Source organism: Gemmatimonadaceae bacterium (assembly GCA_035633115.1).
GTDB lineage: Bacteria > Gemmatimonadota > Gemmatimonadetes > Gemmatimonadales > Gemmatimonadaceae > UBA4720.
Window position 1 is genome coordinate 1 of record DASQFN010000106.1, and the last position, 188202, is coordinate 188202.

The 188202-nt window shown below is 62.3% G+C and carries 172 protein-coding genes, 5 tRNA genes, 1 other RNA gene and 2 pseudogenes; 64 read left to right on the top strand and 116 right to left on the bottom strand.

From position 1 onward, the window contains the following. Positions 1 to 43: 43 nt before the first annotated feature. Entirely contained in the window at positions 44 to 1558 is a 1515-nt protein-coding gene (ahcY, locus tag VES88_13880) for an adenosylhomocysteinase (GenBank protein HYN82579.1), read from the top strand. Between the two features lie 94 nt (positions 1559 to 1652). Here the strand turns inward: ahcY and VES88_13885 are convergent, their stop codons facing one another. From VES88_13885 to tilS, 12 genes are all read right to left on the bottom strand, one after another. Then, entirely contained in the window at positions 1653 to 2669 is a 1017-nt protein-coding gene (locus tag VES88_13885; GenBank protein ID HYN82580.1) for a hypothetical protein, read from the bottom strand. Between the two features lie 164 nt (positions 2670 to 2833). Further along, positions 2834 to 4195, bottom strand: a complete 1362-nt coding sequence (locus VES88_13890; GenBank protein ID HYN82581.1) for a hypothetical protein — start codon at positions 4193 to 4195, stop codon at positions 2834 to 2836. Positions 4196 to 4389: 194 nt separating this feature from the next. After that, on the bottom strand, positions 4390 to 7338 hold the full coding sequence (locus VES88_13895; GenBank protein ID HYN82582.1) for a CHAT domain-containing tetratricopeptide repeat protein: 2949 nt from the start codon (positions 7336 to 7338) through the stop codon (positions 4390 to 4392). Continuing rightward, the gene (locus VES88_13900) at positions 7335 to 7901 is read right to left on the bottom strand and encodes a zf-HC2 domain-containing protein (protein ID HYN82583.1); all 567 of its coding nucleotides are present in this window, start codon (positions 7899 to 7901) and stop codon (positions 7335 to 7337) included. Before VES88_13900 ends, VES88_13895 begins: the two co-directional genes overlap by 4 nt. Positions 7902 to 7991: 90 nt before the next feature. Beyond that, a complete protein-coding gene (locus tag VES88_13905) occupies positions 7992 to 8624 on the bottom strand; it encodes a sigma-70 family RNA polymerase sigma factor (GenBank protein HYN82584.1) in 633 nt (210 codons plus the stop codon). Positions 8625 to 8690: 66 nt separating this feature from the next. Then, the gene (locus VES88_13910; GenBank protein HYN82585.1) at positions 8691 to 8972 is read right to left on the bottom strand and encodes a hypothetical protein; all 282 of its coding nucleotides are present in this window, start codon (positions 8970 to 8972) and stop codon (positions 8691 to 8693) included. A gap of 263 nt (positions 8973 to 9235) precedes the next feature. Next, on the bottom strand, positions 9236 to 9538 hold the full coding sequence (locus tag VES88_13915; GenBank protein HYN82586.1) for a hypothetical protein: 303 nt from the start codon (positions 9536 to 9538) through the stop codon (positions 9236 to 9238). Positions 9539 to 9695: 157 nt separating this feature from the next. Further along, on the bottom strand, positions 9696 to 11285 hold the full coding sequence (locus VES88_13920) for a DUF2723 domain-containing protein (GenBank protein HYN82587.1): 1590 nt from the start codon (positions 11283 to 11285) through the stop codon (positions 9696 to 9698). Positions 11286 to 11352: 67 nt separating this feature from the next. Further along, the gene (gene folP, locus VES88_13925) at positions 11353 to 12297 is read right to left on the bottom strand and encodes a dihydropteroate synthase (protein HYN82588.1); all 945 of its coding nucleotides are present in this window, start codon (positions 12295 to 12297) and stop codon (positions 11353 to 11355) included. Further along, positions 12294 to 14264 carry an ATP-dependent zinc metalloprotease FtsH gene (gene ftsH, locus VES88_13930; GenBank protein HYN82589.1) on the bottom strand — a complete coding sequence of 657 codons (1971 nt, stop codon included), beginning with the start codon at positions 14262 to 14264 and terminating at the stop codon, positions 12294 to 12296. Before ftsH ends, folP begins: the two co-directional genes overlap by 4 nt. Before the next feature lie 14 nt (positions 14265 to 14278). Continuing rightward, a complete protein-coding gene (gene hpt, locus VES88_13935; protein ID HYN82590.1) occupies positions 14279 to 14830 on the bottom strand; it encodes a hypoxanthine phosphoribosyltransferase in 552 nt (183 codons plus the stop codon). Continuing rightward, positions 14827 to 15816, bottom strand: a complete 990-nt coding sequence (gene tilS, locus VES88_13940; protein HYN82591.1) for a tRNA lysidine(34) synthetase TilS — start codon at positions 15814 to 15816, stop codon at positions 14827 to 14829. The genes hpt and tilS overlap by 4 nt, the downstream gene beginning before the upstream one ends. A gap of 69 nt (positions 15817 to 15885) precedes the next feature. Here tilS and VES88_13945 point away from each other — a divergent pair, with 69 nt between their 5' ends. Continuing rightward, complete coding sequence (locus VES88_13945; GenBank protein HYN82592.1) at positions 15886 to 16098, top strand: hypothetical protein; 213 nt, start codon at positions 15886 to 15888, stop codon at positions 16096 to 16098. 36 nt (positions 16099 to 16134) lie between these two features. On the opposite strand, the gene VES88_13950 is transcribed toward VES88_13945, so the two are convergent. From VES88_13950 to VES88_14000, 11 genes are all read right to left on the bottom strand, one after another. After that, on the bottom strand, positions 16135 to 18132 hold the full coding sequence (locus VES88_13950) for a transglycosylase SLT domain-containing protein (GenBank protein HYN82593.1): 1998 nt from the start codon (positions 18130 to 18132) through the stop codon (positions 16135 to 16137). After that, positions 18123 to 19697 carry a glucose-6-phosphate dehydrogenase gene (gene zwf, locus VES88_13955; protein ID HYN82594.1) on the bottom strand — a complete coding sequence of 525 codons (1575 nt, stop codon included), beginning with the start codon at positions 19695 to 19697 and terminating at the stop codon, positions 18123 to 18125. Before zwf ends, VES88_13950 begins: the two co-directional genes overlap by 10 nt. Continuing rightward, entirely contained in the window at positions 19694 to 20593 is a 900-nt protein-coding gene (gene gnd / locus VES88_13960; protein ID HYN82595.1) for a decarboxylating 6-phosphogluconate dehydrogenase, read from the bottom strand. The genes zwf and gnd overlap by 4 nt, the downstream gene beginning before the upstream one ends. Positions 20594 to 20596: 3 nt before the next feature. After that, complete coding sequence (locus tag VES88_13965; protein ID HYN82596.1) at positions 20597 to 21220, bottom strand: HAD family phosphatase; 624 nt, start codon at positions 21218 to 21220, stop codon at positions 20597 to 20599. Further along, positions 21221 to 21850 (bottom strand): cyclase family protein, encoded by a 630-nt coding sequence (locus tag VES88_13970; GenBank protein HYN82597.1) that lies wholly within the window; start codon positions 21848 to 21850, stop codon positions 21221 to 21223. A 40-nt stretch (positions 21851 to 21890) separates the two neighbouring features. Further along, a complete protein-coding gene (apaG, locus tag VES88_13975) occupies positions 21891 to 22298 on the bottom strand; it encodes a Co2+/Mg2+ efflux protein ApaG (GenBank protein ID HYN82598.1) in 408 nt (135 codons plus the stop codon). Positions 22299 to 22524: 226 nt separating this feature from the next. Continuing rightward, positions 22525 to 24564: a M13 family metallopeptidase gene (locus VES88_13980; GenBank protein ID HYN82599.1), complete on the bottom strand. Its 2040-nt coding sequence runs from the start codon at positions 24562 to 24564 to the stop codon at positions 22525 to 22527. Between the two features lie 89 nt (positions 24565 to 24653). Next, positions 24654 to 25151 carry an SET domain-containing protein-lysine N-methyltransferase gene (locus VES88_13985; protein HYN82600.1) on the bottom strand — a complete coding sequence of 166 codons (498 nt, stop codon included), beginning with the start codon at positions 25149 to 25151 and terminating at the stop codon, positions 24654 to 24656. 10 nt (positions 25152 to 25161) lie between these two features. Next, positions 25162 to 26484: a fumarylacetoacetase gene (fahA, locus tag VES88_13990; GenBank protein ID HYN82601.1), complete on the bottom strand. Its 1323-nt coding sequence runs from the start codon at positions 26482 to 26484 to the stop codon at positions 25162 to 25164. Between the two features lie 5 nt (positions 26485 to 26489). Then, positions 26490 to 27392, bottom strand: coding sequence for a hypothetical protein (locus VES88_13995; GenBank protein ID HYN82602.1), 903 nt, complete (start codon positions 27390 to 27392; stop codon positions 26490 to 26492). 168 nt (positions 27393 to 27560) lie between these two features. Continuing rightward, positions 27561 to 28133: a superoxide dismutase family protein gene (locus tag VES88_14000; protein HYN82603.1), complete on the bottom strand. Its 573-nt coding sequence runs from the start codon at positions 28131 to 28133 to the stop codon at positions 27561 to 27563. A 116-nt stretch (positions 28134 to 28249) separates the two neighbouring features. Here VES88_14000 and VES88_14005 point away from each other — a divergent pair, with 116 nt between their 5' ends. Further along, positions 28250 to 28900, top strand: coding sequence for a phosphoribosylanthranilate isomerase (locus VES88_14005; GenBank protein HYN82604.1), 651 nt, complete (start codon positions 28250 to 28252; stop codon positions 28898 to 28900). Between the two features lie 80 nt (positions 28901 to 28980). Here the strand turns inward: VES88_14005 and VES88_14010 are convergent, their stop codons facing one another. Further along, the gene (locus VES88_14010; protein ID HYN82605.1) at positions 28981 to 29547 is read right to left on the bottom strand and encodes a YceI family protein; all 567 of its coding nucleotides are present in this window, start codon (positions 29545 to 29547) and stop codon (positions 28981 to 28983) included. Positions 29548 to 29651: 104 nt separating this feature from the next. Beyond that, a complete protein-coding gene (locus VES88_14015) occupies positions 29652 to 30101 on the bottom strand; it encodes a MarR family transcriptional regulator (GenBank protein HYN82606.1) in 450 nt (149 codons plus the stop codon). A gap of 219 nt (positions 30102 to 30320) precedes the next feature. Here VES88_14015 and VES88_14020 point away from each other — a divergent pair, with 219 nt between their 5' ends. The 5 genes from VES88_14020 to VES88_14040 all read left to right on the top strand — a co-directional run bounded on the left by VES88_14020 (position 30321) and on the right by VES88_14040 (position 37891). Beyond that, the gene (locus VES88_14020) at positions 30321 to 31625 is read left to right on the top strand and encodes a histidine kinase (protein HYN82607.1); all 1305 of its coding nucleotides are present in this window, start codon (positions 30321 to 30323) and stop codon (positions 31623 to 31625) included. Continuing rightward, positions 31622 to 32422: a LytTR family DNA-binding domain-containing protein gene (locus tag VES88_14025; protein HYN82608.1), complete on the top strand. Its 801-nt coding sequence runs from the start codon at positions 31622 to 31624 to the stop codon at positions 32420 to 32422. Before VES88_14020 ends, VES88_14025 begins: the two co-directional genes overlap by 4 nt. Positions 32423 to 32521: 99 nt before the next feature. Beyond that, positions 32522 to 34990, top strand: coding sequence for a protein kinase (locus tag VES88_14030; protein ID HYN82609.1), 2469 nt, complete (start codon positions 32522 to 32524; stop codon positions 34988 to 34990). A 79-nt stretch (positions 34991 to 35069) separates the two neighbouring features. Then, on the top strand, positions 35070 to 35468 hold the full coding sequence (locus VES88_14035) for a BlaI/MecI/CopY family transcriptional regulator (protein HYN82610.1): 399 nt from the start codon (positions 35070 to 35072) through the stop codon (positions 35466 to 35468). Continuing rightward, the gene (locus tag VES88_14040; GenBank protein HYN82611.1) at positions 35465 to 37891 is read left to right on the top strand and encodes a M56 family metallopeptidase; all 2427 of its coding nucleotides are present in this window, start codon (positions 35465 to 35467) and stop codon (positions 37889 to 37891) included. The genes VES88_14035 and VES88_14040 overlap by 4 nt, the downstream gene beginning before the upstream one ends. A 221-nt stretch (positions 37892 to 38112) precedes the next feature. On the opposite strand, the gene VES88_14045 is transcribed toward VES88_14040, so the two are convergent. The 25 genes from VES88_14045 to thrS form a co-directional block, all read right to left on the bottom strand. Beyond that, positions 38113 to 38676: a DUF1003 domain-containing protein gene (locus tag VES88_14045; GenBank protein ID HYN82612.1), complete on the bottom strand. Its 564-nt coding sequence runs from the start codon at positions 38674 to 38676 to the stop codon at positions 38113 to 38115. A gap of 44 nt (positions 38677 to 38720) precedes the next feature. After that, positions 38721 to 39248, bottom strand: a complete 528-nt coding sequence (locus tag VES88_14050) for a hypothetical protein (protein HYN82613.1) — start codon at positions 39246 to 39248, stop codon at positions 38721 to 38723. Between the two features lie 88 nt (positions 39249 to 39336). Then, positions 39337 to 39410 (bottom strand) — tRNA-Met (locus tag VES88_14055). Positions 39411 to 39508: 98 nt separating this feature from the next. Beyond that, positions 39509 to 39582, bottom strand: a tRNA-Met gene (locus tag VES88_14060). 60 nt (positions 39583 to 39642) lie between these two features. Continuing rightward, positions 39643 to 39954, bottom strand: a complete 312-nt coding sequence (locus tag VES88_14065) for a septum formation initiator family protein (GenBank protein ID HYN82614.1) — start codon at positions 39952 to 39954, stop codon at positions 39643 to 39645. Then, on the bottom strand, positions 39955 to 41235 hold the full coding sequence (eno, locus tag VES88_14070; protein ID HYN82615.1) for a phosphopyruvate hydratase: 1281 nt from the start codon (positions 41233 to 41235) through the stop codon (positions 39955 to 39957). It abuts the gene before it with no gap. 25 nt (positions 41236 to 41260) lie between these two features. Next, a complete protein-coding gene (locus VES88_14075; GenBank protein ID HYN82616.1) occupies positions 41261 to 42040 on the bottom strand; it encodes a lysophospholipid acyltransferase family protein in 780 nt (259 codons plus the stop codon). Between the two features lie 46 nt (positions 42041 to 42086). After that, entirely contained in the window at positions 42087 to 43046 is a 960-nt protein-coding gene (thiL, locus tag VES88_14080; GenBank protein ID HYN82617.1) for a thiamine-phosphate kinase, read from the bottom strand. Positions 43047 to 43073: 27 nt separating this feature from the next. Then, the gene (locus VES88_14085) at positions 43074 to 44675 is read right to left on the bottom strand and encodes an NAD(P)H-hydrate dehydratase (protein HYN82618.1); all 1602 of its coding nucleotides are present in this window, start codon (positions 44673 to 44675) and stop codon (positions 43074 to 43076) included. A 19-nt stretch (positions 44676 to 44694) separates the two neighbouring features. Continuing rightward, positions 44695 to 45051, bottom strand: coding sequence for a Minf_1886 family protein (locus tag VES88_14090; protein ID HYN82619.1), 357 nt, complete (start codon positions 45049 to 45051; stop codon positions 44695 to 44697). Positions 45052 to 45082: 31 nt separating this feature from the next. Continuing rightward, entirely contained in the window at positions 45083 to 46375 is a 1293-nt protein-coding gene (gene glyA, locus VES88_14095; GenBank protein HYN82620.1) for a serine hydroxymethyltransferase, read from the bottom strand. Then, a complete protein-coding gene (locus VES88_14100; GenBank protein ID HYN82621.1) occupies positions 46376 to 46915 on the bottom strand; it encodes an RpiB/LacA/LacB family sugar-phosphate isomerase in 540 nt (179 codons plus the stop codon). Continuing rightward, entirely contained in the window at positions 46912 to 47952 is a 1041-nt protein-coding gene (locus VES88_14105; GenBank protein HYN82622.1) for a Glu/Leu/Phe/Val dehydrogenase, read from the bottom strand. Before VES88_14105 ends, VES88_14100 begins: the two co-directional genes overlap by 4 nt. A gap of 67 nt (positions 47953 to 48019) precedes the next feature. Continuing rightward, positions 48020 to 49183, bottom strand: a complete 1164-nt coding sequence (locus VES88_14110; GenBank protein ID HYN82623.1) for an acyl-CoA dehydrogenase family protein — start codon at positions 49181 to 49183, stop codon at positions 48020 to 48022. Between the two features lie 4 nt (positions 49184 to 49187). Next, positions 49188 to 50036 carry a 3-hydroxybutyryl-CoA dehydrogenase gene (locus VES88_14115; protein HYN82624.1) on the bottom strand — a complete coding sequence of 283 codons (849 nt, stop codon included), beginning with the start codon at positions 50034 to 50036 and terminating at the stop codon, positions 49188 to 49190. Further along, complete coding sequence (locus VES88_14120; GenBank protein ID HYN82625.1) at positions 50037 to 50897, bottom strand: type II CAAX endopeptidase family protein; 861 nt, start codon at positions 50895 to 50897, stop codon at positions 50037 to 50039. It abuts the gene before it with no gap. A gap of 69 nt (positions 50898 to 50966) precedes the next feature. Next, positions 50967 to 52175, bottom strand: coding sequence for an acetyl-CoA C-acetyltransferase (locus tag VES88_14125; protein ID HYN82626.1), 1209 nt, complete (start codon positions 52173 to 52175; stop codon positions 50967 to 50969). An 18-nt stretch (positions 52176 to 52193) separates the two neighbouring features. Continuing rightward, entirely contained in the window at positions 52194 to 53426 is a 1233-nt protein-coding gene (locus VES88_14130) for a sensor histidine kinase (protein ID HYN82627.1), read from the bottom strand. Continuing rightward, positions 53423 to 54070, bottom strand: coding sequence for a hypothetical protein (locus VES88_14135; GenBank protein HYN82628.1), 648 nt, complete (start codon positions 54068 to 54070; stop codon positions 53423 to 53425). The genes VES88_14130 and VES88_14135 overlap by 4 nt, the downstream gene beginning before the upstream one ends. Before the next feature lie 21 nt (positions 54071 to 54091). Next, positions 54092 to 56095, bottom strand: a complete 2004-nt coding sequence (locus tag VES88_14140; protein HYN82629.1) for a VWA domain-containing protein — start codon at positions 56093 to 56095, stop codon at positions 54092 to 54094. 18 nt (positions 56096 to 56113) lie between these two features. Next, the gene (locus VES88_14145; GenBank protein HYN82630.1) at positions 56114 to 56965 is read right to left on the bottom strand and encodes a CbbQ/NirQ/NorQ/GpvN family protein; all 852 of its coding nucleotides are present in this window, start codon (positions 56963 to 56965) and stop codon (positions 56114 to 56116) included. 3 nt (positions 56966 to 56968) lie between these two features. After that, the gene (locus VES88_14150) at positions 56969 to 58339 is read right to left on the bottom strand and encodes a cbb3-type cytochrome c oxidase subunit I (protein HYN82631.1); all 1371 of its coding nucleotides are present in this window, start codon (positions 58337 to 58339) and stop codon (positions 56969 to 56971) included. A gap of 9 nt (positions 58340 to 58348) precedes the next feature. Then, positions 58349 to 59164, bottom strand: coding sequence for a c-type cytochrome (locus VES88_14155; GenBank protein ID HYN82632.1), 816 nt, complete (start codon positions 59162 to 59164; stop codon positions 58349 to 58351). Positions 59165 to 59206: 42 nt separating this feature from the next. Next, on the bottom strand, positions 59207 to 59341 hold the full coding sequence (locus VES88_14160; GenBank protein HYN82633.1) for a hypothetical protein: 135 nt from the start codon (positions 59339 to 59341) through the stop codon (positions 59207 to 59209). Positions 59342 to 59429: 88 nt separating this feature from the next. Beyond that, positions 59430 to 61346, bottom strand: a complete 1917-nt coding sequence (gene thrS, locus VES88_14165) for a threonine--tRNA ligase (GenBank protein HYN82634.1) — start codon at positions 61344 to 61346, stop codon at positions 59430 to 59432. Positions 61347 to 61443: 97 nt separating this feature from the next. Here thrS and VES88_14170 point away from each other — a divergent pair, with 97 nt between their 5' ends. The 12 genes from VES88_14170 to VES88_14225 all read left to right on the top strand — a co-directional run bounded on the left by VES88_14170 (position 61444) and on the right by VES88_14225 (position 76135). Next, positions 61444 to 62247, top strand: a complete 804-nt coding sequence (locus tag VES88_14170) for a BON domain-containing protein (GenBank protein ID HYN82635.1) — start codon at positions 61444 to 61446, stop codon at positions 62245 to 62247. A gap of 106 nt (positions 62248 to 62353) precedes the next feature. Further along, complete coding sequence (locus VES88_14175) at positions 62354 to 65179, top strand: valine--tRNA ligase (GenBank protein HYN82636.1); 2826 nt, start codon at positions 62354 to 62356, stop codon at positions 65177 to 65179. Beyond that, positions 65167 to 66369: an Ig-like domain-containing protein gene (locus tag VES88_14180; GenBank protein HYN82637.1), complete on the top strand. Its 1203-nt coding sequence runs from the start codon at positions 65167 to 65169 to the stop codon at positions 66367 to 66369. Before VES88_14175 ends, VES88_14180 begins: the two co-directional genes overlap by 13 nt. Then, positions 66366 to 67718, top strand: a complete 1353-nt coding sequence (gene selA, locus VES88_14185) for an L-seryl-tRNA(Sec) selenium transferase (protein HYN82638.1) — start codon at positions 66366 to 66368, stop codon at positions 67716 to 67718. The genes VES88_14180 and selA overlap by 4 nt, the downstream gene beginning before the upstream one ends. Beyond that, the gene (locus VES88_14190) at positions 67715 to 68260 is read left to right on the top strand and encodes an HAD family hydrolase (GenBank protein ID HYN82639.1); all 546 of its coding nucleotides are present in this window, start codon (positions 67715 to 67717) and stop codon (positions 68258 to 68260) included. The genes selA and VES88_14190 overlap by 4 nt, the downstream gene beginning before the upstream one ends. Before the next feature lie 85 nt (positions 68261 to 68345). After that, a complete protein-coding gene (gene purN, locus VES88_14195) occupies positions 68346 to 68942 on the top strand; it encodes a phosphoribosylglycinamide formyltransferase (GenBank protein ID HYN82640.1) in 597 nt (198 codons plus the stop codon). Position 68943: 1 nt separating this feature from the next. Beyond that, a complete protein-coding gene (purH, locus tag VES88_14200; protein ID HYN82641.1) occupies positions 68944 to 70476 on the top strand; it encodes a bifunctional phosphoribosylaminoimidazolecarboxamide formyltransferase/IMP cyclohydrolase in 1533 nt (510 codons plus the stop codon). 16 nt (positions 70477 to 70492) lie between these two features. Then, positions 70493 to 71656, top strand: coding sequence for an FAD-dependent oxidoreductase (locus VES88_14205; GenBank protein HYN82642.1), 1164 nt, complete (start codon positions 70493 to 70495; stop codon positions 71654 to 71656). A gap of 36 nt (positions 71657 to 71692) precedes the next feature. After that, positions 71693 to 72553 (top strand): sugar phosphate isomerase/epimerase, encoded by an 861-nt coding sequence (locus VES88_14210; GenBank protein ID HYN82643.1) that lies wholly within the window; start codon positions 71693 to 71695, stop codon positions 72551 to 72553. Further along, a complete protein-coding gene (locus VES88_14215; protein ID HYN82644.1) occupies positions 72550 to 74247 on the top strand; it encodes a GMC family oxidoreductase in 1698 nt (565 codons plus the stop codon). The genes VES88_14210 and VES88_14215 overlap by 4 nt, the downstream gene beginning before the upstream one ends. Then, entirely contained in the window at positions 74244 to 74897 is a 654-nt protein-coding gene (locus VES88_14220) for a gluconate 2-dehydrogenase subunit 3 family protein (GenBank protein HYN82645.1), read from the top strand. Before VES88_14215 ends, VES88_14220 begins: the two co-directional genes overlap by 4 nt. Continuing rightward, positions 74894 to 76135: a Gfo/Idh/MocA family oxidoreductase gene (locus VES88_14225; GenBank protein ID HYN82646.1), complete on the top strand. Its 1242-nt coding sequence runs from the start codon at positions 74894 to 74896 to the stop codon at positions 76133 to 76135. Before VES88_14220 ends, VES88_14225 begins: the two co-directional genes overlap by 4 nt. Here VES88_14225 and VES88_14230 read toward each other — a convergent pair. Further along, positions 76039 to 76905, bottom strand: a complete 867-nt coding sequence (locus tag VES88_14230) for a polysaccharide deacetylase family protein (GenBank protein ID HYN82647.1) — start codon at positions 76903 to 76905, stop codon at positions 76039 to 76041. The two genes, VES88_14225 and VES88_14230, sit on opposite strands and share 97 nt — an antisense overlap. Before the next feature lie 9 nt (positions 76906 to 76914). Then, entirely contained in the window at positions 76915 to 78156 is a 1242-nt protein-coding gene (locus VES88_14235) for a nucleoside permease (protein HYN82648.1), read from the bottom strand. A 275-nt stretch (positions 78157 to 78431) separates the two neighbouring features. Between VES88_14235 and VES88_14240 the strand changes: the two genes are divergently transcribed. Beyond that, positions 78432 to 78515, top strand: a tRNA-Ser gene (locus tag VES88_14240). 463 nt (positions 78516 to 78978) lie between these two features. Here the strand turns inward: VES88_14240 and VES88_14245 are convergent. Then, positions 78979 to 79278: a PqqD family protein gene (locus VES88_14245; protein ID HYN82649.1), complete on the bottom strand. Its 300-nt coding sequence runs from the start codon at positions 79276 to 79278 to the stop codon at positions 78979 to 78981. A 31-nt stretch (positions 79279 to 79309) separates the two neighbouring features. Then, a complete protein-coding gene (locus tag VES88_14250) occupies positions 79310 to 81253 on the bottom strand; it encodes a GMC family oxidoreductase (GenBank protein ID HYN82650.1) in 1944 nt (647 codons plus the stop codon). A gap of 98 nt (positions 81254 to 81351) precedes the next feature. On the opposite strand from VES88_14250, the gene VES88_14255 reads away from it, so the two are divergent. Then, entirely contained in the window at positions 81352 to 82302 is a 951-nt protein-coding gene (locus VES88_14255) for a c-type cytochrome (protein ID HYN82651.1), read from the top strand. A 16-nt stretch (positions 82303 to 82318) separates the two neighbouring features. On the opposite strand, the gene VES88_14260 is transcribed toward VES88_14255, so the two are convergent. Continuing rightward, entirely contained in the window at positions 82319 to 82651 is a 333-nt protein-coding gene (locus VES88_14260) for a hypothetical protein (protein HYN82652.1), read from the bottom strand. A gap of 228 nt (positions 82652 to 82879) precedes the next feature. Beyond that, a complete protein-coding gene (locus VES88_14265; GenBank protein HYN82653.1) occupies positions 82880 to 83053 on the bottom strand; it encodes a hypothetical protein in 174 nt (57 codons plus the stop codon). Positions 83054 to 83081: 28 nt separating this feature from the next. On the opposite strand from VES88_14265, the gene VES88_14270 reads away from it, so the two are divergent. After that, positions 83082 to 83525, top strand: a complete 444-nt coding sequence (locus VES88_14270; protein HYN82654.1) for a nuclear transport factor 2 family protein — start codon at positions 83082 to 83084, stop codon at positions 83523 to 83525. Between the two features lie 48 nt (positions 83526 to 83573). On the opposite strand, the gene VES88_14275 is transcribed toward VES88_14270, so the two are convergent. After that, entirely contained in the window at positions 83574 to 83921 is a 348-nt protein-coding gene (locus tag VES88_14275; GenBank protein ID HYN82655.1) for a hypothetical protein, read from the bottom strand. A 70-nt stretch (positions 83922 to 83991) separates the two neighbouring features. Here VES88_14275 and VES88_14280 point away from each other — a divergent pair. The 3 genes from VES88_14280 (at position 83992) to lexA (ending at position 86417) form a co-directional block, all read left to right on the top strand. Further along, positions 83992 to 84080, top strand: a tRNA-Ser gene (locus tag VES88_14280). A gap of 112 nt (positions 84081 to 84192) precedes the next feature. After that, complete coding sequence (gene gltX, locus VES88_14285; GenBank protein HYN82656.1) at positions 84193 to 85662, top strand: glutamate--tRNA ligase; 1470 nt, start codon at positions 84193 to 84195, stop codon at positions 85660 to 85662. 101 nt (positions 85663 to 85763) lie between these two features. After that, the gene (gene lexA / locus VES88_14290; GenBank protein HYN82657.1) at positions 85764 to 86417 is read left to right on the top strand and encodes a transcriptional repressor LexA; all 654 of its coding nucleotides are present in this window, start codon (positions 85764 to 85766) and stop codon (positions 86415 to 86417) included. Between the two features lie 12 nt (positions 86418 to 86429). Here the strand turns inward: lexA and VES88_14295 are convergent, their stop codons facing one another. Genes VES88_14295 through trxA form a run of 6 tightly spaced genes read right to left on the bottom strand, consistent with a single transcriptional unit; the run spans position 86430 to position 92621 of the window. Beyond that, positions 86430 to 87332, bottom strand: coding sequence for a hypothetical protein (locus tag VES88_14295; GenBank protein ID HYN82658.1), 903 nt, complete (start codon positions 87330 to 87332; stop codon positions 86430 to 86432). A 16-nt stretch (positions 87333 to 87348) separates the two neighbouring features. After that, complete coding sequence (locus VES88_14300) at positions 87349 to 88530, bottom strand: aminotransferase class I/II-fold pyridoxal phosphate-dependent enzyme (protein ID HYN82659.1); 1182 nt, start codon at positions 88528 to 88530, stop codon at positions 87349 to 87351. Next, positions 88530 to 89174, bottom strand: coding sequence for a fumarylacetoacetate hydrolase family protein (locus VES88_14305; protein ID HYN82660.1), 645 nt, complete (start codon positions 89172 to 89174; stop codon positions 88530 to 88532). Before VES88_14305 ends, VES88_14300 begins: the two co-directional genes overlap by 1 nt. Positions 89175 to 89232: 58 nt before the next feature. Next, on the bottom strand, positions 89233 to 91422 hold the full coding sequence (locus VES88_14310) for a helicase C-terminal domain-containing protein (GenBank protein ID HYN82661.1): 2190 nt from the start codon (positions 91420 to 91422) through the stop codon (positions 89233 to 89235). Further along, positions 91419 to 92276, bottom strand: coding sequence for a 16S rRNA (cytidine(1402)-2'-O)-methyltransferase (rsmI, locus tag VES88_14315; GenBank protein ID HYN82662.1), 858 nt, complete (start codon positions 92274 to 92276; stop codon positions 91419 to 91421). The genes VES88_14310 and rsmI overlap by 4 nt, the downstream gene beginning before the upstream one ends. A gap of 18 nt (positions 92277 to 92294) precedes the next feature. Further along, positions 92295 to 92621 (bottom strand): thioredoxin, encoded by a 327-nt coding sequence (gene trxA / locus VES88_14320; protein ID HYN82663.1) that lies wholly within the window; start codon positions 92619 to 92621, stop codon positions 92295 to 92297. 76 nt (positions 92622 to 92697) lie between these two features. Between trxA and mce the strand changes: the two genes are divergently transcribed. Continuing rightward, positions 92698 to 93108: a methylmalonyl-CoA epimerase gene (gene mce, locus VES88_14325; protein ID HYN82664.1), complete on the top strand. Its 411-nt coding sequence runs from the start codon at positions 92698 to 92700 to the stop codon at positions 93106 to 93108. Here mce and VES88_14330 read toward each other — a convergent pair. After that, the gene (locus tag VES88_14330; protein HYN82665.1) at positions 93105 to 93581 is read right to left on the bottom strand and encodes a hypothetical protein; all 477 of its coding nucleotides are present in this window, start codon (positions 93579 to 93581) and stop codon (positions 93105 to 93107) included. The two genes, mce and VES88_14330, sit on opposite strands and share 4 nt — an antisense overlap. Before the next feature lie 44 nt (positions 93582 to 93625). Here VES88_14330 and VES88_14335 point away from each other — a divergent pair, with 44 nt between their 5' ends. The 9 genes from VES88_14335 (at position 93626) to ychF (ending at position 100128) form a co-directional block, all read left to right on the top strand. Continuing rightward, positions 93626 to 94372 (top strand): pyridoxine 5'-phosphate synthase, encoded by a 747-nt coding sequence (locus VES88_14335; protein ID HYN82666.1) that lies wholly within the window; start codon positions 93626 to 93628, stop codon positions 94370 to 94372. Continuing rightward, a complete protein-coding gene (locus tag VES88_14340) occupies positions 94369 to 94731 on the top strand; it encodes a hypothetical protein (protein HYN82667.1) in 363 nt (120 codons plus the stop codon). The genes VES88_14335 and VES88_14340 overlap by 4 nt, the downstream gene beginning before the upstream one ends. A gap of 8 nt (positions 94732 to 94739) precedes the next feature. Then, positions 94740 to 95747, top strand: a complete 1008-nt coding sequence (locus VES88_14345) for a lysylphosphatidylglycerol synthase transmembrane domain-containing protein (GenBank protein ID HYN82668.1) — start codon at positions 94740 to 94742, stop codon at positions 95745 to 95747. Further along, positions 95744 to 96643 (top strand): 4-(cytidine 5'-diphospho)-2-C-methyl-D-erythritol kinase, encoded by a 900-nt coding sequence (gene ispE, locus VES88_14350; GenBank protein HYN82669.1) that lies wholly within the window; start codon positions 95744 to 95746, stop codon positions 96641 to 96643. Before VES88_14345 ends, ispE begins: the two co-directional genes overlap by 4 nt. A 12-nt stretch (positions 96644 to 96655) precedes the next feature. After that, a tRNA-Gln gene (locus VES88_14355) sits at positions 96656 to 96726 on the top strand. A gap of 46 nt (positions 96727 to 96772) precedes the next feature. Beyond that, entirely contained in the window at positions 96773 to 97744 is a 972-nt protein-coding gene (locus VES88_14360) for a ribose-phosphate pyrophosphokinase (GenBank protein HYN82670.1), read from the top strand. A gap of 3 nt (positions 97745 to 97747) precedes the next feature. After that, positions 97748 to 98416, top strand: coding sequence for a 50S ribosomal protein L25 (locus tag VES88_14365; protein HYN82671.1), 669 nt, complete (start codon positions 97748 to 97750; stop codon positions 98414 to 98416). Between the two features lie 14 nt (positions 98417 to 98430). Next, the gene (gene pth, locus VES88_14370) at positions 98431 to 99024 is read left to right on the top strand and encodes an aminoacyl-tRNA hydrolase (protein HYN82672.1); all 594 of its coding nucleotides are present in this window, start codon (positions 98431 to 98433) and stop codon (positions 99022 to 99024) included. A 3-nt stretch (positions 99025 to 99027) separates the two neighbouring features. Beyond that, complete coding sequence (gene ychF / locus VES88_14375) at positions 99028 to 100128, top strand: redox-regulated ATPase YchF (protein HYN82673.1); 1101 nt, start codon at positions 99028 to 99030, stop codon at positions 100126 to 100128. Between the two features lie 764 nt (positions 100129 to 100892). On the opposite strand, the gene VES88_14380 is transcribed toward ychF, so the two are convergent. Beyond that, positions 100893 to 101729 (bottom strand): DUF4198 domain-containing protein, encoded by an 837-nt coding sequence (locus VES88_14380; protein ID HYN82674.1) that lies wholly within the window; start codon positions 101727 to 101729, stop codon positions 100893 to 100895. Positions 101730 to 102088: 359 nt separating this feature from the next. Here VES88_14380 and rpsF point away from each other — a divergent pair, with 359 nt between their 5' ends. The 11 genes from rpsF (at position 102089) to lolA (ending at position 116209) form a co-directional block, all read left to right on the top strand. Beyond that, positions 102089 to 102454: a 30S ribosomal protein S6 gene (gene rpsF, locus VES88_14385; GenBank protein HYN82675.1), complete on the top strand. Its 366-nt coding sequence runs from the start codon at positions 102089 to 102091 to the stop codon at positions 102452 to 102454. Positions 102455 to 102459: 5 nt separating this feature from the next. Then, complete coding sequence (gene rpsR, locus VES88_14390) at positions 102460 to 102681, top strand: 30S ribosomal protein S18 (protein HYN82676.1); 222 nt, start codon at positions 102460 to 102462, stop codon at positions 102679 to 102681. A gap of 2 nt (positions 102682 to 102683) precedes the next feature. Next, positions 102684 to 103802: a hypothetical protein gene (locus VES88_14395; GenBank protein HYN82677.1), complete on the top strand. Its 1119-nt coding sequence runs from the start codon at positions 102684 to 102686 to the stop codon at positions 103800 to 103802. 47 nt (positions 103803 to 103849) lie between these two features. Further along, the gene (gene rplI / locus VES88_14400) at positions 103850 to 104293 is read left to right on the top strand and encodes a 50S ribosomal protein L9 (protein HYN82678.1); all 444 of its coding nucleotides are present in this window, start codon (positions 103850 to 103852) and stop codon (positions 104291 to 104293) included. Positions 104294 to 104472: 179 nt separating this feature from the next. Next, positions 104473 to 104847, top strand: a complete 375-nt coding sequence (gene rsfS, locus VES88_14405; GenBank protein ID HYN82679.1) for a ribosome silencing factor — start codon at positions 104473 to 104475, stop codon at positions 104845 to 104847. A gap of 16 nt (positions 104848 to 104863) precedes the next feature. Continuing rightward, on the top strand, positions 104864 to 108073 hold the full coding sequence (locus VES88_14410) for a BamA/TamA family outer membrane protein (protein ID HYN82680.1): 3210 nt from the start codon (positions 104864 to 104866) through the stop codon (positions 108071 to 108073). Positions 108074 to 108076: 3 nt separating this feature from the next. Then, positions 108077 to 109612, top strand: coding sequence for an SPOR domain-containing protein (locus tag VES88_14415; protein ID HYN82681.1), 1536 nt, complete (start codon positions 108077 to 108079; stop codon positions 109610 to 109612). Then, positions 109609 to 110901 carry a hypothetical protein gene (locus VES88_14420; GenBank protein ID HYN82682.1) on the top strand — a complete coding sequence of 431 codons (1293 nt, stop codon included), beginning with the start codon at positions 109609 to 109611 and terminating at the stop codon, positions 110899 to 110901. The genes VES88_14415 and VES88_14420 overlap by 4 nt, the downstream gene beginning before the upstream one ends. Then, positions 110901 to 114443 carry a chromosome segregation protein SMC gene (gene smc / locus VES88_14425; protein ID HYN82683.1) on the top strand — a complete coding sequence of 1181 codons (3543 nt, stop codon included), beginning with the start codon at positions 110901 to 110903 and terminating at the stop codon, positions 114441 to 114443. Before VES88_14420 ends, smc begins: the two co-directional genes overlap by 1 nt. Before the next feature lie 4 nt (positions 114444 to 114447). Continuing rightward, a complete protein-coding gene (gene aroF / locus VES88_14430; GenBank protein ID HYN82684.1) occupies positions 114448 to 115545 on the top strand; it encodes a 3-deoxy-7-phosphoheptulonate synthase in 1098 nt (365 codons plus the stop codon). A 1-nt stretch (position 115546) separates the two neighbouring features. Next, complete coding sequence (gene lolA, locus VES88_14435) at positions 115547 to 116209, top strand: outer membrane lipoprotein chaperone LolA (GenBank protein ID HYN82685.1); 663 nt, start codon at positions 115547 to 115549, stop codon at positions 116207 to 116209. A gap of 227 nt (positions 116210 to 116436) precedes the next feature. Here lolA and VES88_14440 read toward each other — a convergent pair whose 3' ends face one another. The 18 genes and pseudogenes from VES88_14440 to VES88_14525 form a co-directional block, all read right to left on the bottom strand. Then, a complete protein-coding gene (locus VES88_14440) occupies positions 116437 to 117297 on the bottom strand; it encodes a DUF2520 domain-containing protein (protein ID HYN82686.1) in 861 nt (286 codons plus the stop codon). Then, positions 117294 to 118913, bottom strand: a complete 1620-nt coding sequence (locus tag VES88_14445) for a S41 family peptidase (protein HYN82687.1) — start codon at positions 118911 to 118913, stop codon at positions 117294 to 117296. Before VES88_14445 ends, VES88_14440 begins: the two co-directional genes overlap by 4 nt. Beyond that, complete coding sequence (gene tmk, locus VES88_14450) at positions 118910 to 119587, bottom strand: dTMP kinase (GenBank protein ID HYN82688.1); 678 nt, start codon at positions 119585 to 119587, stop codon at positions 118910 to 118912. Before tmk ends, VES88_14445 begins: the two co-directional genes overlap by 4 nt. Before the next feature lie 8 nt (positions 119588 to 119595). Further along, positions 119596 to 119964: a YlbF family regulator gene (locus VES88_14455; GenBank protein HYN82689.1), complete on the bottom strand. Its 369-nt coding sequence runs from the start codon at positions 119962 to 119964 to the stop codon at positions 119596 to 119598. A 15-nt stretch (positions 119965 to 119979) separates the two neighbouring features. Next, positions 119980 to 120894: a peptide chain release factor N(5)-glutamine methyltransferase gene (prmC, locus tag VES88_14460; GenBank protein ID HYN82690.1), complete on the bottom strand. Its 915-nt coding sequence runs from the start codon at positions 120892 to 120894 to the stop codon at positions 119980 to 119982. Continuing rightward, a complete protein-coding gene (gene prfA / locus VES88_14465; GenBank protein HYN82691.1) occupies positions 120887 to 121951 on the bottom strand; it encodes a peptide chain release factor 1 in 1065 nt (354 codons plus the stop codon). The genes prmC and prfA overlap by 8 nt, the downstream gene beginning before the upstream one ends. A 71-nt stretch (positions 121952 to 122022) precedes the next feature. Further along, positions 122023 to 122211: pseudogene (gene rpmE / locus VES88_14470) on the bottom strand (50S ribosomal protein L31). 310 nt (positions 122212 to 122521) lie between these two features. Beyond that, the gene (locus tag VES88_14475) at positions 122522 to 124192 is read right to left on the bottom strand and encodes an amidohydrolase (GenBank protein ID HYN82692.1); all 1671 of its coding nucleotides are present in this window, start codon (positions 124190 to 124192) and stop codon (positions 122522 to 122524) included. Continuing rightward, positions 124189 to 125568, bottom strand: a complete 1380-nt coding sequence (locus VES88_14480) for a DUF4105 domain-containing protein (GenBank protein HYN82693.1) — start codon at positions 125566 to 125568, stop codon at positions 124189 to 124191. Before VES88_14480 ends, VES88_14475 begins: the two co-directional genes overlap by 4 nt. Further along, positions 125565 to 126629, bottom strand: a complete 1065-nt coding sequence (locus tag VES88_14485; GenBank protein HYN82694.1) for a Gfo/Idh/MocA family oxidoreductase — start codon at positions 126627 to 126629, stop codon at positions 125565 to 125567. The genes VES88_14480 and VES88_14485 overlap by 4 nt, the downstream gene beginning before the upstream one ends. Further along, entirely contained in the window at positions 126626 to 127888 is a 1263-nt protein-coding gene (locus VES88_14490; GenBank protein ID HYN82695.1) for a SpoIID/LytB domain-containing protein, read from the bottom strand. Before VES88_14490 ends, VES88_14485 begins: the two co-directional genes overlap by 4 nt. Positions 127889 to 127961: 73 nt before the next feature. Further along, positions 127962 to 129353, bottom strand: coding sequence for a 30S ribosomal protein S12 methylthiotransferase RimO (gene rimO / locus VES88_14495; GenBank protein ID HYN82696.1), 1392 nt, complete (start codon positions 129351 to 129353; stop codon positions 127962 to 127964). A gap of 51 nt (positions 129354 to 129404) precedes the next feature. Then, the gene (locus tag VES88_14500; GenBank protein HYN82697.1) at positions 129405 to 129905 is read right to left on the bottom strand and encodes a YajQ family cyclic di-GMP-binding protein; all 501 of its coding nucleotides are present in this window, start codon (positions 129903 to 129905) and stop codon (positions 129405 to 129407) included. Positions 129906 to 130127: 222 nt separating this feature from the next. After that, a complete protein-coding gene (locus VES88_14505; GenBank protein HYN82698.1) occupies positions 130128 to 130985 on the bottom strand; it encodes an RNA polymerase sigma factor RpoD/SigA in 858 nt (285 codons plus the stop codon). Between the two features lie 70 nt (positions 130986 to 131055). Beyond that, positions 131056 to 131850 (bottom strand): signal peptidase I, encoded by a 795-nt coding sequence (gene lepB / locus VES88_14510; GenBank protein ID HYN82699.1) that lies wholly within the window; start codon positions 131848 to 131850, stop codon positions 131056 to 131058. Between the two features lie 53 nt (positions 131851 to 131903). Further along, entirely contained in the window at positions 131904 to 133403 is a 1500-nt protein-coding gene (locus VES88_14515; protein ID HYN82700.1) for an aldehyde dehydrogenase family protein, read from the bottom strand. A 13-nt stretch (positions 133404 to 133416) separates the two neighbouring features. After that, the gene (locus tag VES88_14520; GenBank protein HYN82701.1) at positions 133417 to 134784 is read right to left on the bottom strand and encodes a sigma-54 dependent transcriptional regulator; all 1368 of its coding nucleotides are present in this window, start codon (positions 134782 to 134784) and stop codon (positions 133417 to 133419) included. After that, positions 134781 to 135431, bottom strand: a complete 651-nt coding sequence (locus tag VES88_14525) for a hypothetical protein (protein HYN82702.1) — start codon at positions 135429 to 135431, stop codon at positions 134781 to 134783. Before VES88_14525 ends, VES88_14520 begins: the two co-directional genes overlap by 4 nt. 245 nt (positions 135432 to 135676) lie before the next feature. On the opposite strand from VES88_14525, the gene VES88_14530 reads away from it, so the two are divergent. Both VES88_14530 and VES88_14535 read left to right on the top strand, forming a co-directional pair. After that, positions 135677 to 136036 carry a class I SAM-dependent methyltransferase gene (locus VES88_14530; GenBank protein ID HYN82703.1) on the top strand — a complete coding sequence of 120 codons (360 nt, stop codon included), beginning with the start codon at positions 135677 to 135679 and terminating at the stop codon, positions 136034 to 136036. Between the two features lie 139 nt (positions 136037 to 136175). Next, positions 136176 to 136358: a hypothetical protein gene (locus VES88_14535; protein HYN82704.1), complete on the top strand. Its 183-nt coding sequence runs from the start codon at positions 136176 to 136178 to the stop codon at positions 136356 to 136358. 27 nt (positions 136359 to 136385) lie between these two features. Here VES88_14535 and VES88_14540 read toward each other — a convergent pair whose 3' ends face one another. From VES88_14540 to VES88_14555, 4 genes and pseudogenes are all read right to left on the bottom strand, one after another. After that, positions 136386 to 136751 (bottom strand): hypothetical protein, encoded by a 366-nt coding sequence (locus tag VES88_14540; GenBank protein ID HYN82705.1) that lies wholly within the window; start codon positions 136749 to 136751, stop codon positions 136386 to 136388. Next, positions 136737 to 136859, bottom strand: a pseudogene (locus VES88_14545) (ATP-binding protein). The gene VES88_14540 and the pseudogene VES88_14545 overlap by 15 nt, the downstream one beginning before the upstream one ends. A gap of 1003 nt (positions 136860 to 137862) precedes the next feature. Continuing rightward, positions 137863 to 138450, bottom strand: coding sequence for a hypothetical protein (locus VES88_14550; GenBank protein HYN82706.1), 588 nt, complete (start codon positions 138448 to 138450; stop codon positions 137863 to 137865). A gap of 187 nt (positions 138451 to 138637) precedes the next feature. Beyond that, positions 138638 to 140155, bottom strand: a complete 1518-nt coding sequence (locus VES88_14555; protein HYN82707.1) for a YifB family Mg chelatase-like AAA ATPase — start codon at positions 140153 to 140155, stop codon at positions 138638 to 138640. 129 nt (positions 140156 to 140284) lie between these two features. Here VES88_14555 and VES88_14560 point away from each other — a divergent pair, with 129 nt between their 5' ends. Beyond that, positions 140285 to 141331: a carboxypeptidase-like regulatory domain-containing protein gene (locus VES88_14560; protein ID HYN82708.1), complete on the top strand. Its 1047-nt coding sequence runs from the start codon at positions 140285 to 140287 to the stop codon at positions 141329 to 141331. 24 nt (positions 141332 to 141355) lie between these two features. On the opposite strand, the gene VES88_14565 is transcribed toward VES88_14560, so the two are convergent. The 4 genes from VES88_14565 to VES88_14580 all read right to left on the bottom strand — a co-directional run bounded on the left by VES88_14565 (position 141356) and on the right by VES88_14580 (position 151762). Further along, positions 141356 to 144406, bottom strand: coding sequence for a PAS domain S-box protein (locus tag VES88_14565; GenBank protein HYN82709.1), 3051 nt, complete (start codon positions 144404 to 144406; stop codon positions 141356 to 141358). Between the two features lie 160 nt (positions 144407 to 144566). After that, a complete protein-coding gene (gene pal, locus VES88_14570) occupies positions 144567 to 146309 on the bottom strand; it encodes a peptidoglycan-associated lipoprotein Pal (protein ID HYN82710.1) in 1743 nt (580 codons plus the stop codon). Positions 146310 to 146717: 408 nt separating this feature from the next. Continuing rightward, on the bottom strand, positions 146718 to 148475 hold the full coding sequence (locus VES88_14575; GenBank protein HYN82711.1) for a serine/threonine-protein kinase: 1758 nt from the start codon (positions 148473 to 148475) through the stop codon (positions 146718 to 146720). Then, positions 148472 to 151762 (bottom strand): HAMP domain-containing sensor histidine kinase, encoded by a 3291-nt coding sequence (locus VES88_14580; protein ID HYN82712.1) that lies wholly within the window; start codon positions 151760 to 151762, stop codon positions 148472 to 148474. The genes VES88_14575 and VES88_14580 overlap by 4 nt, the downstream gene beginning before the upstream one ends. A 24-nt stretch (positions 151763 to 151786) precedes the next feature. Between VES88_14580 and VES88_14585 the strand changes: the two genes are divergently transcribed. From VES88_14585 to bshB1, 9 genes are all read left to right on the top strand, one after another. Then, the gene (locus tag VES88_14585) at positions 151787 to 152596 is read left to right on the top strand and encodes a creatininase family protein (protein HYN82713.1); all 810 of its coding nucleotides are present in this window, start codon (positions 151787 to 151789) and stop codon (positions 152594 to 152596) included. A 168-nt stretch (positions 152597 to 152764) separates the two neighbouring features. Further along, complete coding sequence (locus VES88_14590) at positions 152765 to 154294, top strand: TolC family protein (protein ID HYN82714.1); 1530 nt, start codon at positions 152765 to 152767, stop codon at positions 154292 to 154294. Positions 154295 to 154306: 12 nt separating this feature from the next. After that, positions 154307 to 155611 (top strand): efflux RND transporter periplasmic adaptor subunit, encoded by a 1305-nt coding sequence (locus tag VES88_14595; protein ID HYN82715.1) that lies wholly within the window; start codon positions 154307 to 154309, stop codon positions 155609 to 155611. Next, on the top strand, positions 155608 to 156420 hold the full coding sequence (locus VES88_14600; GenBank protein ID HYN82716.1) for an ABC transporter ATP-binding protein: 813 nt from the start codon (positions 155608 to 155610) through the stop codon (positions 156418 to 156420). The genes VES88_14595 and VES88_14600 overlap by 4 nt, the downstream gene beginning before the upstream one ends. 9 nt (positions 156421 to 156429) lie before the next feature. After that, positions 156430 to 157671 carry an ABC transporter permease gene (locus VES88_14605; GenBank protein ID HYN82717.1) on the top strand — a complete coding sequence of 414 codons (1242 nt, stop codon included), beginning with the start codon at positions 156430 to 156432 and terminating at the stop codon, positions 157669 to 157671. Then, positions 157671 to 158942: an ABC transporter permease gene (locus VES88_14610; GenBank protein ID HYN82718.1), complete on the top strand. Its 1272-nt coding sequence runs from the start codon at positions 157671 to 157673 to the stop codon at positions 158940 to 158942. Before VES88_14605 ends, VES88_14610 begins: the two co-directional genes overlap by 1 nt. A gap of 50 nt (positions 158943 to 158992) precedes the next feature. Beyond that, positions 158993 to 160234, top strand: a complete 1242-nt coding sequence (locus VES88_14615; protein HYN82719.1) for an ABC transporter permease — start codon at positions 158993 to 158995, stop codon at positions 160232 to 160234. Continuing rightward, positions 160235 to 161476: an ABC transporter permease gene (locus VES88_14620; GenBank protein ID HYN82720.1), complete on the top strand. Its 1242-nt coding sequence runs from the start codon at positions 160235 to 160237 to the stop codon at positions 161474 to 161476. It abuts the gene before it with no gap. Between the two features lie 40 nt (positions 161477 to 161516). Further along, complete coding sequence (gene bshB1 / locus VES88_14625) at positions 161517 to 162236, top strand: bacillithiol biosynthesis deacetylase BshB1 (protein HYN82721.1); 720 nt, start codon at positions 161517 to 161519, stop codon at positions 162234 to 162236. Here bshB1 and VES88_14630 read toward each other — a convergent pair. Next, entirely contained in the window at positions 162161 to 162547 is a 387-nt protein-coding gene (locus VES88_14630) for a hypothetical protein (GenBank protein ID HYN82722.1), read from the bottom strand. The two genes, bshB1 and VES88_14630, sit on opposite strands and share 76 nt — an antisense overlap. A gap of 63 nt (positions 162548 to 162610) precedes the next feature. On the opposite strand from VES88_14630, the gene VES88_14635 reads away from it, so the two are divergent. From VES88_14635 to mnmA, 3 genes are all read left to right on the top strand, one after another. Continuing rightward, positions 162611 to 162991, top strand: a complete 381-nt coding sequence (locus VES88_14635; GenBank protein HYN82723.1) for a tryptophan 2,3-dioxygenase family protein — start codon at positions 162611 to 162613, stop codon at positions 162989 to 162991. Between the two features lie 194 nt (positions 162992 to 163185). Beyond that, a complete protein-coding gene (locus VES88_14640; GenBank protein ID HYN82724.1) occupies positions 163186 to 164355 on the top strand; it encodes a cysteine desulfurase family protein in 1170 nt (389 codons plus the stop codon). Then, a complete protein-coding gene (gene mnmA, locus VES88_14645) occupies positions 164352 to 165470 on the top strand; it encodes a tRNA 2-thiouridine(34) synthase MnmA (protein HYN82725.1) in 1119 nt (372 codons plus the stop codon). The genes VES88_14640 and mnmA overlap by 4 nt, the downstream gene beginning before the upstream one ends. A gap of 40 nt (positions 165471 to 165510) precedes the next feature. On the opposite strand, the gene VES88_14650 is transcribed toward mnmA, so the two are convergent. Continuing rightward, complete coding sequence (locus tag VES88_14650) at positions 165511 to 165972, bottom strand: M23 family metallopeptidase (GenBank protein HYN82726.1); 462 nt, start codon at positions 165970 to 165972, stop codon at positions 165511 to 165513. 82 nt (positions 165973 to 166054) lie between these two features. Between VES88_14650 and VES88_14655 the strand changes: the two genes are divergently transcribed. Continuing rightward, positions 166055 to 166216 carry a hypothetical protein gene (locus VES88_14655; GenBank protein HYN82727.1) on the top strand — a complete coding sequence of 54 codons (162 nt, stop codon included), beginning with the start codon at positions 166055 to 166057 and terminating at the stop codon, positions 166214 to 166216. A gap of 57 nt (positions 166217 to 166273) precedes the next feature. Here VES88_14655 and dnaJ read toward each other — a convergent pair whose 3' ends face one another. From dnaJ to tal, 20 genes are all read right to left on the bottom strand, one after another. Continuing rightward, positions 166274 to 167410 carry a molecular chaperone DnaJ gene (dnaJ, locus tag VES88_14660; GenBank protein HYN82728.1) on the bottom strand — a complete coding sequence of 379 codons (1137 nt, stop codon included), beginning with the start codon at positions 167408 to 167410 and terminating at the stop codon, positions 166274 to 166276. A 13-nt stretch (positions 167411 to 167423) separates the two neighbouring features. After that, positions 167424 to 168044: a nucleotide exchange factor GrpE gene (locus VES88_14665; GenBank protein HYN82729.1), complete on the bottom strand. Its 621-nt coding sequence runs from the start codon at positions 168042 to 168044 to the stop codon at positions 167424 to 167426. A 9-nt stretch (positions 168045 to 168053) separates the two neighbouring features. After that, positions 168054 to 169325 (bottom strand): competence/damage-inducible protein A, encoded by a 1272-nt coding sequence (locus tag VES88_14670; protein ID HYN82730.1) that lies wholly within the window; start codon positions 169323 to 169325, stop codon positions 168054 to 168056. A gap of 4 nt (positions 169326 to 169329) precedes the next feature. Beyond that, positions 169330 to 170001 carry a CDP-alcohol phosphatidyltransferase family protein gene (locus tag VES88_14675; GenBank protein ID HYN82731.1) on the bottom strand — a complete coding sequence of 224 codons (672 nt, stop codon included), beginning with the start codon at positions 169999 to 170001 and terminating at the stop codon, positions 169330 to 169332. Between the two features lie 13 nt (positions 170002 to 170014). Further along, on the bottom strand, positions 170015 to 170692 hold the full coding sequence (locus VES88_14680) for a GTPase domain-containing protein (protein ID HYN82732.1): 678 nt from the start codon (positions 170690 to 170692) through the stop codon (positions 170015 to 170017). Between the two features lie 13 nt (positions 170693 to 170705). Continuing rightward, positions 170706 to 171197 carry a roadblock/LC7 domain-containing protein gene (locus tag VES88_14685; GenBank protein HYN82733.1) on the bottom strand — a complete coding sequence of 164 codons (492 nt, stop codon included), beginning with the start codon at positions 171195 to 171197 and terminating at the stop codon, positions 170706 to 170708. Between the two features lie 280 nt (positions 171198 to 171477). Continuing rightward, a complete protein-coding gene (gene recR / locus VES88_14690) occupies positions 171478 to 172065 on the bottom strand; it encodes a recombination mediator RecR (GenBank protein HYN82734.1) in 588 nt (195 codons plus the stop codon). 1 nt (position 172066) lies between these two features. After that, the gene (locus VES88_14695) at positions 172067 to 172384 is read right to left on the bottom strand and encodes a YbaB/EbfC family nucleoid-associated protein (protein HYN82735.1); all 318 of its coding nucleotides are present in this window, start codon (positions 172382 to 172384) and stop codon (positions 172067 to 172069) included. Positions 172385 to 172402: 18 nt separating this feature from the next. After that, on the bottom strand, positions 172403 to 173923 hold the full coding sequence (gene dnaX / locus VES88_14700; protein HYN82736.1) for a DNA polymerase III subunit gamma/tau: 1521 nt from the start codon (positions 173921 to 173923) through the stop codon (positions 172403 to 172405). 13 nt (positions 173924 to 173936) lie between these two features. Next, positions 173937 to 174033, bottom strand: an RNA gene (ffs, locus tag VES88_14705) — signal recognition particle sRNA small type. 128 nt (positions 174034 to 174161) lie between these two features. Further along, complete coding sequence (locus tag VES88_14710; GenBank protein HYN82737.1) at positions 174162 to 174395, bottom strand: hypothetical protein; 234 nt, start codon at positions 174393 to 174395, stop codon at positions 174162 to 174164. A 94-nt stretch (positions 174396 to 174489) separates the two neighbouring features. Beyond that, positions 174490 to 175398 carry a YihY/virulence factor BrkB family protein gene (locus tag VES88_14715; protein HYN82738.1) on the bottom strand — a complete coding sequence of 303 codons (909 nt, stop codon included), beginning with the start codon at positions 175396 to 175398 and terminating at the stop codon, positions 174490 to 174492. Continuing rightward, positions 175398 to 175802, bottom strand: coding sequence for a YtxH domain-containing protein (locus VES88_14720; protein HYN82739.1), 405 nt, complete (start codon positions 175800 to 175802; stop codon positions 175398 to 175400). The genes VES88_14715 and VES88_14720 overlap by 1 nt, the downstream gene beginning before the upstream one ends. Positions 175803 to 175820: 18 nt before the next feature. Continuing rightward, complete coding sequence (locus VES88_14725; GenBank protein HYN82740.1) at positions 175821 to 177296, bottom strand: sigma-54 dependent transcriptional regulator; 1476 nt, start codon at positions 177294 to 177296, stop codon at positions 175821 to 175823. Beyond that, complete coding sequence (locus VES88_14730) at positions 177293 to 177760, bottom strand: hypothetical protein (GenBank protein HYN82741.1); 468 nt, start codon at positions 177758 to 177760, stop codon at positions 177293 to 177295. Before VES88_14730 ends, VES88_14725 begins: the two co-directional genes overlap by 4 nt. After that, positions 177753 to 179162, bottom strand: coding sequence for a class II fructose-bisphosphate aldolase (locus tag VES88_14735; protein HYN82742.1), 1410 nt, complete (start codon positions 179160 to 179162; stop codon positions 177753 to 177755). Before VES88_14735 ends, VES88_14730 begins: the two co-directional genes overlap by 8 nt. 42 nt (positions 179163 to 179204) lie before the next feature. After that, on the bottom strand, positions 179205 to 180584 hold the full coding sequence (locus VES88_14740) for a glucose-6-phosphate isomerase (GenBank protein ID HYN82743.1): 1380 nt from the start codon (positions 180582 to 180584) through the stop codon (positions 179205 to 179207). A gap of 5 nt (positions 180585 to 180589) precedes the next feature. Further along, the gene (locus tag VES88_14745) at positions 180590 to 181369 is read right to left on the bottom strand and encodes an MBL fold metallo-hydrolase (GenBank protein HYN82744.1); all 780 of its coding nucleotides are present in this window, start codon (positions 181367 to 181369) and stop codon (positions 180590 to 180592) included. Positions 181370 to 181382: 13 nt separating this feature from the next. Continuing rightward, positions 181383 to 182804: a pyruvate kinase gene (gene pyk / locus VES88_14750; GenBank protein HYN82745.1), complete on the bottom strand. Its 1422-nt coding sequence runs from the start codon at positions 182802 to 182804 to the stop codon at positions 181383 to 181385. Continuing rightward, positions 182801 to 183937 carry a transaldolase gene (tal, locus tag VES88_14755; GenBank protein HYN82746.1) on the bottom strand — a complete coding sequence of 379 codons (1137 nt, stop codon included), beginning with the start codon at positions 183935 to 183937 and terminating at the stop codon, positions 182801 to 182803. The genes pyk and tal overlap by 4 nt, the downstream gene beginning before the upstream one ends. A 269-nt stretch (positions 183938 to 184206) precedes the next feature. On the opposite strand from tal, the gene msrB reads away from it, so the two are divergent. After that, on the top strand, positions 184207 to 184785 hold the full coding sequence (gene msrB, locus VES88_14760) for a peptide-methionine (R)-S-oxide reductase MsrB (protein HYN82747.1): 579 nt from the start codon (positions 184207 to 184209) through the stop codon (positions 184783 to 184785). A 15-nt stretch (positions 184786 to 184800) separates the two neighbouring features. Here msrB and VES88_14765 read toward each other — a convergent pair whose 3' ends face one another. The 3 genes from VES88_14765 to VES88_14775 form a co-directional block, all read right to left on the bottom strand. Further along, the gene (locus VES88_14765; GenBank protein ID HYN82748.1) at positions 184801 to 185544 is read right to left on the bottom strand and encodes a methyltransferase domain-containing protein; all 744 of its coding nucleotides are present in this window, start codon (positions 185542 to 185544) and stop codon (positions 184801 to 184803) included. Beyond that, complete coding sequence (locus tag VES88_14770) at positions 185541 to 185732, bottom strand: hypothetical protein (GenBank protein HYN82749.1); 192 nt, start codon at positions 185730 to 185732, stop codon at positions 185541 to 185543. The genes VES88_14765 and VES88_14770 overlap by 4 nt, the downstream gene beginning before the upstream one ends. 204 nt (positions 185733 to 185936) lie before the next feature. Further along, a partial coding sequence (locus VES88_14775; GenBank protein ID HYN82750.1) for a vitamin B12-dependent ribonucleotide reductase occupies positions 185937 to 188202 on the bottom strand: 2266 nt, incomplete at its 5' end.

Below are 188202 nucleotides of genomic sequence, written 5' to 3' on the forward strand. Positions count from 1 at the left end.
GCATTGAGCCCCTAGATTTCATTCAATGACAGAGGAAATGATCGTGACCAGCATAGCCGAACTTCCCGCCACGACCGGCACCGATGTACCGGAGCTCAACCATTTCGCCGTCAGCCCCGGCCGGCTTCCATTCAACGTTGCCGATCTCTCCCTCGCCGAGTTCGGCCGGAACGAGATCAGGCTGGCCGAGCACGAGATGCCAGGTCTGATGGCGCTGCGCGACGAGTATCGCGGTCAGCGTCCACTCGCCGGCGCAAGGATCATGGGATCGCTGCACATGACCGTGCAAACCGCGGTTCTCATCGAGACTCTCGTCGAGCTTGGTGCCGACGTGCGCTGGGTGTCGTGCAACATTTTCTCGACCCAGGACCACGCCGCCGCGGCCGTGGTCGTCGGAAGGAACGGCACGATCGGCGATCTACAGGGCACTCCGGTGTTCGCATGGAAGGGTGAGTCGCTCGAGGAGTACTGGTGGTGCACCGACCAGGCGCTCGTCTGGCCCGATGGCTCGGGGCCGAATCTGATTCTTGATGATGGCGGCGACGCGACGCTTCTCGTTCACAAGGGGGTGGAGTTCGAGAAAGCTGGACGCGTTCCCGAGTTCGATCCCAGGAAGGATTCCGAGGAATATGAGGTCATACTCAATCTCCTTCGGCGCGAGCTCAAGAAGGATCCGCAGCGCTGGACTCGGATGTCCAAGGATCTACGCGGCGTCTCCGAGGAGACGACGACAGGGGTGCACCGCCTCTATCAAATGATGGAAGCGGGGACACTTCTCTTCCCCGCGATCAACGTCAACGACTCCGTGACCAAGAGCAAGTTCGACAACCTCTATGGCTGCCGTCACTCGCTCACCGACGGAATCCTTCGCGCGTCCGACGTGATGCTGGCCGGCAAGGTCGCTGTGATCTGCGGCTATGGTGACGTCGGCAAGGGTTGCGCGCAGGCTCTGAAAGGCCAGGGCGCGCGCGTAGTGATCACCGAGATCGATCCGATTTGCGCACTGCAGGCGGCGATGGAAGGCTATCAGGTCACGACGCTCGAGGAAGTTGTCGAAACGGCTGACATCTTCGTCACGGCGACCGGCAACAAGGACATCATTACCGCGGCCGACATGGCACGAATGAAGGACAAGGCGATAGTCGGCAACATCGGTCACTTCGACAATGAGATCGACATGGCCGGCCTGAAGAAGGCGCGCGGCGTGAAGCGTATCAACATCAAGCCTCAGTACGACGAGTGGGTGTTCCCCGACGGTCACAGCGTGATGATTCTCGCCGAGGGCCGTTTGCTCAACCTTGGTTGCGCGACTGGTCACCCGAGCTTCGTGATGTCGGCGAGCTTCTCGAATCAGGTGATGGCGCAGATCGAGCTGCACCAGAACGCCGGGAAGTACGAGACGCGGGTGTACACGCTGCCGAAGCATCTCGACGAAAAAGTCGCGCGGCTCCATCTGCCGAAGCTCGGCGTGAGGCTCACGAAGCTGACTCAGGACCAGGCGGATTACCTCGGCGTTCCTGTCGAGGGGCCGTACAAGCCGGAGATGTACCGCTACTAGCGCGCAACGCATGCAAGTCGATTCCGGCCAGAGCCTCAGTCAAACTCTGCGATGAGCAGAACGGGAGAAATGCGCGCAACTCCTCCCGTTGTTGCTATGGCACCGTCCAGACAACGGCTCGCTGCGTGCCGGAATTGACGCTGCTAAACCCAACCACCTGCCTGCTGCCATTGGATTGCGCGTTGTTGACGCCGTAGGCCTCGCTGCGGCTGTCGCCTTTAAGCGGACCGAGGCCACGCATTCCAGTTGTCGTGGACCAGATGAACCCGTGCGTGCTGCGATTCCGCGATGTCAGACTCCAGCCGACCACCTCGTTTGTCGAGTTGAGGGCGAAGGCGGCGCTCACTTGTCCGCCGAGCGTGCCGAGGTCCGTCCTTACGAGATTACCAGGACGCGGCCACAAAACGGCGTGGGCCTGGCATCCTGACGGCGGAGTGCCCAAGCAGGCGCTGCCTGCGATATCCCCGCCGCTATTGCTTGCCCAGGCTCCAGCATACAGGCCGGCCTTCAGCGTGTCGGGGGGATTCCACGACGTGCCGTTGAACGCCCAGCGTACCGCCCACTCTTTGCCTGCGGCATCGTACGCGTGGCCAGATACATTGCCGGCGTCGTCGATGCCGCGGGCATCAGCTGACATTCCGCGCACCAGCGCTGGAAGATCCTCCCGGCACAGGCCCGGTCCCGGTCGCCAAACCACGGCTCTCGTGATCGACCCGTCCCTCCGGTAGCCAGCGACAGTGCCGCCGGAGTTGATCGCCACGGCGGCATCAGGCCCGAAATCAAAGGCGGCGCAGCCGAGGACGACCGACCCTCCTCCGGCAGCGGGCCAGAGCACGGCGCGGTGCGGGTCGCCGCCCCTGCCGACGATGTTTCCGGTTGCGTTGATTGCAGCGGCGCTGCCGTAAAGTCCATCCGGAAGCTGCGCAACCGTCCACGCTCCGCTCTGCAACGTCCACTTGACTGCGTTCCCGGAGCCTGCGGCGTCGATGCTCTGACCCACGATCGTGCCTCCGTCATTGATCCCGTTGGCGCCGGCCGCGCCGCCGAGCGACGGCAGTGCGGTGACGGTGATGGAGGGCGACGCCAGCGGCTTCGCAGCGAGCGGGGTCAAATCCTCGCCGACCTCCGCTGAACGCGTTGGGCTTTCACAAGCCGCGATGAAACAAGCTGCGAGTGCGACAAGCCGAGTGGACTTCATGACTCTTCCTTTGCCGGCGCGCGCGGCGCCGAGTGTACGTCGTCTATCATGACGACGTGGCGACGTGGACGCCGGCCTCATGGCACATCCCACAGTGTAGCGCGATCACCAGTGACGTTTCTCCGGACACCGACTGCCTGATGGTTGTCGTTCACGGCGCTGACCCAGCTATCGGCTACCGACGTCCCAGAGATGACGCGTACCGTCCATCCGTCCGCCTTCGGCTCCCAGATGGTCGGGTGAGGATTGCTCAAGCCTGATTTGTCATTCCCCCACCCGCCAATCCGTCCCGCGTCGCTGAGCGCATATGCCCAGTTTTCCTTCCCGCGCGGGATGGGGGGAAGCTCCATGGCTCCGCTCGCTCTGGTCCACGAGAAGCCACGGCGTCCGCCGGATACTGACATGAAACCACCTATTACTTGCCCGGGCTCGTTAATGGCGTAGGCGTAGCTGCTGCTTGCGTTGGGAACGACCAGCTCTTCCGACGTCCACGCCCCACCGGATTTCGTCCAGAGCAGCGCTCTGCTCGAAGGCTCCGACGTCCATCCGACGACCTGCGCAGCGTTGTTGACGCCCCTGGCTTGGCTGTAAAGAACCCCGAGATACTCCATGACGCCTGCCGACCAGAAGAACGCCGCCGACGGGCCTCCACCACTTATGTAGCTCGTCCCTACTATCGCCCCGTTCTCGCTGATCGCATACGCCTCACTGCGTACGCCGCCGAGCGTCCCGAGGTCGCGCATTCCATCGGTCGCTGTCCAGAGGAAGGCGTGGGTTTCCCCGGAAGCCGTCACGCTGGAGCCCACGACCTGTCCGTTGTCATTGATCGCGTAGGCCCTACTGGAGTTGCCGCCGAGAGTCCCGAGATTCTGCATGCCGCCTACTTTGGTCCACAGGAAGGCCCGGTCCTCACCCGACGGGAGATCACTCCAGCCGACGACTTGGGTGAAGTTGTTGACTCCGAGCGCCTCACTGTCCGCTCCGCCGAGTGTGCCGAGGTCGGTGGCCTGCGTCACTTCGAACAGCTCGATTCCAATACCCTTCTTTCCCAGAAGGGTGATCACGACGACGTCGTACAGGGCGAACGAAGCGTCGCTTTCGATAGTGATGTTTGCGATGAGCTCCGTGGAGCTGACGAAGGTCGTCGAATTCGTCTTCACCTTCGTCACGGTTCCAGTCGTATCCCCGTTCAACGCCCACACTGCGCGCGAGCCTGGCTCGAACCCTGAGCCAAAAACCTGAACGCTCAGTGTGGTGGAGACAGCGGCGGAGGAAGGATTGGTCGATTTTACGGTCGGTCCTCCGCCCGCACCGCCCCGCGCGAGACGGAGATCGATTTTCGGCGCTGTCGGAACAGGATCGGTGCAGGCAAGCACGCAGACGGCGGCAAGCGCCGCGCTACGCCACTTCAATGATCGGTACGTCGAAAAACGTATCATTGCGCCATCCGGTTGATGAGCGTGTGACTTCTGTTGATGTAGTACGGACACCCGCCGGTCTTTGTGCGATCGTCGATTCTCCACAGCGTCGGCGACGGACGAGCGCCAGCAGACAGGAAAGCCTGCGCAGGGGTGGCACATAGGCTTCCCCGTGGAAGGACAGGAAAGTGCCTTTCAAGTGTGGTGGGGACGCGCTAGTCACTTTTTGCGGGCTGTTGACGAATTTCGTCCGCTCCGCCGATCTGGTACGCCGCCCAGTAGTAGGGACTTCCGAAGCGCTTGTCGCGTATGAGTTCCCGCTGCGCCGCGGCCAGTGCCTCAGGAGCGGCCATTCCAATGAGTCTCGAGTAGAAGCGGGCGGCGAATTCCGCGGCGCCGTCATCGCCGATTCGCCAGAGCGTCGCTGCTACCGATGAGGCGCCAGCATAAAGAAATGCCTGGGCCAGCGTGGCGTAATCCTCTCCCGCTGCGGATTGATTCGACTCGATCCCGAGCGCGGTCTCACAGCCGGACAGGAACACCAGTCGGGCGGCAAGACGAAGACCGAGCACCTCGTGTACTTCGAGGCGTCCATCGTCGTCCACGGCACCGGAGCCTCTCGCCATCTCGACCCGCGAGAACATCGGATTGCGCGGATTCATCACGCCGTGCGTGGCGATGTGGACGATCCCGCTCCGCTCTAAAGCGTTTCGCAGCTGACGCTCGGTCGCAGCCGCGCCTACGACGCTCGCTCCTCCGCGAATCGCCCGACTGAACGCGCGTGCTTCGCGCGCGGAGCCAGGCAGCTCGGAAGAGAACGGTGCAAATGCGAGTGGCTGCATCGCGACCGGCATGTCTCGCAACGATGGCGGCTTGCCGCGCAACACGGCAACCGCGGCGGCCGATGGCAGATGAGTCAGCGAGTAGTCCTCTATCAGGTACCGCCCCGCGGGTCCGTCCCTGAGCGCAGCGAAAGGCACATAAGCCAGCGCGCCATGAGGCACGATGATCAGTCTCCGCACATTCCTTAGAAGTCCCGTTCCTTCGGCCGGCCCGATCAGCGCTGAGCGTAGTCCGGCGAGCACGTCACCGCTTGTGCTCGCCGGGGTGGTCCGTTTCCCGAGAACATTTAGCGCGATCCTCACCCTTCGCTCGATGTCGGTTCGGCTGACGCCCTGGGACACGCTGCGGATGCTCGCTTTCGTAACGACGAACACCACCAGACGCTCCGGAGCAAGGAGAAACTCCACCAGCGCTTCGTCGGCGCCGAGTGCGCGCTGCACCTCGGTTGTGCTCACCGTTCTTGTCCCGAGCATCGCGCTGCCTGCCGCATCGCGTTCGGAAACGCGAACCATCAGCGCCTCATAAGACGAGCGCGCCGCTGACAACTCAGCAGTCAGCGAAATGGCCCGCGCGGCAGTTTCCGTGTGGCGCTCGGACGGCGGCGTCTCCTCGATCCCGTCAAGCAGGGAGATCAGAACATCTATGCGCCGGAGAATCGATTCGCCAGCGCCGAGTGCGCGGATAGTCGCGCCACCCGCGCCGCCATCACGACTCGTTGCGGCGGCGTTCTCCAGCAGCGATCGACTCCTTGCCGCGTCGGCAACCTCGAAGGCTTCGGACGTACGGCCCAGCCTTAGAAGAACATCGACAAGATCGGCGTAAGGAACGGACTTGTCGGCCAAGAACGATGTCCGCAGAAGTCCGGACCCGAATTTTCCGCGAACGCGTTCGACTGCGGCGATGGCTCGCCTGCCCTCGACTGCGGCTGAATCGAGCTGCGACAATCCGGCGTAGGCGCGCGCCATCATAGCCGATGCCGCCCACTCGGCGCGGTAACCCCCGGCCGACATGTCGGCTCGTGCGCCACGCAACGTCGCCAATACCTCACGAAAGGTGCCCGCGCGATCGGCGATCACTGCTTTCCCCAACGCCACTTCGGCTCTCGCGGTCCTCGCTCCGAGCGCCTTCGAAATTCGATCGGCGTCCTCAAGCCAGCCTCGCGCCACAGTCACCGATCCACCCGGTGACGAGTCCATGTCGGCGAGCAGAAGAAGATCGCGGATTTCCTGAAGGCGCGCGCCCGTTGAGCGATGGATCTCAAGAGCTGCCTTCGCGTTCGCCCGTGCCAGATCGCTCCGGCCAAGAAGGAGTTGAATCTCCGCCGAGCCGCGCAGGTTGGTGCCGCGCTCGACCTCGAGACCGACCTCGCGATTGATTGAGTTCGCTTCCCGGTAGAGCCGCAGCGCCTGCCTCAACCTTCCCGCCTCCCTGTGGAAGCCGGCGATTAGCTCGAGATTGCTGGCTTCTTCCTGCTTGAGCCCCTGGCGACGCGAGAGAGTCAGAGCGCTGTCCAGAGCGGCGAGCGCAAGGCGAGTCTCACCCATCCGGTCGTAGGCGGAGCCCATCTGTCCGAGAGTGTTCTGCTCTCCGGTGCGGTCGCCCACCGCACGCGACAGCAATCTCGCACGAATCAATCTGGGAATCGCGGAGCCCGGATCGCCTGTCTCGACGTCAAGCATCCCTATGTTCGTGAGCGCGCGTCCCTGAATGAGCGTGTCATTCAACAGCATGCCAGCGCGATAAGCCTCTTCGAATCCCACCCTGGCCCGCGCGAAATCGCCGAACTCGGCATGAACCAGTCCTACATTGTTCGCCGCCTTCGCGAGAGAGACCTGATCGCGGGCTGCACGAGCGACCTCAGTGGCCTTTTGATAAAGCAGAATCGCGTCACTCAATCTTCCCTCATTCCACGCCAGAAGACCCAGCGCGTTGTAGGATTTGAACAGATCTGAGGAAACCCCGTGCTGCTGCTTGAGCGCCAAAGCTCTTTCGCCAAGGGAACGCGACTCGGCGTAATTACCCAGGCGATACGCTGCCAAGCCCAGCCACGTGAGGATCCGCGCTTCACTCGGCGGATCAGCAACCGCGCGCGATTCAGCGAGCGCCAATGTCCAGACAGCACGCGCGCTGTCGATCGCGCCGCTTGAGTACGCCGACTCGCCACGCGCGACCATTGCGCCAAGCTGATTCCGTCGCGCGAGGTCAGAGGCGGTGAGAACCTTTGGTGTTACGGCACCGGCGACGGCGCGTTCACCCTTTGACTCGGAACAGCCGGATAGCACAGTTGCGACGATGACAGCTCCTGCCTGCCATCGAATCATCGTGAGATTCGGAAGCGGTGCGTACCGGTCGAAATTGTCCCACCCTCCGGATCGACCGCATCCACGTTCCATAGGTACTCGCGATTCGCATCGAGAGACACGTCAGCCGGAAGCGAGATGATCGTATCCTGTGTCTCGGCTAACCAGATCAGGCCGCCGCCGGCATCGGTAATCGAGAACCGATAGAGAGCTTCTGATCCGTCAGCCCGCCAGGTGAACACCGGGATACCTGTGACGCTCGCCTGGCCAGAGGGCGACACGATGCCCAGGTTGACGGCGCTGCCGGAACTCGCGCGGTTCGCCGCCCGAGTCGGTTCCTCACGTGCGCGCCATGACGACGAGGTTGGGAAAAACGCAATCGCAGCGGCGGCCGCCACGGCCGTGGGCACGATCCACTGCCATTGTCTCGATCGACCGCTGGCGAGGAGCCGGCGAGCCGACGAAATCTCGGTGCGACAGGTGCGACACTCAGCGATGTGCGCTTCGAGTGCGTGCCGGGCATCGGCCGCCAGACCGTTACCCAAATAGGCGGCGACCTCTTCACTTGACGGGTGCTCGGCCATCGCGTCTCCGTTGCCAGGCGAATTCACATCACTCACGATGTGAAACGGAAGGAGCTGGATCCGTGTGCGGTAGATTCTCCGCTGGACGATTCACGGAGCACCACTCGAAACGCCGTTTCGCCTGAGCGCGACCCTCAGCGTTGTAAGGACTTCGTCCAGTCTCCTATAGGCATGCCACCTCGACGGCATCTCGAGACTTCTGGCGACTTCCGGCATGCTGCAGCCATCCTCGAACCGAAGTCTGATAAGAAGGCGATCTCTCGGCTCCAGCGACGCGAGCGCCATCCCCAGCACCGCGTGCATCTGATCGGTGCGAAGTGCGTGCTCCACATCGAAGCCGTGATCATCCACCAGGTAGTCAAGATCTACCTTCGCGCTGATCAGATCGACCAGACGACGCCGTGCTGCTAGGTCGTCGTCCGAATGTGAGCCGTCGCCGTTATTGCGGCGACGCCCATAAATGTGTCGGTGATGATCTCTGCAAAGGCGCTGCGTCACCACGAGAAGCCATGTCGAGAATTCGCTGCGGCCGTCGGCAACGAAGGTGCGCAATCGCCTGAAATCGTCAGCGCGGAGTTGCTCGACGACGTATGCGTAGTGATCCATCGCGCGGTCGGGGTCGTCGCAGACGGAGCGAGCGACATGAAGAATCAACCGGCTGTAGCCCTGCAGAAACTCGGCCCAGTCGGCGTCTAGCGCGGCCGGGTCATTCGACTCCAGCAATCGGTGTAACGCTTCCGTCCGAGCATCGGCCATGCTGGGGAGACCCGCACAGGTTTCTTGCCCTGTTCATACGCAGACCGGCAGCCACGAACATAGGGTTGGGGTGATCGATCCGCAAACTGAAATCGCGAACGCGCACAAACTCAGTCCGCATTCCGTAACACAAAAGAACACACCGGCATCACGCAACAGGAGGCCGGTTGTCAAAGCCATCGTTAGCTCGTGCGCGACGATCACTTCCTTCATATCGTGGCCGAGGTGGCGAACCACCATGGAACGCGTTCCTGAGCGGAGATTGCGCAGAACGAAGCGCTCGTCATTGCCGGACAACATGTACACGCTTTCCACTGAGACACGCGCCCGCGTGAGCAGCGTACCGGCCGGAATAAGCGCGTCGCGACGAAAGTCTCTCGTTGAGTAAGGAGTCTTCAAAGAATCAAGTGTCAGCGTATTCCAAGCTTGGGCCTCGTCCAGACCGCAACCGTCATGTCACAGTCGGTGAGGCCGCGCACGAACGAGCTGGGTACAAACGCACCAGCACAGACTTCGATTGCCCCCCACCTCGGAAACCATGATGAAATCCTCGATTCCGCCCACGCCGGTTTCCACGTTTATGTTGTCGAGCCACGGCATACCGTCGACGAAATAGTTAATGCACCCGGTGCCCCAGGCGTGCGGCCGCCCGACCAGTTTCGCGCGACCGTAGCGATCGTAGGCGCGTCGCAGCATCGGGACGGAGCTGAAAGTTCGAAAAACTGAACCGCGCGCAGGTCCTTGATTTTCTCGGGCCCGATGAAGGCGCCCATTCCGGCCTTTTTTCGTCGCGAGAATCCGACGCGATCGAGCCCGGCATCGAGGCGCATCGCGGTCACGACGACTGTGTCGAGCGTCGGAACGAAGTTCGCGAGTCGCACTGTAAAGTCCTCAGGACTCTCTGAGCTGACGTCTAGAGGAATCTCCGTCGGCTCAAAACCGACGCGGCGAACATTGACCGTGCGCGTGCCCGGCCGCACACCGCGAAGGGCAAAGCGAGGAAGAATTTGATCACACGCCCGAAGAAAGAAGTCATCGTCAGCGGGTTTCGCATACGGCGGAAAATGTACTATCCGGACCGGTAGCCGCACGCGCAACTGGCCGGTGCAATTCACCGGCGCGAGCACACACCGCGGCAAGGGTCGGGGCTGCGCCTTTCCAGCCTATTACGACGTCGTTCGGAAGAAGCGCGTAGCGTCGCTCGAGCTCGGCGCGGTACCACTGCGCTGGAAGCAGTGGGATAACGACAACGGTGACGTCGCGCCTTAGTCCTTCGACTTCCTGCATGTACCAGACGGGATATGTCTCGTTGTCACCGCGGGCGAAAATCACCGCGCCTTTCGGAGCGGAGGTAAGAATTCGCGTCGCGGCGAGTCGCGCCTCAGATGCAACCGGCTCGCTGCGACGATTGACCGCGTTCCAGTTGAGGAACACCGGAAGGATCGCCACCAGCGCCCCGAGCGGGGCGAGTCGCGTCGTTACCGTGGCGCCTCGCATCAGCCGCACCGCTCCATAGCCGGCCCACATCCCCCAGCATATGAATGCCGGGGCAAAGAAATAATCTCTTTCCCGAGCCTCGTGAGGCGCGTTTGTCGGCAGAAATCCCGCGCCGTACGAGGGACCGGCCTTCAGATTCAGATAGATGATGACGCCGATTGTCGAGGTCGCGAAGAGTATCCACATCGCTCGCCAGCTGCGCCGGTCTGTTTTCCGGTGCTTCATGCACCCGACAACCCCGAGCACGGAGAAAAGAAACGTCATTGCCGTCCGTGCCAGGGACGGAGGCGGGTCCGGCGCGAGACTCAGGGCAGCCTGCCAGTCCCAGTACTCGACAAAATTTCCGAGCTGGATGAAAAGCGGCGCCTGCCTTGGCCAGAGCGGCGCGACCGAGTACTGCCGCCGCAGCACGACGTCGGCGAACGCAGTAAGCGTTGACGGATTCCCCTGATTCAGCGAGGGGTCATGCGGGGCGCGCACCAGCATGAACAACACGGCGGACGCGCCCAGCAGAGCCAGCACTATCAGGAGCGGCGACGCGCGCAGGAAATCGCGCAGCGGTCGCTTGGCCAGCGCGAGGTAAAGCGCCGCGGGCAGCGGAACCAGTGCCGTCAGGTGAAGCGCCCACGCGAGCCCGGTAACGTACGCGCCGAGGAAGAGCCAGCGCCGCTGTGACGTCTCCCCCGCCTCGTTGCCGATCCACAGGAGAATACAGCCTCCCAGCAGAGCTACGGCGTAAACCTCGGTCTCATTCGCGTTGAGCCATACGGTCGACATCGCACCCGCACACACCGCCCCGGCAAACGCGACAAGCCGGTCACCAGTCCATCGCACGAAAAGATTCGCGAGCAGAGCGAACGCAGCTGCCGTGCAGACAGCGGACAGCATGTTGACGGAATACGCGAACCCGAAGAGCGGCGCCCAGACCTTAGCCCAGACATTCGCGATCAGGACGTAAAGCGGTGTGCCGGGAGGATGAGGAATACCGAGCGAATGAATTGCGGAGAGAAACTCGCCTGAATCCCAAAGCGTGACACTCGGGGCGAGCGTCGCGAGGTAAACCGCGAGGAGCGTCGCTCCGGTCGCGAGCTCGGCTTTATGCCTCCGAATCTTCTTCAGGCTTCTCTGCATCTCGCGCACGGCCCCTTGCACTCGTTGCCGCTCACTATCCGTGAGCTTGCACGGGCGAAATGAGAGATCAGCTGTGGTCGCTCTTGATGATCGACCATGCCACATCGAGCGCGCGGCGGTGCGCGCGCACATCATGCACGCGAAAGAGCATCGCACCCCGGGTCAGCGCGACAATACTCGCGCCTACCGTGCCCGCGTCGCGCTCGGCGATTGAAAACTCGGCCGGATCCACAGGTTCGCCGGCTCCCTTCATAGCAGCCAAACCCTCGGCCATCCCCTCCTTCACGAATCGCTTCCTCGATGTGCCCACCATGACCGGGTACCCGCACTCCGCGAGAACATCCAGTCCTAGCAGCACCGCGCGTGAGTGCTCTGTGCGCTTTGAAAAGCCAAGCCCCGGGTCGAGCACGATGCGCTCCCGCGCGACCCCGATCGACTCGGCGTATTTCGCCCGCGACGCCAGCTCTCCAATTATCGTCGCGACGGGATCGTCTCCGTAGTCCGCGTGGTCGTAGCTGGCCATCTCCGAGACGTCGCCCCGCGAGTGCATCAGAATCACGGCGCAGTCGCTCCACCGGACAACTCGCCCCATCATCGGATCGAGCCGGAGGGCCGATACGTCGTTCACCATCGTTGCGCCGACCCTGAGCGCGGCCGCAGCCACCTCCGCCTTGTTCGTGTCGACCGAGATTGGAAGGTCAGGCCAGCGCTCGCGCACCGCTACAACGACCGGAACCACGCGCCTGATCTCTTCTTCCGGCTCGACTGCAGTCGCGCCGGGCCTCGTTGATTCGCCGCCGATCTCGAGGGCATCCGCGCCATCGGCAACCAACCGCCTCGCATGCGCCACGGCGTTCGCGGGCGAAAAAAAATTACCCCCGTCGGTGAAGCTGTCGGGGGTAACGTTGATGATGCCGATTACAATTGGGTGATCGAGAACGATTTCATTCGAGCCGGCGCGCAGCCGGCGCGGCTCCTTCACCGCGCCGTGCTGCTCGCCAATTCCCGTCACGCAGGAGCGACCTCCGGTCCACCGAAGAGCGGGGGCTTGGCCGGCTTCGGCTGCGCCGGCGACGATTCCTTCACTGCGGCCGGCGGAAGCGGAGGCGGTGCCGGCCGCGGGGCGAGCGTTTCGCCGCGCGCCAGCTGTTGCACCTCGTCGCCGGTAAGTGTTTCACGATCGAGAAGTGCCGCAGCCACGGTGTGCAGCAGTGCAAGGTTCTCGGTCAGCGTTTCCTTTGCGCGCGCGTACGCTTCCTTGATCACGCGCGTCACTTCCGAATCCACGAGCTGGGCAGTGCGCTCAGAGACTTCACGTCTCGTCTGAAGCTCGCGTCCCAGGAAGAGCTCCTGCTCGTTGTCGCCAACCAGTATCGGGCCGATCGCGTCCGACAATCCCCACTGGCTCACATACCGTCGCGCCAGTCCCGTGGCCTGCTGGATGTCGCTCGACGCGCCCGTCGTCACCCGTTCGTGACCGAACACCAGCTCCTCGGCAACCCTCCCGCCGTACATGCGCACCAGCATCGCTTCGAGCTGTTCCCGGGTGATCGACAGACGGTCATCCTCCGGCAGAGTGAAAGCGAGACCCATCGCGCGACCGCGGGGAACAATCGTGACCTTGTGGAGCGGGTCGTTGCCCTTTGTCTTGATCGTGCACACAGCGTGCCCACCTTCGTGATAGGCGGTGAGCTTGCGCTCCTGCTCGCTCATCACCATGGACTTCCGCTCGACGCCAAGCATGACTTTATCCTTCGCGTCCTCGAGGTCTACCATATAGACCTTATCGTGATTCCGGCGAGCAGCGAGCAGCGCGCCTTCGTTCACGAGATTGGCCAGGTCCGCACCGGACATGCCCGGAGTTCCACGGGCAAGTGTCGTGATGTTGACGTCGTCCGCCATCGGCTTGTTGCGCGTGTGGACCTTGAGAATGCCCTCGCGTCCGCGCAGGTCGGGAGCGTCGACGACAATCTGACGGTCGAACCGGCCCGGCCTCAGGAGCGCGGGATCGAGAACGTCGGGACGGTTCGTCGCCGCGATGAGAATGACACCGTCATTCGACTCGAACCCGTCCATCTCCACGAGAAGCTGATTGAGCGTCTGCTCACGTTCGTCGTGTCCGCCGCCAAGCCCCGCGCCGCGGTGGCGGCCGACGGCGTCGATCTCGTCGATGAAGATGATGCACGGCGCATGCGCCTTGCCCTGCTCGAATAGATCACGCACTCGAGACGCGCCGACCCCTACGAACATCTCGACGAAATCGGAACCGGACATGGAGAAGAACGGACGGCCAGCCTCGCCGGCTACCGCGCGAGCAAGGAGCGTCTTCCCTGTGCCTGGAGAACCGACAAGAAGCGCGCCTTTGGGAAGGCGTCCGCCGAGCTTGGTGAACTTCTGAGGATCCTTCAGGAACTCGATGATCTCTTCGAGCTCGACCTTTGCTTCATCTGCTCCGGCGACGTCGGCGAAAGTGACCTTGGGCGAATCAGCGGTGAGCAGTTTCGCCTTCGACTTGCCGAACGAGAAAGCCTTCGCGCCGCCCGACTGCATCTGGCGGAGGATGAGCATCCACGCGCCGAAGATTATTATGTAGGGCAGAATCATGAAGATCACGCTGCCGAACGAGGTGCTTTCGCGTTCGGCGCGAATCTGCACTCCCTTCTCCTGCAATCGTGTCACCTCACGATCGGAATCCTTGATCGGAAGGAGAACGGTGAAGCGGGACGCCGGCCTGTTGTTGATCTGTACACGAGTCCGGAACTCACCCGTGACGAGCTTCCCTTCCTGCATGGTGACGGCGGCAACGTTGCCTCGCTCGACCTCCTGATTGTACTGGGTATAGGAGATCTGCGGTGCGGCTTCCTTCGCGCCCGACATGTATGTGAACAGAGTTCCGGCGAGCAGGACGAGCAGCACCCAGAATGAGAGCTGCTTCGAGGCCTTGCCCCATTTTCCCGGAGCCTTTGGTTTCTGTGACATTGTTGGTAGTGGCATTACTGCAAACTCGCTATGTACGGCAAATGGCGGAAATTTTCCGCGTGATCCAATCCATACCCCACAAGGAACTCGTTGGGTGCATCAAATCCGACGAATCTGGTCTCGTAGTGCAACTCGTCGGCGATCCGTTTGTGTAAAAGAGCGCAAATTCCGAGCGAGCGCGGCGAGCGCTCCTCGAGGAGCGCCATAAGCTTGTTGAGCGTGCGGCCGGAGTCGACGATGTCCTCCACGAGCAGGATCTGCTTTCCCTCAAGACGCGTCTCGGGATCGTAAAGCAATCTCACAGTACCGCTGGAGACCGTTGCGTCCCCGTAGCTCGCCGCAACGAGGAAATCCACCTGCAGGGGCCGCGTGATCTGTCGTACGAGGTCGCTCAGAAAGATAAAGCTCCCCTTGAGCAATCCGAGAACGAGAAGCTCGCCGTCCGGGTAGGCGGCAGTGATTTCGGCGCCCAGCTCCGCGACGCGTCCAGCGATTGTCTCTTCGTCGAATGCAATTCGTTTGACGGTGCGGCCGGAAAGGCGTGGGTCGGCGACAGCGCTCGTCACATCCGCTCCAGCTGCTCGACACTGAGTGGCGGGAGCAGCACAAGTCTCGACGCGCGCGTTGCTTCCACCCGTCGCCAGTCCCATCTGCGAAGCAGCAAGTGATCGCGAAACATTCGGACTTCGACCCCTCCAGAGAGCTGAATCGAGCCGCCGGTCACACCTTTCGTTGTAAACTCGGCAAGACGGTGGGTTCCTCGACGATCCATCACCACATTGGCCCTCGCCGCGATGGTCGGCCAGAGCGCGCGAAGAGATTCAGCATCATATCCCCGCAGGTCGGCCCTCGCAATGCGAAGAGAGCCGTCCTCTCCCTGCCGCACGTCGATTTCGTCGGCAATCTCAGCCATCCGCGCGCGCCACTCGGCGGAACGTTTCGCGATCGACAGAAGCTGCTTCGGAAATCGGGGATGGAGCTTCGAGATGGCGGGAAGCAAATCGTGACGCACGCGATTTCGAAGATGCGACCGCGCGGCGTTCGTCGGGTCCTCGACGTACGGGACGCCATGCAGCTCCGAATAGCGCGCAATGTCGGAGCGGCGGAGATGGAGGAATGGGCGAATGACCTCGGAGTCCGCGAACAGCGCCGCGAGTCCGCGCGGGCCGGCATCTCTCAGAATGCGGATGAATACTGTCTCGATCTGATCGTCCAGCGTGTGAGCGGTTGCGATCGGAGCCCGAAATTGGGATGCCTTCCCTCTGAGGAACGCCCAGCGGGCCATTCGCCACTCGTGCTCCGTGGTGGCGGATGCCTGCGTCCTCGCCGTTGTGAACGCCAGGCCAAGGTCTCTGGCGCGGCGGCGGACAACCTCCACTGCCCGCCTGGCCGGCGCACCGGTTCCATGATCGAAACTGGCGACGAGAAGCGTCGGCCGTTTCGCCTTTGGAAGGGACGCGGCAGCGTGCAGCAGCACCATCGAGTCGATGCCGCCGGATACGGCCAACAGCACGCGGCGGAGCCCGGTGAATTCCGCTCCGACCGCATGCATGACTTCATCTCCTTCATGCCGGCGACCTGCCATGGTATTTTAATCTAAACCGCCGCTTCGGAGTGATGAATGGAAACGCACGGTCCGCTTGGAACTTTGTGGGTGTCGTTTGGGCTTATCGGGTTCTACCTTGCCCTGATATGGCTCAATACCCTCCTTGGAATATTCCTCACTCCTCTCTTCCTTATCCCCGGCACTTGGCTGATGGATTGGGTCGAAAAGAGGAAGCGCGCTCGGGACGGCACGGCTACCACGAACGACGCGTTGACCGCTGACCGCTGACGGCTCCCCGGTCCCCGGCACCCGTCACCCGTCAGTTTACCAGTCGTATAGCGCACGATAGAACGCGCGATTCCGAACAACTCCCCGTACATAATCCCGAGTCTCGACGTACGGGATCCGCTCCGTGAACATCTCCGGATCGCTGGCACCCGCTTTTCGTACCCACCGATTAACCCGCGACTCGCCAGCATTGTACGCCGCGAGAATCTGGACAACCTCGCGATTGCCGCGGAACAATCCCGCAAGGTGCGCCGTTCCGAGGCGAATGTTCATCACGGGCTCGTAAAGCCGGTCCGCATTGAGCGCGGGAATGCCGCGTGAGCGCGCCAGAGCGCGGCCGATGTCCGGCATCAGCTGCATCAGCCCGCGCGCACCAACTGGCGATGTCGCTCTCGGGTCGAAGCTGGACTCCGCCCTGATCAGACCAGCGACAAGCGCTGGGTCCAGCCCGTTCGCGCGCGCGCTGGAGTCCAGCGCTTCGCGCTCGACCACCGGGTACATGAGCCGATAATTCTGGGGCGTCGGCCCGATCTCGCTGACGGCGCGGCGGCCGAGCGTGATGCCGCGCTGCGATTGCTCACCACCCCTGAGAGCGCGCGCTGTCGCGACCAACCGATCCGGAGATTTCGTCGCATCGCTGAAGAGCTGGTCGAACTCGAGCTTCGCCTCGGTATCCATGCCGACGTCCTGCAGCATCGCAATGCGCTGAGTCGCTTCCTCGACATCGCGCACTCGCGGGTAGCTGTCGGTCCGGCTGCTGTCACGAAGCAACGGCACTCTCAGACGGCGCGAGCTCAGGACCGAGTAGTACGACGCTCCGTCTCGCGCCATCACCGCTCGCCAGTGCGCCTCGGCCTTCGCCTTGTCACCGCGCTTTTCCCACGCGCGGCCCGCCCAATAGGTTGCCGCTAGAGCGTCGTCGCTCTGCGGATAAAACTCGGAGAGAGAGTCGAGCTCTGCGGCGGCGGCTGCGTAATTCCGTGACACATACGCTATCAGTCCCGCTCGGAAGAGAGCGGTGGGCGCGTGTCGTGATCGCCGAAATCGCTGCACGATCGTCTTGAGCGTCGCGCGTGCATCGGCATCGCGCAGCTCATCGCTCGCGAGGTCGGACAGCAGCAACAGTGCGGACGCCGAGCTGGTATCAGCGGGAAAAGCCGTAGTGATTGCACGCAGTGCCGCCCGGGCTTCGCTCCCCCGCCCCATCGCGAGCACCGCACGCGCACGCTGATAGCGAGCCGCGGCGACAAGCGGCGCCGGCGAAGTGACTTTTGCAAACTCCGCCGCCGCCTCGGCGTCCCGATTCAACCTCGCGAGCATCATCCCATCCGCAAAATGATCCTCGCTGTTGCCGAGTCCGGCGCGGAATGCGGCGGCGTAGCCAGCGACGGTGCGTGCGGTAGACCCCGCGTGATACGCAGCGCGAGCGAGCGTGAGCTGCTCAGACGGAGAGGCCTGCGGGAACAGCTTATCGAACAACGCTACGCCGTTGCGTGCGCCCTCGCGGTCGGGCCGGCTCGCGAGATAAGCGATGAGCTGGCTGCGCGCCTGAGCCATTCTCGCAGCGTCCGTCGGGCGAGCAGCAGTCAAGCGAACCGCGTCGATCTTCATCCCCGCAGCTTCATAGGCGCGAATGGCTGCGTCGATGTCCCCCGCTCGCTCGAGGGCAATCGCTTCAGTCGGTGCCTTTCGGGTTTTCGCCACGTCTGTCTCGAGCTTGCGGTAGTATTTCTGGCGGTCGGAAGCATCAGTCGTGACCCCGGCGGCGCGGAGGTAAAGCCAGTCGCTGATCGGCTCGAGATTTTCCGAGGCGGATTCGTACAGCATTTTCGCGCTGTCGAGCTTGTCCGCACGATCGAGTGCGCGCGCGCGCAGAACCAGCTCGCGATCGGCCGGCGGCACCACGTGCGGGATGCTGTCGGCCGCTGCCTCCGCGGCGGATGCATTGTTCGTCCGAGACGAGGATGACTTGTCACCGCAGCCGGCTGACGAAAGCAGTAGCGCGGCGAAACAGAAGAGCGGTGCTAGCGCCAACGGCTGTGTGCTCCCCGCAATAGCTCGTCCGAGCCAGGCGGTCCCCAGGTTCCGGCGGGGTACTTTGGAATGTCGCGCGGCTTCCGCCGCTCGAGATACTTGAGGAGCGGATCGATGAGCTGCCAAGCGGCTTCCACTTCGTCGCTTCGCGTGAAAAGCGTCTGGTCGCCGATCATGATGTCAAGCAGCAGAGTCTGATACGCCGGCGGCGTCTCGGCACCGAATGCTTCCGCGTACGAGAAATCCATGTCCACCGGTGCGATCTCGAGGTGCGGTGTCAGCTCGTTCTCTGCCCCCGGTGTCTTCACGTTGAAGCGCAGGGAAATCCCCTCGTCCGGCTGCACGCGCATCACGAGAGTGCTCGGACACTTGTCGGCGAGCTCGTCCTGACCGAACAGGAGCACGGGGGGCGACCTGAACTGAATCGCAATCTCCGAAGTTCGCTTCGCGAGACGCTTGCCCGAGCGCAGATAAAACGGGACGTGCCTCCATCGCCAGTTGTCGATGGTAAACCTTATCGCGGCGAATGTCGGCGTCGTCGACTTCGCGGCAACGTTCTTTTCTTCGCGATATCCGGGAACAGGCTCACCTTTCAGCTCGCCTGGGGCATACTGGCCAAGCGCAACCGGTGGGTCCCCGTTGCCCACAAGGGGTCGCACCGACCGGAGCACCTTGACCTTCTCATCGCGCACCTCGTCGCCGTTGTACGCGATGGGCGGCTCCATGGCTGCAAGCGACAACAGCTGAAGCAAGTGGTTCTGGAACATGTCGCGGATGATCCCGGCTTCCTCGTAGTACTTGCCGCGCGTCTCGATTCCAGCCGTTTCCGCGACTGTGATCTGGACATTCTTTATATACTGCCTGTTCCACAGCGGCTCGAAAATAGGATTCGCGAAGCGCACGACGAGGATGTTCTGAACGCTCTCCTTCCCCAGGTAGTGATCGATTCTGTAGATCTGATGCTCATGCAGACGGTCGAGCACCACACGGTTCAGCTTCTGCGCGCTCGCCAGATCTCTCCCGAACGGCTTCTCGATAACAACGCGTGACCAGGGCCGCTCGTCGGGCGGTTTCATGCAGGGCGTCAATCCACTGGACGAGAGATGTTCCACGGTCGTCTCGAACACACTCGGTGGAATGGCGAGGTAGAACATTCTGTTGCGGTTGGCCGTTGTAACTCCGGCCTCGATTTCCTCGAGGCAGCGTGCGATGCTCTGATAGACCTCGGAAGTCGAAAGGTCGCCGGCGGTGTATCGAATGCGCTTCGAGAGCCACTCCCACGCTTCGTTGTCGAGTGATTTGATCTCGTCCGACCGCTCCAGGGCTTCACGCATTGAAGCCGCGAAAGCGCTGTCCTCCATCGGGTCGCGACCAACGCCAAGAAGCGCGAACGTCTCGGGCAGGAGGTGCTGGGCGGCGAGATAGTAGATCGCCGGCATCAGCTTGCGATGCATGAGGTCGCCGCCGGCGCCCAGAATTACTGCGGTGCATGGGTCGGTGCGCTCCCGCTTTTGCGCCATGCGGAAGCGCTTGCCCGGAACTGCTGTGACGTGTGGCGTCGTCATGCCTTCTTTACCGCGTGACCGCCGAATTCGTTGCGCAGAGCGGCGATGACCTTCGCACCGAAAGAGTCGGACTGGCGCGAGCGGAGGCGCGCGAGCAACGAGAGTGTAATCACAGGCGCCGGTACGTCGAGGTCGATTGCCTCCTGCACGGTCCACCTGCCTTCGCCTGAATCCTCTACATATCCCTTGAGCGCATCCAGGTTCGGATCCTTTTTGAACGCACGCTCAACCAGCTCATTTACCCACGAGCGCACGACGCTCCCGTGATTCCAGACAGCCGCGATCCTCCCCAGATCGAGCTTGAAGTCCTTCGAGGCGTGCAGGATCTCGTAGCCTTCGGCATACGCCTGCAGCATTCCGTACTCGATGCCGTTGTGGACCATCTTGACGTAATGTCCGGACCCCGGCGGCCCCATGTGCGCATAGCCATCCTGCTGCGCGAGTGACTTGAAGATCGGCTCGCAGACGGCGAAGGCTTCGGGAGAAGCGCCGATCATCAGGCAGTAGCCGTTCTCGAGACCCCAGATTCCGCCGCTCGTACCCGAGTCCACGAAATGAATGCCCTGGCTTTCGAGCTCGGCGGCGCGGCGCATCGTGTCGTGGAAGTTTGAATTTCCACCATCGATTATCACGTCGCCCTTCGCGAGCCCCGGGATAAGCGCGCCAATCGTGTCATCGACAGGCTTTCCCGCAGGGACCATGATCCATACGACGCGCGGGGAGGTGAGCTTCGCCACTACGTCGGCAGGCGCGGTCGCTCCCTGGGCGCCCAGGCCAACGTACTTCTGCACCGCCTCAGCGCTGCGATCGAACACGACCACGCGGTGGCCGTCCCTCATAAGCCGCTCCGTCATGTTGCCGCCCATCCGGCCCAGGCCGATCATCGCGAGTTGCATCGTCTACCCGTGTTGAATGTTGAGCTCGAGCCCTGACGCTGCGAGAGCACGCCGAAGCTGCTCCGCCGATTGAAACAGAATCACCTTGAAGCCAAACGCAGCCGCGGCCGCAATGTTCTCCTCGCGATCGTCGATGAAGAGGGATTGCTCAGCGCGCGCCGCAGTTACCTCAACGCATCGCTCGAAGAAATTCGGCGCGGGCTTCCGCACCCCGATCCAGCACGATGCAAGGAACGTGTCGAAAATCTCGGTCAAACCGAAGAGCCTCATGCGATAGCGACTGAGCTCCTCGGATTCGTTGCTCGCTATGCACATGCGAACCGATTTGCTCGCACACAGGGCACGGGCAACGGCAAGGCTGTGGGGAAAAGGCTTGCTTTGCCTGTACATAAAGGCCTTGAAGTCTTCGGGAGTGAAGCTCCGGGGCTTGATGAAAACGCTGCGATCGAGGTACTCGTCGAGCGTGAGCCTGCCTTCCTCGAATGCCGCGACAATCTCATCGTGACGGCGCGTGTAGTCGTCGAGATCGATGGCGAAGTGCGCCGCGGCCTCACGCCTATCATTCCTGTCCCAGCCATTCGTCGCCAGGACTCCGCCGATGTCGAAGAACACGTGAGTTATCGTCATTCAGCCGACGAGGACAGCGCGCGCCGGCGCGCCGTCGAGCCCCGCGAGTCGGAGTGGCAGACAGATGAGCTCGTATTCTCCGGGAGGAGGCTCGCTCAGATCGAGACCCTCGACGATGACGACGCTTTTCTCGAGAAGCGTGAGGTGCGTCCGATGATGCCCCGAGTGGAACTGCTCGATCGAGTAATAATCGATACCGACCAGCTCGACTCCGCGTCGCACGAGATACTCGGCACCGTCGGGGGCGAGATACGTGTAATCCTTCACGAACTCCGGCCGCCGGAGCAGGGAGGAATTCCGCGTCTTCAGAAGAACACGCGTGTGCGAGCCGATCTCCTGCCGCTCGAGGTCCGCGGCACCGATGGACATGAGATCATCGCCGAATGCGAGCAGAATTGCGCGCCCGATGAGCCGGTCGAGCGGAATTCGATCGACGGTCTGCCCATCGTCGAAGAAATGCTTCGCGGCGTCTACGTGCGTACCGGTGTGCGATCCGAGGGCGACGGAGGACACATTTGCCCCGGCGCCCCTGGAGATTGCCTGCTGTGCCTCGATTGTGATCTCCGGATTCCCGGGATAGACCACGCCGCCGGCTTGAACGGGCGTCGAAATGTCGTAGATGCGGGTCATGCGGCGATGGACAGAGGCAACCCTCGTTCCATCGCTGATTTCAGGACGGGAGACTGGTTGACTGGCTCACGCTCAGAATGAAGCGCGGTATCTCCGCCCGGAAGTTGTTGCCGTCGGCCGAGAGGAAGTTGTAGTGGCCTTCCATGAATCCCTCACCCGACTTGAGGATGCAGAAGCTCTGATACTCGTGAATGTTGCCGGGAGCGAGAATCGGCTGCTCGCCCACTACGCCCTCTCCTTTCACCTCGATGTCCTCGCCCGCGGCGTCATGGATCAGCCATCGCCGCGACATCAGCTGCACTACCCGCGCGCCGACATTCTCGATCCGCACGAAATACGCGAACACGTAATGCTGTTGCGAAGGCTCGGACTGATCGCGCAGGTACATCGGGCGGACCGTGATGCGGATGCCGAAGGTTTCACGGTAGAAGAGCGGTGTAGCTGTCATCGTACAGACATTATACCAAATGGACAGGCAGATAACCGCAACCGAGAACTACACGCGACCCGCTGGACGCTGCCCGCTAAGCGCTGCTCGCTGACTACGGGAAAGCACAGCCGCACGCCGTGCCGTTCGACCCGAGTGCTGTTCCGTTTCAGCGAGCAGCGGACAGCGATCAGCGATTAGCGGGTAGCGTGTAGTTTTCAGTTACTGGTACCTATCCGATCTCATTTTACCAGAGGGTAGCCCGCACCGCCTCCGGCCGTACCATCGGATCGCCCGGCTTACAGCCAAATGCCTTCGCGAATTCCGGCATGTTCGCGAGCGGCCCGTTCGTGCGCCAGCGCCCCGGCGAATGCGGATCGGTATTGATGCGAACCATCTGGTTCTGGGGTGTGATGTTCTGCCGCCAGATCTGCGCCCACGCCAGGAAGAAGCGCTGCTCCGGCGTAAACCCGTCGATCAACGGCTTCGGCTTGCCCGCAAGCGCCTTCTGGAGCGCCGCGTAGGCGACTGACAAACCTCCGATGTCCGCGGCGTTCTCGCCAACGGTCAGCTTTCCGCTCACGTGTATCGTGTCGAGCACAGTGTAAGCGTCGTACTGGTTCACAATCAGCGTCGTGCGCGTCTTGAACTTTTCGAGGTCCTCCGCGCTCCACCAGTTCTTGAGATTCCCCTGGGAATCGAACTGCGCGCCCTGGTCATCGAACCCATGCCCCATCTCGTGACCGATGACGCTTCCCATCCCGCCATAGTTCACGGCGTCGTCGGCCGTCGCCGAAAAGAACGGCGGCTGGAGAATTCCCGCGGGGAAGACAATCTCGTTCAGCTGTGGATTGAAGTACGCGTTGACGGTTGGCGGAGTCATCCCCCACTGTGTCCTGTCGAGCGGCTTGCCGATTCTCGCCAGGTCGCGGCGGTTCTCGTAGACATTTACCGCGACGACATTGTTGAGGAACGGACCAGGCTGGATCTTCAGCGTCGAATACTCACGCCAGGTGTCGGGATACCCGATCTTCTCGGCGAACGCCTCGAGCTTGACGATTGCCTGCTTCCGCGTTGTCTCTCTCATCCATGGAAGCGTGGAGAGCCGCTCGCGGAAAACGGCTTCGAGATTGTGGACCATCTCGAGCGCGCGAGCCTTGGCCGTTGGCGTGAAGTACTCGGCGACGTACGCCTGACCGAGCGCGTCCTGCAGCCCCGCGTCTGTCCCGCGCGTGCATCGCTTCACGCGCGGCAACACCTCCTTTGCACCGCTCAGCGTGCGGGAGAAGCTGAACTCCTCGTTCACAAACGCGGAGCTTAGGTACGGGGCTGCACCGCGAATCACCTTCCAGCTGAGGTACGCTTTCCAGTCTGCCAGCGGCGCATTACCCATCAGGCTGTCCACCGCTGCCAGGAACTTCGGGCTCTCGACGTCAACCGCCGGGACGCCCGGGGCGCCGATGTCCGTGAAGTAGCGGGTCCAGCTGAAATTGGGCGTCATCGACGCGAGCTGGGCGGGAGTTCGGAAGTTGTACGTTGCCACGGGATCGCGCCTCTCAACCCGCGTGAGTGACGCGCGGGCGAGCGCAGTCTCGAACGCAATCACGCGGCCGGCGTCAGCGGCAGCCTCTGCCGGCGTTTTCCCAGCGAGCTGGAACATCTTGCCCATGTGCTCCAGATAATTCTTGCGGATTGTCGCAGACGCCTGGTCCGTTTTCGTATAGTAGTCGCGATCCGGAAGTCCGAGGCCGGCCTGACGCGCTCCGCCAATGACTGAAGTGCTGTTCCTGGCGTCCTGAGTAGCGCCGAAGTTGAACACCACGTTCACTCCTTCGAGGTGGAGCTGTGCTATCTCGCGCTGAACACCTGAGCGATCGGTGATCGCGGCGATTCGGGCGAGGCGCGGCCGCAGGGGCTCAGCACCTGCCTGCTCCGCGGCTGTCGAATCCATGCACGACGAGTAGTAGGTGCCCAGCATTCTGTTGGCGGCCGAGCGATTGGCGCTCGCGTCGGCGGCCGCGCGCTCGAGAATCTTCGTCAGCTCGCTCTGATTCTTTTCCTCGAGCTCGTTGAAGCTTCCCCATCGGGAATACGCCGCGGGAATTGGATTGTTCTTTATCCATCCGCCGTTCGCGAACTGGTAGAAGTCGACGCAGGCGTTTGCGGTGCGGTCGAGGTTGACGGGGTCGAGTGGCACCGTCTGCCGATATGTCCCCTGCGCGCCGGCTGTCGCGGTGACAGTGAATGCGAGAGAGACGAACGCAAGTTGCCTTGCGATGCAGCGCATGGCTCTTACTCCACGATGAAGGTCGGCTCGAAACGTGTGTGTCGGTATAGCCGAAGTTGCAGCTTCGGTTCACGCCAGGTAAGACGAGCTCAGCCGCGGGATCGTTTGCGAGTGCGCTTTCGTCGCCTGCGGCGAGGTTTCATGATCGTCCCGCGACATTTCGGCGATCCGCAATGGCATTCGTAGAATTTTTCATCATCCGCCGAGCCCGTTCGCTCGTACTCATAGTCGTAGGCGAGCTCCACGCCCGGCTGGATATTCCTCTTCGCGTAAATCCAGATCGTTTCTTTCTCGATCACCGCTTCGCAGTTCGGGTCGCACGAGTGATTGATGTAGCGCGCGTCGTTGCCCTGGCTGTTGCCGTCGACGACCGTCTTCTTGTCGAGCGTGAAGAGGAAGGTGTGATGCCGCCGCATCGACTCGTCGTCGTACCGGCGATCAGACTCGGCGTTCGAGATGCGCTCACCCGCGTACTCGATGATTTTCTGACCCGGCCTGATTCGTTTTTTTGCAAAGACGCCGCGCCCCTGGATGCTGGAGCGGCGGATCTCGTACAAGTCGCTGTTTTTTCGCTGCCTCCCTGCCATGTACGCGCCGCTACCGGAGAATTGCAGGGAGAATCACTCCGCGACAATCACCAAACCCGATCCCTGGCTGCCCGCTCTTGCCCATTTGTCCCCGCACGATCACTTCGTCACCATCCTCGAGAAATTTTCGCGTCTCTCCCGTCGGAAGCTCGAGGGGTTCGGCGCCGCGGCGCGTGAGCTCCAGCAGGCAGCCCATTTCCTCCCGTGAGGGTCCAGACACCGTTCCGCTCGCCAGGAGATCCCCCGTTCGGAGATTGCACCCGTTGCTGGCGTGGTGTGTCAGCATTTGCGCCGGCGTCCAGTACATCCGCGAGAAAGGTGCCCGGCTCAAGAGCATCGGGAGAACGTTTTCCTCGCGCATCCGGGTGGAGGACAGATAAACCTCGAGCGTCGCGTCGAGACCGCCCTCACGATCGTTTTGTTCTGAAGACAGGTACTCGAGCGGAGCAGGGTCGCCGTCGGGCCTCGTCAACGCGGCGACGCGGTGCGGCGCGACAGCCTCCGCCGTCACCACCCAGGGTGACACTGTCGTCGCGAAGTTCTTGGCTAGAAAAGGACCCAGCGGCTGGTACTCCCAGGACTGGATGTCGCGGGCGGACCAGTCGTTCACGAGACAGTAGCCGAAAACGTGGTCCTCCGCATCGCTCAAGGGAATAGCCTTGCCGAGATCGTTTCCGCGCCCGACGAAGAAGCCCATCTCCGCCTCGTAGTCGAGCATCCGCGAGGGACCAAACACCGGCGCCAAAGCGTCCGCAGCGAGTGTCTGTCCATGCGGACGGTGCACAGGTGTCCCGCTCACCACGATCGACGAAGCGCGCCCGTGGTAGCCTATCGGCACATACTTGTAATTCGGGAGAAGGGGATTGTCGGGACGAAACATTTTCCCGACGTTCGTCGCGTGGTGGATGGACGCATAGAAATCGGTGTAGTCGCCTATGGCGACTGGCAAGCGGAGCTCGGCGAGATTCATAGGAACAAGGATGCTCTGACTGCTCGCCTCTGCCTTCGCGGCGATATCGGAACCCGCGCGCAGCAGCTCGCTCAACGCCGATCGCAGCGCCGATCTCTCGGCCTGGTCGAGCACCATCAACGCATTGAGCGAGGAGCTCCGACATGCGACCGTAGCAGGTGAAGTCGGAAGCAAGCCGGCGGTGACGGCGGCGGTCACATCGAGAATCGAATCGCCGATCGCTACTCCCACCTGCGCGGAGATTTCAACAGCGCCCGAGCGTGTGAAAATCCCGAACGGCAGGTTCTGAATCGGAAAATCGGTATCGGGTGAGTTGGCGGAATCCAGCCAGCTGCTGAGCTTCGGATCGTGCGTTTCGTTCATTGGATTCATATGAGATGCAGCGCGCGCGCCTCATCGACGGGCTCGCGAAAGGAACACGACCCGAACGAAAGAGCAAAATGTGATCGCGTCTCTTTCAAATCTGCCTTCGACAGCACGTGACCGCGCCAGGCAACGCTGTCGTCGGTCAAATCGAATGCGCCTGGAGATTGCTCCTCCAGCAGCACTCTCGCTTCAGTCTCCGGGAGTCCTTTTCGGATGAATGCCGCAGAAAAAAACAGATTCAGATAGCCGTACATCGGCGCACAGGGACTGTCGGGCTCATACGTCAGCGGATAATCGGAGCGGATGAGATGATGCAGGCCGGCAGTCGCCTTGAATGGAACACGAGCGCGGTCGCACGCCGCGATGAAGTGAATAACGCGTGCGGAGGTGGGGAAAGCCGCCTCGGTTACGCCACCCGTCCGGATCTTTGCCGCTGCGTTCTGAAGCGCAACCTCCCGAATCAACGGATCATGATCGGCATCGGGCTCGATCTCGAAGAACAGTCGAAACGATCCCGAAAAATGACGAGCCGCCTGCGCCACGTCGCCCGTTAGTCGCGCGTGCATCTCGACGGAATCGCAGACCGCATGTCCCGCGTTCGATCGTTCAGCATGAATGGAATTGAGCTCGAGAATTGATCTGGCGTCGGACGCTGTATCGTCGCCGACGAGAACGCTCAAGCGCCAGGGCGCCGACCCGCTGTGACGAGGCAGGAAATCGCGTGCAGCATCGGTGAACTCAGCGAGCCGGGATGCCGGCACGACGAGCCTGCCGAGCAGATCGCTATCGGGCCCTGACAGGTACTCGGCGTAATTGGCGACAACGGCCGCCATCGGCAGCGACGCGGGAGGAAACAGGCCGGCGTAATCAATGATCTCAGCCAGGAAAGAGCGGATCGAGTTCATGCGTCCGCGAAATCTACTGACCTCCTGCCGCAGGTACGCTCAGTCGCTGAAACGACATGTGAGAGGTGCCGTAGTAAGGAAAGAGGACTTTACCAAACGCTTACCAGCATTCCGACATCCAATCCAGCCCGCGCGGCAGCACACGCTAGCGCGCGGGCACGGTAGTAACTAGAGGGTCCGCCTCAGGACTCCACAAGCGACGCGTGCACCGCTGTTCCCCGACGGTTGGGTTACCTCGTCGTCCGGGGCAGCGTGAATCACGATGGAGCTTCCATCCGCGTCGAACAGCGACGTGGACCCGTCTGTCAGCGTTGCCCGGTCTGTCTCGAACCCTGTATCCGCGCGGCCGTCCGCACCAACCGTGAGGTTCGGTGCGTCGCCGGCGTGTGGCCCCGACGGATGCTTCAGCCCGTGCTGCCGTCCGATGGGATTGTAGTGCGCCCCGGCGCTCGAGAACGCCGTTGCCCCGCCTCCTTCACACTTGGCTACCGCGTGAAAGTGTATTCCATGCTCTCCCGGAGTGAGATCGCGCAGCTGCAGTCGCACATGCACCACGTTGTCCGTGCCCTGCCACAGCTCCGCAGTTCCACGCGCTTCTCCCGTTGGGCTTATGAGAGTCGAAAAGGCAAGGCCTATATGGTCCAGGGGCGAAGGCGCGTGCGCACACCCGGCGACTCCGGCGACGGTCACCAAGGCGGCTAAGGCGGGGTAGCGGGACACCGACCAGGCGTGACGGGGCATTTGATCTCCGGGCTGGTGGAGGATTTCGACCTGCACTGAATTCAGCATTCGACAAGCAAGGAACGGGCTCAGCGCGTCGCTGGCGGATAAGCATTGTTCCCGCCAATTTCGCCTCCATGGCGCTCCGCGTGAAGATCTGTTGCATGGCGAGCATCGAGGAGGCACACGCGGCGATACGGCTCGGCGCAACGGCAATCGGGCTCGTTTCCCGAATGCCCAGGGGGCCGGGGCCAATCGAAGAAGCGCTGATCACGCGCATCGTCTCGGCCGTGTCCCCTGCGATCGAGACATTTCTCCTGACGTGTGAAACGTCAGCAGATGCAATCGCGGCGCAGCAGCGCCGAACCGGCGCGGGCACGCTCCAGCTCGTGGATGCCGTTGAAGATGGCGCACACCGCGCGCTCCGCGCGGAATTGCCGGACACCAGGATCGTGCAGGTCATCCACGTGACGGGAGAAGACTCAGTGGATGAAGCGCTGGCCGTCGCGGCGGACGTCGACGCGCTGCTCCTCGACTCGGGAAATCCCAAGCTCGTTGTGAAGGAGCTCGGTGGAACCGGCCGGCGTCACGACTGGGCGCTGAGCCGGCGCATTGTTGACGCGTCGCCGGTCCCGGTCTACCTCGCCGGCGGACTGAATGCCGGGAACGTGCGCGAAGCGGTTGAGACCGTTGGGCCTTTCGGAGTCGATGTCTGCAGCGGGGTCCGAACCGATGGGAGACTCGATGAGGCCAAGCTCGCTCAGTTCATGAGCGCAGCTCTCGGCTAGACGACACAAAGCTAATCCTAAAAATCACAGATCCGAGACTTGGGATCTCGGATCTGTGACTTCCTAGGTTTCTTGTGTCGTTAGTCGACGATGGCGGTGAGCTCGACATCGATTGAGATCTTGATCTCATCTCCGACGACGACCCCTCCTGCCTCGAGCACCTGGTTGTAGGTCAGGCCGAAGTCCCGCCGATCGAGCTTCGTCTGCGCGCTGAAGGCCGTGCGCAGGTTGCCCCACGGGTCGCTGCCCTCGCCTTCCTTCGTCACGTCGAGAACGATCTCGCGCGTTACGTCCCTGATCGTCAGATCACCGAACAACCGAAACTTCCTGTCGGTATCGCCTTCCACGCGCTTCCCGCTGAAGGTGATCACCGGCCACTTCTCGGCGTCGAAGAAATCAGCCGAGCGAAGGTGCGCGTCGCGCTGCTCCTGCCGCGTGTCGATGCTGGCTGTCTTGAGCGTGACATCGACTCCTACCGCCCTCGGATCGTCCGGATCGACCGTGACCGTACCGGCCACTTCTCCAAAGCGACCCTTTACCGTCGAGATCATCAGATGCCGGACGCCGAACTCGATGTTGCTGTGCGCGGCGTCGATCTGCCACCTCGTGGCGACTTCGTTGATTGGATGTGCAATCGTGGTTGTCATTTGAATTGCTCCGTGCCAATGGTGAATGTTTGAACAACTATTGACCGTTGTATTATCTGCTACTGCATAGTGCATATATGAATTATACTGACAAATAAAAACGCCTATTTGATCGCTCCCAGGGCTGCCTCCAGGCCCGTTCGCTCCCTTGCAGTGAGGCTCGAGGCAAATTCCGATTGCACGCGCTTCACCGCACGATCGCCGGCACGCTGCTGCTCCCTTCCCTTTTCCGTCAGCTCAGCTTTCACGCTACGCCGGTCGGCCGGATCGTCGAGCCTGTTCACCAGACCGTCAGCTTCGAGGCGGTCGATCAACTGGGTCATGTTCGACCTCACGCAGCTCAGCCGCGCCGCGAGCTGACTCAATGTCAGAGGCTCACCTGCCTGAGCGAGCTCGGTCAGAGCGCCCTGCTTGGCCAGCGATAGTCCGACCTTGCCGAGCGCGAGCTCGATCCGCTCCTCTATGAGGTGCGCCGCGTGCATCACCGAAAACGTCCAGTGGGGCCCTGCGGATGTCTCAGGCTCGGCGACGGTGGCTTTATCGGTATCGTTCATGTATGGATAATATGTTCTAACACGCTTCATGTCAAGCCCGAACTCGGACGACCGCCGACCCCCGCGGCACGCCAGGACGCCTTCGCCGCGATTGCGAGTGCGCCGACCGCGGCCAGCGCACAAACCACGATGCGTCCGCTACCATCCTCTCCCACAGGGTGGCGTCAAGCCTAAGGGGCACTTACCCTAGCTGCGACGGGTACTCAAACGCCGAATCCAATGCTCCTGCCCGAGCCGAAACAATTCTCGCCGCCCGACGCACTCATTCTCCGCCGGGATCGGGCGGAGCGCATTCTCAACGGACTGCGCGCCGGGGTTCTATGCCTCCTCGGCGCTGCCGCTCTGGCCTATGCGCCGAGCCTCTCGCCCGAGCTGAATCGCGCGAACGTCCTGCTTCTGATCCCGACGCTTCTGTGGACCGTCGGTCAGTACGTTCTGTGGTATCGGCGGCCGGCCCTTCCCGATTGGCTTTCGCTTGCAAATGCCGTCATCGACGTTACGGCGGTAACGGCGATCATCGGCGCCTACGCTATTGCCGAGTCCGGCGTACTCGCGCTCAGGTCGCCGATCTTTCTCATGTACTTCGTGGTTCTTGCCGCGCGACCGGTCGCGTCGTCGGTGCGGCGGGCTGGAGTTGTGGGGGTTCTCGCGGTCGTGGAGTACACCTCCCTCGTTGTCTGGCTGTTTGCAACCAACCGGATCGCGCCGGTCATGAATCCGATGGAGGCGATCTTTGCCTCCCGGGTGAGTCCGCTCGATGAAGCAGCCAAGATCCTTCTCCTCGGCATCGGTGGGATGCTCGCGACTTATGGAGCTTTCTGGGTGGAGCATCTGGTACTGGAGTCGAGTAAGGAATCCTCCGAGCGACAGCGGGTGGCAACGCGTCTGGTTCAGGCTGAGCTCGACACGCTCAAGCTGCAGCTCAGCCCGCACTTTCTCTTCAACGCTCTCAACAGCGCTGTCGCGCTGATTGGGAGCGACCGTCTGGCCGCCGAGCGGATGGTGGCCGAGCTCAGCGACTTCCTGCGCCTGGTTCTCTCGGGTTCGATGGAGCACGAGGTCCCTCTGGAGCGCGAGCTCGAGCTGCTCGAGCGATACGTGCGAATTCAACGCGTGCGCTTTCAGGACAAGCTGACTGTCGAGTTCGACATCAGCGACGAGGCGCGACGCGCACTGGTGCCCAGTCTCCTGCTCCAGCCGCTCGTCGAGAACGCAGTTCGCCACGGCATCGGTCCGCGCGCCACACCCGGACATGTCTGGGTCTCGGCGCACCGGGTTGGGGACTCTCTCGAGATCGAGGTGCTCGACGACGGCGTGGGGCCGTCGCCGCGCCGCTCGCGCGAGCGATCCCGCGGAACGGGACTCGGTCTCGCGAACACGGCCACGCGTCTCATTCATCTTTACGGCGACAATCACGAGTTCCAGGCTGGGCCTCGTGAAGGTGGCGGCTTTGCCGTGAGGCTCGTGATGCCATTTCGTCTTCGGTCGAGCCCCGCGGACGCCGAGCCTGTGGTCGCCGCGTGAAGCCCGCCCCCGCGGCTGCCGGAGTCAGTCCGATGCGCGTACTGATCGTCGACGATGAGGCTCTCGCCCGCCGTCGCATGCGCTCACTCCTTGCCGCTGTGCCGAATGTCGCAGTGCTCGGGGAGTGCGAGACAGGCGCGGAGGCTGTGACGGCGATCCGCGACCTCCACCCCGATCTGGTTTTTCTCGATGTGCAGATGCCGGAGCTCGACGGCTTCGACGTGATTGCGGCGGTGGGGCCGGAAAAAATGCCGCCGGTGATTTTTGTAACCGCGTTCGACGACTACGCGGTCAATGCGTTCGACGTCGGCGCAATCGACTATCTGCTGAAGCCGGTGGATCAGTTTCGGTTCAATCAGACGCTCGAGCGCGCAAAGAAGAGGGTCGTTGGTCGCCGCAGCCAGGCGGAACTGGCTGCACGGCTGACAGGTCTGCTCGACCGCGTAGCTCGCGCCGACGTCAGCGATGACCGCATCGGAGTAAAGGTCCAGGGCAAGATCGTCTTTCTCGACGCCGACGAGATCTACTGGATTCAGGCACGCGACGATATCGCGCGGGTGCATCTCGTCGACAGTGCGTACGACGTTCGCGAGCCGCTGACACACCTCGAAGCGCGACTTCCCGCGAACCGGTTCCTTCGCGTCCACCGCTCGGCCATCGTGAACACCTCCAAGGTGCGGGCGGCCGAGCCGTTCGACCAGGGCGACCAGCTCCTGATTCTGAGAAACGGCAAGCGAATCACGACCGGGCGCAGCTACAGGAAGGCGGTAAAGGAGTTTCTGCGCCGGGCGACCTGAAGCAATCACACCCGGGACACGCGATTCAGCCGGACGCCTGCGGGTGAACTGTGAACTCGACAGTTGTACCAAGGCGGTCAAGGCACCAGTTTCCCCCCTGTGACTGACGCGAACCAGGGCAGCCCGGCGGACCTCCGGGCAACACTCGAGAGGACGCTGGGCGACACCTACGCATTCGAGCGGGAGCTCGGTGGCGGAGGGATGAGCCGCGTATTCCTTGCGGAGGATCGCGCGCTCGAGCGCCGAGTCGTCGTCAAGGTGCTCAAGCACGACATGGCGGAGGGGGTAAGCGTCGACCGATTCCGTCGCGAGATTCAGCTCGCGGCGAAGCTGCAGCATCCGCACATCGTTCCCCTGCTCGCGTCCGGCGAAATCGCTTCGACTCCCTACTTCACGATGCCATTCATAGAGGGGGAATCCCTTCGTGCCCGGCTTTCGCGTGAGGGTGAGCTGCCAGTCAACGAAGCAGTCCGCATTCTGCGCCATGTAGCAGCCGCGCTTTCTTACGCGCACAAGCACGGCGTCGTCCATCGCGACATAAAGCCCGACAATGTGATGCTGGCCGACGAGTTTGCTCTCGTCACCGATTTCGGTGTAGCCAAGGCGTTGAGCGCATCCGCTCCCACGGCGACTACCGGAGGGGGAGGGCTTACATCTCTTGGCCTCGCGATCGGGACTCCTGCCTACATGGCGCCGGAGCAGGCGGTTGCCGATCCCAACGTAGATCACCGCGCGGACATCTACTCGTGGGGCATCATGGCGTACGAGATGCTGACCGGGTGGCCTCCGTTCAGTGGAATGTCGGCGCAGGCGACACTGGCGGCGCAGGCGATCCAGAAACCGGAGCCGATTCAGACGAAACGGCCAGGATTGCCGCCCGTTCTGGTTGATCTCGTGATGCGGTCACTCGAAAAGCGACCGTCGGATCGTCCGCAAACCGCGGGCGAGCTGTTGCAGGGACTCGACCTCGTGGCGACGTCGAGTGGAGGAACCGCGGCGACGGCCGTGCTGCCGGCCGCTCGGCGACGCCCCTGGTTGCCTCTCATTATCGGAGGTGCCGCAGTCGCGATCGCGGCAATTGCCCTGTTCGCCTGGAGAGGGAGCCGTTCGTCCCCTGAACTGCCGGCTGCATCCGCACCGGGTGGAACGCCCGCATCCACGGCAATCAGTTCCGTAGCCGTATTGCCGCTCGAGAACCTTGGCGGTGACACTGCCGACGTTTACTTCAGCGACGGAATGACGGACGAGCTGGCAAACGCTCTCGCCAAGCTTCCCGGTCTCAAAGTCGCCTCACGCACTTCTGCTTACTCGTTCAAGGGAAAGAACGCTGATCCGGGAGTCATTGGTCGCGCTCTCAAGGTTCAGGCGCTTCTCGGCGGTACGGTGCGACGCGCAGGAAATCAGCTGCGTGTGACGGCCCAACTCACGAACGTGTCCGACGGCTTGTTGATCTGGGCTGAGACTTACCAGCGCGAGGCGAAGGACGTATTCAAGGTTCAGGACGATATCGCCGGACATATTGCCGACGCCCTGAAGCTTCGGCTCGGCACGTCGGCGGCGCAGGTGTCCTCTTCGTCGAGAGGCACGGAGAATCTCAAGGCTTACGACCTTTACCTTCGCGGGCTGCACTTCTGGAACAGACGCGGCGGCGACAATCTGCGGAGAGCAATCACATACTTCGAGCAGGCGGTCAACGCCGACCCGAATTACGGTCGCGCGTATGCAGGAATCGCCAGCGCGTACGCGCTTCTTCCCGAATACACCGATTCCGCCCCGGCCGACGCTTTCGAGCGCACGCGTAGTGCAGCGAGCCGGGCGATTGCACTCGACAGCGGACTTGCCGAGGCATACACCGCGCTTGGCCTGGCGTCGGTTCACGCCTGGGACTATATCGGAGCCGAGAAGCAGTATCGCATGGCGCTCGCGTCAAACCCGAGGTACGCGACTGCGCATCAGTGGTACGGCGAATTGTTGTACCAAACGGGCCGGGTGGACTCCGCAATCGCGCACACTCGTCAGGCAACCGAGCTCGATCCGTTGTCCCTGGCCGCACAAGGCGCGTTTGGCTATGCGCTCTGCCTCGCGGGCCAGTATGATGAGGCGATCCGGGGTATAAAGCAGGCGCTCGAGCTAGCGCCAACACTCGGGGTCCTGCACTGGACGAGCGGGCTTTGCTACTCGTTCGATGGTCGACATGCGGACGCGATTCGGGCAATCGAGACCGCCGCGCGGCTCGAGCCCGGTCGCGCGCTGCTTCAGGCGGAGCTGGCGTACGCATACGGGCTCGGCGGACAACAAGACCGCGCGCGCGCAATCCTTACAAACCTTGTTGCCCGCACCGATCGTCGAGATTCGTTTCCGCTGGCTGTCGCTCGCATGGCTGTGCGCGACTACGATGCCGCCTTGACGGCGCTCGAACAAGCGGTCGAGCGGCGCGAAATCGGCCTGAGTCAGCTCTCGATGGTGATGGATCCGAAATGGCACCCGTTGCGGTCGAACCCCCGGTTCACTCGTATACTCGAGCGGATGAACCTTGCGGAGTGGGCGGAGAGGATGAGGCGACGCTAGCGGTCCGCAGAGTCGATGCTAGCCCATTGACATTATGTCAACCCATTGACATCTTGATCTCGTTCCCATCGGAGTGACGATGAAGCGACGAGAACCCGCGGACAAGCTCGGTAGCCGCGAACGCCAGATCATGGACATCATTTATCGGCGAGGTCAGGCGACTGCCGCCGAGATTCAGGCTGATCTGCCCGACCCTCCCAGCAACTCGGCTGTGCGCGGAATGTTGAGACTGCTCGAAGAGAAGGGTCACGTCAGCCACAAGACCGATGGCCCTCGTTACGTGTATCTCCCAACAGCCGATCCATCGACTGTCAGCCGGTCCGCTGTACGACATCTTGTTCGCACTTTCTTCGACAACTCCGCGGGCTCCGCTGTGGCCGCGATGCTTGGCATGTACGAGTCGCGCTTGAAGGACGAGGACCTCGATCGCCTCGAGTCTCTCATTGAGCAGGTTCGCAGCAAAGGAGGCACGCAATGATTCCCCTTCTTCCCCTCCCCGACTTCGTTGCCTCCGCGCTTTCGGGCGCTGGCTCTCCACCCGCATTTGTCGCCATGATCGTCGTAAAGGCGACTGTGGTGCTCGCCATTGGAGCTGTCGCCGCCGTTCTCGCTCGCCACGCTGGAGCTGCCGTTCGACACGCAATCGTCGCACTTACCCTCGCGGCCGCCCTGGGATTGCCGCTTGGAATGGTGGCTGCGCCGGCATGGAGAGTTGGAATTCTTCCACCGTTCACAGCGCGACAGGATGGGCCTGGCAAACCTGCGCCGGACTCTCGCGTCTCCTCCGCAACGGTGTCGCCGCCGGCAAGCACCGCTACAACATCGGAGTTGACGAGATCGTCTACCATCACGATTTCTTCGAGCTCGCCCGCGGTGATCGCACTTTCTTCGACGACATTGTCCCGCGTCGCCGATTTCTGGATTCCGATCGCGTGGCTCGTCGGGTTGCTGAGCGTTCTGGGGTGGATGATCGTTGGCCGAATCGGTCTACGCCGCGTCGCTGGTACCGCGACCGCACTCGAGACCACTGACTGGCGCATGCTAATGGACGAGGAGCGTGAACGCGCCGGCGTCGACGGTCCGGTCGCCGTGCTTTCGAGCACGCATGTCAGCACTCCTCTCGCGTGGGGAACACGCTCGCCGATAATTCTTCTTCCTGCCGAATCCTCGGAATGGCCGCGCGAGCATCGAGCCGTTGTTCTGCGGCATGAGCTTGCGCACATCGCTCGCGCCGACGCGCTGACGCAGATGCTGGCCGGTGTCACATGCGCCGTGTACTGGTTCCATCCGCTCGTCTGGGTCGCCGCGCGAAAGCTGCGCGCCGAGCAGGAGCGCGCCTGCGACGAGCGCGTGCTTTCGTCAGGGACGCCGCCCGCCGAGTATGCCGCGCATCTGCTCGAAGTCGCGCGCTCGGCCCGCGCGCTCGGCGCACATGGACTCGTATCACTCGCGATGGCTCGGCCGTCGCAGCTCGAGGGTCGGCTGCTCGCTGTTCTCAACCCGTCGAGCAGGCGACATCGCATCTCTCCGGCTGCAAGGATCGCCGGAATCACCGGCGCATTTCTCGTGTTCGTCGCGCTTTCTGCGTTCACGCCCATGCCGCGCGCCTCGGCGCTGCCCCGCGCCGTAACACCGACCATCATTGCGGCCCAGTTCGTCCCGCCTCAATCGCCGTTGTCCCCGGAAGTGAAGGCTGCATCCAGCTGGACCAGGACAGGTGCGACAAGAGTCGCGATGGATTCATCATTCGAGCGCAGCGTTGATGTTCGCGCCGGCGAGACCCTCGTCATCGATTTGAGAACCGGCGCCGGGTTGACGATCACCGCGTGGGATCAGAACAGAGTTCGCGTTCGCGGCAGACTTGGCGGGCGCAACTGGCGTGACACCGAAGTCGATCTCGAGCGGACGAGCTCCGGTGCGCGTCTTTCGTCGCGATACACGATGAGGTCAAGCTCTCAAAGCTCGAGTCATCACTTCGAGATTCGAGTGCCGAAGCGCTTCAACGTCCGAGTGTCGTCGGCTGGTGGAGGGATTTCCATCACTGGTGTTCGGGGTGAATTCACCGGAAGTACAGGCGGTGGTTCGATCCGCATCTCGGACGCAAGCGGGCGGGCCGGCCTCTCCACAGGGGGCGGATCGATCCGCGTCAACGACTCGAATCTTTCCGGATCGGTCGGCACTGGCGGCGGAAGCGTGCTGATCCAGCGCGTGCGAGGCGGCTTGCGCGGCAGCTCGGGAAGCGGTCCAATCGTGTATGGAAATGCCGAAGACGCTGACATCGTGTCGGCCGGAGGCAGCTCACGCATCAGCGATGACAAGGGCGGCGTGACAGTCGGAGCCGGCGGGAACGTCACGATCAATGAGAGGACCGGAGAGATCCGCGACAACAGCACCGGTCGCATCATTTACAGAAAGGCTGGCGGCCGCATCAGCATCGCCGAAGCGATGAATGGAGCCGATGTGCGAACCGAAGGAGGCTCGGTTTCCATCGGCCGCTCTGCCGGAGACGTGCGTGCTTTGACGGGCGGCGGGGACATCACTATCGGTCCGCTCGACGGCTCGGCGTCGGCGACGACCGGGGCGGGCGATGTGACGATCACCTTGCGCGGCGGTGGTCATCATTCGGTGGATGTCGCCTCAGGCAACGGTAAGGTGACGCTCGTGCTTCCTTCGAGCTTTTCAGGACGAGTAGAGCTGGAGACCGCGTACACCGAACGACACGGACGGACGCGCATTGAAAGTGACTGGCCGCTTTCGGTAACGGAAACGGATTTCTGGGATGATTCTCACGGGACTCCGCGCAAATTCGTTCGCGCACGTCAGGCGATTGGACGCGGGGGCGCTGGCTTGCTGAGGGTGAAGACCGTCAACGGCAACATAATCCTGCGGCGCGGAGACTAGCGGATCTTTTTCGGCGGGGCCTCACTGTCTACGGCGGCCCCGTGTCTCGAGATCGGCGTCGAATTCGCCTGGGAGTGGCCGACCGCGCGTCCTGTCATCTCTTCGGAACCCGACGGCTCGGCATCAGTTCATCGGGCAACGTTGCCAAAGTTCTCGCGTCCGCATCGGCTTTGACCGCGGAAAATAGCTCGCAGCACCCAATGCGGGAAACGGTGCTGCGACTATCGCGCGCTTCTTTCGTCGCGAATCTGTTCCTTGACGGCATCGGTTTGTGCTTCAATCCGGTGCAACACGTCACGAGGCTTGAGCTCCCTTAACAGCTCCTGGATTTCAGGGTCCTTGGCTTCTTCGATGCCCATACGTTCGCTCATCGCGGCGACGAGACGAAGGATGTGAGTGATCTCCTGCTCGGAGATGAGGCTCACTTGAACGTCGAGCTGATTGCGTACATCGGCGTTGTGGGCCATCCGAAGCTGCGCCATCAAGACAAAGATGGCGAGGAAGATCGCCTCCACCGCCGCAGTTGAACCGATGATAGTGAATGTCGGATCGAAGTTGCGTATTCCCGGAATCCATCCCAGGTCGACCGCTGCCCAGAGTCCATAAAGGACGACATGGAAATAGACAAAGTTCATCGTGCCGGCGAAGCGCCAGATGGCCATCGCGACGCGGTCGGCGGTCGGGCGGGCGCGCTCCTCCTCTGCGGCGTGCTCGATTACAGCACGCACGTTGCGGTCGAGAAGACGGGAGTCGCGCGGCGTCCCGGTTGACTCAGGCCGCTGCATTCCCGAATCCGCGGGCGAGTTAGTCAAGGGACAGCGGTCGAGGTCTAATCGAACTCGGCGCGGTCCGCGGATTGATCGCGGCCGACACGTCCCACTTCGATATGCGCTCTCGCGTAGTTCTCGGGCCTGACGGGGGCATCCGCCAGGCGCCTCAACAAGCTGAGCTGACCAGTATGAGTCAGTGCATCTGCAATCGGCGCCTGAAATATTTCCCCGGCCTTCGCCACGAGCGGCGCATCACCAGCGAGGTATGCGTCGAGAGCAGCCTGGGCGGCGAAGAATCGCTCGCAGTCGTCCTCCCAGGTGGTCGGCGGCGTCGTCTGCCAGTGCTTCTCCCCACGGGCGATCCACAATGCCCAGTCCAGGAGATCGGACATATGCGCGAGGATCTCTCCCGCAGTTCGGCTCCCTGCTGCAGCGCGCACGTCGGAGAATCCGTCGGGCGCACTTCGAAGGGGCTTCTCTGCGCGGTACGCCAGCGTGGCCAGCGTGTGACGGAGAAATCGGCGCTCCGCTTTGTCGCCGCCGACGTCACCATTTGGCGACCTGCTATCGGAAGAAGACGATGTCATCTGTCATTCCGGAAGGAAAGTTGACGCGCACGAACTATGGAACGAATGCACCCCATACGACATGCGAAGGTCGAATGGCTCGCTTGGATAGCAGGGGCGGGACTCGAACCCGCGACCCCGGCATTATGAGTGCCGTGCTCTAACCGGCTGAGCTACCCTGCCGTGTTCAATCTGCGAACAGCCGAATCATTAACGATTCGATCCGATTCGGCTACATCGCGCAAACGGCCGGCCCCTTTCGGACCGGCCGCGTTGCCAGATGGCGGGGGCGGGATTTGAACCCGCGACCTTCGGGTTATGAGCCCGACGAGCTACCAGGCTGCTCCACCCCGCGATAGAACGTGAAATTTAAACCCCCTGCCCGTCTAAACAACCCGCGACCCGTTATCCGTCCCTATCGTCGCCTCGCGGTGGCGGTATCCGCCGTGTCGCCGAACCGGTAAAGGATCTCCTTATCCCCTCGCACCATCCCGAATTCCTCGCGCGCGATCCGCTCCTGTGTCGCGCGATCGGATGCAATCGCCTTTGCCATCTTCTTCAACGAGTCCACCTGCCGGCGCAGCGAATCCGCCTGCGCGATCAGCTGCGCCCTCCTCTCCCGCTGGCGCCACAGGTCCATTGTGCTGTACTCCCCACCCTGAACGGCGAACAAGAGCCCGCCCAGCACGATGAGCGCAAAGATCAGCCGCTGGATTACTGGTCCCATTCAAAGACCGTAAATCGCGCCCGCGGGATACTCCGCCGAATCGCCCAGCATTTCCTCGATCCTCAGCAACTGATTGTACTTCGCTACGCGGTCGGTTCGGCTCGCAGAGCCGGTCTTGATCTGTCCGGCGCCTGTCGCAACCGCGAGATCGGCAATGAACGTGTCCTCCGTTTCGCCCGATCGGTGCGAGATGATCGACTGGTACCCGTTCGCGCGCGCCAGGTCTATTGCCTCCAGCGTCTCGGTGACTGTCCCGATCTGATTCAGCTTTATGAGTATCGCGTTGCCGACGTCTTCGGAGATCCCACGGGCAAGGCGCTCGGTATTCGTCACGAAGATGTCGTCACCCACCAGCTGGACACGATCGCCGAGCGCCGCAGTGAGCTTCGCCCAGCCTGCCCAGTCGTCCTCGGCTAGCCCGTCCTCGATCGAGACGATCGGGTATTCCTCGAGCCATTTCATATACATGTCGATCATGCCGTCTGCGTTGTGCGTCCCTGCCCCGCTCTTCTTGAATACATAGTTCTTTCCTTTGCAGAGCTCCGACGCCGCACAGTCGAGCGCGATGACGATCTCGGTTCCGGGCGCGTAGCCGGCACTTTCAATCGCCTCCACCACGACTTTGAGGGCGTCCTCGTCGCTCGCCAGATCCGGCGCGAAGCCGCCCTCGTCACCCACTCCCGTGGACAGCTTCCGCTTGACGAGAACTTTCTTCAGCGCGTGAAACACTTCGGCTCCCATCCGCACCGCATCGGCAAAATTGTCCGTGCCTATCGGGACGATCATGTACTCCTGGAAATCCACTGTATTGGTGGCGTGCGCTCCGCCGTTCAGGATGTTCATCATCGGGACGGGAAGAATTCGCGCGAGCGGCCCGCCGAGGTAGCGGTACAGCGGCATCCCCGATTCCTCGGCGGCAGCGCGAGCGGTCGCCATCGACACGGCGAGAATCGCATTCGCGCCGAGCTTCCCTTTGTTGGGCGTGCCGTCGAGCTCGATCATCGCGCGGTCGATCGCAACCTGGTCCGCCGCAACGAGCCCGTTCAGCGCCGGGGCGATTCGCTCCTCGACATTTTGAACGGCGAGCTGCACACCCTTTCCGCCGTACCGGTCTGCATCGCCGTCTCGCAGCTCCAGCGCCTCATGCTCTCCCGTGGACGCACCACTCGGCACTGCGGCGCGTCCAGTCGCTCCGCTCGCGAGCGTTACATCGGCTTCGATGGTCGGATTGCCACGGCTGTCGATAATTTCCCGCGCGCGAATATCTAGAATCGTTGACATGTAGGTTGGAAGTTCGTGAATGAGGCTACTCGGAATCGACCGTCTGCGGCTGGCGTCGAGACGGCTCGCTTTTGATTCCGTAGAGCGAATCGAGAGCATCGACTATTCGCGACCGAACGGTTTGGGCGAGCTCGTCGCGGTCCGAATAATCGAGTCCCGCCGTCGGCACCGGCTCGAGCAAATGTATATGAAGCGGCCCGGAGCGCACCAACATCGTGCCCTTCGCGAACACGTCGCGCGTTCCGTAGAGGAGAACGGGCACAATCGGCACGCCGGCAGCTATCGCGAGGACGAATGGCCCTTTCTTGAACTGTCGGATTGGATAGTCGTATCCGCGCGACCCCTCGGGAAAAACTACGACGGAGTTTCCCGCGCCAATTTTGCCCGCCGCTACGTCATACGCCGCGAACGCGGCTTTCCCCGCCTGTCGTTCGATTGGCACCATGCCGATCGCGCGAATCGCCGGTCCGAAAATCGGAACTTTGAAGAGCTCCGCCTTGGCGACGAACTTGTAACGCGGCAGCACAGACGCAAGCGCCGGAATGTCGAACCAGCTCAGGTGGTTCGACATGTAGATTCGCGGCTCACCACCCGTCATCAGCTCCGGACAGTGAACCTGGGTGGTGACTCCAGCTCCCCATAGGATGATGCGCGACCACACCCGAGGTGTGTGATCGAAGATGCCACCCTCTCGATCCTGAACACCAAAAAGTCCGGCAATCATTGCCGACAATCCGCCAATCGTAGTGACCAGCACACCGATCGTGGCGGCGAAGATCGTGCGAATCACGGATAAGACGATCATCGCTGGAACGTGTTCGGGACTGAAGATAGCGGCACCGAACGCTTATTCATGGCTCGAAGTGACGATATCCACTCGGCGTCGGAACCGGAGCGCCGTGGTCGAAGACGCGAACTACCGGCCGTCCCTGCTCCACCGCGCCGATCTCGGTGAGCGGCAGGCTGAATTCCTTGCGGAATGCGCGCGTATCGAGTGGTGCATGTGATGTGACCACGAGCTCGTATTCTTCGCCGCTCCCCGCTGCATCCTTCGCTGACACATCGGCCATTACAGGGATTCGATCGAGGCTTATCGAAATCGACACGCCGCTGGCGGCGGCAATGTGCGACAGGTCCGCGGCGAGTCCGTCGGAGATATCGATGGCCGAGGCCGCGCCATGCGCGGCGAGCCAAAGGGCTTCACGTATTCGAGGAACCGGGTGCGCGAAGCGCGCGCGTGCATCAGGCGAAGGGGTCTCGTTCGAGGTGAGTGCGAGCAGCGCGGCGCTCGGGCCGCCGAGGTTCCCTGTGACGTACACGCGGTCCCCTGCGCGCGCGCCACTGCGACGTAACGGATTGGCGGAATTTCCCAGCACGGTGACGGAGAGCGAAAGATCGCGGCCGTCACTCAGGTCACCGCCCAATATGCGAGTGGACGCCGCCTCGGTCGCTTCGCCGATTCCGTCGGCAATTTCATCCAGGCGGTCGCGCCACTCGGCCGGCAGAGTCATCGCCACGAGAACTCCCAGCGGCTCGGCGGCCATTGCCGCAAGGTCGCTCAACGACGCAGCCGTGGCGCGATATCCAATCTCCTTCGGTGTAAGCCATCCACGGCGGAAGTGCACGTTTTCAACGGATGCATCGGTGCTGATGACGAGCGACGCAATGGCACCGGGAACGAGAACAGCAGCGTCGTCACCGATTGCGTGAGCTTTGTTTCCCCATCGGTCGAGCATTCGGCGCACGAGGTCGAACTCGGTTCCCTCACGCAGTGATGTGTGATGGTGCGACTCAGCCTTGTCAGAAGCCACGGCAAGCCCGAGTTGCCTCAGCAGCGTTCATGGGACGCCCGGTAGACACGCCAACGTTTGCCCTTCGTTCGGGGCGACGGCCTCGTTCCACGCATCCGGCAACGCCAGGAGAATATCCTCGAGCGTCGTCCCGCGCACGGGCCCGCACAGCTCGGCCGCACGACCGTGAATGAATGCCGCCACTGCTGCGATCTCAGCAGGCGATCCCAGATTGCTTCCTGCTTGTTCGGTTGCCCCATTTTCGAGGGTGCTCGACGGCGCGATACCCTGAGCGAGAAGAGTCCCGACTATGCCGCTGAGAACGTCTCCGCTGCCGCCCGTCGCGAGCGCCGCCGTTCCTGCCGCGCTGACGAACCGCTGCCCATCCGGCCCAAAGATCACGGTTGGCGTTCCTTTGAGGAGCACCGCTCCGCCAATGTCGCGCGCCAGGTCAGTGCCAATGTCGAACCGGTTTTTCAGAACGTCTGCAGTTTCTCGCCCGAGCAGTCGCGCCAGTTCCGCTGGATGGGGCGTGATGATCGCCGGCCGGCCGCGCAACAGTTTGGCAAGCGAATCAGCATCGCCCTCGAATACGCTGAGCGCGTCCGCATCCACGACTGCCGGACCACGCCACGCAAGCAGAACTCGCTCGACGAGGTCGCGCACCTCGGAGGATCGGCCCAGCCCGGGTCCGATCGCCAGCGCGTCCGCGTCGTCGTTCAGTTTGGCGAGCGCAGTCGCGTCCGCGGGCCACCGCTGCACGAGGGCTTCGGGAAGTCCGACATGAATCGCCGCGATGTTCTCGGGCGCGACAGCGAGTCGAATCAGGCCGATTCCGCTCCGAAGTGCTCCCTTTCCCGCCAGGATCGCAGCTCCAGCCATGCCTTCGCCGCCGGCAACGATTGCAAGACGACGACGAGTTCCCTTGTGCGCATCCGCTGGAATCTCCGGAATTCGCTTCGCTACCCAGTCGTGATCAACAAGCAGTGGAAGCGAAGCGACGCGCGGTCCACTATCGAGCCCTATGTCGAGTACGACGATCTCGCCGGAAACGTCGCGTGCCAGCAGAAGACCACGCTTCAGCACGCCGAATGTCAGCGTGAGATCTGCCTCGACACACAGCTCGTGCTCACCGGTCGAGGCGTCGAGTCCAGACGGGACGTCGAGCGCAACAGTCGCCGCGCCGTCGCGGCCGGCGCGATTGATTATCTCGATTGCCGCGGCGATGGTGTCGCGCGGCTGACCGGACGATCCCGTGCCGAGCAAAGCATCGACAATAACCGGCGCATCGGCGATGTGGGGACTCTCAGACTCGACGCCCGGCCGGCCCTCGATATTCTCTGTCGGAACTCCGGCATCATGCTCCGCTGCCTGCGCTTCCTCGGTTTTTACCGGCGCGGCTTCGATCACGGTAACGGGGAAGCCGGCCTCGGCGATGCAGCGCGCGACAACCCAGCCGTCGCCGCCGTTGTTGCCCGGCCCGGTGAAAACAGTGGTGCCACCCGGGAGAATCAGCTTGAAGCGCCGGATTATTTCATCGGCGGCAGCGCGCCCGGCGCGCTCCATCAGCACCCGCGAAGTGGTGCCGGCGGCGATCGTCGCACGCTCGCACGCCACTGACTCAGCGGCGGTTGCTACGCGAGCGGGCATGATCTAGTTCGGGCTTGCGCTACGCGTTATACGCGCAGTTCCACGGGTAGTCGCGCTCGAACGCTCCGGCAAAATCGAACACGCCAAAGAACTCTTCTCGCGTGTCGTTCGGCAGCTTCGCCAGGAAGCCGAGATCGATGAGAGCAAATACGATCTCACCGATGTCGGAGGTGGAGTGGACTCCCCAGCGCTCGAGTACCATTCTCGACATTACTCCGTAACGCTCGAGAGCGAGGTCCCGGCAGGAATGCGAAAGCTCGGCCGCCGAAATATGCCGCCTGACGTCGAGCCGCTTCTGTGCATACTCGAGGGCTGACAGCACGAAGAGGTAGGCTTGCTCGTCGTACCGCGACTCTCGCACGCGAATGCGATCCATCACGCCTTCTCGAAACGCCAGCTCCGACACGCTAATCGGCTCCCCGTCCGTTGAACGATGTCGGATACAGCGGAAAACGCTGAGTCAGCTCGCGTACGTCCTCGCGCACGCGTGTCGCAAGACTGGCGTCGTCCGCTGCGGAGAGGACGGTATTGATCAGCTCGGCAATGCGGACCATCTCGGGCTCTTTCATCCCGCGAGTCGTGACCGCGGGTGTGCCGATGCGAATTCCGCTGGTCACGAAGGGAGACTGTGTTTCCTTCGGAACCGTATTCTTGTTGACGGTAATCCCCGCGAGGTCGAGCGCCTTCTCGGCGACCTTCCCGGTGAGATTTCGTGAGCGCAGATCCACCAGCATGAGATGCGTGTCCGTTCCTCCAGAGACAATTTCGAAGCCGTGACCAGCCAGAGCGGTCGCAAGCTCGCGGGCATTCGCGACAATCTGACCGCAGTACACCTTGAATGATGGGTCAAGAGCTTCCTTCAGCGCTACAGCCTTTGCGGCAATTACGTGCTCGAGGGGGCCTCCCTGCGTGCCGGGAAACATCGCCTTGTCCACTACTTTGGCGTGCTCGGCCCTGCACAGGATGAGCCCGCCACGCGGCCCGCGAAGAGTCTTGTGCGTTGTCGTCGTTACGGCGTCGGCATGTGGAATCGGCGACGGATGGTAGCCGGTCGCGACGAGACCGGCGATATGAGCCATGTCCACCACAAACTTTGCGCCGATCTCTCGCGCCACTTCGGCAAAGGGCTCGAATTCGATCGTACGCGCGTAGGCACTCGCTCCGGCGATGATCATCTTCGGACGCTCGCGCCGCGCAATCTCCTTCATCTGATCGTAATCGATGCGGCCGTCGTCGCCGACACCGTAATGAATGGCGTGGTAGAGAAGCCCGGAGAAATTCACGGGAGATCCGTGCGTGAGATGGCCGCCCTGTGACAGGTCGAGCCCGAGCACGGTGTCGCCCGGCTTCAGAAACGCCAGATAGACGGCGGCGTTTGCCTGCGCGCCCGAATGCGCCTGGACGTTCGCATGTTCTGCGTCGAACAGCTTCTTTGCGCGATCGATTGCCAGCTGCTCGACCTGATCGACGAATTCACAGCCGCCGTAGTACCGCTTTCCCGGAAGCCCTTCGGCGTATTTGTTCGTGAGCGGGGTGCCCATTGCCTCGAGCACCGCTTCAGACACGAAATTTTCGCTGGCGATGAGCTCGAGTCCTTCGCGCTGACGCTCGACCTCGCGCCTGATGATGTCGGCGACGTCCGCATCGTATTCGCTCAACGCTGGCATCTGAAGTCCTGCGCCCTGCTCAACTCCCTGCATTCACTCTCCTTCTCCCTCTCCTTCCAGATCGTCGATCTTCTCGACGCGTCGCATATGCCTGCCGCCATCGAACGGTGTCTCGAGCCACCGCTTCATCATTTCGACTGCCTGCTCCATGGAAACGAAACGCGAAGGTATCACCAGAACGTTCGAGTCATTGTGACGTCTTGAAAGCTCGGCAATCTCAGGCATCCACGACAGTGCCGCTCGCACATGCGGATACCGGTTGGCGACGATATCCACTCCAATGCCACTGCCACACAGCAGAATACCGCGCTTCGCCTCGCCGCGGGAGATCTTGCGCGCGAGCGGATGTGCGTAATCCGGATAGTCGTCATCGGAGATGCAGGACGGAGCGCCGAGGTCCTCGGGCGTGAACCCGAGCTTCGTGAGCTCGCGCTTCAAAACCTCCTTTTCCTCGAAGCCGGCGTGGTCGGCCGCGATAAGAATCGTTTCACTCGCTTGCGCTGCTGTCGAGGGACGGCCTCGCTCCTCTCCGCCACCGTCGCTCTGATCAGTTGGGCCGGTGCGCGCAGTCATGTCCTGGTTGCGTTTCGGAGCCGGCGCTCGGCCAATCGATCCGCCGCCTCATACGAGTGGATGCCATCTGTCTTTGCGATCTCGAAGACGCCGAGCACGGTGTCGTAAATCTCGTCGGCTTTGCTGAGCGCATGCTCGGAATCCCAGCCGGCCACTTCGCTGTACACGTTGATCACTCCCCCCGCATTCGCGACATAGTCCGGCGCGTACAGAATTCCGCGCTGCTCGAGCGCGTCGCCGTGCCGCTCCTCCAGGAGCTGATTGTTCGCACCACCGGCGACGATCTCGACCTCGAGCACCGGGACCGTCTCATCGTTGATGATCCCGCCCAGCGCGCAGGGCGCAAAGATATCCGCTGCAACACCATAGATCGCTTCGGGCTCCACTATCGTCGCCCCGGTCTCGGCGGCGACACGCTTCGCTCGCTCGGGATCGATGTCAGTGACCACGAGCTTCGCCCCAGCCTCGTGCAGCTCTAGCGCGAGATATCGACCGACGCTGCCGCAACCCTGAAGTGCGACAGTCTTGCCTGTAAGGTCGTCCGAGCCCCACCGCTCCTTTGCCGAGGCCTGGATCGCGCGAAACACGCCGTGCGCGGTAACCGGTGATGGATCGCCGGATTTTCCTGCAAGGCCTGCGACGTGATTGGTCTCCATGTGGACGAAGTCCATGTCAGAGGTCGAAGTACCAACGTCTTCCGCAGTTATGTATTTGCCGCCAAGACTTTCCACGAGGCGTCCGTGAGCGCGGAAAATTGCTTCACGGCTCGTCGTTCGATTGTCGCCGATGATGACGGACTTGCCGCCGCCAAGGTTCAAACCGGCGACAGCGTTCTTGTATGTCATTCCGCGGGAGAGCCTGAGCGCGTCGGTGATCGCCTCCTCGTCCGTCGCGTAACTCCAGAACCGCGTTCCCCCGAGAGCGGGTCCAAGTCGCGTGCTGTGAATTGCAACGATGCCGCGATAACCGGATTCCGGATCGCTGCCCATTGCAATCTCCTCGTGGCCCATCTCGGCGAGCTTGTCGAATAGTTCCATTTATTGGTTATGAGAAGTTCGTGAATTGCGCTCGACGGCCGGGTGCGGGCGCGTGATGCCAGACAGATCAATCATGGGCGTAGAGCTCGCGGGCGATGACAATGCGCTGGATCTCAGACGTACCCTCGTAGATCTCCGTGACCTTTGCGTCACGGAAATACCGCTCCACCGGATAGTCCTTGACGTAGCCGTACCCGCCGAAGATCTGCACTGCCTGATTGGCGCAGAACATCGCCGTCTCGCTCGCGAACAGCTTGGCCATCGAGCACGCCTGCTTCACGTTCGCGCCGCGATCCTTCGCCTGCGCGGCGAGGTGAAGCAGTGCCCGCCCCGCGCTGATTCGCGTCGACATGTCGGCGAGCTTGAACTGAATCGCCTGAAAGTCCCGGATCGGCGCATCGAACTGCCGGCGCTCCGCGGCGTAGGCAGTCGAAGCCTCCAGCGCCGCGCGCGCAATTCCAATCGCCTGAGCGGCGATGCCGAGTCTTCCCGCGTCAAGTGATTTCATCGCGTACACGAACCCGAGGTGCGGGTCCCCGAGCACGTTCGCGGCGGGAACACGCATGCCGTCGAAATTCAGCTGGACAGTCGGCGACGAGCGCAAACCCAGCTTGTCCTCCTTTTTCCCGACGTGAAATCCAGCGAGATCGGGAGTGACAATGAACGCCCCGATTCCCCGCGCGCCCTTTCTCTCCTCGCGCGTATCCGTCCGCGCCATTGCAATGATGACATCGGCATGGCTGCCGCTCGTGACCCAGCTCTTCGTGCCCGTGAGGATCCAGTCGTCTCCGTCGCGCAGAGCCTGCGTGGTGAGCGCGGCAGCGTCCGAGCCCGCTTCAGGCTCGGAAAGCGCGAACGCGCCGAGCAATTCGCCGCGCGCCATCGGAGGGAGGAACCGATCTTTCTGCGCGGTGCTCCCGAAACGCAGAATCATCTGCGTCGGAAGAGAGTTGTGCACGCTCATGAGAACGGCGGTGGAAGCATCCACCGCCGCGATCTCTTCGAGAGCAATCAGATATGTCGAGGTCTCGAGCCCGAGCCCTTCGTATTCTTCGGGAAGAAGCATTCCGAGGAAGCCAACCTCGCCCAGCTTCTTCACGATCGACGGGTCGAACCGGGACTCGTGATCGAGCTCGGCGGCGTACGGCGCGATCTCACGCTGCGCGAAATCGCGCGCGAGACCCTGAATCTCGCGCTGCTCCTCGGTCAGGTCGTGCAGAAGCCAGGTCACAACGTCATTGATAAGTGTAGAACCCGCGGCCCGTTTTTCGGCCGAGCCAGCCTGCTGCCACGTACTTCCTGAGAAGCGGGCACGGACCATACTTCGGATCGCCGAGGCCGTCGCGTAACACCTCGAGAATCGCGACGCAGGTATCCAGGCCGATCAGGTCCGCGAGAGCGAGCGGACCCATTGGATGATTCATCCCCAGAGTCATTACCTGATCGATAGCTTCCGCCTCGCCAACCCCTTCCATCAGGCAGTACACGGCCTCGTTGATCATCGGCATGAGCACGCGATTCGACACGAAGCCCGGGTAGTCGTTCACCTGAACGGGTGTCTTGCCAAGCTTGCGACTCAGCTCCACGACGCTGCTCGTCGTCTCGTCCGAAGTAGCCAGGCCACGGATGATTTCAACGAGCTTCATTACCGGCACGGGATTCATGAAATGCATCCCGACGATCTTTTCGGGACGGTTGGTATGGCGCGCAATCTCGGTGATGGAGATCGAGCTCGTATTGCTGGCCAGTATGGCGTGAGGCCCGGCGATTTTGTCGAGGTCGCCGAAGACTCTGAACTTGAGATCCTTGTTCTCCGTCGCGGCCTCGACGATGAGCGTCGCATCTTTCGCACTCTCCAGCTTCTCACTCAGCTCCACTCGTCCGAGCGTTTCCGCTGAGGCTTCCGCGGAGATCGTTCCTTTTTTCACCTGGCGGTCGAGATTTTTCCGGATCGTGGCCTGGCCGCGCTCGAGCGCCTCACGGGAGACGTCGATCATCGTCACCGGATATCCCGATTGCGCGAACACGTGCGCGATGCCGTTTCCCATTTGCCCGGCTCCGACGACGACAACTCGCTCCTCCATTCATTTCTCCAGGCGCCGCAGGCGCCGCGCGTAGATGTAGATCACAACCGCGAACATCGAGACCGCAGCCCCCAGTCCACCTTCCGGCCCCCACCCGCCACCAGTCAGCCAGTCGGGTCCCGCATCGACCACCCGATAATCCGGGGCCAGAACCGGAATCCCGCTCACGGGCGTGTGGAGTCCCGCTGCCATCACCCAGTTCCAGGCGAAATGCACGGCGATTGTCGCGTAAAGACTCCCCGTCGCAAGCAGCACCGCGCCCAGAAAGAATCCGGCAAGCATGACGAGGAGAACCGATTCCGCATCCGCTCCCGGATTCGGAACGTGAAACAACCCGAAAACTATGCTTGTCGCAATGAGGGTCCACCGCCAGCCGATCGATTCGCGAAGCGCCGCGAAGATGTAGCCACGAAGCAGAAGCTCCTCGCCTACCGCCGCTGGAAGAAGATTGGCAAAGGTCAGGCCGGTTGCAGCCCACCAGCTTCCAGGAGCGGCGGGAACAGCGCGTAACTGTCCCATTGCCATCAGGAGCAGCGACGGTAGTGCGATCGCCAGCGCCCCCAGAAGCGCATAGCGTGCGAGCAATCGCGGGCTCGCCGCGTGCGCGCCAAGGCCGACGTAATCCCACGATTTGTTGTCGACCCAGAAAAGCAATGCGGCAGTTGCTATTACCGCGCCAAGCGCAAAGCCCCACTCCGAGACAAGCGGCCGGTAGCCGGCGGCGAGTGCGGCGCTGTCGAGAAAGGCCTCGAGCGTGATCGTGACAGCGACGGCCATGAACAGCACGACCATGAACAGGAGGATCCGCCACGGAGCACGGAGGCGGCCGTCCGGCGTGAGCAGCAGAGCACTGCCGTTCATTTTCAGGAATTAGATGACTGTGCGCGCCGGGCTGCGCGAGGTCAAACGGACGCCGGCGTCAGCGAAACTCTAGCTGGTGCGCTCGACACTCAATGCGACCGCGTCGCCACCACCAAGGCAGAGCGTGGCCAGTCCGGTGCGGGCTCCGCGATCCTTCATGGCGTAGAGCAGCGTGGTCAGCACCCGCGCACCGCTTGCTCCGATTGGATGTCCAAGCGCGATCGCGCCACCGTTTACGTTCACACGCTTCCAGTCCCAGCCGAGACCAGTACCGTCGGCAATTGCCTGCGACGCGAAAGCTTCGTTTGCCTCGATGAGATCGAAATCGCCAATGCTCTGCCCGGTTTTCTTCATCAGGTTCTGCACCGCGAAGATCGGGGCGAAGAACAGCTCCTCCGGCTCGGTGGCGCCAGTCGCGTACGCGGTGATGCGGCCGAGAATCTCCAGGCCATTCGCTTCCGCGTACTCTTCGGAGACGACGACGCAGGCGGACGCGCCGTCGTTCAGACTCGATGCGTTGCCCGCCGTTACCGAAAGGTCGGCGTTGTCCCCTTTTCCCGGAAAAGCCGGCCGAAGCTTGGCGAGCGTATTCATTGTGGTGTCCTTCCGGGGGCTCTCGTCGGTGTCCACGACGGTCGTGCCTTTCTTCGTCGTGATCTTTACGGCGACGATCTCGTCCTTGAACCTGCCGGCCTCGATCGCCTCGATCGCTTTCCTGTGCGATGCCTCCGCGAACGCGTCCTGATCCTCTCGTGTTACGCCGGCCTTTCTCGCTGTATGCTCCGCATGGCGGCCCATATGGACGTTGCACGACGAGCACCACAGTCCATCCTTTATCATGCCGTCGACCATCTGCTGGTCGCCGAGCTTCACACCGTTTCGCATTCCATACACATAGTAGGGAGCGTTGGACATCGATTCCTGTCCGCCGGCGACGATGACCTGGTTGTCGCCCGCTTTGATCGACTGCGCTGCCAGCATCACTGACTTGAGGCCGGATCCGCAGACCTTGTTTATGGTGACAGCCGAGACGGTGGCCGGCACTCCAGCTTTCAGCGCGGCTTGCCGCGCGGGCGCCTGGCCTGTTCCACCCTGAATTACCTGCCCCATGATGACTTCGTTTACCGCGTCGGGCGCGACATTCGCGCGGCGAAGGGCTTCCCGAATCGCGATTGCTCCCAGCTCTGGCGCCGAAAGTGCCGAGAGCCCGCCGAGAAATTTTCCAATAGGCGTTCGCGCAGCGGAGACGATTACAGGGGTCCGGGATTTATCAGGCATTACCGAAAGCTAATCGAGTTATTCGGGCGCTTCCCCCAGGCGACGGGTTCCGGCGGCCGCGGCATCCTCTTCCCGCCTTGAAGGAAGCGAGAAGGCGAACACCGCCCCGCCGGTCTCCGGAAACTCGGCCCATGCGCGACCCCCGAGTGATTCGACAGTCTCCCGTACTATGTTCAGACCAAGCCCGGATCCATCGACGTCGGTGACGGTTTCTTCGTGGGCGCGGTAGAACTGTCGGAACAGCTCGGCCCTCGATCCCACCGGCACGCCGATGCCGTTATCCCGTACAAGAACGACAAGCTCGCCAGAACCACTCGGCCCGCCGCCGAAGTCGAAGTTTGCCGAGATCTCCACCCATCGATCGGATTTCGACGGGTCGGAGTATTTGATCGCATTCGAGATGTAGTTCACCAGGCAAAGCTCAGTCGCCGCAGCGTCCACCTCGATGGGCGGAAGGTCGTCAGCGATCCGCACGTCGATGCCTTTTGCCTGCGACTGAGTGCGCAACTGTCTCACAGCTTCGGCTGTCGCCTGAGGCAGCAGCACGTTGCGGCGTTGCCGCGAATCGGACTCGATACGCGAGAGTGCTTCGAGGTTGCCCATGAGCTGCTGCAGGCTGCGGGCATTCTCGACGATTATCTGCTGGAAGTCGGCTCGCTCGTTTTCCTTGAGCCAGGGCTCCTGAAGCAGGTGGCCGGCCCCGCTAATGGCCCCGACTCGATTCTTCAATTCGTGCGACACCATTCGATTGAAGCGACGCAATCTCGATTCGCGATCCTTGATGCGGTCCCCCGAGAGCCTGAGGAACTGCATCGTCGTAGCCTGCCTCATCAGCTCGAGGGCATGTGAGATACGCTGCCAGCTCAGCAGCAGATCGCGTGGCGTGCCGGTGATCCTTCCACTGTCGACACTTTCCAGCACGAACGCGCAGAGTATGGCGCCCAGGATCTCGTGCTCCTTGAGTATCTGGTAAGCGTCGAACCCCTGCGAGTGCCGCAGGGCACCCAGCTCCATGGCCTTCGCGACCACAGGGGCGTTTTCATTCAGGTCGCTCTCCGGATTCTCCAGATAATCCGCCACTCCGTCGATCAGCAGAGGGACGTGATTGAGCAGATCGTCGGTTGGGAAGATGTCTTCCCGCTTTAGGGTCACGCGGGCGTTGATTCTCTCGAGCCAGCGCGCGACCAGGTCTTCTCGCGAGCCTCGCAGCGCGTCGGCAAGGTTGGCGGCGAGCAACCGTGGATAGGTCACGAATGTTCGATTGGAGTTGGCTGTCGGTGGCGATCGACCCACCACGTAAGAAGCAAAGTTATTGCAGTTGCGACGAGCGCGCTGATCCAGATGACCCGCACCGAGGGTGGTGCTGCGCCCATGGCCGCGTCGGCCAGATACGCGACCAGAAACAGCAGAACCAGAAACCAGAATCCCCACTTGCCCTGCCCGTCACGGGCTCGCGTTGCACGCGCATAAATCCACACGCCAATCGCAAACATCGCCAGCTCGACGGCTATCGTCAGCGCGGGAGAATTCCACAGGCCAAGACCGAACATCGCTCCCCCCGGATACATCGCCATGTCCGGTCCATGGGTGATCCAGTCCAGCACCCAGTGGCTCGCGACCAGCGCGGCAAGGACGACCGCGCCGCGGGAATCCTTCGTGAGCGCGAGGTAGAGCCCGCCGAAAAGCGCGCCCCACATGACGAGCATCACAAGCGTATGAGAGTAGGGATAGCTGACGAAGTGGAGCGGCGTTGACACGGTGTTGCCCGGGTCGATCACAACCTCCTCCGCTCCCAGCGCCAGGAAGACTGGCCAGAGAATGTCGGCGAACACACAAGCCGCGAAGAGCGTCGGCAACGACGTTTTCGGCGTTGCTTTCTTTGCCGCAAATCCCAACGAAGTGCCCGATGAACATCGCTATGAGTTGAGAAGACGCCGAACGACTTGCACCAGCGATTGTGGAAGGGTATCCGGACGGCGCAGTACGGAATAGGCTCCCGGCCCGAAAGTTCGCTGGATGTAGACGGGTGCGTCGCGATCAACCGTCACGCAGAAAGGATGCGCTCCCTGCAGCCGAACCTCAGCGACGGCCTGCCGTGTATCCTCGATTCCATACCTGCCTTCGTACTCGTCAATGTCGTTCGGCTTTCCGTCCGACAAAACAAGAAGCAGGCGATGACGAGCACTCTCGCGCATCAACGAACCCGTGACGTGACGGATAGCCGCACCGAGCCGGGTGTAGCGATCGTGCTCGAGACCGGCGATGCGGCGGCGAGCGGCCTCGTCATACCGTTCGTGGTAGCCTTTCACCAGAAGAACGGATACTCCACGAGGGCCCTCACCTGAAAATGCAGAAACGCTGTAACGATCGCCGATGGCGTCGAGGGCCTCGCAAACTAGAACAAGAGCCTCTTTTTCGACCTCGATGACGCGGCGATTGTCGGACAGCCAACTGTCGGTTGAACCGCTGATATCCACGAGGATGCTTACGGCGATATCCCTTCGACCCCGGCGAACCGACTGGTACAGGTGATCGTCCGATGACAATCCCGCACAGACGTCGGCCTGCGAGGTCACATACGCGGAAATGTCGACATCCTCACCGTCAAGCTGCCGGCCAAGCCTCAGCCGCTGTGATCGCAAGCGCTCGAACTGACGCCGAACTTCACGAATCTCACGCGCGCGTTTGCGCAACACCGAGGCAACCCAACTCGAGTCTCCGACGAAGGCGACGGATTCCCGCACCACCGCGTGTGCCGGTCGATATGCCGCAGTCCGCCAATCCCATTCCGGATAGGAAATGCCGCTGGCGTCGCGTGACCGAGTAATAACGTGAGGGCGCGAAGCGGGTGGGTCCTCGCTCAGCAGTATCTCTGAAGCGATTCCAGGTCGCGTGACGAGACGAGCTTCGGGCAGCTCCGAGAGCGAATCCGCGAGGTCGTCTGCGTCAGCGTTTTCGTCCCGATCGGCGGGTCGCTGCAGTCCTCCGGGGTCCTCGACGTGCTGCTGCGGATCGTCGAGCTGGATCATCGACATTCCCATCGACACGTCGTCCTCTCCTTCCTCCGCCGGTCGCACGGATGGCCGGCGTCGCATCGTGCGCGTCCGTTCGGACCTCGCGATCTTGTCGTGATCGTCCGGCGCCGTGGGCGTACCAGCGGGACGTGCCGCCGGCCGCGTCGCCCTTCCCCACAGGATCACAGATGGGAGCCCTCGATAACGACCGGGCAGCGACTCGAGACTCTTCGCCTCGTGAGTTGCCCACAGCAGCGAATGCATCGGTGCAGCCGCGAGCGCCATTCCCGGTGGGGGGCTCGCGGGATGCGACTCGAGCACCAGACGGAGCATCGATTCGACCTGACGCTCGCGCGGCGTGAGCAGTGAAAGCCGAGGCCGCAGCGCACGCGCGATCCGCCGGCCCTCGATCAGCACAGGCACGAGACCCGGAACATCGCGAGTCAGCGCATGATCGACTGCCACGGCCTCGCTCAGCTCAAACAAATCCTGAAGCTCGAGTGAAAATGTCGCCTCGAGGAGGTCCGCAGTTCCGCGGCGGGCTCGAGCGGCCTGCTCGATTGCCATCAACCGATAGAAATCGTAGCTGGCAGCCGCATTATTGATTTCAATGGTTCGGGGAAGGCGGATCCGCTCGCCATCGGTACTTGGAATCGCCGCTTCCTCGAGAAGATGGCGAGGAATACGGCGCGCCACTCGCGCAGCAAGCGAAGGTCTTGCGCGTGACTCTGCGGCGACGATTGGAGGCACGTCCCCGTACAGCGCCACAGTGAGCCACTCGAGTCGCTTTCGGACGTCTGCCAGCTCGAGCTGTGGAGTTCCGGCCGTGTGTCTGCGCCAGAGCGCGGCCACATATGACGTCGCTGCGTGGGCTCCCTCGAGGACTACGTCTTCGGGCTCTGACATACAAGGAGCTGACTCAGCTCAGGCGATTACGGCGGAGACCAGATCGCGGAGCGCGCCAAGGAGTTCGGGGTCATCACTCAGTGGTGCGACGAGTGCGGAGCGGCATGCGTCGATCGGTGGAATTCCTTCCGCGATGAGACGCGCCGTCGCGACCAGCAGGCGGGTACTCGGGACTTCAACGAGCCCCCGGTCTTTCAGATTGCGCATTCGGGCAGCGAGCGCGACGAGGGACCTGGCTGTCGGCTCATCGACCCCACCCTCGTGCTGGACAATCCGCCATTCCAATTCGTTGCGCGGAAAATCAAAATCGATAGCAACGAACCGCTGCCTCGTGCTCGGCTTCAACTCCTTCAGCACATTCTGATAACCGGGATTGTACGAGATGACGAGCTGGAATCCTTCAGCTGCTTCGATCAGCTCTCGTGTCTTTTCGAGCGGCAGCAATCTCCGGTCATCGCTCAGCGGGTGGATGACGACGATCGTATCCTGCCTCGCTTCGACGATTTCATCGAGGTAGCAGATTGCGCCGAGGCGTGCCGCGAGAGTCAGCGGGCCGTCCTGCCAGACCGTGTCGCCTCCTCGAACCAGATACCGCCCGGTGAGATCGCTCGCCGACAAATCGTCATGGCATGCCACAGTCACGAGCGGACGCCCGAGTCTCCACGCCATGTGCTCGACGAAGCGCGTCTTGCCACAGCCGGTCGGTCCTTTCAGCATCACACTCAGGCCGCGCTGATGGCATTTCTCGAAGAGAGAAACCTCGTCGGCAGTCGGCAGGTAGTACGGTTCCGATTCGAGATATCGTAGCCCGTCGTGGAGCAACGAGCGCTCGCGCCGCTTTTCTGAGTCGTGAGCGGCCGGCAATGCCATCAATCAGGCGGCTGTTGGCGCAAGAGCGGCCTCGGAAGGCTCGGCGAGCGCCGGCGCCCGAAGAGGCGGATAGCGGAAGAAATCCCACAGGAAGAGTCCGACACCGACCGTGAAGATCGTGCCCGCTCCGATCACCATCAGGAAATGAACCTGGATCTTGAGCTGAGTCTCCAGGAACCCGAGTCCCATTATTCGCTCGAGATACGTTTGCACGATCCCGGCGGCAGCGAAGGCCATCGTCATGCCGAACATCCCGATGGTCTGCATCCAGAATGCCCAGTAACCCACCGAACTTTCCTTCTCCGCTTCAGCGCGGCCGGTAAAGTGCGGCATTACAAAACTGATGAGCGCGAGATTCACCATCACGTACGCGCCGAAGAACGCCGAGTGAGCGTGCATCGTCGTAATGTGGGTGCCGTGAGTCCATTTGTTGACCGCCGGCCAGGTGTGGGCCAGGCCGAGTAGGCCGGCACCGAACGCGGTATAGATCGCGCTTCCGATGGTCCAGTGCAGCGCGAGCTTGTTCGGATGCGCGAACCCTGAGCGGCGCATTGCGTAATAAGCGAACGTCGCCATTCCGAAAAGCGCGAGCGGTTCGAGTGCGCTGAAGAAGCCACCGATGGGAAGCCAGTATTTTGGGACGCCGACCCAGTAATAATGGTGAGCTGTACCGAGAATCCCGGCAATGAAAACGAGGCCGACGATCACGTAGAGCCATTTTTCCATCATTTCCCGGTCTACGCCGGAAAGACGGATGAGGAGGTAGGAGATCAGGCCGGCCTGAATCATCTCCCAGACGCCTTCCACCCAGAGGTGAACGGTCCACCACCGATAGAAGATGCTGATCGTATAGTTGTTGAACTGAAGGAGCGCGGGCAGGTAGAGCAAAGCCGCCAGCACCAGGCCCGCTGTGAGGACACCTTCGGTCGTTGTCCAGCGACCTGCCTTTCTGATCGTCATCAAAAGGTTGTACAGGAACATCAACATTACTACGACGATTCCCACCTTCAGCGGGAAGGGCTGTTCCAGAAGCTTGTTTCCCGCGGTCCAGCCAAAGATGTATCCCACGACAATCGTCACGCCGAGAAGCGACCAGATTCCGAGCTGCCAGTAGGCAAGTCGCTCGCTGTGAATCTCGGTTCGCGATTCCTCGGGAATGACGTAGTAGGCGGACCCCATGAAACCGGTGAGGACCCAGAAGATGAGCAGATTCGTGTGCAGCGCTTTCACCGTGTTGAACGGCAGAACATTCAGGAGAGGATCCGGGCCGAGATACTTCGCTGCCGCGAGCAGGCCGAAAACCATCTGCAGACCGAATAACAGCATTGCGACCACGAAGTAGGGATACGCTATCCACTGTGAACGAAAGCGCATTGATGTCTCCTACCTGAGGGTCGAGAGGTACGCCACGAGCTGGTCGATCTGCGCTGCGGAAAGCACAGTCTTGAAGTTGTCGGGCATGAAGGAGCGTCCGCCTGAAGAGAACATCTGGCCTTCCACGAGATAGGCGTGTGGATTCTCGATGGATTCGCGAATGTATCCCGCAGCATCGGTAGCGGTGCCCTTGTAGTCGTCATCGGCGACGTGTTTCCCAGCCATCGTCGCTATGCCGGCCAGGCTGGGTCCGGCGAGGTTGACCCCTGGCGCTGTCGAGTGACAGGCGAAGCATCCCGGCGGAGTCTGCCTGAACAGCACCTCACCCAGCGCGATTGGCTGGTCAGACGCGGCGCGTGCGGGCGATTCGGCAGTCTCAGCTCCACGCAGCTGACCGCCACTAACCAGGATCGGCCGCGGCGGCCATCCGTTGTTGTCGATGCGCGAAACCCAGCCAAGGAAAGCGATGACCTGCGTAATCTCCGACTCACTGAGTCGCGGGTTCGGCATCAGCCTGCGGTGCACCTTCTCCGAATAGAACTGCGAGGGGTCCTTGAGGAACGCGCGCAGATAAGCGTCGCCCCGCTGCTGAGCGATCTTGGTGAGATCGGGCGCATAATAGGCGCCCTCTCCGAGAAGCGTGTGGCAGTTCACGCAATTCTTACGGTGCCAGACATCCTTTCCCGCACTCACGTCCGGTGTGATGAGCTCCGCATGCGTGAGTTTCGCGAACTGCCTGTGGCTGTCGAACGTCAGTCCGAGAAAAATTGCGGCGAAGATGAACGTGCCGACGGCAAAGAACATCCGCGTCTGTCGCTTAGTCATTGTTTTCCCCTAAGCAGCTGAAGGACGTAGCTCGGCGATCAATCAGACGGTGATGTCGTTCCAGTTGGCGAGTACGTGCCATCCAGCGTAGCCGATGGAGACCAGCATGAGTGCGAGGACCAGCCATAGAACCAGGCGGCCGTACACAAAGACTGCGGGCGTTGACGCATCAGGCAAGCCGCTCTCTCCTGAAGAAATGTGCGAGAATAAAATGCAGCCGTGAAACATGTTGGTGTCGACTGCGCGTTCGCAATCAGCGTTTCCCCTACGGTGCGTGCGCCCTCGTGGCCAGTTCATCCTGAATCCGCGCAATGAAGTCCGCCACGGGCATCACTTCCTGCTTCTTCCCCGCCCCCCGCACACGCAGCGCAAGCGAGTCGCTCTCCGCCTCACGCTTCCCGACAATCGCCATGTACGGAATCTTGAGCGTCTCCGCCTCGCGTATTCGATAATTCAAAGTCTCGGACCGATCGTCGAGATGGACGCGGGCGCCCCGGACCTTGAGGCGCTCGACAATAGACTCGGCAGCCTGACGCGCCTCGTCGGAGATTGGAATCACTCTCACCTGCTCGGGAGCCAGCCAGAGTGGAAACGCGCCGGCGTAATGCTCTACGAGCCCACCGACGAATCGCTCCATCGATCCGACGAGAACGCGGTGCAGCATCATTGGCCGATGCGGTGTGTTGTCCGCACCGGTGTACTCGAGCTCGAACCGCTCGGGAAGATTGAAGTCGAGCTGCACCGTGGGGCCCTGCCATTTGCGCCCGATCGCATCGATCAGCTTGTAGTCCAGCTTCGGTCCGTAGAAAGCACCGCCACCAATGTCCATCTCATAAGGCTGGCCCCGCTCCGTCATCACCTCGGCGAGCGTGCGCTCAGCCTTCTCCCACAGCTCGGGACTTCCAAGGGCTTTGTCGGGCCGGGTTGCAAGCTCGATCGTGTACGGATAGCCAAACGCGCAAAGCATCTCGTCAACGAGGTCGAGAAGTCGCTCTATCTCTGACGGCACCTGCTCCGGAGTGCAGAACACGTGTGCATCATCCTGCGTGAATCCGCGCACTCTCAGCATTCCGTGCAGCACGCCACTTCGCTCGTACCGGTACACAGTTCCAAACTCGGCGTACCTGATCGGCAGATCGCGATACGAGCGCGCCTTCGACTGGTAAATGCAGATGTGCCCCGGGCAGTTCATCGGCTTCGGGCGGTACGACGCGCCCTCGACGTCCATCGCGCCGAACATGTTCTCCTTGAAGTTCTCGAGGTGCCCGGAGATCTGAAAAAGCTTCTCGCTCACGATGTGCGGCGTATACACGAGATCGTATCCGTGCCGCTGAATCAGATCGCGCTCATACGTCTCGATCTCGTTGCGGACAATGGCACCACGGGGATGCCATAGAATGAGTCCCGGGCCGACCCTTTGATCGACGGAGTAGAGATCGAGCTGCTGGCCGAGAAGCCGGTGGTCGCGCCGCTTTGCTTCCTCAATGCGGTGGAGATAAGCCTCGAGATCCTCCTTCGAGAACCACGCGGTCGCATAGATGCGCTGCAGCATCTGACGCTTCTCATCGCCGCGCCAGTAAGCTCCGGCCGTGTGCAGCAGCTTGAAATGACGCAAATACGATGTGTCCGGCACGTGCGGGCCGCGGCACAGATCGATGAACGGTCCGTCCGTATAGGTCGAGATGATTTCGTCGTCACTGAACTCCGAAAGCCGCTCGATCTTCAGCGGATCATCCAGGAATCTCTTTCGCGCTTCGGACTGGCTGACCTCTTCGCGGATGAACGGATACTTCTCCTGCACGACCTTTCGCATCTCTGTTTCGAACGCCTCGAGATCCTCCGGCGTGAACGGCTCCGCGACCTCGAAGTCGTAGTAGAAACCGTCCTCGATGGCCGGGCCGAATCCGATCTTCGCGTCAGGCCGCAGGCGGCGCACCGCCGTCGCCAGAATATGCGCGCCGGAGTGGCGCAGAACATCGAGCGCGATCGCGTCCTTTGCCGTAAGAACGCGAAACTCGCCGCTCTTTCGAAGGGGAGTGATCAGGTCGATCACCTCTCCGTCGACCTCGACCGCCAGAGCGTCCCGGAGCAGCCGCGAGCCGATGGAGGCAACCACATCGCGCGGCAATGTTCCCTCCTCGACCTGGCGCGTAGCGCCGTCGGGGAGTGTCAACGTCAACATGTCTTTCCTCGTGAAAATCGGGGGGCGGCGGCTGGCCTTTAACTTGCTCCCGCTTAAGCTATCCTTCGAGAATATCCTTCGCCACAGGATCGCATACATGTCACCCTTCAGATACCAGGATGAAGAATCCGCTTCGACCGGAGCGCTGTACATCGCGCTTGGCGCGCTCGCCGGATTCGCCGCAGGAGTCGTCGTCGCTCAGCATTACGGCGGAGTTACCGGACTCACTGATCGCATTCGCGAAAAGTTTGGGCGAGCTCAGGCCGGCGACACGACGGAAGATGAACACGAAGAGTACGAGACCTCGTACGACGACGACCACGAGCGTCCGCTCGAGCCAACCGAGGAACTCGAGGAGCGAGTCCTCGAAGCGTTCCGAAACGACCCGATCCTGAGCGAGCGCGCAATCGACATCGGCGCCCTCGACGACGGAATAGTCGAGCTCACCGGCTGGGTCAATGCAGCCGACGAGGCTGAACAAGCAGTGGTAATAACGCGTGGCGTACCGGGCGTGGACACCGTTGTCAACCGGCTCGCCATCAGAACCGAGGAGGACCTCCTGGACGATATGGCTGAGGACTACGAGGAAGCCGTTGACGGGGTGGGTGGAGGACAGTGGGAAGGCCAGAACATCGGCACAGGACGCAGGCGACAGGGAAACTCCGCCGAGGTCGACCGTCATGCCGACCCGAGGCAGGAGCTGGAGGAAAAGGAGCTCGACCGGATTTTTCTGAACGCCGATGAAGAGGCCGACGTCAAGGCCGAGCGGCGACAGCGATCCAAGAAGCCACCGAAGACCGGTCGTGCCGACGGATCGCCCCTTGCGCCGGGAGGCGTTCCAAAGAGCGACCACGTCGCCAATCCACTCGAAGCTCCTCCGCAGGAAATCCCAGGGCAGTAGTCTCGACCTGCGGGACCACGAGCTGCAAAACGGAGCGGCCGGCTTTCCAGCTGGCCGCTCCGCGCTGCTTACAACCACAAAATTGCGCGGTTAACTTGCGCTGGACATGACCGCTACACGGGAAAACGCCGAGCTCTCACCCCAGTACGACCCGGCGGCCAACGAGAGCGCGATTTATCGCGAGTGGGAGGAAGCCGGTGTCTTCACCGCGCACGCGGAGCGATCGCAGCCAGCGGGAGGTGACCGCCAGCCTTTCGTGATCGTGATGCCGCCGCCCAATGTGACGGCGGTTCTTCACATGGGACACGGTCTCAACAACACCGTGCAGGACGTGATCATCCGCTGGCGACGGATGTGCGGAGACGAAGCTCTGTGGGTGCCGGGAACCGATCACGCAGGTATCGCGACACAAAATGTCATCGAGAAGCAGCTCGGCGCCGAGGGGAAAACCAGATTCGACCTCGGACGCGAAGCTTTTATCGAGCGGACCACGGAGTGGGTCGGTGAAACCGGTGGAACGATTCTCCAGCAGCTCCGAGCGATCGGCGCGTCGTGCGACTGGAGCCGAACGGCGTACACTCTTTCGCCGGCGCTCAGCGAAGCGGTGCGCGAGGCGTTCGTTCAGCTGTACGAGCGTGGTCTGGTATATCGCGGACATAGAGTCATTCACTGGTGCCCGCGATGCCTGACTTCACTGAGTGACGAAGAGGCTGAGCATAGTGAGGAGGCCGGGCATCTTTATCACGTCCGGTATCGCGTGAACGCCTCTGCCGGTGCCAGCGGTCCAGAGTGGATCAGCGTCGCCACCACACGCCCCGAAACGATGCTCGGCGATGTTGCGATTGCTGTGCATCCTGAGGATGAGCGTTACAAGGGCGTCGTTGGTGCGACAGCCACGCTGCCGATCGCAAACGTCGAGATACCGATAATCGCCGATGCGGAAGGCGTGGATCCGACGTTTGGAACCGGAGCAGTCAAGATCACTCCTGCCCACGACGCCAGCGATTTCGAGGTCGGGAAGCGTCACGATCTCCCGATGCCGGTGATCCTCTCGCCCGACGGCCGAATGGAGAACGGCGCCGATGCTGATAGTCGAGTGCCCGAGTCACTCCTCGGACTGGACCGGTTCGAGGCGAGAGAGCGCGTTGTCGAAATGCTGCGCGCGCTCGGTCAGCTGGAAAAAGTCGAGCCGTACACGCACGGAGTGCGTCACTGTTACCGGTGCGACAGTGTCGTCGAGCCGCGCCTCTCCGATCAGTGGTTCGTGAAGATGAAACCGCTGGCGGAGCCTGCGCTCGCGGCGGTGACGGATGGACGAATCCGGTTCCTGCCTGAACGGTGGGAAGCCGTCTACATCAACTGGCTCGTTGGAATTCGCGACTGGAATATCTCGCGGCAGCTGTGGTGGGGGCATCGCATTCCTATCTGGTATTGCGACGCGTGCGGCGAGATCACCGCGAGCCGTACCGATATTGAGAAGTGTCCGAAATGTGGAGGCGCAGTCAGGCAGGACCCTGACGTGCTGGATACGTGGTTCTCGTCCTGGCTATGGCCTTTCTCCACACTCGGCTGGCCGGACAAGTCGTCGAAGGACCTGCAGGCGTTCTACCCGACGGACGACCTCATCACTGCGCCGGAGATTCTTTTCTTCTGGGTGTCGCGGATGATCATGGGCGGCTTCGCTTTCATGGGTGAGACGCCGTTTCATACGGTCTACCTGCACGGCACAGTGCGCGACATGCAGCACGTGAAGATGTCCAAATCGCTTGGCAACGGCATCGATCCTCTCGACGTTGTTTCGCTATACGGCGCCGATGCCCTCCGCTATACGGTCATCGCCGGACTTGGCATGGGGGCGGAGCTCATGCTCGACCCCAACGACCTGGAGAAGTCATTCGCACCAGGCCGCAACTTCGTCACGAAGCTGTGGAACATCGGTCGATTCCTGCTGTCGAACGCCGGCGACGAACCGGTGAAGAAAATTTCCGATCTCGATCCGTCGAGACTGACCCGCTCGGACCGGTGGATTCTGCACAGGCTGAACGAGGCGATCGGTGAGTGCGATGCCGCACTCGGCCCTGCGCGCCCGCGCGACGGTGTGTGGAGGCCGGATGAAATGCGCGCGGGAGTCAGGCTCAGCGAATTCGTCGAGTCGGCGCGGCAGTTTGTCTGGAACGAGCTCGCGGACTGGTACGTCGAAGCAGTGAAGCCGCGTCTCGCCGGCTCGGGCGAAGACCGTGAGGTCGCCCGAGCGGTGCTTGCAGAGGTCTTTGGCGCTTCGCTTCGGCTGCTCCACCCGGTTGTGCCGTTCATCACGGAGGCACTCTGGAGCCGGATGCCATCGAGCACAGACAGCGACAGCGGGATGATTGTTACGGCGAGCTGGCCGACGGCGAATTCTGCCTACGCCGCGGAGTCCGACTTCGAGGTGGTGCGCGAGGCCATCATGGCGGTGCGACAACTTCGCGCGGAATACTCGATTCCGCCCGGCCAGACGATTAAGGCCGAGCTCCTTCCGCCCGCATACGGCGCGGCGGCATCTGCTGCAGAGGGTTCTCGAATTCTTCTCGAAGAAGCGCAGCTGATTCAGCAGCTCGCCCGCTGCGAGATCGTCGAGTATCCGCCGGGCAACATGTCCGACATGGGAACTCACGCTGGCGGTAAAGGATCAGTGATCCTGCTTGCCGGCGGATCGAGATTGTTCGTGCCACTCGGCGGCGTAATCGATATCGACAGGGAATGCGCAAAGGCGAGAGCGGAGCTCGACAAGCTTGCAAAGCAGCTCGACTCTCTGGCGGCCCGATTGCAGAATCCGGGCTTTACCGATAAGGCGCCACCGGAGGTCGTCAGATCCGAACGTCAGAAGCAGCACGACTGGGGCCGGCGGCGAGAGCAGCTTGCAGAGAAGGTGAGGGCTCTTTGCGGGAGCTGACCGCCCATCGACCGTTTCGTCTCGTCGCCGTTGCGTCAACACTTATCGCCATTCTCGCGGTTTGTGCGTCGCCAGGCATTCCGCCCGGAGGTCCAGTCGACACGGCCGCGCCGCAGCTGGTTGACATTGCACCCGACAGCGGAGCAACAGCGACAACTCCGAAGGCCGCAATCTTCCGCTTCGATGAAGTCGTGAGCGAGCGCCCCACCGGCGCGGCCTCGCTGAGTGCGTTGTTTCTGATCTCGCCACGCGAGGGAACGCCCGATGTGGACTGGCACCGCGAGGCGGTTTCGGTGCGCCCGAGTCGCGGATGGCGGCGCAACACGGCGTACACCATCACGATGCTTCCCGGCATGAGCGACCTGCGGGGCAACGTGCGCAACGCTGGCGCAGTCCTGGTTTTCTCGACTGGGGCGGACATCCCGCAGTCGAGAATTGCGGGCACCGTCTTCAACTGGCTCACCGGTCACGCTGTTGCTCGTGCATTCGTGGAGGTCCGGCCGGTTGCGGACACCACGATTGCGTACGTCGCCGCGACCGACACGACAGGCAGGTTTCTCGTTTCAAACGTTGCGCCAGGCAGGTACTCGGTGCGGGCATTCATAGATGACAACAGCAACAGGGGTCTCGATCCCCGAGAGGCGTGGGATTCTGTCACGGTCGCACTCACCGACACGGCTCGGGTCGAGATGTTTGCATTTCCTCACGACTCGGTTGGTGCACGGCTGGCGAATGTTGGCCTGAGAGACTCCGTTACACTGGAGCTGCTGTTCGATCACGCAATCGACGTCAACCAGCAATTCAATCAGTCGTCGATCAGCATCAGAAGGGCTGATTCCGTGGACATTCCGGTGATCAGCGTTACAAAACCGGAGCTTCCCGCCGACGCAACCGCCGGCACCGCACGGCGACCCTCGCGCGCCATTCCCTCCACCAGCCTGGTGGTGCGCATCGGGACACCGATCAAAACGCGAACTACGCTGCGCATTCGCACGATCGGTGTGCGCGGATTGGAGGGCATTCCATTCACGACGGACAGAGTCGTGATCGTCGAGCCGCCACCGCCACCCCCGGCAGCCCAGCCTCCAGGCGCTGCTCCGGGGGCGCGCCCTGTCACTCCCCCTCCCCCTCCCCCTCCACCGCCGCCGCCCCCGCCGCCCCCGCCGCCCCCGCCGCCGATCAGACGATGAGCGATCCTCGTAGAAGTCTGCCGAGCGTCAGCGTGCTGCTCGAGACCGAGGAGGTGCGTTCGCTCATCGAGCGGCATCCGCGAGCGCTGGTCGTAAACGCGATTCGTGACACGCTCGACGAGCTGCGGGCAGGCGCTGCAGGCGAGGGCGGCCCCGGACTTCTCGAAACGATCGCCGAGCGAGTCGAGAGGGCAGCCCTCCCCTCCCTGACTCCTGTATTCAACCTCACGGGGATCGTGCTCCACACGAATCTGGGACGGGCTCCGCTCGCTAATGTTGCACTCGATGCGGTCCTCGCACTCGCGGGAGGCTACAGCAACCTCGAGTACGACCTCGATACCGGCCGGCGCGGCAGTCGCTACTCACACTGCGTGTCGCTCCTTTGCGGGCTCACCGGGGCTGAGGATGCAATCGTCGTGAACAATTGCGCGGCGGCACTGGTCCTCACGCTGAGCGCGCTTGCTCGCGGACGCGAGGTAATCGTCTCACGCGGGGAGCTGGTAGAGATCGGCGGCAGCTTCCGCGTTCCGGATATCATGGGCCGCAGCGGCGCCACTCTGGTGGAAGTCGGCACGACGAACCGGACGCACCTCGATGACTACGTCCGCGCAATTACCCCGCGTACGGGTGCAATCGCGAAAATCCATCGCAGCAACTTTACGATCGAGGGCTTCGTGGCGGACGTCGGCGTGAGCGACCTCGTACCCGTGGCAGGCGAGCACGACATTCCCATCATTCATGACCTGGGCAGCGGCCTGATCATTCCGCTCGATGAATTCGGACTCTCGGGTGAGCCTACGGCACACGCCGCGCTGACGGCGGGCGCCACCGTCGTCACGATGAGCGGTGACAAGCTGCTCGGCGGGCCGCAGGCAGGAATTATCGTCGGGAAGGCGCACGCGATTGCGCGACTGAAAAAGGACCCGTTCGCAAGGGCGTTGCGCGTCGACAAGATGACAATTGCCGCACTTGGCGCGACGCTTCAGCTGTACCGCGATCCCGAGCGTGCTCTCGCCGCGATCCCGACGCTGGCGATGATCACCGCGCCGGTAGCGGAAGTGCGCGAGCGAGCCTCGACGCTCGCTCGCGCGCTGCGGGACTCGAACATTGACGCCGAAGTCGTGCCGAGCCGCGCGAGTGTCGGCGCGGGCGCTTTTCCGACCCGCGAGATTCCTTCCGCGGCCGTGACTATCAACGGCGATGCCACCGCGCTGGAGCAGAAGCTTCGGTCCGGCAGTCCTCCGGTAATCGGAAGAATTGCCGACGACCGGCTAATTCTGGACATGCGCAGCGTTCCGGCGGCACACGACTCGCGGCTCACGTCCGCAATCCTTCGCGCGCTGGCGTGAACGCTCTTCCCAGCGCCGTTTTTCTGGACCGCGATGGGACCATCATCAAGGACGTGAGCTACCTGTCGCGACCCGAGCAGGTGGAGCTGCTCGACGGAGCAGCGGAGGCGATCGCTCGAATCAATGCAGCCCTCGTCCCGGCTGTGATCGTGACGAATCAATCAGGCATCGGTCGCGGATATTTCTCGCTCGCCGATTATGAGCGAACCGAACAGCGGCTCAACTTGCTTCTGGCCGAGCGAGGCGCGCGCATCGACGCAACTTACTATTGCCCTCATGCTCCCGAAGAGGGTTGCCGGTGCAGGAAGCCCGGCACACTTCTCTTCGAAAGAGCTGCCGAGGACCTGGGTATCGACTTACGGAATGCACTTTTCATCGGGGATCGCTTTCGCGACATCGAGCCGGCAATGAGCTTCGGGGCAAAGGGCGTTCTCGTCCCCATACCCACAACGCCGGGCGACGAGATCGCGCGCGCTCACGAATCGGCCCGTGTTGCGGAGTCTCTCTCGCTTCCACTCGACTGGTATCTGTGCACGAATTAACGGACATCGCCACGAATCGCTGTCAAGACCGTAAATCATGAGTCACGGCTCTTCCTGAGAGCTTGATCGCGCGGTAAAATCGCGCATGGCCGCACGCATCGCCGTCCTCGCGTCGGGCGGGGGAACGAACCTCCAGGCAATTCTCGACCACTTCGCGAGTATCCCCAATCCGGCGGGCACCATCGTGCTCGTCGCTTCCAACCGGGAAAAATCCCGGGCGCTCGAGCGCGCTCGCGCGGCGGGAATTCCATTCGAGGTATTTGACGCAACCGACGATGGCGCCGCACTCCTCGCGCTGCTCCATGAAGCGGCCGCGGATCTCATCGTGCTCGCCGGCTATCTCAAGCACATTCCGGAGGATGTGATCCGCCGCTATCACGGACGGATCATCAACATCCATCCGGGACTTCTCCCCGATTTTGGCGGGCCTGGCATGTACGGGTCCCGAGTGCACGCCGCCGTCCTCGCGTCGGGCGCGACGAGCACGGGACTCACAATCCATTTCGTCGACGACGAATACGATCACGGTCCTGTCATCGCACAATGGCGTGTGCGGGTGAAGATCGACGACACGGCTGAATCGCTCGCCGAGCGCGTTCTTTCGGCGGAGCACATCGTGTATCCACGCGTCGTGGACATGGTAGCTGCGCTGAGCAACGCTGGACTCGCGGCGAATTTCTGAGATGCCACTCGCACTCCTCTCGGTATCCGACAAGACCGGCCTCGTAGAATTTGCTCAGGGGCTCGCTCGCCTCGGCTGGTCACTCGCATCCACCGGCGGTACGGCGAAGGCACTGCGCAACGCAGGCCTGACGGTGCGTGAGGTCAGCGAGCTCACTGGCTTTCCTGAAATGCTCGAGGGCCGCGTCAAGACACTTCATCCCGCCGTTCATGGGGGACTGCTTGCGCGGCGCGACCTGGCCGAGCACATGAGTGCGCTCACCGATAAGGGGATCGAGCCGATCTCGCTTCTGGCTGTGAACCTGTATCCTTTCCAGGCAGTCTCTTCGCGTGAGGGTGTAGCCGCGGAAGAGGTCATCGAGAACATCGACATCGGGGGGCCGTCGATGCTGCGCTCGGCCGCAAAGAACTTCGCGGCCGTGACGGTGGTGGTCGATCCAGCGGACTACACGCGAGTGCTCGCCGGACTCGAGGCGAACGACGACGACCTGGATCTGCGCCGTCTCCTCGCGGAGAAAGTGTTCGCTCACACAGCGGCGTACGACGCAGCCATCGCGAAGTGGTTTGCCTGCGAGCGCCTGGACGATTTTCCCGACCGCCTCACGCTCTCCCTCGCGCGGCGACAGACGCTTCGTTACGGCGAGAATCCCGGGCAGCGCGCCGCCTTCTATACGGAGCGGCCGGGCAACGGTCTGGCGGGTCTGACGCAGAAGGGCGGAAAAGAGCTCTCGTTCAACAACCTGCTCGACCTCGAGGGCGCACTGCTGGCAACTGATCCGTTCGAGGACGAGATCTGCTGCGCAATCATAAAGCATACAACGCCGTGCGGCCTCGCCACCGGAGAGTCGGCGCTCGACGCGTACCGGAAAGCGCTTGCGTGCGACCCCGCTTCGGCATTTGGATCGGTCATCTCGTTCACGGTTCCAGTCGATGCCGAAACTGCGGAGGCGATATCGAGTCTCTTCGTCGAGTGCCTCGTGGCACCGTCATTCAGCGCGGAAGCTCTCGAGATCCTCGGTCGGAAACAGAATCTCCGCGTTCTCGAGGGCCGGGCCGAGTGGGGGAAGCACGCGCTCGACTACAAGCGCGTCCGAGGGGGAATGCTCCTTCAGGAGCGGGCAGTTCCGCCTGCCGAGCTCTCGGCATGGACGGTCGTCACGAGAAGGCAGCCGACGGACGAGGAGCGAAAAAACCTGATGTTCGCGTGGCGCGCGGTGGGAAGCGTGAAGTCGAACGCAATTCTCCTTGCCCGTGACGGCGCGACGATTGGAATCGGAGCCGGACAGATGTCACGCGTCGACGCAGCGTTTCTCTCGGTGCACAAGGCAGGACTCGCCGGGCATGACACTCGCGGCGCAGTGCTTGGCTCCGATGCGTTCTTCCCGTTCCGTGACGGCGTCGATCAGGCAGCGGACGCGGGAATAACGGCGATCGTCCAGCCGGGCGGCTCGGTTCGCGACGCAGACGTAATTGCCGCGGCCGACGAGCACGACATCGCCATGGTTTTCACCGGCCAGAGGCAGTTCCGACACTAGGTCGCACGCGGCGAACGTGAAGCGCGCGGCGGTCGCGGTCGTAGGCGGTGGAGTGATTGGCGCAAGCATCGCGTACCATCTGGCAAAACGGGGCGTCCGGGATATCCTCGTGCTCGACCGTGGACGCGAGCCCGGCGAGGGCAGTACCGGCAAGGCGACCGGCGGGTTTCGCGCGCAATTCGCGACCGGCGTCAACGTGCGACTGTCATTGCTCGCGCGCGAAAAACTGCGCCAGTTCGCTGACGAGATCGGAGCCGATCCTGGGTACGTGCAGGCGGGTTATCTGTGGATAGCGAGCACGCCCACGGCCATGGACGCGCTGCGGGCGGCAGTGGCCATCCAGCATTCCGCCGGCCTCACTGAAGCCGCCGAGATAGACGCCGAAGAGATCGGAACAATCAATCCCGCGGTTGACTTGAATGCCGTCATCGGGGGCGCCTGGTGCCCAACCGACGGCTTCATCTCGCCAATGCAGATGCTCAATGGTTACATCGATGCGGCGACGCGCCTTGGGGTGAAGTTCGAATGGGACGTGGAAGTGAGCGAGATACTGATTGAAACGAAGCGCAACACTCGCCATTTGAAGACGTCTCGAGGTCCCGTGTCAGTCGATGCCGTGGTCAACGCGGCGGGGGCGTGGGCAGGTATGCTTCCATGCGGTGACCGCGGTGAGCTTGCCGTGAAGCCACTCAAACGTCAGGTCGCTCTGAGCGAGGCAACCGATCTACTTCCTTCGTCGATGCCGATGACGATCTTCGTCGAGAGCGGCTTTCACCTCCGGGTACGGAATGGGAGAGTGATGCTGGTCAGTCCTACTCCCGAGGCGAGCGATAATTCACTCGAAAGCGGCGTGGATGACGATTGGCTCGACTCGGTCCTCGTGGAGGCGGTCGGGCGCGTCCCTGCCCTCGCAGATCTCCGTCTCGATCGACACGCGTGCTACGCGGGGTACTACGAGATGTCGCCGGACAGGCACGCGATTCTAGGTCCCGCACCGTGGTGCGACAATCTTTTCCTCGCGAACGGATCCTCGGGGCACGGCGTGATGCACGCTCCGGCGATCGGGCAGCTGCTCGCGGAGTTCATCTGCGACGGCGTTGCGTCGTCACTCGACGTGAGCGCGCTCCGGCCCACGCGTTTTTCGGAGAGGGCGCCGAACGTGTCTACGGAGCTCCTCTGAGATGCGCACGGAAGATTTCTGGTGTAGTTTCGCACCATGAAAAAGCCTATTCTTGACACCGATATGACACGGCGCGGATTCGTCGGTGCCGTGGGAGGCCTGCTCGCATCGTCCACACTGCCCGCGGAATCAGCTGCAAACACTGCGGCGGGAAAAAAGCTCAGCAGGATCGGGCTGCAGCTCTACACGGTTCGCGACGAGATGCAGAAGAACTTCGCCCGGACGCTGGCCCGAGTGGCTCGAATTGGCTACAAGGAAGTGGAATTCGCCGGCTACTTCGGAAACTCGCCAAGAACCGTGCGCAACCTGCTCCGCCAGTACGGCCTGACGTCGCCCGCGTCGCACGTGGGCTTCCCTGTTCTCGGCAAGGAATGGGACAAGACGATCGAGGATGCGCTGGTAATTGGAAACCGGTACGTCATCTGCCCGTGGATCGATGAAAAGCAGCGGACGCTCGACGGGTACAAGCAGGTTGCGGAGCTGTTCAACAAGGCCGGTGAGCGCGCGAAGTCGGCGGGCCTTCAGTTCGGCTACCACAATCATGATTTCGAGTTCAAGAAGCTTCAGGGCCGGCTTGCGTACGACCTCCTGCTCGAGGAGACGGACCCCAAGCTGGTTGTGATGGAGCTGGACGTCTTCTGGATAACGAACGGAGGGCACGACGCTCTCGCCTACTTCACGCGGTATCCTGGACGCTTCCCGTTGCTTCACATCAAGGACAGGGACGCAGCGGGAAAGATGGTGGACGTCGGCAAGGGCGCGATCCCGTGGCGAGCAGTTCTCGCGCGCCGCGGCATTGCCGGCACGAAGCATATTTTCGTGGAGCACGACCAGCCAGGTGATGCCTTCGCGTTTATCAGCAACAGCTACCGGTATTTGAGAACACTCGACGCATGACGCAGCTTGCTCCTCCGCGTAAGACTTACGACGTGTGCATCGTTGGCTCGGGGGCCGGCGGAGGAATGGCTGCCTACGCGCTCACCAAAGCCGGCGCGGATGTAATCCTGCTCGAGGCCGGAGGGCCGTGGTACGGATCGCGCGACGGCAAGATGCTCATTCCGAACTACGCCAGTCCCCGACGCGGCGCGGCGACGAAGCTTCGTCCCTTCGGCGAGTTCGACGCCTGCGACGGTGGCTGGGAGATTGAAGGCGAGCCCTACACAGTTGCAACTGGCTCCCGCTTCCTCTGGTGGCGCGCGCGTATGCTCGGCGGGCGCACGAATCACTGGGGAAGAATTTCTCTTCGGTTCGGGCCTGACGACTTCAAGCGCAGGAGCCTTGATGGAATCGGAGACGACTGGCCTATCGGCTATGAAGACGTAGCGCCCTACTTCGACCGCGTCGATCGCCTCGTCGGGATCTACGGCAGCAAGGAGGGCATCCGCAACGAGCCCGACGGAATCTTTCATCCGCCGCCGGCGCCGCGCTGCTACGAGCTGCTCGTCAAGAAAGCGAGCGACAAGCTGAGGATCACCTGCATCCCGGCTCGAAGGTCAGTCATTACACAGCCACTGAACGGAAGACCGGCGTGCCATTACTGCGGCCAGTGCGATCGCGGATGCACCACGAGATCGAATTTTTCCAGCCCTGACGTTTTCATCGCACCTGCGCAGGCGACGGGAAAGCTCACACTGCTCACGAATGCAATGGTGCGCGAAGTGGTCGTCGGGCCTGATGGAAAGGCGACCGGTGTCTCGTACGTCAACAGGCTGAATGGAGAGGAGCTGCAGGTGCGCGCGCGCGTCGTCGTTCTGGCGGCCAGCGCGCTCGAATCCTCGCGCATCCTTCTCAATTCCAAAACGCCGAAGTTTCCGCAGGGGCTCGCCAATTCGAGCGGCACGGTCGGCAAATACATCACCGATACGACGGGGACCGACGTCGCAGGGTACATCCCCGCGATGGAGAACCACGTCACGCACAACGAAGACGGCGCGGGAGGCATGCACCTCTACATGCCGTGGTGGCTGAACAACAAGAAGCTCGATTTTCCCCGCGGATACCATATTGAAGTGTGGGGAGGAATTCGCGCGCCCGGCGCGGGATTCATGGGCGGAATCCAGCGCTACCCGTCGGGCGGCGGATACGGCAAGCAGCTGAAGGCCGACTACCGGCGGTACTACGGGGCGACGATTGGATTGTCGGGTCGGGGAGAGATGATCCCCAACGACCACAGCTACGCCGAGATCGATCCCAATGTTGTCGACCGATTTGGCATTCCGGTTCTGCGCTTCCACTGGCAGTGGACCGACTACGAGCTGAACCAGGTCCGCCACATGCAACAGACATTCCGCGCTCTGATCTCGGAGATGGGGGGGCAGACGTTCAGCCCAATGCCCACGAAGGAACAGGACTACGCGATCGCAACCGGCGGGCAGATCATCCACGAGCTCGGCGGTACCCGCATGGGGAGTGATCCGAAGACTTCAGTGGTCAACGAGAACTGCCAGGCGCACGACGTGAAGAACCTGTTCGTCGCGGACGGTGGGCCGTTCGTCTCACAGGCGGACAAGAATCCGACGTGGACGATAATGGCGCTTGCGTGGCGAACCTCGGATTACATCGCCGATCAGGTCAAGAAGAGAGCTTTATGACCGCTCCCGCCCGAACAAAAACAACGCTCGATCGCCGCGAGGCAGTAAAGGCGCTCGCGCTCATTCCATTCGCTTTTACCTTCGATCTTTCGGCTCCGCAGACGGCACGCGCAACGCGCGCGATGGCCGATCTGGCTGCGGCGCCCGACACCTACACGCCGAAGTTCTTCAAGGCGAGCGAATGGAAAACGGTGAGAATGCTCGCCGACTACATCATCCCGCGCGATGAGCGGTCGGGGAGTGCTACCGAAGCGAAGGTGCCAGAGTACATCGATTTCCTCATGGCCGACAAGGACGCCTCCGAGTCGACCAGAATAGCAATGCGCGGCGGACTTGGATGGCTCGACTTCGAGTGCATCGAGCGATACGGAAAGAACTTCGTGAACTCTACCGACGCTCAGCGCCGGCGGGTGCTCGACGACATCGCCTGGCCGAAGAAGGCGAGACCAGAGATGAGTCACGGTGTCGCGTTCTTCAATCGCTTCCGTGACCTCACCGCCGGCGGATTCTTTTCGAGCGAGATGGGCTGGAAGGACGTTCGCTACGTGGGGAACGTCTTCAATCCCGGGTGGTCGGGGTGTCCGCCTGCAGCCCTCGCAAAACTCGGAGTTACCGGCAACGAGATGAAAACGCGCGTCCCCGTCGAGTGAACGGCGCTCGCCTGGGAGTCGGGATCGTTGGAAGCGGATTCAACGCGCGCTTCCACATTCAGTCATTCACCGGCGTTCGTGACGCCGACGTGCTGGGCGTCTGGAGCCCGAACAAAAAGAACGCAGCAGCAACCGCTGAGCTCGCACGGAACCTCGAGGTCGGCGAAGCAAAAGCTTATTCGTCCATCCGCGAGATGGTCGCCGATCCGCGAATAGATGCGATCTGGCTCTGCGGCCCCAATCAAGCGCGCATTTCGAACATGGAGGAAATTGTCTCGGCAATTGCAGACCGCGCAGGAACTTTGCGCGGGCTTGCGTGCGAGAAGCCGCTGGCACGCAACGTCACAGAGGCAAAGAAGGTTGCGCGCCTCGCCGCCAGCGTCGGACTCAACACCGGCTACCTCGAGAATCAGCTCTTTTCGCCAGAGGTAACACGCGGCAAGGAGCTTATCTGGGCGAGAGGTGCCGCGCTCACGGGCAGACCGTACCTGGCGCGCGCTGCCGAAGAGCACAGCGGACCGCACATGCCGTGGTTCTGGCAGGGCACTCTACAGGGTGGCGGCGTTCTGAACGACATGATGTGTCATTCGGTTGAGCTCGTCCGCCACCTGCTCACAGCTCCGGGAGCAGCGCGGTCGTCGGTCCGGCCGGTTCGCATCACCGGACATGTCGCTTCGCTCAAGTGGTCGAGACCGGAGTACGCCAAGCGCCTCTCGAAGGCGATGGGAAAGGAGATCGACTATCGGCGACGGCCGTCTGAAGATTTTGCGCGTGCGATGATCGAGTACGAAGCCGACAGCGGCGAGCGCATGATTGGCGAAGTGACCACCTCATGGAGCTTCGTCGGCGCGGGACTTCGGCTGTCCGCCGAGCTGCTCGGCCCGGAGTACTCGCTGTCATGGAATACTCTCGACAGCGGCCTCAAGCTTTTCTTCAGCCGCGAAGTGAAAGGAAAATCGGGTGAGGATCTCGTCGAGAAGCAGAACGCGGAGATGGGCTTGATGCCTGTCGTTGCCGAGGAAGCGGCGGCCTACGGATACGAGGGCGAGAACCGGCATTTCGTCCGCGCCTTCCTCAACGATGAGAAGCCGATGCTGACATTCGAGGACGGCGTCGAGGTGATGCGGATTCTCATGACGGCCTACATGAGCGCCGCGAAAGGCAAGACTCTCGACTTCCCGCCGCGCGGCCTGGATTCGTTCGTGCCGGACGTGGCGAAGGGAAAGTGGAAACCCTGAAGACCACCGAGCTGCTTCTCCGATAGCTCGGAATCTTCGCTCAGCTTCATGAGCGTTCCGATCGACACGAACTGCAGCCCTTTCTGCTTGCCGGCCGCCAGAATGTCCGGGAGTGCTTCGATGCTGCGACTCGGATCGCGTATCCCATCGTGCAGAATGACGATAGCGCCAGGGCCAAGATTCTTGTCGACGAGCCAACGGATGTAACGCACTGGTGGACGAAGGGGATCGTGCGGATAGGCATTTCCGAGAACCGTCGTGTATCCACGTTGCCGGGCGAGCCGAATCTGTCCAGGTCGCGCAATTCCCCCCGGTGGACGAAACAGTTTTTTCGGCCCCGGAATTCCGATCGCCAGCTCGGCCCGATCGAGGTGACCGAGAAAGGTCGAATCGCCATGGCACAGCGTGGACGCATCCATGACGTAATGATTTCCAACCTCATGCCCTTCCGCTTTGATTCGCTGAACTAGCTGGGGATGCGATCGGGCGCGATCACCGATTAGAAAGAAGGTCGCGTGGGCGCCGTGGCTTTTCAGGATTGCCAGGACGCGCGGTGTGTATGTCGGATCCGGCCCGTCGTCGAACGAGAGCGCGGCGAATGGTTTGTCTGTTGCAATCCGCCAGACAACGTTGGGAGCGAGCCTCTCGGCCACCGCGAACGCAGCGGCGGGCTCAGTCCAGTAGACGAGCTGCGACAGGAACAAAAACGCGCCCGCGATCCACAGCGTGCGGACGACCTGCCTGCGCACGATCCGTTTACGCCGAGGCACCAGCTACAACTACAGCGGTAATGGCTCCGGCACGACTTTGCCCACCGGCTCGACACGCGCAGCCGGAGTGGGACGGAAGAGCAGCGCAAAGATGACCAGGATCACGGCGGCCCCTATCGCGGGGACCATCCAGATCGAGCGCCAGTCGTGCGTCGCAACTCCATTCGCGCCGATCGTCGCATACGCATCGACGACGCGTCCTGAAGCCCACGATCCGATGTACAGTCCGACGCCAAGCGTTATGAACGCGAGCAGCCCCTGCGCAGCGGCTCGAACCCTCACGCTGGCGGCCTGATCGACATAGATCTGCCCGGTTACGAAGAAGAAATCGTAACAGATGCCGTGAAGCAGAATTCCGAGGTAGAGCATCCAGACCAGTGAGCCGGTATCTCCGAGCGCAAACATGAAGTAGCGGACGCTCCACGCCGCCATGCCCACGAGCATTATCGTCTTCACGCCCATCTTGAGCAGAGCCCACGGCAGCAGCAGCATGAATCCGATCTCGGACATCTGGCCGAGCGTCATCTTCGTCGCCGCGGCCGGAAGCCCCGTCTCATTCAGGAAGAGGTTCGTAAAGGCGTAGTAGAACTGGAGAGGGATGCAAAGGAAGAACGAGCCGACGACGAACGTCGCAAACGAGCGATCCTTGAGCAGCGACAGCGCGTCGAGCCCGAGAACGTCCCGTACGCTGAGCGGCTTTCCCGCGGCGTGAGGCGGAGTGTGCGGCAGTGCCAGGGAGTAGACGCCGAGAAGGAGCGAGGCGCCCGCGGCCAATTTCATCGGCAACGACGTTGCTTCCCAGCCCAGCTGGCCTACGATGATCCCCGCCACGATCCAGCCGATGGTGCCGAGTACCCGGACTCTCGGAAACTCTTTTGCCGAATCCTTCATGTTGTCGAAGGAGATCGAGTTCGTGAGCGCCAGCGTCGGCATGAACAGGAGAGCGTACAGAATCAGCACCGGATAGAAGCGCCCGAATGTCGTCATCGTCGAGACGAGATACAGGACGACGGCGCCGGCAATGTGGAGGAGTGCGATGATCCGCTGGGTCGGGAAGAACCGATCGGCGATCATTCCCACGAAGAAGGGAGACACCATCGCCGCGATAGCCGTGCTCCCGTAGGCGAGTCCGATCTGCGTTCCGTCGAACTTCAGAGTGGTGCCAAGATAGGTGCCCATCGTCACGTACCACGCGCCCCAGACGAAGTACTGCAGGAACATCATCACCGAAAGCTTGGTGCGAGCGCTCATCTGGATCACCCCGGTTTTCGAAATGGCGCTGCAAAATGTAGAGGCGAGGGGAATTCAGGGCCAATCACGACCGGACTGCGGACTGCGGCAGTACACTGCGGACTGCGGTACCACACTGCGGTCTGCGGATTAAACTGCGGACTGCGGAATCGCTGCGGCTGCGGAATCGCTGCGGCTGCGGATTAAACTGGCCGCCTGCGAGCTAAACTGCGGACTGCCCCAGCCCGTAGTTGTAGTTGAGGAAGTATTGCGTACCAAATAATTTTGTGAGTGTTGGAGGGATAGTCCTAATTGGTAAGGCAGCGGTCTTGAAAACCGCCGCGCGCAAGCGCTTGGGGGTTCGAGTCCCTCTCCCTCCGTATGAAATTCGATAAAGCGATTCAGGCGATCCGGCACCCGAAGAAGGCCAAGAAACGCAGCGCCATATTTCGCGCACTGGAAGTAGGCGCCGGCGTGGCGACCACCGCGTGGCTTGCCCTTCGCGTCCGCAAGCACATCTACGGTCCCGGCGGTACCAAGCTTTCTCGCTACCCTTCGCGCCCTAAATCAGATTCCTGAATCGGGCTTCCGAGTCAGACTCCGCAATCAGGATCCCGGAATCAAGCTCCGGAATCAACTCCGGCGTCACCCCTCAAAAACCTCGAGTCAGCACCCAAGAAAAACGTGCGGCAAAAGGCAGGGAGAAAAGCGCCGTTTGGCTCCGGTTCCCGAACATTGGAAAAGGGCGAACGAGCGCATGCTGGCTGCCTTCTGTAATTCAGCTAAAGGACGCTGACAACTTAGCCGACATACGGGCGACGCTCCCGTTCGCTCCCTTCTTCTTCATCCTCCTGCCACGACCAGCCCGTTTCCCTGGAGCTCAGTCATGCAGGCTTGCGCATCCGCGATCGCGCGCTGTTCAGGGAGCGCAGGGAACGCGCCGCGAAGCTGAGCGGCGAGATCGCCAATCCCGCACGGCGTTGCGAGTCGCCCCCAAAGGAGCGACGCCGTTGGATTGAGCACAAAAGCTCCTCCGTCCCGCACGTGGTAGAGAACAACGCGATCACCTACGCGTGTTTCGTCCACATCGGACGAGCGACGGAACAAATCGCGTGCGGAACCGGCCATGTCTGATGCCGTCATCGATTCCAATCGTGGTCCGCTGCAACGAAACCTACCATGTGTCCGCAATCCTGCGAGCCGTGTGATGCGCCATCGCCATGACCGTAATCATAGGATTTACTCCCGACGACAATGGGAATGCGCTGGCATCACCGATGAACAGACCGCGAACTCCGAAGACTTCACCGTTCGCGTCGCATACCGCGGAGCGACCGTCCCGCCCCATCCGGCAGGTCCCCATCTGATGCGCGCTGAACAGGTGCATTCTGTTCCTTCCCACAGGCGCCGTTGAAATGCTGCGACAAAGCTGATCGATCTGCTGAGGAATTGTCGCATCGGTATTCGCTACACGCTCCGTGCCGAGTGGCCTCACGTGCACCGTGGAGATGCTCTTTGCGCCCGCCGCGTCGAGGATCCGCGCGGCAGTCGCCATCCCGTGGCGCAGCATCTGCCGCTCCAGACGCCGGGGCCGGTACCGTATTCTGGGGCGGCCGTCCGCGTCGATGCTCACGCGTCCGCTGGCGCGGTCGCGAACGAGAACGATCAGAAGTGCACGGTGTGCGACCTCTTGCATTGTCTGACGATGGTGCACCGCGCCAAGCCAGGGAGTGGCCGCGGCCAGCAGTCCCGGGTGCGCCACCGCAGTTTCTATTCTATAGCCGTAGCTCCCTCGCAGCTCGGCAAATTCATCGCATACCACAGTCTGCGGAGGACCTTTCCACGCCTCGATCAGTTGATCGAAAACGCCAGTCACACCCGTCGTTGGATGTATGAAAAGATTTCGGCCAAGCTCGGGCAGCTCGATGCCGGAGCGCATCAGGAGCGCGGGGGTGTGCAAAGCGCCGCACGCCACGACGACGACTCTGGCGTTCACCGTGACCGAGTGCTGCGCAGCTCCAGCAGCGCTGACCGCCGTTGCCGATACGCCCGACACCCGACCGTTGGTCACGATGAGGCGATCCGCCCTGCACCGCCCAACCAGGGAAAGATTGCCTGTCTCCTGTGCATCCCGAAGGAATGTCACGGCCGCGGTCTGCTTTCCGCCGTGACGACACCCGTAGACACAATTGCCGCACTGAGTCAGATCGCAGCCAAGTGAGTTTCTGGCGATCCGCGATGACCTGTAGCCGAGCGCCGAACAGCCGCGGTCGAGAATCGCGTTGTTCGGATTCAGTCGGCTCTCGGCACGGCTCACCGCCAGACGGCCCCAGACATTGTCGAGCGACTTGCCGAAGCTCTCGCCGCTGAAGTGGCTGCACCCGGAACTGTCGGACCACTCCTCGAGAATAGCGTCCGGCGTCCGAAAACAGGACTGCCAGTTTACGGTCGTCCCGCCGCCGATGCCTGAGCCAGCGAACAAGGCAATGCTCAGGTCGCTCGTCGTCGTCGTTGCCCGATCGAGATAGAGCTCACGCGTGCCAATTGCCTCGCGCTGATCGAACTGCTCGCTCTGCCAGTCGCTGCCCGCTTCCAGCACAAGGACCTTGTGGCCGCGCGATGCGAGAACCGCGGCTGCCACACTTCCCCCGGCTCCTGCGCCGATGATGCAGACATCACACTCGAGGCGGGCCGGCGCTTCCATGCGACGCGGTGCAAGCGGCGACCGTGCGGCAGGCGGGTTGCGAGACGGGGTGTAGCCGATGGAGGGCCAAAGGGGATTTCCATTCCCGTCCTCGATCGCACTGTAACAGTGGAATGCGGACAGGCGAAACAGTCCCTGAAACCCGCTGCGGAGCTTCGGCGCGAGACTCACGGACATTCTGCGGAGTATCCGCTCCCGCTGCGCCTGGCTCAGCGCATTGAAGCTCACCGGTCGACCCGAGAGCAGAAGCATCACTATGCGGCGGTCGAGGAGGCGAAGTAGAAGGCGAAGGCCGTCGCGCTCGCTGCGTCCGATGACCGCGAGGGTTTCTTCGATCCGTTCGGGAACGGACAGGCTCAGAGCTCCCGGCGAATCGGGCAGGCGCGGAAAAAGCGTGTCGCAAACAGCCGCCAATGTCGCTCGCTCACAGCGTGTGAGCGCTGAAGCGTGACTGCCCTTGCCGAGCGTCCGAAAAGAAACCACAGTTGCGGCCTCCTTGTCCGCCTCCTACAATGAAGCGACCAACAGGCAACGTGCAACGGGCAACTCGCTACATGCTTCGGCGAAACAAGAACGTTCTGGTTTTTTGCGCTCTCGCGCTTCTCGCCTCGGCAGCATGCCGCGACGCGCCAGAGCCGCCGCGCGCAGCCGCGGACGAAGGCAAGCCGCAAGTCTCCGACACGTCGGCTTTGCCGTTTCGCGTTCCGTCCGAGACGGAGATCAAGGATTCGGTCACTCTCGCCTCGATACGCCGTGGCCGGGCTCTGATTCACAATACGCGCGACAGCCTGCCGCGAAACGTCCGGGCAGCACTGGCATGCGCCAGCTGCCACGCAGGCGATGGAACAGTGGCCAATGCGATGCCGCTCGTCGGTGCGTACTCGCGGTTTCCGCAATACAGAGCGCGCAGCGGACACGTCGATCTTCTAGAGGATCGAATCAACGACTGCTTCGAGCGCAGCATGAACGGGAAGGCGCTGGACATGAAAGGCCCCGACATGCGCGACATGGTGACGTATATCGCGTTCCTGTCTCGTGGCTATCCGCCGGGGAGAGAGATGGAAGGCGAATCTGTGCCGAAACTCGAGCCTCTGACCGGCGATTCGGCTCGCGGCCGGGAGATTTTCGCTACGAGATGTGCTGCGTGCCATGGCGCCGACGGAAACGGCTCCATGGCTGCACCTCCGCTCTGGGGCCCTCGCTCATACAACATCGGCGCGGGAATGGCGCGCGTGAGAACAGCTGCCGCTTACATACGCCAGGTGATGCCTCGCGACCGGCCAGGAAGTCTCACTCCGCAGCAGGCCTTCGATCTCGCGACGTACATCAATACGCGTCCGCGTCCCGACTTTCGCGACAAGGAGTTCGATTGGCCGCACGGCGGAGCGCCACCGGATGTTGCCTATCCGACTCTTGCGGCTCGGAAGAATGCGGCGACAGCCGTGCCAGCCGGAAAAAAATAAATCCGCTGCCGCGAGATCAGCCCCGGTAGTACTCCTCGATCGCGAGTGTGACGACGGCGCTCACAAAAGCGTCGCGCTCGCGCGCACCGCGGATTGTCTCGTATTCGGGGAGCGAGTGACAAAGCTCTTTGACTGAGACGACAAGCAGCTCAGGGATTGCGTCGGTGCGACGTGCTTCGTCGGAGATGAGCGCGGCCGCGCTGCGAATCTTTTCGTCGAGCGCTCTGCCATCCTTCCGCGCCTTGATCGATTCGCGAAGGAGCTCGACCGCGTTGGGTGGAGCAGCGATGCGATCGCCCGATGTGAAAACTGGCGCGTGGCTGTCGTAATCTCTCGCCGGAGATGACATCGCTCCACTCGTGGACAATGGTGTCAGACGTCCCACTGAACCTGGCATATGTATTGGCAACCATACATCAGTGCAATACGATAAACAATAGTATTTTTCTGATTGGAGGACGCGGCGATTCAAAGAAAACAAGATTGTCTTGCAGCGTACTATTTGCGGCGCTGCTATTCGATTGAAAGCAGCTTCTCTCGGCGCTTTATCGCGGCGTAACACTCACACGAAGCCGCTTCAACGATATCGATCACCGGCAACCCCGAGCCGCTTGTCGAGGTGTCGCCGCTGCTCTTCAGGCGTGTGAGCGGCCGCGGCGGACCAGCGGCTTTCCGCGAGGATGCGGCGGGCCGCATCACTTAGCTTGCGGGAGATTCGTGGCTCGTTTTCGAGCGGATCAAATAGCGTCACCGATGGAAACTTCTTCCCCACTCGTCAAATGAAGATCTCAAACGCCGCAGCATCCGCTTTCCTGATTTATTGTTGGATGGTACCCGCCGCTTCGGCTCAGACACAAGCCGATTCATCGGCAATTCGTCAAGCTGCTCTCGATTACATCCAGGGCTGGTACGCGGGCGATGCAGCCCGCATGGAGCGGGCGCTTCATCCGGAGCTGGCGAAGCGAATCGTGCGCACTGACACCAACGGAAATTTCAGACTGGACCAGCAGAGCGCGATGACGCTGGTTCAAGGGACGCGGAACGGCGGAGGAACGCTGACGCCGCAGGCCGATCGGCGTGACGAGGTTCGCATACTCGACATCTTCAGGAACGCTGCGTCAGTCCGTGTCGACGCATCGGACTGGGTGGATTATCTGCAGATCGCGAAATGGAGAGGACGCTGGGTGATCGTAAACGTCCTCTGGGAGCTCAAGCCGAAGTGATGTGTCGGCGGTGCCTCACCTTCGAGTTAACTCGCCGTCGGAGGTAACTCACCAGCGGCGGATTTCCTCGCTCGCAAAGTTGCACAGCGCGGCAAGCGTCATGTCGTCCGCGCTTTCCCACGCTTCGGGCACCGGAGCGAGGCGTTTCCTCTCTCCTTCCCCCTCGCGCTCGAAGCAAAGCCATCCACTTTCGAGCGGCGGGATGCCGGGGAAGCGGGCCATCGCCTCAACCCGCCGGTCGCGTTCGTGACGCCTCTCGGGTGACTCCGCCCGCGTTGCCCGACGGCGATCCGGAACCTCACGTCGCTGTTTCGCGCGCCTGTCTGCGTCGGACGGATTCGTCTGCCAGACCTCCCAGCGCCGCCCCAGATAATCGTCGAAAACGCGGTACTTCATGGTTGCGGCAAAAGGCGAAATTCATGCCATTGAGTCCGCCCTGTAAAACGTCTAAGTTCCGACACCTCCCGGAGAGATGGCCGAGAGGCTGAAGGCACCGGTTTGCTAAACCGGCATACGTGGAAACGCGTATCGAGGGTTCGAATCCCTCTCTCTCCGTTCCGATCGTTCGGGGTCCGCGCCACGAGGGGCGGGCCCGTTTTTTCTTTCGCGCGGCGGACTGCGGGTAGCGTCGAGCGGGTAGCTTGTCGTCCTCAGTTTTCACGGCACAATGACCCAGCTTTCATCTTCGAAGCAGCCACGTCTCCGATTCGCCCCCTCGCCCACCGGCTATCTGCACGTGGGCGGCGCACGGACTGCGCTTTTCAACTGGCTCTACGCCCGGCACAACGGCGGCAAATTCCTTCTTCGCATAGAGGACACCGACAAGGCCCGCAGCACCGACGAGAGCACGCGCGCAATCTTCGAAGGAATGCAGTGGCTCGGCCTCGACTGGGACGAGGAGGTCGTCTACCAGGGCGCGAATCTCGAGCGCCATCGCGCCGACGCTCTGCGGATGCTCGAGTCAGCGGCCGCGTACCGCTGCTTCTGCACGCCTGAGGAGCTGGAGGAGCGCAGGCGCGCCAGCGCATCGGGCAAGGAGGCGTTCAAGTACGATCGCCGCTGCGATCGGCTGACGCCCGAGCAGATCCACGAGAGACTCGACCGCGGCGATCCGTTCGTCGTCCGCTTTCGAATCCCGGAGGGCACGACTGAATGGGATGATCTCGTCCACGAGCGGATTGCGTTTCCCAACAAGGACCTCGACGATTTCGTGATACTCAGATCGAACGCGACCCCCATCTACAATCTTGCCGTCGTCTCCGACGACATCGCGATGGGAATCGACGTCGTCATGCGCGGTGACGACCACATCTCGAACACCCCGAAGCAAATCCTCCTGTACAGGGCGCTCGGCGAGGCGCTCCCGACGTTCGCTCACCTCCCGATGATCCACGGGATGGACGGGAAGAAGCTGAGCAAGCGGCATGGCGCGACCGCGGTGGGCGACTACCAGCACCAGGGCCTCCTGCCGTCGGCGATGCTCAACTTCCTCGCGCTCCTCGGGTGGTCTCCAGGTGGCGACCGCGAGATCATGACAATGCCCGAGATGATCGAGCTCTTCACGCCGGACGGGTTGCAGAAAAAAGCGGCGATCTTCGATCCGAAAAAGCTCGAGTGGATGAACGGGCAGCATTTGTCCATCACTCCATTGGCCGAGCTCGAGCCGCGGGTGACGCCGGCGATCGTCGCGGCCGGCCTCGCCGATGACTCAACGCTCGCGGCGCGGCGGGAATGGTATCTCAGTCTGTTGGACCTCCTGCGCGTGCGCGCCCGCACGATCGACGACATCGTGCGGCAGGCAGGGCCGTATTTTCTGGACCGTATCGAGTACGATCCCGAGGCCGTTGCAAAGAACTGGAAGGACATCGGCGGAGCAGCCGAAATCCTGAAAGGCGTACTGGAAACGCTGAAATCCGCGCCGAATTGGGTTCCGGACGGGCTGGAGACAGCTTTGCGGTCCCTGGCCGAGTCAAAAGGGATCGCGGCGGGCAAGGTTTTTCAGCCGCTTCGAGTCGCGCTAACGGGGCTTACCGTCAGTCCCGGGATCTTTGAAGTCCTGGTTGCGATGGGCCGCGACCTCGCCCTCAAGCGCGTTGCTGACGCCCTCATCTGGCTCGACGCGAAAAATCCGCACTAAAATCATGTTGACGCAATAGGACGAAAACACCAGATTATCCCATGAACGCGGTGCCCCGTGGCCAAGTGCCCTCGGGGCGTTGCCCATTCCGGGGGTTTGTTATGGCTGAAGCACTCACACAGCTCGAGGGCTCAGTTTATAAATACCTGCTCGATTTTACCGCTGAGCATACGTATCAGCCGAGCATTCGTGATATTGGCAAGCAGTTCCAGATAAAGTCCACCAAGACGGTCTCCGACCTTCTCCAGTCAGTCGCGCGAAAGGGTTACATCGAGCGCGATCCTGCACGCTCGCGCGGCGTTCGTTTGCTTGGATTCACAGGCGGCGGGAAGACGAAGCCCGTTCCTTACTATGGAAAGATTCACGCGGGTGAGCCCTCGCTTCTCCCAGAGCATCGTGAGGGCTACATCACGATGGATCGCCGCTTCATCCCCGCCGAGGAAGTCTTCTTTCTTCGTGTGAAGGGAGACAGCATGGTCGGCCGCGCCATCAACGACGGCGACTACGTGATGGTGAATCCGCTCGCGAAACCGAAAGAGAACGACATCGTTGCGGCGCGCATCGGCGACGAGGCAACTGTGAAGACGCTGAAACATGCCAACGGTGCGGTGGTTCTCGAGCCCGCTAATCCCGCCGAGCGTCAGATCACGCTCAAGGCCGATGACGACTACAGCATCCTCGGCGTGTTGTGCGGGGTCTTCCGCCCTTTCGTGACAATGGAAGCGATGACGGCGGCGCAACCCACCTCTAACTAGGCTCGCTCGGGGCTAGCCGCGATCGGGAGTTGTTGGAACGGCCGGTGGTGAATCCGCCGGCCCTTTTTTGTCCCCGCCGCCCGCTGCGGCTGCGGCTTTCTCTCTCTCCTTTCGCTCGCGGATGCTGCGCACAGCCTTCTTGAAATCCGCTTCGTTCATGCCGCGCTGTGCCTGTGAGCGGATGTCCGAGTTCAGCTGAGCCGAAGCCTTGTAGCGCTCGGCGAGCACCGGATTGGCTTGAGCGTTGAGCGGGAGCAGACCAAGCAACGCTGTCGGAATCGAGAACTTGCCGAGATGGATGTACTGCGGATCGACTCCGTACTTCTTGCCGTCGCGCTCGAAAGTCCAGTCGCCCGGCTTTCGCTTGCCTGCGGCGACAGCGATGGAATCGTTGTAGGGACCGATCAGGTCCGCAATCACGCTGTCGAGTCGCTGGGTTGCAGTCTTAGGTGCTGTCACGACATCGCCCGGTGTCGGCCACAGTCTCGGATCGGTGTAAGTCGGGCGAATCCCGCGCGCAGGTCCACCTGTTCCGACAAGAGGCCCGCTCCCTTCCTCCGCCGCTGCCTTCGTCGACGGAGCAACAGGCGGCAACGCCGTTGGAACGCCACTCGGAGCGACGAGCTTCGCGGGCGGAGCCGTGGTTGCGGGCCTGTTGTCCCCACCGGACCTGCCGATTACGGGAGTGCCGCTCGCCTTCGGAAGCACGAGGAACCCGATTCGCTCGGCGGGCACCGGTACTGAGCTCCGCCCGCTGAAAACCGTGAGGAAGGCGTTCGGTGTGATGACGTACCGCAGCAGAAGCGCGACCAGCACGACGTGCAGGCCGACAGAGACAAGCAGATAAGCCGGTGGCCGGCGATGCCGTGTCGCGGTCGGCTGAGTCGCCGATCTGTTGCTCCAGAGCGTATTCAAGAGACGGCCATCTGCTTCACGCGCCTACGCTCAGCCGCGTGAGAACTCGCCCCGCGCGCACTGCCGCTTCGCGAATGCGATCGGGCGACGTCACGAACGAGACACGAAAGTATCCCTCGCCGCCAACGCCAAAATTAGAGCCGGGCATCACCACCACTCCTTCCTCCTCGATCAGAAACTGTGCGAACTCGGCGCTCGTGATGTGCTCCGGCAGCGGAATCCACAGGTACATGGTGGCCTTCGGAGTGGTGCAGGAAAAGCCGCATTCAGTAAATGCCGCGACCGCCGCGTCGCGCCGCTCCTTGAAAACTGCGACGTTTCCAGGGAGGAACCCGGCAGAGCTATCCAGCGCGCTCGCTGCGGCCGCCTGAACAGCCATGAAGTTGCCGGTGTCCACGAACGTTTTCACCTGCGCCAGCGGTCCAACGAGCTCCGAGCGGCCCGCCGCCCAGCCGCACCTCCACCCGGTCATGTTGTAACTCTTCGAGACCGAATGAAATTCGATGGCAACGTCGCGCGCGCCGTCGACCTCGAAAATGCTGGGGGGGACGTACCCGTCGAATGCAATCTCCGAGTACGCATTGTCGTACACCAGCAGGATATCGAGTTCCCTGCAGCGCTTTACGACGCGCTCGAGATAATCCAGCGGCGCAATCGCGGCTGTCGGGTTGTTGGGATAGTTCAAGTAAAGAATTCGTGCTTTTCTCAGGACGTCGGCCGGAATCGCGTCGATGTCGACGAGGAAGTCGTTCTCGCTGCGAAGCGCGCAGACGTAAGGTGCGCCATCCGAGAGAAGCGTTCCGCCGAGATACGAGAGGTAGCCCGGCTCCGGGACGATGGTGACGTCGCCGGGGTTCACGTAGGCGAGCGCGAGGTGCGCGATCCCTTCTTTCGACCCGAGCAGAGGGACTATCTCTTTGACGGGGTCGAACTCGAGACCGAACCGCCCGCGCATCCACCGCACGATTGATTCGCGAAACTCCATCAGGCCGAGCCCGAAGCCGTAGCGGCTCATGGCAGGGTTCGCGGCTGCTTCCGCGATTCTGCGCACCGCAGCGGGAGGAGGCGCGAGGTCGGCATCACCTGCACCAAGGTCGATCACGTCGACGCCTCGAGCCACGAGCTCCCGTTTCTTCGCGGGAATCGCGGCCATCGGATAATCCGGAAGTCCGAGCAGCCGCTCGGAGTAGCGTGGCACTACGCCCGCGCCTGCACCGGATTGCTGACTTTGCTGATGCCTTCGATCTCGACTTCCACGACGTCGCCCGGCACGAGCGGCCCTACGCCCGATGGCGTTCCCGTAGCGACGATGTCTCCCGGCTCGAGTGTCATTACGTGTGATACGTACGAGAGAAGCTTTCCGATGGAAAAAACCATGTCTTTGGCGGAAGCTCTCTGCCGCTCGACACCGTTCACGCGCGTAACGACGGTAAGCGTGGACAAATCATCGGGAGCAGAGGCAACGGAGCCGAGGGGGCAGAACGTATCGAACCCTTTCGCTCTGGTCCACTGGCTATCCTTGCGCTGAAGATCGCGCGCGGTGACGTCGTTCACCGCCAACACGCCGGAGATTGCATCCTCGGCGTCGCCCTCGCTGGCGCGCGTAAGCGGACTCCCGATTACCACTCCGATCTCGCCCTCGAATTCAACCTGTTGCGACTGCTCGGGCAGCAGAATCGCCTCGCCGTCGGCGATGATGCTCGACGATGGCTTGAGAAAAAACAGCGGCTCCGTGGGGACTTCATTTCCGAGCTCTTTCGCGTGCTCCCGGTAATTGCGTCCGATGCACACGATCTTACCCGGGCGGATGGGCGCGCGCTCCTGCTGTTTTCCTTGCCCCATTGGGGACCGAGTGGCTGTCGTGGAGTCGGGCATCATTCCTCATTCATCGGGTGAGACGTTAGTCCGACACTGCATAGAAGTCGCGCAGTTGCCGGGAGATTTCAGGCCAGGGCAACATCAACCGTCGGGCGGGGGGCAGTGCGCGCATGAGCTCCGCGCCGTAGCTCTTGGTGATCACGCGATTGTCGGCAATTATCACAGCACCGCGATCAGTCGCCGTACGAATCAGCCGTCCGAAACCCTGCTTCAAGCGCAGCGCGGCATGTGGGACCATGTATTCGGCGAAGGGGTCACCGCCCCTGTCGAGGATCGCCTCGCAATTCGCGGCGGTGACGGGCTCGCTCGGAACGCGAAACGGCAGGCGGGCGATGAGCAATCCGCGAAGCGCGTTTCCGGGAACGTCGACGCCCTCCCAGTAGGATGAAGTTCCGATCAGTACCGCCCTGCCCGAACGTCGGAACTTCTCGAGCAGAACGTCGCGGCTGTCTTCTCCGTGAACGAGCAGCGGACGGTCGTGCAGGGCGCCGCGCGCGCGGAGCTCCAGCGCGGACTCTCTCACATCGCGGTGGCTCGTGAAGAGCACGAACAATCCGCCGTCGCTGGCATCCGCAAAATCGGAGATCATCTGAATGACGGCGAACAGATGACCCGCCGCGTCAGCATTCGGCGCCGGAATGTCAGTTGGAATCGCGACGACGGCCTGCGTCGCGTAGTTGAACGGCGATGCAAACGAGGCGGTGACCGGTGGAATATCCAGCTGATCGACGCCGAGGCGGCTCGCGAGGAACTCGAAACGCGAGTCCGTCGCCAGAGTTGCGCTCGTCACTATCGCTGTCTTGACGCGTCCGAAGAGATCATCGCGGAGTATTGGTGCGAGATCGAGCGGCACCCAGGTCACCGCAATGTTCCCCTCCTTGCCGCGCGACTCGATCCAGCGCACGCGCTTCGGAGCGTCGGGACCGGGTTCGAGTGCGCCGTGAAGCGCATTGGCGAGAGCCTCGAGCCTGCGCCCCACTCCCCTCATCTCGCTGATCAGAGCCGTGGTTGCCTCTTCGCGAAGCTTCTCTGCCTCCAGCCGCTGGCGGATTAACGAGAGACTGTCACTCAGGAGCGCGGTCTCCGCGAGAAGATCAGACAGCGCAGCCGCGAGGCCGCCACGCCACACCGGATCGGTGTCGAAATCCTCGGAGAGGCGAAGGACTGTCTGTCCGCTGCGATGCAGATATTCCTCGAGGAGATCGAAGACGATCGAACCCTTGCTCCGTGCGGCATCAACCGCGGGGATGATCCTCTGCTCGAGCATCTCGAGGCTCGCCTGGCTGAACATGTCGTCGCGAGCACGCAGGCGCTGGTCGAGCGCCGCGAGCAGACCGCGACCGCCGCGGCGGCCGCCGACAGGCCTCGCCAGTCGCGAAAGAAGCCGCTGGAGGCCGCGCCGCGTTGCTGATTCACCAAGGTGCGCAGCCGCTGCATCCTCGAGGTGATGTCCTTCATCCACCACGAGCCGCGAGTACGCGGGGATCACCGCTGCTTCTTCCCAGTTGCATTGCGCGCGACGCACGGCAACGTCGGACATCAGCAGGTGATGATTGACAACGACCACATCCGCCTTCGCTGCTTCGCGCCGCGCGGTGAAAAGAAAGCAGCGATCGTAATGAGGGCACTCCGCGCGGATGCACAAATCCGGCTCCGCCGCGACTTCGTCCCACACTTCGGGACTCGGCTGCTGAGGCAGATCGCCGAGAGAGCCCTCTGTGGTTTCCTTCGCCCACCCGGCGATGCGCTCGATGCCGTCGCTCATGTCGTCGATCAGATCGCCGCCTATCAATCGCGCCTGCTCGAGCCGCAGGAGACAGAGATAATTCCGCCAGCCCTTGAGCAGCGCGAATCGTACTTCCTGCTCACCGTCGAGAGCGCGCGCGAGGAAAGGCAGATCCTTTCTCACGAGCTGTTCCTGCAGATTGATCGTGTTCGTCGAGACGACTGTGCGCTCTCCATTGAGCGCTGCCCAGCGTAGCGCGGGCAGCAGATAGCCGAGCGACTTACCGACGCCGGTCCCCGCTTCGAGAAGTCCAACCCCCCCGTCGTTGTACAGCATCGCGATGGTGCGCGCCATCTCACGCTGAGTGGGGCGGTCCTCGTACTGCTGCATCTCGCGCGCGATGCCGCCAAATGGTCCGAGATCGTCAGCCACCTCGGCGGGATCGAGAATCTGCTCTTCGGCGGGGGCGTCTGTGAATGCGATCACGATTCGTGCGCCAGGCGGTAGGCCAGATTGCGAGGTGCTCCGTGCTCCGAGATGAGTCGCTCGACGATAGCTCGCGGCGTCGCTCCTTCCGCTCGAAGACGCTGCGCCTTTTCGGATAGCATGCTCTCGGAGACTTCCTCTCTTTCGGCTGCACCGATGAGAATCACGACCTCGCCACGGGCGGGTGTCTCCTGGAACCGCGCTGCCAGGTTGGCGACTGTTCCGCGCGCGTACTCCTCGAATTTTTTCGTGAGCTCGCGCGCTACCACGGCAGTGCGCGCGCCGGCTCCTGCCTCAGCGATCTCGGCGAGCGTTGCTCCGACGCGTGTCGGAGCCTCGTACAGGATCGCGGTGTGGCGCATTCGCATTATCTCGGTCAACACGCGAAGGCGATCCTTTCCCTTACGCGGGAGAAAGCCGAGAAAAGTGAACTGCTCGCCTGCCAGGCCCGAGCCCACGAGCGCGGCCAGAAGTGCCGACGCGCCGGGAATCGGCACAACGGGAATGCCGGCGTCTATCGCTGCAGCGACCAGCCTTGCTCCAGGGTCGGAGAGAAGAGGAGTGCCCGCGTCCGTAATCAGCGCGATTGTATCTCCGTCGACGAGACGCTTCACCAGCCGCGGTGTCTCGCGTGCCTCGTTGTGCTCGTGGTACGGGGCGCAGCGCGTCGCAATCTGATAGTGATCGAGCAGCCGTCGTGAATGGCGCGTGTCCTCCGCAACAACGAGCGCGGCCGAGGAGAGAACCTCGACCGCGCGAAACGACATGTCGCCCATGTTTCCGATTGGCGTGCTGACGATGTAGAGGGCTCCCCCTCCCTTCAACCCGACGCCGGATTCGGAGCCGCTGGCCAACGCCCGCGTCGCTTTCTCCTACGCGGCGTGCTGGCGGAACTTCAGCTCGAGCTGCGCCTTCGGAACAGCGCCGATCACCTGGTCGATGAGCTTGCCGTCCTTGAAAAAGAGAATCGCCGGAATCGAGCGCACCATGAAGCGCGCCGGTGTCTTGATGTTCGTGTCGACGTCCATCTTCATGACCTTCGCCTTGCCGGCGAATTCCGTTGCCAGCTGATCGAGCGCGGGCGCGACAATGCGGCAGGGGCCACACCATGTCGCCCAGAAATCGACCACGGCGAGGCCTTCGTGCTTTTCGATCTCGACCTCGAAATCGCTGTCTGTCACGTCAACGGCATTCGACATTTATCGCTTCCTCGCGGGGATGGCCCGCATGCGTGTCTCGAATTTACTTTGTCCCGTCTTCCCAACCCGAAATCTAATGCCCCAATCAACTCGTGAGGATGTCCGAATTGCGCATATCGGCATTGCCGTCCGATCGATCACCGATGCGCTTCCTTTTTACAGGGACGTTCTCGGGATGGAGACCGCCGAGCTTGCGCCGATGGACGGCGCAAGAATCAGCGGCCTCGATGCGGGCGGTCCGCTCATCGAGCTCCTGGAGGCCGTTGATGTCGATTCGCCGATCGGGAAGTTCGTCGAGCGGCGCGGGCCAGCAATTCATCATATCTGCTTCGAGGTCGGGAATCTCGAAGCCGCGCTCGACCGCTGCCGCGCCGCCGGAATAGCGTTGATCGACGACGAGCCGCGAATGGGAGCGGAAGGAAAGCTGATAGCGTTTCTGCACCCCGCTTCGACCGGCGGCGTGCTCATCGAGCTTACAGGAGTCTAGGGTCTGACCGGAGCCGGCTCGCGGCAGAACTCCCGCACGGCGGCAATCTCCATATTGTCGATGAACCAGCGGTCGCCCGGACCCTTGATCGCATAGAAGCGAGGCGCTTTTACGAGACGGCCGCGAGTGAGCTCAACGGTGAATACACGATGGCCGCCTTCTCCCGGAGTCTCACCCAGCATGCGAGATTTGTCGTGATTGAAGTAGCATTGGAGAATGATGAGGCGCTTGTCGAGCTGCTCGCGCTCCATGTTGTCCCGGGCAGGCCCGTTGGATGTTCCAAAGACAACCGACATCGCCTGAAGATCCTGCGCGCGCACGGCAGTCAGAAACTGCTCGACGGCCATGCGTGGAGTGGAGGCGCCGACGAGCTGAGGTCCGCTGGTGCTGGTGCCCCCCGGGCCGGTGGTCGTGGTGGTCGTCGCGCGGGAGCAGGCCGAGAGCGCCAGCATAACGAGCAGGAGTTTCTTCACACGTTTCTCCACGATGATTGTTGCGAACCTAACGGGCGGGATAAATGCCAGCAAGACATCAGCGCCTGTACATCAACGTAGATCACGTTGCAACTCTTCGGCAGGCACGCGGCGGGAGCGAGCCTGATCCGGTGGCGGCCGCGGCGCTCTGCGAATCCGCAGGTGCCGATGGAATCACCGCGCATCTTCGCGAGGATCGTCGTCACATACAGGACGCCGATGTGGAGGCGCTCGCAACTCACGTGCGGACGTTCTTCAATCTCGAGACAGCATGCATAGACGAGATGATGGAGATCGCGCTGCGTCTGCATCCCCCTCAGGTCACGCTCGTCCCGGAGCGCAGGCAGGAGATCACCACCGAGGGTGGACTCGATGTGTCCGCGGAGGCTCGGCGTGTGGAGCGCTCAGTGAAACGCCTCCGCGAGGCGGGAATTCGCGCGAGTCTTTTCATCGATCCGTCAGTCGACTCCACCCGGGCGTCGCGCGAATGCGGCGCGGACGCTGTCGAATTTCACACTGGTCAGTACGCGCATTCGGGAGGTTCAACCGCGACGCTCGAAGCGCTGGCACATTGCGCAGCACTTGCCGCGGAGCTCGGATTGTCCGTTCATGCCGGCCACGGCCTCACGGTCGGCAATGTCGCACCAGTGGCGGCCATTTCGGAGATCGAAGAGTTGAACATCGGCCATTCGATCGTCAGTAGATCAGTCTTCGTGGGGCTCCCTGCCGCAGTGCGCGAGATGCGCGCTGCGATGGACGCCGCTCGCCATCCTGGAGAGATCGCCGGATGATGGAAGGTGATGAGGATCTGATCCCGATTGCGGAGCTTTTTTACGACGACGCCGGCCCGCACATTCTCGGGCGTGCGTCGCCGGCCGGTGGAACTCCGAGGCATACGCCCGCCCGCGGCCGCGAGCTGCAGGACCTGCTCGGAACGAGCATCCTTCAGCTCGGCGGCGTCGCCGGCGGCACGCGGAGAACTCCAACGTCGGCTCCGCCGCCGGTCGCCATCGAATCACTTCTGTACCGGGGACGCGCAGCACTGGAGCGCGCCCTCGAGATCCGGTCGGCGAGCCTCGGCGGCGCCGAGCTCAGTGCAGAAACCATAGAGGAGCTGCTGGACCTCATCGCGCTCGCCGCCGAGGAGTAGCGGTGCGCATGAACTGGAAGAGCGCGATTGGAATCGCGCTCAGTGTCGCGCTCCTTGTGTGGACACTCAAGGATGTATCGCTCGCCGCGGTGTGGGCGGAGCTCGCCCGCTCCAGCATCCCCTACTTTCTCGCGTCTGCGTTCTTTGCGACGCTGATCTTTCCGATGCGCGCTTATCGGTGGCGCATCATCCTCCATCCGGTGGCCCCTGATCTTCCGCTTGGCCCGCTGTGGCGGTCCACCGCGATCGGAATGATGATCAACAACGTCGTTCCGGCACGGGCGGGAGAGATTGCGCGAGCGTATGCCGTCACACGGGAGACCCCGGTGACGTTTGCCAGCGCGCTCGCCTCGTTAGCCGTCGACAGGCTGTTCGACATGTTCGCGATTCTCGGTCTCGGAGCCGCGGCAATTCTGGACCCGGCGTTTCCTCCTGACGCCCGCGTCGCCGGTCAGTCACTGGGCGATCTCGCGCAGGGATCGATCCTCATCGTAGTCGTGCTCGTCGGGGCTCTCTACCTTCTGGCCTATTTTCCGGCGCAGCTGGTACGGGCCTTCGAGATTTTTGCGCGCAAGGTCTCGCCAGCCGTGGAAGAGCGCGGCAAGAGCGCGCTGCTTCGATTCAGCGACGGCCTGAGCGTGTTGAAGAGTCCACTTCGTTTTCTGCTCGTGCTGGCCTGGACCATTGCCCACTGGCTCGTGAACGCGCTGGCATTCTGGCTCGGGTTCAGGGCGGTTGGGCTGACGCTACCGTTTTCCGCGGCGCTCTTCCTCCAGATGCTCATCGCAATAGGAGTTGCGCTGCCTTCCGCGCCGGGGTTTTTTGGCGTATTCGAGAAGCTCGCCACAGTGGGGCTCGCGATCTACAGCGTGGAGCCAACCGCCGCCGCGAGCTGGGCGATCGGCTTCCACATCCTGAGCTTCATCCCGATCACGCTCATCGGGATCTACTACTTCTCGCGCCTGGGCCTGAGCTTCGGTGAGCTGAGGGCGCAATCGGAGAATCGCAAAGAATGAGCGGGCCTTCCGCGCGCATCCAGGCGCAAGCAAAGATCAATCTTCATCTGCGAATCCTGACGAAGGAAGAATCGGGGTTCCACTCGCTCGAGACGATCTATCACCGAATCGAGCACGCGGACGAGCTGAAGATCTGCATCGAGCCCGACCGGCGGAAGGTACTGGACGTTCAGGGCGCCGATCTCGGACCGGTGGAATCGAATCTCGCGTATCGCGCGGTGCTTGCGTACTCCGATGCGTGCCGCTGGCCGTGGGGATTCACCATGGAGCTCGACAAAAACATTCCGGTGGGCGCAGGGCTGGGAGGCGGCAGCGCTGACGCCGCCGCGGTGTTGCGCGCGCTGGATTCCCTGAACAGACAGCCTGCTGGAGAGCGCCGGCTGCTCGCTATTGCTGCATCACTTGGCGCAGACGTCCCCTTTCTCGTGAGCAGCGAAGTGATGGCGCTCGCCTGGGGACGAGGGGAGCGCATGCTCGGACTCGTGCCCCTGCCGCAGCGTGACGTGATTCTGGTCACGCCGGATTTTCAGATTGCGACTGCCGATGCCTATTCCTGGCTGGATGCCGGCCGGCCGTCGGAAGGCGAGACAGGGCAGAGTGCCTCGGATCTGCTCCTGATCTCCGACCAGATGCTCGCCAGCTGGAAGTCCGTGGGAAAGCTCAACCGCAACGACTTCATTGCGCCGGTTGCCGACCGCTATCCGCAAATTCGGACGCATCTCGAGAATCTGAAAGGAACGGGATCGTTTTTCTGCTCGATGACCGGCTCGGGGTCGACGCTGTTCGGCGTGTATGAAGCGCTGCCTGAGGCACCGGCGTTGAAGGTCTTCGAAGGCGCGACTCTGACGCCGACCCGCACTGCAACCAGCGTTGTTCAACCAGTACGTATCGGCTAGCTTTCGCGCTCCTGCCCCCTCGTCCAATGGCAGGACATCGGTCTTTGGATCCGAGAATGGTGGTTCGAATCCACCGGGGGCAATTGAACTGATGACTGGGCGCAACTAACTTTAGGGGCTCAAGGCGGCATGGACGGTCTTTCCGTACCGATGCACGGTTTCAAGCTGCTCTGCGGGACCGGCAACAAGGGTCTTTCCGACGAGATTGCTGGAAGCCTCGATGTAGAGCGCACGAAACTGACCGTCAACAGGTTCGCCGACGGGGAGATCTTCGTTCGGATCGACGAGAACGTCCGCGGCAATGACGTCTTCATCGTTCAGCCGACGAATCCTCCGGCCGACAACATCATGGAGCTGCTCCTGCTCATCGATGCTGCCCGTCGGGCCTCGGCGGCCCGCATCACCTGCGTGATGCCGTATTACGGATACTCGAGGCAGGACCGAAAGGACCAGCCGAGGGTGGCGATCGGAGCGAAGCTGCTCGCGAACATGATCGTCACCGCTGGTGCCGACAGGGTACTGGGACTGGATTTTCATCAGCATCAGCTGCAGGGGTTCTTCGACGTTCCGGTCGATCACCTGTACGCTGCGCCGGTGTTCGTCTCGCACTACAGAAAGAAGCATCTGCACGATCTGGTCGTCGTCGCGCCCGATGTGGGCTCGGCGAAGATGGCACGGGGGTTCGCGAAGCGTCTGAACGGTTCGCTGGCCATCATCGACAAACGGCGCCCCCGGCCGAACGTAACTGAAGTGGTGAACGTCGTCGGTGAAGTGGCAGGGCGCGATTGTCTGCTCACCGATGACATGATCGATACCGCCGGGACTGTCGCCGAAGCGTCATGCGCGCTGAAGGATCTGGGTGCGCGAGACGTCTACGTATGTGCGACACACGCCCTGCTCTCCGGCAAGGCCGTGGAGCGGCTCTCGGGGGCGCCGATCAAGGAGGTGACGGTGACCGATACCGTCGACATCCCGCAGGCGAAGCGATTCGATACGCTCACGGTGTTGTCGGTGGGCGAGCTTTTGTCGAAGGCAATCAGGTACATTCACAGCGAGCAGTCGGTGAGCTCGCTTTTCGAACAGCACGACGAGAGGACTTGACGCATGGCTTCAGCACAACTTTCCGCGACGCCCCGTGAAGGAACGGGCAAGGGCGCGGCACGCACACTCCGCGCGCAGGGCCGCATCCCCGGTGTGATCTACGGTCACGGGCGCGAGCCGCTCTCACTCGCTATCGATACGCGCGAGCTGGAGAAGCTCCTGTCGCGAATCTCAGCCGAAAGCACGGTAATCGAGCTGTCCTTCGACGGCGGCAGCGCAAAGACCCTGATTCGCGAGATTCAGCGCCACCCGTTCAAGCGACAGATTCTGCACGTGGATTTTCAGGAGCTCGTAGCCGGAGAGAAAGTCACGGTCCGACTTCCGATTGTCCTGAATGGAATACCCGAGGGCGTTCGCGTTGACGGTGGAATTCTCGACCAGACGATGCGTGAGCTCGAAGTCGAGGTAGATCCGTCGAACATCCCGAGCCACGTGGAAGTGGATGTTCTGTCGCTGCGCATCGGTGACTCCATCCACGTTCGTGACCTCAAGCTCCCCGGCGGCGTCGAAGTCGTCGGCGAGCTGGACTCGTCGGTCTGCGTCGTGTCCGCTCCGAGAGCCGTGGTGGAGACGGTGGCGCCCGCCGAGGGCGAGGAAGTCGTTGTCGCCGAGCCCGAAGTGATCGGGAAGGCGAAGAAGGAAGAGGACGAGGAAGAAGCCGAAGAGAAGTAGCGGCGGGATAGCCCTTGAAGGTTATCCTCGGCCTGGGAAATCCCGGGCGACAGTACGAAGCAACGCGTCACAACGTCGGCTGGTGGCTGCTCGACCACCTCGCCGACGTTTGGCGTTTCGAAAGCTGGAAGCGCGACGGCGAGGCACTCGTCACTACATCGACTGTTCACGGCTCGCGCGTGCGCCTCGTAAAGCCGCTCACCTTCATGAACCTGAGCGGGCAGGTGCTTCGGAATTACCTGAGGCGTCCTTTCTGGTCTCCGTCGAAGGATCTGCTCGTGGTAGTGGACGAAGTCCAACTGCCGGTTGGTCGCTACCGGCTGAGAGCACGGGGGAGCGCGGGGGGTCACAACGGTCTCCGCAGCGTAGAGAGTGCAATCGGAAATCAGGAATACCCGCGCCTGCGCATTGGTGTCGGTCCGAGTGAAGAACGCCGCGGCTATTACAGCGACCTCGCCGAGTTCGTGCTCGCCCCGTTCGCCCGCGACGAGCGCAATGACATCGTTGCGCTGATGCCGGACCTCGAGGAGGCGGTGGACACCTGGCTGCGCGAGGGAATCGAGCGCGCCATGAACGCGCACAATCGCCAGGCAAAGGAATCGGAGTAGCCGATGTTGAAGCTTGGGATTGTCGGACTGCCGAACGTCGGCAAGTCCACGTTGTTCAATGCGCTCACGGCCGCCAAAGCGGATGCATCCAATTATCCGTTCTGTACCGTCGAGCCCAACGTCGGGATGGTCGAGGTTCCCGACCCGCGACTCGATCGTTTGACGGGCATCGTAAAACCAAAGCGGGCCGTCCCGGCCGTGGTGCAGTTCGTGGACATCGCCGGCCTCGTCAAAGGTGCAGCCGAAGGTGAGGGACTCGGCAACAAATTCCTCGCCAACATTCGCGAGACGGACGCGATCGTTCACGTCGTGCGATGCTTCGAGGATGAAGACGTCACGCACGTCATGGGCGCGGTGGATCCTGTTCGCGACCGCGAGGTGATCGAGTTCGAGCTTGCACTGTCCGATCTCGCGTCACTCGAGAAGCGATTGGACAAGACGCGTCGCTCGGCGCGCACAAGTGACAAGGAAGCTCTCGCAGAGCTGCCCGCTCTCGAGCGCGCGTACGAGTTCCTGAAGGACGGGCGCGGTCTGTGGGAAGCGAAGCTCTCGGACAGCGAGACGGCCGCGCTCGCGCCGCTCTCGCTCTTGACCACGAAGCCGGTGCTGTATGCAGCGAACGTCAGCGACACGGAGCTCACGGGCACTGAGGGTCCACATCTCAGTGCGCTGCGCGAGGCGGTCAAAGCGAGCGGTGAGCACGCCGAGGTGGTTCCCTTCTCCGCAAAGATCGAGGCCGAGCTGTCGGAGCTTCCGCCGGACGACCGCGCCGATTTCCTCGCGTCGCTCGGCGTCGAGTCGGCAGGGCTGGACCGTCTGATCCATGCTGGATATCACCTGCTCGGCCTGCAGACTTTCTTTACGGCCGGCGATCCCGAGGTGCGGGCATGGACGATTCATCAGGGAGACTCCGCGCCCCGCGCCGCCGGTGCGATTCACACGGATTTCGAGAGAGGCTTTATTCGAGCGGACACCGCGAGCTACGATGATTTCGTGGCGAACGACGGATGGAAAGGCGCCCGCGAAAGAGGATTTGTGCGCTCGGAGGGGAAGGAGTACGTCGTTCAGGATGGAGACGTCATGCTCTTCCGATTCAACGTATAGCGGACTGCGGATTGCGGACCAACTGCTACTTCGGACTGCTGACTGACTGCGGATTGGGACACCTACTGCGAATTGAGGACTAGCGGCGAATCCGCAGTTGTCCGCAATTGTCCGAAGTCGTTCGGCGATGCATTGCCCGCGAAAGGCGTTGCTTGCGGAAGCAGCGGTAGGATGCCGCTGCACCCAGTGCTCCGTTGCATCGTGGATCATGTCGCACACAGTGCCAGTGACCGAGGAAGACGGGCGCGATCCGCTCTTACGCATGCGGGCATATCGACTCGCGATTGAGCTCCTCGAAGAGTCCTGGGCGGACGCGGAGAAACTGCGGGTCCACCAGGCTACGGAGAAAGTGTCCGGACAGCTCTATGCCGCCATTGGTTCAATTTCCGCAACACTCGGCGAGGGCTATTCGCGGAGCTCGGGTCGCGACCGCGCACGGGTTTTTGAGTATGCCCTTGGCTCGGCGCGAGAAAGCATGGTCTGGTACCGAGCGGCACGACCGATCCTCGGGCCTGAGCGAGTGCGCGCATGCCTAGATAAACTCGAGGAGATTCGCCGTCTGCTTCTGGCAATTATCCCGCGCGAACGCGGCAGGCTGATCAGGCCCTCACGGCGTTGAAATCAGATCTCGTCTTGTGGCACTGCGAACTATTGCGGACACGGCCCGCTTACAGCTAGTCCTTAATTCGGAGTAGGTGTCCCAATCGGCAGTCGGTCAGCAGTCAGCAGTAGCAGTTGGTCCGCACTCCGAAGCTGCGCTGCATTTACCTGATCTCGAAGGTTAGTGTCGCCCATTTGGATTCGTAGTCCAGAGCGGGCGTGCCGGCGGGGCGTGAAGCCGTATCGCGCGGAACGCGGACCATATTGATGAACTTCACGTACCATTGGCCCCGATCGGTAATACGAATGCGCGCAACTCCTTCGGCGTCGGTGCGCACTCTCCGCTCCGCGAGGCGGCCGCCGCGCGATGGCCTCCCGCCTGAAACCACGAGTTGGTTCGCAACCGGCTTCCCGTCGACTAGCGCGCGGACGCGAAGCCAACCGCCGGCACGCGATCGATAAGGATTGTTCAGCGGAACCAGCTCAGCTGGATAGCCAAGCACATCGTCGAACTCGTCCGACCGGCGCGCGCCGGCCTGCAGTAAAGCCTTTACGTGCTTCGAGTACCGCTCAGTGGCTTTTGCCCCAAGCTCGCCGTCGCGGCGTCGCGCGGCGAGAACATCGGGGATCCCGTCGTGTTCCAGATATTCGTTAAAATCCTTTGCCTCGAGAGTGATCTCGCGCGGCAAGGTCGACGCGCCAACTACGTAGGTACCAGGCGCCCCGATTGGAACACTCAGTACGCTGGTGTCTCCGGTCGCTTGCCAAAGCGCCGTATCGACACGAGTCCTCCCCGTCGGTCCAAGCACGCTGACATCAGCGAGTCGACTCCGTGCGACAGCGTTCTCGCTGCTGCTGAAAGTGCCGTTGAGAACCCGGATCCTCGCAGTCGATTCAGGGCCAACGAAAAAACTTCCGAGGCGAAGAAAGAGATCGTGCGCGCTGAGTGAAGTTGCACTGACCACTAGCAGCAGCGCTGCGATAGCAATTCGAAGTCGCATGACCCCCAACTTACTCCATCAGCCTCGCGTTCAACACCGTGTGTGGTGCGGACCAGCTGCTACTACGGCCTCCTGACTAATTCCGGATTGGGACACCTGCTACGGGTTGAGGAACACTTAAGGCCCGCGTTTCTCCGCAGCTCGCAGTTAGTCTCCCAATCCGCAGTCAGTCAGCAGTCCGTAGTAGCAGTTGGTCCGCAACCCGAAGTCCGGATCCACCTACCGTCTACCCTCTCCTTCGCCAACACGATAGCTTTAGACTCTCACTAAAACGGCCATGCTGTCGGCCTTCATACCTTCCTCCCGCGCCGGCAACCAGCGGGGGGCGGAAACAGGACCATAAGGAGGATTGCCCACCGATGTCTCGGAACTACGAGGCGGTCTACATCTTCGACTCCACGCTCGAGGATGCCGCCATCAACGACAAAATCACACGCTTCCACGGATTGCTCGGCGCGCCCGAGCAGCCGGAAGTGAACCACTGGGGCCGCCGGCAGCTCGCCTATTCAATCGGCCCCCGCGAGAACGGCTATTACGTCGTTTCCCGCTTCGCCGCCGAGCCTCGTGCCCTTCCGGAGTACGAGCGCGCACTGCGCCTCGATGACGGCCTCATCCGCTATCTCATTACCGTGCACGAGCACGAAGTCGGCGCTCCGGCGATGAGTGAGGAAGAGATCGCCCTCGCTGCGGCGCGGCGCGACGATGACGACGACGACGAGGACTAGACATCATGCGACGACCACAAAAAAGCTGTCCCTTCTGCGAAGGACGCGTCCGCTGGATCGACTACAAGGACGACCGGACACTCGGACGCTTCATCACCGATCAGGGGAAGATTCTCCCGAGCCGGCTCAGCGGGACGTGCGCCCGTCATCAGCGTCAGCTGTCGACAGCGATCAAGCGCGCCCGGTACCTCGCCCTGATACCGTACCTGAAGGGGCATACCGCGTAGCCATGAGCGAGCCCGCCGCGACCGTCGCGGCCGCACCGCGAAAAGGGGGCTGGCGCCGGCTTGCGCTGGCAATCGTTCTCTTTCTCGCGGTTCCCCTCATCCCGCAGTTGCGGGTGATGCTCCCCATCGAGCAGACGGCGATGCTCCTCGTCGCCGTCATGGCGTCGTGCATGATTGTGGGCTGGCGGCAGGGTGGGAAGGCATCGCTCGCAATCATCTGGCTTGTGCTCGCGGCGGCACTGATCGCCTGGCCGGGCGCGTCGACCGCCGCCGACGCCAGCTCGGGGGCACGCGGCTGGGCTGTCACCGGCACGAACGGGTACGCTGCGCTCGCCCGAGGGTGGACTCTCATTCTCGCGGCGAGTTTCGGACTCGTCAGCCTTTTCGGGACGGGGAGGCCGTTTATCTCCCGCTCGCTCTCCACGCTCGCCGTCGCCGCCGGCCTCGCGTTTGTGCTCATCCTCCTCTCGCCGGGGGGGCCGACGCGCGTAGCAGGAACCATGGCCGTCGAGTACGCGCGGCGAAACGACGAGTCCATCGCGCAGATTCGCCTTGGCGCGGCCACCGAGCCGTGGAAACGGAGAGTCGACAGCTCGCCGGCGATACAACGGCTCAACGACATGGCGGAGGATCAGCTTCGCGACATCCCCCGATGGTCGTCGCTCCTCGTCCCCGCGGTGCTCGCGCTGGAATCCCTTGTTGCACTGGCCCTGGGATGGTCGCTGTATCACCGGCTGAATCGAGCGCCAATCGGGCCACCACTAGGGCGACTGATGGATTTCCGCTTCAACGATCAGCTCGTCTGGGGAGTTGCTGTCGGAGCCTCGATCTATCTCCTGCCGGCGTTCGCGGAAGCGAAGAATGCAGGACTCAATATCCTCGTCTTCTTCGGATCTCTGTACATCCTTCGGGGACTGGGAATTCTTGGCTGGATATCAAAAGGCCGGGTCGGCAGGCTCGTATTTGCGATGGTCGGATCTTTCGTCCTCGCTGTGATCCTCGCCGATGCGCTCGGCTTTCTGATAAGTCCACTCTTCCCCATCGCCGCGCTGGCTTTCGCGCTGGGGCTCGGCGATACCTGGCTGGACTGGCGCGCGATGATTCAGCCCAAGACAGTCTGACCGGTTATTTTTGATACTCTCAGCAGCTACCTAAACAGGAAACGATCATGGAAGTCATTCTCCGCCAGGCAGTCGAGAAGCTCGGCCATCCCGGCGACATCGTGAAGGTCTCAGCGGGATACGCGCGCAACTATCTCCTTCCGCGCGGCGTTGCGTACGAAGCGACTCCGGGCAACAAGAAACGCATCGAGCGCGAGCGCCAGCGCCTCGAGGCTGCGGAAGACTCGCGACGCACCTCGGCACAGGGACTTGCCGAGAAGCTCGAGCAGGTGTCCGTCACCTTCTCCGCGCGCGTCGGTGAGGAAGGCAAGCTGTTCGGGTCGGTCACGACAGCCGACATCGCCCAGCAGCTGGGCGAGCAGGGTTACGAGATCGAGAAGCGCCAGATCGATCTCAAGGAGCCCATCAAGGCACTTGGCGTGTACCGTGTTCCGATCCGCCTGCACGCTGACGTACACCCCGAGATAAAGGTGTGGGTCATCAAGCAGTAGCGGGCCTGCAGGCTCCGTAGGCGAAGGGCCAGCCCGAGTGTTAGCGGCTGGCCCTTTCGTGTCTACGGGCTGGCGTGCGAAATGCGGAATTGCGTTCCTAACGGAACTTTATTCCTCGCGGTATGATATTGTAGCATGCGGCGCGGCGAGCGCCGACACACAACTTTTCACGGAGCCGCATGGCGACCTCGTTATCCCCCGCAACACCCGCGCGCGAACCAGCGTTCGCACCGAAGCTCGCCGCAACACTATGCCAGGACATGAAAGCCAACGACGTCGTACTGCTGAACCTTCAGGGCGTCACAGACATGACGGACTACTTCGTAATCGCGAGTGGCACGTCCGATACACACGTCCGGGCCATAGGGGAGCATCTGATTGCGGTGTTAAAGAAAGAGGGGATACGCGTGCACCATACGGAAGGGCTTCAGCAGGGACGATGGGTACTGCTCGATTTTGTGGATTTCGTCGTTCACATCTTCCACCCCACTCTCCGGTCGTTCTACCAGATCGAACGGCTTTGGAGCGACGCGGATGTTGTGGCAACCGACTAAACGGACGGGTACAACAATGAGAGTGTTACGTGGAATTCTGGCGGCGATAGCGTTGACCGCGGCATCCCAGGCCGACGGGCAACAGTACTTCGGGATGAATCAGGTCCAGTACAAGCATTTCAACTGGCGCGTGCTGGAGACCGAGCATTTCACGGTTCACTACTATCCGGAGGAAAGAAAGGCGGTGATGGCGGCCGCGCGGATGGCGGAGCGATCGTACGCCCGCCTGTCACGTATACTCGGTCACCAGTTCCGCGAAAAGAAGCCGATCATTCTTTTTGCGTCGCGTGCGGATTTCGGTCAGAACAATGTGACGGGCGACCTCGGCGAGGGCGTGGGCGGAGTCACCGAGTCGGCGCGGCATCGTCTTATCATGCCCTTCACGGGCGACCTCGGAAGCTTCGAGCAGGTGCTGGCGCACGAGCTGGTGCACGAATTCCAGTACGATGTGATCTCACGCGGGCGGGCGGGCGGCAACGCGCAGGGAATGGAGCGGCTCGATCCGCCGCTCTGGTTCATGGAAGGAATGGCGGAGTACCTCTCGATTGGCCCGAACCACCCGCTGACAGCCGGCTGGCTCCGCGACGCCGCGGTGACGGGAAAGATCCCGACTATCGAGCAGATGACGGAGCGTCCCGATCAGTACTTCCCCTACCGCTACGGAGAATCGCTCTGGCAGTACATCGGCGAGCGCTGGGGCGACCAGGCGATTGGAGAGATACTGCGCAGCGCAATGAGCGCCGGAATTGCGCGCGCTTTTCAGCGCGAGCTCGGAATGTCACTGGCAGATCTGAGCAGCGCGTGGCGCGAAGCCGTGCAGTCGCAGTACCTGCCCGCCGCGGCTGCGTTTCAGCGACCGCGCACATTCGCGGAGCCGCTCCTCACAAGAAGGCGGTCGGGCGGAGAGATCTTCCTCGCCCCGGTTCTCTCGAACGACGGCAACTATATCGCGTTCCTGTCCAACGGCAACTGGAAGAAGGGCGAAGTCTTCATCGATCTGTGGCTGGGAAATGCCCGCACGGGCGAGCGCGTGAAGCGGCTGGTGAAGAGCACGACTGATCCGAATTTCGAAGAGCTCCGGCTTCTCTACTCGCAGAGTGCGTTCTCGAACGACGGAAAAACGCTCGCCTTCACTGCTCAGCGCGAGGGCAAGGATGTTCTGTATCTGCTCGACATTCCGAGTCGTGACGTTCGAAAGCGGCTGGACCTCCCTGTCGACGCGGTGACGGGGCCGTCCTGGTCCCCGGACGACAAGCAGATCGTTTTCAGTGGAACGCGCGGCGGGATCACCGATTTATTCATCGTCGACGCAGACGGCAAAAATCTTCGTGCGCTCACTAACGACATCAACGGTGATCTGCAGCCCAGCTGGTCTCCCGACGGCAGGTATATCGCCTTTGCCACGGACCGCGGGCCGCAGACGGATCTCGAGCGACTTCAGATTGCCAAGTGGCAGATAGGTCTCTACGATCTGCAGACCCGTCAGACTGAAGTATTGCCCGAGCAGGCAGGCCTGAATCTGAATCCGGCGTGGGCTCCCGGAGGTGCGTCCGTAGCGTTCATCTCGGATCGTACAGGAGTCGCGAACGTCTTCCTGTTCGATCTCACCGACAGGAAACACTACCAGCTGACGAATGTGCTCGGCGGGGTGTCGGCCATCACCGAGTACAGTCCCGCGCTGACATGGGCACGCGGTGCCGACCGAATGGCCTTCACATACTATGAGAACGGCGACTATACGGTCTGGGCGGTCGATAATCCGCGCAAGCTCAAGACAGTTGCGTTCCAGACGAGGCCGGCGACCGGTACCGGACTCGTAATGGCCCCAGTGCCTGTCCCGACGACCGTAACAGTCACGCCGTCGGCCGTCGATACGGTCGCTCGCGCGGGGCAGGCGGGCTCGGTGTACCGCGCTCCTACAGGCGCGAGACCTTCCAGCAGTTTGTCGACGGTCGAGACGCGAATGCGGGACACAACCATTACAAGCGTCGCGACACTGAATGCGAATTACGATTTCGCGCTTCCCGATACGACGAGGTTCAAGGACTACCCCTATCGCGTCGGGTTCAAGCCGGATTACATCGCGCAGCCGGAGATCGGGTACGGCACGGGAAATCAGTACGGGTTGAGCGGGTTCAACGGCGGGACGACGATCGTTCTCAGCGATCTCCTCGGCAACAACCAGATCGCGCTCTCCGCCTCGCTTTATGGACAGCTGAGCGATGCGAGCCTGTTCGCTGCCTACGCGAATCTGAGCCGCAGGTGGCAATACACGGTCGCTGCGTACCAGCAGCCGATCTATCTGCCGCAGACCGAAGGCGCGGAGCTGCTGCGTCTCAACGATCGCGACCGGTATCTGATTCCGTATACGCGCTACGTTCTTCGCAACGGCTCGTTCACAACGCAGTATCCGTTCAATCGGTTCTCGCGGTTCGAGGCGGGCGTTCAATTCAACAGCATCTCGCGCTCGCTCATCGGGCTCACCTACGACTGCTTCATCAACGGCTGCACGGCTCCCGAGATCAACACCATCAGCTCGGAGCCGGCGTTCAACTTCCTTTCGCCATCCGCCGCGTACGTGTCCGACAATTCGCTGCTCGGTCTGACCGGGCCGATAATGGGCAGGCGCTATCGGTTCCAGATAACGCCGTCGGTGGGGAACCTCCGCTGGGTGGAGTATCTCGCGGATTATCGGCGCTACGACCCGATTGTCTTCAACACTCTGACAATCGCGTCGCGATTCCTGACGAGTGCATCGGTTGGGAGAGACGAATCGGCGTTCCCGAAGTACATCGGTCGGCCTGAGTTCGTTAGGGGCTACGACAAGTCCAACTTCACAGGATTCGAGTGCACGTCGTTCATTGGTGGCTCGTCGACCTGCAACACGGTGCAGCTGGTAGGAAGCCGTGTCGCTGTGGCGAACCTCGAGGTGAGGTTCCCGCTGATTCGCAGATTCGATCTCGGATCACTGCCGGTAGGTCTTCCCCCGGTCGAAGGACTCCTGTTCTTCGACGCGGGAATGGCATGGAACGCGCGCCAGAGCGTGTCGCTGACGCGGCCGGACAACTACGACTTCACGCTCCAGCGATATCCATTGCGCAGCTTCGGAGCGGGCATTCGCGTCAATCTGTTCAACATTGCAATTCTGAAGTGGGACTATGCAAAGCCGCTCGACGTGGAAGGACGTAAGGCGAACTGGACCTTCTCAGTGGGGCCGAGCTTCTAACTGTTGCGGCGGCTGATCGCGCTGACGCTTGCCGTCGCCGCATGTAGCGGCGGCGACGACAGGCAAGCGTCGGACACCTCGCGACCGGCGACAGTATCCCGCGGGCCGGACGCACTTGCGCTGCGCATCCCGCGCGACGGCGGCACCGCGCGAGCATACCTTTTCGCTAACCTCGACTCAGCGATCTGGTCCGCGAGCGGATCACCGCCGGTCGGCCGCGTCCTCGCGTTCGATCAGGACGCCGGACTCGTTGCGCTCACCGACGACAAGGGACAGCCTCGACGCCTGGATCTTCGTCTTGGCCAGGCGCGCATAGCCTCCAAGGCAAAACTGATTGGCGTCGCCTCGGCCAACGGCAGCGAGATCTACGGGATTGACGCGAAGGGGTTGATTGTGCGCCTTACACCCAGCGGAGACTGGACGTTCGAGCCGCCGAAAACTCCTCAGGCACTCTTTCCGCAGCCGAACGGACAGCTCGTCATCGCAAGCGCGGCCGGTACGTCGACGAAAGTGTGGCTCATCCATCCTCCCGATTCAACGATTCTCGACAGCGCCTCTCTTTCGGTTGTCGCCAGGGGTGCGAGGACGCAGGCCGGCGACAGGCTGTACTTCACCTCACAACGCGGACTGGCTGGGGTCCGGACCCGCGAGCTCTCCCCGCTGAAGGAGGTTCGCCTGCCAGGCGACGCTGCGGCGATGGCGCCAACGCCGAGCGGCGACCGGGTTTACATCGCATTGACTGAAACGCCGCGGATCGTAGTGCTCGACCGATACAGCGAATCGATATCCGGAACGATCGACCTCCCGGGAGCAGCGATCGATCTTCGCGTCGATCCGATGGGGCAGCTGCTACTGGCGAAGCCGGCCGACGGAGCCGATTCTGCCTGGGTCGTCGCAATCGGAACCGGCAAAGTCGTCGGCAGCATTCCAACGACGTGGACGACGGACCTTCCCGCTTTCGCGCATTCGTCTACGATCGCGACTCTCCGCGGAGCGGATGTCGTCTTTGTCGATGGAGCGACGCTCAGCGAAGTTCGCACAGCTCGAGGCGGAGGAAAGGATTACTGGTATTTTTTCTATTGGAACGGCTTCCGACCGCGTTCGGCTGACCTCGATCAGCCGGTGACATTCACTCCGCCTGATTCGATTGTGCGCAGCGACACTATTCCGCAACAGCTCGACAGTACTCGAGGCCCGCCGCCGCTGAGGGATGCCTCACCCACGATGGTTCCACCTCCGGCAAGCTTTCCGCCTCCCGCTGCACCGCCGGTTGCGCCGTCCACGTCCGGTACGCCCGGCCAAACGACTCGCTCGCCGGGATTTCTCGTGTCATTCGCCGCGCTGCTCAGTGAAAGCCAGGCGCGAAGCACCGCCGCCGCGATTGAGGTTGGAGGTGTTCGCGCCAGGGTTCTCGCGACCCAGACAGGTGGGACGGCGATATTCAGGGTCGTGCTCGGACCTTACACTACCAGGGAGCAAGCCGAGCGCGTCGGCCGGGAGTCGAAGCGGCAATACTGGGTGTACGAGGCCGGCACGTGAACGAAAGCGGTGGCGCGGCCGCCGAGGCGTACGAGCAGGCAGGACGACTGGCGGCAGTAGCGGTACGCGGGTATTCGACGGTCCTCGTCGTGTCCGACGAGCCGGTCGAGGCCGCCTACGCGGCGATTGGTGTCGCCAATGCGGAAAGCGCGCATAGGCGCGTCGTGATCGGCGATCTCGCGGGCGAAGTGGCGCCGATTCAGGCGCTTGTCGGCGCCGCGGACCCCCACGGCATCTATGACAGCTTCATGTTCGGGACGTCCCTCGAGCGAGTCATCTATTCGGTCGCGGGGAACGACAATCTGAACGTGTTGCCGAGCGGGACCGAGTCGGCCGCGATCGCAGAGATAATCGGGAGCCCGCGATGGCGGCGAATTGCCTCGGAGTTTGCCGCGACCGACGCTCTCCTTCTCCTGGTTGCGGCCTCAGACGCACCTGGCCTCGACAAGCTTTCTTCGCAGCTCGACGGGATTCTCGTCGTCGGAAACCCACGCCTTGACGTCAATCCGAATGCGGTGCTGCTTGCGCGCATTCCCCATCCCGCGCCGGCGCCCGCGCCGAAAAAGATCGCCCTGCCCGTCGAGCAGCCGCTGCCGCGCTGGAGGGGAGTTGCCCTCGCGGGCGGCGCGCTCCTGCTGTTGATCGCTGCAGTCGCGATTCTCCGTCCGGGAAGCATCTCGCGCCTGGGGCTCTCGCGCGCGTCCGACACCATTGTCATTCCTGATTCACAGGCGCACGACTCGACAGCTGTCCCGCAGCGAGAGGTGATCGTCCCCGCGAATCCGCAGGATTCATCGCTTGCTGCGACCTTCGCTGTTGAGATTCTCAATGCAAATACGGCGGAAAGTGCTAACTTTGAGCTGCAGCGTCACGGTGAAATGATGCCGGCAGCAACGATTTCTCTTGTCCCGATCGGTGACACCGAAGCAATCTGGTACAAGGTCTTTGCCGGCGCGGTCTCCGACAGCGCGCAGGCCGAGCGGTTACTCCGCTCGCTCCGGCGACGGCGCATCGTAGCCGATTCCATCGGGAGAGTGGTCCGCGTCCCGCTCGCTCTGCGGGTCGACAGCGTGCCGTCGCAAGCGGCGGTGCTTTCGAAATCGCGGGAGATGGTGAAGGCCTACACGGCGAAGGGCGTTCCGGCGTACGCAATGCTGCAGAATGACGGCAGCGCGCGGATCTACGCTGGCGCGTTTCAGACGCCCGAGCAATCTTCGCTCTCGGCCACGGCCCTGCGAGTTGCAGGCGCGACGCCTGTCCTTGAATTCCGAACAGGGAGAGTTCAGTAGTGCGCCTCACCAAGCTCGAGCTGCAGGGATTCAAATCATTCGCTGACGAGACGGAGCTGCTCTTCGAGCCCGGTGTAACCGCGATCGTCGGTCCCAACGGCTGCGGCAAATCCAACGTCTCCGACGCTGTAAGGTGGGTCCTCGGCGAGCAGCGCCCGCGCGCGCTTCGCGGTGCGAAAATGGAAGAAGTCATATTCCAGGGATCCTCAGCGCGGCGGCCGGTGAACATCGCCGAGGTGTCACTGCACTTCGAGAACGATGACGGAGTCCTCTCCGTGCCCTTCCGCGAAGTCGTGATCACGAGACGCCTGAGCCGCTCCGGCGAGAGTGATTATTTCCTCAACCGCTCGCCCTGCCGGCTCCGCGACATCCACGACATGGTGCGCGGCACCGGTCTTGGCGCAGACGCCGGCGTCGTCATCGAAAGCAGGATGATCGACGCGCTTCTCTCCGATCGTCCCGACGAGCGACGCGAGCTGTTCGAGGAGGCCGCCGGAATCGGACTTTATCGGGACCGCAAGCGCACAGCCGAGAGACGCCTCGAGGAGACCACGATCGACCTCTCGCGCATCGACGATCTCATCTCCGAGGTGCAGACACAGGTTCGCTCACTCGCGCGGCAGCGCCGGCGCGCCGAGCGTCACGCCGAAATCGTGAGCCGCCGCTTCACTGTCGAGATCGCGCTGGCGGCGCGAGAGATGGACGCCTGGCGTGACGAGCTCGCCCGGCTCGAGACGCGCGTGCGCGAGCTGAGGACGGAAGTCCCCGCCGCGGAAGAAGCATTGGCCGCTGCCGAAGCTGCGCGCGATTCGGCGCACGGTGCGCGCGCCGCCGCTGAAGCCCGGCGAAACGAGCTCGCGCGACTCGTCGCCGAGCAGGCGGCGAGCACTCAGCAGCTGCGCGGCGAAATCGCCGTAGCTGAGGAGCGACAACGCAACGCCGTCTCCCGGAGAGAGCGGGCCGAGCAGGAGCGGCGTGAGGGCGATACGACCGTCGAAAAGGTCAGCGACGATCTCGACCAGGCCGTTACCCACCGCACACAGCTCGAGGCAGAGATGGCACTCGCCCAGAGCTCGCTCTCGGCGCAGGTCGCCGAGGAGGAAAGTGTTCGCGCAGCTCTCGCCGCGGCGAGGGCAGCCGTGGAGACCGCAGACAAGGGTGCACGCGAGATGCGCGAGCGGGCACATCGGCATGCACTCGACAGGCAGGCGGCAGAACGTGAGCTGCAGGAGCTGGAGACAAGACGCGCGGCGCTGCTGGACGAGAAATCGCAGCTCGCCGATTCGGAGAATGCGGTTCGGCGCGAGATGCGTGATGCCGAAGAAGGACTCGCCGCGAGCAGGAAGAAAACCTCAGCCGCAAACGCTGCTCTCGCTGCGGCGCTGGGCGCGCTGCGCGCCGCGCGCGAAGAGGATTCGGCGACACGCTCCGCGCTCCTTCGCGCGGAGGAGGCTCACACGGCGCTCGAAGGAAAGGTGAACGCCCTCGAGGCGCTCGAGCGCGAGCGGGTTGGTCTGGCACCAGCGGCTGCGCGCCTGCTCGCCGAGCGAAGCCAGTTTGGCGAGGGCGCCATCATCGGTCCATTGAGCGACTTCATCAGCGCCGATTCCTATTCCGCTGCAGTGGTCGAGCGGTATCTCGGGCCGATTGTCCACGCGGTTCTCGTCAGGGATCGCGAGGCAAGTGATGCCGTGCGTGCCTGGCACACGACGACCAATCCGGGTCCCCTGCTGCTCCTTCCTCTGGACGCGCGAATGGGCGGCGACCGGACGGACGACGCCGACGCAGACAACGGGTTGTCGGCGATCGTGCGCACGGAATCGGTCGCATCCGGCTGGGTGCGGGCGCTGCTGGGACGGGTCACATCCGTGGAAAGCGGAACCGCGTTCATCGACGCGCGCGGAGCAATCTGGCTGCCCGCGCACTTTGCGGGACCCGGTCCGCTCCGGCGTCGAGCGGAGATCGGCGATTCGCGACAACAGCTCGACAAAGCAATTACGGTCAGAGAGCGCGCGCGTGCCGCGGCAGATTCAGCGCGCGCGGCGCTGGAGTCCGCCGAGCGCGCAGCTGCGCTCGCACAGGAGGCTTCAACGGTGGCCTCCCGTGAAGTCGGCGAATTCGAAGACCTTTTCACTGGAGTGAGCAGGCGTCATCACCGCGCGCTCCGCGAGGTAACGGAGGCGGACACCCTTCTCGAGCGTGTCTCGGCCCGCGAGAATGCGCTGTCCGAGACCGTAGCCCTCGTCGACCGTGCCAGTAGTGAGCTACAAAACGCGATCGCGGGACACGAGGTAGCAGTCAACGAGGCGCGCCGCCTGCTTTCCGAAACGGAATCGCGACAGGACGAGGCGCGCGATCGGCGCACAGCGAGTCAGGTAGCCTACGCGCAGGCGCAGGCGCGGCTGCAGGTCGCGGCGGATCGCGAGCGGCATCTCCGCGAGGAGTTCGTCAGCGCCGCCTCGCGGCTCGAATCTCTGCAGTCGGAGCTGTCGACGCTGTCCGTTGCGGATCAGCAGCTGGCTGAGCAGCTCGCCGGCTGGCAGATGGACCTCGAGGCGCGGCAGGCGACTCTGGAGGATGCGGAAACTCGGCTGTCCAATGCCGAGCATTCGGTACGCAGCTCTGACGAGGCGCTGGAGCGCGCCGAGCATGAGCTCACTGACGTGCGGCATCGCTCCGCCGCATTGAGCGAAGAGCTCCACGGCGCCGAGCTGCGCTACACCGAGCTTTCGGGACGGCGCAACGCTATTCGCGAGCGGCTGGAGGCGGAGTGGCGGCGCCCGCTCGAGTCTCTGCTCGAAACTTCGGAGAAGCTGGAGCTGGATGACGAGAGCCTGCGCGCCGAGGCGCTCTCGCTCCGGGATCAGCTCGATGCGCTCGGGCCGGTGAATCCGCTCGCCATCGAGGAGCACGAAGAGGAGCAGAAACGTCTCGAGTTCCTCAGCGCTCAGCGCGCCGATCTCACCTCTGCCAGGCTGTCTTTGCAGCAGGCGATTCGTGAAATCGACACGACAGCGCGTGAGCTTTTTGCAACCACGTTCGTTCAGATACGCGAGAACTTCCGCAAGATCTTCATGACCCTGTTCGGCGGTGGTGAATGCGATTTGCGGCTGGAGGATCCGGAGAGTCCCCTCGAGGGGGACATCGAGATTCACGCCGCGCCGAGGGGCAAGCGCACCCAGCGAATTCACCTGCTTTCGAGCGGCGAGCGTGCGCTTGTTGCGCTTTCTCTTCTGTTCGGGATCTTCCTCACGAAGCCGAGCCCGTTCTGTCTGCTCGACGAAGTAGATGCGCCGCTCGACGACGCGAACATCGGGCGGTTCGTGAGAATGCTGAACGAATTCAAGACGAACACGCAGTTCATAGTGATCACTCACAACCCGCGCACGACCACCGAGGCCGCAGACGCCGTTTACGGCGTAACGATGCAGGAGCCCGGGGTATCGTCGCTGGTCAGCGTCCACATGCGGGGACCTGCAGTCGATGACGCGATTGCCGGGACGGTGCCAGCACCGCAGCCAGTCACGGCGCTGAGCGCGTAGCGAAATGCTGGTTGTAATGGAGCATGGCGCATCCACCGCGGATGTGGATCGCGTCGTCGCGGTCGTTGTGGAAATGGGGTACGAGGCCCGGCCCATGCCCGGTGCGCAGCGAACCGCCGTCGGGATTGTCGGTAACGACGGGCGAGTAGACGCATCGCGGCTCGCGGCGCTGCCAGGCGTCGTACAGATCATTCACGTCACTCAACCGTACAAGCAGGTATCGCGTGAGTGGCGCAGCGAAGACACCATCGTCACCATCGCGCCAGGTGTCTCGTTCGGGGGGGAAGATGTGCCGATCATCGCCGGCCCCTGCTCCGTCGAGTCGGAGGAGCAGATCGTAGAGTCCGCGCGTCTCGTGAAGGAAGCAGGCGGAAGCGCGCTGAGGGGCGGCGCGTTCAAGCCTCGAAGCTCGCCGTATTCATTTCAGGGCCTTGGCAAGCGCGGCCTCGAGCTCCTTGCGCTCGCACGCCGTGAAACGGGTTTGCCCATTGTCACCGAGGCCATGGATGACGAAGGCGCCCACCTCATTGCGGAGATGGGCGACTGCATCCAGATCGGTGCGCGCAACATGCAGAATTATTCGCTCCTGAAGACGGTTGGAAAACTCGGGATGCCTGTCCTGCTCAAGCGCGGGATGGCGGCGACGATCACCGATCTTCTATTGAGTGCGGAGTACATTCTCTCCGAGGGCAACCCGAACGTGATCCTGTGCGAGCGGGGCGTGAGAAGTTTCGATCCCTCGACCCGGAATCTCCTCGATCTGACTGCGATTCCGATCGTCCACAAGCTCTCGCACCTGCCAATCGTTGCAGATCCAAGTCACGGCACCGGACTGAGGGACAAGGTGACCCCGATGGCTCGTGCCGCGCTCGCCGCGGGTGCTGACGGCCTGCTGGTGGAGATGCATCCAAATCCCGACAGGGCGTTGTCCGATGGAGCCCAGTCGCTTCACCCGGAGCAGTTCACTGCACTGGTTGAAGAGCTTCGAGCAGTTGCAGTCGCGATCGGCAGACGCGTGACACCGGCACTGGATCGTGAAAACAAGCCGGCAGAGCGAATACTGTCTTCAGGAACGGCGAAGCGAGTTGCGGGTAAGCATTGATATGAGAATCATCACGGCAATTCTGGCTGGTGGTTTTGGCGCAGCGAGCCTCGGCGCGCAGTCGTCCGAGACGATCATGGACCGCGCTGCGAGCAAGTATGCGAGCATGAAAACCGTTCGCGCCGAGTTCAGGCAGACAATCACCAATCCACTCACCGGGACGAGCTCGGTCTCGCGAGGAGAGCTGCTTCGCCGCGAGCCCAACCTCCTGGCGATCAATTTCACCGATCCCAAAGGCGACCGCGTGGTCGCCGACGGAAAGGCCGTGTGGGTCTATTTGCCGAGCAGCGCGCCGGGTCAGGTTATGCGCCTGAGCGCTCGTAACAAATCGGCGCAAGTCATCGACCCGGGATCCCTGTTTCTGACTTCACCGCGCACGCGTTACACCATGAAAAGTGGCGGGACGGCCACAGTGGGCGGGGCAAGAACAGATGTGGTGCTCCTCACGCCGAAGACATCGAACGCTCCATTCACACGCGCGAAGGTGTGGGTCGATGCAAGTGGAATCGTCAAACAGTTCGAGGTGACGGACGCAAACGGGCTGACGAGATTCGTGGTAATCACGCGCCTGGTCCCGAACGCGACCATCGCGCGCTCGGCATTTTCATTCACACCGCCGCGCGGCGCTCGTATCGTCGACTCAGCGTCCTTCGGAGGAATGTAGAGGATCAGCCTTGCCACAGAGGCACAGAGCACACAGAGAACAACAAGCGGCCATCTCGGCGTATCGCAGAGACCTTTTGCAAAAGAAGGTCTCTCTTTTTTCGGTAAACTACAACAGCCAACAACGACCGACCTCTAGAAATCGAGTGCCTTTCCCCCTTTTTTGTGTGGTTCTCTGCGTTCTCTGTGTCTCTGTGGCAGAGTAGTTGTGTTAATTCGGCTCGGCCGCTATCGAAGCAGGAGCAGTCTCTGGATCTCCGCCAGGCGAGCGGGGTCGGCGCCTTGCCGACCGGCGATCTCCAGCGCGGCGAACGACAACCGCCGATAAAGTGCCCGCGCTTCCGGATTGTGTCTCAGCGCCTGAAGATGGCGGTTCACAGTCTCGACGTCGCCGCGCATCACCGGCCCCGTGAGAGCCGATTCCGGATGGCTGTCCGCAATATTCGAGATTGCCGCGTCCATCAGACTATGCACAGCCTGGTGCGCGCTTCGCTCCGGTACACCCACATCGGTGAGAATGCCTGACGCAACGGCCGCCAGCACCACAGGGAAATTCGAGCTGATCACCGCTGCCGCGTGGTAGATGCTCTTCATTCCAGCGGGAATCTCAAGCGTCCGCGCGCCAAGGTGCCCCGCGAGCCGCCTCGAAGCAGCGCGAGCCTGATCGTCGCCGTCGATGCCAATCCACGCTTTTCGCAGGAGCTCCGGTGCGTGATCAGGATTCGCAAATGGGACAAGCGGATGAAAGGTCCCGCCACTGAGCCCCATCTCGCCCAGACGGGGGATCAATGATGGCTCGGCTCCACCGGACGTGTGGACGACGACCGTTCCCGATGCGAGCCGGCGCCGGCCCGATGGAGAAGCTGCGTCCACAAGATCGGCGAGAACGCCGTCGAGCTGATCGTCCCTGACTGCGACAATTATCGTGTTCGCGTCGCCAATCACCGGCGGCCAGGCCCCATGCGATGTCGCAATCGGAGATGGACGCCGCGAATGAAATCCTACAACATCGACACCTGATTCACGGAAGGAGCGGAAGAGTCCGCGACCGACTTGTCCCGCGCCAATTATGAATACGCGTTCGCTCACTCGGTGCCGGCGCTGCGCTGCGCCGCCTGCCTGGCAGACGCGCGCTCCAGCATCCTGGCTTCCGAGGTCACGCCCGTCGCCAGCTCCAGCGCGACAGCTATCGCCTTGTCCGCGGCTACGCGTCGTCTGAACTCCGCCTCGGGGCCGAATACGAATCGCGCGATGTCGTACGCCAGCAGCTGGGAGACAACGTGCGACGATTCGTCGTAAGTCATTCGGGGAATCTCCACGCCCCGCGCAACCATCCTCTTCCACACTTCCTCGAGCATCTGCGGCGTCACCATGAACTTGGGCGTCAGCACTTCACGGCCACCTTTGAGGGAGATCGCGTAGTCCGTTACAGCGTCGCGGAACTGCCCCACCTTCCGGCCGAGCGCAGTCTGAAAAAGGCGAAGCTGACGGTCAGCGGCCGAGTCGGTGACGATGAGATCGGGGGCGATTCCCCCACCACCGTAGACGATTCGGCCGGCGTCTGTTCTGTACCTCTGCGGCAGCTGCCGTGTCCTTCGATCATCACTGTCTTCGCGGAGCACTTGCCTGCTGATCGATCTGCCCGAGGGAGTGTACCAGCGCGCGGTCGTGATCTTGAGCCCGCCAATCTCACCGAGTGGAATGATCGTCTGTGCGCTTCCCTTGCCGTATGTCGGCTCGCCAACCACAACCGCGCGGTCGTGATCCTGCAGCGCGCCTGCGACGATCTCCGCAGCGCTCGCACTTCTGTCGTCAACGAGAACCACGAGGGGCAGCTTCGGCCAGCGCTGCGCCGTCGAGTCGGTGTAGTCGCGGTTCGCGCCGGGCGACCTGCCCTTCAGGCTGACGATCCGCTGCCCCGGGTCTAGAAACATGTCCGCGACTCCGAGGCCCTGGTCGAGCAGTCCCCCGGGATTCGACCTGAGGTCGAGCACCAGAGATTTCATTCCCCTCGAGAGAAGCGCGTTGATGCTCCGCGAAAGCTCACGCGTCGTTGAGTCGCTGAAAGCCTTGAGATCGACGTAGCCTACGCCGTTCGGCAGCATAGCCACGCGGCGTACGGCATTCTGATGAAGGGCGCGTCGCACCAGAGTGAACGGAACAGGCGTCAGCAGCCCTGGCCGCTCGATACGGAACGACAATGACGTTCCTGGACCGCCGCGAAACGCCTTCGTCGCTTCTTCCATCGTCCAATCCCGCGTGGAGCGGCCTTCAATCTCGATGATTCGGTCGCCCGGCTGAATGCCCGCGCGCTCGGCAGGACTACCCGGCAGCGGAGCGATGACGACGAGCCAGCCGTCACGCACGTCGACCTGAAGGCCGACTCCGGCAAAATTTCCACTCGTAGACTCGTTCAATCGGCCGAGCTTGTCGGGGGCGAGAAGCGTTGTGTATGGATCCTCGAGCTCGTAGAGCATTCCCTCGACGGCCTTGCGGTAAAGCAGCGGAGAGTCGACCGAGTCGACGTAGTAGCGCGAAACGTGTCTCAGCACCTGGTTGAAGAGGCGCTCGGCTTCGGCTGGAGTCGTTTCGCCGTCACGAGTTCCACTTACTATCAGCCATCCGCCGGTGACGAGTGACCCCACGAGTATGGCCGCGACAGTCATCGTTCGCGACCTGAGTCCGGGCGAAATGTCGAGTCTCACGAGATGGTCTCCTCCCGCAGCGCCGCAAACCTGTTCGGCATTGCCTGCAGCAGAGCAGTGAGTACGCGAGCAAACACTTCCTCACGCGCTCCGCGACCATCCACCTTTACGATCGGGCCACACTCGGGATGTTTTGCCTGCCACTCGGCGGTGCCGGCCTCAGCGAACGCTCGCTCCACACGCTGGTGAAAATCCTCACCGGAGCTCTCGATTCGATCATGGATCCCGCGCATTGCCGCGCGGTCGATCCCGTCAGCAGATGGAAAGTCGAGGACGATTGTGAGGTCGGGAACGATTCCACACGTGGCGAGGCAGTTCGCCCCCCGCACATCGGCCTCGGGCAGGCCACGGCCGGCGATCTGATAAGCGTAGGTCGAGAGGAAGAAACGGTCCATGAGCACCACGTCACCGCGCTTGAGAGCCGGCTTGATCTCACGGCTTACGAGCTCGGCGCGAGAGCCCATGAAGAGCAGGGCCTCCGCCGCCGGCGTAACGTCACCCGTTGGTTTGAGCAGAATCTCACGGATCGTGTCGCCCACCGGCGTTCCCCCAGGTTCGCGCAGCGGCACGACAGGGACGCCAGCGGCGCTCAGACGATCGGACAGCAGTCGAAGCTGAGTCGACTTGCCTGACCCTTCCGTTCCTTCGAACACCACCAGCTTGCCCCGCTCCATGGCGCAACTCAGCTCAGCGTGATGATGGAGCTCGTCGCGCCCTTCTTCATGCCTTCCATGATCCAGTTATTCACCTGGTACATCACCTTGTCGAAGTTCTCCTGCGCGGCGATCGCCCGTTGATACGCCGAGTTTCCCTGCACTTTCATGAGTAGATCGTCGAGCTGCTGCTCGAGCTCGGGCGTTGGCTGATCGCCCCGCTGGATCATCTGCTGCGCCTGCACTCGAAGCTTCTCCATCTGCTGCAGCACGCTGACCGCATTGCGGTCGCCGTTCAACGCTTCGCTCGACTTCTTCACTGCCTGGTACTCGGGACTCTGCCCGATGATCCGTCCGAGCTCTTTCGCCTTCTCCTCGAGCATTCCATCTCCAATCACGACCGTGTCTCCGCGTCAGGCGCGCGAAGCGAAGACAAATCGCTCGCGCCCGGTGAGGTCCAGAACCACGCTGACATCCGTGTAACCGCCATCTGACAGCACCAGCTCCGCGACGAGTGAGGCGCGGCGCTCATCGACTTCGAGCGCCAGAGTTCCGCGACGGTCCAGAAGAGACTTTCCTTTCTGCACAATCGCGGCCGTAATGGCCAGGCCGTTCGAACCACTCAACAGCGCCGTCGGAGGCTCCCAGCTCCTCACGCTCGGCGGAAGATGGTCGGCCTCCTCGTAGGCGATGTAGGGCGGATTTGACACCAGCAGGCGCGCTTTGATGTCGCGCACGGGCGCGAGAAGCGATCCGCTCCGGAACTCCACCGGACACCGGAGCGCCGCGCCCATGATTCCGGCGTTCGTTCTTGCAACATCGAGGGCGTCCAGCGAGGTGTCCGTCCCCACTACGCGAGCGAAACAGCCTTCAGCCGCGAGCGAGAGCGCAATCGCCCCCGAGCCCGTTCCAATGTCGACGGCCGTTCCCCAGTCTGCGCCACCGGGATTTGCCGCCCCGAATCGCGTCAGTATCTCCTCGACGAGAACCTCGGTTTCCGGACGCGGTATCAGCACTCGCTCATCCACGCAGAGAGTGAGCGAGCGGAATTGTGCGCTGCCAACGGCGTAGGCGAATGGCGCCCCCGCAACGAGGCGCTGAGCCGCGACTCGGGCCGCGTCAGCTACCTGCGGTTGCAACACGACATCGCCGGCAAGGACGCTCCAGTACCGGGAAACGTGCAGGAGTGCAGCAACGATGTCGCGCGCGGTGTTCCGCGAATCGTCAGGTCCGCCACGCCCGAGAATGGACGCGAGCTCGTCAACCACCGAGCGAACTGTCCCGTCAAGGGTGCGTGCAGCGGGCGACGAATCGAGGGACTTACTCACCGAGCCTGTCCTCCGCATCAGCGTTCCGGAGCGCTTCGACGAGCGGGTCGATTTCGCCGCTCATCACTTTGGAGAGCTCGTGCATCGTGAACCCGATGCGATGGTCGGTCACTCGATTTTGCGGGAAATTGTAGGTGCGTATCTTTGCCGAGCGGTCGCCGGTGCCGACCTGCGTTTTCCTCATGCGCGACCGCTCCGCCTCCTGCTTCGCGATCGTGGCGTCGAGCAGGCGTGCCCGCAGCACTTCCATTCCCTTGAGCTTGTTCTGGAGCTGGGACTTCTGGTCCTGCTGGCTGACGACGATGCCGCTCGGTATGTGCGTGATTCGGACGGCCGAGTCCGTCGTGTTGACACTCTGCCCGCCTGGGCCTGAAGATCGGAAGACGTCGATCCGGAGGTCCTTGTCCTCGATCTTGATGTCTATCTCCTCCGCTTCGGGAAGGACGGCGACGGTGGCGGCGGATGTATGGATGCGCCCCTGATTCTCGGTGACCGGAACACGCTGCACGCGATGCACGCCGGATTCCCAGCGCATCGTTCCGAAGACTCCTTCGCCTTTCACCTTGAAGATGACTTCCTTGATCCCGTCGAGGGCGCCCTCGGACAGCGACATTATCTCGACCTTCCAGCCACGACGCTCCGCGAAGCGGGTGTAGAGGCGGAACAGATCGGCGGCGAAGATCGCGGCCTCATCTCCGCCGGTTCCGCCGCGGATTTCGACGATCGCCGGCCGATCGTCGAGCGGATCGTGCGGAATGAGGGCCGGCTTGATTCGCTGCTCGAGCTCGGCGATCGAGGTTTCGAGATGCGTCTGTTCGTCACGCGCGACGGCGGCCATCTCGGGGTCATCGATCGCAACGAGCTCGCGGACTTCCGCGAGCTCGTCGTAGTACTTCTGCAGCTTTTTTGCCATCTCAACGAGTGGATTGAGATGGCGAAGCTCGCGTCCCAGCGCTGCCATGCGCTGAGCGTCTCTTACCGTCTTCGGATCGGAAAGCTGTCGCTCGACTTCGCCGGCCCGTTCAACAGCCTCGGCGAGGCGATCGCGGAGACTCAGCTGTTCGTCGAGGCCGGAGCGGCCGGAGCGGCCGGAGCGGCCGGAGCGGCACTCGAGGCCTGGCCCTTGGAGTACTTCTGACGGAAGCGCTCGACCCTGCCGGCGGTATCAACGAGCTTCTGTTTGCCGGTGAAAAACGGGTGGCACTGGGCGCAGATGTCGGTGTGAATCTCGGCTTGCGTGGAGCGGGTTTTATAGGTGTTGCCGCACGCGCACTTGACGGTCGCGGTTGCGTACATCGGATGGATATCGGCTTTCATCGGAGTCTCTTGTTGACTTTTTGTACAGCTTTGAAATATCGCGAAAGCGACCCAGTTTTACAAGCGAAGGCAGGCAGTTCAGTGTAGCATTGAAATAGAAATGTCCGCTTTGGTTGAAATAGAAATGTCCGCCTTCGGGCTACCTTCGAGCCGACCTGATTTGGCCGAGGGAGGAGATGCTGACATTGAGCCTTCGACAGCGCGATCGCCTGGCAGTGTTGCGGCGGCCAGCGGCGCTCAGAGCCCCGGCAGGAAGGGAAGCCGCTCAAAGAACGAGCCGAACTCCTGAGCTCAGTGGAGAGGGTAGTCTTCAACGCTCGAAGACTACCCTTCCCCCGACAACAGTCATCAGAACCTTGACGTCGCGAATCGCCTCCCGGGCGATTCGCGTAACGTCGTTGTCGAGTAGAACGAAGTCGGCGAGCTTGCCGCGCTCGATCGACCCCTTTTTGTCCTCGTCGAAGGAGGCAAATGCCGCGTTCACGGTATAGGCCCGCAACGCATCCTCAACGTCGATCTTCTGCTCCGGAATCCATCCGTTGGGATTCCGGTCGTCGAGCGTTCGCCTGGTGACAGCCGCGTAAATCCCTTCCAGCGGAGTCGGCGGAGCGACGAACCAGTCGCTTCCAAAAACGAGCCGGGCGCCGGCCTCACGCAGCGAGCGGAACGCATACGTCGTCTTGGCCCGCTCGCGACCGATCACTCCCTCCGCCCACCTGCCGTCGTCTATAGCATGATAGGGCTGCATGCTCGGAATCACTCCGAGAGTGGCGAAGCGCGGGATGTCAGGAGGCGCTATGTGCTGCGCATGCTCGATCCTGAAGCGCCTGTCGCGAGGACCATTCTCCCGCGCAATCCGCTCGAAGATGCCGAGCTGCAGATTGATCGCCCGGTCGCCGATAGCGTGCACCATTACCTGCAGACCGGCACGATCGGCGTCCCTGATCCGCCCGTAGAGAGTCTCCGGATCCTCTACGAGCAGCCCCGAATCTGCCGGCGAGTCGGTGAACGGGGAGAACATTGCCGCGGTGTGCGAGCCAAGTGAGCCGTCGATGAACGCTTTGAGACCGCCGATTCTCACCCAGTCGTCGCCTTTCCCTCGGGCCGCGACGGTGTCACGCAGCTGCTCCCATTCACCGAGCTGAGCGATCGAGTAGATGCGAGTGATCAAGCGGGCCGAGCGATGCGCGCGCTCGATCGTCGCAAGACTTTCGATGGTTCCCATGTTGTGCACCGACGTCACTCCGCGTTCGGCGACGTACCTCATCGCGGCGTCGAGAGCACGATCGCTCAGCTCGGGGCCAGCCGGTGGCTCAACGCGGTCGACAAGTGATCGCGCGTTGTCCTTCAGGATCCCTGTTGGACTTCCGGACGCGTCGCGGACAATCGTGCCGCCTGCGACATCGGCTGTGGAAGCGTTGATCTTTGCCAGCGCGAGCGCCGCGGTATTGGCCAGCGCCATGTGGCCGTCGAGGCGCGATACCCACACCGGGTTGTTTGGGGTGACCGAATCGATCCAGTCGCGACGAGGGAGCTCCCCTCCCCAGTTCTGGTGGTCCCAGTCGCCACCAGTGATCCAGGCACCGGCCGGTATGGTAGCGGCGAACGCTTTGATGCGAGCGATGAAGTCAGCCGGAGTGCGTGCGTCGCGCAGCTGAACGGAGGAGAGACGAAATCCGCCGGTGATGAAATGGACATGCGAATCGATGAATCCCGGCGTCACCATTCCGCCCCTGGCATCGATCAGTCTCGCAGAAGGCGCAGCTCGCGCGAGCTTGGCGACTTCGGCACTCGAGCCCACCGCGACTATCCTTTCGCCGGAAACCGCGAGCGCAGTTACCCATGGCTGTGTCGGGTTCCCGGTCCAGATGCGCGCGTTCACAACTGCGAGCGTGAGTGGCGAGGTCGGTGTCATGCGCGGAGTGCAGCCGGTGAGAAATGCAACGGCAAGCGATAGAGCAAAGGCACGAATGGTCGTCAACTCGCAGCGACTGCTGAACGCCGACGGCGGAACCGCGCCGGCACTATATCTCCGCCTGCGAGTGCCAGCGCCAGGCCGAGGTGAGTTGGGAGCAGCAAGGCAATAATCTCATGATTCTCCTGATAGAAGCCCGGTAGGATCTTCATGACGAGGCCGATACCGGAGAGCGCCACAATGATCCATGCCAGCTGGAGTGTACGCCTCCCAACCAGCGGCGAATTTGCGTCCCTTCGCGCCCCCGATCGCAGATGCGCGAGAATCATGACCGCGAGAATCAGTGAAAGAGGCGTTGCCTGAAGGACATTTTCGTTCCGATAGCTGTGGACGTGATTCGTCAGCGTCCACAAAGCGATGAGGCCGGTGCCCGCGATGCCGATGGCGAAACTTGCGATGCCAGCTACAAGCAGGAACACCGGACGCAGCGCGCCGGCTCTAGCCCTTGCCGCTTGAGCCAGCCCCGTGAGTATCGCGAACAGCAGGCAGGCCATTGGTAAAAAGTCCACGGCCGATCGCCCGGCGCCCCTTGGCTCGGGCTCACGCGTCGCCGCGAACAGCGTGTCTTCGCTCAAGATCAAATGGACGAGCTTACCCGTTCCATCGCGCACCTCGGCGTCGCGGAGCATCTCGCTGAGCCGGCCAGGGAGGAACGCGAGCTCCCAGCCCGTGACACGGCGATCCACGGGCTGACCAAGCCCCAGCATCGTACCCGTGTACACGGGAATGTCGCTCTCCATCAGCCGTCGAGTCTCATACCGATAGGTAAAGCCGCTCAGTCCTGTCTCCATTTGAGGCCTGAGTGCTCCGCCCAGGGCGAGGTCGATCACGTCGCGAACACGCGTCGAACAGTTGTCGAGGTAATAGTCGTAGCTGTAGAAGCGATTCTCCGGCAGAGCGTTCCATTCGACGAACCGCGCGAGCGCCGTTCGCTGAGCCGGCGTGAGATTCAGCTCCTGGGCAATCACCCACCGGTTCGACCGTCGGTAGAAATCGACCGTACTCTCGAGGTCCATGCCGCCCATCCAGTACCGCATGTCGCCCCTCAGGAATCGCGACATGAAATCGGAAGCTGCGAAATCGAACAGACCCCAGTTGTAGGCGACGTCGGTGTTCTTCGCCTTGTCGTGAATCCAGATCGCGTTGTGTCCGAATTTTTCCCAGATAGCGTCGCCCGGCCCCATCGTCATCAGATAGATCGTCAGCTGGGAGCCGGGCACCTGAGCGTCGGACCCCGCCGCCGCACGCGGAGGGGGCTCGGCCGGCTGGGCAACTGCATTGTCGCCAGCCACACTCACGAGGAAGACCGCGACTAACGCGGAAAGACTGTAACGACTGGCTACGGTGAGAGCTCGGGCCAGCGGGTTCGGCGCGAGCCTCAAAGCGCGATCTCGCGGCCCTCTTCGGCGGACCGGTAAATCGCGTCCACCACTTGCATCACTTTCAGCTGATCAGTTGGCGGCTCGTAAGCGGCCTCCTCGCGGAGCATGGCGACGAAGTGCGCCAGCTCGGCGCGGTACGACTGCAGGAATACGCTCTCCCGCGCCGCCGCACCCGTGGGAGAGACGTTCGTGGGTCTGCCGTTGAGCTCCTTCACGACTCTCAGCGGCGCCAGCCGGGCGCTGCCGCGACTCGAGAGCACTTCGAACCACCACCGCTCCTCCTGTCCCACGTACGCCCAGGAAATATCGAACGAGTAGTTGATTCCGCCGGCGCATTGAAGGTGGACGAGCATGGTGTCCTCCACCGCACCGGGTCGTGGCCTGTCCATGTGAGCCGACACCCGGACGGGATCCGGGAAATCAGTGAGCCACAGGGCAAGATCGAGAAGCGGATACCCGTGCTCGAAGAACGCGCCTCCACCAGCTTCGGCTTTTCGAAATCGCCAACCCTGTTTGCCCGCGCTGAACTGGTACTGGCCCGCGCGCATGCCGACAATCCGCCCAAGCTCGCCTCCCTGCAGAAAGCGGTTGAGCTGCTGAACGTCGCTGCGAAAGCGATGGTTGTTTCCGACCACGACCATTCTCCCTGCCTTCTCCGCCGATGCAAGAATGCGGTTCACTCCGGCGGTGGTGAGCGACAGCGGCCGCTCGCACAACACATGGACCTTCGACTGAAGCGCGCGGAGAACGTGCGGCTCATGCAGATGGTTGGGGGTCGCGACAATCACGGCGTCAAGCCTGTCGTACTCCAGCAGCTCGTCGATGTCCGTGAAAACGTCGGGAACACCCAGTCGCTGCGCGAGAGCGCCTGCTTTAGGCCCGTCGTTATCGCAGATCGCGACGAGCGTCGCACCCTTGATCTTCGCCAGCACGGGCAAATGCGCGAGCTGTGCAATCGCGCCTGCACCAACCAGCGCGATTCTGAGGTCGGGCGGCTGAAACCGCTCGGTCTCGAGCGCCGGCTCGCCGCGCGACGGAGTCCTGGTGCGGCTACCCGTCAATCGATAGGTCCCACTGTGGTGCCCGGGTAATAGGTGGTGAGAATCGTCTTGTAGTCCTGGCCTGCGCGCGCCCGGCCAATTGCGCCCCACTGACACATGCCAATCCCGTGTCCATAGCCGCCTCCCTTGACCGTCAGCGTGCCGACTTCACCGTTGGGACCGGGAGTGACTTCCGCCGTGAAATATGTGTTGTTCAAAATCGTTCCGCTGGGCGATCGAAGAACAAACCTCACGTCGTCTCCGCGAATCAGATAATTGCCGCGGCTCGTCTGAAATGTCACGGCGCTCACGCGGTCCGACGGCGTGCGGCCCTCGATGCGCACGCCCGTGATCGACCCGATGCTGCCCGAAGGGACGCCCGTGCTGTACTGCGCGAGATACTTCTCGACAGTTGCTTTGAGTTCGGCCCGCTGGAAGATTGTCGTCCACCTGAAGCGCGGCGAAGGGTCGCAGTAGTAACCGTTGCTACCGGGGATGCGGTCGCTCACCGGGCGCAGATACGGCTGACTCGGCTTGCGCCACCACACCTCCTCGACCGACGCCGTGCTCCCGCCACATGTCGAGTGATAGGGCGTGTTGATGACTTTTCCGGCGTACCGCAACACCATGTCCTTGGTGGCTATGATGGCGTCGTCGGCCATCGGCTTCTCCGCATCCGCTCCGCCGTAAACCTGATCCTGTACCGTAGAGTACATGTCGAAAGCGCGACTCCCTGCTTCGGCGATATGGACATAGGAGTAGGTGCGAGCGGCCACGGCCTGCGCCTGCACGGAGGCTTCTTCCCCGGGCCGACGATTGCCAATCTCCAGGGGGACGACGCCACGAAGATAGGACTCCATGCCCAGGCGGTTGACTATCAGCATTCCGCTATCGGTCGCGAAAATGTGGATCTCACCGCGATACCGTTTGCCGTCGTACTTGAGGAGCGCCCCCGGCGTCATCGAGCGGAAGATGTACGGGCCGGAATAGCGCGTGGAAGCGATGGGGCCTTCGCCTCTCGTGTACGCGAGGCGCCCGCTCCGTATTTCGACCCTCACTTCATCGGTCGCTTTGCCCCGAAATATTCGCTGAACGGTGCTTCGATTGTACATCACCCACGCTCCGACGCCACCAATCCTTGCCTCGCGCGCCGAGGTGGCCAGGGCAATTCGAACCGGCTGATCGCGCTGGTCGCCGGCTACGGCTTCGTCGTCAGTTGAGCGTGGCAGCGACGCGCAAGCGACCGCGCCAAAAAAGAAAAGGATTCCCGCCCTGCGCATCGGACCTCCGCGTTCGAAGAAACCTGAATCCGCGAGCCTTTGCGCTTTTGAATGGCACATTCAGGGCCGCCGCTCAGCGGCCGAAACTTCCAATTGTCGCCTCCAGCACAGGAAGGGACAGGATGGCGGGTGAGGTTCTGCGGGCGCGGCGGGGTGGATCATCTGCAACACCGACGACGGAGCCACGGAAATCGTAATCCTCGACTACTTCCTGAATCGCGACGTCCACGAAGCTGCCAGGTTGGAGCGGTTCATCGAGGTGCGTAACGCCGTCGATGTCGTCGGCCTGCCAGGGAAGGCGCGCCTGCGAGCCGTCGGCGTTCTGCCGGTCGACAATAGCGCGGGCCACCGTGCCAAGACGAGTCTCGTATCGCTCCGAGGTTATGAACCGCTGCAGCTCGGACAGCCGCTCCAGTCTCTCGCGCTTGAGCGCGTCGGGCACGTCGTCCTCGAGCTCCGCCGCGCGCGTCCCTTCCTGCGGAGAGTATGTAAACGCGCCCACACGATCGAACGCGACTTCCTCGAGGAACTCGAGCAGCTCGTTGAAGTGCGCCTCGGTTTCTCCCGGGAATCCAACGATGCAGGTGGTACGAATCGCGACACCCGGCACCGCATCCCGAAATCTCGCAACCTTCTCTCGAATCGTCCGCTTTCGCTCCGGCCGCCGCATGCGTGCCAGCACTTCGTCGGCGGCGTGCTGCATGGGCATGTCGAGATATGGAAGAATTCTCGGCTCCCGCGCGACCACCTCCAGAAGCCGAGGCGTGATACCCGCGGAATAGAGGTAGAGCATTCTGATCCACGGTACCGACGTCTCCGCGACGAGCGACTCCAGCAACTCGGGAAGCCGTACGCCGGCGCGCAGATCGCGCCCGTAATGCGCGAGATCCTGAGCGACGAGATTGAGCTCGCGGGCGCCCTGCAACTCAAGCAGCTGCGCTTCGCGCACGATTTCACCACGCGCGAATGAGCGATGCCTTCCACGCATCAGGGGAATCGCGCAGAAGGCGCAGCCATGGTCGCACCCTTCGCTGATCTTCAGGTAGCGGACGTGCGGCAGATCACCCGTGTAGAGTCGTACGCCCGGGTGCAGCACGAATGGATCCGCCGCGCCGATGCCGCGGTCCGACAGCTCCTGCGCCAGTGAGCCCGCCTCGGACGCCCCGAGAAAGAGGTCCACCTCCGGGAGCGCATCGATCAGCTCCGCCTTGTGCCGCTCTACCATGCAGCCGACGGCGACCACCGCGCGACAGACGCCGTCGAACTTGTATCGTCCGGCCTCGACGAGCGCGTCGATGGATTCCTTCTTGGCGGCGTCAATAAAGCCGCATGTGTTGACGATTATCACTTCGGCTTCGGCGAGGTCGGGCGTGAATTCGCCGCCGTACCCGCTGAGATCTCCCAGATATCTCTCGGTGTCGACGGTGTTCTTGTCGCAGCCGAGCGTGACGAAGCCAACCTTCACTGGAGGCTTGCGGGCGATAGCAGCCGCGCGATCATTGTCGGCACGGCGGAGTCAGCGGTAGTTGCCGAACTTGAGCTGGACGCCGAAGTCTTTCTCGCGCAGAAGGGCCATGGCAGCCTGAAGGTCGTCCCTCGACGGGGACGTGACGCGCACCTGATCTCCCTGGATTGCCGCCTGCACCTTCTTGAGCTTGGCCTCCTTGATCGCCGCGGCGACTTTCTTTGCGGTGTCGCCGTCCAGGGCCATCTTGAGCTTTATCTGCTGGGTGACCTTGTCACCACCGGCGGGTTTCATATCGCCAACGTCGAGATTCTTCGTCGGTACGCCGCGCTTGATGAGTTTTGCCTGGAGCACGTCGAACAGCGCCTGCATCCGGAACTCGCTTTCCGCCGTGAGATTCAGCGCGCCCTCGGCGCGGCTGAATTCAATCGACGCAATCGAGCCCTTGAAGTCATAGCGTTGCGCGATCTCCTTCTGCGCCTGATTGACGGCGTTGTCGACCTCCTGGAGATCCACTCCGGTGGTGACGTCGAATGAGCTTTGCTGGGCCATGGTCCAATTTAACCCATCTGTGCGGCTAGGCATCTGTACACTTGCCACAGAATCACAGAAACACAGAAGCATGGGGGAACAGCTCGCGCGGTTACGGACTCTCGGCCCGAGGTGAGTTAATCAAAAAGAAGAGACCTTCAGCGTTGAAGGTCTCATTCGAGCGCGCGATGCCGTTCTGTGTTTCTGTGATTCTGTGGCTGGCTCACTGATGCCGCAAAGACACTATCCCAGGAACGACTCCAATGCCCGGCGGCGCGAGTTGTGTCTAAGTTTCAAGAGCGCCTTCTCCTTGATCTGCCTCACACGCTCGCGCGTGATCCCGAGAAGCGTGCCGATATCCTCGAGTGTCATTGGATCTTCTCCGTCGAGCCCGAAATAGAGGCGAAGGATCTTCGACTCGCGCTCCTTGAGGTTCGACAGCGATTCCTCGATTGCTTCCGAGAGCGCTTTCTCGAAGGTCTGCTCGTCGGGAGTGCGATTGGTGTTGTCAGGCAGATAATCCAGCAGACGGTTGTCTTCCCCCGGCGTCATCGGCGCGTCGAGAGAGAGATGCACCTGCGAGATCAGCATCGTCTTGGCGACTTCTTCCTCGGTGATGTCGAGGCCTTCGGCGATCTCGAGGTGGGTCGGCTGTCGCCCCAGCTCCTGCAGGAGCGTGCTCGCCCGCTTTCCAATGCGGTGCAGCGCACCGGCGCGGTTCAGCGGCACCCTGACAATGCGAGACTGCTCGGCAAGCGCCTGAAGAATGCTCTGTCGAATCCACCACACCGCGTACGAGATGAACTTGATGCCTTTCGTCTCGTCGAACTTGTGCGCCGCGCGGATCAAGCCGAGGTTGCCCTCGTTGATGAGGTCGGAGAGCGAGACTCCCTGATTCTGGTATTTCTTGGCGACCGATACGACGAAGCGCAGGTTCGATCGAACGAGCTTGTCGAGCGCTTCCTGATCGTTGAGACGGATTTTTTGCGCGAGGGTTACTTCTTCCTCGCGAGTGATCAGAGGATAGACACTGATGTCCCGAAGGTACTGGTCGAGCGAGCCTTCGTCGTACGTCGTTTTTCTGTTTACCGAAACCGCCATACCTGATGCTGCTCCTTCCTGCGACCGCGATATTATGGCGGACAACGGCCGCTATCGCGAGCCGGTGCCGCTACTGGATCATCTCCCCGAACCGCTTCCATCGAACTCGCGTGAGCCAGTCGAGCTTCACGCCTCCATCAGGGTCGTAGCTATAATAGACCACCATTGGTTGGCCGCGCACAAGTGAGTCCGCGACGAATCCCCAGTACCGGCTGTCGAGAGAGTTGTCCCGATTGTCACCGAGCACGAAGTAGTTCCTATCGGGGACGACCAGCGGACCCCAGTTGTTACGGGAAGGATGATATCCGGGGAGCGCGTCGAGCGAGCCGATGCTTATCGGTGTGCGCGGGCTCGCCGGCACCGGATGATTTGCACTGAGCAGATAACCCAGCTGCCAGTTGAATTCGTCATCGGAAACGTCGGAGCCAGGCGAGGTATGGGAGACGTATTCCTCGCGCTGCGGCACGCCGTTCCGAATCAGCATTCCATCCCGCATCTCGAGCGTGTCGCCGGCCAATCCGACGATTCGCTTCACGAAATTCTTGGTGCGGTCAACGGGCCACTGGAAGACTATGACGTCGCCGCGCTTCGGCGTGCGGATTCCGGGGAGCTTGACACCGGCGAACGGAACCTCGGCACCGTACACCAGCTTGTTCACGAGCAGAAAATCACCGACGAGGAGAGTGCCTTCCATGCTTCCGGTCGGAATCTTGAATGCCTCGACGAAGAATGAGCGGATGAGGAGGAAGAGGGCGAGCGCCATCACAACGGAGCGGAACCAGTCCCAGGCGAATCGAAGCCCGGACCGGCGTCTGCCGTTTGCCTTGTCGAGTGCGCTCGAGCGCCGTTCTTCACTCACCATCATTACCGCGCCGTCTCCGTGTTCGTCTGACCCAATCACAAGCCCCCTGCCCAGCGCTAATCCGGCGTACCAAGATAATTGTCGATCTGCGCCCGCTGTAACGTTCCAGAAAAATCCGCGTATCCGACCTTGGTCTCCGAGTAGAACTCATAGACCTCCCAGCCGCCCTCGCGATGCCCGTTGCCCGTCTGCTTTACACCGCCGAAGGGCATGTGTGCCTCCGCACCGATTGTCGGCGCGTTCACATAGGTGATTCCGTTGTCCAGCTCCGAGAACGCCCTGAAAGCAGCGTTCACATCCTTGGTGTAAATCGAGGACGAGAGCCCGTACCTCACGCCGTTGTTCACCGCGAACGCCTCTTCCACCGATGCAACCCGGAGGACGGACAGCACGGGACCGAAAATCTCCTCCTGCTCGACCGTCATTCCGGCCTCGACGTTCGCGAAGATAGTCGGCTGGAAGAAGTTGCCCTTTGACAACCCCGCACCCTCGGCCCGTCTACCGCCGCAGATGAGGTGGGCTCCTTCCTCGACGCCAATGTCTACATAACGCTCGACCTTTTCAACAGCGGATTCATTGATCAGTGGTCCAACGTCCGTTCCCGCTTTGCGGCCGTCGCCGAGCTTCAGCGCCTTCACCCGGTCAACCAGCAGCCCCAGGAACCGGTCGTGAATGCCCTTCTGTAAAATCAGACGACTGGTGGCGGTACAACGTTGCCCGGTTGTTCCGAATGCACCCCACAGCGCGCCTTCGAGGGCGAGCTCGAGATCGGCATCGTCGAGCACTATCTGGGCGTTCTTTCCGCCCATCTCGAGCGACAGCCGCTTGTGCATTCGTCCGCAAGTCTCGCCGATGAGTCTGCCCGTCTCGGTAGATCCGGTGAATGAGATGAGTGGAACGTCGGGATGATCGACTATTGCCGCTCCCGCTTCCTCACCTCTCCCATGCACAAGCTGGATCGCTTCCGGAGGCAGACCTGCCTCGAGGAGAATCTCCACCAGCAGCGTTCCGGTATGTGGAACGTCTTCGGCGGGCTTGAACACGCAGGCGTTACCGCAGAGGAGAGCCGGAAACATTTTCCAGGTGGGAATCGCCAGTGGAAAATTGAATGGGCAGATCAGGCCGGCCACGCCGATGGGTCGGCGGAAGCTCATCGCCCATTTGTTGCGCAGCTCACTGGGCGCGGTATGTCCGAAGAGCCGCCTGCCCTCGCTCGCGGCGTAGTAGGCGGTGTCGATGCCCTCCTGAACATCTCCGCGCGTCTCGGTGAGCGGCTTGCCCATCTCGCGCGTCATGGCGTCGGCGATCTCCTCCTTCCGGCGAACCAGAATGTCTCCAACGCGCCTGAGAACGTCTCCTCGCGCAGGAGCCGGCTCAGTCCGCCAGATGGCAAAGCCGCGCCTCGCACTTTCGACGGCGCGGCGGACGTCACTGGCGCCAGAGAGCGGGAACTCCCCAATCAGGTCGGTCGTATCGGCGGGGTTCCGGTTCTCGAACCAGGTGCCCGAATCAGACGCACACCATTCGCCGGCGATGAAATTGTTGAATCGTTTCATTGTAGGAAGAGTGTTACGAGTGCTCGCGTGTCAGTGCGTATCGCTCGATTTTCTTGTAGAGGTTCGACCGCGGCATCTCGACGGCGCGCGCGGTCTCGGAGACATTCCAGTCGAACTCGCGCAGCTTGCCGAGGAGGTACGCGCGCTCGGCCGCATCCTTGAACTCCTCGAATGTGCGGCACTGTGTGAGATTGCCAAGGCCCGTATCATCCGCTGCGCGCGCGCCGGCAAGCCGCTCTACGTCGCGCGCCGTGATCTCGGGGCCGCTGGCCAGTATCAAAAGTCGCTCGACGGTATTCCTCAGCTCGCGCACGTTGCCGGGCCAGTCGAACGATTTGAGCCGCTCCATCGCGCTCTCCCCCATTCTCCTCGGAACTATCCCTTCGCGCTCCGTCAGCACCGCGATGAAATAGGAAACCAGCGCCGGTATGTCTTCGCGGTGCTCGCGCAGCGGCGGAACATGAATCGGCACGACGTTCAGACGATAATACAGGTCCTCCCTGAATCGTCCAGCTGCAATCTCTGCCTCGACATTCTTGTTGGTCGCGGCGATCACACGCACGTCGACGGAAATCGACCGCGCGCCGCCGATGCGGGTGATGACGTTGTCCTGAAGGACACGCAGGACTTTCGCCTGCGCCGCGAGACTCATGTCGCCGATTTCGTCGAGGAAGAGCGTTCCACCGCTGGCCTGCTCGAATTTCCCGGCGCGATCCGCCGTCGCCCCGGTGAAGGAGCCCTTCATGTGGCCAAACAGCTCGCTCTCGATCAGCTCCCCGGGAATTGCCGCGCAGTTGACCTCGACAAAGGTCTTCCTTGCACGCGGAGAGTGTTTGTGGAGGGCGCGCGCCACCAGCTCCTTCCCCGTTCCGTTTTCGCCGGTAATGAGCACTCGCGCCGGCGTGGCGCCCACTTTCTTGATCTTGTCCACCAGCGCGCGCATCGCGCCCGACTCGCCGATTATCTCGTATGGCGCGGTGCTCACGTCGCGCAGCCTGGAATTCTCCTCTCGAAGATCGAGATGGGCGAGCGCGTTCCGCAGCATCACGAGAATCCTGTCGGTATCGAGCGGCTTCTCGAGAATCTCGTAGGCGCCGAGCTGCGTCGCTTCCACGGCTGTCCTGATAGTCGCGTGTCCGCTGATCATCACGACGAGGGCGCTCGGGTCGAGCTCGCGAATTCGCTTGAGCGCTTCGAGCCCGTCCATTCCGCCCATTTTGACATCCATGAAGACGAGGTCGGGCTTCCACTTCTGGTATTCGGCTATCCCGTCGGCTGCGTTGGAGACGGAGTGCACCTCGTAGCCCTCGTACTCGAGCAGCTGACCGAGGGCGGCACGAATGCCCTGCTCGTCGTCAACAACGAGAATGCGACGGCTCACTGAGCGTTTCTGTAGATCGTGATCCGCCCGTTCGAGATCCGGACGTCGGAGATGTAGTCGGGCAATGGCATCGGGAATCCGTTCTGCGCGACACCCGCCGGGATGTCGCCGCGCCGGATCTCAGAGACAAGGGTCGGTACGAGAGCCGAAGGCACCTCGAGCTTCCCGAGCTTTACGTCCTGAACGAGGAACTGTCCAAGTCCCGGTCGTATGACGTTGATGGTTCCGCCAAGCTGCACCGAGTCTCGATCGGTGAGAAAATTGGCGAGTGGACCAAGCACCTTCTTGCCGCCGAGCTCGTTCAGGGCGACGTTGGCCTTTACGTAGAGCCGGTCGCCAATGATCGCAGACTGGATGCTCTGCGCGGAAGGAGGCAGCTGCTGCTTCGCTGCGGCAAGAAAGATGTAAGAAGCCGCCTCGCTGGCTGTCAGGCTGGCGAATACCGGCCCGGAGCGCTGAGCAAGAGAGTTGACTGCCCGCTGGCCCCGCTCGGCGTTGGGCTGCGAGAGCGGCTCCCAGCCACGAACGGTGGTGACTGCGTTGGACCCGGCGCGCCGCGACGGCTCGACACGAGCGTACCAGTACCAGATTCCTGCGCCCAGCAGGAGAATAGCGAGACAGCCGAGTCTTCGGATGCAGCCAAACATGTGTCAGATCCGCGCGCGGGTGATGAACATCGGCGAGGCGGAATATCCGCGGTAGCCGGCCCGAAGCATAGTACCCGGACGGCCCGATTGTGGGCAAACGGCGCGCCGCGCTGCATCGCGTGTGCCACATGATTTCCTTCTTCGGCGATGGCTGAGACGGCACTTCCCCGCAAGACTTTCTTCAGCGGAATGTCCGAACGCCGGCTGCGCTCGAGCTGGCTCCAGCGTGACGACGCCGGGACCTGATGCTTGGCGACGACCCCGCGAACATTCGCGTGACCTTGCTCAACACCCAGCATCAGAAGGTGTCGTCATCGCGTTTCCTGAGCGCTGTCGGAGACGCCCGCTTCATTCCGCAGTTCGCTACAGGAAGCTTCGACGTCGTGTTCTCGAGCTCGGTCATCGAGCATGTCGGCGACTATGCTACCCAGCGGCGGATGGCCGACGAGATTCAACGGGTCGGCAAACGGTACTTCGTGCAGACGCCGAACAAGCGCTTTCCCCTCGAGCCGCACTTTCTTTTTCCGTGGTTCCAATACCTCCCGCTCGGTGCGCTCATGGATGGTGAATCATTTCGACGTCGGCTGGTACAGGCGAATCGCTGACCCCTCCGCAGCGCGGGCAGAGGTCGAGTCCATTCAGCTGCTCACCCGCCGGAGGTTCAGCTCTCTTTTCCTGGCGTCCGCATTCACGAGGAGAAAATCGCCGGGTTGACCAAATCCTTTGTCGCTATCGGCGGATGGGATGCCTGACCTTCTCATTCGGATCAGGAAAAACAAGGACGGCTCAGCTTCTCTCGCGTGCGTTCGCGCCGATGGATCGACTACATGGGAGCGCCAGGACGGACAGCTCGGTGCCGACGTTCTTGCGAGGTGGTTGGCTCTCGAGCCGGGCGAGACGCTCGTGCTGCCATTTGACCGCGGTTGATCGCGTTGCCGGATTGATTCTGGTCGGCTAGTGCGCGGTTGCCTGTCGATACCGCAAGGCCTCCGCTATGTGCGCTGTCACAACCGAAGCCGAGTCGTCGAGATCGGCAATCGTCCGCGCAACTTTGAGAACGCGATGGTATCCGCGCGCCGAAAGTGCGAGCTCATTCGCTGCACGCTGGAGCAGCAATCGAGCGCGAGGTGCGACGCGGCCGCGACCATCGATCCATCGCCCGGGGGCGTGAGCGTTGCAGCCGACGCCCTCGACTGCCGCATATCGCGCGCGCTGGCGAGCTCTCGCGCCGGATACTCTCGTACGAATGTCGACTGACGACTCGCCTCCTTTCTTCGCCGACAGATCGCCGAGTGCGACTCGCCCCACCATGACGTGCATATCGATTCTGTCTGCAAGCGGTCCGGAAATTCTCTTCGCGTAGTGCTGAACGTCCTTACTTGAACAGATGCATGCGGATGTTCCATCGCCGAGCCGGCCGCACGGGCACCCTTGCGTTGCCCTACTACGGGTGGCGCCTCACGGCGTCAAAGCCAAAGCCGGGTTACCCCAATGAGCTCAAGCATTTAGGGGACCATATCCGCAAGCGGCGGATTGACCTCGGACTCAATCGGAAGGAGTTGGCGCGAAAGCTCGGAACCAACGGCTGGACAATGAAGCATTGGGAAGAACAGCTGAAATCGCGAATAGGGATCAGATTCTATCCGGCCATCCTCGCGTTCCTTGGCTATAACCCGCTGCCGGAGCCCAAGACGCCCGGGGAGGAGATGCGACGGAAGAGACGTTCTCTCGGGCTATCCCAGAGAAGGCTTGCTGCGTTGACTAATACCGACGAAGGTACTGTAGCGCGGCTTGAGAGAGACACACGCGGAATGGCCCGACAATCTCGCGAAAAGGTCACCGCGTATTTCGACGCGACATGCGAAAGAGAGCAACGTCCAAACCACTCTTGTTCGTCGAAGCATAGCAAGACGCCCTGAGGCGTGCTCAGTGATTTGATACGCTTCGCCGGCAATTAAACGTCGTGCTATTGTGAGGCGCGGCTTCCTGTCCGCACGTCCGATACTCATTCGGATTTCCGGCAGTAATGGCCTTGACGGGTATAGAGACAGGGTCGACAAGGACTTCCTCCCCAGGACCGGTCCGACGTGGCGATTCTCAAGGCGTTAAAGGGCATGAGGTATTTTTCCAGTAGGCGGCCCGCACCCTTCGTCATACTTTAGTAGCCGATGAATTCCCCCGGCCGTAAGTGATCGTGATGTCCGTGAAGGCGACGGTCTGACTGACGCTGCCGCGCTGGCTGAACGGGAATCCTTGTGCATGGCTGGTGCTCGCATTCGTGAGTGCAAGCGCCACTGCAAATGCATTGAAGCGAAGTTGATACCGGTGCACGCATCCCTCTCCGTTTTCAAGGTTGATGAAGGAGGCCCTGGATAGAGTTGAACTACCGACCTCACGCTTATCAGGCGTGATTCGGGGGGACGGGTTCCGGCTATCGGCCCGACGCGGCAACCGGCACCATGAGGTGCTCATACGGGGTTCCTGGCCACATGACGAACGGCTGCCCCGGATTGGTCGGCTCGCGCGGGTACCCTTGGAGCATCCCGCGCGTGTTCAAGATCATCAGCGCCGGTCCAGTCTGGACGCCCGGTGTAGCCGGCACTGGTGCGGCATGAGGATCGACATTGCTTTGCGTCCAGCTGCCCTGGAGCATGTACGCGACCCCGATCGGAAGATTGGGAGCGGGACTCTGCTTCGTCATCCACGCCTGTGCCCACGCAAGGCCTGACTGGTCGAAGCACATTGGTACGTTGCCGGGGGTGGTGGGATCGTCTGGGAAGCAGGTGAATTCACCCGAACCCTTGCGCACGGTCCGCATCTGTCCTTTGCTGTCGAACGCAATCACTGTCGCGTTGGGCGCAATCGCTTCGGGGGCCGCGGAGGTCGCATTGGCAATGAGAGCGCCATCGCCTCCCGATACATCGATCGGCTTGCCAGAGGCGACTTGTGCGCTTGGCGCACAGGCGCCGAGCGAGACGAGCAGGACAGAGAGAGCGCGTAGTGCGGTCGACCGGAACATGGGACCTCCTCAACGGGAATAGGAGACAAGCGGGTCAAGCGACACCGACATTCCGCGTAGACCTCATCATCGCCGCGATGCAGACTCGGTGTTCACACTTGGAGCAATTCGCGTTCCGGCCTCTGAGTCGGAGGCCTAGGCGGGGAGACGGTGGAGCTCGAGGTCAATCGCGAGTCGCTGCCAAGAATTAGGAACGCGCCTGCCTGTATCTCAGTGCCTCGGCCACGTGTACTTCAGCTACAGAGTCGGATTCGTCGAGATCGGCGATGGTGCGTGCCACCTTGAGCACCCGATGGTAGCCGCGCGCTGACAGTGCGAGCCCCTCTGCCGCGCGATGAAGCAAGCATCTGGCGTCTGACGTCACGCCTCCGTACGCATCGATCCATCGGCCGGCGGCGTGCGCGTTGCACGCTACTCCCTGCATGCGCGCGTAACGGGCATTCTGGCGCACGCGAGCAATGCAAACGCGCCGACGAATTTCGGTTGACGATTCCTCGTTGCCCACCGCTGAAAGATCTGTAAGCGCTACGCGACCGACTGTAACGTGCATGTCGATCCTGTCGGCGAGTGGCCCCGACATTCTCTTCGCGTATCGCTCCACTTCCGTTGTCGAGCAGGAGCAGGTTCCGGTCGAGTCACCCAGTCGCCCGCACTGGCAGGGGTTCGTTGCGCCGACGAGCGTGAACATCGCCGGGAATGCAACGGACATGGCGGCGCGAGAGATCACGACACGTCCATCCTCCATCGGCTGCCGGAGACCCTCGAGTACGGAGCGCGGAAACTCGAGCATCTCGTCGAGAAACAGCACGCCGTGATGCGCAAGACTTACCTCGCCCGGCCGGGGCGTGCTTCCGCCGCCGATCAGTCCCGCGGATGAGATGGAATGGTGCGGCGCGCGAAACGGCCGCGGGCAGATTGCCGGCACATCGCCCGGCAGAATTCCGGCGACGGATTGAATCGCGATCACCTCGAGCGATTCGACCTCGCTTAGCCCCGGAAGAATGCCGGGGAGGCGTCTCGCGAGCATCGTCTTCCCCGCTCCGGGCGGGCCGGTCATACAAAGGTTGTGTCCACCTGCTGCGGCAACCTCGAGAGCCCGCTTTGCGGTCTGTTGCCCTACCACGTCGGCAAAGTCGAGAAGTGATTCCTGGCGTGGCTCCGGTGCTGTCCCGTTTCTCGCACAGGAGAGTGAGCCACTTCTGAGCTCGCTTGCCAGCGATCGGAGATTTTCAGGAGCGGCAAGGCGCAGCGTAGTAACGCGAGCCGCTTCGCCGACGTTCGCCAGCGGCAGAACGAGTTCAGCCGAACCCGATCGCACTGCCGTTCGCCTCGCGATTGGCAAGGCACCGCGGATGCTCCGAACCGAGCCGTCGAGCCCGAGCTCACCGACGAACACACGACCTTCGACAGCGTGCGGCGGAAGTTGCCCTGTCGCGACGAGGATTCCAAGCGCGATCGGAAGATCGAATGCAGTCCCGTCCTTCCTGACATCGGCAGGAGCGAGGTTGATGGTGATTCGCCGTGGCGGAAGCGCGAACCCGGAATTGACGAGCGCGGATCCCACCCGTTCGCGACTTTCCTTAACGGCGCCGAGTGGCAGTCCGACAATAGTCCACTGAGGCAAGCCTTGGGTCGCGTCTACCTCGACGGTGACGTCATACGCGTCGATGCCGAGCACGGCTGCGCTCCGGATTGCGGCCAGCATACAGGCACGCTATTGCTCCCGAGCTGCAACGGCGGAATCATTCCAATTCGCGGGTGTGCAGCGGATTGCCGCGGAGTCGAGTTGCGCCAGTCCGGATCGTATCGCCAGGGGACGCGTTAGAGGAGCAGCATGTCGGCAGTGAGGCTCAACCGTACGGCGACACTGATTCTACTGTCACCAGTGGCGCTCGCCGCACAAAACTCCGCTGTCATCAGCGGCACAGTGGTCGGAGGGATCGGCCAACAACCCCTCCCATACAGCACCGTCTCGCTCGAGGGAATTACACAAAAGCGGCTGACCAGTCCCGAGGGGCGTTTCTCATTCAGAGTCGACTCCGCCGGGAAGTATCACCTCCGAATTCGACAGCTCGGATTCGCACCGCTCGATACAGTCATAGAATTCAATGGAACTAACCTGGCACTCACTCTCGTGCTCCGCCCCGTCGCATTCAAGCTGGCGGACGTCAGGACCGTTGGAAAAACGCCGTGCGGGCGACAGATCGATCGCGATGCATTCGCCTCAGGCATCCTCGACGAGGTGAAGAAGAACGCTGAAAGGGAGCTGGTGCTCCGCAACCAGTACCCGTTCCGCTACTCGCTGGCGGTCGCGCGCGGAGCGCGCCGCGACACAGTCTATCTCTCCAGCGCGACGAACGACCGCTACCAGCCGGGCAAACTTACCCGGCCGAGCGGCCTCGGTAATCCAAACGACATGGAAATGCGAGTCCCACAGCTCACGGATCTTGCTGATTCCGTTTTCCTCCGGGAGCACTGCTTCTCCTACGGCGGAACCGGGAAACTGGGCAAACAGTCAGTTTTCAGACTCCACTTTACTCCAGCCAGAAGTGTGAGGACGCCCGACGTCCAGGGAACGATCTCCATCGACACCACTGATTACACGGTGAAGGAAGCAGTTTTCCGGATGACGAATCCCGAGCTTCTCAATCCTCCGATACTCGGCCTCGAGGTGCGAACGACCTACAAGGAGATCGTCCCCGGACTCACTCTGTTCGATCGCATCCGTTCGGAGCAGCCTCTTCCAAAAAAAGGACAGTACGACCCGTCCCGGCTGGCCATCGAGGAGCAGCAGCTGATTCGACTCGAGTTTGTCAGGGACACGCCCACCGGCATCTCGGAATTCGCGATGCCGTTGCTGAGCCCGGGGAAGGGTCGCTGATCGGCAGGCGCTGCGGCCGCCTTCTTAGCTTACGACGGCAGCCTCTCCTGTCTCCGCCAGCGGAACCGTAAAGAAGAAGCTGCTCCCCGCTCCGACCTGGCTCTCGACCCAGATTCGCCCGCCGTGGGCCTCGACGATCCCCTTCGCGATTGCCAGTCCGAGCCCGATGCCGCGCCGGTCAGTCGACTTCCCCTGCCAGAAACGGCCGAAGATGTGTGGCAGAGCGTCGGACGGTATTCCAGGACCGTTGTCGGCAACGACGAAACACGCTTCTCGCTCGGCCGCCGTCGCGCGCAGGATGATCTCGCCTCCCGCAGGTGTAAACTTGATCGCGTTTCCGACGAGATTCGACAGTACCTGCTGAATCCGCGGCGGATCCACCCTGATCGGCGGCAGATCGGGTGACACCTCGCTCTCCAATCTGAGAGAGCTCGCAACCGCAATCGGACGCAGAATCTCGAGTGCCTCGCTGACCACCGACGTTGCGTCGGTCGAGCGTTTCTCCAATCCGAGATTGCCGCTTTCGATTCGCTTCACCTCGAGAAGATCCTGAATCAGCCGATTCATCCTGTCTGCGGCGCGCTGCACGATCGCGACCTGGCGATGCTCAGTCGGGTGCTCGGTCTTCGAGACGATCTCCATCAGCAGCTGCGAGCTCATGAAGATGGTGTTGAGCGGATTTCTGAGATCGTGCGCCACGACTGCAAGCATGTCGTCGCGCGCCTTGGTCGCGAGCTGCGCTTCATCGAACAGCCGTGCATTCTCGACCGCGAGTGCCGCTCTTCGCCCAAGCTCCTCTGCCAGCTTGACGTCCTCGGGAGTATAAATGTGATCGTCGCGCGAAGACACCAGCGTCAGCGCCCCGACGATCTTTCCCGAAGCGATCAACGGCACGGTGATCAGTGATTTCGGCTCGAGGCTCCGGAGCAGCTGATACTGCTCCTCGTTGTTCATGGCGGCGCGCAGGCCTTCATCCGTCACGCGCGTGATGAGATCGCTCTCACCCTTGATGAGCGCCTTCATTACAGGATGGGTCGGTGAGACATCCTCCGGCCTGAACACGGTGAGCTTCGCGCGGAACTCCTCTTCCCGTTTGGGATCGGAATGGGCGAAGCCGAGTCGCATGAAGCCTTTCTCGCCTTCGACGACGTCAACCGCGCAGTAGTCCGCCATCGCCGGCACAGCCAGCCGCGCGAGCTGCGCGATGGTCGTGTGATAGTCGAACGACATACTGAGCACCCGGCTCGCCTCGGCGAGAAACGCGGCGCGCTTCTCCGAGCTTTGCGCCACCGCTCTCGCTTCCTGCTCGCGAATCAGCTCGATCTCCTGCTTTTGCAGTCGCTTTCTCTCGGTGATGTCGCGAATTGCCGCCACGCGCATCGTACTCGAGCCGAAGGGGACCGTGCGCGCGGTTATCTCGACGTCGATGCGCGATCCGTCCTTTCTGAGGCCAACGATCTCATACGGCGGAGAGCTTCGCATTCCCATTTCCTTCGTGAGCTTCTCGGTCAGCATCTCTCTCAGCTCAGGAACGCAGAGCAGGTCCACCGCATTTGCTCCGATGATCTCGGAGAGGTCGTAGCCGAACATGCGCGCGAGGCTCGGGTTCGCATCCGTGATCACTCCGTCCCGGTGAATGAGGATTCCCTCGACGGTCGCCTCGGCCAGACCGCGGAAGCGGTCCTCGCTCTCGCGAATCGCTTCCTCTGCCTTCTTGCGCGCCGTGATGTCGCGAATGAAACCCGTGAAGACCGGGGGGCCGTCCAGCGGGATGCGCGTGATCGCCAGCTCGACAGGAAAACGGGTCCCGTCGGAGCGCTGCGCCCACGTCTCGACGCGATGGTTGAGCATTCTCGATTCAGCAGTCGTAGTGAACCTCGCGACACCCGCCTCGTGCGCGCCGCGCAGATCGGGTGGAATGATCAGCTCGGCGAGCGATTTGCCGATCGCGTCTTCGCTCTTGTAGCCGAACGTGCGCTCAGCGGCGCGATTGAAGTGGGTGATGATGCCCTTGTGGTTCATCGAGATGATCGAGTCCAGAGCGGCGTCCACAATTGCTTCCTGCCTCACCTCACTCTGACTTCCTCGCTCTTCGAATCGCTTGCGGTCGAGATAAAGTCCGAGCTCACTTCCAATCACGGTGATGGTGCGCAGCAGCTCGTCATCCGCCGGCTGAATGTCCGGGCTGAAAAACTCCATGACGCCGAGGACGGTGGGCCCGCTCTTCACCGGAAACGCGAACGCGCCGTGCATTCCCACGGTCGTCGCCAGAAGCGAGCGCGGAAAGCTCGAGTCGGTGTTCACGTCCTGAATCGTCGCTGGTGCGCCGGTAGCCCACACTTTTCCCGGCAGGCCGTGTCCCATCTTGAGCGGCACATCGGGCGCACGGCCGCGGAAACGATCGGTGCTGCGTGAAAGGCGTCTGCTTTCCACGCAAGTGAGCTGCTGCCCCGTCTTGTCCACGAGCCAGAGTGAGCCGGCGCTCCATCCGATGTTGCGGCAGATCGCCTCGATGATGCGGCGTGGCGCGTCGGCGGCGTCGGGGGAATCGCCAAGTATGCGAGCGACGGAGTACTGCGCCGCGAGCCGCTGCTCGGCGTACTTCCTCTCGGTGATGTCGTCGAGGAACGCGATGCAGTAACTCGGATTGCCGTTCGCATCACGGGCGACGTTCACCGTGAGCAGCGTCCAGACGACAACACCGTCCTTCCTTATGTAGCGCTTCTCGATCGAGTACCTGTCCAGCTGGCCGCCCCGAACCTTACGATCGAACTCGGCGCTTGCCTCACGATCGTTGGGGTGTGTAAGGCCCGAAAGGTTTCTCGCCAGCAGCTCTTCCCTGGAGAAGCCGACGATCTCGCACCAGCGCTGATTCATCCATACCCATTTGTCGTCGAGGGTCTGGTGTCCCACGCCGATGGCCGCCTGCTCCAGCGTGGCGCGAAAGCGCTCTTCAGTATCGGGCTTTGATCCCGAGCCGGCAGACGCAGAGAACGGTCGCACTGTGGCTATGAGGACGCGTTGAGGAGCGTTGAGAAAGAGCGCGGGCGCCGGAAGAAGACTGCGCGCGAGCACTCACATCGGGTGTTCGAGCTGAACAAAACAATTATGCGATGGTGGTTCTCGCCACCGCAAGGAAACCCTGCTCGCGAACAAAAAAAGCGGGACGTCCGAAGACGCCCCGCCTTTCCGTTCGAGGCCGGCCGCCGAGGCGACCGGCCCGAACCAGGTGCTCTTACTCCTCGCCGCCGGGTGGAACCACGATCGCGTCACTGCCGATCGTTACGATGACGAAGTCATCGCGGCGGTTGCGCTGCCAGCACTCCTCGTTGTGCTCGGTGCAGACAGGACGCTCCTCACCGTAGCTGACGAGGTCGAACCTGCCCGCGTCGACGCCATGCTCGACGAGGTACTTCTTCGCGGAGGCCGCACGACGCTGGCCGAGGGCCAGGTTGTACTCATCCGAGCCGCGCTCGTCGGCGTTGCCTTCGATGCGTATCCGCATTCCGGGGTTGGCCGTGAGCCACGGGATCTTGCGATCGAGTGTCGCAGCGGCGTCCGGACGGATATCAGACTTGTCGAAGTCGAAGTAGATCGGTGCCGTGATGGCTGTCGTGTCGACCACAGACACTGCAGGTGCTACGCAGGCCGGATCAGTCGCTGTGAGCGAGCCGAGACCCGGGTACGGGCACATTGCCGGTGCAACTGGCGGCGGAGGCGGCGGAAGCGGAGCGACGCAACGCGGATCCGAGGCAGGAATATTCTCGAGCCCAGCGTACGTGCACATGATTTCCGGACGCGCACCACCGATCAGCAGGCTGAGTCCAGCACGGCCGATCAGGTTGAGGTTCTCTGTATCCTTGTGCCAATCCGCAACTCCGTCAACACGGAGTGCAACGCGGTTTGCCACGCGGAAGCGAATGCCGGCGAGACCACTGACACCGTAGTTATACTGGAAAGCACGACCGACCGACGTGATGCGCGACTCGGCCGCGTAGTTCGACCGAACCGCGCCGAGGCCGATGATGAACTGGGCCGCGGACATGATCGGGATGTTGTAATTCATGCGCAACGCGAATGACGTGTAGCTGACGTCATCGTTGGCCCTGGTACTGAAGGGAACACCGTCACCGGATGAGCCCTCGTCCGTATCGACGTCGGTCTGGGTGTTCTGGCCTTCGCCCTCGAGCTCCCAGTGCGTATCCGTGAGGAAAACACCGACACGTCCGCCGAATCCGATGCCATCCTTCGGAGCGCCGGGTGCATTGTCATCGAACATTGTATACTGCACGAACGGGCCGATCTCCAAGGTTCCGGGGAGCGCCGGCTCGGGCATGTCGTCCCACGCCTGGTATGGCATGTAAGGGCCCGAGAAGCTCGTCATGCCACTGCCTCCGAAAAGCGAGCGGGGGTCAACGTGGAGCTCCAGTCCGGCTTGCGCACGCAGATTCGTGTGCGACTCGTAACCTGCGAGTCCGCGGCCGATGCTCGGCGATCCGTTGGGATGGTAGTCGACGATACCGTCGACTCGCAGCGCAACGATGCCGAACCCGAGGCTGAACCCGACGTTACCCTGAGCCCCGTAGTTGTAGCCACGGCTGTTCGACCGAATGTCGATCAGGTCCTGACCAGTGGGCTCATCCGGCTCGTAACCCGCGTATCCCGTGACCACGCCGCCGGCGCCGACATGGATCGAAGCGATGTTGGCGAGAGGGAAGCTGTAGCGAATTCTCGCTGAGAGCGGGCCGTGCCAGATGGATCCGGTCTGTCCGGCTCCCAACTGGTCGGGGCGGTTGTAGCTGTGCTCAGCCTCGAGATTCCAGTTCGGGGCGAAGAAAGCGCCGATTCGGCCACCTACTCCGATGGTTTCATCGAGCAACAACGCGTCATCGTACTTTGTCCACTGGCCAAAGCCGCCTATCAACAGCGTCCCCGGCGACTGTGCCGCGGCCGTTCCGCCGAAGAGCAAGGCCGTCATTGCGCAGACGGTCCAACGCCTTCTCAACATGGTGATTACCTCTTTGAATGGTGGATGCAGCAACTTCAACCGGGATAAGTGATCGCGTCTGCCGTTAGGCAGGATGCATGCCGGTAGAGCCCTCAACGCCACAGAAAAAGGCTCGCAACACCTTGTCCGGCAACATAGCAGGAAAATTCACTCGCGCTAGGCATATGTGTCACCAAACGACGATTCCGCGACAAGAGCCGAGACTTTGGCAAACATATGACCGCCAACGATTTGGATGATCCTGCGCACACTGTCCAACCGCGCCCGTTTCCGCTTGCAAGTTCAAAGCCACTATGCAGTGTTTGCGCACGGTAAAACCAAAACGGGTCAACGAGTTGCTGCGCGCGGTAACATACAAAGTCCAATTCAAAATGGAAGCTACCGCGTCCCGGTTTTTCGCCACCACGCACTCTCTCGCCTCAGCGAGATGCGAGCCGCTCGCCGCCATGCATCCTTCATCGCCGTTGCATCGGTGAATCGTTCATCAGGATCTGGCGACAGCGCCTTGCGCAGCCAGTTGCACACCGCTGTCGGGTACTGCGATAAATCGATCTTTCGCGCGAGCTGGCGCGCGACGATCTCCTGGGGATCGCCATCGCCGAACGGCGGCTCCCCCGTTAGCGCAAAAACGACGATGCCCGCGACCGCGTAAAGATCTGCCTGCGGCCCGTGTGGCTCACCAAGCAGCTGCTCCGGTGCAGCGAACGCAGGCGTGCCCGTGGCCCCAGCGACTTCTTCCCCCGTGACGTTGGCAATTCCGAAGTCGGTTATCCTCCAGCGGCGATGGCGATCGATGAGAATGTTCTCCGGCTTGAGATCGCGATGCACGATGCCCACCGCATGCGCGGCTGCGAGTCCCTCGAGGACTGTCTGAATCGGCTCCGCGATCTCCTTGAGAGTGCGCGGGCCCGACCGCGCGAGGAGACTCGCCACGGACCCCTCTTCGGCGAGCTCCATCGTGTACCAGGAAAGATCACCGCGGCTATCCCAGTCGTAGATCGGAACGATTGCCGGATGCGCCAGCTGCGCGGCGAGCTTCGCCTCACGCCAGAATGCAGCGACGGCGCGACCGTCGACCGAGATGTGCGGATGCAGCACCTTGAGCGCAACTTCTCTCTCCAGCGAGAGGTCTCTTGCGCGCCACACGCGCCCGAACGTTCCAGAGCCGAGATCGGAGAGCACCTCGTAGTCGTCGCCGAGCGCCCATCGTACGCGTGACTCGTGAGCCTGCTCCGTGGGCGGCGCTCCGCTTGTCTGCTCCGGCATGATGAAAGTGCTGCGGCTCACATAGCCTCGGTCGGCTACGCGAAGAAGCGCGGCAATCGAGTGAAATCTTTCTTCAGGATTGGGTAGCAGAGCGCGGTCGATCGCAGTCGCGACGCTCGCGGGACACTCGGGACGCAGCAGCAGCACTGGAGGAATGTCCACGCTCGGCGGATCCTCGCCGGTCAAGGCAGCGAAGCAGGTCGCGGCGAGCTGCCACTGGTCGCTCGCCGGTGTTGGAGCCCAGTTGCCGTCCGCCCATTCGGGTGGCGTTGCGGTAGTGCGTGTCGCTTCATCAACGGTGCGACGCTCCATCGGACTCAGGCCGGGAGGAATGTCATTTCGCGGAACGGCCCATTGCCACTCCAGCATCCAAAGCCTGCCGGTTGGCGTGACCCACACGGTTTCCCCGTCGAGCGCGCCGTGCGTCGTGCCGCTGTCGTGGAGATACGAGAGAGTGGACCCGGCGCCGCGCAACACCTGGAGCACATACGGAATTTGAGCAGTCCCGAGTCGCGAGAGATGCGCGCCGACGGATTCCCCGGTTATCCATCGCCGCAGGTAACCTGGGCCACGCCGCACCTCGGGTTGCAAAGTCCAGTAGTGATACGTCGTCGGGATCGACGGGTGGCTACGATGCGCGAGATGCTGCGCTTCGGAGTGAAGCCAGGCGGTGTGCGCCGGATTTGGTGCGGTAACGAGCGCGAGCGATCGCTCCATTCCGTCGATCAGCTCCTGGTAGTGCCGCTCGTGGCCCGCGAGTCCCTCGGACCCCCACTTCCAGCCGGGCGGGAGCTGCCAGCTGCTGATGTGCGGTGGAAGCACTCCTGTCTGGCGCATGCTTCCCGCGGGAGTGCGCCTTGGACTGCTCACGAGGTCGAGCGCAAGGTGAGAACGACCGACGCTCCTTTGCCTTCTTCGCTGGCGATCCGGATGGCGCCACCCCACGACTCGAGCAGTCGCCGGCTTATCGCGAGCCCGAGTCCGCTCCCTGTTGTGCGCGTTGAAAAATGCGGCTCGAAAACGCGCGGCAAATCGGCCTGGCCGATGCCGGCCCCGTCGTCCGAAATCTCGATTGATGCCGTGTCGGCGGCGCGGCTCAGCGTCACGTCGACATTTCGCGCGCGCGCCAGTCGCGCATTCTCGAAGAGATTCAGAAGAACGTCGCGCAGCTCGACGCTGCGCGCTTTGACGATCGCCGGCTCTTCCGCGCCGGAAAGATTCCAGGTGACGTCACCCACTCCCATTCGCTCGAGCGCCACGACATCACGTAATATCGCAGCAACGTCAATGCTCTCAGGCGGTGGCAGCTCAGACGCCGTCGTCCCATACCTGCTGAACGCGCGCGCAGTCTCGTCCAGGCGATCGATCTCGGAGAGAATTCTGGTGACGTTGTCTTCGAGCACGCGATCGAAATCGACGCGCGCATCCGCGCGCGCCCGACGCAAGTGCTGCACTCCGAGCCGAATTGGCGTCAGTGGATTCTTTATCTCGTGGGCGACCTGCCGGGCCATCTCGCCCCAGGCAAGCACGCGCTCGGCCCGCGCGACCTCGAAGCGGCTGAGCTCGAGATCGCGCGCCAGCCGCTTTGCCGCCACGCCGCTCAGCCACAACGCCGCGACGGCGCCCATCAGCGTCGCGAAGAGCACGAGGATCGTCAGATCACGGCGGCGGCGGTCGAGAGTGAGCTCGTCGCTGCGTGCCGGCGCAGCGAGTACGTAGCGCTCCTGCAGTGGACCCGAAGCCGCGCGGTAACCGAAGAGAACGTCGTTCGGCCCCACCTGCTGCTGCCAGCTCGAGTGAAGCTCCCCGCGCGAGGCGATACTTAGGTACACCGGCACCGGGAGCGCGCGTCCGGCGGGTGCCAGCTGGTCGAGCAGCGAATCGCTCACTGCGCCGAGTACCCCGCTCGAGTACAGAAAAAGCGGCGTGTTGTACGGCCGGGCGACGAGGCCCGCGCCGGAGCTGTCTGCGACCTCGACCACTGCATCGAGCGTCTCCCTCAGCAACAGCTCGCGAACGTCTCGCTCGTCACCACTCAGCCGCTGGTACGACCAGATTGCGAAGGCCAGCGCAGGGACGACGAAGAACGCGGACAATGCGAGAGTGAGACGGCCGCGGTAGCTGCGAATCCATTTGCCCGCGCGAGCGCGAACCCATCGCACGAATCCCCCCTCGGCCAGTGCGCCAAGGGCCCACAGGAGTCCAGCGATGGCGACGTTCAGAAGCGCGATCAGGACTGCGCGCTCGGCGCGCGCGGCGGCTGAGCGCAGGTCGACTTCCGCGTGAGCGCGCGCGATTCCACGCGACGTCAGCACGAGTCTGTCGCCATGAACCTCGTTTCCGATTCGCCTCCATTGGATTGTGCTTCCTCGAATCGTCGTATCAGGCGTGACGTCGGAGATCGTCAGCGTGTAGGGCGGTTCGGAGCGCAACGGCGGGGAGAATCCGAGCAGTGATACGAACGGGTCCGCGGCAATGAGCTGTGTACGCGGCGAAGCCACCGCGGTGGTGAATCCGCTTCCCGAGTGGGGAAGCGCCATCACGACCTGTCGACCGTTGACTCCAACCGTCTGCTGAATCACGGGTTGCGCAGAGTCGCGCGCGCTGAGCACGAGACCCGCAACGAGACTCGAGTCGTATGCGACCGGCGCGAGTCGCAGCTCCGCGACGCGTTCGCCGGATGCTGTCCAAGCAGCGATCGAGACAGGCAGCTCCGCGGCGGCCAGATCCGAGGTCGCGTACCGCTTCAACAGGTCGGCGCGCGTGCCGGCTGAATCGTATCGCGCCAGCTCCGCAGCGAAGCGTCTGAGAAGCGTTGCAACGTCACCGTCCGGACGCTGCAAACGCTGAATGTCCTGAGCCGCGAGCTCGAGCCGTTGTGCCGTGGTCGTGCGCCACACGATCGCTGACGTCGTCAGCCCGGCGAGAACCGCGATGACCGCTGCCGCGCGAAGATGCACGCGACTCGCTCGACGCGAGCCGAGGAGCACCAGCCAGAAAGCGGCGAGCCAGAATGCAAACAGCATCAGGAAGAGGGGCATTTCCCAGGTCAGCCACAGAGTGGCGGTGGTGCCCCAGCCAGGATGCGCGATGCCTCGCAGAGCTTGTAAAACCAGCAGGGGACCAGCGCCCGCGAGGAGGAAAGCCGCCGCGAGTGCGGCTGGCCGCGAAGCTCTGACGCGTCTCGACCTTATGAGTGCATAGACGAGCAGCAGGAGAAGCGACGACGATATCGCGAGGACGCCCGCATTCGCCGTAAATGGTCCGCCGATCGGCGAGTAGTAGTACGTCGGGTCGAACGCTCGGAGACTGTTGGAGAGACTGTTCCAGGGAACGATGCCCACGGCCACTGCACAGACGCCGATCGCGATGAGACGCTGACCCAGAAGCTTCCGGTCGCGCCATGCGACTGCCAGAAAGGCCAGCAGGCCGATGCCAAGCAGCATTGTTCCCCACACGCGCGCAGCTGCAACGCGACCGAATTGAACCATCGCCCTCGGCAACGGGATCGCATCGGCGCGTAGTGCGGTCGTCCCGTTGACGCTAAGAACCGGCTGACCGGCTGCGGTGTCGCCGGGCGGCGCAAACGTGAACGACTCGATCTCGTCCCTTCCGCTGATTCGGGAATCGAGACCGGCAGACAGCCTGTCGGCGGGCGGCTCAGCGTGAAGAACCGCTGTCGCAACAGCGCGGCGCCGCCCGCGCTGCGCCGTCGCGGTCATCGTCGTATAGAACGGAGTTACCGAAACGGAGAGCGGCGCGGCAGGCGGCGTTGGATCCACGACAACTCTTCCGGACCAGGCAAGCGGTTGACCGTTTTCGAAGAGAACTACTCCTTCCTCGGGGGCGGGGTCCAGGCCCGCGAGATATTCGAAAGCGCCGTCGAGACTTCTCGGCGATTCCAGCGCGAGTGCTGCCGCGCGGCGGAGGCGGCGCTCCTCTTCCGCGACGGCATTGCGAAGCGCAATGATGCCTCTCGCTCGTGCCTCGGATTCGTAACGGCTCGCCGTCCCGGCGGGCGCTCCTGATGCGCTGCCGCTGGCGTCAGCCGGGTCGCGGGCGTAAGGTAGAAGAGGACTCCGGAGCCAGACCGCCAGCAGCAGAATCGCGCTGCCCCCCGCAACGAGTGCGACGCCTGGCGCGAGACGACGCTTCACGACCTTAATGCCCGCGGCGGGCGAATGACGCGAACTTCACTACTGCCATCCCAGATACCGGACGACGCACCCGCGAGGCCCGCGCCTCATGCGCCGATCGTTCCGGTACAGGAAAACGCTCCCCGCCTGATCAAGGAATTGATACCGATGCAGATCGAGGCGATTCTCGCTGAAGATCCGCGATTGATTCTTCCGGTCGGCACATGCGAGCAGCACGGGCCTCACCTTCCACTCGGCTGTGATACGATCATTGTGGAGCGTCTGGCGGACGATCTTTCCAAGGAATTCGGTGTCCTTCGCGCGCCGACGCTCGAGTACGGCGTGAATGTCGACACGGAGCGCGGGTTTGTCGGCAACGGGTCGGTACGAAAGAAAACTCTGCACCGGATGCTCAACGATCTGCTGTCGTCATGGGAAGCGACTGGAGTAAAGGAGTTCATTCTTCTCACGGCTCACGGACACGATCCGCACCAGGAAGCACTCGCAACCGTCATTACCGCCGGTGCCCGGGTGCGCGTGGTGGACATCTTCGCCGTGAACCTCTCCCTCCTCCTGGAGGGACAGAGCGAGGCGATGCACGGCGACGAAGTGGACACGTCCATCATGCTGTATCTCTGTCCGGAGATGGTACACCAGGAGCTGGCGCAGGACTATATGATGGGGCGCGAACAGCTGCGGCGTTACCGCCGCGGCACTTTGAAGGTACCGAGCGGCAGCGCGGGATCGCTCGGACGGCCGTCGCTCGCGAGCGCCGAAAAGGGCCGGATTCTTTACGAGTACATTCGCTCGCGTATCAGCGATCGCATCTTCCTGGCCCCGGCACTCAGCGAATGAAAGCGGCGATTGTGCGCATCACGCTTAATCGATTTTACATCCAGATTTCATTAAATCGGCATTGACGCGTTGCGTCGGGATGCTGGTATTGTAGCAGGGCCGGGCTGCATTGAAACAAGCGCCGGAGACGGCGCGTACGGCCCCGTGACCCGAGCCCCAAACCAAACAATGAAAATGCGTCAGTTCCTGCTCATTGCAGCACTTGCGCCGGCCACCGTTGCGGCCGCGCAAAGCCCGACATCATCCCCGACCTCGAGCGCCATTCTCGCCGTGCGCGGAGGCGCCGACACGGTGACGCTGGCGACATTGTCGCTGGCGGACGCGATCACAATCGCGCGCCGCAACAATCCCGCGCACCTCGAAGTAATCAACAACCGCCGAACGGCCGATGCCGCGGTGCGCACCGCGTATGGCCAGCTTCTTCCGAGCGCCGACGCGAGCTTCACCGCGCAGCGCCAGCAGGGCGGACGGCAGATCTTCAACGGCGGAAGCTTCGGCGCCAGCTCCGATGTCAACCAGTCCAATTATCGGATCGGGATCGACTACCGCATCAACTCCGCCTCGCTGATCACACCGCGCCTGCAACGCGCGAGCCGCGATGCCGTCGAGGCGGACATCACGGGCAGCGCCGAGCTCCTTCGCGCGCAGGTGACGCAACAGTACCTGTCGATACTCCAGGCAGAGGATCGCGCTAAGCTGCAGGACACTCTTCTCGTAGCCGCGAAATCGCAGGTGGTACTCGCGCAGGCCAGAGCGCTCGTCGGATCAGCAACGCAGCTCGACGTGCAGCGCTCCGAGATATCGCTCGGCCAGCAGCAGGTGGAAGTGCTGCTGGCAAGAAATCAGATCGAGATCGAGAAGCTCCGGCTTTTTCAGCTGATGGGAATCACACAGCCGCCCACCGTTGCGCTGACGAGCCAGTTCACGGTGGCGCCCGATCCGCCGCCGCTTGCCGATCTGCTCAAATCCGCACTCACGCAGAACCCCGTAGTGCTCGCGCTTCGCTCGCGGGAGAAGGTCGCCGATCTCAACGTGAGGCGGGAGAAGGGACAATATTCCCCCACCCTGAGCATGAGCACCGGAATCTCCGGCTATACATACTCTTACACGAACTCGAACTTTCCGGTACAGCAGGCGATGGCGCAGGCTTTGTCATCGCAGGCCTCCTGCATACGCGTAGAAGAGGTGAGGGCGACGCTCAACCTTCCCAACGACCTTGCCGCCTGCAACTCCATTGCGCTGAGCGATGCTCAGGCAGCTGAGATCAGGCGTCAGAATTCCCAGTTTCCATTCAAGTTCCAGAATGCCCCGAAGTCACTTGCTGTCTCCCTGTCGCTGCCGCTCTTCGACGGTTTTGCGCGAGAGCAGCGAGTGCAGGAAGCGCAGGCGTCGAGCGCTGATGCGCGTTACGGCGTGCGCGCCCGCGAGCTCGCGATTGTCGCCGACGTGACTGCTGCGTATCACACGCTCAAGACCGCCGAGCAGACCTCCGCACTGCAGGAGCAGAACTCGGCAAAGGCGAGAGTTGAGCTCAAGTTCACGCAGGACCGTTACAGCAACGGGCAGGTGACGTTCGTCGATCTGATTGAATCGCGCGCCGCGTACGAGCGCGCCGAAAGCGATCGGATCAACGCGATTTACGCATATCACAAGGCGTTCGCCGCTCTGGAAAGCGCGGTTGGACGCTCACTCCGATAAAGAAAAAACTCAATGTCAAAGCGCAAGAAGTGGGGACTGATCGGCGGCGGTGTGCTGGTCATCGCGATCATCGGCGTCACGGCCGCGGCGAAAAATAGAAACAAGGCTGCTGAAGTTCGCATCGAGCCGGTAGAGCGCCGTGATCTGGTTGCATCGGTGACCGCCAGCGGGCAGGTGCAGCCGCACACGAAAGTCGACTTGAGCGCCGAAATAACGGGGCGAATCGTGCGCCTCGCGGTGAAAGAAGGCGACATGGTCACCAAAGGCCAGTTTCTGCTGGAGATCGACCCGTCGCAGTACAAAGCATCCGCGGAGCGCGCGGCTGCAGCGGTGGCGAGCGCCCGTTCACAGTCGGGAAGCGCGCGGCCGAGTCTCCTGCAGGCGCGCCGAAATTACGACAGACTGCTCGCCCTGAAGAAAGCCAATCCGACTCTCGTCTCCGACGAGCAGGTGGAACAGCTGAGGACGCAAGTAGAGGTTGCGCAGGCTCAGCTCGAGTCGGCGAACAACGGCATCGTGCAGTCGCAGGCGTCTCTCCGCGACGCTCAGAGTCTGCTCGCCAAGACGACGATCTTCGCCCCGATGTCGGGACGCGTCACGCGCCTGAACGTACAGGAAGGCGAGACGGCAATCATGGGGACTCTCAACAAGGATGCCGCGACTCTACTGAGCATCAGCGACATGGGCGTCCTGGAGACAAAGGTGAAGGTCGACGAGACCGACGTATCGCGCATCGACCTCGGGGATTCCACTGTCATTCAGATCGACGCATTCCCCGATACCACGTTTGTCGGACGGGTGACGAAGATCTCGAACAGCTCCGTCAAGACCGGCGCCTCGGGCGGCGTGGGCGCGAGCACCACCGACCAGGCAATCGACTACGAGGTTACGATCCAGCTTCTCAATTCTCCACCGTCAACGCGGCCGGATTTTTCCGCGACCGCCAAGATCATCACCGATACCCGGAGGAACGTCATCACCGTTCCGATCATCGCGCTCACCGTGCGCGAGCCCGAGCCCGTCGCGAAGGGCGACAGCGGCGCGGTGATTCTCGGCCGCACGAGAGCCGAGGTGAAGGAAGTCGGGAAGCGGGAGTCCGAAGGCGTGTTCGTCGTCGGCGCGGACAACAAAGTGACCTTCCGCCCCGTAAAGGTTGGTATAGCAGGCGAGAAGTACTTCGAGATCGTCGGCGGATTGAAGGAGCGCGAAAAGATCGTCGCGGGCACGTACCAGGCGATCCGGGATCTGAAAGACGGAGCGCTCGTCAAACCGATGAAGGAAAAGGACACGAAGAAGCCCGGAGAGAAAAAAGCGTGACACCGGTAACTGAGGCGTCGCTGAGCACGATCGCCGAGCGACAGGCGGTAACGGCGACCGAGGGTGCAGTACCCGGCGCCGACTGGGTGATCGTCACGCGCGGACTGAAGCGCGAGTACGACATGGGCGGCGAGATCGTGCGCGCGCTTCGCGGCGTGGACATCGCAATCCGCCGCAACGAGTACGTGGCGATCATGGGACCGTCAGGCTCCGGCAAATCGACACTGATGAATCTGATCGGCTGCCTCGATACCCCGGATGCCGGAGAGTACTGGTTGAGCGGCGAGCTCGTATCGGCCAAGGCAGACGACGAGCTGGCGCGCGTTCGGAACAGGGAGATCGGATTCGTCTTCCAGACGTTCAATCTTCTTCCGCGGGCGAGCGCTCTGCACAACGTCGAGCTTCCCCTCGTCTATGCCGGAGTGCCCGCTGGCGAGCGGAAGCGCCGGGCGACTGCTGCCCTCGAGAGCGTTCAGCTAGGCGATCGCATTCACCACCGCCCGAATGAGCTCTCGGGCGGACAGCGGCAGCGCGTCGCAATAGCGCGCGCTCTGGTGAATGAGCCGTCGATCCTGCTTGCCGATGAGCCGACCGGCAACCTCGATTCAGGGACGTCGGAAGAGATCATGAAGGTGTTCGAGGAGCTCGCCAACCACGGGCAGACTGTCATCATGGTGACGCACGAAGCCGACATCGCAGCGCACGCACGGCGCGTCGTGGTGCTGCGTGACGGGATGATCGCCAGCGATGAGAAAGCCGCGGAGTATGCGGCGCGCATCGAGCGCGGCGAAGTTCACACCACTCACTAAACACTCCTCGTGCCGTTCGTAGACGCCATCCGGCTCGCGCTGGCGCAGATTCGCGTACAGAAGCTGAAGAGCTTCTTCACGCTGCTCGGCGTCACGATCGGTGTGATGTTTCTGATCGCTGTCGTGTCGATCGTCGAGGGCATGGGCAGCTACATGGAGCACGACTTCGCCGCGAAGCTTTTCGGCGTGAACACGTTCGAGCTCCGGCGGCGCCCCGACTTCTCGAGCGGCAACATCTCCGACGAGACGTGGCGCGAATGGCAGCGGAGGCCGCGTATCCGCGACAGCGACATACAGCCTGTCGTCGAGACACTCCCCCCAGGAACACTCTGGTCGGCCATGGGGCAGGACAACGTCGTGATGCAGTCGCCTTACTCCAAGCCGCGCACGCTCCTCGCCGAAGCGGTCGACGGCCAGTACTTCCAGATCAGAAATCTCGAGGTCGCCAGCGGGCGTCTGATCTCGCCGCAGGAGCTGACCCTCGGAACGCCCGTGATCGTCATTGGCAAGGAGATCGGCGAGAAATTCTTCCCGAACCTGGATCCGATCGGAAAAACGCTTCGCCTCGGAGGCATGCCCTTCACGATTATCGGCGTGGCGGTAGAACAAGGCTCCGTGTTCGGAATATCCCTCGACCGGTTCGTGATCGGGCCGCTTCACTCTCCGCTCCGCCGTCTCGTCAATCCGGCGGGCGTGGTGGACGCAATCAGGATCAAGACGGCTCACCCCGCGGATCTCGTCGACGCACAGGAGGCGGTTCGTTCGGTGATGCGGTCGCGGCGCGGCCTTCGTCCCTCACAACCCGACAATTTCGCGATCGAGACGTCGGAGTCAGCTCTGTCATTCTGGACGGCGATCAAATCCAAACTCGTGATCGCCGGTGTCGTCCTGCCTGCCATCGGCCTCATCGTCGGCGCGATCGTGATCATGAACATCATGCTCGTCGCCGTTGCGGAGCGAACGAGGGAGATCGGCATACGAAAAGCGCTCGGCGCGCGGCGGCGCGACATCATGTCACAATTCCTCGTCGAATCGGCCACGCTCAGCACTGTTGGCGCCGGCTTCGGGATCGCCCTCGGCATCGCGGTCTCGCAGCTGATCGCTGCTACTTCCCCGCTCCCGGCGTCCGTTGCTCCATGGTCGATTGTCGCCGGAGTACTCGTCGGCGCAGGCGTCGGAATCGCCGCGGGGATCTACCCCGCGAGCCGCGCGTCGAAACTGGATCCGATCCTCGCGTTGAGGCAGGAGTAATGAGTCTCACGTCGAAGGTATTCAACATCACCGAAGGCATCGGCATCGCGTTCGACGCGATCCGCTCCAACAAGGTGCGCGCTGCGCTGACGATTCTTGGCGTCGCCGTCGGTGTGTTTGTAGTTGTCGCGCTTTCGGCCGCGATCCACGGCATCAACGCGAGCGTCGCAAAGGATCTCGAATCCGCGGGACCTACGAGCTTCTTCGTATATCGGCGGCCCGCGGCGCTCGCATCGGTCTGTGACGGCACCGATGAGACATGTCCGGAACGCCGCAATCCGGCGCTGACGATGGCCGAGGCGGAGGCGATTGCCCGTCTCCCCGAAGTGCTGGGAGTCACTCCGCATGTCGGCGGCAACGCTCGAATCCGCTACAAGGATCGCCAGTCGGAGAGCGTGGGTCTCGACGCATATTCCGCGACGTGGCTCGACGTTGAAGGAGGCGACATCATCGCCGGCCGGAATTTCACTTATGCAGAGAACACAACAGCGGCCCGTGTAGCCGTGATCAACGACAAGCTCGCCGGGCAGCTGTTTCCGGGGTCAGATCCTCTGGACAAGATGATCGTGATAAGCGGAGTGCCGTTCCGCGTGCTGGGGATCTATCACAACGTCGGGAGCTTTCTTGGAAAGCCGAACTCGTCGTCGGCCGGTAACGATCCGCGAGCGATTGTTCCTCTGGAGAGTGGCGTTCGGAACCTGGACATGTACATGCGGCGACTCGATTTCACCGTCAAGCCTCGCGCGAGCGTGACCCAGACCGAGGCAATCGACGCCGTGACGACGCTCATTCGCGCCGAGCGCGGGCTGCGTCCGGGGGCGCCGGACAATTTCGCCATCATGACCTCGGAAAAACTCCTGTCGATCTACAACGGATTCTTCGGTGTCTTTTTTCTTGTAATGATTGCGCTCTCGGCGGTCGGACTGATGGTCGGCGGCGTCGGGGTGATAGCCATCATGATGATCAGCGTCACCGAGCGGACGCGGGAGATCGGCGTGAGAAAGGCGCTCGGCGCGACGCGATCGACGATTCTCTGGCAGTTCCTTGTCGAGGCGGCGACGCTCACGTGCATCGGTGCCGCGGTCGGTCTTATCGGCGGATCGATCGTGGCCTACATGGTGAATCGTTTCACTCCGGTCCCTGCGTCCACGCCGGCGATGGCGATCGCTGCCGCGCTCGCGGTCAGCGCCGTCACGGGAATCGTATTCGGCCTCCTTCCCGCCATTCGCGCATCGCGACTCGATCCGGTCGAAGCACTCAGGTACGAGTAGCGCCCCGCTTCGAGGGGGCGCGAGCGCTCCCCCTCCCCTAAATTTGCGCTATGCATTTCGCCGACGTCCTCGCCACTGCATTCGGTGAGATAAGAGCGAACAAGATCCGCTCGTTCTTCACACTTCTTGGAATCATCGTTTCGGTGACGTTTCTCGTCGCCGTGGTCGCGATTATCCAGGGAATGAATGCGTACGTGAGCGAGAATCTGGCGGGCGCGCTCATTGGTCAGAACACATTCCAGGTGCGTCGCTCGCCGATTCAGCTTGGACTGTTCGACGATGAACAGTTCCGGAGGATTCAGAAGCGCCCGCGAATAACGGAGTCAGACGCCGAGGCGGTGATCGCCGCCATTCCGGAGGCTGTGGCCATAGGCATACAGTCGGGCTGGCCGACGCCCGTCGCCGACGTCCAGCACAGCAACAAGACCCTTGGCGACGTCGCGATCTTTGGCGTCACCGCCCCTTATCAGGTCATACAGGATTATTCGTTTGCCTCAGGGCGGCCGCTCACGGAGGTCGACGATCGCGAGCGACGCCCCGTGGCTGTCGTCGGACATGACGTTGCCGACCGTCTGTTCGAGAACGTCGACCCCGTGGGTCGCGACATCAGGATAATGGGCAGTCACTTCACGATCGTCGGCGTGTTCGCCAAAAAGGGACGCGTACTTGGCCAATCGTTCGACGGCTTCGTGCTGCTTCCGCTTAGCTCTTTCGAAGCGATCTACGGGCGCAGGCTGACGACAACGATCTCGGTTAAGATGGCGACTGCCGTCGAGGTTGCGCCGGCCATGGCACTTGCCGACGGTGCAATGCGAGCGGCGCATAGGCTCCGCCCAGGCCAGGAAAGCGACTACTCGATCGAGACGCTTGATGCCCTCGTCGAATTCTGGAAGAATCTGACCCGGGTGTTGTTTGCCGTGATTCCGGCTATCGTGGCGATCGGAATCGTCGTCGGTGGCATAGTCATCATGAACATCATGATGATGTCGGTGAGCGAGCGCACGCGGGAGATCGGCATTCGCAAAGCGATGGGCGCTACCAGTCGCGACATTCGACGCCAGTTCCTGGTGGAATCGATTGCGCTCGCTTTCATCGGCGGACTGACCGGCGTCATGGTCGGCTGGGCGATGGCGGCTCTGGTTGCTACGGTGTCGCCACTGCCCGCGCGCATCACCGCCTGGTCTGTCGCCGTCGCGCTCTCGCTTGGCGCCGGAGTCGGAGTGCTGTTCGGTGTCTACCCGGCGACGCGCGCCGCGCGGCTGGATCCAATCGCCGCACTGAGAGCGGAGTAGATGGTCGGCGACCTCGTGCGCAACAACGTCGCCGTCGCGATCGACACGCTCCGGGCGAACAAGCTCCGCTCCAGTCTGACGATTCTCGGCGTCGTCATTGGTGTCTCGACCGTGATGATGATGGCGGCGATCGTTCAGGGGATCAAAGATCAGATTGTGCGCACGATCGAGATTGCCGGGCCGACGACGTTTTACGTCATCAAGGTTTTCTCGAACACTCCGGTGAATCCCGACCGGCTCCCGAAGTGGATTCGCATACGGCCCAACCTTGCCGAGCCGGAAGCGCGGCGCATCGCGTCGCTTCCGGAAATCCAGTACGCCGGCATGTGGGCACAAACACAGGCGCGCCTCGAGTATCGTGGAGTTCGCACTCAAAATCTGATAGTAAATGGTGCCGACGATCGGTTCCAGGAGATTCAAGGCGGCGAGCTGGCTGCCGGTCGCTGGTTCACGCAGGCTGAGATGGCGAGTGGCTCGGCGGTGATCGTCGTCGAGGAGAATGCCGCGCGCAAGGTTTTCGGCCGTGAGAACCCGCTCGACAAGCAGGTGCAAATCGGCGGGCGGCCTGCGCGCGTCATCGGCATCTACCTCAAGCCTGGGAACATCTTCGAGCCTCCGGGCCAGGCCATCGGCGCCGTGGTTCCATACAAGATGCTCGACCACCAGTTCAGGATAGACAAGACCAACGCGTTGTTCATCCCGGTCAAGCCGAAGAAGGGCGTCCCTACCGCCGAGGCTCAGGAGGCGGTCACCATTGCGATGCGAGAGATCCGTCAGCTGCGGCCGGCCGAGCGGAACAACTTCGACATGATCACGCAGGATCAGATTCTCGACACGTTCAACAAGATCACCGGGGTTTTCTTCCTGGTCATGATCGTACTCTCGAGCGTGGGATTGATGGTCGGGGGCATAGGCGTGATGGCGATCATGATGGTTTCGGTCACCAATCGCACGCGGGAGATAGGAGTGCGGAAGGCGCTCGGCGCAACGCAGCGGGCGATTCTGATGCAGTTCCTCGTGGAATCGGCGACGCTCACCGGGATCGGCGGTGCTCTCGGCATCATCGTCGGCCTGACACTCGGCAGACTCGTCACGATGCTCATGAACATCGACGCCGGGGTGCCGATTCTCCTGACGGTCATCGCAGTGACTGTATCGGTGGGAATCGGGATTGTTTTTGGAATTCTGCCGGCGCGTCGCGCAGCGCGGCTCGATCCGATAGAAGCGCTGCGCTACGAATGAGCGGTCGGTCCCCAGGGTTCGCTCCGTCTATATTCTTCGAATGACAACGGTTGATATTCTCGCCATCGCTGCCCACCGCGACGACGTCGAGCTGAGCTGCGGCGGTACGCTCATTCGTGCTGCCGACCTCGGCCGCCGGACGGCCGTGATCGATCTGACAGCGGGCGAGCTCGGGACGAGAGGCTCAGCCGATCTGAGAGCCGAAGAAGCCTCACGCGCTGCCGGCATACTCGGGCTCTCCGCTCGCGAGAATCTCGGACTGCCCGATGCCGGCGTGACCAACACACCCGAAACGCGGACACTCCTCGCGGTGGCAATTCGCCGGTTCGCTCCAACCATCGTGATAGCGCCTGCATTGTCCGGCCGTCATCCGGATCACCCGGTTACCGCGCAGCTAGTGCGCGACGCCTGCTTCATCGCCGGGCTGAAGAAAATTGCTCCCGAGACGCCCCCTCACCGGCCGAACAAGATCATCCACTGCCTGGCCTATCGCGAGGACGGAACGAAGCCGACGTTCGTCGTCGATATCACCGACGCCTTCGAGCGGAAGCTCGAAGCGATTCGATGCTACGCGTCGCAATTCGATGAAGCGATCCAGGGCGGCGAGGTCTACCCCAACGGAGAGCCGATGTACGACATCGTCCGCCACCAGGCGGCGCACTATGGCTCCCTGATCCGCTGCCGCTACGGCGAGCCGTTCTTCACTACCGAGACGATGCGGGTCGACGACATCGCCGCGCTCGAGGTCGCGACATTCTGAGCGATCCGCAAAAAGGGCCAGACGACGAGCTGACCTACGGATCGTACCTCTCTCTCGACGAGCTGCTGTCGCTGCAGCGCGTTCGCTCGGCTCCGGAGCACCCCGACGAGCTCCTGTTCATCGTCGTCCATCAGGCGAGCGAGCTGTGGTTCAAGCTCATACTGCACGAGCTGCGCGGCCTCGTTGCACGGCTGCAGGAGAGCGACACACTGGGCGCCGTTGCGGCGGTCAAGCGTCTGAACGCTCTTGTTCGAATCGTCACCGCGCAGCTGAGCGCGCTCGAAACCCTGCCGCCACAGCGCTTCGCGCAATTCCGCGGGTACCTCGGCACATCGAGCGGATCACAGTCACAGCAATTCCGCGCGATAGAGGCGATGTCGGGGCTTCGGGACCCGCACTTCATTCAGGTTCTCTCCGAGCATGGGGAGATTCCCGCGCTGATTCAGGACGCACTCGACGGTCCGTCGCTGCAGGAGCTGTTCAACAATCTGCTGGCAACGCATGGCGTCACTCTCGAGGAGATCTACCGCGACGAGCACCAGCGTCCGCTGCAGATGCTGGCCGAGGGGTTGCTGGAATACGAGCAGGGATTCGCGATGTGGCGATTCCTGCACGTGCAGCTTGTGGAGCGGATCATCGGACCGGCAACGGGCGGGACGGGCGGGACCCTCGGGTCGAAATACCTTCAGAAGACGGTATCCCAGCGGTTCTTTCCCGATCTCTGGGCTGTGCGCAGCAAATTCTTTGGGGCGTAAAGGAAAACGAACAAGGTATCAGGCGACAGGTTCTAAGGCCCCGGGTACCAGGAACGACCCAATGACCTCGAATGGCGATCAAATGAGTCATTGGGTAGTTGCTGACGCCCGGCACGTAACAACCTGACGCCTCATACCTTGCCTTTCGCAGTTTGGTTTTGCCGGTAGTTCGACGCCACCTTACCTTGTAAATGATGCCTCCCGAGCCCATCTATCTCGACCACGCGGCGACAACCCCGGTTCGCGACGAGGTTTTCGAGGCCATGCGCCCGTTCTTCGGGACGCGCTTCGGAAACCCCTCCAGCACCCACCGCTGGGGACGCGAGGCGCGCGCTGCGCTCGACGAAGCACGCGAGCGAGTAGCCCGCTGTCTCGGCGCACGCAGTGATGAGCTCTGCTTCACGTCGGGCGGAACCGAGGGCGACAACCTCGCTATTCTCGGCGCCTGGAGGGCGATGCGCGAGAAGGGGCGCAGCGCTGTGGTCTCCACTCCCATCGAGCACAAGGCCGTGCTCGGCGCGATTCATCAGGCGGCGCGCGAGGGAGCCGAAGAGCGCCTGCTGGAGGTGGACTGCGACGGCTGCGTTTCGATCGAATCCTTCGACGCACTGGTGGACGATGCAGTCGCTGTCTGCTCGGTAATCTGGGTCAACAACGAGATCGGCACGGTGCAGCCTATTCCGACTCTCGCTGAAAGGTCCCGCGAGCGCGGCGTCGTGATGCACACGGATGCGGTTCAGGCATTCGGCAAGATTCCCATCGATGCCGGCACTCAGCAGTTCGATATGCTGTCGATCTCTGGCCACAAGATCGGCGCGCCAAAGGGCATCGGCGCGCTCTTCATCAGGCGCGGGACGCCGCTCCAGCCGCTGATGCACGGCGGAACGCAGGACCGCGGCAGAAGGCCCGGTACCGAAAACGTTGCCAGCGCCATCGGCCTCGCGCGCGCCGCGGAGCTCGCGGTCGAGGAGAGAGAGGCGGAATGCCGGCGCCTGGAGATGTTGCGGGACAGGCTCGAGACAGCAATTGTCGAGCGGATGCCGGACACGGTGGTGCATGGTCGTAACGCGCCGCGCGCCCCCCATGTTCTCAACATTTCCGTACCCGGCACCGACAGCGAGTCTCTCCTGATGGCGCTCGACCTCAAAGGCATCGCTGCATCGGGCGGGTCGGCTTGCTCGAGCGGAAGCATCAGTCCGTCGCACGTGCTGGTTGCAATGGGAGTTTCTCCCGAGCTCGCGAGCGCGGCCGTGCGGATGAGCCTTGGCGCTCTCACGACGGACGAATGCATTACCCGCGTGGCGGAAGTCTTCCCCGCTCTCGTTCAGAAGGCGCGGCAGCTCAGCGCCGCGGGCGACCGGTGAAGGAGCGCGTGCTAGTTGCAATGTCGGGGGGTGTGGATTCGTCGGTCGCCGCCGCATTGCTCGTACGTTCAGGCTACGACGTGGTCGGCGCGACGATGAAGCTGTTCTGCGAGGGCGACGAAGTACCCGATCGGCCGTGCTGCTCGCTCGATTCCGTAAATGACGCGCGGCGCGTCTGTGAGCATCTAGGAATTCCGCATTACGTCCTGAATCTCGAAACTAAGTTCAACCACGACGTCGTTGAGAACTTTGCGCAGGAATACGCACGCGGGCGCACTCCTATACCGTGCGTGCGCTGCAACACCTTCACGAAATTCCGCGATCTGCTCCGCAAGGCCGACGCAATCGACGCGCGGTGGCTCGCAACCGGCCATTACGCTCGCGTCCATGACGGCGTGCTCTACCGCGGCCGGGACGACAACAAGGACCAGACTTATTTTCTGTGGGGAATCGCCCGCGCCGTTCTTTCGCGAATGCTGCTTCCGGTCGGTGACTCGACCAAGTCGGAGATTCGCGCAGCGGCGCACATGCTCGGCTTGGCTGTCGTTGCTGAGAAGCCTGAAAGTCAGGAAATCTGCTTCGTTCCCGACGGTGATTACACGCGAATCCTCGAGCGGCAGCTCGGCGTCGCCGCGCCGGCGCTGAGTCCCGGGCCGATCATGACGTCCGACGGCGCCGTCGTCGGAACGCACGAGGGTTATGCGCGCTACACCATTGGCCAGAGGCGCGGGCTTCCGGGAGGAAACGCGCGCCCGATGTACGTCGTTGCCATCAGGCCCGATGCGAGAGCGGTAGTAATCGGACCGCGTGAGGAGCTGCTGGGTCGAGGCGTCGTCGCGCGTGAGGTGAACTGGCTCGTGGACCAGCCTGAAGTCGGCGCGGGCGTGAGCGTCAGAATAAGGCATCGTGCGGCGCTCGCTCGCGGGGAGATCGTGAGGGTCGACGCGGACGAGATAGAGATCGCCCTCGACGAGCCGGTGCTGGCAATCGCCCCCGGACAGTCGCTCGTGCTGTATGACGGCGAGCGTGTACTCGGCGGTGGCTTCATCGAATCGGCATCGTCTCGCGGCGTAACGCGGGCGCAGCGCACATCGCTCCCGGTTCTCGCGGCGTAGCCATTCCACGTACCGGTAACCGTTACCGGTTACCGGTGTGCTATTTCCCCCGCCAGACGAGAAACGGATTCAGCGGCGTGCCCTTCCACCATTCCTTCGGGTTGTCCGACCGCGCGATCGCAAAATGAAGATGCGGCGCACCGGGTGACGCGTTCCCCGACGAGCCGACGTAACCGATAATCTCACCCTTCCTCACGGTCATACCTTCCGCAAGGCCGGGCCGGTACCGGTCGAGATGCGCGTAAAGCATGATGAATCGCTGTGTCAGATCGGCGACGTAGATCGTCAGTCCGCCCGCCGCGCTGTTGTGCAGCTTGAGTACCGTCCCCGCGTCTGCCGAAACCGCGGCCGTGCCGCGGGGCGCCATAATGTCGATTGCCTCGTGACGCCGCGTGCCCCCGCGGCGATCGTCGAAGCTGTCGATAAGCTTGTCCGCTTTCGTGCCCACAACCGGAATCACTAGGGAATGCGCGCGAAGGTCGACGAGATCCGAGGGAGTCACAATCGGGTAGGACGACCCTGCTGGAGCTATACCTCTGGTTGGAGGCGCGATCGGAGAAGACGTATCCGACGGAAAAGGAATAGTGAGGTCTGATGGACTCGCCGGCGCCGGCCCGGGCGGCGTGAACGTCACTGTATCTCTGCCGGTGGAAAGCGAAACCTTTGTGGTGTCGATTACCGTCGCCGTGTCGCCTTGCCGCGTCAGCGTGATGCGGCCGGTTCCCCTATCCGGCTTTGTCGTGTAGATGAGCCCCAGCAGAACGGAACCGACAAACGTCGCTACGATGCCGCGATTGTATTCGTTAATACTTCATCCCACCCGCTTCCGCGAACTCGCGCATCATGCGCTGCTGCTCGTCGGAAAGCTTGTCCGGCGTTTCGATCTTCACCTCGACGATGAGATCACCGCGCTCGTCGCCTTTCTGTATTCCCTGACCTTTGACGCGAAACCGTTTTCCTGAGGGAGTCCCTGCGGGGATGCGGATCAGGACCTTCTTCCCGTCAAGCGTCTTCACGCTGATCTTCGAGCCGAGCGTTGCCTGCGCGATGTTTATCGGAAGCGTCGCGATGATGTCCAATCCTTCGCGCTTGTAGAACCTGTCAGGCGTAACCGTGAACGTGATGAGGAGGTCGCCCGGCGGGCCGTTCGCTGATCCTTTGCCCCCCTGACCCTTGAGCCTGATCTTCGACCCCGTGTCGACGCCTGCCGGCACGGTGATGAGAACCTTTTTCCGCGCACGCACCTCGCCGTTGCCGTTGCAGGTCGCACAAACCTGTGATGGAACCTGCCCCCGGCCGAGGCAGACCGGGCAGGGACGGTTGACCGCGAAGCCGCCCTGACCGAAAGAGACTACGCCGCGTCCGGAGCATTCCGGGCAAACCTTCATCGTCGCACCAGGAGCGCCACCGGAGCCGTGACACGTCGGACATTCCTCGTTCACCTCGAGGTCAACCGGCACCTTCCCGCCTTTTGCGGCGATGCGAAACGGTATGTCGAGGTTCGCTTCGATGTTCTGTCCCCTCTGCGGACCGGAAGGGCGGCCGCCTCCGCGCGCACCGCCGCCGAAGATCGAACCAAAGAGGTCGCCGAGGCCGCCGAGTCCGCCGATGTCGAAATCCTGGAAGTTGATGTTCGGATTCGCGCCAGCGCTCTGGCCGGCCCGCGATGAAGATCTCCCTGCGCCGGCGCCACCGAATCCACCGAAACCCCCGAACGCACCGAGACGGCGCATTTCATCGTACTGCTTCCGCTTCTCGGCATCGCCAAGGACGGTGTTCGCTTCGGAGATTTCCTTGAACCGTTCAGAGGCCTTGGCGTCGTTCGCGTTGGCGTCGGGATGGTATTTCTTCGCCAGCTTGCGATACGCCTTTTTTATCTCGTCCTGGGTGGCGGTGGAGGGTACTCCCAGAACGGCGTAAAAGTCCTTGGTCTGCGCCATGAACTCTTGCTAGCTAATCGGCGTCCGTGAACTGCCTCACAACCACGCGCGCGGGCCGCAGCAGCTGTCCCTTGAAGGTGTAGCCGATCTGGTAGACGCGTCCGACTGTGCCGTCCTCATCAGGCGTGACGGCCGGCTCGGTGCCGACGGCTTCATGTCGGGCGGGATCGAACGGCTCCCCAACGGGGTTCATGGGCTCGAGCCCGGCAGTGCGCAGCGTCTTTTCGAGCTTTCGCTCGACCATCGCCACGCCTTCAGCCAGCGTTGTGGAATCAGTGACGGCAGGGTCGACGTGAGCAAATCGCGCGATGTCGTCCAGCGGCTCGAGGATGTCCTTCACCAGCTCGGCCTTCCCACGCGCCTCTGCCTCGAGGCGCTCGCGCATCATGCGCTTCCTGTAGTTGTCGAATTCGGCTGCAAGCCTCAACAGCTTGTCGCGTTCCGTCGTGAGGTCGCGCTGGAGCTCGGAGATTCGATCGCCGATGCCGTCCTGATCCTGGACAGCCGCGGCTCCCTCGTCTGTGTCGACCAAGGGCGCAGGCGTTGCAGCAGCGTCTGTTGCAGGAACACCATCGCCATTCAGAAAGTCGTCCTGCGTCGTCGAATCCGCCATTCGATCCTTGTTCCGTCTCATTCCAAGAATCTAACCGCTTTGCAACTGCCGTCGCAGGTGATCGAGAGCCGCTTGCGCCGCCCGCTGCCTTATCTCCGCGCGATCGCCGATGAGCCGCAGCCCGACGGCCCGCGTCGTCGTGCCATCGATTGCAATCCAGACTGTCCCAACCGGTTTTTCGGGCGTTCCGCCACTCGGCCCAGCGACACCCGTGATCGCAATCCCGATGTCGGACGACAACCGGGCTCGCACACCCTGCGCCATGGCGAGCGCAACCGGCTCGCTCACCGCGCCGTGACCGCTCAGCACGCTCTCATCGACGCCAAGCATTTCCGTTTTCACCGAGTTGTCATACGCCAGCACGCCTCCGAGAAAAACGTCGCTGGCCCCCGGAATTGCCGTGATGCGCGCTCCGAGAAGCCCGCCGGTGCAGCTCTCCGCGACCGCAATCCTTACGTTCCGCGCACGGCATTCTTCCAGAACTACTTCAGCGAGATCGACCCCGCCTTCGGCATAGACATACCGGCCAATCACGTCGCGAAGTTTCACCATTGCCCCGGTGAGTCGCTTCGACGCATCAGCCTCGCTCATGCCAATGCTCGTCAAGCGGATATCAACGCCCTCGACGGCAGGCAGAAACGCCGGGGCAAGCCCATCAACCGAGCGTCCAAGATCCCCCAGCAGATCGGCCAGCGCGGACTCGGCGATCCCGGTCGTCCGAAGCGTACGCGAAACGATCACGCTCAATGAGCCGCCGGACCCCTCTGAATTCACGCCGAGGCGTGTGAGCAGGCGCGGCACCAGCTGCTCCGCGAGCATCGCCCGCATCTCCCGCGGAACTCCGGGGAGCATCGCCACCCAGCGGCCGCGATCATCCTCCAACCAGATTCCGGGAGCGCTTCCGTGGGCGTTCGGAATTATCTCAGCTCCGGCGGGGAGCATCGCCTGCGTGAAATTCGATTCCGGGATCCGCCCGGTGCGTCCCATCTTCGCCCATCGGTCATCAAGCCAGCGCACGATGGACTCGTCCAGAACCATCTCGCGGCCGAACAGCTCGGCGATGGCGCTCTTCGTCATGTCGTCTGCGGTCGGACCAAGACCTCCGGTCGTGATGACTCCTTCGCTACGCTCCAGTGCTTCGCCAACCGCCGTCGCGATGGCGTCAGGCGAATCACCTACCGTCGACCGCCGCGCGACGCCAACTCCAATCGCAGCGAGTTCTCGCGCGAGATGAGCGGCATTGGTGTCGACCGTGAAGCCGAGAAGAAGCTCGTCTCCGATGGTTACGACTTCGATCTTCACCTTTTCAGCCGGTCACGACCCGACCGTAGCGGACGATGTATAGCCAGAGCGAATAGAGCGTAAGGAATACGGCTGCGATCATCGTCACGACTCCCACGATCCCGTTGAACCAGGCGAACGATTGCCACGGAGCCGTGTCCCACCCGCGGCTCGCCGCGTAGGTCGCCGCGAAAAACCAGAAGTACGCCGAGCCCACCCACGTGCACTGGAACGCCGTCTTCCATTTGGCCGGTCCGATCGCCCCGATGACCACACCCTTCCTCGCGGCCACCTGGCGGAACACTGTCATCAAGAGCTCGCGTCCGATCACGATGGCTACAATCCACCATGGCAAACCGACGTCGCCCCATGGAGTCCGAAACGGAAACTGATGCGCCGCGCCGAGCGACTCGCGATCCGGAGAGAACGGGTCGGACTCCGGCGACATCAGGATGAACATGGGAATGAGCGTCGCGAAGAGAAGGAGCTTGTCTGCCAACGGGTCGAGCAGACTCCCCAGGTCCGTCACCAGGTTTCGCGTTCGGGCGAGCTTCCCGTCATAGTAATCCGAGACGGCGGCCACTATGTAAATGACAAAAGCGGCGAGGCGGACAGCGGCGGACGTCATGAACGGCAGCGCAGCAATCAGCGGCGCCACGAGTATACGACAGACGGTTATCGCGTTCGGGAGATTCACCAGCGAGGGCGCGTCAGGCCAGTGCCTTTAGCACCAGCTTGCTGACCGCCTTCAGCGTGTCGAAGACTCCGTCGCCGGCGACAGCGACCGCTTCAAAATGCGGCGCGCGCTCGACCCACTCTCCACTGGAGAGCTGCTCCACGAGGTTCTGGCCGGCGTGATAGGGATCGGGCGTGACTCGAGCCTTGGAAGGATCGGCCGGCTCCCAGCCGGGATTGAGCGCCGCCTGCAGCTCGGCAACGGGAGCCGCATTCGGAAGATCCCGCTTGTTGTACTGAATGACAAACGGCATCCGCGTCAGATCGTAGCCGTACTCCGCCATGTTGTCGTAGAGGTTCTGCATCGATTCCAGATTCGCCTCCATCCTCTCCATCTGCGAATCCGAGACGAACACAATTCCGTCCACGTTTTTCAGGATGAGCTTCCGGCTGGCGTTGTAGTAGACCTGGCCGGGAACCGTGTAGAGATGGAAGCGCGTATTGAAGCCGCGAATCGTGCCGAGGTCTACGGGCAGGAAATCGAAGAAGAGAGTCCGCTCTGTCTCGGTTGCAAGTGAGATGAGCTTTCCTCTCGTCTCCGGCTTCACCTTGCCGTAGATGTGCTCGAGGTTAGTTGTCTTGCCGCCGAGGCCGGGGCCGTAGTAGACAATCTTGCAGTTGATCTCGCGCGCCGCGTAGTTGATCATCGACATTGCCGTTCTCTCCTTACCAGTTGAACAGCTCGTCGATCTCGTCGCCGGCGCCGGCGAGGATGTTCGGCTGCATTGTCCCGCCCGCTCGCGCGCGCGCGAACGCGCGATCGAGGTGACCCGTAAGCTCCTCAACCGCCGGCTTCATCTTCAGACGAACGAGCCCGATCGGCGTGCGATTGTCGAACAGCACTACGAGAATGAGCCGCCGTGCAATGTCGGCCACGTACATCGACTCGCGCTCCCCCTGGTGAAAGAGTGTGGTGAAATCAGTCTCGCCGATGAGGCGGGCGAGCTGGTCGTTGGCGCTGAAATCCGCGGCCGTGAGCGTCGCGAAGGTTACGGGATCGAATCCCAGCGGCTCTCCGACCGTCGCGACGAGCTGGCCGGAGCGGTCGACCAGCAGCGACGAGCGAGCGCCGGTCTCCGCCAGAAAGCGTGAGATCGTTCGCACGATGGCGTTGAGGTCATCTTCTTCGAACGACCAGCTGCTTGCCGCGGGCTGCATGTTGGCTTTCAGGAAAGCGTTTTTTCGAGTCGCCGCATGAGCGAGACACCTCGCCGTCTCAGCAATGGACTGTGCTCCCACGCGACGTACTCGCGAAGGAGGCGCGCAGTATTGACTGTTGGGCGCCCGCGAAGATAACTGAGAGCCGCAAATCGCCTGAGAGGACGGGCGCTGAAGAGGTCACGGCGATACTGGCGTTGAACGCGGCTCCATGTCACAGCTCCACAGGCCGCACCGGCAACGAAGCCGAGCAGAGCCAGTTGTCTGGCTCGATTGCTAGTCACATAGCCCGCCGGGCGGTAAGCGCTTGCGCAATCGTTACTCCGTCAGCGTACTCGAGGTCGCCACCCACCGGGAGACCACGTGCGATACGCGTCACCGTGAGCTGATAGGGCAGCAGCTTGCGCTGAACGTACAACGCAGTGGCTTCGCCCTCAATGCTCGGGTTCGTCGCGATGATCACTTCGCGCACACTCCCGCCCGAGACGCGGCTCTCGAGCTGCGGGATCGTAAGATCGTCCGGACCCACGCCATCCAGCGGCGACAGCCTTCCGCCCAGCACGTGATACACGCCCCGATATTCGCCGGCGCGTTCGATCGCACCGATGTCAGCGGACTCCTCGACGGCGCAAATCAGCGCCGGGTCGCGGCGGACGTCACGACAGATTGCGCACACTTCCTCTTCCGTCAGGTTGAAGCACTGCGAGCACGGCCGAACCTTCTCGGTGAGCGTTGCGAGCGCGTCGGCGAGACGCCGGCTCTGCTCGGCGGGTTGTCGAAGCAGATGGTAAGTGAGTCGGAGGGCTGTCTTTCTTCCGATGCCGGGAAGCTTGGCCAGCTCCCCGACGAGAGCGTCTATCGCGGACACTCTAGAAGGGCATCTTGAACGGGAGGTTCAGGCCGCCCGTGAGCTTCGACATCTCCTGCTTCGCGAGCTCCGCGGCTTTTTGCTGCGCCTCCCGCACCGCGACGAGAACGAGGTCCTCGAGCATCTCGACATCGGCGGCGTTAACGATCGAGGTATCGATTCTGATCCGCGTGATCTGTCCCTTTCCGTCAGCCTCCACGGTGACCATGCCACCGCCGGCGGTCGCTGTCACCAACATGGCCTGAAGCTCGTCCTGAATTTTTTCCAGCCGGCCCTGCATCTGCTGGGCCTGCTCGAGAATCTTGTTGAAGTCAGCCATTTGTGGTTGTGTGTGGCGTCAATCGAGCAACTCGAGATCGAGAAGATCGACAGCCGCATCGAGCACCGGATCGTTGGCGCGAAGCGCCGCCAGCCGCTCGGCGCGAACTGTTTCCGTGGTAAGCCTCGCGCGCTTCGCCTCGCTCGCGGTTTCCTCATAGCCGGATTTCCAGTCGGCGCCGGGATCCGGTACCGATGTAACTGCCGGCCCGCCCAACGAGGTCGCCGTGCGGGACGCGGCGTCTGGAGGAGCAGCGTACGGCGCACGAGCCGGCGGCTCAGCGGGGTGGGGTCGCGCCGGAAACGCGTCGCCTACCATCGCCGCGCGGCGGGTTTCACGCTCCACCGCCTTGGAGCGCGAACTGCTGCGAGCCGGTGCAGCCGCCGCGCTGCCACCGGACCCTTCTCCGCCGAGGTTGCGCAAAACGTCCTCGATCGAGAGAGCGCGGTCGAACAGTGCGAAGCGCACGAGGAGCATCTCCACCAGCAGCTGCTGCTGCGAGCTCTTCCGGAATTGCATCTCCATCGCGGCCAGCGTCGAGAGCATGCGGAGCAGGTCGGCCGACGAAAAATGTTCGCGGTGGGCTTCCAGAGCCGTGCGCGCGGCAGGTGAGATGCCCTCGGTCGATCCACCGAGGATGAGAGCGAGCTGCGCACGGAGCATCTCGCCGAGCCCGCCAAGAAAAACGCCGAAGTCGACTCCCGCGTCGGCGAGCCTGCGAACGGTCTCGAAAACTTCTCCCGCCCGGCGCCCGGCAATCAGGTCTATCACGCTCAGATACTCGTCTTCGGCGACGAGGCCGAGCGCGATGCGCACGCGATCCGCCGTTACGCCTCCCTCCCCGAGAGACAACACCTGATCTGCGAGGCTCAAGGCGTCGCGCATCGATCCGTCGGCGGCGCGCGCGATCATTGCCAGCGCCTCGGGACTGTACTCCAGTCCTTCTTCGCGCAGAACGGCCTCCAGACGCGATACGATGTCGGACATGCCGATGCGCTTGAGATCGAATCGCTGCAGGCGGCTCAGCACCGGGGCGGCGGACTGCGCTATCTTCTGCGGCTCCGTCGTCGCGAACACGAAGACAACGCGGGAAGGCGGCTCCTCCAGAATCTTGAGAAGCGCGTTCCAGGCTTCACGCGTGAGCATGTGCGCCTCGTCGACGATGTAGACCTTGTAGCGATCGTCGCCCGAAGGAGCATACATCGCGCGCTCGCGCAGCTCACGCGCATCGTCTACGCCGCGGTTGGACGCGGCATCGATCTCGACGACGTCGAGGCTCGAGCTCCCGCTCCAGATGCGCTGGCACGACGTGCAGACTCCGCACGGCTCGCCGTCTGGCTGCTTGTTCTCGCAGTTGAGGGCCATCGCCAGGACACGTGCAAGCGTTGTCTTGCCGACGCCGCGCGGCCCGCAAAGGAGATAGCCATTGGCTACTCGTCCGCGCTCGATTGCGCCGCGCAAAGTGTTGGAGACGTGCGTCTGCACCGCCACGCCGGCGAAGCTTTTAGGGCGGTATTTCCGGGCGAGCGCGAGCGACATTGAGGAGGGGAAATACCCCAGGCCTGACGGAGCAACGTAAGACACCGCACGCCGCTGCTACCTTCGGGGTCCTGACGGAGTTAGCGGGCCGACGCCCTCCGGGACCTGGGGCACACGAAATATAACCTTGGGAGAAACGACAACAACAACTGCAACGGCAACAGCGATTCCTAAGAAAACAAAAAAGGCCCGCCACGCATTATTCGAGCGGCGGGCCTCTTCAGGTGCGAAAGGGACTTTACCTCTTGATCTTGACGGTCGGGACCTTGATGCTGGCCGTGTCCTTTCTCACGTCGATGTTCGGAACCGCCACCTGCGCTGTGTCCGTGCCGACTTCGATCGTCGGAACGTTCAGCGTGTCGGTCTGCGTGCCGACTACGGGCTTCTCGACTTCGAGATCGCCGCTTTCAGTTTTCGAGCAGGCGGTAACTGAAACGGCCAGTAAGGCCGCCACTGCCAATAGCTTTACCACGAGAAGCCTCCGAGGCTGGTTGAATGATGCGTTACCGCGAATGTATGGCAACCTTCGTTCCAGAAATGCGCCCATCATCAAACATTAAAAGGTCTTAATCTTCGAACGCTTCTCGCTGAAGTCTGCGCACCCGTCGCAGCTCGTAAACCTGAGCCACCTCCCCGCCTAAGATGAAGATCATCGCCGCGTAGTACACCCACACCACGATGATCACCACGGCCGCGACCGTTCCCTGGTAGAACGATCCCGGATTGAACGAGTACACGTACGCCCCGAAAAACCGCTTCGCCGCCTCGAACATGAAGCTCGTGAACAGCGACGCTATGAACGCCGTCTGCCACCTGATGTGCCTGTTCGGAAGAAACTTGTAAAGGGAAAAAAACATCAGTGTGATGAAGGCGAACGCAATCGCCTGACCGATGTTGTACTCGAGGGCGCCCATCATGTCCTTACGCAGCCCCAGCTCGCCGAGAATCAGCAACCCCCGAGTCGTCGCCAGCGCGAGGTAGGCGCTCAAACCGGTGTAAAGGACCAGAAGGAGTGTCGAAACAATCGTGATCTGCACGTCGAAAATCTTGCCGGCGACGATGCCGCGATCGGAGTCGATGTCGAAGATTGCGCATAGTACGCTGCGCAGCGATCCGAAGAGGCGCGTCGAGAACCAGATGAACGCGATGACCCCGTAAATACTGATCGCGCCACGCGACTTTATTATCGGAACGAGAATCGCGCCGATCGGCGACGGCTGACCGGCCTCCTGCGGCGGCAGAAACCGGTCGACGATCGTGTTTATTTCAGCTGAGGTGACGTCCGCGCTTTGATTGAGGAGGTACGCGAGGCCAGTAGCAAGGAGAAGAAAGAACGGGACTGCCGCGAGGAGCAGGTTGAACGCGATGCCCCCGGCGAGAAAGAAGACGTTGTCCTCTCCGCTATTGTCCCAGACGCGTTGCGCATAATCGCGGAAAGTCCAGCCGATCCGGACGTGGAACGGCCGCTCTGCCACTAGCTCTCTTTATACGCGGCCTTCGTCTCTGCAATACGCTGCTCGAGCTCGACTCGCGCCTGCTGTGCAGCTGCCCGTCCGGCGTCGACGGCATTCGTGACCTGTCGCCGCTTGAGCTCGACTGCATCCCGTGCGGCGTCGATGCGCCCCTCGACCTTGTCCTTCGCCTGCTGGAGCGTGTTGCCAACAGATTCCGTGATCTCGGACACGAGATCCTGCGCCTGATCACCGACCTCGCGGGCGCGTCGCTGCAGATCGCGCCGCGTCTCTTCGCCCGTCCTCGGAGCGAACAAAAGCGCGACCCCCGCACCGACCGCCAGGCCAAGCAGGAACGATCCGATGCCAGGCTGTTTCTGTTCTATGACTACGTACGGCTCGTCATCGTCCCAATCGTAATCAGACATTCTCGCTTTCTCCTGAGATTAACGCTTCTTGGCCTTGCTCTTCGCCGACGCGCCCCGTGCGCGCGAACTGCCTGCCGCCGCTGGCGCCTGCGCGCTCGCGGTTCCACCCGTACTGTCGTGGTGCGCGCCGTTCGTGCGGATCAGCGACGCAATCTCCGCCCGCACATCCTCCGGCGAGATACCCACTATTTTCGCCGTCCGGCTCGCGTCGCCGCTGGTTGACGCAAAGGTTCGAAGCACGAGCTGTTTCTTCGTGTCGGCGAGCGAAGCGCCCTCGGGCACCGTCATCGGCGCAGTTCCCTCGGCCGCAACTCGAAGATGCCGGGGCATGATGTCCACGGCCTCGATCCGGTCTGACCGCGTCATGATGACGGCACGCTCGACGGCGTTTTTCAGCTCGCGCACGTTGCCCGGCCAGTTATGCGATAGAATCCATTGCCAGGCAGCCTCGTCGAACCCGGTGATCTTCTTGCCGTTCTGCTGGGAAAAACGTCCCAGAAACTCGTTGGCGAGCAGCTTGATGTCGCCGGCGCGATCGCGAAGCGGCGGCAGGAAGATCTCCACCACGGCCAGTCGATAGTAGAGATCATCGCGCAGCTCGTTCTCGGCGAGCGCTTCCTGAAGATCGCGGTTCGTTGCGGCGACGATGCGAATGTCGACGGTGATCTCCTTCTTGCCGCCCAATCGCCGAATGGTTCTGCTCTCGATCGCGCGAAGCAGCTTCACCTGAATATCCGGGGGCATCTCGGCGACTTCGTCGAGGAAAATCGTTCCTCCGTCAGCCATCTCGAAGGCGCCCGCCTTTTCGTTGGTCGACCCGGTGAACGCGCCCTTCTCGTGCCCGAAGAGCTCGTTCTCCAGGATGTCCTTTGGCAGCGCAGCGCAGTTGAGGGCGAAGAATGGTCCCTTGGCGCGATCGCTCTTCGTATGAAGCGCCCGCGCAACGAGCTCTTTTCCGGTTCCGGATTCGCCGAGAATCAGCACGCTCGCGGATGAAGGCGCGACTGCATCGATAATCTGGTAGACGGCGCGCATTTCCTCGGACTGCCCACTCAGCTCACCGTAATGCGTGAGTCCCTCGAGCTTCGATGAGAGCTCGCGGTTTCTCTGCTGGACCGTGAACTTCTCGAGCGCCTTCGGTATCAGTGCCTTGAGACGATTGAGCTTGTCGGCGTTGAGAGGCTTCTCGATGTAGTCATAGGCACCCTCTCGCATCGCCTGCACGGCGGAGTCGACGGTGCCCTGCCCCGTCACAATTATGCATTCGGTAGGGATGCCCAGCCGCTGGAGCTCCTTGAGGAGTGCCAACCCATCGAGCTTAGGCATCATCAAATCCGCCAGCACGAGGCCGAAGCTGTCGGCGCCCAGATAGTCGAGTGCTTTTTTCCCGTCCTGCGCAACGACGACTTCGTAACCTTCGTCGGACAGTACCGCGCTGAGCCCTTTGGTGATCGACAGCTCGTCGTCCGCAATGAGAATCTTCGGAGAATTCATTCGTGTTTTTTGTTTGCTGCGCTGCTTGGTTCAGGGAAGCTTAATATAACCGTCTCAGCGTCAGACGTTTCCGCGGAAAAGCCGACCGCCATGCCGAGCACCGTCAATGACGGAAGGACGCGTTCTGCAATGCCTGGCTCGAGCTCGAACCGAAGCGTTTCGGGCGAAGTTGACACAGCGGAGCATCGCAGCCTGCCGCCGGCGTCGATGGCACCGACGATCAGCGAGAGGAGCGCACCGACACCCTCGGTCATTCGCACCGAGGCCTCGCCCTGAGCGGCTGCACTCTCCGCGAATGCAAGCACGTCTTCATTGTTACCCGAGCGCGCCAGACGACTTCGCACGACCTCGACATTTACCACCAGACCGTTCAGAGCGTTCCGCGACTCGTGTACAGAGCGTCGCGCGATAGTCCGAAGCTGCGGGCCGCAGTCCGATGCGGCGCGCGGACCGAGGTCAGTCACTTAGGTCGGCGTCGTCGGGCGCCGCCGCCACGACGGCGATGTCCTCGTGGGGTTGCGGTTTGTGCTGGATCACGGGCGTCACGAATCGCGATACGATGTCCTTCGTGCCCCCTACTGCAAGCTGGGTGAAGAGAAACTCGAATTTGCGGTCGTAGGCTTCCGCCAGTGTTCGCTTCGCTTCCGCGGGCAAATCCCAGAAGCGTCTCTTGAACGGGCCAAGCGCCTTCTTTCGCGTCTTGTAGTAGAACTGCTCATCCGAATCGGCCGGTTTGCGCTCATCCTTGGCGTTCTCCCCGAGCCACGCGTAAATCTCGTCGCGCAGCTCGGCCGGCAGCTGATCGTACAGCATCGTCTGGAAATTCGTCGCCAGGTGAATCTCGGCTGTCTCCGTACGCGGGAAGTTGTGGAAAGCCGCGTCGGGCAGTGTCGAGGCCCCGTGCTGCACCGCTCCGGCCAGTCCGTAGCGTTCGCGGGCGACAGTCGACAGAAGCTCGAGGGTGCCGAAATCGATCTGCACGTCGGCGATCGTGCCGTCGGCGAGCACGACTCCCCCGTGGGTCGTTCCCGACTGCACGCTGATCTTGGACAGGCCTGGCGCATGCGGCGCAAGCTTCTTCAGCGTGCGGTTGAAACCGTCCATGTACGCGTGGAGCTCCTCGACCGTGCTGTTCTCGGTTCCCACTTCCCCAATCTCGCCGCCGAGCGAGATCGTCATTCCTTCCGGCTGCAGGTCGCGGATGAAAGTGGCGATGTCGGCCGCCTGCTCGTAGTTCGTTTTCTGCTGCTGGTCGAGATCGGGCTTCGAGAGGTCTACGAGCGTGGAAGTATCGATGTCGATGTTGTAGAACCCAGCCGCGACAGCCTCCTGCGCAAGCTGCTTCACTGCGTTCACTTCGCCGCCCGGATCCGTCGCGAACTTCTTGACGCTTACCTGAAAGTGGTCGCCCTGAATGAAGACCGGTCCGCGAAATCCTTCGCGAAGTGCCGCCGCCAGAATCACCGCGACGTACTCTGGCGGCCTTTGCCCGGTGTACGCGATCTCCGAACGGGCGATCTCACAGATGAATGCTCCCGCCTGGAGCTTGTTGGCAGTGCGGAAGATCGAGCGAGCTGTGTCGTAGCTCATGCCGCGGACGTTGATTGCGGGAACAGTGAATCCGCCCGCTTCGCCGCGGCCGCGCGCGATGTACAAATCGTGAATCGACGAGGGGACTACGCCGACGCTCTGGCCTATCTCCCAGATCAGCCAGCGGGCGTTGTCGCGGCTGTCCTGGTCGCCGAACACCGCGGCATAGGCAAGGCGGTCCATCGCCGGGGATGCGATCGCGGATTCATCGTCGATCGAGATCGTGCCGTCGGTGACTGTCACCGCTCCATCCATTATCTGAATCTGTTCAATCATCGTGTCGGAAAGTTGACGTGAAATGCCGCCGGTGCAAAGGCCTCAAACGCTCCATCGCGGATCGGGCTTGGGTAATGACTCCCATTCTCTTTTCGCCGCATCAGCTCCCGGGCGTCCGAGCAGCGCGTAGGCGAACTGCTTGCCCAGCTCCACGCCGGGCTGATTGAATGCATCGATGCCATAAAGCTCACCCGCGAATGCGGTCGCCACCTCGAAGAGCATCATGAGCCCGCCGACATGATGTGCATCGACCTTGTCCACATGAATCGTGAGGTTTGGGCGTCCCCGTTTAGCCAGCGCGCCCGCCGTTGCCCTCTGCTCGACGTCGATCAGCTCGCCAAGAGAGTGTCCGCCAAGATATCCGAGCTCCTTCACGTCTGCGAAGGTCCTTGGGATTTCGAGATCGACGGCGCGATCCGCGACAGTGATGAAAGTCACTGTCTTGTTTTTTGGACCTTCCATGAAGAGCTGAACCTGACTGTGCTGGTCGGTGGCTCCAAGGGCAGCAAGCGGCGTGGAGCCGACCGAGCCGCCGCTGGAGGTATGCTTGCCCAGGCTCTCCGCCCACAGCTGTACGAACCACGCCGCAAAGTCGCGCAACGGATCCGAGTAAGGCATGAGGACGCTGATCGCCTTGCCGTGGCGCGTGTCGGAAAGCCATTGCAGCACAGCGTAAATCCCTGCGGGATTTCGCATGAGCTCTACGGCGGCGCAGCGGTCAGCCATCTCTTTCGCGCCGGCCAGAAGCGCTGAGATGTCGATTCCAATGAGAGCCGCTGGGAGCGTTCCCACGGGAGTGAGGACGCTGAAGCGCCCTCCCACGTTTGCCGGAATGTCGAGTGCCGGAATCCCGCGCTGTGCTGCCAGCGGCCGAAGCGCGCCCTGCGCCGGATCGGTGACGAACACGAAGTGCCCGGCCGGCGGCAGTCCAGCTTGTGTGATCCGATCGTCGACGATCATGTATTGCGACATGGTCTCGGCCGTGCCGCCCGACTTGGACGTGACGATGAACAGCGTACGCGAGAGATCGAGCCGCTCGAGTAGAGCCGCAATCGTCTCAGGGTCCACATTGTCCAGCACCTGGAGCCGTGGAAAGCCACCGCGAGCTTCCGTGGAGAGCATGTTCCAGCCGCTTGGACGAAGCGCAGTTCTAAGCGCGATCGGCCCCAGCGCGGAGCCGCCGATTCCGAGGATGACGACGTCGTCATAGCGTCCCCGCGCGCGCTCCGCGAACTCGAGCGGCTGATCTCGAAGGGCGCTGTCGGTCGCGATATCTACGAAGCCCACTGTTCCTGAGGAGCGGAGACGCGCGAAACCAGTGTATGCGTCGGCAAAGTGCGCAGCGCTTTCCTGCCACTCGCTCTCTGGAATTCCGCCAACAGCCTCGCCGATCATGTTCGAGTACTCGATGCGAATCGTCATATCTCTCAGTCGATGCGTACAGTCAGACCGTCGAAGGCCGGCGTGATTCCTCGGGGAAGCTCGGCCTCCAGATCGGCGTGGAAGTTGTCATGTGTGAGGTGGGTGAGGTAGGTGCGCTCGGCGCCGATACTCTTCGCCGCTTCCACCGCTTCAGGTATGCTCAGGTGCGTCGGATGACCCGTGCGGAAAAGCGCATTGATCACGAGCACGCGCGCGCCCGTGAAGACAGCGATGGCGTCCGATGGGATCGCCTTTGCGTCCGTGACGTACGCGAGCGGGCCGATGCGATATCCGAAAACGGGAACCGGTCCATGCGGAAGGGCGACCGGTACGACGTCGACGTCGGCGATTCTCACGCGCTCGCGGTCGGCGAGCGGAATGGCCCGCCCCTCTGGCTTCGACGTTCCGGGAAGCGCGCGCACGCTCTCATCGAAAATGTAGGCGAAGCGGCGTGCGAGCCGCGCCAGTGAATCCGCGGGACCATACATGTCGAGTGGTGCATCACGGCGATTGGAGATCGAGCGAATGTCGTCGAGGCCATGCGTGTGGTCTGCGTGATCGTGCGTGAACAGCACGGCGTCGACACGATCGATGCCGGCAGTGATGAGCTGCATTCGCAGCTCGGGGGGCGTGTCCAGCAGTAGTCGCGCTCCCTGATCGGTCTCCACCACTGCACCGACTCTGCTGCGCTTGTCACGCGGATCGGGCGAATGGCAGACAGGACACCGGCATCCGATCTGTGGCACGCCGAAGCTCGTTCCCGTGCCGAGAAAGGTCAGCTTCATCCGGACTTCCGGCTCAGATTGTCTCGACCTTGAGCAGGTTCGTAGTGCCCGGCATGTCGAACGGAACTCCGGCAGTGACGATGATGCGATCGCCCGGCGTGGCGAGCTGCCGCTCGACCACAGCCTGCTTCGCCCGCTGCATCATCTCGTCGTAGCTGTCGCAGTGGGGCACGAGCACCGGGATCACGCCCCACACGAGTGAAAGCTGGCGATACGTGCGCGCCTGATCCGTCAGCACAAGAATCGAAACGCCGGGCCGATGTGACGCGACCACGCGCGCCGAGAAACCGCTCTTGGTGAAAACCACTACGAGTGGCGCTCCCAGCATATCGACGGCCGCGGACGTTGCAGCCGCGATCGCGACTTCCGTCGGAACGACGTCCACAGCGGTGCTGGGCTGGGCACGAGCGCGAGTCTTTGGAGGAGGATGCTTCTCCACCTCCGCGATGATTCTCGTCATCGCTTCCACGGCCAGCCGCGGATAAGCGCCTGCCGCAGTCTCCGCCGAGAGCATCACCGCGTCGGTACCGTCGAGTATCGCGTTGGCGACGTCGCTCGCTTCCGCGCGAGTGGGTCGCGGGTGCTCCACCATCGACTCGAGCATTTGCGTTGCCGTGATGACCGGCCGGCCCATCCGGTTTGCCAGGCTGATGATCCGCTTCTGAGCGCCGGGAACCTCCTCGAACGGCAGCTCCACGCCGAGATCCCCGCGAGCGACCATGACCCCGTCGGCTGTCTGAAGGATGCTCTCGATGTTCGCCAGCGCGACATCCTTCTCGATTTTCGCAATTATCAGCAGCTCCTTCGGCACCATCGCGCGAAGCTCATCGATGTCCCGCGCGCGACGCACGAAGCTCAGCGCCAGATAGTCGAGTGACTGGTCGATGGCAAATCGGATATCAGCTTCGTCCTTTTCGGTGATGGATGGGGCTGACACCTGCACGCCGGGCAGGTTGAGACCCTTGTGCGCGTTGATCTCACCCGGATGCAGCACCCGCGCGCGCACCTTGGGAGGTGTGACCTCCATCGCCATGAGCTCGATGAGGCCGTCGTCGATGAGGATCCGGTCACCGACGTGGACGTCGGTAGCCAGGAGATCGTACGTGATCGGGATCTCGCCGGCGGAAGTCTCCTGACCTTCCGGAACGAGAACGACATCCTGGCCTTGAGTCACCGTTCGCGGAGCAGTGAGGTCTCCCACGCGAATTCGCGGCCCCTGCAGATCGCCGATGATCGCGACCGGCACCTCCATCGACTTGGCCAGGCGTCGGACCATCGCGATCATGTCGGCGTGCTGATCATGCGTGGCGTGCGAAAAATTGAGGCGGGCCACGTTCATGCCCGCCTCGATCAGCCCCTGCACCGTCTCCTCGGTCGAGCTCGCCGGCCCGAGCGTGCAGACGATCTTCGTGCGCGGTATGTAGACGGCAGTCACTTCGAAGTCGGCACCAGCGCGCTCATTTTCCTTGCGATCCCCGCGGTGAGCGAATCGAACGACTTCTGGAAGCTCGCAAGACCTTCACGAAGCAGCGTATCGGTCACATCCTTCATCGAGATGCCGACGGCTTCGACCTCGCGCAGGAGACCTTCTGCTGCCCCCAGCCGCTTGTCGACACTGCGCTCGACGACTCCATGGTCGCGGAACGCGTCGATCAGCTTCGGCGGCATGGTGTTGACGGTGTTCGGTCCAATCAGATCCTCGACGTAGATGACGTCGCGATACTCCGGGTTTTTCACCCCTGTGCTTGCCCACAGCGGCTGCTGAACCCGCCCACCTTTCTCGGCCAGAGTCTTCCACCGCTCCTCGGCGAATCGCTCCGTGAAGAGACGATAGGCAAGCTTGGCGTTGGCGATTGCGGCACGACCTTTCAACAGGCGCAAACGATCGGCATCGTCCGGCTTTGCGTTCTTGATCATCGCGTCGAGCCGCTTGTCCACTTCCGTGTCCACTCGGCTCACGAAGAAGCTGGCGACCGAAAAAATGCCGTCGATCGGCTCGCCCCGTCCTACCCGGTCCTCGAGGCCGAACATGTAGGCATCGATCACACGCGCGTGAGCTTCGAGGGAAAAGAGGAGAGTGATGTTGACGTTGACTCCGCGGCCAATGAGCTCACGGACGGCAATCGCGCCTTGGTCGGTGCCCGGAATCTTGACCATCACGTTCGGCCGGTCGACAGTCTTCCACAGCCGGCAGGCTTCGTCGACGCTCGTACGGGAATCGTTGGCGACTCCGGGCGACACTTCGATCGACACGTAACCGTCGCCCCCGCGCGTCCTCTGGTAAACGCCGCCGAAGATGTCACAGGCGCGCTGGACGTCCGTGGTTTCCACAAGCTCGAAAAGCTGCTCCGGCGTCAGACCAGGGTCGGCAGAGAGGAGCTGATCATCGTAGTCCGACCCTTCGGACAGTGCTTTCTCGAAGATTGTCGGGTTCGACGTCATGCCCGTCAGGGCGTCCTCACGGACGCGGCGCTCGAGGTCGCCGTTATGGAGCATCTTCCGGTCGATGTTATCGAGCCAGATTGACTGACCGAGATCCTGGAGCTGCTGCAGGCGATTGTTCGACATCGGCGCTTCCCTCCTTTCGGTCAATTTAGCGGAGGAGGCGGCGAGCCGCTTCGGCTCACTCCGATGGCGGCGGCAGACCTGCGAGACCTCTCACCCCGAGATATGATCGACATCCAGTCGTTCATCTGGGTGCAGGGCTCAGATGAATACGAGGAATAACGCGGCGAATTGCATCCAATGGACGCCTTCGGGAGTATTAGCAATGACGGGTATTCAATCCCTGTGACACGAGCCACCCCCGATTCCCGCGCACGTCCCGAGGCCCACGTATGACACGCATTACGAATCGACTCGGATACATCGCTATCGCCGGCGCCATGATACTCTCGTTTGCACCGGTTACGTCTCTTGGGGCACAGAGCGGCGTCGCATCACTGACCGCTCGGCGCCCGCTCAAGAAGGGCGATCCAGAGCTCAAGAAGATCCTCACGCCGATTCAGTACGCGGTGACGCAGCGCGACGCGACCGAGACGCCGTTTCGCAACGAGTACTGGGACAATCACGAGCCGGGCATCTACGTCGATGTCGTATCCGGCGAGCCGCTGTTCAGCTCACTCGACAAGTACGAGTCGGGGACGGGTTGGCCGAGCTTCACGCGGCCGCTCGAGACAAAGAATATCCGAACGAAGACTGACCGCACTCTGTTCATGGAACGCATCGAGGTCCGCTCGGCAGGCGCGAACTCGCACCTCGGGCATCTCTTTGACGACGGTCCCGCACCGGCAGGTCTTCGCTATTGCATGAACTCGGCGGCGATGCGGTTCATCCCGGTGGCGCGGCTCGCGGCCGAGGGCTATGGCAAGTACCTGTCTCTGTTTCAGAAGCAGGTAAAAAAGGCTGGCAAGTAGGGGTGTTTGCGTCGTTCACCGGCCCGCACGGAGAAAAAGCGGCGAATCGACGCGACGTCGCATGGAAGGATCGCCCCACAGGCTAGCCAGATCAGACTCGAGCTGCTCGACAGCCGCGGTTCCGTGCTCGGCCACGTATCGCGCGGTTGCTGACCATGTGCGGACGTATCCCACCAGCTCGACTAGCGTGGATTCCCTGGTCAGCGTCATTCGCGGAGTGGAGACTTCATCGAACGGAAACGGAACCGTGGCGTACCCCTCGAGTACCAGGCAGCGCTCGGGTAGCCAGTAGCTTTCGATCGTTCCTCGATTGAAGCGGTGGAGGATTTCCTGCAGCTCCGGGGTGTCGAGCACGGCATCGCCGTAACACCAGACGGCAATAGCGCCCCCCGGAGCCAGAACCCGCCTTACTTCAGCGAAGAACGGTTCAGGGTCGAGCCAGTGGAGCGCCTGCGCGACCGTTACGAGGTCGACTGACTGGTCAGGGAGCCCGCTCGCATCGGCCCGAGCGACGCGATACTCGATACCAGGCAAGGCCTCGGCTCGCACGATCTGTTCGGGGCTCGCGTCGGTTGCGACAACGCGGTCGAAATGGGCAGCAAGTCCACGAGCCGCCTGGCCATTTCCGGTGGCGCAATCCAGGGCAACTCTACGGAATCGGGGAAGCCCTGCGATAAACTCGAACAGCTCTTTCGGATACTCCGGCCGGTAGATCGCGTAAAGGCCGGCGCGGTCCGAGAAATGATCCTTGAAGCTCAGAAGTCCCGAGTTCGCATTTCCTTGAAGAACCGGTCGGCGCGATCGCGCTCCTTCAGGGTCTCCTCGTCAACCGGAATATCCGAGAGGTTCTTGTCGTACTTCTTCCCGAATCCCTTGGGAATGGAGGAAGTCGTGCCTGACTTTGCCGCGTTCTTTCTGGCAAGTGCAGCGAGCTTGCGTTTGTCCATGACCGATTCCGCGTTCGGTGTGTGATTGCGATGACGACATTAAAGGTAGCGAGTCGTCGAGACACGTCCACAGATTCAGCTTGTCTGAAACTGATGAACTTTCGGGGGAACTTTGAATCGCACGAGTAGACGACTGATCCTGCTCGCGGCCACAATCGTTGCGGGTTGTGGCGGACCGTCGGAGCCAACTGCTGGGTGTGCGCGCTACCCGCACTCCGAGTAGCCGCAGACGTGACACTTGGCGCAGCCTTCGGCGAACTCCATGGACGATCCGCAGTCGGGACACGTGCCGATGAAAGTCTCGCCGCCGGTCACCTTCTCGAACTCGTACTGCGCCTGCGACCCAGCTGAGTCGCTCGCGCCAGGGGTGCCGGGTGCGGCCGAAACCACCGGGGTGCCGTCGGGTGGCGTCTGCGCCCTCAGAAGCTCCTGCTGAATTCCCTGCTTCTCGCGCATCCAGTCCTCGAGGGCGATGCCGATTGCATCGGGAACGGAGAGAACCTTGTTCGGCCCCAGGCCCACGGCGCGGTCGGAGCTGATGCCGCGAAGCTGGCGGTGAATGGCCTGGATCGAGATGCCGGAGCGAAGCCCGAGTGAGATCAGCCGGCCAATGGCCTCCACGTCGGCCATCGCCGCGCCGCCGGCTTTGCCCAGATTGATGAACACTTCGAATGGTTGTCCGCGATCATCCTCGGTGATGTGAATGAACATCGTGCCGAGTGGAGTCTCCTTGCGGATGGAAGTGCCGCGCAGCGCGTCGGGCCGCGCGCGCTTCTGCCTGCGCTGGAGGTTTTCCGCCTCCACCTCGAAGAGCTGCTTCTTCAGGCGTTCGATCTCGGCGTCGAGCTCGGCGATGGTTCCCTTCAGATCACCGACTTCACCACGGCTTGCAGCAGCTGATCCGTCGGCCGGGCCTCCTCGCTCGGCTTTGGCCTTGTCGGTTGCACCCGTCGAAAGAACCTGATTGTCGCGCGACCCGTCGCGGTAGACAGTCACACCCTTGCACTTGAGCTCGTACGCCAGCTCGTAGATCGCGCGCACATCGTCGGGCGTCGCGGTGTGCGGGAAGTTCGTCGTCTTGGAGATGGCGGAATCGCAGTGCTCCTGGAAAGCAGCCTGCATTCTGACGTGCCACTCGGGAGTGATGTCATGCGCAGTGACGAACACGCGCTGCCACTTCTCGGGCACCTCGTCGAAATGGATGTGTCCCTGCTTGGCGATCTTCTCGATGAGCTCGTCGGAGTACCACCCTTCGCGCTTTGCGATCGCGAGAAAGTCCTCATTCACGTCCGGCATCATCACGCCGGCCTGGTTCCGCATGAACGCAACGGCGAAAAGGGGCTCGATTCCGGAGGAGCACCCCGCAATGATCGAGATCGTCCCCGTCGGCGCGACGGTGTTGACGTTGCAGTTGCGCAGCATCTGCATAGGACGGATCCGCTCGCGGGCGGGCCCGCGGGCACAGGTCTCGTCCGGCCCCCAGATGGAGCGTGCCCACTCGGGGAACGGACCGCGCTCGTCGGCCAGCCTCTCGCTCTCGCGCTTCGATTCGGTGTCCACAAACTGCTGGAGCTTGCGGCCAAACTCGACGCCCTCATCAGTATTGTATGGGATCCCAAGCTTTACGAGCGCATCCGCGAAACCCATCACCCCGAACCCGATGCGACGGATACGCTTGGAAAGCGCGTCGATCTCGGGAAGCGGATACTTGTTGACGTCGATGATGTTGTCGAGGAAGCGCACCGAGAGATGGATGTCACGGGCAAAAGCCGGCCAATCCATCGCCCCTTCCTTCACGTAGCAGCCGACGTTGATGGAGCCGAGGTTGCAGACGTCGTACGGAAGGAGCGGCTGCTCGCCGCAAGGGTTCGTCGCCTCGTACTGCCCTACGTGCGGCACCGGATTGTGACGGTTTGCTTCGTCGATGAAGAAGCAGCCAGGCTCGCCCGTCCTCCAGGCTCCGTCGATCATCTTGTCCCAGACTGCGCGCGCGTCGAGCTGGCCGGTGACCTTGCCATTGCTCGGGTCTACGAGATCGTAGCTCGTGCCCGCCTGCACTGCCGCCATGAACTTGTCGGTGATGGCGACCGAGATGTTGAAGTTCGTAATCTGCGTCAGGTCTTCCTTGCAGGTGATGAAATCCATGATGTCCGGATGGTCCACGCGCAGAATGCCCATGTTGGCGCCGCGTCGTGTGCCGCCCTGCTTGACCGCGTCGGTCGATGCGTCGTACAGCTTCATGAACGAAACCGGTCCCGAGGCGACGCCTGTGGTCGAGCGCACCATCGAGCCCTTGCCGCGCAGCTTCGAGAATCCGAATCCGGTTCCGCCACCCGACTGGTGGATGAGCGCCATCGAGCGGAGCGTATCGTAGATGCCATTGTGACCGTTCGACAGCGAATCTTCGACCGGAAGAACGAAGCACGCCGACAGCTGCCCAAGCGGCCGGCCAGCATTCATGAGCGTTGGC

Excerpts from the sequence above, each read along its gene's own strand:
- VES88_14725 (HYN82740.1), bottom strand. The coding sequence starts at position 177,296 with ATGAATTCTCCGAAGATTCTCATTGCGGACGACGAGCTGTCGATCACC.
- VES88_14770 (HYN82749.1), bottom strand. The coding sequence starts at position 185,732 with ATGGACAAACGCAAGCTCGCTGCACTTGCCAGAAAGAACGCGGCAAAG.
- VES88_14075 (HYN82616.1), bottom strand. The coding sequence starts at position 42,040 with ATGATCGTCTTATCCGTGATTCGCACGATCTTCGCCGCCACGATCGGT.
- gltX (HYN82656.1), top strand. The coding sequence starts at position 84,193 with ATGACCCAGCTTTCATCTTCGAAGCAGCCACGTCTCCGATTCGCCCCC.
- VES88_14145 (HYN82630.1), bottom strand. The coding sequence starts at position 56,965 with ATGGCATTGCCGGCCGCTCACGACTCAGAAAAGCGGCGCGAGCGCTCG.
- VES88_14235 (HYN82648.1), bottom strand. The coding sequence starts at position 78,156 with ATGAGCGCTCGCACCAAGCTTTCGGTGATGATGTTCCTGCAGTACTTC.
- VES88_14065 (HYN82614.1), bottom strand. The coding sequence starts at position 39,954 with ATGGGACCAGTAATCCAGCGGCTGATCTTTGCGCTCATCGTGCTGGGC.
- VES88_14100 (HYN82621.1), bottom strand. The coding sequence starts at position 46,915 with ATGACTGCGCGCACCGGCCCAACTGATCAGAGCGACGGTGGCGGAGAG.
- VES88_14140 (HYN82629.1), bottom strand. The coding sequence starts at position 56,095 with ATGTCAGAGCCCGAAGACGTAGTCCTCGAGGGAGCCCACGCAGCGACG.
- zwf (HYN82594.1), bottom strand. The coding sequence starts at position 19,697 with ATGACGACGCCACACGTCACAGCAGTTCCGGGCAAGCGCTTCCGCATG.
- VES88_13945 (HYN82592.1), top strand. The coding sequence starts at position 15,886 with ATGGAAACGCACGGTCCGCTTGGAACTTTGTGGGTGTCGTTTGGGCTT.
- tilS (HYN82591.1), bottom strand. The coding sequence starts at position 15,816 with ATGCATGCGGTCGGAGCGGAATTCACCGGGCTCCGCCGCGTGCTGTTG.
- VES88_14525 (HYN82702.1), bottom strand. The coding sequence starts at position 135,431 with ATGTTTGGCTGCATCCGAAGACTCGGCTGTCTCGCTATTCTCCTGCTG.
- VES88_14745 (HYN82744.1), bottom strand. The coding sequence starts at position 181,369 with ATGAAGCTGACCTTTCTCGGCACGGGAACGAGCTTCGGCGTGCCACAG.
- VES88_14105 (HYN82622.1), bottom strand. The coding sequence starts at position 47,952 with ATGGAACTATTCGACAAGCTCGCCGAGATGGGCCACGAGGAGATTGCA.
- VES88_13985 (HYN82600.1), bottom strand. The coding sequence starts at position 25,151 with ATGGCAGGGAGGCAGCGAAAAAACAGCGACTTGTACGAGATCCGCCGC.
- VES88_14490 (HYN82695.1), bottom strand. The coding sequence starts at position 127,888 with ATGCGCAGGGCGGGAATCCTTTTCTTTTTTGGCGCGGTCGCTTGCGCG.
- VES88_14210 (HYN82643.1), top strand. The coding sequence starts at position 71,693 with ATGAAAAAGCCTATTCTTGACACCGATATGACACGGCGCGGATTCGTC.
- VES88_13970 (HYN82597.1), bottom strand. The coding sequence starts at position 21,850 with ATGACCCGCATCTACGACATTTCGACGCCCGTTCAAGCCGGCGGCGTG.
- lexA (HYN82657.1), top strand. The coding sequence starts at position 85,764 with ATGGCTGAAGCACTCACACAGCTCGAGGGCTCAGTTTATAAATACCTG.
- VES88_14220 (HYN82645.1), top strand. The coding sequence starts at position 74,244 with ATGACCGCTCCCGCCCGAACAAAAACAACGCTCGATCGCCGCGAGGCA.
- VES88_14020 (HYN82607.1), top strand. The coding sequence starts at position 30,321 with ATGCTCCTGCCCGAGCCGAAACAATTCTCGCCGCCCGACGCACTCATT.
- VES88_14550 (HYN82706.1), bottom strand. The coding sequence starts at position 138,450 with ATGTTCCGGTCGACCGCACTACGCGCTCTCTCTGTCCTGCTCGTCTCG.
- VES88_14270 (HYN82654.1), top strand. The coding sequence starts at position 83,082 with ATGAAGATCTCAAACGCCGCAGCATCCGCTTTCCTGATTTATTGTTGG.
- VES88_14050 (HYN82613.1), bottom strand. The coding sequence starts at position 39,248 with ATGACATCGTCTTCTTCCGATAGCAGGTCGCCAAATGGTGACGTCGGC.
- fahA (HYN82601.1), bottom strand. The coding sequence starts at position 26,484 with ATGAACGAAACGCACGATCCGAAGCTCAGCAGCTGGCTGGATTCCGCC.
- tal (HYN82746.1), bottom strand. The coding sequence starts at position 183,937 with ATGTCGAACAATCGCCTGCAGCAGCTCCAGGATCTCGGTCAGTCAATC.
- VES88_14010 (HYN82605.1), bottom strand. The coding sequence starts at position 29,547 with ATGACAACCACGATTGCACATCCAATCAACGAAGTCGCCACGAGGTGG.
- VES88_14045 (HYN82612.1), bottom strand. The coding sequence starts at position 38,676 with ATGCAGCGGCCTGAGTCAACCGGGACGCCGCGCGACTCCCGTCTTCTC.
- VES88_14610 (HYN82718.1), top strand. The coding sequence starts at position 157,671 with ATGAGTCTCACGTCGAAGGTATTCAACATCACCGAAGGCATCGGCATC.
- VES88_14005 (HYN82604.1), top strand. The coding sequence starts at position 28,250 with ATGGCGCTCCGCGTGAAGATCTGTTGCATGGCGAGCATCGAGGAGGCA.
- VES88_14615 (HYN82719.1), top strand. The coding sequence starts at position 158,993 with ATGCATTTCGCCGACGTCCTCGCCACTGCATTCGGTGAGATAAGAGCG.
- pal (HYN82710.1), bottom strand. The coding sequence starts at position 146,309 with ATGACGGCCTTGCTCTTCGGCGGAACGGCCGCGGCACAGTCGCCGGGG.
- trxA (HYN82663.1), bottom strand. The coding sequence starts at position 92,621 with ATGTCGAATGCCGTTGACGTGACAGACAGCGATTTCGAGGTCGAGATC.
- dnaJ (HYN82728.1), bottom strand. The coding sequence starts at position 167,410 with ATGGCGCAGACCAAGGACTTTTACGCCGTTCTGGGAGTACCCTCCACC.
- VES88_14720 (HYN82739.1), bottom strand. The coding sequence starts at position 175,802 with ATGTCTGATTACGATTGGGACGATGACGAGCCGTACGTAGTCATAGAA.
- apaG (HYN82598.1), bottom strand. The coding sequence starts at position 22,298 with ATGACAGCTACACCGCTCTTCTACCGTGAAACCTTCGGCATCCGCATC.
- VES88_14680 (HYN82732.1), bottom strand. The coding sequence starts at position 170,692 with ATGTCGATGATCAACTACGCGGCGCGCGAGATCAACTGCAAGATTGTC.
- VES88_14595 (HYN82715.1), top strand. The coding sequence starts at position 154,307 with ATGTCAAAGCGCAAGAAGTGGGGACTGATCGGCGGCGGTGTGCTGGTC.
- VES88_14215 (HYN82644.1), top strand. The coding sequence starts at position 72,550 with ATGACGCAGCTTGCTCCTCCGCGTAAGACTTACGACGTGTGCATCGTT.
- VES88_14260 (HYN82652.1), bottom strand. The coding sequence starts at position 82,651 with ATGTCATCTCCGGCGAGAGATTACGACAGCCACGCGCCAGTTTTCACA.
- VES88_13965 (HYN82596.1), bottom strand. The coding sequence starts at position 21,220 with ATGACGATAACTCACGTGTTCTTCGACATCGGCGGAGTCCTGGCGACG.
- VES88_14620 (HYN82720.1), top strand. The coding sequence starts at position 160,235 with ATGGTCGGCGACCTCGTGCGCAACAACGTCGCCGTCGCGATCGACACG.
- VES88_14000 (HYN82603.1), bottom strand. The coding sequence starts at position 28,133 with ATGCCCCGTCACGCCTGGTCGGTGTCCCGCTACCCCGCCTTAGCCGCC.
- tmk (HYN82688.1), bottom strand. The coding sequence starts at position 119,587 with ATGGAGCGGGGCAAGCTGGTGGTGTTCGAAGGAACGGAAGGGTCAGGC.
- lepB (HYN82699.1), bottom strand. The coding sequence starts at position 131,850 with ATGATGGTGAGTGAAGAACGGCGCTCGAGCGCACTCGACAAGGCAAAC.
- eno (HYN82615.1), bottom strand. The coding sequence starts at position 41,235 with ATGTCAACGATTCTAGATATTCGCGCGCGGGAAATTATCGACAGCCGT.
- msrB (HYN82747.1), top strand. The coding sequence starts at position 184,207 with ATGACACGCATTACGAATCGACTCGGATACATCGCTATCGCCGGCGCC.
- VES88_13900 (HYN82583.1), bottom strand. The coding sequence starts at position 7,901 with ATGGCCGAGCACCCGTCAAGTGAAGAGGTCGCCGCCTATTTGGGTAAC.
- VES88_14150 (HYN82631.1), bottom strand. The coding sequence starts at position 58,339 with ATGCGCTTTCGTTCACAGTGGATAGCGTATCCCTACTTCGTGGTCGCA.
- ispE (HYN82669.1), top strand. The coding sequence starts at position 95,744 with ATGAGCGGGCCTTCCGCGCGCATCCAGGCGCAAGCAAAGATCAATCTT.
- VES88_14335 (HYN82666.1), top strand. The coding sequence starts at position 93,626 with ATGCCAGCAAGACATCAGCGCCTGTACATCAACGTAGATCACGTTGCA.
- rsfS (HYN82679.1), top strand. The coding sequence starts at position 104,473 with ATGGCGACCTCGTTATCCCCCGCAACACCCGCGCGCGAACCAGCGTTC.
- VES88_14515 (HYN82700.1), bottom strand. The coding sequence starts at position 133,403 with ATGAAACGATTCAACAATTTCATCGCCGGCGAATGGTGTGCGTCTGAT.
- purN (HYN82640.1), top strand. The coding sequence starts at position 68,346 with ATGGCCGCACGCATCGCCGTCCTCGCGTCGGGCGGGGGAACGAACCTC.
- VES88_14090 (HYN82619.1), bottom strand. The coding sequence starts at position 45,051 with ATGGATCGCATTCGCGTGCGAGAGTCGCGGTACGACGAGCAAGCCTAC.
- VES88_14535 (HYN82704.1), top strand. The coding sequence starts at position 136,176 with ATGCCTGACCTTCTCATTCGGATCAGGAAAAACAAGGACGGCTCAGCT.
- VES88_14175 (HYN82636.1), top strand. The coding sequence starts at position 62,354 with ATGACCGCTACACGGGAAAACGCCGAGCTCTCACCCCAGTACGACCCG.
- VES88_14120 (HYN82625.1), bottom strand. The coding sequence starts at position 50,897 with ATGAACGGCAGTGCTCTGCTGCTCACGCCGGACGGCCGCCTCCGTGCT.
- VES88_14305 (HYN82660.1), bottom strand. The coding sequence starts at position 89,174 with ATGGGGCAAGGAAAACAGCAGGAGCGCGCGCCCATCCGCCCGGGTAAG.
- mce (HYN82664.1), top strand. The coding sequence starts at position 92,698 with ATGCCCCAATCAACTCGTGAGGATGTCCGAATTGCGCATATCGGCATT.
- VES88_14530 (HYN82703.1), top strand. The coding sequence starts at position 135,677 with ATGCTTGGCGACGACCCCGCGAACATTCGCGTGACCTTGCTCAACACC.
- VES88_14695 (HYN82735.1), bottom strand. The coding sequence starts at position 172,384 with ATGGCTGACTTCAACAAGATTCTCGAGCAGGCCCAGCAGATGCAGGGC.
- VES88_14585 (HYN82713.1), top strand. The coding sequence starts at position 151,787 with ATGACGCGAACTTCACTACTGCCATCCCAGATACCGGACGACGCACCC.
- VES88_13920 (HYN82587.1), bottom strand. The coding sequence starts at position 11,285 with ATGCAGAGAAGCCTGAAGAAGATTCGGAGGCATAAAGCCGAGCTCGCG.
- VES88_14035 (HYN82610.1), top strand. The coding sequence starts at position 35,070 with ATGAAGCGACGAGAACCCGCGGACAAGCTCGGTAGCCGCGAACGCCAG.
- VES88_14275 (HYN82655.1), bottom strand. The coding sequence starts at position 83,921 with ATGAAGTACCGCGTTTTCGACGATTATCTGGGGCGGCGCTGGGAGGTC.
- VES88_13890 (HYN82581.1), bottom strand. The coding sequence starts at position 4,195 with ATGATACGTTTTTCGACGTACCGATCATTGAAGTGGCGTAGCGCGGCG.
- VES88_14125 (HYN82626.1), bottom strand. The coding sequence starts at position 52,175 with ATGCCTGATAAATCCCGGACCCCTGTAATCGTCTCCGCTGCGCGAACG.
- VES88_14380 (HYN82674.1), bottom strand. The coding sequence starts at position 101,729 with ATGCGACTTCGAATTGCTATCGCAGCGCTGCTGCTAGTGGTCAGTGCA.
- VES88_14245 (HYN82649.1), bottom strand. The coding sequence starts at position 79,278 with ATGACGGCATCAGACATGGCCGGTTCCGCACGCGATTTGTTCCGTCGC.
- dnaX (HYN82736.1), bottom strand. The coding sequence starts at position 173,923 with ATGTCGCTCGCGCTCGCCCGGAAATACCGCCCTAAAAGCTTCGCCGGC.
- VES88_13980 (HYN82599.1), bottom strand. The coding sequence starts at position 24,564 with ATGCGCTGCATCGCAAGGCAACTTGCGTTCGTCTCTCTCGCATTCACT.
- VES88_14635 (HYN82723.1), top strand. The coding sequence starts at position 162,611 with ATGTCGGGGCTTCGGGACCCGCACTTCATTCAGGTTCTCTCCGAGCAT.
- rpsF (HYN82675.1), top strand. The coding sequence starts at position 102,089 with ATGTCTCGGAACTACGAGGCGGTCTACATCTTCGACTCCACGCTCGAG.
- VES88_14345 (HYN82668.1), top strand. The coding sequence starts at position 94,740 with ATGAACTGGAAGAGCGCGATTGGAATCGCGCTCAGTGTCGCGCTCCTT.
- VES88_13895 (HYN82582.1), bottom strand. The coding sequence starts at position 7,338 with ATGATTCGATGGCAGGCAGGAGCTGTCATCGTCGCAACTGTGCTATCC.
- ftsH (HYN82589.1), bottom strand. The coding sequence starts at position 14,264 with ATGTCACAGAAACCAAAGGCTCCGGGAAAATGGGGCAAGGCCTCGAAG.
- VES88_14410 (HYN82680.1), top strand. The coding sequence starts at position 104,864 with ATGAGAGTGTTACGTGGAATTCTGGCGGCGATAGCGTTGACCGCGGCA.
- VES88_14560 (HYN82708.1), top strand. The coding sequence starts at position 140,285 with ATGTCGGCAGTGAGGCTCAACCGTACGGCGACACTGATTCTACTGTCA.
- VES88_14040 (HYN82611.1), top strand. The coding sequence starts at position 35,465 with ATGATTCCCCTTCTTCCCCTCCCCGACTTCGTTGCCTCCGCGCTTTCG.
- VES88_14685 (HYN82733.1), bottom strand. The coding sequence starts at position 171,197 with ATGCAGCCCGCGGCAAGCAGCTGGTCGTTCGAAGAAGATGACCTCAAC.
- rplI (HYN82678.1), top strand. The coding sequence starts at position 103,850 with ATGGAAGTCATTCTCCGCCAGGCAGTCGAGAAGCTCGGCCATCCCGGC.
- VES88_14085 (HYN82618.1), bottom strand. The coding sequence starts at position 44,675 with ATGCCCGCTCGCGTAGCAACCGCCGCTGAGTCAGTGGCGTGCGAGCGT.
- VES88_14255 (HYN82651.1), top strand. The coding sequence starts at position 81,352 with ATGAAGCGACCAACAGGCAACGTGCAACGGGCAACTCGCTACATGCTT.
- VES88_14360 (HYN82670.1), top strand. The coding sequence starts at position 96,773 with ATGGACGGTCTTTCCGTACCGATGCACGGTTTCAAGCTGCTCTGCGGG.
- VES88_14590 (HYN82714.1), top strand. The coding sequence starts at position 152,765 with ATGAAAATGCGTCAGTTCCTGCTCATTGCAGCACTTGCGCCGGCCACC.
- VES88_14365 (HYN82671.1), top strand. The coding sequence starts at position 97,748 with ATGGCTTCAGCACAACTTTCCGCGACGCCCCGTGAAGGAACGGGCAAG.
- VES88_14640 (HYN82724.1), top strand. The coding sequence starts at position 163,186 with ATGCCTCCCGAGCCCATCTATCTCGACCACGCGGCGACAACCCCGGTT.
- VES88_14170 (HYN82635.1), top strand. The coding sequence starts at position 61,444 with ATGTCACCCTTCAGATACCAGGATGAAGAATCCGCTTCGACCGGAGCG.
- purH (HYN82641.1), top strand. The coding sequence starts at position 68,944 with ATGCCACTCGCACTCCTCTCGGTATCCGACAAGACCGGCCTCGTAGAA.
- glyA (HYN82620.1), bottom strand. The coding sequence starts at position 46,375 with ATGCAGGGAGTTGAGCAGGGCGCAGGACTTCAGATGCCAGCGTTGAGC.
- rpsR (HYN82676.1), top strand. The coding sequence starts at position 102,460 with ATGCGACGACCACAAAAAAGCTGTCCCTTCTGCGAAGGACGCGTCCGC.
- VES88_14015 (HYN82606.1), bottom strand. The coding sequence starts at position 30,101 with ATGAACGATACCGATAAAGCCACCGTCGCCGAGCCTGAGACATCCGCA.
- VES88_14115 (HYN82624.1), bottom strand. The coding sequence starts at position 50,036 with ATGGAGGAGCGAGTTGTCGTCGTCGGAGCCGGGCAAATGGGAAACGGC.
- VES88_14155 (HYN82632.1), bottom strand. The coding sequence starts at position 59,164 with ATGACTAAGCGACAGACGCGGATGTTCTTTGCCGTCGGCACGTTCATC.
- VES88_14740 (HYN82743.1), bottom strand. The coding sequence starts at position 180,584 with ATGACGATTCGCATCGAGTACTCGAACATGATCGGCGAGGCTGTTGGC.
- gnd (HYN82595.1), bottom strand. The coding sequence starts at position 20,593 with ATGCAACTCGCGATGATCGGCCTGGGCCGGATGGGCGGCAACATGACG.
- VES88_14340 (HYN82667.1), top strand. The coding sequence starts at position 94,369 with ATGATGGAAGGTGATGAGGATCTGATCCCGATTGCGGAGCTTTTTTAC.
- VES88_14395 (HYN82677.1), top strand. The coding sequence starts at position 102,684 with ATGAGCGAGCCCGCCGCGACCGTCGCGGCCGCACCGCGAAAAGGGGGC.
- lolA (HYN82685.1), top strand. The coding sequence starts at position 115,547 with ATGAGAATCATCACGGCAATTCTGGCTGGTGGTTTTGGCGCAGCGAGC.
- ychF (HYN82673.1), top strand. The coding sequence starts at position 99,028 with ATGTTGAAGCTTGGGATTGTCGGACTGCCGAACGTCGGCAAGTCCACG.
- selA (HYN82638.1), top strand. The coding sequence starts at position 66,366 with ATGAGCGATCCTCGTAGAAGTCTGCCGAGCGTCAGCGTGCTGCTCGAG.
- VES88_14540 (HYN82705.1), bottom strand. The coding sequence starts at position 136,751 with ATGCACGTCATGGTGGGGCGAGTCGCACTCGGCGATCTGTCGGCGAAG.
- thrS (HYN82634.1), bottom strand. The coding sequence starts at position 61,346 with ATGTTGACGTTGACACTCCCCGACGGCGCTACGCGCCAGGTCGAGGAG.
- VES88_14505 (HYN82698.1), bottom strand. The coding sequence starts at position 130,985 with ATGGCGGTTTCGGTAAACAGAAAAACGACGTACGACGAAGGCTCGCTC.
- VES88_14555 (HYN82707.1), bottom strand. The coding sequence starts at position 140,155 with ATGCTGGCCGCAATCCGGAGCGCAGCCGTGCTCGGCATCGACGCGTAT.
- VES88_14500 (HYN82697.1), bottom strand. The coding sequence starts at position 129,905 with ATGGCCCAGCAAAGCTCATTCGACGTCACCACCGGAGTGGATCTCCAG.
- aroF (HYN82684.1), top strand. The coding sequence starts at position 114,448 with ATGCTGGTTGTAATGGAGCATGGCGCATCCACCGCGGATGTGGATCGC.
- VES88_13995 (HYN82602.1), bottom strand. The coding sequence starts at position 27,392 with ATGAACTCGATCCGCTCTTTCCTGGCTGAGATCATTGATTACGCCGGC.
- VES88_14665 (HYN82729.1), bottom strand. The coding sequence starts at position 168,044 with ATGAGACGGAACAAGGATCGAATGGCGGATTCGACGACGCAGGACGAC.
- bshB1 (HYN82721.1), top strand. The coding sequence starts at position 161,517 with ATGACAACGGTTGATATTCTCGCCATCGCTGCCCACCGCGACGACGTC.
- VES88_14735 (HYN82742.1), bottom strand. The coding sequence starts at position 179,162 with ATGATTGAACAGATTCAGATAATGGATGGAGCGGTGACAGTCACCGAC.